This window comes from Yersinia frederiksenii ATCC 33641 (assembly GCF_000754805.1).
GTDB lineage: Bacteria > Pseudomonadota > Gammaproteobacteria > Enterobacterales > Enterobacteriaceae > Yersinia > Yersinia frederiksenii.
Genome location: NZ_KN150731.1, coordinates 882,163 through 1,112,848 on the forward strand (window position 1 = coordinate 882,163; position 230,686 = coordinate 1,112,848).

Consider the following 230,686-nt stretch of genomic DNA (forward strand, 5'->3'; position numbering starts at 1 on the left):
ACTATTTTAGGCAATTCTTTGGATATCAGATGGTTATCCCACGAGAGTGCCTCATATAAATTGGGGGCAAAATGATACTCAACAAATTCAGGGCAATAACGTAATCCACGGCGTAGCCAGTGGATGAAGCAGAGCCTTTTATCGAGCCGATTGCCATGAATCAAGCAGGGGCCATCGACATTGGCACTGAGCTGCAAATGGTAGAAACGCTGGATTTCATTGGCAACCTCGGCTATATCTTGCCGGGTAGTTGGCAACCCGACACCGTTTAATTGGCTAATCGTGTCCAATTGTACTGTGCGTGCCGGCATAAATAGCATCAGTAACATATGACAACGGCGTTGTTGACCGGATAGCTGTTGTTCGGAAAACTTTTTATCGGGTAACCGGGGCACAGAAGAAGTGTCCAAGTGCATATAACCTTCCGTGATGGATGTGTCGTTATTCATCATTCTTAAGCATAGCAAAGGAGATTCTATTCGGTTTACTGAGGCGAGGGGCTTTTACATCGACTTACAACTTACATCACAGTTATCGTGGAATTTCCAAGGATTGATTCATGCATGATATGTTATGTTATAACAAATCAGCCGTAGTTAAACGACTAACAGCCTTGCTGTTAGCGGGTGGCGTTCTTATTTATAGCCAGTTAGCACACGCCCATCCCCACAGTTTTATCGATATGGATGCTACTTTTGTCAGCGAAAAACAGACAGTGGTGGGAATAAAAATGGTCTGGACGATGGATGAAATCACTTCTGCAGATCTGTTATATGACGCAGAAAATGCCAAAAGTGATTCTGAAATCTGGAAGAAACTGGCAGCCGAAGTGATGGCCAATGTGCTGGGGCAACATTATTTCACTGATATATACCGTGATGGTAAACCGGTGAAATATAAAAACTTGCCGACAGAATATCATTTATCACGCAAGGGCCATCAGGCGGTTTTGGAGTTTGTTTTGCCATTGGCTGAGCCACAACCTTTGGTGGGGAAACCTTTTATTATCTCGACTTACGACCCTACCTATTTTGTGGATATGACTTATGCCGGAGAGAAGGCTGTCAGGTTATCGCCAGAAATGGAGAAAAGCTGCAAATTAACCTTATTCACCCCAAATCCGAATGCTTCATTACAGGCTTATGCGCTGTCATTAGATAAAAGTGACTCACCGGGAGAAGATATGGAGCTTGGGAAACAATTCGCACAACGGGTAACGGTGCAATGTCAGTAGAGATCGCCACGGCTTCGCGCCACAAACACTGGTTAATAAATTTATGGCCACTGTTGCTGTTTTTAGTGCTTCTGGCTGGTGCTGCCCATGTTGCCTGGCTCTATTGGCCGGAACTGCTGTTCAAGACGGTGGTCTGGCAAAAAAATATGCATCTGCAGATGGCCCAGCTACTGCAACAGGTTAAAGCTAATCCACATCAGACCGGTTTTGCGCTGATGATGTTCAGCCTGATTTATGGGGTGCTACATGCAGTGGGGCCGGGGCATGGTAAAGTCGTGATTGTGACCTATTTAGCCACTCACCCGGCACAGTTAAAAAGCAGTTTGAAGCTGACTTTTGCCGCCTCAATACTGCAAGGTGCGGTAGCAATTTTGCTGGTGACTGTGTTGCTGGGTATGTTGCAACTTTCTTCCCGCTATTTGCACCAAAGCAGTTTCTGGTTGGAAAAGGGCAGTTTCCTATTGGTTATTGCCCTTGGGGTCCTGCTGTGTTATAGGGCAATAAAGCGACTTTATCAGCAGATAAAAATGCTTAAGCCGCAAAAAATTACCATCCAACGTATACAACCACTGAGTGCGGATCACGTTCATAGCGATAACTGTGGTTGTGGGCACCGTCATATGCCGAGCACTCAAGAGCTACAAGCGGGGGATGATTGGCGTACTCGGCTGGCGATTGTTCTGGCCATGGGAATGCGGCCTTGTTCAGGGGCCATCATGGTGCTGCTGTTTGCTAAAGTGATTGGTGTCTACGGGTGGGGGATTTTGTCTGCCATCGCCATGGCGATAGGAACATCATTGACTATCTCGTTACTGGCATTGTTTGTCCACTATGCGCGGCGGTTAGCGGTGCGTTTAAGCCACAAACGCGCGCCAGCGGCTTGGGGAGCCATCGCTTGGGGAACATTGGCATTAACTGGCGGTCTGATTTTGCTGTTTGCCGGGGTTTTGCTTTATCTTTCCAGCCAGCCAGGTTTCATTGGTGGCATTCGGCCCTTTGGTCGCTAAATATTCCCACAAAAAAAGCCAGTCGGTTAACCCAGACTGGCTTTTGATTTAAAACGGTTATTCGCGAGGAATTAACGTTTCAATGCATCACTGATTTCATCGCTCATTGCTTGAACGATAGATTTCACGATACGTGGGTTACCCGCAACAACATTCCCAGAGCTGAAATGGTTATGACCGCCCGCAAAGTCGGTCACGATACCGCCAGACTCACGCACTAACAGTTCGCCACCAGCAAAATCCCAAGGCTTCAAACCAATCTCAAAGAAACCATCTACACGGCCTGCGGCAACATAAGCCAGATCCAGCGCCGCAGAACCGGTGCGGCGGAAGTCTGCACACTGTTCAAACAGTTTACCTACGACACGGATATAGGCCGGTGCGTGTTGTTTAACTTTGAATGGGAAACCGGTCGCCAGAATAGTACCGTCTAAATCTTTCGCGTTGGTACCGCGCAGACGATAGCCGTTTAACTGAGCGCCCTGACCACGGGTAGCAGTAAACAGTTCGTTACGCATTGGGTCATAAACCACAGCAACTTCAGTACGGCCTTTGATGCGTACTGCAATAGAAACTGCGAAATGAGGGAGACGCTTGATGAAGTTGGTGGTGCCATCCAGTGGATCAATAACCCATTGTACATCATCGTCTTCGCCAACTAACTCACCGCACTCTTCACCAATAATGGTGTGTTTTGGATAAGATTTACGGATAACGTCAACAATCAGACTTTCTGATTCACGGTCAACGTTGGTAACAAAGTCATTACTGCCTTTCTGGCTCGCTTCGACAGCGTCCGGGGTTTCATAATTTTTGGCAATCAGGTTACCGGCCTTACGCGCAGCGCGTATGGCGATAGTCAGCATCGGATGCATGGGTATCTTCCACTAGGATGTTAAAGAACGAGAAACGGCGCGTAGTATAGCAGGGGATCTGATAAATGCCTATGTCTGTGTTAAGATATGGTGATTCCCCGTTATCTTCAGAGTTTGTATGTTAGACAATATTCGCATCGTTTTGGTTGAGACTTCACACACCGGCAATATGGGTTCGACAGCCAGGGCCATGAAAACAATGGGATTAACCAATCTGTATCTGGTCAATCCTTTGGTAAAACCGGATTCACAAGCCATTGCCTTATCCGCGGGTGCCAGTGATGTGATTGGCAATGCCACCATCGTTGACACCTTGGATGAAGCCTTGGCTGGGTGCAGCTTGGTGGTTGGCACCAGCGCTCGCTCCCGTACCTTGCCATGGCCAATGCTGGAACCGCGTGAATGCGGCGTTCGCAGCGCGCGTGAGGCAGAGCATGCCCCGGTAGCCTTAGTGTTTGGCCGTGAACGAGTTGGCCTCACTAATGATGAACTGCAAAAATGCCATTATCATGTAGCCATCCCGGCCAACCCGGAATACAGCTCACTAAATTTAGCCATGGCGGTACAAATTTTAGCCTATGAAGTGCGGGTAGCCTTCCTTGATCGCCAGCAGGCGGCACCAATAGTAGAAGAAGAGGAAGCTCCTTATCCATTAGTGGATGATCTGGAGCGTTTCTATCTGCATCTGGAACAGGTTTTATCCCATAGTGGTTTTATTCGTCAGGCACATCCGGGCCAGATTATGAGCAAACTGCGCCGTCTATTTACCCGCGCGCGCCCAGAGGCTCAAGAGCTCAATATTTTGCGTGGAATGCTGACATCTATTGAAAAACAAGATAAATATCCGCAACGTAGTGCAGATTCCAGTGGGCATGACGATAAAAATTAATGCTTTATATCAATTGGTTATTATGAAATCCGTCTCATATTATCGAAAATGAGATAGATAAATAATACTTGAGTAAATTACTAGGTTAAATAGTTGACTAAAATACTCAAGAATGTCAGAATTCTGGCTTGTTTTCACCAACAGGTAACTTTAGCTATGAGACTGACTTCCAAAGGCCGTTATGCCGTGACCGCCATGCTTGATGTGGCATTACATTCCCAGGACGGGCCAGTTCCTCTGGCAGATATTTCTGAGCGTCAGGGGATTTCATTATCCTACTTGGAACAGCTTTTTTCACGGTTACGCAAAAATGGCTTAGTGGCCAGCGTTCGTGGTCCAGGTGGCGGTTACTTGTTGGGTAAAGATGCATCAGCAATCGCGGTCGGTGCCGTAATCACTGCCGTTGACGAATCTGTTGATGCAACCCGTTGCCAGGGTAAAGAAGGTTGTCAGGGTGGCGATCGTTGCCTCACTCATACCTTGTGGCGTGATTTGAGTGAGCGTATCAGCAGCTTCCTCAACAACATCACATTGGCAGAACTGGTGAATAACCAAGATATTCTTGAGGTAGCGGATCGTCAAAATAACGATACGCGCCGTACGGCCAATGGCCGACCGCAAGAGACGATTAACGTCAATCTGCGCGCATAAGCAGAATCTGCGGAATTTTACGTTTTGGAAGTGATGTACGGAGCATAAGAGCAATGACCGAATCAAAAGTAAAGACACCGATCTATCTGGATTATGCAGCCACGACCCCGGTAGATCCTCGTGTCGCTGAAAAAATGATGCAGTACCTGACTCTGGACGGCATTTTCGGTAACCCGGCCTCTCGTTCTCATAAGTTCGGCTGGCAGGCAGAAGAAGCTGTTGATATTGCACGTAATGATATTGCCGCATTAGTCGGTGCAGACCCTCGCGAGATAGTCTTCACCTCTGGTGCCACTGAGTCTGATAACCTCGCAATTAAAGGTGCAGCTAACTTCTACCAGAAGAAAGGCAAGCACATCATCACCTGTAAGACCGAGCATAAAGCTGTGCTGGATACCTGTCGCCAATTGGAGCGTGAAGGCTTCGAAGTGACTTATCTGGCACCGCAGTCTAACGGTATTATCGACCTGAAACAGCTGGACGCGGCAATGCGTGAAGATACCATTTTGGTTTCTATCATGCATGTGAACAATGAGATCGGTGTGGTGCAGGATATCGCTGAAATCGGCGAAATGTGCCGTAGTCGCGGAATCATTTTCCACGTCGATGCTACTCAGAGCGTGGGTAAATTACCGATTGACCTGAGCCAATTAAAAGTCGATTTGATGTCCTTCTCTGCCCATAAAGTTTATGGCCCGATGGGCATTGGCGCGCTGTTTGTTCGTCGTAAACCACGTATTCGCATCGAAGCTCAGCAGCACGGTGGTGGTCATGAACGTGGCATGCGTTCTGGTACCTTGCCAGTGCACCAGATCGTTGGCATGGGTGAAGCTTACCGTATTGCCAAAGAAGAGATGGAAAGTGAAGCTGCACGCCTGCGCTCGTTGCGTCTGCGTCTGTGGAACGGTATCAAAGATATCGAAGAAGTTTACCTGAATGGCGATTTAGAGAATGGCGCACCTGGCATTCTTAACGTCAGCTTCAACTATGTTGAAGGGGAATCGCTGATTATGGCATTGAAAGATTTGGCTGTTTCATCTGGTTCAGCCTGTACCTCCGCGAGTCTGGAACCTTCTTATGTGTTGCGTGCGTTGGGTATGAACGACGAACTGGCTCACAGTTCAATTCGTTTCTCTCTGGGGCGTTTCACCACAGAAGAAGAGATCGACTACGCCATTGCACTGGTACGTAAATCCATTGGTCGTCTGCGTGATTTGTCTCCGTTATGGGATATGTTCAAACAGGGCGTGGATATCAGCAGCATTGAATGGTCTCACCATTAATTCCAGACTTTAAGAATCAGGAGTAATCACATGGCTTACAGCGAAAAAGTAATCGATCATTACGAAAACCCACGCAACGTTGGATCATTCGACAATGCAGACCCTAGCATCGGTAGTGGCATGGTTGGCGCACCTGCTTGTGGTGACGTTATGAAATTGCAGATCAAAGTCAACGATGCCGGTATCATTGAAGATGCTCGTTTTAAGACTTATGGCTGCGGCTCTGCCATTGCTTCCAGCTCGCTGGTAACTGAATGGATGAAAGGCAAGTCTCTCGAGCAAGCTGAAGCAATCAAGAATACCCAGATTGCGGAAGAGCTAGAGTTACCGCCAGTCAAAATTCACTGCTCAATTTTGGCTGAAGATGCCATTAAAGCAGCTATCGCCGACTACAAAAGTAAGCATACCGCTAAGTAGTTGTAGAATAGGTTATTAATAGCTAGCCCATATGGCGATATTTGCCGCTATGGGCAGCGTCCAAGAGTTGAGGAAGGTTTATGTCGATATCAATCAGCGACAGTGCTGCACAACGGGTCAGCGCCTTTTTAAATCACCGTGGTAAAGGTTTGGGCCTGCGCTTAGGCGTCAGGACATCAGGCTGCTCCGGTATGGCATATGTCCTGGAATTTGTTGATGAAATGAACGATGACGATATCGTTTTTGAAGACAAAGGCGTGAAAGTGATCATCGACGGCAAAAGCATGGTTTATCTTGACGGCACCGAACTGGATTTCGTCAAGGAAGGGCTAAATGAAGGCTTTAAGTTCAACAATCCGAACGTCTCAAGTGAGTGCGGATGTGGCGAAAGCTTTAACGTCTGACTCCTGTTTTTGTTCCTGTCTCAGGCACTTGATGCTTAATACAGCTCTCTTGCACTAAAAGAGAGCTGTATAGATCTCAGCTCAGTCATCACGATAACTCCCAGAGCATGCTATGGATTATTTTACATTATTCGGGCTGCCAGCTCAGTATCTGATTGACGGCAACCAACTCACTACCCGCTATCAAGAATTGCAACGCCAATTCCACCCCGATCGTTTTGCAAATCAGCCTGAACGCGAGCGTTTAGCCTCTTTGCAGCAAGCCGCGACCATCAATGACGCCTATCAAACCCTCAAGCATCCGTTAAAACGGGCTGAGTATATGCTATCTTTGCAGGGTTTTGATTTGAGCAACGAACAGCACACCCTGCGTGATACTGCGTTTCTGATGGAGCAATTGGAGCTACGAGAAGAGCTTGATGCTATTGAACGTCAGCCAGATGCTGAGACACTGCTTGCAGCTTTCAGCCGCCGTCTTGCCTTGATGACAACAACACGCAGCCAGCAGATGGTTGAGCAACTGAACAAGCAACAGTGGGAACAGGCAGCTGATACTGTGCGGAAATTACGTTTTCTGGATAAATTGCGCCAGCAGGTCGAGCAACTGGAAGAGCGTTTGTTTGACGACTTTGCCTGAGTACCTGATTGATAAAAATAAATAAAACTCAATTTATTGATCACTATAATGTCCGACTAATTCTTATTAGAGCGATAGCGCCAAATAGATTTTACTTTTTAGACTCATGATTGATGGAAGCTCAACATGGCCTTATTACAAATTAGTGAGCCTGGTTTAACTGCTGCGCCGCATCAACGTCGGCTGGCTGCAGGAATAGATTTAGGTACCACCAACTCATTGGTAGCCACAGTGCGCAGCGGTAAAGCGCAAACGCTGGCAGATGAACAACAGCGGGATCTTTTACCGTCAGTGGTTCATTATCAACAAGATGGCATTGATGTCGGTTGGAACGCGCGTCATTTAGCGGCACTGGACCCGGTCAATACCATTAGCTCGGTCAAACGTATGATGGGCCGCTCTCTGGCGGACATCGAACAGCGTTACCCCAATCTGCCTTACCAATTCCAGCCGAGTGAAAATGGCTTGCCGATGATTCAGACTGTCGCCGGGTTGGTCAATCCGGTGCAGGTGTCGGCGGATATTCTCAAAATATTGGCACAGCGAGCCCAGGCCGCACTGGAAGGGGAGTTGGACGGCGTCGTAATCACTGTTCCGGCCTATTTTGATGATGCTCAACGCCAAGGCACCAAAGATGCTGCCCGTCTGGCTGGGCTGCATGTGTTGCGTTTGCTTAATGAGCCGACCGCCGCAGCCATTGCCTATGGCCTGGATTCCGGTCAGGAAGGGGTTATCGCCGTTTACGATTTGGGTGGTGGGACATTCGATATTTCTATCCTGCGCTTGAGCCGCGGCGTATTTGAAGTGCTAGCAACCGGTGGTGACTCGGCACTCGGTGGTGATGATTTCGACCACTTATTGGCCGACTGGCTACGTGAGCAAGCTGGTATAGATTCCCGTAATGATCATGGTATTCAGCGGCAACTACTCGATGCGGCAATTGCGGCCAAAATTGCGCTAAGTGATGTTGACTCTGTTGAGGTGTCTGTTGCGGGCTGGCAAGGGCAAATTACCCGTGCACAGTTTGAATCCCTGATTGCTACATTAATTAAGCGCACATTGATGGCTTGTCGTCGGGCGTTAAAAGATGCTGGCGTCACTGCTGATGAAGTATTGGAAGTGGTGATGGTGGGGGGCTCGACCCGTGTTCCTTTGGTGCGTGAGCAGGTGGGGCAATTCTTCGGCCGTACGCCACTGACCTCAATTGATCCCGATAAAGTGGTCGCCATCGGCGCGGCAATTCAAGCAGATATTTTGGTCGGGAATAAACCTGACAGTGACATGCTGCTGCTGGATGTTATCCCGCTGTCTTTAGGGCTGGAAACCATGGGTGGTCTGGTGGAGAAAGTCATTCCGCGTAATACCACCATTCCAGTCGCCCGCGCTCAAGAGTTCACCACCTTTAAGGATGGTCAAAGCGCGATGAGCATCCACGTGCTGCAAGGCGAACGTGAGTTGGTGCAAGATTGCCGCTCTTTGGCTCGCTTCACCTTACGTGGTTTGCCACCACTGCCAGCCGGAGGTGCACATATCCGCGTGACTTTCCAGGTTGATGCCGACGGCTTATTGAGTGTCACGGCAATGGAGAAATCCACCGGCGTTGAGGCATCGATTCAGGTGAAGCCCTCTTATGGGCTGTCTGATGATGAAATTGCCAATATGATTAAGGATTCGATGGCAAATGCGCAAAGTGATATCGGCGCGCGTAAGCTGGCGGAGCAACAAGTCGAAGCTTCCCGTGTGCTGGAGAGTTTGCAAGGCGCATTGGCCGCAGATGCAGCATTACTCAGTGAGCAAGAAAGTACCGCTATCGCTCAGGCAATGGCGGCATTACAGCAGCAGATGCAGGGCACTGACCCATACGCAATCGAAGCTGCGATAAAAGCGTTAGATGCACAAACGCAAGATTTTGCCGCGCGCCGGATGGATGCTTCTATTCGCCGTGCTTTGGCTGGCCATTCAGTGGATGAGGTTTAATCATGCCTAAAATAGTATTTCTGCCCCATAAAGACCTTTGCCCGGATGGCGCAGTATTGGAAGCAACGCAAGGTGAAACGATACTGGACGTTGCCTTACGTAATGGGATTGACATCGAACATGCCTGCGAGAAATCCTGCGCTTGCACCACCTGTCACTGTATTGTGCGAGAAGGGTTTGATTCTCTGCCAGAAAGCAGTGAACTGGAAGATGACATGCTGGATAAAGCCTGGGGTCTGGAGCCGGAGAGCCGCCTGAGCTGTCAGGCCAGAGTCACCGACGAAGATCTGGTGGTGGAGATCCCGCGTTATACCATTAACCATGCGCGAGAGCATTAATATGAGCTTAACGTGGCAAGATACCCGCGAGATTGGCGAAGCCCTTTACGACCAGTTCCCGGATACTGATCCTAAAACAGTGCGTTTTACTGATATGCACCAATGGATTTGTGATTTGGAAGATTTTGATGATGACCTTCAGGGATCAAATGAAAAAATACTCGAAGCTATTCTGCTGGTTTGGTTAGAAGAGTTTGAATAGAAATTGGGTCGCGTAAGCGGCCCTTTTTTGTACCTGATCTGATACCTTAGAGCTATGGCCCGCAAGACGGGTATTTTACAGCAAGATTGGTAACCGCCGCAGTCAACATAGACTTGCGTATAAGCAGCTGAATAACAGCAAAAAATAATAATGAAGAGGTAGTCCATGACAACAGAAATGATGCAAGTAACCCTATCCAATAATCCGGCAGATAGCCGCTGGGGCGAGAAAGCCCTGCTCAGTACTGATGCTGAGGGGATGACCATTCACCTGACCGGTAATGGCAAATTAGGCACGATCCAACGTGCCGCCCGCAAAATAGACGGGCAAGGCATCAAACACGTCAAACTGGCCGGGGAGGGCTGGGGTCTGGAGGAAAGCTGGTCATTCTGGCAAGGTTTCCGTGGGCCAAAAGGTCAGCGCAGCGTGGAGTGGGCAGAACTGCCAGAGAACGAAAAAACCGAGTTAGAACAACGGTTGAAAATTATCGACTGGGTGCGCGATACCATTAACGCCCCCGCAGAGGATTTGGGGCCAGAGCAACTGGCTAAAAATGCTATTGACCTGCTGTGCGCGGTATCATGTGATGCTATCAGCTACCGTATCACCAAAGGTGAAGATCTGCGCGAGCAGGGCTATGCGGGGATCTATACCGTCGGTCGCGGATCTGACCGTGCGCCGGTATTATTGGCGCTGGACTATAACCCAACCGGTAATCCAGATGCGCCGGTCATGGCTTGTCTGGTAGGTAAAGGTATTACTTTTGATTCAGGTGGTTATAGTCTGAAACAAAGCGCATTTATGGATTCAATGAAGTCCGATATGGGCGGGGCTGCGACAGTGACGGGTGCACTGGCATTGGCGGCGGCTCGTGGGCTAAAAGAGCGGGTAAAACTGTATCTATGTTGTGCGGATAATATGGTCAGCGGTAATGCCTTTAAGTTGGGTGATATTATTCGTTATCGTAATGGTAAGTCGGTCGAGATCATGAATACTGATGCTGAAGGGCGTCTGGTATTGGCAGATGGCCTGATTGATGCCTCCGAACAGAATGCACCACTCATTATTGATGCTGCCACCTTAACTGGCGCGGCAAAAACGGCTTTAGGCAATGATTACCATGCTCTGTTCAGCTTTGATGATGAACTGGCGCAAGAGTTGTTGAGCAGCGCACATACTGAGCATGAACCTTTCTGGCGCTTGCCACTGGCCGAATTCCATCGTAGTCAGTTGCCGTCTAATTTTGCTGAGTTGAATAACGTCGCTGGGGCGGCTTACAGTGCAGGGGCCAGCACCGCCGCGGCATTTTTATCGCACTTTGTGAAAAACTATCAGCAAGGCTGGTTGCACATTGACTGTTCTGCCACTTACCGTAAAGGCGCGGTTGAACAATGGTCTGCCGGTGCGACTGGTTTAGGTGTCCGTACTATTGCTAACCTGCTGTTAGCGAAAGCAAAACAGTAAATTTAATGAGTTAAAAAGACGTTTGGGGCGCTTTAGCGTCCCTTTGTTTGATTGTTTTCTGGAGTAGAGCATGAGTTTGCCGCAATCCCCTGTTGATGATAGCCATGACCATCACCACCATGATGATAGTGACCAAAGTCTGGAGTCCCTGTTAAAACTGGCGGCGACAGAGTCTATTCATCGCACCGCTTTTTTCCGTGCACTACTGGATGCGACTGTTCTGGTGCTGGTGGATAATGCAGAGCAGCGCGGTGAAGAGGGTGAAATGCCCTTCACGGCGGGCGACGGGGTGAATATTCTGCATTGGGAAAAGCAGGATGGTGAATCTGTCATTCCTTTTTTCACCTCGGTTGAGGTACTACAGCAGGCGCTGGATATCGCTGAAGATCAATCGATTGATACTGAAACACAGCCCTTTATTGCTATGCCAGTGCGGGTGTTATTTGAAATGACGCAAGGCGCGCATCTGTTTTTGAATCCGAAATCAGAGCACGGCAAAGAGTTCTGGCCGCAAGAAGTGGCAATGTTGCTGGAAAATGGCGGCTTGGCGCAACCTGCTGAAATGGTAGTGGATAAAGAGAGCCAGATCCTGTTAGGTCAGCCGGAAGAATATCCAGCGGCGATGGTTGATGCACTGATCCAGTTATTCAGTCAGCGTAAACCGGTGCGGCGTGCATTTTTGGCACTGATGCACGATAAAAGTGTAGATGAGAAACCTAACTTATTGGTCGGGTTGGAAGTGGATGGTTCTGATGATGAGATTGATCAACTGATTCAAGAAGCAGGTAATGTTGCCAGTGACCATGCGCCAGACGATGGGCCGGTCGATTTTTGTCTGGTGAGTGAGAAAGAGCGTGGCGTTAGCCATTATCTAATGACTCACACCCAAGCATTTTACCAGCGCAAGTGGGGCAGTTGGCTGAGAAATGTTATTCCGTCAACCAATCATTAGTCGGCCAATAATTAATAAAAAAGGGAGCCAATAGCGGCTCCCTTTTGACTACTTACGATAGATATCACACAAGATACTTTTGCTACATGAATAACTTATCGTGTGACTTAGAAAGTGTAAGCGACACCCAGATTAATGGTCATTGGGGTCTCAACTTTTTTGCCTTTCGATAACATCACTTCAGAGTTGACCGACAGGTTGTTCGTCAGGTTGACATTGATACCAACACCGGCGTTAGTGCGTGAACCTTTCTGGCTATTATCAAATTTCTCGTTATTAATTATCACGTCGTTACGTGCGCTAATGTCATGAGCATAAGATAAAGCGCCATAAGGTGCGATTGAAACACCATTATTCAACACAAAACGATAACCGGTATTCACACCAATGATACCGCTGGTGGTACGTGAACCCTGGTTTTCAATTTCCATACCGTTAGACAGTTGCTGTTTGCTTTTACCGGAAGTAAAGCTGCTCAGGCCAACATAAGGAGAAACATACATGGCATCAACATTGATATGTTTACCGGTTTTAACCGCCAGACCTAGGCCTGAGAAGTTAGTTGCGCCGCTCGCGTTGTTGCCTTTCGATGTGACGCTAAGGTTCTGTTTAAACTGGTTAGTTTTCAACACAGTGTTAAAGTAGTAACCGCTGTTTGCCAAATATTGGGCATAAGCACCCAGAGAATTACTTTCTACGCTGCCACTGCTTTGGTAGTCGGATTTAATGCTTGAGCTACTGCGGCTCGCGAAACCACCAATACTCAAGACAGCATCACCCAGTTCAATGGCTTTATCACCACCCAAAGTCGCGCCGTTGAGCTTCTGGTCGAAATTAGCAGCAGAACCTTTAACCTGATAGTTGTTGTTCAGGTAATTAACCCAAACGCCACTTTCATTCGCCACAGAACGTTGTGCGTCAAGGCGGTTCTGAATTGAACTTAACTCGGCATCAAAGATAACGGGGGTGGTATTCGCAATGGCCAAAGCTCCGGAAGTACTTGGTGTCAGTACAGTTTTATCGGCAACTAGCTTAAAGCCACCGTTACCATCACTGACCAGATTGTGCTGATAGTTACCCAGATCTACCGGTCCATTAGCCAGTCTCAAGTTAGTGTTATTCTTCCCTTTGATGTTCATGACATCCAGGTTGGTTGGCGCAACACCACTATTGTTAATCTGAATATCGAATGTACCCTCAGCATCGCCAATGACGTTGAGTGGTGCGCCAGCATGATTATTCAGTGCTGAACCTAAATTAAAGCTCCCGTTACCTGCCAGTGATGCCATGGTTAATTGAGCATTAGATTGGCTCATGTCAATGTTACCACCACTCAGCTTCACATCTTTAAAGGCGAACTGTGCTGGCGGGTTATTGTTAGCCGAGCGAGCAGAACGTGCGAAACGTGCGGCGGCTTGTGCTGGAGTCCCCAATACCATGTTACCGGCTAAGTTTAGGTCTGCACTGTCGGTGGTTGCGCCATTATGGATAGTGATAATGCTGTCTTTAGCTGAGTCAATCGAGCCACTGACATTGGCAGTATCAGTAAACGTCGTCACGCCGCCGTTCAGGGTGGTATCGCCAGTTAATATACCGGCAATCAATGCATCACCGTTTTCAACCACCAATTTATGTGCCTGAGCGCGCGCCATCAGGTTAAATTTACCTTTTTTCACCTGGGTATCATTGGCTGTTGCACCGGCCTGAATATCAAATACACCACCATCAATAATTGTACCGCTGGTTTTTGCCTCATCAACTAGGGTGAATACACCACCATTCACGGTAGTATTATTAGCGCTGGCATCTTTAATCAGCTTGAAATCACCACTGTTAAGCACGGTATTTGTTGCTGTTGCACCGGCCTGAATATCAAATACGCCGCCATCAATGATGGTGTTATCTGCGCTGCCTTCCAGTGTGAATGTGCCACCCGCGACAGTGGTATTGGTGGCTTTTGCCTTGGCTAAAACCGTGAAAGTACTATCACTACCAATGTAGGTATCTTTTGTTTCAGCGTCGGCTTGCAGGGTAAATGTGGAACCCTCAAAGAGTTTGGTGCCATCCGCCTTAGCGCCTGCTTTCAGTTCCAGTTTGGCAGTATGTAATGTTGTATTAGTCGCTTTGGCACCATTTTCGATGTCGAATGTAGCTCCATCATATACATTGGTGTTCTTAGCCTCGGCTCCACTCTTAAGAGTCAGAAGCGCGTCGTCATGTGAAAGATAAGTCTCATTGATGTTGGCACCGTCCTCAACGGTCATTGTGCCATTAAGTACGTAGGATACATTGGCGCTAGAACCACTCTCAAGGGTAAATTCCCCACCGTTATTGACTTCGGTTCCTATGGTTTTAGCGTTGTCTTTGAGTGTGAAGTGAGCACCAGCGCCTACTTTGGTGCTATTAGCCACTGCATCCTTAGCCAATTCCAGATTGGCATCAACCAGCTTGGTGTGTTCCGCTGCGGCACCCGCATCGATAGTGAATGTGCCACCATCAATAGAGGTATTAAAGGCCTTAGCCCCGCTTTCCAGTTTGATTGTGCCTTTTTCGCTGTGCAGGTGATGAATTTCTGCATATTCATCAACTGTTACTTGGCCACCTTCAGCGACTGTTGCATTGTAGGATTTAGCGATGTTGATGACTTCTTTTGTGCCTGAAGTCTCGGGTATTTTGTTCCCTTTTAGTGCCAGCGCACCTTCTTTACCCACAACAGTATTGGTATCAGTACCGCCGTTGTTGTTCAGTGAGCCTTTGGTGATGACAGTGGCATGGGCTAAGGCACCGACTGCCAGATTTACGTTGCCACCTTCAGTAATAACACTGTTAACGATAGTGCCTTTCTTAGCCACATTCTGTTTGCCACCTACGACTTTGGTATCTACGGCAACAGCACCAGAATCAACTGTTTGTGTTTTTGATATGGCAATAGTTTGCTCAAAAGCGGGCACATCAACAGTTGCATCAGCCAATGGGTTTAGCTTAGCCACGGCATCTTTAGCACTGTCAAATTCTTGAATTTTATCTTGCAGTGCAGTTTTAGTTTCAGTTTGGATCTTTTCTGCTTTTTCAAATGCATCTTGTTGTGCTTGAGTGGCTTTTTCGGCGGCTTGGAATGCGGTTGCAGTCTTGGTCACTAATTCGGTAGCTTCTTTAGCATCTTCGATCGCTTTTAGGGCAGCTTTAGCTTCGGTTTTTTTACCTAGTTTGTTGTTCTTAATCTCGTCATTTAGCTTTGTTTCGATATCGCTATCAGTAGCAGCCCAATTCCCATCTACATCTTTAATCGCAGCGTCATCTTTGCCGGTAAGGTCATTTAATGCATTGTCAGCTTCCTCTTTTGCTTTTTTAGCTTTATCTTCTTCTTTCGTAAGCTTATCTAATTCACCTTGAGATTCGGTCTTGGTTTTTTCTGCTGCTTCATCTGCGGCTTGTGCTTGCTCTTTAGCCAGTTTAGCCACGGTCTCTGCATTAATTTTTTGATACTTATCTTGTACATTTTGCTGCAGCTTTTCCGCTTGTTCAGCGGTGAGTACGTTTTGAGTGACAAAATCTTGGAACTTGTCGAGCATACTCAACTCAGCTTGTTGCTGTTGCGTGATGTTCTCAATTTTTTGGGTGATTTCTGTCGATAATATTGAGTCATCGTTTTTTAGCTTAGCCTCTACCAGTGACTGAATTTCTTTAGCAGTGAATTGGCCAGCCTCAGGAAGTGAGCTGATAGTGTGAGTGACAGTGTCTTCCAGTTTTTTATTAAGAGCATCCAGATTGTTTGTAGTCGGGTTATTGGCATAAGCAACTTTGGCTTCAAGGAATTGAATCTTTTTGTCAGCAGACGCTTTAAATTTAGCTAACTCTACTTCGGCTTGCTTTCTTTCAACATGCCCTAGCGAATCAATCTGCTTTTGAATATCTACTAACGTTTTTTGGTGGCTTTTTTGCATTTCGGCAAGATCGTTGGCAATCGCAGCCTTCATTTCTTCGGTAATCTTTTTACCAGCAGGGAACATAGATTCCAGAATGCTATCAGGTTTGTTCTTACTATTAGTGGTCAGAGCGTCATTAGTTATTAGAAAACTACCGCCATTCGCGAGGCGATGAAAATCACCAGTTGGTACGGTGGCAGCCATTGCCCCACCAGAGACCAGTGACGAGATAAGAATCGATAATGGTAATAAACGCGTATTTAATGTGTTGCGGTGATTCATTGTTTTATAAATCCTATTTATAGATGAAATCCACGAAATAAATCCGTGAGGTAATTAATAACGAGATATTTTCCGTGAAATATAGTGAAGTTATTGGAGGGTTGCTATTTATTAAAATATTAAGTTAAAATTTTTATATTAATTTTATTTTGTCTTTTATTTATATGCTTATGTTCATATTTATATCATTGTTTTAAAACAATTTATTTTTATTGATTACTGTCTTTCTTGTTTTTCAAATAATTAAATTAAACTTTTTAAAAAAACATTAAATATTAATTTGTGTATTTTCAGTGTTATTTTCAACCAAGTGGTGATTGCTTTTTTGACGAGAATATTCCTAATAAGTCGCTCTCTATATTCCCCTTCAGACGAATGCTATAATCTTGCCATCAACCAGGGAGCAAGATATGAATCACAATGGTTTGCATCGGTTAATGTCGAAAATGAAAGGGGGCCAGGCGGCCCTTTTGGTCAGTGCTGTATTGCTATTGGCGGCCTGTGATGACAGCAGCAATAATAAGGATGCTGTCGCGCAAACTGCTCCGGTCACTACACAGACCCGTGAACCCGCCAGTCACACCGCGAGCAGTAAAACCAATGATGCTGCCGCGCTGGCTGAGTTGGCGAAACGCCATGCCGGTCAGCCCCTCACTTTGCTTGATGCCTCTGAATTACAACTTGATGGTGCCAGCGCCATGGTTCTGACTTTTTCGCAACCATTGGCCCCCGATCAAGACTTCTCCTCTCTGGTACATCTGGTTGATACCGTCAGCGGTAAAATTGACGGTGCCTGGGAGCTGTCTGACAACATGATGGAGTTGCGTCTACGCCATCTTAAGCCTGAGCGTAAATTGCTGCTTACCGTCGATAGCCAGTTGAAAGGCGTCGGCGGTGCTCAGCTTGGTGAACAGCAGCAGCAACAAATCACCACCCGTGATATCAAACCGAGTGTTGGTTTTGCCAGTAAGGGGTCTTTATTGCCGGGCAAACTGGCGCAGGGCTTACCGGTGATGGCTCTCAATGTTGATAACGTTGATGTTAACTTCTTCCGCATTAAACAAAGCAGCTTGGCCAACTTTCTCGCTAATTGGCAGTACCGCAGTGCGCTGTCTAACTGGGAGTCGGACGAATTTCTGAAAATGGCCGATTTAGTCTATACCGGCCGTTTTGACCTCAATCCCGCGGCGAATACCCGCGAAAAACTGTTACTGCCGTTAGCGGATATCAAACCGTTGCAAGAGTCCGGCGTCTATCTGGCCGTGATGCAACAAGCTGGGCGTTACAATTACACTAATGCCGCGACCTTATTTACCCTGAGTGATATTGGTGTTTCGTTGCACAGCTACCATAACCGTATGGATGTGTTTGCTCAGGCATTAGCCGGTGGTGCAGCTTTAAAAGGGGTTTCGTTGCAATTGCTGGATGAAAAAGGCCAGGTGTTGGTTCAGACGGAAACCGACGGGCAGGGTCATGCGCAACTGGAAAAAAACAGCAAAGCGAAATTGCTGCTAGCTTCGCAAAATGGGCAGACTAGCCTGATTGACCTTAATTCACCGGCACTGGATCTGGCCGAGTTTGATATTGCCGGGCCAGAAGGTTTCCAGAAGCAATTCTTTGTGTTTGGTCCGCGTGACCTGTATCGCCCCGGCGAGACGTTAATTGTCAATGGGTTACTGCGTGATGCCGATGGTAAAACCCTCGCCAGCCAACCGGTCAAAGTGGATATCCTCAAACCTGACAATCAGGTGGTACGCAGCTTTGTTTGGCAGCCGCAAGATGGCCTATATCAATACCAATATGCGATTCCTGAAAGTGGCCCTACCGGTGAGTGGTCACTGCGTCTGGATCTCGGTGACAACCAACCGCGCTTATACAAATTTAAAGTAGAAGATTTCCTACCAGAGCGCATGGCATTGGATATCACCACCAGCAAAGAGCCGATTGCCACTGACAGCGAAGCCAGCTTTGCGGTCACCGGCCGCTATTTATATGGTGCCCCGGCTTCGGGTAACCGTCTGCAAGGTCAACTATTCCTACGCCCACTGCGCGAAGCGGTGGCGGCACTTCCCGGCTTTGAATTTGGTTCAATTAATGAAGAGAATCTCTCGCGTACTCTGGATGAGTTTGATACCACGCTGGACAGCGACGGGGAAACTGATATCGCCGTTGATAACAGTTGGCAAGAGGCAAAATCACCACTGAAATTGATTTTACAGGCCAGTTTGTTGGAGTCCGGCGGGCGGCCTGTTACGCGCCGTGCTGAGCAGGCATTATGGCCAGCCGAGGCACTGGCAGGCATTCGGCCTCTATTCAACAAGCAGCAAGTTTATGATTATCGTAGTGACAGCTATAAATCGCAGGCTATGGTCGATCAAGATACCCAAGCTGATTTTGAAATTGTGTATGCCAATGCTGACGGTGAAAAACTGGCGGCAAACGGCTTAAAAGTGAAGCTGGTTCGTGAGCGCCGCGATTATTACTGGCAGTGGTCAGAAAGTGATGGTTGGCAGTCACTGTTTGATAAAAAGGATCTGACGCTGGCCGAACAGTCAGTGGATATTCCGGCTAATGGCAGTGTCAAAGTTAGCTTCCCGGTCGAGTGGGGCGCTTATCGCATTGAGGTAAGCAATCCAGATAACTCACTGGTCAGTAGTTCCCGCTTCTGGGCTGGTTATAGCTGGCAGGATAATACGGCGGGTAGCGGTGCGGTTCGGCCAGATCAGGTCAAACTAACACTGGATAAACCGGCTTATCGGCCGGGCGAAAAAGTTAAATTACACATTGAAGCACCAGCAGCCGGTAACGGCTATTTGCTGGTGGAGTCCAGTGATGGCCCATTGTGGTGGCAGGAAGTAACCATTCCGGCAGGCGGCACTGAGGTTGACGTGCCGATTAACACCGATTGGAATCGCCATGATTTATATCTTAGTGCGACAGTGATTCGCCCCGGTGATAAATCTCAGCAAGCCACACCAAAACGCGCGATTGGTTTGCTGCATCTGCCGCTAGTTGATGAGACCCGCAAACTGGCACTGCAATTGGAAGCACCAGCCCGCGTTCGCCCTAACCAAACCTTAACGGTAAAAGTGAAAGCCAGCCGTACTGGCGCGCCGTTACCGCAAAAAGTGCAAGTGTTGCTGTCAGCCGTCGACAGTGGGATTTTGAATATCACGGATTACGCCACGCCAGACCCTTATGACGCTTTCTTTGGTCGCAAGCGCTACAGTGTCGATCAATATGATGTTTACGGACAATTGATTGAAGGGCAAGGGCGTTTGGCCAGCTTGCGCTTTGGTGGTGATGGTGATGACGAAGATGCGCTGTCTCGAGGGGGTAAAAAACCCATTACTGAAGTCACTATTGTGGCGCAGCAAGCTCAGCCAGTGACGTTAAATGCTCAGGGCGAGGGGGTGATTGAACTGGCTATCCCTGACTTTAATGGTGAATTGCGCCTGATGGCACAAGCCTGGAGTGATGAAGATTTCGGCAAAGCGGAGTCAAAAGTGGTGGTCGCGGCCCCACTGATTGCACAGTTGGCAACCCCGCGTTTTCTGGCGGGCGGAGATAGCACCCAACTGGCATTGGACTTGAGCAATCTGTCCGGCCAACCACAAACACTGTCACTCAACTGGGCGGCGAGTAACTTATTGGCATTAACCGGCGCGCAAACTCAGTCTATCTCTCTGGCAACGGGCGAGCGCAAAACCGTGCTGATTCCGGTGCGGGCTTTGAATGGTTTTGGTCAGGGTGATATTGGGTTGACCATCACCGGCATGGTATTGCCGGATGAAAAATTGGCAGATTATCAGCATCATTGGAAAATCGGCGTTCGACCGGCTTATCCGGCTCAGACCCGCCATTTTGCGAATGTATTGCACAGTGGCGATAGCTGGAGCCTACCGGCAGAGGCCATTGAAGGGCTAGCCCCTGAAACGCTGCAAGGTCAGTTGTTAATTACCAGCCGTCCACCGCTGAATCTGGCTCGTTATATCACTGAATTGTATGCCTATCCTTATGGCTGTCTGGAACAGACGGTGAGCGGGCTCTATCCTTCTTTGTATAGCAATAATGCACAACTGACCGCACTGGGTATCAAAGCGGACAGTGATGAAAAACGGCGTAAAAGCATTGATGTCGGCATTGAGCATCTGCTCAGTATGCAACGTCATAACGGCGGTTTTGGCTTGTGGAGTAATGACAGCCCGGAAGAGTTCTGGCTGACAGCTTATGCCACTGATTTCCTTTATCGCGCCAGCCAGCAAGGGTACAGCGTGCCGGTGGCTGCGTTAACCGCCGCCAATAATCGTTTGCAGCGTTATTTGCAAGATCCGAGTCAGGTACAGATTCGTTACAGTGAACAGACCAACCATACCCGCTTTGCGGTGCAAGCTTATGCCGGTTTGGTGTTGGCGCAACAGCAGCAGGCATCCTTGGGAGCATTACGTCAATTGTATAGCCGTAGCAATGATGCGCGCTCTGGTTTGCCGTTGGTGCAACTTGGGGTGGCGCTGAAATTGATGGGGGATATGCCTCGGGCTAAAGAAGCCATTACTCAAGGGCTGAATACTACCCGCAGTGATAAAGATTATTGGTTGGAAGATTACGGCAGTGCGCTGCGTGATGACGCGTTGATTTTGGCACTACTAACCGACAATAACCTGTTACCGCAAGCGCGCGATACTCGCCTGTTGGCGTTATCTAATGCGCTGGTGGGCCGTAGCTACCTGTCTACCCAAGAGAGTAATGCACTGTTCCTGGCTGGACGCACCCTGATGAATGGAGCGGAAGCGCCTTGGCAGGTAGCGATTGCGCCGCAGGCAGAGCCGATCGCGGATAGCCCGACATTGACTCAGAATACGGCGCTGAATCAAAACTGGTCAGCTCAACAGTTGGCGGGTGGGATGCAATTACAAAATCGTGGCGATGTGGCCCTGTATAGTCGGCTGGATGTGGTGGGATACCCACTGCAAACGCCCGCGCCATCTAGCAATAATTTGCATATCAGCCGCAGCTATATTGGGCTTGATGGTAAGCCGTTGAATTTATCAAAGCTGAAAAGCGGGGAGCTGGTTCTGGTGTACTTAGATGTCTGGGCCGATAAGCGCGTGCCGGATGCTCTGGTGGTTGATTTACTGCCGGCCGGTCTGGAGTTGGAAAACCAGAATTTGGGTGACAGCAGCGCCAGCTTGGGGGAGAGCGCCAACAGTGTGACGGAGTTATTGCAAGATATGCAGCAATCGGATATCAAGCATCAGGAGTTCCGTGATGATCGCTATGTGGCGGCTGTCAATGTTGACCCATACCGCCACACCACTTTGCTCTATCTGGCACGTGCGGTGACGCCGGGCATTTATCAAGTCCCGGCTCCGCAGGTAGAATCCATGTATGTCCCGGATTGGCGGGCGCTGGGGAGTACCGTGCCGCAGCTTGAAGTTTCTAAGTAAATACTCACTCCCCTTTATGGTTGGCAGTACGCTACTGTAAAGGGGAGGTGAAAACCATCGATGCAAAAACGACGCAAAACTTGGGCGCTGGTGCTTATTGCTGTGATCTTTCCGGCTGCTTTATTGCTGGCGGATAAGATTTGGCCGCTACCCTTAACTGAGGTTCAGGTTGCTCGGGTGGTGGTGGCTGAAGATGGTACGCCATTATGGCGCTTTGCTGATGCTGATGGAGTATGGCGCTATCCGGTCTCTTTGTATGATGTTTCACCCTATTATCTGCAAGCCTTGTTGACCTTCGAAGATCGCTGGTTTTATCGACATCCCGGAGTGAATCCACTGTCACTGATCCGCGCCGCTGGGCAGGATTTGCGTGCTGGCAAGATTCTTTCTGGCGGCAGTACGTTATCGATGCAAGTTGCTCGCCTAATCGACCCGCATCCCCGCACGTTGTTGGGTAAGTTACGTCAGATCTGGCGAACGGCTCAGCTGGAGTGGCACTTTTCCAAAGACCAAATCCTCGAAATCTATCTGAATCGCGCCCCTTTTGGCGGTACATTGCAAGGAATTGGTGCCGCCAGTTGGACTTATCTGGGCAAACCCCCCTCACAATTAACACCCGCAGAAGCGGCATTACTGGCGGCGTTGCCGCAAGCGCCAAGTCGTTTGCGGCCAGATCGCTATCCACTGCGCGCCAAAGCAGCACGCGATAAAGTGTTAAGCCGGCTGGCTGATTATCAGGTATGGTCAGCACAGCAGGTGGCTGATATCAAACAAGAAGATATCTGGTTAGCCCCGCGTCAGGTGCCGCAATTAGCACCATTACTGGCTCGGCGCTTAACCACAGGTAATCAACGGGAAGTGATTCAGACGACGTTGGATGCCGGGTTACAGCGGCAGTTAGAAGAGATGGCTGCGGGGTGGCGTCATCAGCTACCAGAGAAAACATCGCTAGGGTTGCTGGTGGTGGACCATACCACCATGAATGTACGTGCTTACCTCGGTTCGGTCGATTTTCAAGACGACAGCCGCTTTGGTCATGTGGATATGGTCAGTGCTTGGCGCTCGCCGGGGTCGACACTGAAGCCATTCCTGTATGCCATGGCATTGGATGATGGCTTGATTCATGCTGAATCACTGCTGCAAGATGTGCCGCGCCGCTTTGGCGACTACCGCCCCGGCAACTTTGATACCGGATTTCATGGCCCGGTGAGTGCCAGTGAGGCGCTGGTGCGTTCACTGAATCTCCCCGCGGTGCAGTTACTGGAAGCCTATGGACCTAAGCGCTTTGCGGCCAATTTGCGTAATGGCGGCCTGAATTTACGTTTTCCCCTGCACAGTGAACCGAGTTTAGCGGTGATCCTTGGTGGTACTGGTTCGCGGCTGGATCAGTTAGTTGCGGCGTACAGCGCTTTTGCTCGTGGTGGAATGGCAGCCACATTGCGCTTTGAGCCACAACAGCAAGTGCAGGAGCGGCGCTTATTCTCTGCAGGAGCGGCATGGATTACCCGGCGCATCATGGCGGGCGAGGCGCGACCGCTACCAGATGATGTTTTACCTGCCACTGTACCCTTGGCATGGAAAACCGGTACCAGCTATGGATATCGTGATGCTTGGGCTATTGGTATTAATGCTCGTTATACCATTGGCGTGTGGGTCGGGCGACCTGATGGCACACCGGTTGCTGGCCAATTTGGTTACGCTACCGCGATACCGATTCTTAATCAGGTCAACAATGTGTTGATGACTGCTTTACAACAAAATGGTCGCCGGTTACCGCTTGACCCTCGGCCTCCGTCCGTCAGTCGGGAAGAAATTTGTTGGCCCGGCGGTCAACCATTGGCCATCGGTGACACTAATTGCCGACAGCGGCGTCAGAGCTGGGTACTTGATGGCACTCTTCCTCCCACATTGGCAGCACCTGGGCAGGACAGTATTCAGGGGAGCCAGCTCAGTATTTGGCTGAATTCGCAGGGGCAGCGAGTTGCCGCTGATTGCCCAGATGCAGTGCCGGTATCATTAACATTATGGCCACTGCCACTCGAACCTTGGTTACCGATAACAGAGCGCCGTAGTCAACGGCTACCTCCTACCAGTCGCGAATGCTCACCACAAGGTGATGTTAATGTGGCTCCGTTGCTGATTTTGGGGATACGCAACGGCGCGGTAGTGAAGCGTTTGCCGGGTCAGCAACATCTTGACCTTCGTTTGGCCGTGCAGGGCGGGCGAGGGCAACACTGGTGGTTCCTCAATGGGGAGCAAGTTGCGATAACTGAAAATAGTCAATCATGGGTGCAAACTTTATCTCTGCCAGGCAGTTATCAGCTCAATGTATTGGATGAAAGTGGCTTGGTCAGCAATCTGGTCTTTCGGCTGGATTAGCACGGCATTTCACTTGAATTAATTGCAAGTAACAATCCATTCTTTATATTTCTTCTTAATATAATGCTTTCATAATAAAAAATGTATTAATAATTAACTGGCTTTTACGATAATGTGTGCTCTGTGTTTTCTTATGATATTTTCTCACTTTTAATTTCTAAGTTATAAATATTCATAGTTAATATTATTAATTATCCCGTATTCTAATAGAGGGAAGCATAGAATTGGAGGTGGTATGATAAAATTAAAGTGTTTTTTAACACTGATGCTCTTATTTTTAATATTCAGTTTTGATGTCAATGCTAGCCAGCCAAAAGTCTGTTTCTTTATAGATGAAAACTATCAAGGAGAGTCTCTTTGCACGACGGAAGGTAATGCTATTGATGTGCTTCCAACTAAATGGAATGATAGCATATCATCAATTGAAATTCCTCGAGGCATGGTAGTCTCAGTTTCTAAAGATGTTTATTTTTCAGGTCAAACCCTCACATTTAAAGACAGTGTCGACTCATTACTTTTATTACGATGGGCCAATTTAAATGATGAAATTAGTTCTTTTAAAGTTAGGGAGGCTGCTTGCTTTTATGAATTCGATCAATTTGTTGGTGACTCATTTTGTTTATCCGGCAATGAAAGTATAGACCTCTATAATGATAGTAACCTAGCCAAACAGCAGTATCATATTGTTAACCCCCTCAATGATAGGATTAGTTCGATATCAATACCAAATGATACTCAAGTAACAATATACAAAGATGATGAGTATACAGGTACGAACTTTGTTCTAATGAATTATTTCTCAATTGATGAATTAGAAAAAATTGGCATGAATAAGGAGATAACCAGTATTAAGGTTCATCAACAAGAAGAGTTCATTTGTGATCAATATTGTGTCGTTAAAGGAATATTATCTATTCCATTAGGATATGGATTTGGGCCCTACTGGTTAGACGATAGGATTAAATACAAAGAAGCTTTAATTAGTTTTAACTTTAGTGGGGATGATAATTATTCACTTGATTTTTCTAATGATATAATCGTTAAAGTTGTCGGTCGGATGATATTGTTTATCCATAAAAGTCATAAGGAAAATAGTTTTGTTTTTGAGTTGGATAAAAGGAGTGATACATTATCATTTCTACTCCGATTTAATGGTCGGTATTCTGAAATTCAATTTATTGAGTCTGTACTAACTACACCGATATACATATCACCCATTGTCGGTTCTCTATTTGATTTTGGTTTGATTAGTTTAAATCTCAGATTAAATAATTTTAATAAAGATAATTTACTGGTTATTAATAAGATAGTATTGACGGCAGAGAAAAAAATTACCCGAATAGAACGGGGAGTAATGGGAACTACGGCCTGCTGGCTTATGCCTATTATGAGTATTTATAACTATGTGATTCAGGGAAAGTGCAATCAGGTAGATAGATTTGTAAATAACATTCATGATTTCTTTAATAATAATAACGATAAAATATTGCAAATATCCGGATCGGCAAAACCCTACCCCAAAATAAAGGCTAATGACTCTATTGAGTTTGATGCACCCGCGGTAGATTTCTCTTCTAAAGTTGAAGGTGCATTAACCCATATTAATACGGATATGCGAGGGGAAGCATTAACGATGCCAGCTACGGCATTAGCCTGTAATGTTTCTCTGAAAGAACAACTACTTCCTCACCTGCGTTATCGCCGTGATCTGAAATCCGGTTGTGTTGAGTGGACATTAAATATTTTGACTGATTTCACTTTGCTATTTGGTGGCAGCGTGACCTATTGGAATGCTGAAAGTTTTGGTCGGGTTATTGAACATATTCTTAAGGAGGGAAATACCGGACAAGGGGCCTCAAATAGCGAAGTCGAAAGACGTTTAGTCGACAACGTCCAGAAACATTTGGCTGAAAATGATAGTGATTTGATTAATATAAAGACGGCATTTGATTTTGCACAGCTAAGCTATGCCGATTATTTACAGCACCATGACCATAATACTGAAGTGTATTCGCCTCTCATTGCTCAAGAATTACCCATGGGGCGCTATGAGCTAGCACTACAAAATTTCCAATTTATTGAGACGGTGCCGCGTATTCGTCGTGAAGGGCAGTGGATAGAAGATACTGAATTACATTTTGAGACAGAAGTGATTAGCGGAATGACCGACGACACATTGGCAGCACGGCAAACAATTTTGCCCGTGATTAATGAATGGCGGCGTACATATTACCAGGCCAAAGCTCAGTCCTTAACCGCAACAGCGGCGAATGAAAGTCGTCATCAGCCAACGACGGCTGTAATGGATGATAGACCCACAACAGAAACCAGGATTGCTACCGATGATAGTGTTATCGAAGCTGCGTGTTTGGTGAGTGATGTTGCTCAAAGTTGGTTAAGGACCAGCAGTGACGACTATATCTATATTGTCGTTCGTCTTGCGGGGCAGATAGTCAGTATCACGATGGCGATGGATATTAATGAATCAGATACTGGGATTGCCGGTTCATTGACTAACCCCGATTACGTCCTGCGCCCAGAGGTGGAAGGAGGGATTCGAGGTGCGGGGACGGCGGCAATCAGAGCTCTGGCTGACCACCTGAGTAAAAAAGGGAAACGATCTTTGGTATCAGATGTGATTAGTAAGCCATCCGCCGTGGTGAAAAAGAAAGTGGGTTTTAAATTTATCAACGAGTTTTAACTTGATAGTTATGTATTTTGCGGCAATCTCAGTGCTGCAAACCGATTTTTATGTGAAATGTGAGTTGTGCATAAAAATAAGCAATTAAGATAAATATTTTTTAATGAAATGTTGTGATTCCCGTATGCAAGCGCCAAACACCCACATATAATCGGCGGCCACTGTACAGGGTCGGCATCATTTTGTAATAAGGAACCGTCCGCCAGCCAAACCAAAGCGCTCATTGATGATGCTTATTGGGGCGGGTTCCGAGTCCGGTCAATATTATATACCCAATAGAGGTTATCATGGCTTTAGAACGTACTTTCTCCATTATCAAACCAAATGCTGTTGCCAATAATGACATCGGTGCCATTTATGCGCGTTTTGAAAGTGCTGGTTTCAAAATTATTGCTGCTAAAATGTTGCACCTGACCAAAGAGCAAGCTGAAGGTTTTTACGCAGAACACAAAGGCCGCCCATTCTTCGATGGTTTGGTTGAATTTATGACTTCTGGCCCCATTATGGTTCAGGTTCTGGAAGGTGAAAATGCAGTTCAACGTCACCGTGATATCATGGGCGCAACCAACCCAGATAACGCCCTGGCGGGTACGCTGCGTGCTGACTTTGCCGATAGCTTTACGGCAAATGCGGTACACGGTTCTGATGCTGTTGAGTCAGCTCAACGTGAAATTGCTTATTTCTTCGCCGCGGATGAAATTTTTCCACGCAGCTAATTAATTGATTCAATGCGGGAATGGTCGCTATTTAATCAACTGAAACAATAAAGTTGACCAGGCACCTTTCCAATCATGGAATCCATGCTTTAAAATTCGTACAATGCCGCGCCCCGGTGGAGACATCTCTGCTGGGGCGTTCTATTATTTATTCATCGCCGTTTCGAAAGCCGTACCCGGTTTAAAGCGCAGCGCCGTAAAGTGTAACAACGAGGCCACGACAACTCATGTCTGAACAATTATTAACTGCATCAATGCCGATTGATGCTGCACCTGTGTCTGACAACGCGGTTGAAACCACCGCTCCCGTCAGTAGCAAAATCAATCTGCTTGATTTAAATCGTCAGCAAATGCGCGAATTTTTTGCCGAGATGGGCGAGAAGCCTTTCCGTGCAGACCAGGTTATGAAGTGGATGTATCACTATTGCTACGATGATTTCGAGCAAATGACCGACATTAATAAAGGGTTGCGCGCCAAGCTACAGCGAGTTGCTGAAATCCGTGCACCTGAAGTCGCGGAAGAACAGCGCTCAATTGATGGCACCATTAAATGGGCAATCAAAGTTGGCGATCAGCAAGTCGAGACGGTGTATATCCCTGAAGGTGACCGCGCCACATTGTGTGTTTCATCTCAGGTAGGTTGTGCATTGGAGTGCAAATTCTGCTCAACCGCTCAGCAAGGTTTTAACCGTAACCTCCGGGTTTCTGAGATTATCGGCCAAGTATGGCGAGCCGCGAAAATTATCGGGTCATTAAAATCAACCGGCACCCGGCCAATTACTAACGTGGTGATGATGGGGATGGGTGAACCACTGCTGAACCTGAATAATGTGGTACCCGCGATGGATATCATGATGGACGATTTCGGTTTTGGTTTATCCAAACGCCGCGTGACGTTATCCACTTCCGGTGTGGTTCCAGCGCTGGATAAGCTGGGTGACATGATTGACGTTGCGCTGGCTATTTCGTTGCATGCTCCGACAGATGATATCCGCGATGAAATTGTGCCTATTAACCGTAAATACAATATTGAAACCTTCCTGGCGGCGGTTCGTCGCTATTTGGCGAAATCTAACGCCAATGGCGGGCGTGTTACGGTTGAATACGTTATGCTGGATCACATCAATGACAGCACCGAACAAGCTCATCAGTTGGCTGAATGTTTGAAAGACACGCCATGTAAGATTAACTTGATTCCATGGAACCCGTTCCCTGGAGCACCTTACGGCCGTAGCTCAAACAGCCGAGTAGATCGTTTCTCTAAAGTATTGATGGAGTACGGTTTTACTACCATAGTTCGTAAGACTCGTGGTGACGATATTGATGCAGCATGTGGTCAATTGGCCGGTGAAGTGATTGACCGTACCAAGCGAACTTTGAAAAAGAAAATGGCGGGTGAACCTATCGCTATTAAAACAGTCTGATTCTTACTGCCAACTGTTTGCGTATAACTAATTGTTATTAAACTTATAATTTGTTAGATAATCGATGCTAAAAGGGTTATTCAAAAGTCGGTAATGGGAATAACATGAGTGCCTGATTTAGGTACTTATCTTCATCATAAGGACAATTGAGAAAGCATGAAGCTGACAAGAATGTGGAGAGTTTGCCTGATAGCAACGGTATTGGCTGGCTGCTCTGGTTCATCGCCGGAAAAAGTGAGCCAACCCGCGGCAGGACAGACACGTTTACAACTGGGTTTAGAATATCTGGCGCAAGGTGATCTTAATGCTGCTCGCCAGAATCTTGAGAAGGCTGTAGCGGCAGACCCACAGGATTATCGCGCTCAATTGGGCATGGCTTTTTATGAGCAACGCATTGGTGAAAACGCTGCAGCAGAGCAGCGCTATCAACAAGCAATGAAACTGGCACCTGGAAATGGCACAGTAATGAATAATTACGGTGCGTTTCTGTGTAGTTTAGGGCAGTATGTACCGGCCCAACAACAGTTTAGCGCAGCGGTGCTGTCGCCTGATTACGGTCAGGTTGCAGATAGTCTGGAAAACGCTGGATATTGCTTTTTGCGGGCGAATCAAAATGATCAGGCTCGAGTACTCTTGAGTCGGGCATTGAAGTATGATCCGGACAAAGGTGAGCCACTGCTTGCAGAAGCTCAACGGCATTTTGGAGAAGGGAATCGCGCTCAGGCGCAACTATTACTGGATGTTTATCAACATGTACTTCCAGCCAGTGCTGAAAGTTTATGGTTACAAATTCGTTTCGCCGCGCTAGCGGGCCGTCAAGATAGCGTACAACGCTATGGCAAGCAGCTTGCGCGAAGTTTTCCACAATCCAAACAGTACCAGCATTTTCTAGCTAATGAATACTGAAGCCTCCCAAGATCAAACTGTTCCAGAGACGACAGGTGTGCGCCTGCGTCAAGCCCGTGAAGCACTCGGGCTCACTCAGCAGATGGTTGCCGAACGTCTGTGTCTGAAAGTATCCACAATCCGTGATATTGAGGAGGATAAAGCACAAGCTAATCTCGCCTCAACATTCCATCGTGGTTACATTCGTTCTTACGCTAAATTGGTTCACCTTCCTGAAGATGAACTGTTACCCATGCTGGCAAAGCAGGCTCCAATCAGAGCGGCGAAAGTTGCCCCAATGCAAAGTTTCTCATTGGGTAAAAAGCATAAAAAACGTGATGGCTGGTTGATGAGTTTCACCTGGCTAATTGTGTTGGTTGTGCTCGGTCTGACAGGGGCATGGTGGTGGCAAAATCATCAGGCGCAGCAAGCAGAAATAGTCACTATGGCTGATCAATCTTCTGCCCAACTGTCGCAAAATGGCGGGCAACCAGTGCCGCTGGCTGATGATAATAGCGATTCTGGAGCCTCTACGGATGCTCAGGCTCCGGTCGTGAATAACCCGCCTTCTACTCCAACAGCAAACGGGACTGCATCTGCGACGAGCAATGCAGCACCGGTGGATGCGGCAAATAACCGTGTCGATACCACGGCCCCTCAAGGAACAACTTCAGCGGAGTCTGTGGTTGTTTCCCCGAGTCAGGCACCTTTGCCTGAGGTTTCTACCGCGCAACCCCCTTTGCCTACAGCAGACGCTGGGGTGAATGGTGCTGCATCATCTGTGGGTTCATTAGTCATGAACTTTACAGCTGATTGTTGGTTACAGGTCGTTGATGCGAGTGGAAAAACGTTATTTAGCGGTATCCAAAAAGGGGGCGCGACCCTCAATCTATCCGGTAAATCTCCTTATAAGTTAACCATTGGTGCACCGAGTGCATTAACGATTACCTATCAGGGGAATCCAGTAGATCTGAGTAAGTTTATTAAGGCTAATCGCGTAGCCCGCCTGACTGTCGGTGTAGAGTAATATTGTGTTTTTGACAAACAACTCAGTGGTTCGAACAAACTACCATTATTGTGGTTTTGAAAGACTGCTTGGTTGCGAAAACTACACGACTGTAAAGGAGAGTGTGTAATGCATAACGAATCCCCAATTATCCGACGTAAATCTACTCGGATTTATGTCGGTAAAGTGCCTATTGGTGATGGCGCACCGATTGCTGTGCAATCGATGACCAATACCAAAACCACTGATGTTGATGCGACTGTTGCCCAGATTAAGGCATTGGAACGTGTTGGTGTGGATATCGTGCGCGTCTCAGTACCGACCATGGATGCGGCTGAGGCATTTAAGTTGATCAAACAGCAGTCGAATGTTCCGCTGGTTGCCGATATTCATTTTGACTATCGAATTGCCTTGAAAGTCGCGGAGTACGGTGTTGATTGCTTGCGAATTAACCCTGGCAACATTGGTAACGAATCCCGTATCCGTGAAGTGGTTGCTAGTGCTCGTGACCATAATATTCCTATTCGTATTGGTATCAATGGTGGATCGCTGGAAAAGGATATTCAGGAAAAATATGGCGAACCTACGCCGGAAGCCCTGCTTGAATCCGCGATGCGTCATGTCGATATCCTTGATCGACTTAATTTCGATCAGTTTAAAGTCAGTGTTAAAGCCTCTGATGTTTTCCTAGCTGTAAACTCCTACCGTTTGTTAGCTAAACAAATTAATAACCCTTTGCATTTGGGGATCACTGAAGCGGGTGGTGCGCGCAGTGGGTCAGTCAAATCGGCTATTGGTTTGGGTTTATTGCTGTCAGAAGGTATTGGCGACACTTTGCGTATCTCGCTGGCTGCGGATCCTGTAGAAGAAGTTAAAGTCGGTTTTGATATCCTTAAATCTCTGCGAATTCGTTCTCGAGGGATTAATTTCATCGCTTGTCCAACTTGCTCTCGCCAAGAGTTTGATGTTATTGGCACAGTAAACGCATTGGAGCAGCGGCTAGAAGATCTGATTACGCCAATGGATGTATCTATCATCGGTTGTGTGGTTAACGGGCCGGGCGAAGCACTGGTTTCGACCATTGGTGTAACGGGCGCGCGTAATCAGAGTGGTTTCTACGAAGACGGTGTTCGTCAAAAAGAACGTTTTGATAACAAAGCCATGATTGACCAGTTGGAAGCTAAAATTCGTGCAAAAGCATCAATGCTTGATAAAAAAAACCGAATAGTTATCAATCAATTGGATGATAAATAAGCATTTCTGATGTGATTTTGTCGGCCAGAATGAAAAAAGCGGGTTTGGCCCGCTTTATATTGCGCCTGTAGAGGTAATACATTGTCGCCATTGAATATGTGGACGGCAAACCTCTATAATCGGCTTTATTTTTTGCACTATACCCAATGTCATTGGTGTTGTTGCGCACTGTGCTGCAATATCAAGTCAATAGGGCATAAAACTACAGAGAACAGACGTGGCAAAGAACATTCAAGCCATTCGTGGTATGAACGACTACCTGCCAGCCGATACGGCAATATGGCAGCGTATTGAAAGCATTTTGAAACAAGTGCTGGCAGGCTACGGCTATAGCGAAATTCGCATGCCGATTGTAGAGCAGACCCCGTTATTCAAGCGCGCTATCGGTGAAGTAACCGATGTGGTTGAGAAAGAGATGTATACCTTTGACGATCGCAATGGCGAAAGTCTGACACTGCGTCCGGAAGGTACCGCAGGGTGCGTGCGCGCGGGTATCGAACATGGTCTGCTGTACAATCAGGAACAGCGTCTGTGGTACGTTGGCCCAATGTTCCGCTATGAACGCCCACAGAAAGGCCGCTATCGTCAGTTTCATCAGTTGGGTGCGGAAGTTTTCGGTCTGCAAGGGCCGGATATTGATGCCGAATTGATTCTACTGAGTGCCCGTTGGTGGCGTGCTTTGGGTATTTCAGAGCATGTGCAACTTGAACTGAATTCCATTGGATCTTTGGACGCCCGCGCGGATTACCGCGAAGCGTTGGTGACTTTCCTGGAACAGCATGTTGAAGTGCTGGACGAAGATTGTAAGCGTCGTATGTACAGCAACCCATTGCGGGTGCTGGATTCAAAGAATCCAGATGTTCAGTTGCTGCTTAATGATGCGCCTAAGCTATCTGATTACCTGGATGAAGAGTCAAAACAGCATTTCGCGGGCTTGTGTGAACTTTTAGACAAGGCCGGTATCCCATATACCGTTAATGAACGTTTAGTTCGCGGCTTGGATTATTACAACCGCACAGTATTTGAGTGGGTTACCAGCAGTTTGGGCGCGCAAGGTACTGTATGTGCCGGCGGGCGTTATGACGGCTTGGTTGAACAGCTCGGTGGTCGCGCAACCCCTGCGGTTGGTTTTGCCATGGGGCTTGAACGTCTGGTTCTGTTGGTGCAGGCTGTTAACCCTGACTTCCAGGTACCTGCGACGGTTGATGTGTATGTCATCTCGTCCGGTGAGAATACGCAAAGTGCTGCCATGCTACTGGCCGAGCATCTGCGTGATGCCATGCCAACGCTGAAGTTAATGACCAATTACGGCGGCGGTAATGTTAAAAAGCAATTTACGCGCGCTGACAAGTGGGGCGCTCGTGTTGCTTTAATGCTTGGTGAAAGCGAAGTCGCGGCACAGAAGGTGGTAGTAAAAGATTTGCGGAATGGTGAACAAGAAACGCTGGCGCAAGCTGATGTTGCTGCGCGTCTGGCTTTGATGTTGGGTTAAGGAGAGAGACACCGTGGAAGTCTATACCACTGAAAATGACCAGGTTGATGCAGTGCGCCGTTTCTTTAGCGAAAATGGTAAAGCGCTGGCCGTGGGTGTGGTGCTCGGGATTGGTGCATTAGTGGGTTGGCGTTACTGGCAGAGTCATCAGAATAGTGCCATGACGGAAGCCTCCTCTGCCTATCAGCAAGCCAGTGATGCTTTGTCAGCCAATAGCGCTGATGGTGTTGCTCTCGCTGAAAAATTTGTTCAGGGCAATAATAACAACTACGGCGTCTTGGCCGGGTTGGAACTGGCTCATCATTTTGTTGAGCAAAACGAGTTCGATAAAGCGGCACAGCAACTCACCCAAGCGTTAGGCCAGACCAAAGATGAAAATCTACTGTCGCTGATTAATCTGCGTCTTGCCCGTTTGCAACTGCAATTGAAAAAACCAGACGAAGCATTGAAAACGCTGGATGCAGTGCAAGGTGATGGTTGGACTGCGATGGCTCAAGATGTTCGTGGCGATGCATTATTAAGCAAAGGTGACACTGCAGGTGCACGGGCAGCTTACAGTAAAGGCGTCGAATCAAATGCTTCTCAGGCGCTGCAAGCCTTGCTGCGCATGAAATTGAATAACTTGTCCAACTAAGGGGTATCCCCATGCAATTGCGTAAAACACTCTTAGTAGGACTGGTATCTGTTGCCCTATTGAGTGGTTGTTCACTGTTCAACAGTGAAGAAGATGTGGTTACCATGTCGCCACTGCCAAAAGTTGAAAATCAATTCACACCGACTAAAGTGTGGAGCACCTCTGTCGGTGGCGGAGTGGGTGACTATTACTCCCATCTGCGCCCAGCCTGGCAGGGAACCACGGTCTTTGCCGCCGATCGTAAAGGTTTGGTGAAAGCCATGGCCGCAGATACGGGTAAGCAAGTATGGCAAACCGATTTGTCTGAGAAGACTAACTTCCTCTCTAGCAACCGTTCTGCAATGTTATCTGGCGGCGTAACAGCTTCAGGTTCACATGTGTATGTCGGCAGCGAGAAAGCAGTTGTTTATGCACTGAATTCTGACGATGGCCAGGTTGCATGGCAAACCGTGGTAGCGGGTGAAGCATTATCACGCCCAGTGGTCAGTGATGGCGTGGTGTTGATCCACACCTCAAATGGCATGCTGCAAGCGCTGAATGAATCAGACGGTGCTATCAAGTGGACATTGAATCTAGATACACCAGCCTTGTCTCTGCGGGGCGAATCCGCTCCAGCGGTCGCATTCGGTGCTGCGATTGTCGGTGGCGACAATGGCCGTGTCAGTGCGGTGATGATGGAGCAGGGCCAGTTGATCTGGCAGCAACGTATTTCCCAAGTGACCGGTACTACTGAAATTGACCGTCTGAATGACGTTGATACCACGCCAGTGGTTGTTGACGGTGTTGTTTATGCCTTGGCATACAACGGCAACCTGACAGCATTGGATCTGCGCTCTGGTCAGATTCTGTGGAAACGCGAAATGGGGTCAGTCAATGACATCATTGTCGACGGTGGTCGCATTTATCTGGTCGATCAAAATGACCGAATTGTCGCATTGAAGACTGACGGTGGGATAACTCTTTGGAGTCAAAGCGATTTATTACATCGTAACTTGACTGCTCCAGTGATGTATAATGGTTATCTGGTTGTAGGTGATGCCGAAGGTTATCTGCACTGGGTGAATACCGATGATGGCCGTTTTGTTGCTCAGCAGAGCGTCGATAGCTCCGGTTTCCTGAGTGCGCCAGTGGTTGCAAGCGATAAACTACTGGTTCAGGCAAGAGGCGGCACGGTATACGCGTTCACCCGTTAATAGACTAATAATACGTAAAGTCGTTGGAGTTACAGCAAGGCTGTAAGTGCATGACAAATAGGTTGTAAACCAATTTGAACGGCGCTTGCACTGGCCCGAAAGGTGAGTCTTTGATGAGGCTTATCATCCCGATGACCTGCCCTCGGTCAGTGATTTAGGTTAATGGCCACTAATACCGCTGCAATTTCACAGACAAGGGTTTAAAGCGGCTCCTGAGGTTCAGGGGCCGTTTGTCTTCTAAAAACTGCGCTGTTGAAGGTTCGGTACAGCGCTGTAATGATTTGAAAATTAAGTAATGAGGCTTCAACAATGATACCTGTCATCGCGCTGGTCGGGCGCCCGAATGTGGGTAAATCCACACTATTTAACCGCTTAACGCATACCCGAGATGCGTTAGTTGCGGATTTTCCCGGGCTAACGCGTGACCGTAAATATGGTCGTGCCGAGGTCGAGGGTCATGAGTTTATTGTTATCGATACCGGAGGTATTGATGGCACAGAAGATGGTGTAGAAACCAAAATGGCTGGTCAATCGTTACTGGCGATTGAAGAGGCCGATATTGTCCTGTTTATGGTGGATGCGCGTGCTGGGCTGATGCCTGCGGATCAGGGCATTGCCCAACATCTGCGTAGCCGCGAGAAAGCCACTTTTCTGGTGGCCAACAAGACTGATGGTATTGATCCAGATACTGCTACAGCCGATTTCTATTCACTAGGCTTGGGTGAAGTTCATGCTATTGCGGCTTCCCATGGCCGTGGTGTGACTCAGCTGATTGAAGATGTCATGGCTCCATACATGGATGCCGAAGAGCCAGAAGTAGAGCTGACAGAAGAAGAAGCCAATGCGGCCTATTGGGCGGCACAGGAAGAAACCGAAGATAGCATTCCTGAAGATGAAGAGGATGACTTTGATCCGCTGAGCCTCCCAATCAAGCTGGCTATCGTCGGGCGTCCTAACGTAGGTAAGTCCACACTAACTAACCGTATCCTCGGTGAAGATCGTGTGGTGGTTTATGACATGCCGGGCACTACGCGTGACAGCATTTATATTCCGATGACCCGCGATGAACGTGAATATATTCTGATTGATACTGCGGGTGTGCGTAAGCGCGGCAAAATAACTGAAGCAGTTGAAAAATTCTCGGTGATTAAAACCTTACAGGCAATTGAAGACTCCAACGTGGTGTTGTTGGTTATTGATGCCCGTGATGGTATTTCAGATCAAGATTTGTCTCTATTAGGCTTCATCCTCAATAGTGGGCGCTCACTTGTTATTGCGGTTAACAAATGGGATGGCATGAGCGAAGAAGCCCGTGCACAGGTTAAAGATATGCTAGACCTGCGCCTTGGTTTTGTTGATTTTGCCCGTATTCACTTCATTTCCGCCTTGCATGGTAGTGGCGTCGGTAACCTGTTTGAATCCATACAGGAAGCTTATGACTGTTCTACTAAGCGAGTGGGTACTTCCTTACTGACTCGTATTATGCAAATGGCAGAAGAAGACCATCAGCCTCCTTTGGTTCGTGGCCGTCGTGTTAAGCTGAAATATGCTCATGCCGGTGGTTATAACCCGCCTATCGTGGTTATCCACGGTAATCAGGTGACTGATTTGTCAGACTCGTATAAACGCTACCTGATGAATTACTTCCGTCGTTCACTGAAAGTAATGGGTACGCCAATTCGCATTCAGTTTAAAGAGGGTGAGAACCCATTTGCGGGTAAGCGTAATACCTTGACACCAAATCAGATGCGTAAACGTAAACGTTTGATGTCGCACCTGAAAAAAGCTAAGTAATAGCAGCAAAGCGCGGGCATCCCGCGCTTTTTGCATTTTTAGCCGCCAGCATAAAGCTAACCAAAGGGAGTTGAACGTCAGCTATGTCTTGGGAAACCTGGAGTTTTGCGTTTAGTGTCACTGTGCCCAGCTTATTGATGATGTTACTCGGTGTGCTGCTACGGCGCTTTGGTCTGATGGATGACCGCTTTTGTGATGGTGCGACCAAGTTAGTTTTTAATCTGGCGCTTCCCTGCCTGCTATTTTTCAGTGTTGCCACCAATCACGTCAACCTGATGGATAATTTGCCGTTGGCTATCTACGGGGCGGTTGGCACCTTAGTCACCTTTATCTTGCTTGAGTTGGCGGCTAAATGGCTGGTAAAAGATCCCCGAGAGCGCGGCGTGTTCGTGCAGGGTGGTTTTAGGGCTAACACTGCGATTATGGGGCTGGCCTTCGCTATGACCGCCTATGGCGATGAAGGGGTGGCTCTGGGGTCGATGTACCTAACGGTCACGGTGCTATTGTTCAATATGTTGTCGGTGATAACACTGACCCGCAGTCTGCAAACCGGGCAGGGTGGGAAAATCAGCAAGTTGGCGCTGTTACGTAGTATTGTCACTAACCCACTGATTATTGGTCTACTATGTGGCGTGGCTTATGCCCGAACCTACTTACCTATTCCCCAAGTGATTGCACAAACTGGTAGTTATATTTCAGCCTTGGCACTTCCACTGGCATTGCTCTGCACCGGGGCGAGTCTTGATTGGCATGCTATGTTCCGCTCTTCTAATGTGGCGGCATTATCATCAACAGCAAAACTATTCGTGGTGCCTATCTTAATGACCTTGGGTGGTTTACTGATGGGGTTCCGTGGTGCAACCCTAGGGATTATTTTCCTATTCTCCGCCACACCAACCGCGGCGGGTAGCTATGTGATGACTCGGGCGATGGGGGGCAATGCGGTACTGGCTGCGAATATTATTGCTATCACCACCGTCGGTTCATTTTTCACCACGGCATTGGGAATTTACTTCCTACGTTCATTGAACGTGATGTAAGTTTTGCCGAACCTTCAGGAGAGAAATTATGGATGCGTTATGTCCGGTTTGTCAGCAGGTAATGGTGCAAGTAAGCGATCACTTTCATTGCTCTCACTGCTATGGCAACTATCAACAGCAGGTAGATTGCCCGGACTGTGGCAAACCACTGCAAGTCTTGAAAGCTTGTGGTGCGGTGGATTATTTTTGCCAGCATGGTCACGGGCTGATTTCGAAAAGCCGTGTTCACTTTAGTTATCTGCCGACGGTCTGACAGGCCGGCTGGGCTGTTGGGTTGGCTGGCAAAAATCGTGCTGGCCTAGTGCTACTCCGCGGCTTTACGCTGGCGCGGCTTCTTGGTCACATTTTTCTTTGCCACGTTAATCTGGGTGATTTCACTTTCCACCCAACCATCTTGCAATCTGGTGGTGAGTTTATCGCCGGTATGCACCTGCTGGGTAGTCTTGAGTAACGTGCCTTCGGGAGTCTGCGTGACACTGTAGCCACGAGCCAGTGTGGCTAGCGGACTGACGGCTTCCAATTGTGAGCAGGCAATACCAAAGCGTTGGCGATAACCATTTAACTGGCGCTCTAGTGCCTGGCGCAACCGATATTCTTGTTGTTGCACTCGCTGATTGTAGCGGTGAATCTGCCCTTGCGGTTGAACCTGAACCAAACGCTGTTGGAGCCGCTCGGTACGTCGGCTTAATAGCCGAATCTGGGCCTGCGCGCTCTCTTCCAGTCGGCGTTGCAATTTTAATAATAGGGTTTGTTGACGAGCCAGACGCAAATGAGGGTGTTGCTGTTGAAGCCGATGCTCAAGGCGGGTGAATTGCTGGCTGCGTTGCGCCAGATAGTAATCCATCGCCATTTCCATTCGTTGCTGCTGCCCTTGAATCTGCCTGACCAACTCAATTTGGTTGCGGCTGACCAATTCAGCGGCGGCTGAAGGGGTTGGTGCACGTAAATCGGCGACAAAATCAGCAATAGTGACATCGGTTTCATGGCCGACGGCACTGACGATAGGAATGTGGCTGTTAAAGATAGCGCGGGCGACCCGCTCATCATTAAAGCTCCATAAGTCCTCTAACGAACCGCCACCACGGCCAACAATCAACACATCACATTCTGCGCGCAGATTAGCCAATTGGATGGCACGAACAATCTGCAAAGGGGCATCAGCGCCCTGTACGGCTGTCGGGTAAATAATAACCGGCAGTGATGGATCCCGACGTTGTAAAACTTGCAAAACATCGTGGAGTGCAGCACCGCTGGATGAGGTAATCACCCCGACCTGTTTGGCTGGGCTAGGCAGGGATTGTTTATGACTTTGGTCAAATAGTCCTTCGACGGCTAATTGTTGCTTGAGCTGTTCAAACTGCTGTTGCAATAATCCGTCACCGGCAGGTTGCATGCTTTCTGCAATTAACTGGTAATCACCGCGCGGTTCATACAAGGTGATAGATGCCCTGACCAACACTTGCTGGCCATTTTGTGGGCGAAACGTTGTCCGACGATTAGTGTTGCGAAACATCGCGCAGCGCACCTGAGCCCGGTCATCTTTTAAGGTGAAATACCAGTGACCAGAAGAGGGCTGAGAGAAATTGGATATCTCGGCGGTGAGCCAAATTTGGCCCATTTCCATTTCCAACAGCTGCCGAACCGTCTGATTAAGGCGGCTAACAGTAAAAATTAATGACGCAGAAGATTGTGACATGTGACCTGGATCAAGTTTTTAAACAAGCACTTAATTGATCGATATTACCTGCCTCAAACTGCTTGGCAAGAAAAATAATGAGAAAGTGCTGGAGGCAACCGATTACGCTCTGTATAATGCCACGGCAATATTTTATCTTTTTACATTCACCTTGGTGAGATATTGCCCATGCTACGTATCGCGAAAGAAGCTTTAACATTTGACGACGTTCTCCTGGTTCCAGCCCACTCCACAGTCTTGCCTAATACGGCAGAACTTGGTACCCAACTGACTGCAACTATCCGCCTGAATATCCCTATGCTGTCCGCAGCAATGGATACCGTAACCGAAGCTCGTCTGGCCATTGCGCTGGCACAAGAGGGCGGTTTAGGGTTCATTCACAAAAATATGTCCATCGAACGCCAGGCTGAAGAAGTCAGTCGGGTGAAAAAACACGAAAGTGGTGTTGTTACCGAACCACAAACTGTGACGCCAACGACAACGCTTCGTCAGGTTAAAGAACTGACTGCTCGTAACGGTTTCGCCGGTTATCCGGTAGTGACCGAAGATTACGAACTGGTCGGAATCATTACTGGCCGTGATGTTCGCTTTGTTACTGATTTGGACCAACCCGTGACTGCGGTGATGACACCGAAAGAGCGCTTGGTAACAGTCAAGGAAGGCGAAGCCCGCGAAGTTGTCCTGCAAAAAATGCATGAAAAACGTGTCGAAAAAGCGTTGGTTGTTGATGACAGCTTCCATCTGCGCGGCATGATCACCGTAAAAGACTTCCAAAAAGCAGAACGTAAGCCTAATGCTTGTAAAGACGAGCATGGCCGCTTGCGTGTTGGTGCTGCTGTCGGTGCCGGTGCAGGTAATGAAGAGCGTATCGACGCTCTGGTAGCCGCTGGCGTTGATGTTTTGCTGATCGACTCATCTCATGGCCACTCTGAAGGCGTTCTGCAGCGTATCCGTGAAACTCGTGCTAAATATCCTAATCTGCAAATTGTTGGCGGTAATGTCGCCACCGGAGCTGGGGCTAAAGCTCTGGCTGATGCGGGTGTAAGCGCAGTTAAAGTGGGTATCGGCCCTGGCTCAATCTGTACTACTCGTATCGTTACCGGTGTCGGTGTTCCACAGATCACCGCGATTGCTGATGCGGTTGAAGCGCTGGAAGGCACCGGTATTCCGGTGATTGCCGATGGCGGTATTCGTTTCTCTGGTGATATCGCTAAAGCCATTGCTGCAGGTGCTTCTTGTGTGATGGTCGGTTCTATGCTGGCGGGTACGGAAGAGTCTCCGGGTGAAATCGAGCTTTATCAGGGCCGTTCATTCAAATCTTACCGCGGTATGGGTTCTTTGGGTGCGATGTCCAAAGGCTCTTCAGACCGCTATTTCCAGACCGACAATGCTGCCGACAAATTGGTACCAGAAGGTATTGAAGGGCGTGTGGCATACAAAGGTCTGTTGAAAGAGATTGTGCATCAGCAAATGGGGGGCCTGCGTTCATGCATGGGTCTGACCGGTTGTGGCACAATTAATGAATTACGCACCAAAGCTGAGTTTGTTCGCATCAGTGGTGCAGGCATTCAAGAAAGCCATGTGCATGATGTGACTATTACCAAAGAGTCACCAAACTATCGCATGGGTTAAGTACTGATTATTTTTAGAGTCGCCTGTGCTATAAGGCGGGTGACGGTTTTTTTATTTTAATATCAATGCCCGATTAATTGGCGTTACAGCAAGGCAGCAAACGAATGAATCCCGATGAGCTTACAATAAGTAAGTGATTCGGGTGAGTGAGAGCCGCTAACACCGCTGTAACGTCAAGTAAGAAGGGGATTTTTTGGAATATGTTGCACATGACAAAAAACATCCATAAACATCGCATCCTTATTCTTGATTTCGGTTCGCAATACACTCAGTTAATCGCGCGCCGTGTTCGTGAGATCGGTGTCTATTGTGAACTATGGGCTTGGGACGTGACCGAAGCCCAGATCCGTGAATTTAATCCAAGCGGTATCATTCTTTCTGGCAGTCCTGAAAGCACCACAGAACACGATAGCCCACGTGCGCCAGATTATGTCTTCACTGCGGGTGTACCTGTGTTGGGTGTGTGTTACGGCATGCAGACCATGGCAATCCAACTGGGCGGTAAAGTAGAAGGCTCAAATCACCGTGAATTTGGCTATGCACAGGTTGAAATTAAAACTGATTGCGCACTGATTCGTGATATCAAAGATGCTATTAATCCAGCTGGTGAAGCTGTCTTGGATGTCTGGATGAGTCACGGCGACAAAGTCACGGCGATCCCATCTGATTTTGTCACTGTAGCCAGTACAGATACTTGCCCGTTTGCCATTATGGCCAACGAAGAAAAGCGTTTTTACGGTGTACAGTTCCACCCGGAAGTGACTCATACTAAGCAGGGCCAACGTCTGCTGGAACGTTTTGTTCTGGATATCTGTGCTTGCGAAGCTTTGTGGACACCTGCGACTATTATTGAAGATGCCATTGTTCGTCTGCGTGAACAAATTGGTGACGACCATGTCATTCTTGGCCTGTCCGGCGGTGTTGACTCATCCGTGACGGCAATGTTGTTGCACCGCGCCATTGGTAAACGCCTGACTTGCGTGTTTGTTGATAACGGTCTGTTGCGTCTGAATGAAGCCGATCAGGTGCTGGAAATGTTCGGTGATAAATTCGGCCTGAATATTGTCCATGTTGCAGCAGAAGATCGTTTCCTTGCTGCGCTGGCGGGGGTTGATGAGCCAGAAGCAAAACGTAAAATCATTGGTCGTGTGTTTGTGGAGCTGTTCGACGAAGAAGCGTGCAAACAAGAGCAAGTGAAATGGTTGGCGCAAGGCACCATCTATCCAGACGTGATTGAATCTGCCGCATCTGCTACCGGTAAAGCCCATGTTATCAAATCTCACCACAATGTGGGGGGCTTGCCGAAAGAGATGAAACTTGGCTTGGTAGAGCCGCTGAAAGAGCTGTTTAAAGATGAAGTCCGTAAAATTGGTCTTGAACTGGGCCTGCCGTACGACATGCTGTACCGCCACCCATTCCCTGGCCCAGGTTTAGGTGTCCGTGTACTGGGCGAAGTGAAGAAAGAGTATTGTGATTTGCTGCGTCGCGCTGATGCCATCTTTATTGAAGAGCTGCATAAAGCGGATCTGTACAACAAAGTTAGCCAGGCCTTTACTGTCTTCCTGCCAGTTCGTTCTGTTGGCGTGATGGGCGATGGCCGAAAATACGATTGGGTTGTGTCACTGCGTGCTGTTGAAACTATCGATTTTATGACGGCACATTGGGCGCATCTGCCATACGACTTCCTTGGTCGCGTTTCAAACCGCATCATCAATGAAGTAAATGGTATTTCCCGTGTCGTTTACGATATCAGTGGTAAGCCACCAGCGACCATTGAGTGGGAATAAATATCTTCTCTCCCCGATAAGATACTGCTCCATGAGTTTAGTGAAGCCTCCGATATTTCGGGGGCTTTTTTGTTTTATATCTTCATCAGAATAAAAAATGAATTCATTTTGAGTGGATTGTTCTATTAACTAGATTTTTTGTGTGTGAATATAAAAGTGCAACTCATTATGTATCGGCTCATGCAAAAATAGCATGTTTCTGCTGACTTCTTATTTAAAGGTGAGGCATGAATATCTACAATAAGGTGAGTAATATATTTTATCTATTGACTTTTATTTCATTCAATACAATATCCGATCATTTTTACGATGATAATGTCTGTTTTTATTCTGGCGATAATTATACTGAGAAAGGTGACGCTAAGAAGTTTTGTGTCCCCCATTACACGGAGGATGAATGGTTATTTAGTCAGTGGAATAATAATATATCCTCTATTAAAATCCCCTTTAATATGCAGGTTGATATCTTTAGCGATTTTTCATTTACGGGTAAGTCTGCATCACTTTATAAAAATACCAACACTACTGATTTGAGAGCGTATGGTCTGATATCAGACATCAGTTCTTATCGAGTATTACCCAAAAAATTATACCCGGACAATAAACGGATAGTGTTCAGTTACAATTCTAATTTATTTTCAGAAAAACACCTTGGCTATAATTATTATCGTAGCCGTGGATACAGTATTATCCTGGGTCGAGAAAACCAACCTACAGATGCAGATGGCCAGAGTTCGTCTATATTTTATAGTCATGCTGGGCAGATTATGACAGCATTTACAGGACAAGGGTTTGATAGAAATATCTATTGCTTACATCCAGCAGATCTAAGACAAGATGCCTTAAGTGCGGATGTCGCTTTCACCTATTGTGATTTTGGTAACCCAGGGCAACGCTGGCTTACCGAGAAGATAGAAGAGAAAGTCGTCTTTGTGAATCAAGGGACAGGGACGGCATTATCGCTGGATGATGAAGGATTTTATGTTACTTTGAATATTAAACCTAATGCTGTTAATCATCTGCCGGGTCGTGGAAGACAATCTTCTCAGCCAACAGTTGAAGTTAATAGGAATGTAATATGGTTTGATGAGGAATATATTAAAAGGCTAGGATTATTTACTGTACGACCTTTTCTTCAATATAAAGAAACATTTGAATCTATAGATGAAGTTGGTCAGCGTGAGATTATTGTTCATCATTTGGGAGAGCCAGATGATATTAATATTTACAGGGGCGGGGATAAGATAGGGAAAAATATTTACTATAATGTCGAAACTCAATATTTAATTGCTTATAATAAATCTAATGAGGAGGAGAAAATCACTGAAGCATCTTGTCTTTCATCGCTAAATCAAGGGGCGACACAGTACTCACCTCTCGCTTTTACCTATAATCGTAGTGGTTACAGTGATAACTCAATTGAGTATCGTTGTGAAAATGGTGTTGTATATAATATGTATACTCACCGATGGTATTTTATGGCTGATCAGGATTTATACTATTTAGTTAATGGGAGTGAAAATAAGGTTTTACATTTCTACATCAATGATAATCCGCAAAAAATGAATTTCCGTAGTGTATTGACTGGGCCGAAACCCGGTGAATATATTGGTCAGGCGATTAATTTTAATGAGCGAAAGTCGCAAGATGCGATATTTATTAATAATGAAGCATTGATGCATATACTTGATATGGAGAAGGGCGTTTGTGAACTCAGCACTACAACTGCTAATAGTGGCACTTACTGTGGTGGGCAGAATACCTCTTGGTCTTCAACTGATTATAATCTCTTGAATACTAATCTCCGACGTTTCTATATCCCCTGGCTGTTGCCGCAAATAGTGAATAAATTACATACAAAAGATGAATCGGCGTCTTTTCTGCAAAAAGTCGAGACCCTGAAAGACCTTTTTGCCGACAATACAAACCCACTTGCCGACAAAGCCGCGTTACAGCAACTCAAAGATTTGTTAGTGGAATTCTTGCACACGTATCACTCACGCGATTACAGCAAGGTTTGGCATCAAGTTGCATATCTCCTTAATCGTGTTGATGTATTAATCGAGTGGGGGAATAACTAGACGTTATAGTTACAAAATGTGACACAAATCACATTCTAGCTTTACCCTCCTATTGATGCGGTATAACCTTGACGAATCTTTACAACTCAACTAAATGTTTAACATCTTAATTTTATAATTCACATCGCCAACAAGGCGGGAAGTCCATTCACTATTAGTCAAGATTGCTACTGCCGCGGCATAAATCGCACGGTAGTTTAGCTCGCAGTAACCCGCATCTGTTAACGCCATGCCCCTTAGCTGCATGTCCCGATATATAACGGATGAATACTGCTTGCGTGCTCTTTTGTGGAGAAAAACATGTCGGTAACTCTCTCTCCGATACCTCAGGTGCGCGGTATTTCACGCCGCCGTTTACTGGGGTATGTCGGTGTCGGGCTAGTCACTAGCCTGATGAACCCTCTCTCTTTAGATGCTTTCGCGGCATCAACCCAAACCTCACCACAGAATTTAGAACGATTCATGTTGGTCTCCCGAGCACTGACCGGAAAACGTCAGCTCAATGCACAAGTTGGTCAGCGTATCTATCAGGTTTTGCTTGGCAAAATCGGTGGTTTCGACCAGAAGTTGGCTTTATTGCAGCCTTTGCCCGCTGGTGAACCTCTCCAGTGGTCACCTCTGGAGCAGCAAATTGCCCGCCATATCTTACAAGGTTGGTATGTTGGTGTGATTGGTACAGGGGCTGACGCCGCAGTAATCAGCTATGAAAATGCGTTGATGTTTGATGCGGTATCCGATGTGTTGGTTATTCGCTCTTATTGCCCGAATAAACCTGGATACTGGGCTGCAAAGCCTGATGTCGCCTTATAATTTTGGAGAATCTATTTATGGCTGACACACTTAAGGCAGATGTCGTCGTTATTGGCTCGGGCGTCGCGGGTGGATTGGTAGCACATCAATTAGCGATGGCAGGGAAGTCTGTTTTGGTTTTAGAAGCCGGACCGCGTCTTTCACGCTGGGAAATCGTGGAAAATTTCCGCAACCAGCCTGATAAGTCAGACAACATGGCAGCTTACCCTTCAACATCTTATGCACCTCATCCCGAATCTAACCCTAATAATAACTATTTGATTCAAAAGGGCGAGCATCCGTACGATGTGCAGTATATCCGTGCGGTTGGTGGCACCACCTGGCATTGGGCCGCATCGGCATGGCGTTTTTTGCCGAACGATTTCAAGCTGAAAACCGTGTATGGCGTGGGCCGCGACTGGCCGATTGAATATGCCGCACTGGAAAAGTGGTATTTCCGCGCAGAACAGGAGTTAGGTGTCTGGGGGCCGAGTGATGAAGATTTGGGCTCACCGCGCAGCGAACCTTATCCTATGGCCCCGCTGCCGTTATCCTGGAATGAGCAGCGCATCAAAACCGTATTAAACAGCCACAGTTTTAATGGTAGTGATTTTAATGTTGTAACCGAACCCGTGGCTCGTAACAGCCGCCCCTACGATGGTCGCCCGACCTGCTGCGGCAATAATAATTGCATGCCAATTTGCCCGATAGGTGCCATGTACAGCGGTATCACTCATGTCGAAAAAGCTGAGCGTGCTGGCGCTATCGTCCGTCCGCAAGCCGTGGTCTATAAACTGGAAGTGAATGATCAACAGCACATTACTGCCGCATTGTTTAAGGATGCGCAAGGTAATGAACATCGTGCCGAAGGCCAGTATTTTGTGTTAGCGGCCAATGGCATTGAGATTCCAAAACTGATGCTGATGTCCACCAGTGATAAAAACCCACGGGGCGTGGGGAATAGCTCGGATATGGTTGGGCGTAATCTGATGGATCACCCAGGTACCGGTGTCACCTTTATGGCCAGTGAACCACTATGGCCGGGGCGTGGCCCGCAGGAAATGACCTCTTTAATTGGATTTCGTGATGGGGCATTTCGATCAGAATATGCGGCAAAAAAGATCCATTTGTCTAACTTGTCGCGTACTGATCAAGTCACTATCGAGTTACTTTCTCAGGGGGATTTGCCGCTCGGGCCACAACTTGACGCTAAAATTCGGGATCGTGCGGCGCGGTTTGTGCAGTTCGACAGCTTCCACGAGATCCTGCCGCATGTAGAGAATCGCATTATCCCCAGTGCAACAGAGAAAGATGCCATCGGTATTCCCAAACCTGAATTTTACTATGCGATGGATGATTATGTCCGCAAAAGTGCGGTGCATACCCAGCAAGTTTATGCTGAGGCGGCAAGGTTGATGGGGGGGACTGAAGTTCAGTTCCACAATAATTTCGCCAACAATAATCACATCACCGGCACCACAATCATGGGTAATGACCCGAAAGATTCGGTGGTAGACAGTGATTGCCGCACCCATGACCATAAAAATTTGTTTATCGCCAGCAGCAGTGTGATGCCAACTGTGGGTTCAGTGAACTGTACCTTGACGATTGCCGCGCTCTCTTTGCGCATTGCTGAAACATTAAAGGCCGAGGTGTAAGATGAAAAAACTAACCCTGGGTCACTCAGTAAAATCGCTGCTGCTTGCATTAGGATGCGCCGCCAGCGGACATGCCAGCGCTGACGCTAACTTGATTGCGCGTGGAGAGTATCTGACCAAAGCTGCTGACTGCGTGGCTTGTCACACCACTAAAGATGGCAAACCTTTTGCCGGTGGTTTGGCATTTAAAACCCCGATGGGGACGCTGTATTCACCCAATATTACACCGGATAAAGAAACCGGAATTGGTCGTTGGAGCGATGAGGAGTTTTTGCGCGCCTTACATGAAGGGAAAGGGAAAAACGGTGAAAATCTCTACCCGGCATTCCCTTATACCTCTTATACCTTGCTACAGGATGATGACGTCAAAGCGATTAAGGCTTATCTGTTTAGCTTGCCTGCAGTGCATCAACCAAATCGCGAAAATGATATGCCGTTCCCATTCAATCAGCGCTGGGGATTGTGGTTCTGGAATTTAGTGAACTTTGATGGGCAGCGCTTTGAACCTGATAGCAGTAAAGATGCACAATGGAATCAGGGCGCTTATTTTGTTGAGGCGCTAGGGCACTGTGGTGAATGCCATACACCACGAAATATCACCATGGGTATGAAAGACAGTAAAGCTTATGCAGGTACTGAGATTGATGGTTGGACAGCATTCAATATTACCTCAGACCCACATGCCGGAATTGGTGGCTGGAGCCAGGAGCAGATGGTGCAATATCTGCGTAGCGGTCATGTTGATGGCAAAGCTCAGGCCGCTGGGCCAATGGCGGAAGTGATCGAGAATAGTACTCGCCACTTAACAGATAGCGATCTAAATGCTATGGCGGTTTATTTGCGCAGCTTGAAGCCTTTGAATCCGGATGATGAAACTCAGAGTCGTTCCGATTGGGGGCAGCCAGCAACCAGCGTTAATACGTTACGTGGTATGCCGTTCACGGCAGATAACAACACTGACGGCGCGCGCCTATATTTGGGTAACTGCGCCTCTTGCCATGGTTTTACCGGCGGTGGTGTGCAGGATGGTTACTATCCTTCACTGATGAAGAACTCGGTAGTTGGGGCGTCGGCACCTAATAACTTGATTAATGTGATTCTCCACGGTGTGTCGCGTAAAACTAATGATGGCGAGGTATTTATGCCCGGTTTTGCCAACACTTTGACGGATGAACAGGTGGTCAGTTTGAGTCATTACCTACTGCAACAGTTTGGCCAACCGGCATTGAATATAAAAGCTGATGATGTCAAAACATTGCGCGGAGAGTAATTTCGCTCATCATTTATAACAGACATAAGGGAGCTGAGGCTCCCTTTTTAGTTTTCTTTAATGGTTCTTTTGAAGTTCGTTCGCCAGTTTATGAGCATTCACCTGCATTGCTTTTGTTATTATAGCCGTGCTGTGAAAAAAGTTAGGGAACTTTTCACAAATTTTCACGGCCTGTTCATTAGAGCAATTTAGATTGTTGGATGTACAGTTTTGTAACTGCATAATCAGGTTTGATTTCTTTTCGGGGTCTAATATTATGTTGTTTAGTAAATGCGCTTTATTATTGATTATATCAGAGCTAAGTCTTTCTTTACCTAAATCAAAACACACTCCGCCACCACAGGATATATAGTGGACTTCATTTTCTACTCGGGTGTCATAGGTAAAAAGTCTTCTGCTCGAGAGAATGGTGTCATAGGAAATATCTGGGCCAAAAATAAAAACCACCTTATCTATTTGACTGGAATCTGTATCTAAATCGCTTATTTTCCATGGTTTTGAGCTATTATTCATGAGGTTGTGAATTTGTGATTTTTCCATGTTAGCCTTGACGTAATATTGTTTCTCACCATTTTCCAATTCAATCGAATTAAGCTGGATTACTTTTTTATCATCTAACCTCCCAACAGTGTCTCCTGGTTCAAATTGGGGGCTCAAGGCGTGGCTTATTGAATTTATAATATGGTCTATTGCATGCTTTCTGTTTTCTAATATTTCACTTTTGTTGTGTTTTTCTGATGATATATTATTCAGTTGAGAGATGTCCGTTATTGCAAAACTCGGTGCATTTGATATAGGGCCCATAAATAATCCTTTTTAAATTGACTGAATCACAAGTCTATTGTATTGAATGAATTCAAATTTACTATTCAGGTTTTTATCTGGGTTTTATTCTATACAGATGTAAAGTTATTTAATCTTTTCATTATGCCAATGCATTAAAATATAATCACCGTCATTGCTTCTACCGGTAGCAATCGGCAGCCAGCCGTTTTTTTGATAAAAAGCCAGCGCCTGCTGGTTTTTTGCTAAACATTTTAAGGAGCCATGAGTGGTAAATAGCTGTTGGGCTGCCTGCAATAATGCCTTGCCCGCCCCACGATGCTGCATTTTCGGATCAACGAACAGGTTATGCAGGAAACTCTCTTCCATAAATAGGGAGGCAAAACCGAGGTGTTCATCACCGTCGATGGCGACCAAGATGGTCTCCCCAATAGTGGATCGGTCAAAATCTTCCAGATGAAAACGCTCCCCATCCAGCCAGCTAAAAGTTGCTCGACGTGCTGCCAAATAGAGGGTGCGTAGAAATGGGCGGTCACTCTCTTGATACGGACGAACCTTGATACTCATGCTGTGGTTTACCTACGTCAGTGAAATGGATCATTGAGATGGTTAATAGAGGATTGATCTTCTATCACTTGCCCGTGATAATAACAATTCTGACTCGGGGTGCCTGCCACAAACAGTGGCATGGCTGAGATATTACCCGTATTACCTGATCTGGATTATGCCAGCGTAGGGAAGTCTCGGTATCGAAGGGTACCGTCTTCTTAACCGCCGGTTAGGAGGAATATGTACGTTCAACCTGCCGTTTTTTCTTCAGTTGTGACCACTCACATCGTGCCATTGGCCATCTTACCTACTGATATCTCAGTGGGGATGTGTTCATGATGCGCATAAATGCACTCACCATTGCTGGAACTGACCCAAGTGGTGGCGCGGGTATTCAGGCCGATCTGAAAACCTTTTCAGCATTACAAGCTTACGGCACCAGTGTTATCACCGCGTTGGTCGCGCAAAATACCCGCGGTGTTCAGTCGGTCTATCCCATCGAACCGGCGTTTGTTGCGGCTCAATTAGATTCTGTTCTCAGTGATGTGCGCATTGATAGTGCCAAAATAGGCATGCTGGCTAATGCCGATATTGTGGAGATTGTTGCCACGCAGTTGCGCCGCTACCCCATTCCATTTGTGGTACTAGATACCGTGATGGTCGCCAAAAGCGGTGATCCACTGCTGGCTCCAGAGGCGGTTGACGCCGTGCGCCAGTTGCTGCTACCTCAGGTTGCCTTAATTACCCCCAATTTACCGGAAGCAGCGGCACTACTGGGTTGTCAGCCAGCACATAATGAGCAAGAAATGTGTGAACAAGGGCGAGCACTGTTGGCGTTAGGCTGTCAGGGGGTGCTAATGAAAGGGGGGCATTTGAGTGGTGAAGAGAGCCCAGACTGGCTGTTTACCCCCAAACGTGAACAGCGTTTTGTGACTCGTCGGGTTGCCACCCGGCATACCCACGGCACCGGTTGTACCTTATCGGCAGCACTAGCAGCATTGCGCCCACGGCACGCTGATTGGGCCGATACCGTGAATGCCGCCAAACATTACCTACAAGGGGCACTGGAACAAGCCGATACCCTTGAGGTTGGGCAGGGGATTGGGCCGGTGCATCATTTTCATCAATGGTGGTAATATCTTTCATCCTTGGCACTGCTGCGGTGTTAGCGGCGCTGATGCGCCCGAATCACTGACTGATGTCAGCTCAGCGGGACTTATTCGCTTGCTGCCTTGCCGCAATGCCAATGATTTTGGATATATCCTGCGCCCTTGACACGGTTGCGGTGTTAGCGGCGCTTATGCGCCGAATCACTGGCTGATGTCAGCTCAGCGGGGCGGCCTGCCTACAACGACAATGACTGAGTATTGGATGAGTGCTACTCCGGTTTTTGTGCCAGCAAGTAGCGCTGTGTCATCGTAAACATGGCAATGGCACGTTGCAGATGATGAGCATCAAACCGGTTAAGCAGATAACTGTCTGCGCCTTTACGTGGGCGAATGCGCAGTGAGAGTTTCGGCTCGCCAGCTTCGTCCTTTATGAGGTCGAACTGATAGCTGCCAATATCTTTTTCATCTTCCCGCCAGGAAATTTGTACCGCGGATAGTGGGTTTTCTGCTGTTGGCTGCCTAATGGCAAAAAAGTAATCTCCGGCCCAAAAACCGGCGTAATCCCCATCAGCTTGTAAATGTTTAGTCTTGAAAATATGTGCGGCGGCGAGTTGGTTAATGGCCTCGGTGGTGATTTCTTGATGTGCTTGCTGCCACAGTGGAGCATTGTTTTCTAACTGCCAGCAGGCGGCACCCAGATAGTCATTCAATTCGCGCCAATCGTTATCCAACTGATGGCGCAATTCTTCCTCAAGAATATTGCGATATTGCTGCATACCACTGGGTTGGTCGCCCAGCGTTTCGTAAGTGATTAACTCCATAGTGCGCGGTTTGCGGCGAAAACTCATCCACAGCACCATTTTGGGAATACGAAATTCAATCGATTGAATGCTCAGCCGATAGCGATCACCCATGTTGACCACAAAACCATTCGCCGTTCCGCGTTTATTCTGATAATTCCGCACCACGACCACACTATTTAGTCCCATCCAGCCAGTGACATAGTGTTCACTGTCAGAGTTGGCGACATCCAGGTCAATCACCATTTGGACAATTTTGTCGCTCTCAAGTTTGTCCAGCGGATGGGCATCCTCGGCAGAGTAATACAGCTTCTCGGGGGCTTCGGGTAACTCAAGGGTTAACATGGTATGGCCTTTATCGGGAGTTTATAGCCGAGATACTCATCGACTCATTGATATCTGGTTTATAGCTTACATCAAGCTGTCATACAGATTGCGGTATAACGAGAATTAGGATGAAAATTCGTGCTATGGATCAACTTTTTCTACAGTTAGCGGTCCTAGACATGCAAACTAATATCACGCCTGCAAATTCATTGCACAGAGGCTAGTTCAAGGCCCGGCGAGTAGATTAATCAGATAATAAGGATTTTCGATAATGAAAGGTCATCAAACCCTCCATTGTCTTGTTGCTGCAGCAATACTCAGTGCCAGCCCCTGGGCTATGGCACAGTCGGCGACCTCAGTGGCATCAGCACCTGTTCAGACCGCGCCGGCTAAACCTCTTCCTACCACCGCCGACCTTCTGCAACAGCCTGTTTATAAAAATAGTTGGCAAAAAATGGTGAAGAGCCAGAAGAACCTGCCAGCATGGGCGCGCAAAGGCGTAGGGACGTCCGCACCTTATGAGGTCATCAATTGGGAAGGGCTGCAGTATAAAGTGGGGCGCATCTGTAAACCCCATGATTGCAGCAATAACTTTATGTGGGTTGCATTTAGTCAGGATAAAAAACAAACCTGGCAGGCATGGGGGATGCGAGTCTCTGTGGATGACAAGCCGCAAGCTCTGGATAACCCGAGCCAGTTTGCAACCTATCAGTGGCTGGGCCGCCCTGATGAGAAGGTGCAGGCCATGTTGAAACAGCAGCTACAGCAAGATCCTAACTGGCATTAGTTAATACGGAGCATGATAATTAACTATCATTATTATGCTCCGGTCATTGAGGTTGCGAATAGGATCAGCCCACTCCGGCCTGATGCAGGTCATGCAGATTGATAGCTCCGACCAACTTCCCTTCCAGATTGACCACCGGGGCGGCACTAATATGATGTTGGTGCAATGCTTCCAGCGCTTCGCCAGCACGCCATTGTTCGGGTAACCGGTAGCCCGGCCGGGTAATCGCGCCGGTGAGCGGTTGTTGTAAAGTCCCGCCTTTGACTAACCAGCGGCGCAAATCACCGTCGGTGAAAACTCCCACCACTCGTTGCTTCGGATCGCAAACCGCCACCAGCCCTAATCCGGTGCGGCTTAGTTCTAGCATGGCTTCCATCACACTGTCAGATTCATTAACCACTGGTAAGCGGTCACCGGTTCTCATTAAATGATGAACTCGGTTAAGTAACCGCGCACCCAAACTGCCACCGGGGTGTGAGCGGGCAAAATCTTCGGCATTGAAGCCGCGATGGCGCATTAAGGCCATTGCCAGCGCATCCCCCATCATCAGGGTATTGACTGCGCTGGATGTTGGCGCTAACCCCATTGGGCAAGCTTCGTGTTCAACACTAATGTCCAGCACGCAGGCAGCACCGAGCGCGAGTGGCGACTCTTTACCCCCGGTAATGGCAATCACCGGAATTTGATTTTCGGCCAACAAAGGTAAAATTAAATCCAGTTCTTTAGCTCGGCCTGAATAAGAGATAAAAATCAGCACGTCTTGTGGGCCTATCATGCCCAAATCGCCGTGTAATGCTTCAGCAGGATGAACGAAAAAGGCAGGGGTGCCAGTGCTGGCCAGTGAAGCTGCGATTTTTTTGCCAATATGACCAGATTTGCCGATACCGGAAACCACCGCTTTGCCGGTACAGGCCAATAATAATTCACAGGCCCGGACAAAATTATCATCTAAACGTGATAACAAGCGCTGAGCTTCGGTCAGTTCAATTTCCAGGGTTTCACGGGCATAGGTAAGCAGTGGATTAGTCATCTTTATCAACCAGAATGATGTTAATGCCCATTTTCTGCAGTTCTTGCAAATACTCGTCGCTAATACCTTTATCTGTAATCAGGGTATCAACAACACTTAGCGCACAAACTACATTCGGGCTTTTACGGCCAAATTTGGAAGAGTCAACGAGCAGGATGATGCGACTGGCGGCGTGACACATTGCAGTACTGACATGATAAACTTCGTTAAACGTGGTGACACCGGCATTAAGATCTACACCATCCGCGCCGATAAACAGTTTATCAAAACTAAATTTATCAAAAGCAGACTCTGCCAGACTACCATGAAAAGAGGCGGAGCCTTTACGGTAAGTACCACCTGGCATCAAAATGGTCTGATCGTTATCCAACTCGACCAATTCATTAACGATATGCAGGCTATTAGTCATCACCGTAATATTGTTGAATTTGGTTAGGTGTGGCACCATTTGCAGCACTGTACTGCCCGCATCAAAAACCAAACTATCACCGTCTTTAATTAATTTACTGGCAGCTTTGGCGATCTGTTTTTTCTTTTCAGTATTAATATGTGTTTTACGATCAATGGGTTGCTCTACATCATCGCGATTTAATACTACCCCTCCGTAGGTACGAATGACTGCCCCTTCATGTTCAAGGCTGGTTAAATCTTTGCGGATAGTGGTGCCGGTAGTCGAAAAATGGGCGGCGAGTTGATCGACGGCCGTTTTACCGTGTTGCTGGAGATATTCCAGGATAGCGACTTGTCGCTGCTTTGGTTTCATAACGATTCCTGCTCAAGTATTTCCATTGCCTCTTTTTCAGGCATAACTTTCACATGAAAAAGAATAACTTTCATTGTGAAAATATCATGATTTCGGTTTAATCGCTAATGATAGTGCAGTTTGACATGCTGTATCCGTAGGGAAGATCACATCCGGGATTAAATCCTGCTGATGTAACCCGTGAAGGTGCACTAATGTACGTGGACGAGCAAAAACGCTGATTCCCCGCATAATCATGCTGTCGCTGACGCGCATATTTTCATCAAAAGCCAGTGCCATTACCACTCTGGGTTTAAACCGGCCACCAGAACGGCCAACGCCGACTGATTTACTGTGCTGGCATAATCGATCAAAAGCGCGATTAAACCGATTAATTTGCCACCAGCCGAGCAAAATTTGCAGTACCCAGGCAATAATAACAACGGTAATTAGTGCGGATGTTGGTGTCATGTTTTGCCCCTTTTACTCTGTGCCCTTGGCGCTACAGCGGTGTTTGCTGCTCTGCTGTAACGCCAAGGGTTTTGAGTCAATAACGTTATATTCGCTTTAAAACATCACTTGCCCACCGGTGATATTAATTGATTGGCCGGTACAGTAGGCCGCTTTATCACTGGCATAGAACAGCAGGGTGTTTAATACATCTTGGTAATCACAACCCCGTTTTAGTGGCACTTTATCGGTATAATACTTTTCAACTTCTTCTGGCTTAATGCCCAATTTAGCTGCGTATTGCGGTAAAAGTGACTGGAACATCGGCGATTTTAACAGATTGCCTAGCATCAGCGAATGCACGGTGATACCGTAATCCGCCAAATCCAGAGCCAATGATTGTGTCAGACCGACACCACCAAACTTCGCTGCACTGTAACCGGAGTTGTGTTTGCTGCCCACTTTACCTGATTTAGAATTGATTTGGATGATGCGACCAGCAATACCATCACGAATCATTAAACGGGAGAATTCACGGGCGCATAAGAAATAGCCCACCAGATTCACCTGTAGTGAACGGTCGAAATCATCCAGAGGGAAGTCTGTAATCGGGGCGGCTTTGGCGATACCCGCGCTGTAAACCAATAAATTGGTTTGCTGGAAGCTCTGGTCGACGGCTTTTGCCAGCATCTGCACGCTGTTTTCATTGGTGGCATCAACCTGAAAACCTTGTGCGCTGCCAGCGCCATACTCTGCATTAATCTGATCGGCGACTAACTGCGCGTTATCTGAATTTAAGTCAGCAACTGCCACTTTATAACCTGATTCGGCCAGACCGTGGCACAAAAATGCGCCCAGAGTTTGTCCACCGCCGATAACTACTGCTACTTGTGTCATATACACCTCCAGTACCCTTGGTCATTGACGCTCAGCGGTGTGAGTTCCAAATCACTGGTGCGAGTCAGTGATCCGGAACTATTTGCTGCAACTTCAATGACTTTGGGTATAAATTAATAAATAAATTAGCGAATAAATTTCAATGAACTGCCGACAGGAATGTCACTGGGTGTTGGACCAATGACATGAATGGAACCGGGAAACTCAGGTTGCTCATCACCATTAAAACGGATAGTGACGTGGCCCAGTTCACGCAGATTCTGGGTGGCAACTTCACCTACCGCGGTGATGACATAACGCTGTTGTGCCAGTTCCATAATATTGCCTGCCTGTAATTCTCCATCGGTTGTGCTGTGCTGGTGGATAAAACAGAACTCTTCAATATCTTTTGGTGCCCCTTCGCGGAAGGTGATGAGCATGTCATCCAACAGCGCCTCGCGGGCGCTGTCACCGATATTGATAATGGTTGTCTGATAAATAATATTCATACGTACATCCTTAACCGTTGAATGTATTACAGAAAATCTTTTTTATAGTCTTGCCGATGTTGTAAGTCTTACTGATAAATAAACGCTGATGCCGCCCAGGCAATCAATACTGTTGGCGCACCTGTTAAGAAGCGGCCTACCAATACGGATGGGACACCCACACGTACGGTATCTTGCTTCGCTTCAGCCAGAGACAGACCCACCGGGATAAAGTCACATGCTGCCTGAGCATTAATCGCAAATAACGCAGGTAGGGCTAATTGTGGTGGGATATTCCCCAAACCAATTTGTACCCCAACCAATACGCCGATAACTTGCGCAATAACCGCCCCTGGGCCTAAGAAAGGTGACAACAGCGGGAAGGAGCAGATCAGTGCCAAAAGTACTAATCCTATTGGGCTGCTGGCCAGCGGTGTTAAGCCGTGGGCAATAAAATCACCCAAACCGGATGCCATGATGATGCCGATTAATGCTGACACGAAGGCCATAAACGGCAGGATAGTTTTCAGTACGGTATCAATGGTGTCGCGACCTGACTGGAAGAAAACGGCCACGACAGACCCCATACCCATGCCAACTTTTGCCAGCAAACCATCACTTTGTTCGGTGATTTTCTTGCTGGTGTCGTAATCACGTCCCCCTTTAGCTGAGGTTGTCTCCGCCGCTTTTGGCTTGGTTTCAACCGGTTCTGCGGCTGAAACGGTAGCGGTGGCATTGTCAGTTTCACTGATTTTCTGAATGTTTTTTTCACGTACACCGGAGACATAAATATCTTCCAGTATGTATTGCGCCATTGGTCCAGATTGACCGGTTGAATGGATATTTACCGTCGGAATACGGCGCTTTGGGTAAAGGCCACACCGTAAGGTTCCGCCACAGTCGATGATAGCGACCGCTATCTCTTCTGCAGGTGGTTCGCCTTCTTTAAATCCATCCACCGCTTCCCAGCCAGTCAGCTCACTGATGCGGTCAATAATGGCCGGGCGGGTACCGGCAGTGATGTAAACAATTTTTTTACCGGGGACGATTGGCAATACGAGTGGGCCACCCCAACCGCCTTCGCCTTTTTCAATCCGGATAAATTCACTCATGATCTGCTCCACACTGTCTGTCGTTAACTGAGATTAAAAGTTAACTGACCTATTAAAGTTGTACGGTACGATCCAGACGGATACCCATCTTGCGTTCGAAGATAGATGTCGTCAGGTCAGTCACCCAGCCGCGGAAGAAGTTGGTGACCAACCCAACCAAGAAGTAGCTCACCGCCAGCGGACCTAATGGCAGGCCTAGAGTGGTTAAACCACTGGCTATACCGAGGAATACAAACAATTCACCAGGGTTAATATGTGGGAACAAACCATTCATTGAGTGACAGCTATAAGAGGCGGCTGCGTAATAACTTGGTTTGTATTTTTCTGGCATAAAGCGCCCGAGACTTAATGTCATCGGGTTACAGAATACAAAGGTACCGATCAGTGGCAGTAACAGATAACGAGAAACAGGATTACCTGCACAACGTTGAGCCAGTCGTTCAATTCTGTCCTGACCGACAAATTTGATCAGGGCATTCATGATGACTAACAAACTAATTAATAAAGGTAAAATCCCGGTGACCATTCCAACAAAAACTTCTCCCCCTTTTTGGAAGAGTCCGATAAACCACTCGGCTCCATGGGTTATAAGTTCAATCATTCTTTTTCTCCTGTAATCGAGGTTATGGCTGTTTTTATGAATCCACTTATAACTGTGTGCTATGAATGGAAATTTAAGACACCGCCTGTTAACGCGGTTTCAAAATGCTGAGGTATCAGAATGAACTTCATCATCTTGTCTGTCGCCATGTGCACTACCATAATCATTTTTTAGATCTATTTATCGCATATAGATCACACTTTGAAAGATAAATCTTTCAAAGTGAAGTTTATAAATGAAAGAAAATTGAATTGAAATGAAAGTTTATTTGTAAGGAAAGGATGTTAATCCAAGTAAGTATGGGGATAAAGCCGGGGATAGACTAAGCGGAGTGGCTAATAAAATAGAGGATAATCATGGGCTAACCATTGGCAGCCCATGTATGGAGATTAACCCAGCAACTCGCAATTGGGGGGAAGGCGGCACTGAATAGCATTAGGGATGACTTCAATGCGGAAATGTTTACCTGAAAGTGGTTCACCATCCAGATTGAAGGTTATTTCATGTGGTGCAGTGATTTCAAGCCAAGGTAACATGGTCTCAACCACGTTTTTGTTTTTCTCACCACTAAACACGCTGGTGAGAAAAGCGGGCAGTAATTCCTCAGCAATCAGCAAACGTAATTGCAGCAAGCCATCATTAATCAGCGCCTCGGGGCAGAGAGGTTGCCCACCGCCCGCTTGACGACCATTACCAATCCCTATCACCAAAGCATCACCGGACCACTCGAAGCTGGGGCCACGGATTTCACAACTATCGGCTTTAATCGTATCCATGCGCATCAGACCATGAATAAAATAAGAGGCACCGCCGAGCACTGCTTTGAGCTTGTCCGGGGTTTCAGTGGTAATGCGGGTACCAAAACCACCGGTGGCCATATTGATAAAATAGTGTTCACCATTCACTTGCGCTAAATCGATGTCAACGCTGCGGCCTTTGACCGCTAATTGCAATGCATTCTCTATTTGCAGTGGGATATTACAGCTGGTGGCAAAATCATTGGCGGTGCCTAGCGGCAAGATACCCAAGCTGGGACGATTAGCCTTAGGCAATGCCATTAGCGCAGTAACCACTTCATTGATTGTGCCATCTCCGCCACCGGCAATGACCGTCTCAACCTGTAAGGCAGCAGCTTCCTCCACGTAGCGTTTAGCATCGCCCTGCTCCCAAGTGACACGAACATGAAAAGTTACGCCTTCCTCACGCAAGTTTTTGACTGCATCGCGAACATCAAGATTACCTGACCCCTTACCGTTGAGAATGAGAAGGGTATGTGGCATTGACGTCATAACTTGCTCCAGATCATTTCTGCAATAAGGATAACAATAACTCATACCGGTTTAATTTACCTATCAGATTATTCAAGGAATAATGGGGAATATCACTGATGGTTAGGCTTAATAAAAATGGGTTTAATTTTTACTGGAATATTTATTTGGCTGGGATAATTATTATCTTCAGTAGGATAATTCGTGGTATCAGTTTTTTCTTATTATTAGTTAATGGCTTAATAAGAATCATTAATAACAACAAATTAATAAAAGTTAACTATTATCAATGCATTAGAGATAAAAAAGAAAAGGCCAGCCCAAGGGAGATTGGGCTAGCCAAGGAGGTGGTTCCTAGTCTTGCTTTAAAACTTTTTTAGTTCTTGATTGTACTCGAGCTATGCTACCCCAGTGTATTTATAATTGATGTGATCCATTTCTAATATTTGCTAAAAAATGCCATCTTATCGATGGCATTATTTTTTATTGCTTTACGTTACGCTTTTTCATGGGGATTTCGACTATTTGTCCCGTTTAGATTACGTATCAGTAAGCCATATTCTACATTGATGTCCTCTGGGATCGGCAAATACATGATATGCCCATTACCCGGCGCGATATCTGCTGGCTGACCTTTTTTATCCTGCATACTTTCGAGTGTGAACTGGATATTACCGTTTGGCGTCATCAATTCAACACTGTCACCGACCGAAAATTTATTTTTGACCACCACCTCAGCTAAACCATCACGACGGACGCCGGTGAACTCCCCAACAAATTGCTGGCGCTCTGATACGGAATAGCCATATTCATAAGTTTGATGTTCTTCATGCACATGGCGGCGTAGGAAGCCCTCGGTATAGCCACGGTGAGCCAGACCTTCCAGAGTGGTCAGTAAAGTGGGGTCGAAAGGTTTACCGGCGACAGCATCGTCGATAGCGCGGCGATAAACTTGCGCGGTACGGGCGCAGTAATAGAATGATTTAGTCCGGCCCTCAATTTTCAGCGAATGCACCCCTAATTGGGTCAGTCGCTCCACATGCTGGATGGCGCGCAGGTCTTTGGAGTTCATGATGTATGTGCCATGCTCATCTTCAAAAGCCGTCATATACTCGCCGGGGCGCTGTGCTTCTTCAATCATAAATACTTTGTCTGTGGGCGCGCCGATACCCAGTGTTGGTTCGACATTTTTCACCGGAATAGGTTGGTGGATATGCACGATATTGCCAATATCGTCTTCTTTTCCTTCCTGAACGTTATATTCCCAGCGGCAGGCATTGGTGCATGTACCCTGATTAGGGTCACGTTTATTGATGTAGCCGGAGAGCAGGCAACGGCCTGAGTAAGCCATGCACAATGCGCCGTGGACAAAGATTTCCAGCTCCATGTCAGGGACTTGAGCTCGGATTTCTGCTATTTCTTCCAGTGATAACTCGCGAGATAAAATTACTCGAGTTAATCCCATTTGCTGCCAGAACTTGACGGTAGCCCAGTTCACGGCGTTGGCTTGCACTGACAGGTGGATATCCATCTGTGGGAATGCCTCACGCACCATCATGATTAAACCGGGATCGGACATAATGAGGGCATCTGGCCCCATATCAATCACCGGTTTTAAATCACGCAGAAAGGTTTTCAACTTAGAGTTGTGCGGGGCAATATTGACCACCACATAGAAGCGTTTGCCAAGGGCATGCGCTTCCTGAATACCTAATGCCAGATTCTCGTGATTGAATTCATTATTTCGCACTCGCAGGCTATAGCGCGGCTGACCGGCATAGACGGCATCTGCCCCATAGGCAAAAGCGTAGCGCATGTTTTTCAGGGTACCGGCCGGTGATAATAATTCCGGTGTAAAAGGCATATTTGATGATGGTGTAGATGACGACATATAGTGGCTCTCAGTCTGAGTTCAAGTCAGAACCACGCCCGAAGGGAGTGGCTTTACCCCACATAATGAGTGTTACGGGTAGGCTGTTAGCCAGCAACCCTGCGACCTCATGTATGAAGGGGATAAAAGCCGGGGATTGTAACCTCGTGCTTCTCGAAAATCAGCCATCGCACAATTTTTGTAGGGTTTAAATGATCTGGATCAATTTAAGCGATTTTTAGTGGTTTTGACGCGAGGAAGTTAACTATTTTTTGCATAAAAAATAGTTTTAAAATGCGCGGTCACTTGCCCCGCGCATCTATTCTTAGGTAAAAATAGCTCTATCGAATGATTAAAAATTACAGCGTCAGATCTTTAATTGTCGTGGTCGGGCCATTTTTTGTAACAGAGGCAATGCCATTTTTGGCGGCAGCTTCAGAACTGTAGGATTCGCTGATACCAATAACTTGATGGTTTTTTGCTTTCAATACGAAATAAGGTTCATTTTTCGTATTGTGCTTCAGTTCATACTGGCTTTCATGCGGGGAGTTACTTTGCACTGAGGTGATGCCATTCTCAGCCGAAGCTTTACTGGCATACATCTCACTGGAGAGAATAATTTCGCCATTGCTGGCTTTTAGATTGAAATAGTATTGCCCATTCTTTGCCTTTTTAATCTCATAGTGACCCATGGCCATAGTTTTGCTCCTATTGGTGGTGGTACCTCTAATGAGTGTAGTCAACGACCTATACTCCACCAAACTAATGCAAATTTAACGCAGATTAAATTACAGTAAACGGCAGATCTCTGCTTCCCAGCGATACCCCATACCATAAACTGCGCGAATAAACGGCTTTTTGCCATCAAGAGCTTCCAACTTACGGCGTAGATTCTTGATATGACTGTCGATAGTGCGGTCGGTCACCACGCGGTAATCGTCATACAGATTATTTAATAACTGTTCACGGCTAAACACATGGCCCGGTTGGGTTGCCAATATTTTCAGCAGGCGAAACTCTGCCGGGGTCAGTTCCAGCAGATGACCCTGATAACTGGCTTGAAAGCGGGATTCATCTATCAATAGCGGTGCGGTATCACTCGGCTGCTCCCGCTGTTGCTGGCAGCGGCGTAGAATAGTTTTAACGCGAGCCACCACTTCCCGCGGGCTATAAGGTTTGCAGATATAGTCATCAGCACCAATCTCCAGCCCCAATAAGCGATCAATCTCTTCTGTTTTGGCGGTGACCATCATGATTGGCACATCAGAAAAACGACGAATCTCACGACAAATGCTGATGCCGTCGGTACCGGGCAACATTAAATCCAGCAAAATGATCGACGGCGGGGCCTGGCGCACCGCACCGACCACCTCGCTGCCATTGGTCAGCCACTGGGTGCGATAACCTGCAGCTTGCAGGTAGTCGACCAATAACTGGCCGAGCTTTGGTTCATCTTCAACAATCAATACGTAACCAGGTTGGCTGGCAGACTGAAGCGGCTGGTGCATTGCAATGAATTACCCTATGGGATTGAGTAGAGGAAATACTACCGTAATCTGTAAGCCACCCAAAGGTGAATGTTCAGCGCTGATTTTGCCACCATGGGCCTCGACGATATTGTGGCAAATCGCCAAGCCCAGCCCGGAACCACCGCTGGCACGGTTACGTGAGCTTTCAGTGCGATAAAAACGTTCAAAAATACGTTGTAGCTGCTCGTCGCTCAGGCCGGGTTTACTGTCTTGCCACACTAGCGTTAATGTCTCTTCTTGTTGCGGTGAAAGATGAAGTTTGGCAAAAATTTCTAGCTGCCCACCTTCATTGGTGTAGCGCAGGCTGTTTTCCAGCAAATTATGAAATAGTTGATTTAACCGGTCAGGGTCACCAAACATCACCGCGTGTTCAGGCATATGGGTGGTGATGAGCATATTTTTACTTTGAAAACGGCCACGGAAACTGGCAATCGCGATTTGCAATAGCCGCACGGCATCCAACTGGGTTTTGCGGTAGGCGAGAGCGCCGCGGTCAGACATCGATAACTGGTGCAAGTCATTGACCAGTTTGGTCAGAATCCCGACCTCTGCTTGTAGCGAAATCAACGACTCTGGTGTTGGTTGGCGCACACCATCTTGCAATGCTTCCAACTCACCACGTAATACCGCCAGTGGGGTGCGCAATTCATGGGAGACATCCGCCATAAAGTCGCGCCGCATTTGCTCGTTTTTTTCCAGAGAAATGGCCAACTGGTTAAAATCTTGAGCCAAGTGCCCCAGTTCATCACGGCTGCTGACGGACACACGTGTACTGAAATCACCGGCGGCTAGCCGATGGGTGCCTTCCACCAAGCGTTTGACTGGGGCTAACATCCCTCGGGATAAAATCCAGGTGACTGCTGCGGCCAGTAAGGTCGACAAGCCGACAATTATCCAACTGGTTCGGCGCTGTTGTTGATCAAAGTTAATGTCAGCGTTGCGAGTTAGCTTTTCGGGGGGGGTGGACATCACCCAGCCAACCACTTGTTTATTCACCGTTATGGCCCGGCGGCTGACATCTTTCGGCAGTTGCCCGGTATGTCCAACCAGAAGATTTTTGTGATTATCCACCACCCAGAATTGGGAACGCCAACCACGTGGCGGCATGCTGCGGTTATTATCACTACTATGATCCAAAGAACGCATGATCTGATAAATCACCTGATCATTATTGCGTAGAAAATCCCAGCTACCGAAGTGCTGGTACTGCACTTCGAGGGCATCCCCCAGCATATTGATTCGCTGCTCATTACTTTGCTTTATATAATCGATAAAACCACGCTCGAAGCTGGCTCTGATGCCCCAATGCATAGTGATCAACACCAGCATGCAAGTGGCAAATATGGCCATAAACAGTTTTCCGGTAATGCCGATTCTCATGCTTTTTCCACCTGTTTCATCGGTTGGTCGGCTGCTGACTAAAGCGGCTGCGGAGTCGGTCAAAATAGAGGTAAACCACCGGTGTGGTGTACAGCGTGAGCAACTGGCTCATCACTAACCCGCCGACAATGGTTATCCCTAACGGCTGGCGTAATTCCGCGCCATCACCACTGCCCAATACCAGCGGTAATGCCCCAAATAATGCCGCCAGTGTGGTCATCATAATCGGTCTGAAACGCAACAGACTGGCCTGGAAAATAGCCTCGCGGGCGCTGATATTGCCATTGCGCTGCGCATTAAGGGCAAAATCTACCATCATAATGGCATTCTTTTTCACAATACCAATCAATAACATAATGCCGATAAGCGCAATTAGGCTAAAGGGTGCATTGAATAATTCCAGTGCCAATAATGCCCCGACGCCAGCAGAGGGCAGTGTTGATAGAATGGTCAGCGGGTGAACATAACTTTCATACAAAATCCCCAACACGATATACACCGTGGCAATTGCCGCCATAATCAGCCATAGCTGGGATTTCAAGGTCTCCTGGAACACTTGTGCGGTGCCGCTAAATGTGCCGCGCACACTGGCTGGAACCCCCAGTTCAGTCATGGCCCGCTCGACGGCATTGGTTGCCGCAGACAGGCTACCCCCTTCCGGTAAGTTAAATGAGATAGTCGATGAGGCGGATAAACCTTGGTGATTCACTGCCAACGGAGCATTAGCAGGCCGCCACTTGGCGAAATAGGACAGTGGGATTGATTGGCCTTCACTATTAATCACAAACATTTTGTCCAGCGAACTGACATCCTGCGTGTATTGAGGGGCGACTTCCATCACCACTTTGTATTGGTTTAGCGGCTGGTAAATGGTCGAGATCTGCCGTTGACCAAAGGCATTATTAAGCAGGGCGTTGGCGTCGGAGACATCAATACCCAGCCGAGCCATGGTTTCGCGATCATAAGTCAGGGCAACTTCGGAACCTTTATCTTGCTGATCGGAGTTAACATCGGCCAGCTCGGGTAATTTGGCTAATGCAGCCCGGACTTTGGGCTCCCATTCTCGCAGGGCCGTCAGATCGTCGGCCAGCAGAGTAAATTGATAACTGGCATTGGCTTGGCGGCCACCAACTCGAATATCTTGTACCGGAGCCAGAAACAGGCTGGCACCCGGCTCTTTAGCTAATTTGGTGCGCAAGCGAGTGATAATTTGCTGGGCACTTTCGCGGCGTTCACTCAGTGGTTTGAGTGAGATAAACATTGAGCCGCTATTGGTGCGCGAGCCGCCAGTAAAACCGGTCACATTATCTACTGCGGGATCATCATGAACTATCTTCATGAAATCTTTCAGTTTCTTCTGCATCGCCTGGAACGAAATACTTTGGTCAGCTTGAATAAAGCCCATCATGCGGCCAGTATCTTGTTCAGGAAAAAAGGTTTTTGGAATGCTGATATAGAGCCAAACATTCAGCGCAATAGTGGAAAGCAGCACGACCATTACCCAGCGTGCGTGGCCCAATGCCCAATTAAGTGAACGGCCATAACCTTGCTGAATACTCAGCAGCACTTTACCAAAACCACGAATACGCTGCTGTTGGCCCACTGGGCGCGCGCGCAGTAAATGGGCGCACATCATCGGGGTTAATGTCAGTGAAATGACTAGCGAGATGCCAATGGCCACCGAGAGGGTGACGGCAAACTCGCGGAATAAGCGACCCGGTAACCCTTCCATTAATAGCAGCGGAATAAAGACTGCTACCAGCGAAATACTCATTGATAGCACGGTAAAACCAACTTCACGCACCCCATGCAGCGCAGCAACCATTGGCTTCACTCCCGCCTCCAGATGGCGGGAAATATTTTCCAGTACCACGATGGCATCGTCGACCACAAAGCCGGTGGCGATGGTCAGTGCCATTAACGACAAGTTATTGAGACTAAAGCCGCACAGGTACATGGCGGTAAAGGTGCCGATCAGTGAAACCGGCACGGCAACTGCCGGGATCAGTGTGGCACGACCTGATCGCAGGAATACGAAGACGACCAGGATCACCAAGGCGACGGCAATGACCAGTGATCGCTCCACTTCATCCAGTGAGGCACGGATAGTGGGCGAGCGATCCTGAGCAATACTCAATTGAATTGAAGCCGGGATCGAAGCCTGCAAGGCAGGGAGTTCGGCCCGAATTCTGTCGACCGTGGCGATAATATTTGCCCCTGGCTCACGGCTAATGACCAACAGCACTGCGGGCTTGCCGTCAGACATCCCGGCATTACGGACATCCTGCACCGAGTCGATGACGTTGGCGACATCCTGCAATCGTACCGCCGCGCCATTGTGGTAGTTAATCACCAGTGGGCGATAACCCTCGGCGGTTTTGATCTCATCATTGGCTTGGACTTGCCAATGCTGTTGGCTATCGTCAATTGAACCTTGTGGACGACGGACGTTGGCAGCACTGATGGCCTGACGGACGGCATCCAGTGACACGCCCTGATTGAACAGCGCACTAGGGTTTAGCTCAACTCGCACCGCAGGTAAGGAACTCCCGCCGACGCTGACATCACTGACCCCCTCGGTTTGGGCGATTTTCTGCGCCAATTTGGTGGAGGCGAAGTCATACAATTGCCCCTGAGTGAAGGTATCTGAAGTTAGCGTCATTATCATGATCGGCGCATCAGACGGGTTCATTTTGCGATAGGTCGGACGATTTGGCATCCCAGACGGCAGTAAGCTTTGGGCGGCATTAAGTGCGGCCTGTACGTCACGGGCCGCCCCGTTAATATCGCGATTAAGATCAAATTGCAGAATGATCCGCGTACTGCCCAGTGAACTGGTCGAGGTCATTTCATTGACCCCAGCTATTCTTCCCAATGCGCGTTCCAGTGGCGTAGCAATGGATGATGCCATGGTTTCCGGATCCGCACCGGGCATTGAGGCACTCACCGCAATCACTGGGTAATCCACCTGTGGCAGCGGTGATACCGGCAATAAACTAAAACCGATAATACCGCTGAGGGTGATGGCCAGTGTGAGCAGAATAGTGGCTACCGGGCGCTGAATGAACAGAGCAAAGAATTTCACTGTGGTTCCCTTCCATTGGGTAATTCAGGCAGGGGGCCAGATGAATCAATATCCTCATTATGGTGTCGATCTTTACCGTGAGTATTGCGTGCCAACTTATCGAATAACAGATAGATAACCGGCGTGGTAAACAGCGTCAGTATCTGACTGACGATCAGCCCGCCGACCATACAGACCCCCAGTGGCTGGCGTAACTCGGCTCCGGCTCCGGTACTGAGCATCAAGGGCAGGGCACCAAACAGGGCGGCCAAGGTGGTCATCAGAATTGGGCGGAAACGCAGTAAACAGGCCTGATAGATAGCATCATACGGGGTCATACCCTGATCTCGTTCGGCGGCCAGCGCAAAGTCGATCATCATGATGGCATTCTTTTTAACGATACCAATCAACAAGATAATTCCGATGATGGCTATCACGTCGAGCTCATTGCCGGTCAGCATCAGTGCCAGTAAAGCCCCGACTCCGGCGGTAGGCAAGGTTGATAAGATAGTGACCGGATGAATAAAGCTTTCATAAAGCACACCGAGCACGATATACATTGCCACGATAGCGGCGATAATCAGCCACAATGTGCCACCCAATGCGGCTTGAAACGCCAAAGTAGAGCCTTGGAAGCGGGTCATAATATCTGCAGGCAACTGGATGGTTTTTTCAGCTTGTGTCACGGCTTCAACAGCTTCACCCAGCGAATAGCCCTGCGCCACATTAAACGAGATAGTGGCCGACGGGAACTGATTCAAATGGTTGATAGATAGCGGCCCGAAGCGCTCTTCAATGGTGGCGATGCTACTCAATGGCACCCCTTTACCATCACTGCCGGTCAGGCGGATGTCATTGAATGCAGCCAGGCCAGGCGTGGTTTTCACATCATGTTCCAGCACCACCCGATACTGGTTAGCTTGGGTGTAAATCGTGGAGATAAGCCGCTGGCCAAAAGCGTTATACAGCGCGCTGTCGATAGCTGACATGGTTATTCCCAAGCGGCTGGCACTGTCACGATCGACATTAACAAACGCCACTAACCCTTGATCCTGCCAGTCACTGGTTACATCTTGGAAAGGTGCTTGTTGTTGTAACTCATTGATCAGTTTTGGAACCCAGGTGCTCAGTTCCTCCAATGACGTCGCTTGCAGTGTGAATTGATATTGCGTACGACTCAGTTGGGTATCAATGGTCAAATCTTGTACCGGCTGCAAATAGAGTTTGATCCCCGGAATACCGGCAACACTCTCCTGCAGGCGAGGAATAATCGCGGAGACACGATCGTCGCGGCGGCTTAACGGCTTAAGGTTAATCTGCAACCGGCCATTGTTCAGTGTGGCATTAGTGCCATCGACGCCAACAAATGAGGTTAGGCTTTCGACGGCCGGATCTTTAAGAATAATGGCCGCAACCTGTTGCTGGCGCTCAGCCATATTACTGAAGGAGACGGATTGTGGTGCCTCCAGAGTGCCCTGAATCAGGCTATTGTCCTGCAATGGGAAAAAGCCTTTAGGGATCAGTAGGTAAAGAATCACCGTCAGCACCAACGTGCTGAGCGCGACACTCAATGTTATCCATTGATGATTCAGCACTTTTTTCAGCGCTACGGCATAATGGGCAATGACCCAATCAAAGAACTTTTCACTGGCACGGGACAGGCGGTTCTGCTTGCGCAATGACTCATAGCTCAGCATGCGTGCGCACATCATCGGTGTCAGCGTTAAGGAGACTACGGCGGAAATCAGAATGGCTACCGCCAATGTGACCGCAAATTCACGGAACAGACGGCCCACGATATCACCCATAAACAGCAGTGGAATCAATACGGCAATCAATGAGAAGGTCAGTGAAATAATGGTAAAACCAATTTCACCGGCGCCTTTGAGGGCGGCATCCAAAGGTTTTTCACCTTTCTCGATATAGCGGGAGATATTCTCAATCACCACGATGGCATCATCGACCACAAAACCGGTGGCAATGGTCAAGGCCATTAGCGTCAGGTTGTTGATTGAAAAGCCGAGAAAATACATGGCGGCAAAAGTTCCGACCAGCGACAGCGGCACCGCGATACTAGGGATAATCGTGGCGGCAGCATTGCGCAGGAACAGATAAATCACCATAACGACCAGCGCAATTGCCAGCAGTAACTCAAACTGCACGTCACTGACTGAAGCACGGATGGTGGTGGTGCGGTCAGTCAGGATTTTGACATCAACTGATTTGGGCAAACTTTTGATAAGCTCTGGCAGCATCTCGCGGATACTGTCAGCGGTCTCTATCACATTCACCCCTGGTTGGCGCTGGATATTCAGCACAATGGCTTGCTGGGTGTTGGCCCAGGCGGCCAGTTTATTGTTTTCGGCACCTTGCTCAATAGTGGCGACATCCTGCAACCGGACTGGGGCTCCATTTTGGTAAGCCACGATCAGGTCGCGATAATCCTCGGCGGATTTCATCTGGTCATTAGCCGACAGTGTTACCGAGCGGGTCGGCCCATCCAGGCTCCCTTTGGCTGAGTTGACGTTGGCATTGCTGATAGCGGTGCGGATGGTTTCGCTGTCCAGCCCCAATGCGGCGACAGCCGGGGCATTGAGTTTTACCCGCACGGCAGGGCGCTGACCGCCTGAAATGGTGACCAGGCCGACCCCGGTGACTTGCGAGATTTTCTGCGCAATGCGGGTTTCTACCATATCTTCCACTTGCGTCATCGGGATCGCCGTGGAGGTGACTGCCAGTGTCAGAATCGGCGGATCCGCCGGGTTAACTTTGCTGTAAATAGGGGGGTAAGGCAGGTCAGTCGGCAACAGATTAGTGGCCGAGTTAATCGCCGCCTGCACCTCTTGCTCCGCCACATCCAATGGCAGAGTCAGTTGGAATTGCAGAGTAATGACCGACGCGCCGCCCGAGCTTTGCGACGCCATCTGTTTAAGGCCGGACATCTGGCCAAACTGGCGCTCCAAAGGGGCTGTAATTGACGAGGTCACTACATCCGGGCTAGCGCCGGGATAGAGTGTCACTACCTGAATAGTCGGATAATCAACTTCCGGCAGGGCTGAGACCGGCAAAGCACGGTAACCCATAATCCCAGCCAATAGAATGGCGACCATAAATAATGTCGTGGCAACCGGGCGCAGAATAAATAGCCGTGATGGCCCGCCACCGGGGGTTGGAGGCATCACTTGCATTAGGATTTCTCCGCAGCACTGTTAGTGCCAGCCGCTGCATCCGTGGCCGGTTTTTTGCCGCCTCGGTGTTGGGCGGCCTTCTCTGTGGTGGCCGATTGTTCTGCCGCATCATTTTGGCGGGTATTTGCTGAACGTGGCGTGACGACCTCAACCTGCAAACCTTCCGTCAGACGGTCAATACCGTCGGTGACAACGCGCTGACCCGCATCCAGACCGGCGCTGATAACCACTTGTTTACTGTCCTGAATTCCGGTGGTAACCAGATGTTTACTGACTTTATTCTCGTCATTTAAGATCCAGACAAAGCTCCCTTCGTTGCCCATCTGTACAGCAGCAGTGGGCACCACGACGGCATTTTGCAGTAAATCAACTTTGATGCGGGCATTAACAAACTGGTTCGGGAACAGCACATCATCTTCATTGGCGAAACGGGCTTTCAGCTTAATAGTGCCTGTCGCGGTATCAATTTGGTTATCAATACTGAGTAGATGGCCTTGGGCCAGCCTCTGTTTATTGGTGCGATCCCAAGCTTCAACTAGCACGGTTGTTTGGTTTTTTTCTGCATTTTTCTGGGCTTGCATGATGTCCGGGATATCATTTTCCGGCAGGGTAAAGACCACATCAACCGGATGTGTTTGGGTAATCACCACAATCGGCGTGGTAGTACCGCTGGTAATATAGTTACCGACATCAACTTGTTTTAGACCGACTTTACCGGAGATTGGCGCAGTTATGCGGCTATACGTCAGTTGCAGCTTGGCGCTATCAATTGCACCTTGATCGGCTTTCACACTGCCTTCGCTCTGGCGTACCAAAGAGGCTTGGGTATCAAGGTCTTGTTGCGAAATCAGGCCAGTCTTAGCCAGTTTTTGATAACGGGCCAGATCACGGCGAGCATTGTCTAGAGTGGCCTGGTCTTTGGCGAGTTGCCCCTGAGCTTGAGTTAGCTGGACTTCGTAAGGGCGAGGGTCAATTTCCACCAGTAAATCACCGGCATTGACCTGCTGTCCTTCGGTAAAGTGGATAGCCATCAACTGACCATCAACCCGGCTGGTGACGGTGACGGTGTTGGCAGCAATCACGGTACCCAAACCGGTGAGATAACGCGGTACGGTTTGCTCGGTTGCTGTTGCCGCTTGTACCGGGGACATCGGCATATTACGGCGGCCACCCGCACGCCCAGAGTTGCTACTTCCAGCTGTTGGTTGCGCGCCGGGGGCTTTGGTTTCAGGGGTAGCACTGAAGTGACGCCAGACAAACACAGCAACAATAATAACCAGCACTGTCCCCAACAAGGCGAGTAACCGGGAAGTGCGTTTGGATTGAGCTTTCATTATGTCGAAGAGTCCCTTTTGATGTTCTGATTATGTGCACTCAGGTGCAATAAGTAAGTTTTTGGATATGTTACTAGTTTAGCGGGAATTGACTGGAACAAAATGGAGGAAATATGAAAATATTGTCAGGGTTTGTGGGAGGAAAGTTTTTAATTTTAAGGAATTAGAGGGGAAGTTGGTTTAGTTGAAGTTCTATCTGGGGGATAGGTTCGGTTGATATTGATTCAGGTGATCTTGTTCGGATCACCTAAACTAAAATCAACTTTTAGCGGAAAAGCGTCTGCGCCCAGCGCGCTAACCCCGCGGTCACGGAGCCAAAATCATTGCCACCTACTAATGGAATCCCCGGCAACTGCTGTTGCAAAGCGGCACGTAATAATGGAGAGCGTGCGCTGCCGCCGGTCAGATAAATCACATCTGGCGTGATATGGCTGGTTGCCAATGCCAGGCTGACTTGCTCCTGAATCCGTTGCAGTGGTTGGGAAATCGCTTCGGCCATTTGCTGTTGGCTGATAGTTTGCCCCAATTCAGGCTGGACAAAATCCAGTAGCGTGGCAACTTGCGCTTGTTCAGACAGGGCAATTTTGCTCTCTTCTGCGGCGCGAACCAAGCGGTAGCTCAGGCGCTGCTGATACACTTTCAGCAGGCGCTCAACTTGCTGTGGATTGGCGGCGTCACGTATCAAATCACGCAGGAAACGCCCATTGACGATACTATAGAAGTCGCTCTGTGCCGGAACATCATTGGTGGCAACCGCATTCCAGTAAGGCAGTGACGGCATGGCAATGCCTTTTTCGGTCTCGCCGCCCAGTCCAAACAGTGGCATCAGTTGCTTAAAGGCCAACATGATATCCAGATCATTACCCCCAACGCGACAGCCACTGTGGCCCAATAGACTCTGTTGTCGATCAGCCATACCTTGCCATTTGGGCCCCATCAAGAGCACTGAACAGTCGGTGGTTCCCCCGCCGATATCAACGACCAGCACAGTTTTCTCTGTCGTCAATGTGGCTTCAAAATCCAACCCGGCAGCAACAGGTTCAAATTGGAAAGCGATATCGCGAAAACCGGCTCGTTGTGCGGCACGCAGTAAAATGCCTTCAGCTTGCCGGTTGGCCTCTTCACCGCCGGAGCCCTGAAAGTTGACTGGGCGACCAATGACAGTTTGGCTAATTTCGGCTGTTAACACGGTTTCTGCCTGACGTTTAATATGGAACATCATGGCACAGACCAAATCTTCAAACAGCGCCAACTGCTGAGGTTTCAAGCCATTGGCACCCAAGAAAGATTTAGGCGACTTAACAAAATAAACTTCTTCGGGGTCTTCGATATATTGGGCCAATGCTGATAAGCCGAACATCAGGCTATCGGCAGACACCGGAATATCCTCTTCGCGATTGAACGCCATGGCCCGGCGTAGTAGTTGCTGATTTTCGTCACTGCCTGTTGGCACTTGCCAATGGCGGTGCAGGCACTCACTTACGGCTTCACGTGTTGGTGCACACAACATGGACGGCAAATAGACATCATTATTTTCCAGCGTCAGCAATTCGGGAGCATCACCCCGCATCACGGCAACCGAGCAGTTTGCTGTGCCGTAGTCAAATCCAATGAACATCATTGCCCCCAGGCCAAATAAAAGGGGCCGACTTTACCCTAGAGTGAGCAGCGGAGCAATCGTCTCGGATTACTTGATAGCGAAATATCCACTATTGAGCACATCGGACAACGGCTGGGAACGACCAATAGTTTCGCCATCGGCTAAATCAACGCCAATCGCAATTAACTTATTGAGGGTGGGAGGTAATTCTGCCGGGCCTGCCAGCGTGGCGATATTAGCCCGTTGTGCAGTGCCATTAATGATGGATACCAGTACTTCATCCATTTGATTGATATGAATGTGAGAAATTAACTCACTGTTAAATTTGAGATAATCAATAGTGTGTTCAGCCAGCAATTCAAAATCATTGAGATTATGGCCAAATTCTTTAACAATTAATTTGCAGCCTAATTGTTGCAGTTTGGCGAGAAAATTCCCAATCGCAAATGGATATTGCAGCAAGGTGGACTCATCGACCATCCAATATAAACTTTGTGGTGGCAGCACGGTATTGTGCATTAAGGTGAGGAGTGACTGGCGGAAATTTTCTTTGAGCAGAGCCACTTCCGACAGCGGGATCGCCAGTGCCAGTCCTTTACGATTAATCGCTTCAGCTTGTTCCACTAACAGTTGCTCGCACACCCAGCCGTCAACTTCTGCCAACAAATTATACAATAATGCCGCCTCTTCAAAGGTCGATTGGCTGACAATGAGATTTTGCGACGGGTTAATCTCATAGCTGATCTGATAGAAGCAGACCGACAGCGGCGTTTTAGGTGGCGCGGTTGGCGTGGCCTGTAGCAATAGTTGGTGCTTGCTCAGAATATTTTCAATATCTTCTCTACTGAGCAGTTCGTGCTGTCGGGCGAGTAGCTGCTTTTGCCGTGGTTGATAGAGATAAACCTGCCCACGACCACTGTGTTTGGCGGTGTAGCAGGCTATATCAGCCTGCGCCATAATTTCACTGCGCTGGCTGTTGCTGCTGCTAATCTGAGTCACCCCCGCACTGGCACCAATGCGATACAGCTTATTTTCCCAGTAGAAATGATAGTCATTGATCATGGATACCAGATTTTGAGTAATAGCTTTGGAGTGCGGTAGGGTGCAATTAAGCATCAGTAAGCCGAATTCATCTCCACCGAGGCGCGCGACACAATCACTGTTACGTAAATTCTGGCGCATCAACTGACTAATTTCTTTCAGCAAAGCATCCCCCGCCGGGTGTCCAGCCGAGTCGTTAACCGCTTTAAAATAGTCCAAATCAAGGAAGGCCAGCGCATGTTGTTGATCTTGGTCGACACTTTTCTGGATAGCCACTTTCAGTTTATTTTCAAAATTGGTCCGGTTTGGCAAACCCGTCAGATTATCGTGTGATGCGCTATGGCTGAGTTTACGCATCATGGCGCGAGACTCGCCAACATCCTGGAACACTAAAACGGCACCGACAATGCCTCCCTCCAGAGTTTTCAGCGGGGCAACCGACTCTTGAATGTCATAATACTGCCCATCGCGATGATGCAACACCATCGACTCATTCAGTGAAGAGTAAGGGCGGAGGGTCAGACAATGCTCTATCGGGTTCTCAATTTCCGGCCCATCCACGCCATCAGTCAGCTTGATAATATGGTTGATGGGTTGGCCTAGCGCGATGGTATTGGCCCAGCCAGTCATTTTCTCAGCGACCGGGTTCATAAAGGTAATTTTCATTTCTTGATCGGTACACACCACGGCCTCACCGATAGAATCGAGCGTAATATGCAACCGCTCTTTCTCTTCGTGCAGGGCTTCCGTCAGGTTTCTGATTTCAGTCATATCCAAGGTGGTACCAATCACGCGCTGAAGATTGCCATTTTTATCGCACACGATATTGGCTTGATTACGTAGGTGAACAATATCGCCGTTCGGCAAGAGCAGCCGGAACTCCAGCCGGTAGGGCTGGCGTTGATTGAGTGCGGCACTGTATTCATTAATCACATAATTGAGATCTTCAGGATGAATATATTGCTGCCAGATAGCTTCAGTCACCGGGGTATTTAGCGGGACATGGTAAAGCTCATACATCCGCTTATCCCAACTGATCTGTTGCTTTTTGATATCTAATTCCCAGATACCAATACCGCCTGCTTCATTGGCCAACATGATGCGTTCCATCAAGCGCCGGTTCATAATTTCAGTCTTTTTCAGGTCATTGATATCTTCGACCTGAGAGATGTAATAGAGCGGTTGTTGCTCGTGATCCCGCACCACGCTGACCACTAATAGCGTCCAGACTATCTCGCCATCACTGCGTATATAGCGTTTTTCCAACGAGTAACTGGGGATGCGGTCATAATACAAATCATCCAGTAATTTCAGGTCGGCGGAGAGATCTTCTGGATGGGTGATTTGTTGGAAAGTCAAAGTCAGTAAGGTTTCCTGACTGTAACCCAGTAGTTTGCACAGCGCTTTATTGACTTTTATCCACTTACCTTCCGGTGAAACCAGCGCCATGCCAATAGCCGAGTATTCCATGGCATTACGAAAACGGTTTTCACTTTCAATAATATGCTCTTTTTCTATCCGGAATGAGTGCATCACCATGGCCATGGCATGAGGCGGGATAAGCACCATCAATAGCGGAATAAAAGAGAATGCCTGAACCGACATTTTTGGATCAGCCGGTAGCGTAAACAGGTTGAAATTGATCATCATTGCAATCAGCAATGTGGCCAGAAAACAGATAGTAAATGTTTCAAAACGCGGTAAGCGGATAGCGGTCCAGATTAACGCCATAATCACGAAAGTGAAGGGGAATGGGAAATAAATCAAACCGATATAGCAAGCGGCTAATGAAAGTATCATCATCCATATCATATCGAACAGGGCTTTGGTTTTAGTCGCGATATTAAAGTAACCGCGGCGGTAAAGCAGGCCGACCGGCCCTAACGCCAGCATACCGATGGCTTCGGACATAAACCAGACTGTCAGCACTTGGGTGAAGTTCCCATTATGAGGCGACAAGTACCAGGCCGCAGCCAAGCCACTCAATAGAGGGACAATAATCACGGTACAAATTGAGAACTTGAGCCAACTGAACAGATTATTAAGTGGATCTTTGGGTTGGAGGAATTTACGCAGTAACCAGGCTCCCACTGCTGATTCTGCAAGATTGATAAATGTGAGAGGCAGTGGGAACCAACTGATGCCATATAAGATAAAATTAGCAGCAACAATACAGATTCCTGCGGCCAATAATTGTAGCGGCCAGTAGCGCATCGGGTGGTGGAATAAAGCGACCATCAATACGGCGGTCGGGAACCATAAAGGGGCTAGATTCTCTGATTGTTCAGCGAGTTGGATACAAAATAGCGCGAGAAAAAATACCACTATGCTGACGATAGTAATGTGCAGAAAGGTTTTATTATCAGGTGTCGGTTTTTCAGCTGCGCTGAGATCCATATAACGATAACGCCTTATTTTGCTCGCAAATACTTTGATTATGATAGGAAAATCCATCACATAACAATATACCGTATTTAAAATGCGGTCATATTCAATAGTTTAGTACAGATGAGCAGTTATACGAGTGGAATTAACTGCTCTATTCTTAATTAATTATTTCTATATGAATGATTATCAGACTAAGAATATAGTGGCAAGTCCCAGAAAGATGAAAAAGCCGCCAGTATCAGTGATTGCGGTGATCATGACACTGGAGCCGATTGCCGGATCTCGGCCTAAACGTGCCATTGTCATCGGGATAATGACCCCCATTAACGCGGCCATGAGCAAGTTAAGGATCATAGCCAAGGTCATGACGCCCCCCATGGCCGGATCGCCATAGAGCAGATAAGTGACCACGCCCATAATTCCACCCCAAACCAAACCATTAATCAGTGCTACACCCAATTCTCTGAACATCAAGAATGTGACATTACCTTGTTGGATATGGTGCAAGGCCAAGGCGCGAACAATCATAGTGATGGTTTGATTCCCGGTGTTACCGCCAATGCCGGCTACAATCGGCATTAATGCAGCCAGAGCCACTAATTGTGAGATGGTATCTTCAAATAAACCAATAACCCTTGAGGCGACAAAAGCAGTACAAAGATTGATAGCCAGCCATGACCAACGGGTTCGCACCGCACGGCCAACAGGGGAGAACACGTCCTCTTCTGGGCTTAAGCCCCCCATTCGTCTTAAGGTGGTATCGCTCTCTTCATTGACTACGTCAACAATCTCTTCAATGGTCAAACGGCCCATCAGTTTGCCTTTGGCATCGATGACTGCGGCACTGATTAAGTCATAACGTTCAAAGGCACTGGCGGCATCTTCAGCCTTCTGTTCCGGTTGGAATGTTGTCGGATTACTCTCCATCACCTGAAATACCTTGGTATCGGGTGAGTTGAGGAGAATTGTTGTCAGAGGAAGTTCGCCGAGTAAGGTATTTTTGCGGTCAATGACGAAGATTTTATCTGTGGCATCGGGAATATTTTTTCGATAGCGTAAATAGCGGTGTACCGTTCCCAAAGTGACATCAGCACGAACCGTCACTAATTCAAAATCCATCATCTGGCCGACGGTATCACGGCCATACTGAATAACTTCACGTACCCGCGCCCGCTGATCCGGATCTAATGAAGTGAGCAGGCGGCCCATCAAATTACGTGGCAGATATTCGGCCAGATAAGCCTGTTCATCGACGTGCAAGGTGCGCATTGCCTTTAACAGGTCTTTATCGCTCATCTCCTTGATCAGCGTGTCCCATACCGTCTCAGAGACTTCGACCAGCGTTTGGCCACGTTTCTCGTTTTTGACTAACCGCCATAATGCCAAACGTTCATCATTGGGCAAAGCTTCCAGTAAGTCGGCAAGGTCAGCTGCGTGCAAGTCATCAAGCAGACTTTTGATTTCAATTTTTTTTTCTAGCAGAGCCTCATCACTGATGGCTTCCCTTTCATCCTGACGGCCAAGAATACCGTCAACTAAGGCTTTATCATTCAGTAACAGGGAAAGTATCCGGTTGCGTACCTCGGCCAGTTTTTTAGCGTTATTTTTAGCTTTGCTTTTTACTATAGCGGAAAGTGGCGCGGGCATTATTGGCACTGGCATAGTGTGTCCTTGATTCGAAATATACCCTTCATCTTTCAAGTCGCAGGTGTGTGGCTACGGTCAATAACTCGGCCCTTATCTAGTGCTCATCTCTTTTAGGCTGCAGCTAGCAATAACCCAAAAAATACGTTGGGTATCCGAGTAAAGGCACTGAGCACGACTATTTATGGGCTGAGGTCAGTCTCATGAGGGCCCAGTGGCTCGCCTTCTACAGTCAGCTCAAGCTGTTGTGACTGCCGACGCTCCTGATGGTGCGACATAGATGCAATCCCTGCATACAATAAACGGCCAAACAAAATGAGAAAACTCACCAGCAGGATGATTTTTGTTAGCTGTGTTGATGGCCTTCTTTTCATAATCTCCTTGCCCTTCGTTCTTGGCGCTGCAGCGGTGTTAGCTGCTCTCACTCACCTGAATCACTGACTGGAGTCAGCTCATCGGGATTTGTTCGTTTGCTGCCTTGTTGCCACTCACCTAAATCACGGTCTGGAGCTAGTGATTCAGGGTTGCTCTCATGATTCTTCCTGTGCTTCGGCTTCAGCCTCTTCCGGCGCTTCTTCTTCAATAATCAGTTTCCAGCCAACAACATCGTCCCAGTAAGCCTGCTCGCGCTCAAAATCCAGTTGCACCAGATTATTTTGCGCCAGATAACCGGCAGGGAAACGTAATGTCCAGTGACTATCATCAGTTATCAACCGCAAACTTTCAGGCGTGGTCGTCGACTGGCGCTGATTATTCAGTAAGGTACTCAAACGTAATAACTGAATTAACGGTAAATAGTACTTTTTCTTGAATAAATTTAAGCGCGGCAACTCATCTAGCTTAATTCCTTTACGGTGCATTTTCACCAAGGTTGCCAGCAATAATTGCTGCTCTTGATTAAAGCCCGGCAAGTTCGTGTTTTGCAGAATATAAGCCGAATGGCGGTGCATTCCACTGTGATTAATGCTCAGGCCAACTTCATGCAGCATCGCCGCCCACCTTAGCAATGCTTCCAACTGCGGTTGTACCAGTTTGGTATTCTGCGCCAGCCATTGGGTGTAGAGCTGCTCGGTGGTTTCCAACACGCGACGAGCTTGTTCCCGGTCAATGTTATAGTGCTCAGCCAGACTTTGGGCTGTGCGCTGACGGATATCCTGATGGCGGAAACGGCCTTCCATTTCATACAGAACACCTTCACGCAGTGCACCATCGGATAAACGTAACTCTTTGACGGCCAAAGCATCGAATACACCGCACAAGATAGCCAAGCCCGGTACAAATACCGACTGACGATCCTCTGATAACCCCGGCAGACTTAGCGCCGAAAAGTGTTTGAACTGCAACACTTGCTCAACCAGCATCTCAAGACGCTCCGGCGTGATCAAACCATCTTTCTCGCCCATTTCCACCAACACTTCGTAGGTGGCTTTGATAGTGCCGGATGCACCGAGTGCATATTGCCAACCCTGAATCCGGTATTGCCAGGCCAGGTTTTCCAGCTTTTGCGCCGCAGCCAAACGTGCACGTTTGAAATTCACTTTACTGATTTCACCATGCGGGAAGAAGTGTTGAGCAAAGCTGACACACCCCATGCGGCGGCTTTCTACCAGCAATGGTTCAAAGTCCTCGCCAATAACCAACTCGGTTGAACCGCCACCGATATCAATCACTAACTTGCGGCCTTTCTCCGGTTGAGTATGTTCGACACCCATAAAAATCAGACGGGCTTCTTCCTGGCCGGAAATGATTTCAATTGGATAGGGAATCACTTCGGCGGCGCGCTTGAGGAAGGTTTCAGCATTAGCGGCTTGTCGCAATGAATGAGTACCAACAATGCAGACGTTATCGGGTGAGAATCCCTGCAAACGCTCAGCAAACAGTGCCAGACAAGCCAGCCCCCGCTCAATGGCCTCTTCGCTGAGCATATTATTGCTATCCAGACCATCAGCCAGATGCACGCGTTGCTTCAGGCGCCCCAAAACCTGCAAAGCACCGTTGACGACGCGAGCAATCACCATATGGAAACTGTTAGATCCCAAATCGATAGCTGCAATTTCTTGCGGTTTCGTGGTAGTCGAATTGTTGGTTAGCGGCATAGTTTTAGCCTTACTGCTCTGGTTGTTCCAGCGCTTTTAAATAATCATAGATGGCAATCTGTGCACGTACTTTGCGCCTGTTTCCACGCGGTACATAACGATTACTCAGTTCTTTATCAATATAACGGGCTTTTACAGTGTCATTGAATAACAGCTCTAAAATATCCAGCACTCGCTGTTTCAGTCTCGGATCCAGCAATGAGACTGCGACTTCAATACGATAATCAATGTTACGTGTCATCCAGTCAGCGGAGGAGAGATACACAAGTTTGTCGCCTTTATTCTCAAAGACGTAAACCCGGTCATGCTCTAGGAAGCGGTCAACAATACTGGTGACCTGTATATTATCGCTGATCCCCGGCATATTTGGGATTAACGAACACATTCCTCTGACTAAAATGCGTATTTTCACCCCTGCACTGGAGGCGCTATATAACCTATCTACCAGACCTTTATCCACTAAATTATTTATCTTCAGGGTAATCCCGGCACTTTCACCGGCCTGAGCATGAATAATTTCCTGATCTATCAATTGATACAGCATTAAGCGCGAGTTCTGTGGTGACACCATCAGATTGTCGAACTTGACCGGGCGGTAAGGATTTTCAATAAAGTTAAATACCCGACGCACTTCATTGGTAATACGAGCATCTGCCGTTAATAAAGAGTAATCGGTATAAATACGCGCCGTTTTTTCGTTAAAGTTACCGGTACCAATATGGGCATAACGCACGATCTCTTCGCCTTCAAGGCGGGAGATTAGGAATAACTTGGCGTGAATTTTCAAACCTGGAGCGGAGAAAATAACGTGTACGCCAGCAGCGGTCAGACTTTTAGCCCAATGAATATTGGCTTCTTCATCGAAGCGTGCTTGCAACTCCACAACTACCGTCACTTTCTTACCATTATGGGCGGCATGGATCATTGATTCGATAATGCGCGAATCTTTCGCAACGCGATAAATATTGATTTTAATCGCTAATACGCTCGGATCAAATGATGCCTGGCGCAGCAATTCCAGAACGTGCTCGAAGGTGTGATACGGATAATAGAGCAGCACATCTTGTTCCCGAATGGCATCAAAGCCATTGCGGAACTTATCAAACCAAATATGGCGAAGACGCGGCATTGGCCGGTTAACCAGATTGCTTTTGCCGACGTTAGGGAAGCTAATAAAATCTTTGAAATTATGATAACGACCACCGGCAATGACTGAGTCATCATTAGAAATACCTAGCTTACCGCGCAGTAATTCCACCATCTCATCGGGCATATCACGCTGATAAACAAAGCGCACCGGCTCTGCCGTTAGGCGCTGTTTTAAACTCGATGACATCAACTCCAGTAAACTGGATTCCATTTCAGTGACCAAATCATATTCGGCATCACGGGTCATCTTCATGGAATAGGCATTCAGCGCATCATAATCAAAGAAGCCTTTGAATATCTCATCCAAGCAATATCTCAATATATTATCAAGTAATATCATTGGCTTGCGGCGGCGAGGAGCTTCTGGTGGCAAATTAACGAAGCGTGGAACTTTATCGGAAGGAATTTCTAGCAGCGCATAGGCGATTTCCTGACCACGAATGATTTCCACGGCCAGATAGGTGTAATCGTCTTTAAGGAATTGCACCAAATTGGTGTCATGGTTAATCAGAATCGGCGTGATGTGTTGGCGCAGATGCTGCTTAAAATATTGTTTTAGCCAGATTTGCTGATTTTCGGAAATTTGCCGCTCATTAATCAGGAAGATTTGATTACGCGCCATTTCCAGTAATAAATCATTATATAGCCCATCAAATTCTTGATCGGCTTTCACCACTTTGCTTTGAATTTTCTTCAGCAAGTGACGGGAAGTGACGGCGGAGCCTTGCTCTTCACTAATCAGAATGCGCCGTTTCAGATCCGCAAAACGGACTTTATAGAACTCATCAAGATTATTGGAGTAAATACCAAGGAACCGCATCCGCTCAATGAGTGGATTGCTCTTATCCGCAGCTTCCTGCAATACCCGTTCATTAAAAGATAACCAACTGAGTTCTTTTTCGGTGTAGAGCTTTTCCTGACCCATTGCAACTCCAGTAAGATTATTGTGGGAGTATTTAGTGTCCACAATCATTATTGCGAAAGATTGACAAGAAAGTCCAACAGATATCATTGGTTAACTGTATTCGCCATCGCGACAAACATCTGCAGGCCATCGTCATAAACATTGTCATGCAAACGCCACAAAACTGACATAAGATACTCGGTCATCTTAGGGTATAGATGGGTGATGAGATTAATAACATAGACGGGATATAGCGTAAGGGCATGGGGCAATCGAAGATTATGCAGCAAGCGGGCGTAGTGACACAATCAGGGAGAGATAAGCGTCGGGCTGTCATTGAACGTCTTGTGCGCATGATGGTGACAAGCAGCGGCTTGTTGGTTTTGCTGACTTTAATGCTGATTTTCGTTTATTTATTGTACATCGTCGCGCCTTTGTTTAAGCCAGCCTCAATCAATTTACCAGAATCCTTTGCTGTGAATCGTAGCGCACCCACCATTGCTCTGGGGGTTGATGCTGCGGGGCAGGTCGGATATCGCATTGATGAGCAAGGTAAAGGCTATTTTATTCGGCTCAAGGCTCAGGGGGAATCTCCTGCCGGGAGTTTAATTCGCGCACAACAGTTATCACCATCGCCGGTATCAATTAGCCGCGCGGTGGGTGGGCAACCTTTGTATGGTGCTGGCCTGAGTAATGGCCGTTTCCTTCTGCTACAACCCGATTTTTCTGCCACACCACCAGGTTGGCAATTTCCCTTAGGTGAACAACCGCGCTTTATGGATTTGCAAGGTCAGCGGTTAATCCAATTGGCAGTGACTGAACCGCAACCACGGCAATTTGCTGTCGCGGCGGTCACTGAAGATGGTCGCTTGATGGCTGGGACGTTTAATACGCAGGGGCAGCAAGTCACCGAACAGACTGATGTGCCCAAAACCATCAACCAGCTATTATTGACACCTGACGGGCGTTTACTTTATCTCCTATCCGGTCATCAGCTATATATCTATCAATTCGGCCCTGAATTGACATTGCGTGAAGTAGTTCCTTTGCTTGATGACAAATCTCTTTCCGCCGGGCCACTGAACCTCTCTATATTGGCGGGCGGAAAATCGCTACTGGTGCAATCTGCGGATGGGCAATTAACCCAATGGTTTGATGTGCCAAAAGCGCCAGACAATCAGTACCATTTGACGCGGATTCGCAACTTTACCCCTGCAGGTAAGGGCTTACTAACGACCGAAAGTGCGCGCCGGGTGTTTGCTTCAGTATCACCACAAGGTGAATTGTCACTCTTCTCCAGTATTCAATCAGCACCACTGCTGCAACATAAATTGGCGCAGGGCGTTACCCATGCGGCGTTCTCTCCTTGGGGGGATCATTTGCTGGTGGAGAATGCCGCCGGTTGGTCAGCATATCCTGTCGATAATCGCTACCCAGACATTAGCTGGCGCAGTCTATGGCAGCGGGTGTGGTATGAAAATTACCCCGAACCGGCCTATGTCTGGCAGTCAAGCTCAGCAGAAGAGAGTTATCAAGCCAAATTCAGCCTGATACCGATTATCTTCGGTACCTTAAAAGCGGCAGGCTACGCCATGTTATTTGCTGTTCCACTGGCATTGGCGGGGGCGATTTATACTGCTTATTTCATGTCGGCCGGCTTGCGCCGAGTGGTTAAACCGGCCATTGAGATGATGGGAGCATTTCCGACAGTGGTTATCGGTTTGATTGCTGGTATTTGGCTAGCCCCAGTAATTGAACGTTATTTGACCGGAATTCTATTGCTACCGCCATTATTGGCGCTGACCATTTTATGGTGCGGTTGGGGCAGTGCTCGGTGGTCGGCAAAAACACAGCGGCAGTTGCCTGCTGGCTGGGATGTAGTGGTATTACTGCCGGTCATCCTGCTAACTGGGTGGTTGGCATTGTGGCTAGGGCCACCATTGGCAGTCTGGGTGTTGGGGATGCCATTGCATGAATGGTTGGGGGATAACTATGACCAGCGCAATGCTTTAGTGGTGGGTATCGCCATGGGGTTTGCCCTGATTCCGGTTATTTTCTCGCTAGCTGAAGATGCTTTATTCAGTGTGCCGTCGTCACTGAGTCAGGGTTCGTTAGCTCTGGGGGCTACCCCATGGCAGACATTGACTCGCGTTGTGCTGCCTTCGGCTTACGCGGGTATCTTCTCCGCCTTGATGATTGGTTTTGGTCGTGCCGTGGGTGAGACCATGATTGTGCTGATGGCCACCGGGAACACACCTATCATTGATGGCAGTATTTTCCAGGGGTTACGGGCAATGGCAGCCAACATTGCTATCGAGATGCCGGAAGCCGTGGTGGGGAGTGGGCATTATCGGGTGCTGTTTTTGACGGCCTTGGTGCTGTTTTGCTTCACTTTCTTAGTCAATACGCTCGCCGAATCTATTCGCCTGCGGTTACGTGAACGCTATCAGACGGAGCAGATTGCGTGATGACAGCAGCGGTAAAATCCGGCTTTGCCAAAAAGTGGTTTGCATCGGGTTCGCCATGGATCTGGCTGACGGCGGGCGCTGTCAGTGTCAGTCTGTTGGCGTTGCTGGGGGTGGTCTTATTATTAGCAGGGCAAGGGATGCGCTATTTCTGGCCTAGCCCGGTTTACCTGTTCGAACTTAAGCAAACTGCAGCCGGTCCGGTGAGAGTCATTGGGGAGATTTATCAACAGCAGTCTTTGTCACGTCAACAATTAGAGCAGGCTGGAGTGACTTTGCCGCCAGAGGCGGGTGAAACAGTGACTCGCTATCTGATTAAAACTGGCAATCGTGAGGTGCAGGGGCAAGATTTTCACCGGCTATTGGACAGTGATATTCAACAGCGCAGCCAGCCTAAAGACTTGCTGGTATTAGATCGTCAGCATAATGGCACTGCTTATGGCTTCCTGGCTGGGATGCTGGATAATGGCCAGCCGTTGGTGGGCAATGACTTAGCCCAAGAGCTGCAAAAGCGTATTCCGGTGATACAGGCACTGGTCGGGCAATCTAAAGATATTCAATTCCGCCAGATGAGCATGCTCAATCAACAATTCGAGGCATTGCGGCTTGAGAAAAAGCGCCTGCAAATGACGGGCGACTTTGACAGCAAATCACAGGACCGCGTTGATGCCGAGTGGGGGGAGTTGCAGCGCAGCCATCAGGCGATGATGACCAAGTTGCGTGGCCTACAAACCGATCAAAATCGCTACACTTTGCTATTGCGGGATATGAATGGGCAGGTTCATCCACTTTCACTTAGCCAAATCAACCTCGCTTGGTATCCCAATGATATGAGTTTCGGGCAGAAGCTACGTCATTGGGCGGCACAAACCCATAAGTTTCTGACCGATAATCCCCGCAATGCTAATACTGAAGGCGGTGTATTCCCTGCCATTTTCGGTACGGTATTAATGGTGATATTGATGTCTATCGTGGTCATGCCATTGGGGGTGATTGCTGCCGTTTACTTACATGAGTATGCGGGCAAAAACTGGCTGACTCGCCTGATTCGTATTTCGGTGGTGAATCTGGCTGGTGTGCCCTCCATTGTTTATGGCGTTTTTGGCCTCGGTTTTTTCGTCTATTTGATCGGCGGTTCGTTGGATAAACTGTTTTACCCTGAAGCACTACCTAACCCGACATTCGGCACGCCGGGTGTGTTATGGGCGGCATTAACGCTGGCTTTATTGACCTTGCCCGTGGTGATTGTGGCGACTGAGGAAGGGCTATCCCGAATTCCGGCCAGCTTGCGGCAAGGGTCGCAGGCTTTAGGGGCCAGCAAAGCTGAAACTTTGTGGCATATTGTGTTACCAATGGCGACCCCGGCAATGATTACCGGGCTGATTCTCGCAGTAGCACGCGCCGCCGGGGAAACGGCACCGCTGATGCTGGTTGGGGTAGTAAAGTCGGCGCCACTCTTGCCGGTCGACGGAGTATTTCCATTCCTGCATTTAGAACGTAAATTTATGCACTTAAGCTTCCAGATTTACGATATGGCTTTCCAGAGCCCCAATGTGGAAGCTGCCCGACCATTGGTGTTCGCCACCGCTCTACTGCTGGTTATCATTGTGGTTGGACTTAATTTAGCGGCTATCGGTATTCGCCATCATCTGCGTGAAAAATACCGCGGTTTGATGCTATGACTGAACTTTTTAACCCTCAGGACAGAATATGGGACTTTTGACGCCGGATTCACTGCCGCTGTTTGATGTGCAGCAATTGACTCGCGAGCAAACTGCACTGGCAGTAGAAAAGCTCAATTTATTTTATGGCGACAAACAGGTACTGCATGATATTTCATTTAATGTGCCGAAACATCGTGTTACTGCACTGATTGGCCCTTCCGGATGTGGCAAGTCGACATTATTGCGCTGCTTTAATCGAATGAATGATTTGCTGGATAACTGCCGTCTTGAGGGGGAAATTCGCCTGGGGGGGGAAGTTATCACGGATAAAAAAACTGATGTTACTGCATTGCGCCGACGAGTGGGTATGGTATTTCAGCGGCCTAATCCATTCCCAAAATCAATCTATGAAAATGTAGTATATGGCCTGCGTTTGCAGGGAATCCGTGACCGGCGAGTGCTGGATGATGCCGTTGAACGATCCTTACGAGCTGCGGCTTTGTGGCATGAAGTCAAAGACCGGTTGCGCGAAAATGCATTTCGCCTCTCCAGTGGTCAGCAGCAGCGTTTAGTGATAGCCCGAGCCATTGCCATTGAGCCAGAAGTACTGTTATTGGATGAGCCAACATCGGCACTGGACCCTATTTCGACTTTAACCATTGAAGAGCTGATAACCACATTAAAGCAGCAATACACCGTGGTGTTAGTCACTCATAATATGCAGCAAGCAGCGCGTGTATCAGACTATACCGCTTTTATCCATCAAGGAGGGCTGGTGGAATATAACGATACTGATGCCCTGTTTACTTCGCCACATCAGCGGCGGACTGAGGATTATATTACTGGGCGTTACGGTTAATACCCTGCATCTTTCAAGCCGCAGGTGTGTTGGCTACTTTCGCTTACCCGAATCACTTACTGATGTAAGCTCATCGGGATTCACTCTTTTGCCGCCTTCCTGCAACTCGAAATCTATTGGGCATGTGTGGTGGCCATCTTTCAAGCCGCAAGTGTGTTGGCAGCCCGAATCACTTATGTCTGTTCATCAGAATTTACTCTAAGTCACCCTCTGGTTACTTGATATAGCAGGGCAGTAAAAAAAGCTTTCTCAGGTTTTCACTTTATTTATCTACTGCGATTTAAGTTTACACTTTCATGTGCCGCTCGTTATAGGGGTGACTATTGAATGGAAGCGTTAAGTGAAAGAATTACTGATAACTCAGCCTGATTTTATGGAAACATTTCGCTGTGCAGGTACAGCATGTCGAGAACATTGCTGCAAAAATCAGCATGTTATTCTTGATAGAAACCGTTATCAGAAATATATCAAAAGCCCCTTTTCCGATATTAGACGCATTGCTGTAACCGAAATTTCTGTCACACAGACTAGTTTGGCTGCCTGGGCCCATATTATCCCTGATAGTCAGGGAAATTGCCCTTTCCTCGACGAACAACAGCTATGCCAGATTTATAAACACGTCGGTGTGAATGCATTGAGCAATAATTGTGCTTCTTACCCTCAGGTTGATCATGTTTATAAGAATCAAAAGATTAAAAGCATGGCACTTTCCTGCCCGGAGGTGACCCGACAGGTATTATTTTCGCCCAATGCATTAACACTTCGTTTTTCTACCATTAATCAATATGACTATTACAAAGCACCCGAAATCGTTACCGAGGAGCGATTGGTCAATCGAGTCTGTGCTGCTATTACTGTTGCCTGCTCACGAGAGTCTATTGAAGAAAATCTGTGGGTAATAAGCCATTTCTTGCAGACTTATCAAGCCAGCCATGATGTGAATAAAAATAAAATGGTCGAGATAGATAATCTACGAATAGAATTAATTGCGATGGTAGAGTCGGGGAAAGCGGCTGATGCATTAATGAATGGGGTTTGTACCCCGGTAATTCGTCATGAGCTCATGGGTTATTTACGCGATTTTATAGCGCAATTACCTAATATCCGTGGGAAGAGAACACTTACAAACTATGTTTATACCTCGTTGGACATCCCAACCAATAAGCTTATTGATCACAATTCAGTCTTTCGTCATTACTTTAATTACCGCATTCATCACGACCAATTGGCAATGGGGGACGCATCGGCAACGACGGTATTTAATCTGCAACTTATTGATTATTTTTATTTAAAACTATTGATAAACGCTCATATTGTTAAAACCGGTCAGTTTATTGAAGATGATATAATTGATATTGTCTATTCTTATCATGCTTGCCGCGAGTCGACAGATAGGGCAAGCCAACAATTCATACAGCAACTAACTGCCTTGGCAATGAGGGAGGATTTCTCAGTATTATCTTTACTGGGGGGAGAGGATGCGGGCTGAAAAATTTAATTTAACTCAGTATTTAAGTTAACTCGACGATGTGTCGTTTGTTATCTGTAAATTAGCCGTGATAATAGGATTCTATTTCGTGAAATAATTACAGATTATTCAGCCGGACTTTGTTAAAAACTTCAGTTACGTTGGATCAGCTTGTCGTGACCATTACTGTAATGGTTGGGATATTAGCATAGATAAAAACACCTATCGAAAATATAAAAAAAGCCAAAATCAAACAATCAGAAATATAGCAATCAAGAATGTTTCAGTGACGCGTACCAACACAGTTGATTGGGCTAAGATACGTCTTAAGGAAGATGGTAACTGCCCCTATCTTGATGAAGCAAGGTTATGTGAAGCGCATAAGCGACTGGGTAGCGCAGCATTGAGTCAAACCTGTTCAACTTATCCGCGTAGTCACCATTAGTACCAAACTGAAACATTCGATACACTCACTTTATCCTGCCCAGAAGTGACCCGGCTTGTTTTGTTTAACCCTAACGCATTTAGTCTGCATCCACATATTTTGCGTAATTTATTCCAGTATAATTTCTACCATAATAAATTTGCGCTGGACAATACGGATAATCTAGTCGAGAGTTTTTACAGATACACTATTGATTTCTTTATTATCAAATCGGTTATCAGCGCCTTTGTTGTCTATAATGACTCATTGAGTGAAGACGATATTATTAACATTGATTATGCGTATAATATTTTCAGTATCCACTATGGTGGCGCGAAAAATTTTTTGCTATCAAACATAGACGCAGTTAATGTAAATAATAATATCACATTACTAAACTTGTTAAATTAACTCTGATGATAAACATTGGGGCCATATAGCCCCAATTGACTAAGCACTCTTTATCGATGGCGTTTTATATTTGGCCAAATATTGTGGCTGGAAAATACACATACGAATTGCAGTACGGTATTCACCATTGATAAAGAACTCTTGTTTTAGCTCACCTTCCAATTCAAAGCCTAACTTGCTGTAGATATGGATCGCTTTTTTATTCTCTTTATCGACGATCAAATAGAGTTTATACAAATTCAATACGGAAAAACCGTATTCCATCGCGAGTCTTGCGGCTGAACCTGCATAACCTTTACCTTGATGGGCTGGGTCGATAATAATCTGAAACTCGGCGCGGCGGTGAATATGGTTAATTTCGACCAATTCGACTAAACCGACTTTGACACCCTGACCTTCAATAATAAAGCGGCGTTCGCTCTGATCATGAATATGTTTATCGTAGAGATCAGACAGCTCAACAAAAGCCTCGTAAGGTTCTTCAAACCAGTAGCGCATCACACTGGCATTATTATCTAACTGATGGACAAACGGCAGATCATCCCGCTCTAGTGGGCGTAACCGGACGCTGCTGGTGGTAGACATACTAATTCCTTATAGGGCGACAGCGGCTGCTGCCTTGAGAATTATAACCTTATACCCTTCGTACTTGAAGTTACAGGTGTGTTAGCCGCGCATCACTCACTTATGTAAGCTCATCGGGATTCTTCCCCTTGCCGCTTTCCTGTAATTCCAATGACTTTGAGTATGACAAAAGAAAAAGTAAAAAGGCGCTCACCGTGGAACGGCAGCGCCTTTTGTTAATCAATTTTAGTCAGATTATTCTGCTGCATACCCTTGTGTGGGTAAGCGCTTGCCATCAAGCCAAGCTGCATTATCGTGCATCACTAAACGGCCATCAGTAAACCAACTGACGACGAGTGGATAAATACTGTGTTCCTGAGTTTGCACTCTTTCAATGATATGCTCTTCGGTGTCGTCACTGAAAACCGGGACTTTGGCTTGCAGAATAACCGGGCCACCATCCAGCTCTTCAGTGACAAAATGCACTGAAGTGCCATGCTCTTGATCACCGTTTTCCAATGCTTGTCGATGGGTGTGCAAACCGGGATATTTCGGTAGTAGGGAAGGGTGAATATTCAGCATTCGTCCAGCATAATGCTGGACAAATTCAGGGCTGAGGATACGCATATAGCCCGCCAGTACCAGTAAATCCGGCTGATATTGATCAATAGCTTGTGCTAATGCCAAATCAAAACTGGCACGATCAGAGAATGCTTTAGCATCCAGCGCGTGAGCCGGAATCGCAGCTTGCGCCGCGCGTTCCAAACCATAAGCCTGTGGATTATTACTGAATACCGCACAAATGCTTGCTGAAATACGCCCTTGCTGCTGGGCATCTATCAGTGCTTGCAGATTGCTTCCTTGGCCGGAGACCAAAACCACGATTTTTTTCATATACCCTTCGTACTTGAAGCGGCAGGGTTGTTAGCTACGCTCATTCACCCGAATCACTTACCTGAGTAAGCTCATCGGGATTTGTTCGCTATGTGAGAATCTTAAATGGCTAAATGATTAATCACCAATATTACGGGTTAATCACCACCTGCTCTGCACCTTCATCGGCGGCGGCAATTACACCAATTTTCCAGGCTTTTTCACCGGATGCAGTCAGTAACTCAACGGCTTTATCGGCCAGTTCAGCGGGAAGGGCGACCACCATGCCGACACCGCAGTTGAATGTGCGGTACATTTCGTGGCGGCTGACATTACCGGTTTGCTGCAACCAGCTAAATACCGCAGGCCACTGCCAGCTCGCTTCATCAATGACGGCTTGAGTGCCTTGTGGCAACACTCTTGGGATATTTTCCCAAAAACCTCCGCCGGTCAGATGAGCAATGGCATGAATATCAAGTTGCTCAATCAGGCTAAGAATGGATTTTACGTAGATCTTGGTCGGCTCCAGCAGATGATCAGCCAGCGATTTACCTGCCAACTGGGTCTGTTCTGGATTGGTATTGCTAACTTCCAGAATCTTACGCACCAGTGAATAACCATTGGAGTGCGGGCCACTGGCACCTAAAGCGACCAGAGCATCACCGGGAGCAACTTTGCTGCCATCAATGATTTCAGATTTTTCGACTACACCGACACAAAAGCCAGCAACGTCATAATCTTCACCGTGGTACATTCCCGGCATTTCGGCTGTTTCGCCACCAACCAGCGCACAACCTGATTGTTTACATCCTTCGGCAATACCGGTAATGACGCTGGCGGCAGTATCCACATCCAGTTTACCAGTAGCAAAGTAGTCCAGGAAGAACAGCGGTTCAGCACCTTGGACCACTAAATCGTTAACACACATAGCGACTAAATCGATACCGATGGTATCGTGGCGTTTCAGGTCCATTGCCAGACGCAGCTTAGTACCTACACCATCGGTGCCTGAAACTAAAATAGGTTCACGGTATTTTTGTGGCAGAGCACACAGGGCACCGAACCCGCCCAATCCCCCCATCACTTCTGGGCGACGGGTTTGTTTAACCACACCTTTTATGCGATCAACAAGGTCATTGCCGGCATCAATATCTACACCTGCGTCTTTATAGCTGAGAGAGGTTTTGTTGGTCACAGCGAGGTCCCCACGGCGGTTGGCTGTTTGAGCTTTTACCCTTCTTACTTGAAGCCGCAGAGTGGTTAGCTGCACACACTCACCCTATCACTTACTGATGTAAGTTCATCGGGATTTGCTTGCTAGCTGCCTACCTGCAACTTCAATTGCTTCGGGTATAGGAAGAAAACGCGACAATTCTATCAGCGCAGGCAAACGTTTGCGAGTAGCTTGTGATATCACCCTGATTTTTAGCTTTCTTGACTTAATAATGATTTTCTATTGATCTGAATCAGGCTATTCATTGTGGCGTTCAAAAAAAAAGGCGGTATAATCTCGCGATTTTTTTGGCCGCCAGTCGCCTAACCAGGAGAAAAATAATGAAGATCGTTGAGGTGAAACACCCGCTAGTAAAACATAAACTTGGTTTGATGCGTGAGAATGACATCAGTACGAAGCGTTTTCGCGAGTTGGCGTCTGAAGTAGGGAGTTTGCTGACTTACGTGGCAACCGCTGATCTGGAAACGGAGAAAGTGACCATCGAAGGTTGGAACGGTCCGGTTGAGGTTGAACAGATTAAAGGTAAGAAAATTACTGTTGTGCCAATCCTGCGTGCTGGCTTGGGCATGATGGAAGGGGTGCTGGAAAATGTGCCAAGTGCTCGTATCAGCGTGGTGGGTGTCTATCGTGATGAAGAGACCTTGAAGCCAGTACCTTACTTCCAGAAGCTGGTGTCAAATATCAATGAGCGCATGGCATTGGTGGTTGACCCCATGCTGGCAACCGGTGGTTCGATGATTGCTACCATTGATTTGCTGAAGAAAGCTGGCTGTCAGAGCATTAAAGTGTTGGTATTGGTTGCGGCACCTGAAGGTATCAAGGCTCTCGAAGCAGCACATCCTGATGTTGAGCTGTATACCGCTTCCATCGATCAAGGGCTTAACGAACACGGTTACATTATCCCAGGATTGGGTGATGCCGGTGATAAGATTTTCGGAACAAAATAAACGATGATAGCCGACTCGATAGTCGGCTTTTTTTTGAATAATTTTTAGCGCAAACTTTTTTAAAGCAACCAACATCATATAACCATCTAACTCTAATTGAGAGGATAAGAGAACATGAGCCGTCGCACCATTGGGGTCAGTGAACGTCCGCCGCTATTGCAAACGATTCCCTTGAGTTTTCAACATCTGTTCGCCATGTTTGGTGCCACCGTTTTAGTACCTATTCTGTTCAAGATTAATCCAGCAACGGTATTGCTGTTTAACGGCATTGGCACTTTGCTGTATTTATTTATTTGTAAGGGAAAAATCCCGGCTTATCTCGGTTCCAGCTTTGCCTTTATTTCACCGGTATTGCTGTTACTTCCGCTGGGATACGAAGTGGCATTGGGTGGTTTTATCATGTGCGGGGTGCTGTTCTGCCTGGTGGCACTGATTGTAAAAAAAGCCGGTACCGGTTGGTTGAATGTCCTCTTTCCGCCTGCGGCGATGGGAGCAATTGTTGCGGTTATCGGCCTTGAGCTTGCGGGTGTTGCGGCGGGTATGGCGGGATTGCTGCCTGCGCAAGGGGTTACAGTAGACTCAACCACAATCATCATTTCAATGGTGACGCTGGGTGTTACTATCTTGGGCTCTGTGCTGTTCCGTGGTTTCTTTGCCATTATTCCTATTCTGATTGGTGTGCTGGTTGGTTATGCCTTGTCATTCGTGATGGGTGTGGTGGATTTAACCCCAATTCGTGATGCTCACTGGTTTGCTTTACCGACGTTCTATACCCCACGCTTTGAGTGGTTTGCTATTTTGACTATCTTGCCAGCGGCGTTGGTGGTGATTGCTGAGCATATCGGGCATTTGGTGGTAACGGCGAATATTGTGAAAAAGGATTTAATTCGTGACCCAGGCTTACATCGTTCAATGTTTGCCAATGGTATCTCGACGGTTATCTCCGGCTTCTTTGGCTCCACACCGAATACCACTTATGGTGAGAATATCGGTGTGATGGCGATTACCCGTGTTTACAGTACTTGGGTGATTGGTGGTGCGGCGATTCTGGCCATTATGCTGTCGTGTATTGGTAAGCTGGCCGCCGCTATTCAGGCAGTACCGGTACCTGTCATGGGCGGTGTTTCACTGTTGCTCTACGGTGTCATTGCCGCTTCAGGGATCCGCGTGTTGATTGAGTCAAAAGTTGACTACAACAAAGCACAAAACCTGATCTTAACCTCCGTTATTCTGATCATCGGAGTGAGTGGCGCCAAAGTCAATATTGGTGCCACTGAACTGAAAGGCATGGCGCTGGCAACGGTTGTGGGTATTGGTCTGAGCTTGTTATTCAAAGTGATCAGCTTGATCCGCACTGAAGAAGAAATTATTGACGCGCCGGATGAAGAGTCTGCGCTGAAATAAACAAAGATCTGGCCGAGCGGTTATCGTCAGTTCGGCCAGTTTTTCGCCTAAGATCAGGTTTTTATGCTGTTGTAATTTTTTGTGGTAAGCTTGCCATGTTTTCCCGCCCGTTTTGTTGGTTGAGGTGCTTCTGAATACGCCGGCACAGCTTTCACTGCCACTCTATCTTCCCGATGATGAAACTTTTGCTAGTTTTTATCCGGGGGAGAACCCGTCCCTGTTAGCTGCGATCCAGTCTGCTGTGCATCAATCTCATGGCAGTTATATCTATTTCTGGTCGCGTGAAGGTGGTGGCCGCAGTCATTTGTTGCATGCTGCTTGTGCTGAGTTATCGCAAAAGGGCGAGGCTGTTGGTTATGTCCCGCTAGATAAACGTGCCTATTTCGTACCGGAAGTGCTGGATGGTATGGAGCAGCTCGCGCTGGTGTGTATTGATAATATTGAGTGCATTGCTGGTGATGAGCAGTGGGAAATGGCGATATTTAATCTCTATAACCGCATTGTAGAAACCGGTCGTACCCGCTTATTGATCACCGGCGATCGTCCACCACGCCAATTAAATCTCGGTTTACCGGATCTGGCTTCTCGTCTTGACTGGGGGCAGATCTATAAATTGCAGCCGCTGTCAGATGATGAAAAACTGCAGGCTTTACAGTTACGTGCCAAATTGCGTGGTTTTGAACTGCCGGAAGATGTTGGTCGTTTTCTGCTAAAGCGCCTGGATCGGGAAATGCGCACCCTGTTTACGACACTCGATCAACTTGACCGAGCCTCTATTACCGCCCAACGTAAGTTGACTATTCCTTTTGTGAAAGAGATTCTGGGGCTTTAATCGCCTGTATCCTTGGTGCCGCGCGCACTCACCCGAATCACTGACTTGAGTCAGCTCATCGGGACGAGTTTGCTGGCTTGCTGTGTTCAGTTACCAACCCCGAATCACGGCAAGATCTCCAGCACCTGCTCCGGTGGCCGGCCAATTCGTGCTTTATCTTGATAAACTACAATTGGGCGCTCGATAAGCTTGGGATTATCACTCATCGCTTGTAGCAATTGATCCTGTGTCAGAGCCTTATCCGCCAGATTCAGTGTTTTGTAGAGATCTTCTTTGGTACGCATCAATTGACGAGCATCACTAAAATCTAACTGTTGCAGTAATGTTTTCAGTGTTGCCACGGAGGGTGGGGTATCTAAATACAACACCACTTGCGGCTTAATACCCTGCTGTTCGAGGAGTGCGAGAGTCTCCCGGCTTTTGGAGCAGCGTGGATTATGATAAATCGTCACCTCGTTCATTATAACTTTCCTTAAGACTTCTGATATTTGCGGAAGCGTTCATTCAATTGGCGCAACTGGTCAATGCGGGCATCATAGCGAGCTTGCTCTAAACTCCCTAACTTCACTCGTGCACTGGCATCGCTAAGTAAACCAATGGCCTGCGTCAACTTGCCACTTAATGCCAGACTTTCCGCGCGAGCTGCCAGCTCTTGGTCGCGTAACCCCTGAGCTGCAGCAGCTTGCGCCAGTAGATCCCAACCATTAGGATCATTTGGGTTAGAGAACGTATAACGATTCAATAACTTAATAGCAGCAGCCGGTTGCCCACCCTGTACATACGCATTAGCCAGATTTAACTGCAATACCGGTTGTTCATCTTTTTGTGCGGCGATCGCTTTTTGCAACCGCTCGATAGCCTGTGCCGGTTTGTTTTGCCCCAAATCGATATCTGTCATCAAATCGAGGAACCAAATATTGCCCGGCTGTTGTGTTAACAGCGGTTGCAGCTGATTGCGGGCCTCATCATATTTTTTGGCTTGATACCACAAAATGGCCTGACCATATTTGGCAGCCAGTTGCTCACGCGTGGTGCCTTTACTTAAGGTCTCCAGCAAGTCTGGTGTTAGGCTGTTTTCAGTCGAACCATACATGCCCAAAATACGCACTTTGGCGAATAAATAGTCTTGCGAGGAGGCAATAGGATGCGGCTTCATCTGATTGGCACGGTTACGCGCATCGGATAGGCGGCTGTCTGGTAAGGGGTGAGTCAGTAGCATTTCTGGCGGTTTGGACGCATATCGCGACTGATCTGCCAGTTTTTGCAGAAAGTTTGGCATAGCCTGTGGATCAAATCCTGAACGTTGCAGCACTTGAATACCAATGCGGTCAGCTTCCTGTTCATTGCTCTGGGTAAAGCTGATAATACCCTGCTGAGCACCAGCCAGGGTGCCGCTCAGGCCCGCCATACCCGCTTGCGGGCTGGCCATGGTCAGCAGGATTGAACCTAATACACCAACCCACGTCAGTGGGGCCATTCGTTGCTGTTCCTCCATGGCTCGCGCCAAATGGCGTTGTGTCACATGGGATATTTCATGGGCTAACACTGATGCCAGTTCACTTTCGTTATCGGTATAACGGAACAGGGCCGAGTGAAGCACCACATTGCCACCAAAGAAAGCAAAGGCGTTAATTTGATCATTATTGACTAAGTAGAAGTGAAATGGTGTGCGCACAGAGTAGGCGTTGGCAACTAAACGGTTACCTAATGTATTGATATATTGTGTTAATAATGGGTCATAAATCAATGGTGTACTGGCGCGCATTTGGCGGACATAAAAATCCCCCATAGCCTTTTCTTGATCAATACTCAAGGTTGCACCCGCTGAAGTGCCGATGTCGGGTAGCAAATCTTGCGTCTGTGTTGCCGCTTGAGCAGATATTGATCCGGTGAGCAGTAAACTACTCATTAGCGTGGCGATCACTGTCTTGCTTAACCGACTTGTTTTACATAACCAATATGTCATAAACGAGGTGGCCCCTACTAATGTAATGACAATTAGACTCCGAGATGTGTAAGAGTTCTTCTTCCTTGCTCTGCTCTCCAGTACAATCATCACGAAAGCGAGTTAGATCACAAAAATAGTCTTAAATAGGTCAAAAGGTTAAGCTCTTCATCCGTTGCTGAAACTAGCAACTATCTTAGTCAGCCTATCGTTATAAAGGAATAGTTATATAAAGGAATGGAGTCTAAGGCAATGACGATAACATAACGACTGACGCGTAAAACTGGCCTTCGGGTTAAGCCTCTGTTTTCCGGGGCGGTTAAAGGAACTTACCCATTGTGTAAGTTCCTCATGGTACTTAAGGAGCAATTTCGGATGCTAGAGCTGTTGTTACAGTGGTATCGTCGGCGTTTTGCTGACCCGCAGGTTATCGCATTACTGGTTATTTTGTTGGTCGGGTTCTGCATTCTCTACTTCTTTAGCGGTATTTTAGCCCCTCTGTTGGCGGCTATTGTATTGGCATATCTGTTGGAGTGGCCTACCGCTCGCTTACAACGTGTTGGCTGTTCACGCCCATGGGCGGCGAGCATCGTATTGGTGGTATTTGCCAGTATCATGCTGCTGGCGGTGTTTGTTGTGGCTCCTACAGTGTGGCAACAAGGTAATAATCTGATATCAGATATGCCTAAGATGCTCAATAAATTCAATGCGTTTGCTCAGACATTACCTGCACGTTACCCTGCATTGGTGGATGCCGGTATTGTCGATATGATGGCAGAAAATCTGCGTAGCAAGCTGTCCGGTATGGGAGAGTCAGTGGTTAAAATCTCTCTGGCTTCATTGATCGGCTTACTGACTTTGGCAATCTATTTGATTTTAGTGCCATTGATGCTGTTTTTCCTGCTCAAAGATAAAGAGCAGATGCTGAATGCGGTGCGCCGTATTCTGCCGCGAAATCGTGGTTTGGCCGGGCAGGTGTGGCTGGAAATGAACCAGCAGATTACCAATTATATTCGTGGAAAAGTGCTGGAAATGGTGGTGGTCGGCATTGCCACGTATTTAGTGTTTTTCGTGATGGGCATGAATTATGCGCTATTACTGGCTGTATTAGTCGGTTTTTCTGTCTTGATTCCTTACATTGGCGCGGTAATAGTCACTATCCCTGTGGTGCTGGTGGCGCTATTCCAATGGGGGGTTGGTGCCGATTTCTGGACTCTTTTTGTCGCCTATCTGGTCGTACAAGGGCTGGACGGCAACTTGCTGGTGCCAGTACTGTTCTCTGAAGCCGTAAACCTGCATCCGCTGGTGATTATTCTGTCAGTGATCATTTTTGGCGGCATGTGGGGGTTCTGGGGGGTGTTCTTTGCCATTCCATTGGCCACATTGGTTAAAGCGGTTATTCATGCGTGGCCGGAGGAGTTTATCCCCGACGTAGATTAACTATCCCTTGCGCCCTTGCTGCAAAAGCAATGGTTTTGGGGATGTATTGTAACCTTGCTGCAACTGCGGTGTTAGCCGCACTCAGTTACTCGAATTAATGAGTTTAGCCCATAAAAAAGAGCGCTTAAGCGCTCTTTTTTTGCAATGGTGGATAATGGCGAGTGCAGCATGACTTAGGCACTTTGGCGCAAATAATCCATGACGATATCGTGGTGGTTAGTGGTTTTAAAATTATCAAACACATGCTCCACCTTACCATTGGCATCAATTAAGAAGCTGATACGATGGATTCCGTCGTAGGTTTTACCCATAAAACTTTTCTCACCCCAGACGCCAAATTGCTCTGAAACCTGGTGATCTTCGTCAGACAGTAGAGTGAAATTCAGTAATTCTTTTTCGGCGAAGCGCGACAGTTTTTCCGGTTTATCGGTGCTAATACCCAGCACTTCGACGCCGACTTTCTTCAGTTCATCCATGTTGTCGCGCAGACCGCAGGCCTGAACAGTACAGCCAGGGGTCATGGCTTTAGGATAAAAATAGACTAAGACACGTTGTCCCTGGAAGTCGGCCAAACTAATTTGCTCGCCATCTTGGTCGGGCAAACTAAACTTCGGCGCAATATCACCGGCTTTCAATGGGCTCATTACTAACTCTCCATTCGTGAGTCATGCTGTGGATAGTTCACAACGCTAATACTGCCTTGTGCGTTGAGTTCTGTACATAGCTGATAAAAGGCTTGTTCGATTAATGAACTGTTTTGGCTGGCAGGGCTGTGTGCACTGATCTGGATATGCAAACGAGGAGGAATGTTTCCTACCGCCGGTTGAGTCTTGGAAACCAACTCCGCGATATTCATATTGTGGCAATGGAATAGATTGGTAAACCGTTCAATAATATGAGGGGAGTCATTGACTTCAACTTTTACCCAGACTGTGGCAGGCATCGCTTTCTGATTTTGGGCATTGGTCCGCTTCATGACAATCAGCAAATCAAGCTCTGCACCTTTTTGTGGCAAGGTTGATTCCAGCAGGGTAATAGCGTTCCAACTGCCGGAAAGCAGCATAATAAATGTGAACTCCTCACCAAACATGGCCAGCCGGCTATCTTCAATATTACAACCGCAGCTACTGACGTGGCGGGTGATGGTATTCACGATTCCAGGGCGGTCAGCACCGAGTGCGGTAATGACCAGATAATGTTCATCAAGCTGCGGCAAAATCGCTCTTCCTGTCATGCTCTTTGGGGTTACCATGGTAAACATAAAAAAAACCTGCTGCCAAGCGCTTACAACACAGTTGTTTGCTTGCTTTTGGATAGAGGTCAAAAGTACCATGAGGAACTTGTTTAAGTAGGGGGTGGGCAATGTTTACGGGAAGTTCGATGTTTACAGGAAGCATAGTTGCGCTGGTAACGCCGATGGACGACAAAGGTGCTGTCGATCGTGCGAGTCTTAAGAAACTTATCGATTATCATGTAGCCAGTAAAACTGCGGCGATTGTCTCCGTGGGCACGACGGGTGAATCTGCAACGCTGAATCATGACGAACACGTTGATGTGGTCATGCAGACGCTCGAACTGGCCGATGGCCGCATCCCGGTGATTGCCGGAACCGGCGCTAATGCCACCTCCGAAGCAATTTCATTGACACAACGGTTTAATAATACCGGTGTGGTGGGTTGCCTGACTGTGACGCCATATTATAACCGTCCGATGCAGGAAGGGCTATATCAACACTTTAAAGCTATCGCTGAAAGTACCGATTTGCCACAAATTCTCTATAATGTGCCATCGCGTACCGGTTGCGATATGTTACCGCCGACTATTGCCCGCTTAGCCAAGATTAAAAATATTGTTGCTGTTAAAGAGGCAACAGGGAACTTAAGTCGTGTAAGTCAGATCCAAGTGCTGGTTGATGATGAAGATTTCATCCTGCTCAGTGGTGACGATGCGAGCGGACTAGACTTTATGCAACTGGGCGGCAAAGGTGTTATTTCGGTGACAGCAAATATTGCTGCGCGCGAAATGGCTGAACTTTGTGCATTGGCTGCACAAGGTAACTTTGCAGAAGCACGCCGTTTGAATCAGCGCTTGATGCCGTTGCATCAGCATTTATTTGTAGAAGCAAACCCAATTCCGGTGAAATGGGCCGCGAAGAGACTGGGATTAATGGCAAATGATACCTTGCGTTTGCCTATGACCCCGTTGACCTCTCCGGCTAAACGGATTGTGGAAGACGCGCTGAAAAGCGCAGGTTTGCTGTAACTCTTAGGGAAATTTGATGGCAATATCATTGCAAAAGTCGACGGTGGTAACGGTTGTGGGTGTTTCGCTGGCAATACTGCTGGCAGGCTGTACCACAGACCAACGCTACAAACGCCAGGTTGGCGGTGACGAGTCTTATCTTGAAGCTTCGGGGCTAAGGTCGCTGAACTCACCGGCCGGGATGATCCTGCCTGTGCAAAATGGTGAGTATGATGTCCGCTCTGTCAATTCTCAAGGCGCTGTGGGTAAACAGTTGGACATCCGTCCTCCGGTACAGCCACTGGCATTGCTAAGCGGGTCTCGTGCTGAAAATGCTAGCGATACCAGCAAGCTATTGTTAGAAAATAGCCCACAAAATCGTAATCTATGGGCGCAGGTTACCCACGTTCTGCAAGATAAAAACTGGACGATAGCTAGCCGTCAGGATGCTAACCAAACACTGACAACTGACTGGATCAAATGGAATCGCGCAGATGAAGACGTTCAGTTTGAAGGCCGTTATCAGATAAGTGTGCAGGAACAAGGTTATCAGTTGGCGTTAGTGGTGAAATCCCTTGCTTTACAGCAAGGTGGCAACCCAGTTACCGGCTATACCGAAATCCAGCGCTACAATGGTGCCATGCTGAATGCCATCGTAGAAGGCTTGGATAAGGTTCGTTCTGATAGCGAAAGCAGTCAGGCATCTCGTCGCGTCGGTCCTTTGGATGTCCAAAGTGGTAGCGATGATACTGGCTTGCCGCAATTAGTGGTCCGCGCACCTTATGCTGTGCTGTGGGAGCGCCTACCAGCCGCACTTGAAAAAGTGGGCATGAAGGTAACGGATCGTAGCCGTCCGCTGGGCACGATTAACGTTACCGTTAAATCTATGAGCAGCAGTAGCTGGGACGCGTTGGGGGCTAAAGACCCTGAATTGCCAGAAGGTGATTATAAGTTGCAAGTCGGTGACCTTGATAACCGCAGTAGCTTACAGTTCATTGGCCCTAAAGGGCAGACACTAACCCAGTCGCAGAATGATGCACTGGTCGCCGTGTTCCAGGCAGCGCTTAGCCAGACGAGTGCTACAACTACCAAATAAAACCAAAGGGGCTGCGGCCCCTTTATTTATTGAACATTGTCATATCACTGGAGTAATAAGATGCAAAAGCTAGCTGAGTTGTATCGTGGCAAGGCGAAGACCGTCTATACCACCGAAAATCCTGACCTATTGGTATTGGAGTTCCGTAACGATACGTCAGCACTGGATGGTCAGCGCATTGAGCAGTTCGATCGTAAAGGCATGGTAAACAACAAATTTAACCATTTCATTATGGCTAAATTGGAAGAAGCCGGTATTCCTACCCAAATGGAACGTTTGCTGTCAGATACCGAAGTGCTGGTAAAAAAACTGGAAATGATCCCGGTTGAATGTGTCATCCGTAACCGTGCTGCGGGTTCGTTGGTCAAACGTCTGGGTATCGAAGAAGGTTTGCCGCTGAATCCACCGCTGTTTGATCTGTTTTTGAAAAATGACGCCATGCATGACCCAATGGTCAATGAGTCTTACTGCGAAACCTTTGGCTGGGCAACTGAAACACAATTAGCGCGGATGAAAGAACTGAGCTATTTGGCCAATGACGTGCTGAGCAAACTCTTTGATGATGCCGGTTTAATCTTGGTGGACTTCAAGTTGGAATTCGGCCTGTTTAACGGTGAAGTGGTCTTGGGTGATGAGTTCTCACCTGATGGCAGCCGTTTGTGGGATAAGAAAACCTTAAACAAGATGGACAAAGACCGTTACCGTCAAAGTTTAGGTGGTTTGATTGAAGCTTACGAAGAAGTTGCACACCGTATTGGCGTAAAATTAGACTAGCCACGCAATCGATTACGTTTCATTGACGTCGCTGTTTTAGGGGAGGGACTCTCGGTCTCTCCTTATTCCTTACCTTCTTTTGTCATTCGTTTGCGACCTTGTGGATACATCTGAATCTCACCCTCGGTACCAATCATTTATTCTTTTAATGGTATTAGCTCCGGAGATTTCCTACGATAATGTGTAAGGAATATATCTGGGGGCATAGCTATGCGTTGGCAAGGCCGTCGCGAAAGTGACAATGTTGAAGACAGACGTGGTAACTCATCCGGTGGCGGTGGTGGTTTCCGGCCGCCAATTGGTGGCAAAGGTGGCTTGGTTATCTTGATTGTGGTGCTGGTAGCCGGTTACTACGGCGTTGACCTGTCGCCGCTATTAAATGGCAGCGACCCGATGTCACAAACCCAGACACAGCAAAGCCCACCACGTTCTGTCAGTGCCAAAGATGACCAATATGCTAAATTTACCTCGGTCGTGCTGGCAGATACTGAAGATACTTGGAAACCTATTTTCGAAAAGATGGGCCGGACCTATCAGGAACCTAAACTGGTGATGTACCGTGGTGCAACTCGTACCGGTTGTGGTACTGGGCAATCCGTTATGGGGCCGTTTTATTGCCCGGCAGACAGCACGGTTTATATCGATCTCTCTTTTTATGAGGAGATGAAAAATAAGCTGGGTGCTGGCGGCGACTTTGCGCAGGCCTATGTCATTGCTCATGAAGTTGGCCACCATGTGCAACATTTAATGGGGATTGATACCAAAGTACGTCAGCAGCAGCAGGGGGCATCTCAGGCGGAAGCTAATCGGTTATCGGTCAAAATGGAGTTACAGGCCGACTGTTTTGCCGGGGTATGGGGCAAAGCGATGGAAGCGCAGAATGTGTTGGAAGTGGGTGACTTACAACAGGCCTTGAATGCCGCGCAGGCCATCGGTGATGACCGGCTACAGCAACAAAGCCAAGGGCGCGTAGTGCCGGATAGTTTTACTCACGGCACCTCTGCACAGCGCTACACCTGGTTTAAACGAGGTTTTGACAGCGGTGATCCGAATAGCTGCAACACCTTTGCCAGCCGCTAATAGCGCTAGAACCTCAAGTAAGCAGGGATTATCATAAGAACACTTTTTGCCGGTACATTCGTCGCCGGCAATTTTATTGCAAGGCAGGGATAACCATGGCCGCTCTCGATCCAACTTTATTAATTCTCTTAGCGCTGGCTGCACTTGGCATAATCAGCCACAACATGACTGTCACATTAGCTCTTCTAGCTCTCATTGCTGTTCGCATCACTCCTCTGAATCAGTTCTTCCCGTGGATAGAAAAATATGGCTTAACCATCGGCATATTGATATTGACCATTGGTGTTATGACGCCGATTGCCAGTGGGAAAATCAGCGCCAGCGAAGTCTTACACTCCTTTGTGCAGTGGAAATCAATATTAGCCATTGTGGTCGGGGTGGCGGTTTCCTGGCTTGGTGGCCGAGGTGTTTCGTTGATGACGCACCAACCGTCAGTAGTAGCGGGCTTATTAGTCGGAACGGTATTGGGTGTTGCGCTGTTTCGTGGGGTGCCGGTTGGGCCATTGATTGCCGCCGGGCTGCTCTCGCTAGTGATTGGTAAATCCTAGCGTGAGTGATATGGCGGCTGCCTGTCAGCCCATTGTTGCTTGCCAATCATTAATGGCGCAGCAGGGGATTCGGCGCTTATTGGTGCTCAGTGGTCATGCAGATTGGGCACGGCAGCAGGCGTTGGCGCTATGTGGGCCATTAGCCGGTGATTGGTTGTGGATTGGCGAGGATTTACCGGCAGATATTAATGGCATCCGCCCGGCTGCGGCAAAAACTTTGCTTGGACAGGAGTGGTTACATGCGGTGTTTGATGCTACTGATGGCTTGAATACTGAAGCTCTGGCCGTGCTGGCGGGGACATTGCGAGCGGGCAGTTGGTTGGTGCTGTTAGTGCCGGAATGGCACCGTTGGCCACATTTGCCTGATAACGATAGTTTGCGTTGGAGTGAACAAAGTGAGCCAATCGTAACGCCTAACTTTATTCAGCATGTACAACGGCAAATCCTGGCTGACTCTGATGCTATTTTATGGCAACAAGGCCAGCCGCTCTCGCTGAGTGCCGGGCATCCCTATCCTGTCTGGCTGCCGCCTGATGGCACCCCAACCACAGAGCAACAAGCGATTCTGCAGCGCCTGATGCAGGCACATGCGGGTGTTTGGGTGTTAACGGCAACTCGCGGTCGAGGGAAGTCGACGCTCGCCGGGATGTTAGTGGCATCTTGGCCGGGCAACTGCTGGGTAACCGGGCCGGGCAAAGCCGCCACTCAGGTGCTGAGTCAGCGAGCAGGAGAGCGGGCGCGCTTTTGGGCACCAGATGCACTATTGGATTACTGCCAAAGACATGATGTCAGTAAGGTTGATTGGCTACTGATTGATGAGGCTGCAGCTATCCCGACAGCGCTGTTATCTACACTCTTGGCCTACTTCCCACGGGCATTATTAACGACCACAGTGCAGGGATATGAGGGGACTGGGCGCGGCTTTTTATTGAAATTTTGTGCCACGTTGAGCGATTGGCACCATTTAACCTTGTCCGACCCGATTCGCTGGGCCAGCCATGATCCGCTGGAGCGCATTGTGGATGATATTCTGCTGTTTAATGATGAATTGCCAGCAGCTCAATCCCTTGCTTTGCAGGTTGATATTACGCCCTGTGAGCAGCGCGATTGGCTGGATAATCCTGAATTACTGCGGCATTTCTATGGTTTACTTTCCAGCGCGCATTACCGCACCACTCCCCTTGATCTCCGGCGTTTGATGGATGCGCCGGGAATGCACTTCTCTGTGGCGAAAACCGCAGATTCAGTGATTGGTGCTTTGTGGCTGGTGGATGAGGGCGGCCTGGATAGTACCTTAGCTCAGGAGATTTGGGCTGGCAGACGGCGGCCTAAAGGCAGCTTGGTGGCGCAATCATTGGCGGCTCACAGTGGTCAATGGCAAGCACCGACCTTACTGTCACGGCGTATTAGCCGGGTGGCAATTGCGCCATCATGGCGACGCCAAGGTATTGCCCGCCAGATGATTTCCGCCGAGTTGGCGCGAGCGCAGCAGGATCAACTTGATTTTCTTTCGGTCAGTTTTGGGTATACCGCCGAGCTAGCTGCTTTTTGGGATGCCTGTGGATTTCATCTGGTACGCATAGGCAGCCACCGAGAGGCCAGTAGCGGCTGTTATGCTGCCATGGCGATATTGCCCTTGAGTGGTGCTGGTCAGGCGCTCTATGACGCAGCGCGGCAGCAATTAATGCGCGATTGGTATTGGTTACAGCAATGGATTGATCTGGATACGCCATTGTCGTTGCCACAGTCAGAATCGGTTGATATCACTTTAAATGACGACGACTGGCGCGAGCTTGCCGGGTTTGCTTTTGCTTTCCGCCCATTAGAGGCCAGTTTACCCGCTTTGCAGCGGCTATTATTGCAGACAGAGTTGCCTCTCGCGGCATTGCGGCAATATTTGCAGCAGAGCATTGCGCCAGCCGAGATTGTTAACCATTTGGGGATTTCAGGTCGCAAAGCACTGATGACTCAGTGGCGGCAAGAGGCCGCACAGGGAATGGCGGCTATTGATGCTATTAAGATGGAGTTAATGAGGGAGTTGTTTAGCTAGTTGTTTAGGTGATTCGGTTCGGTTGACATAAGATTGGCGGCAATCTTACCTCCGATGCTCCAACTGCCAAAGAGGTCACAAGCGCGTGACCCCTTTGGAATCCCCGCGCTTGCGCATGGATGCGAATCGCGCTGCTCGGTTGAGGTGGTGGAGAACAGGTGATCACCGAATGAATACCAACCGAAACCATACTCAAACTCGGTCACCTGAATCAATATCCATCAAACCCAGCTCCCATACTCATGCACCCGCATCATCAATAATTCCCACCAATTCCATCAATAAAACCCAATATCCCTATTAAGCCAACAGCGTATAGTCACTTTATCGTTAACTTAATGATTAAAGGTCTCGCAATGAATCAGAAAAATATCGTGGTGCAGCAACCTGAAAAACCAGAAAAATTGATTTTACTGTTCCACGGCGTCGGTGATAGTGCCGCTGGTATGGCACCCGTCGGGAGTCATTTTGCTCAAGCTTTTCCTCAGGCATTGGTAGTCAGTATTGATGGCCCTTTTGCGAGCGGCGTAGGCAACGGGCGGCAGTGGTTTTCAGTTCAAGGCATTACCGAAGAGGGCCGTCAGGGACGTATTGATGACGTGATGCCGCAATTTTTGGCCACTGTACGTCAATGGCAACAGCAAAGTGGCCTGAATGCACCGCAGACCACATTGGTTGGTTTCTCACAGGGGACGATTATGTCGCTAGAGGCTGTGAAAGCACAGCCGCAATTAGCAGGGCGAGTGATCGGGTTTAGTGGGCGCTTTGCCACTTTGCCGCAACAGCCAATAGGCGATGTGATGATTCACTTGATTCATGGTGAGCAGGACGGGGTTATTCGGGTCGAGCATGCCAAAGCTGCAGTCAGTAGTTTAACGGCCTTGGGTAATCAGGTGACGCTAGATTTGGATGCTAATACTGGGCATGGCATCAACCAGCTGATGCTGGAACGCGCGCTCGCTCGACTACATCAGGATCGTGCGGAGAAATGATTGTTTCAGACGAAAGGGGGAGTTCCCCCTTCCGTTTAATGTGCTTCGTTACCCATTTACTTTTTCTTGTTTTTATCTGGCCAGTCATCGTCGTCATCCCACTGTGCATTATTATCGCGGTGTGGGGGTAACTCCGGTTTATTGCTCAAAAATTTCTTATGATCAAGGCGGCGTAACTCTTTGATGCCGTTTAAAATAATACCCGCCAACAGGATAAGAATTATCCACCAGTAATCTGCAAGCCAATGCATAGCTAACTTCCTTATATACCTTCATCTTTCAAGCCGCAGGTATCTTGATGGCAGCTTGAAATCTATGAGGTATGAATAAATCGTGAAAAAATCATAGGTAAATGGCGGCTAAGCCACTTACTGCCTGCCACATCTTGTGACTGCCAAGCTTCCAGCAAGATAGCTGGGGTCAGTAAATGTTCTGCCGCTTGTGCCAAAGGGCGATAACTCAGATGCCAAGGCTCGGCGGCAACACCGCCGGTATCTTCGCTAAAAGGCCGGTAAAAACCAAAATCGGCCATATGAGTATCAAGCCATTGTGTTAGCGGATAAAAATAGCCACCCGCTTGGTATTCCCATGGCTCCAGTTGTAATTTTTCCTGCGCGGGCAACAGCGACGGATCGTAAATATCTAAATCACTGCCCCAGTGATGGCGGCTGGCTCCCGGTAGTGCTGACCAACGTAAAATAGCTTCACAGCGTGCAGCGTCATCAAGCTGAAAAACATCTATTGGCTGACTGTCTTTATCTAATACTGGTCGTTCACCGCGAAATTTACCATTCCAGATAGCTAATTGACGCTCAAAATCACGAAAAGTACTGGCAGGTTGTAAATCAAAACCTGCCACTTTAGCCGCCTGCTGCATGGCCAAAAAGGCATCAACCGCTTGTGGTTGCATGCGGTGATTACCCGTTAATACTTCCAAATGCTCTGTTGAGCGGCCAGTAAGCATCTGTGACGTTATCATGCGATAAGTTGCTCCATGATTCTTTGATACATTCGGCTCAGCAGTTGCAAATCAGCAGCGTGAACGCATTCATTTACTTTATGAATAGTGGCATTGACGGGACCAAGCTCAACCACTTGCGCGCCCATCAAGGCGATAAAACGACCATCAGAGGTGCCACCGGTGGTTAATAACTGCGGTGTGATTTCGGTGTAGTGCTCAACCGCATTAACCACGGCATCAACCAGGGCGCCACGTGCGGTCAGGAAAGGTTGGCCGGACAGCACCCACTCCAAAGTGTAATTGAGTTGATGACGTTGCAATAATTCCTCAACTCGCTGCTTAATCATGCTGTCGGTCAGTTCAGTACTGAAACGGAAGTTGAACTGCACGTAGAACTCGCCGGGAATCACATTATTACTGCCGGTACCGGCATGTAAGTTAGCGATCTGCATACTGGTGGCTGGGAAGAACTCATTGCCTTCATCCCACTGAGTGGCAACCAGCTCATTTAGGGCTGGCATCGCGCGGTGAACCGGGTTATCCGCCAGATGTGGATATGCCACATGCCCTTGAATACCATGAATATGTAAGTTGGCGGTGATGGAGCCACGGCGGCCATTCTTCACAACATCACCAACGCGGTCAGTACTGGATGGCTCACCGACCAGGCAATAATCCAGCCGCTCATTGCGTGCCATCAAGGTATTAACCACTTTCACTGTACCGTTAATAGCTTTGGCTTCTTCATCAGAGGTTATCATAAATGCCAATCGGCCTTTATGGTCTGGATGTGCGGCCACAAAGCGCTCAGCGGCAACCACCATCGCGGCCAGCGAACCTTTCATGTCTGCGGCCCCTCGACCATAGAGCATGCCATCGCGGATGGTTGGCTCAAATGGCGGGCTGCTCCAGCGGTTTTCATCACCAGTTGGAACCACATCAGTATGACCGGCGAACGCCAGCGTTTCACCTTCACCACGCCAAGCCCAGAAATTGAGGGTGTCGCCAAAATTCATCGGCTCGACTATAAAACCAATGGCTTCTAGGCGCTGAATCATGATCTCCTGACAACCCGCATCATTAGGGCTGAGCGACGGGCGTTTAATCAGTTGTTGAGCCAGTTCGATTACCGGACAGATCATGTTATTGCACCTCAATTGCAGTTTGATTTTGTTGAATAAAATGTTGGTAACTTTCAATGTTGAAGCCCAATAACATCTCGCCGTTGGCCGCTTCCAGCAATGGGCGTTTGATGATTGCAGGCTGCTCTAACATCAGCACTTTGGCTGTTGGCGCATCAGTAATGGCATCGCGCTGATCTTGCGGCAATTTACGCCAGGTCGTGCCGCGAGTATTGAGCAGTGGCTCCCAACCCAGTTTATTAATAAAGCCTTGTAGGCGTTCGTCACTCAACCCATCCACGCGATAATCGTGAAATTGGTAGGCGATATCTTGTTCTTCCAGCCAGCGGCGGGCCTTTTTTATGGTGTCACAATTTTTAATGCCATAAAGGCGCAATGGTGGGATTGCTGGGTTATCTGACATGGAAAAATAGTACCTCGGCTAGAATGGCAAATCAGGCCAGCCACAGATGCGGCTGGCCGAGCTATTTGCCCATAATGCGGGAAAATGAGGTTTGAATCCAGATAGCTAGCGGCAGATTAACGCGTAAATACGCAACTGCGGCCGGAGTTTTTAGCCAATTCGGTCAAGGTCTGCGGCATATTGGCGGATGGCTTTTTGATAAAGGCTGATGTCCTGATGATTTGAGGTTTCTGCCAACAGTAACAATAATGTGGCGACTGCCTCTTTGGTTTCACCCAGATTGTACAGGGTCATCGCACGAAACAAGGTTATCTCTTTCGCTTGCGGAAAACGGGCTAATGCGGCGTCAAATGTATCTAATGACGCCTGATATAGCCCCAAGGCGCGATAAGTGCTACCTAGCCCCAGATAAGCTTCCTGTAACTCAGTGCCGGCCAGATTATGCTTGATAGCTGCACGATAGAAGGGGATCGCTTGCAACTCTAACCCTTGCACATCATAAAGAGAGGCGATTTTATACAGCAGGCTAGGGTTATCCGGTGAGCTGCGCAATAACTCCTGCGCCATTGCTACCGCATCATCATAACGGCCCAGCTCTTTTAGCGAATCAATAGAGTGTTTCATGGTTTGGCTCTGCATTTTACCAATAACGGGTTGTGTCAAAAACGGCATTTACCCCTAATTATCTCAGCACGCTACTCCTGAATGACAAAACAGGCAAATAAAGTCGTAGCTACCCAAGCCACGCCGTGAATCGGCCAAATTATATATCTCTGCGATAGATCTCATTTCCACGATCAGATAGCCTGCTTTCCTTTTTGACTGTGCAAAAAATAAGCGTATAATTGACGGCAATAATTAGAGAGGATGTTATGGTTGAAGTTGAGTTAAGTACGTGGAAAGAGTTTATCGATGCTATGCTACGTAAGGCATAAGCGAATAAACCAGCAGTAAGAATATTATCTTTTTGTTGTTTTATCGATACACACCTAGGGGCGAGTTTTCACTCGCAGAAAGGCAGAGACTGTAAAGTTTCTGCCTTTTTTTATCCTCTTCGTCCTTGAAACCATCGCGGTGTTAGCTGCGCTCAGTTACTCGGCCCCTCCGTGGGCCACTGCAAGCAGCGTTCAAATCTACTTCAGGAGTATTTATCACTATAATCAATGAGTTGAGTTGTCGGTTTGTTTTTGTTCTTTAGCGCGTGGTGGTTTGCTAGGGAAGCGGCGGCGCACCAAGACAAAGAACAGGGGAACAAAGAAAATTGCCAGCACTGTGGCAGAGATCATTCCCCCCATGACTCCGGTACCGACCGCATGCTGACTGCCTGAACCCGCACCCTGACTGATTGCCATTGGCAGTACACCGAAGATAAATGCCAGTGAGGTCATCAGAATTGGCCTGAGTCGCTGGCGGGAGGCTTCAAGTGTCGCCTCCACCAAATCCTTGCCTTTATTATTCAATTCACTGGCAAATTCGACAATCAAAATGGCGTTTTTAGCTGACAGACCGATAATGGTCAGCAACCCTACCTGGAAATACACATCATTCTCTAGGCCGCGCATCCAGGTGGCGGCGACAGCACCAATCACCCCGAGAGGCACCACCAACATCACCGAGAAGGGGATTGACCAACTCTCATATAGCGCAGCCAGACACAAGAACACCACCAACAACGAAATAGCATAAAGGGCAGGGGCTTGGGAGCCAGATAGCCGCTCTTGATAAGACATTCCCGTCCATTCCAACCCGAAACCGTTAGGCAGCTGCTTGACCAGATCCTCCATTACATTCATCGCGGTACCGGTACTGACACCTGGGGCGGCCTCGCCGACAATTTCTAGTGCGGAATAGCCGTTATAGCGCTCTAACCGTGGTGAGCCATACTCCCAGCGAGTGGTCGAAAATGCAGAGAAGGGCACCATGCCGCCACTACTATTATTCACATACCATTTGTTGACGTCTTCCGGCAGCATGCGGGCCGTAGCTTCAGATTGCACATAAACTTTCTTCACCCGACCACGATCAACAAAGTCATTAACGTAAGTTGAGCCCCACGCAGTTTTAAGCGTGCTATTAATATCATCCAGTGACACACCCAGAGCTTGCGCTTTACGTTGATCAATATCGATCTGCAATTGTGGACTATCATCCAACCCGTTATGCCGTACTCGGGTTAGCGCCGGATCTTGAGAGGCCAACTGTAACAACTGGTCACGGGCTGCCATTAACTTATCGTGGCCCAAACCGCCGTGGTCTTGTAATTCCATATCGAAACCGGAAGAACCGCCCAAGCCTGAAATTGCCGGTGGGCTACTGACCGACACTCTGGCCTCAGCAATTTTATTAAATACTTTGGTGGCCCGCTCAATAATGGCAAAAGAGGAGTCATCACTGCTCTTTCGTAGATCCCAATCCGCCAGGCGGATAAACAAACGCGCCACGTTCTGGCCATTACCCCCGGGGCCAGAGCCCACAGTCGCAAACACTGACAGAACGTTATTTTTTTCTTCAGTCAGGAAGTAGTTTTCGACTTTCTCCACCACTTTCAGTGTCTGCTGCTGGGTTGACCCGACCGGAAGCTGCACTTGTGCCATAAAGACACCACGATCTTCCAATGGTAAGAAAGAAGTTGGTAACTTAAGGAACAATAATGCCAAGCCGCCTAATAGCAGTAAGTACAGCAAAATATAACGTAAACTGCGGTGTAAAACGTGTGCGACGCCCCGCTCGTAACGGCGAGCACTGCTATCAAAGGTGCGGTTAAACCAGCCAAAGAAACCGCGTTTGGCATGGTGATGCCCCTGTTTGATGGGCTTGAGCATGGTCGCGCAAAGGGCAGGAGTGAGAATCAACGCCACTAGCACCGAGAGCACCATGGCCGAGACGATCGTAATAGAAAACTGGCGGTAAATAGCCCCAGTGGTCCCCCCGAAGAAAGCCATTGGGATAAACACCGCTGATAGCACCAATGCAATACCGACCAATGCACCTTGAATTTGCCCCATGGATTTACGGGTGGCTTCACGTGGGTCAAGCCCTTCCTCGCTCATCACGCGCTCGACGTTTTCCACCACTACAATAGCGTCATCAACTAATAGACCGATGGCGAGGACAATGGCGAACATGGTCAAGGTATTGATACTGAATCCAAATACTGACAGTATCGCGAAGGTCCCCAATAGCACGACTGGTACGGCGATAGTGGGAATCAGTGTGGCGCGGAAGTTCTGTAAGAATAGATACATGACCAGGAAAACCAATAAAATGGCTTCCAGTAATGTTTTGACCACGTCCTTGATTGAAGCTTTAACAAAGGGGGTGGTTTCATAGGCGATTTTTGCTTCAAGGCCGTGCGGGAAGAATGGCGACAATTCAGCAATTCGTGCTTTCACCAACTTATCGGTTTGTAGCTCATTGGCTCCCGATGCCAGCTTGATGCTCATCCCTGATGCAGCTTGCCCATTAAAACGGCTCAGGTAGTCATATTTCTCGGCCCCCATCTCAATTTTTGCCACATCCCCCAGAGTGACTAGTGACCCGTCCTGATTAACCCGCAGCGTGATTTCTCGGAACTGCTCTGGAGTCTGTAATTGCGCTTGGGCATTAATAGTGGCATTCAGTGCCTGGTTATCAACCGAGGGGGTTCCACCCAGTTGGCCTACAGCTATCTGGCTATTTTGTGATTGGATAGCAGCGACAACATTCTGCGTAGTTAATTGATAGTTATTGAGTTTATTGGGATCTAACCAAATACGCATGGCATATTGCGAACCGAAAGCATCAATACTACCGACACCTTCGATTCGGCTAAGAGGGTCTTGCAAATTACTGGCAACATAGTCGGCAATATCTTGCTTATCCATACTGCCATCGGTAGACACAAATGCTACCATCATCAGAGTGTTATCACCCGACTTTGAGACAGAAACCCCTTGCTGCTGCACATCTTGTGGCAGCTTTTTAATGGCCGATTGCAGCTGGTTTTGCACCTGCTGCATAGCTTCGTTAGGGTTGGTGCCCGCCTGGAATGTCAGAGTAATGGATGCGGTACCGGCGCTGCTGCTTTGTGACGACATATACAGCAGATTATCCAAACCTGTCATACTTTGTTCGATGACCTGTGTGACGGTATTTTCCAGTGTTTGTGCCGAGGCTCCTGGATATGAGGCACTGATACGCACGTTGGGGGGTGCCAGATTAGGGTATTGCTCAACAGGCAGGGTTGAGATGGCTAACGCCCCAGTAAGACACAAAATTATCGCCAAAACCCAGGCGAAAATTGGGCGGTCGATGAAAAAGTTTGCCATGCAGTGCCAGCCTCTATAGAGAAAAAAATTATATACAGCAAAATCTACTGAGCACTTTACGTGGTAATGCGCAAGAAAACGTGAAGAAAATAAGGAGAACCTGTAAAAAACATCGATATAACCGAGTTAATTTAGGCTGATGGGGAAAAGAGTGTTAAAGCCGTGTTTCTGCTAGCATCAAGTACAGCTTTCGCCTTGACGTTGCCGGCAACGTCAAATTTTAGCTATAGACTAATAAGTAGCGATTCAACTGAGGAAAGTATTATGGAACTCAATCCGGTATTTGCCCGTCGTCTCTATCTTTGCTGGTTAATCAGCCGTGGTGATTCGCTGAATGTGCCGCGCATGATGGAACTGACTGGCTGGCCGCGACGAACATTACAGGATGTTTTAAAAGCGTTGCCCGGTTTGGGCATCACTCTGACATTTGTACAGCAGGGGGTGCGCAATAATGCGGGTTTTTACCAGTTAGAGAGCTGGGGACCACTGAACAAAAAATGGATATACGATAACCACGATTTTATTTTAGCGGCTATTGAGCCATCTAATAGTTCAACAACCATTAAATAACAGGCCGGGTATTAATATTTTTTATTTTCCAAAAACATGATGGTAGCGGCTACACGTGACCGCACATTGAGCTTACGTAATAAATTACGGATATGCACTTTCACGGTTTCTTCTGAAATGTGTAACTCAAAAGCCACTTGTTTATTGGACATCCCCCGCGCCACTTCTTGCAGGACATCTAATTCGCGTTCGGTTAATTCAGCAAATGGATTAACCTGTTCGTGGCGAGACGATAAATACTGTGCAACCTCATTACTGAATACTTTCTCACCTTTAGCGGCATGGCGGATATTTTCCAGCAATATTTCTGGTTCGCTGTCTTTGAGCAGATATCCATCTGCACCAGCATCAATCATTGCATAGACATCATTGCGTGCATCAGAGACGGTCAGCACAATGATTCGTGCGTCAACACCTTCATTGCGTAAGGCTTTCAAGGTATCCAGCCCAGTCATCCCTTTCATATTTAAGTCGAGCAGAATGACATCTGGCTGGCATTTGGCTGCTTCGATAATGGCGTCGCTACCGCAATTGGCTTCAGCAACCACCTCAAAGCTGCTATCAAGCTCAAGTAGCTGCCTAATACCACGCCGCATTAGGGGATGATCGTCAACGATCATAATAGTGTGACTTTTGGTCATGATAAGTAATATCCCTGTAACCGATAGCATTAAATGTCTGGCTGTTGAATGTGGATCATTTACGGTCATTAATTTAGTTGACCATTTTATCCATAATAGTGAGTTAAACCACGGTTAAAGTGTACCGCAGTCTCACCGATTTCCTGTTGTCATTCTCCGCGTAGTATAAAAGGGTTCACGGCAGAACTCTATTTTTTACCTGTGAAAAAGGGAATGATCAGTTTACATTTCAGGCTAAAGCCATTTAACAGCAAGGTTTTATCTGAATGAATAATTACCAAATCACGGTTTTCTTTTGATAGCTATTCTCATTAAACAAATCGTTATATAAAAAAAGTAATAACGCAAATAGATTTAACCGTGATAAATTGCGTAAATAACCACTAAATAAATTGATCTTGCTCAATATCACCCCCCGATTAACCCTAAAGAGTAATTATTTTATTACTGATTATTCTGTATCTAATATTTAAACACTCGGGAATTTTTTCTTTTACACAAATAATAATCATTATCATTTATCGATATGACCATTCGGCTATGAATGATCCCTACAGTACACGCGGGCGCGCCAGTAGATGTTAAGGATATCAGCATGACTGATTTATCACGGCGTAAATTGCTGACGGGCTTTTGGCAAACAGGCAAACAACAACCCTCGGCCATCCGCCCTCCCTGGTCGGTCATGGAAGCTGATTTTATTGCCGGTTGTACCCGCTGTCTTGATTGTGTTGCTGCTTGCAAAACTGGCGTATTGGTTGCCGGTAGTGGCGGATTCCCCGAAATAGATTTCCAGCACGCCGAATGCACTTTTTGCCAGGCTTGCGTGCAGGCATGTGAAGCCGACATTTTTACCTCAACGTCGCAGCCTGCATGGTCGTTAAAGATAAATATATCAGACCGCTGTTTACCTTTTCATCAGATTGAATGCCGGAGTTGTCAGGACAGTTGTGAAACCCGGGCGATTCGATTTCGCCCACGGTTGAACGGTATTGCTCAACCCGAATTAGACCTTCCTGCCTGTACTGGCTGTGGTGCTTGTGTACCCAGTTGCCCGGTGCAGGCAGTAACCCTCACCCGGAGTGAAGATGGACGATAAAGAATGGCATGTCTGTGGATTGGTGCTGCAAGCCAAGCCCGCGCGGATCGCGCAGCTAATCGACAACCTGCTGGCGATTCCGGGAACAGAAATACCCACCAGTGATGCTGCTCTGGGCAAGTTGGTGGTAGTCATGCAGGCGGCGCGCTCAGACGTGCTCCTGAATCAAATTGAGTCAGCACGTAATCTGGATGGTGTGCTGGCTGTATCGCTGGTTTATCACCAGCAGGATCAGCAAGGTGAGGAAATGCCATGAAACTCAGTCGCCGGGATTTTATGAAGGCCAATGCCGCAGTTGCTGCGGCAGCCGCAGCCGGATTGACCATACCCACAGTTGCCAAGGCCGTCGTGGGCGAGACATCAAACGCAATAAAATGGGATAAAGCACCTTGCCGATTCTGTGGTACCGGCTGCGGTGTTCTTGTCGGAACACAAAATGGCCGCATTGTGGCATCCCAAGGCGACCCGGATTCTCCGGTTAACCGTGGTTTGAACTGTGTAAAAGGCTATTTTTTACCCAAAATCATGTATGGCAAAGACCGGCTGACACAGCCGTTGCTGCGCATGAAAGACGGGCAATATGATAAAGAAGGCGATTTTACCCCAATAAGTTGGGAAAAAGCCTTTGATATCATGGAACTGAAATTCAAAAATGCGCTGAAAGAAAAAGGCCCTACCGCTGTTGGGATGTTCGGCTCCGGCCAATGGACGGTGTGGGAAGGGTATGCGGCATCAAAACTGCTGAAAGCCGGTTTCCGCTCCAATAACCTTGATCCTAATGCTCGTCACTGTATGGCGTCCTCTGTGGTTGGCTTTATGCGTACCTTTGGTATGGATGAACCGATGGGCTGTTACGATGATATTGAAGAAGCAGATGCCTTCGTGCTCTGGGGCTCCAATATGGCGGAGATGCACCCGATTTTATGGTCACGCATGACCAGCCGCCGCCTGACCAATGACAATGTCAGAATTGCTGTGCTGTCTACTTTCGAGCACCGTAGCTTTGAACTGGCAGATAACCCGATCGTCTTTACCCCGCAGACCGATCTGGTGATTATGAATTATATCGCCAATTACATTATTCAAAATAATGCGGTTGATCAGGGCTTCCTTGACCGCCATGTGAATTTCCGTCGTGGTGCAACTGACATCGGTTATGGTTTACGGCCAACCCATCCATTAGAAAAAGCCGCCAAAAATCCGGGCAGCGATGCCTCGGAGCCAATGAGTTTTGATGATTTCAAAGCTTTTGTGGCCGAATACACACTAGAAAAAACCGCCAAAATGAGTGGCGTGCCGGAAGACCAACTGGAATCGTTGGCACAGCTGTATGCCGATCCAAAAGTAAAATTGGTTTCCTACTGGACCATGGGCTTTAACCAGCACACTCGCGGTGTTTGGGCCAATAACATGTGCTACAACCTGCACTTGTTAACCGGTAAAATCTCGAAACCCGGTTCTGGACCTTTCTCGCTGACCGGCCAACCGTCTGCTTGTGGTACAGCGCGTGAAGTGGGGACTTTCTCCCACCGCTTACCTGCAGATATGGTGGTTACTAACGAAAAGCACCGCCAGATTGCTGAAACCAAATGGCAACTGCCGGCAGGGACTATCCCGGAAAAAGTCGGTTTACATGCGGTCGCACAAGACCGTGCGCTGAAAGATGGCACGCTCAATGCCTATTGGGTGATGTGCAATAACAACATGCAGGCCGGGCCGAATATCAATGAAGAGCGCATGCCTGGCTGGCGTGACCCACGCAATTTTATCGTAGTTTCTGACCCTTACCCAACAGTCAGCGCACTGGCTGCCGACCTTATCTTACCGACATCCATGTGGGTCGAGAAAGAGGGGGCGTATGGCAATGCAGAACGCCGTACTCAATTCTGGCGTCAGCAAGTATCTGCTCCGGGCGAATCCAAATCTGACTTGTGGCAGATAGTGGAGTTTGCCAAGCGCTTCAAAGTTGAAGAAGTGTGGCCTGCCGAGCTGGTTGATAAAAAACCGGAATATCGCGGCAAAACACTGTATGACGTGCTGTTCGCCAACAATGTGGTGAATAAATACCCGTTGAGTGAAATCCCTGCGGATCAACTGAATGACGAAGCGCGCGATTTTGGCTTCTACATCCAGAAAGGGTTATTTGAAGAGTATGCCGATTTTGGCCGTGGTCACGGTCATGATTTGGCTCCTTTTGATGTTTACCACCAAGAACGCGGTTTGCGCTGGCCAGTCGTCAATGGCAAAGAAACCCTCTGGCGTTACCGTGAAGGTTTTGATCCCTTTGTGCCGAAAGGTGAGGATGTGCGCTTTTATGGCAAACCCGATGGCAAAGCGGTGATATTTGCACTGCCATACGAGCCTGCCGCTGAAAGCCCGGATCAAGAATATGACCTGTGGCTCTCTACTGGCCGTGTGTTGGAACATTGGCATACCGGCTCCATGACCCGCCGTGTCCCTGAGCTACACCGTGCTTTCCCGGAAGCGGTGTTATTCATTCATCCGCTGGATGCTCAAGCTCGCGGTTTGCGACGTGGCGATAAAGTGAAAGTGATTTCACGTCGTGGTGAAGTGATTTCGCTGGTGGAAACCCGTGGACGTAACCGCCCACCGCAAGGGTTGGTGTATATGCCGTTCTTCGATGCAGCCCAGTTAGTCAACAACCTGACGCTGGATGCCACCGATCCACTCTCCAAAGAAACTGACTTTAAAAAATGTGCAGTTAAATTGGCTCGGGTAGTCGCGTGATGCGGTGTTTTTCAGGAGAAAATAATGAATAACCAGATAGTTAAATCATTAAATCGCCGGGTTTTATCCGTGATATCGCTGCTGGCGGTATTGGTGATGGCCGGTGTCGTCAACGCGGCTAGCAATGTCGAGATGGATTTGAGCCAATCGCCAGAAGTCTCTGCTACAGCTGAAGGGAAGGTGAAAATGCCCAAACAGCAACAGCGGATGGCACTGAACTATGTGAATCAGCCACCACTCATTCCACACAGTGTGGATGGCTATCAAATCAGTAAAAACACCAACCGCTGCCTGCAATGCCATGGTGTTGAGCATTACCGTACCACGGGAGCCCTGCGTGTCAGCCCAACTCACTTTATTGACCGCGACGGCAAAGTATCGAGTGAAGTCTCTCCGCGCCGCTATTTCTGCTTACAGTGTCATGTGCCACAAACTGATGCTGCGCCGATTGTCGGTAATAGTTTCCAACCAGCCCCTGGCTTTGGTCAATAAGCTTGAGGGTTATTGTGAGAATCAACTATGAATGAGACGAAAAAACCCGGTGTTATCCGACGCATATGGCAGTGGTGGCGTCGCCCTAGCCGGTTGGCGCTCGGAACATTACTGCTGATTGGCTTTGTCAGTGGCATCATTTTCTGGGGCGGTTTTAATACCGGCATGGAGATGGCAAATACCGAAAAATTCTGTATCAGCTGCCATGAGATGAAAGACAATGTTTATCAGGAATATATGGGAACCATTCACTACAGCAATCGCAGTGGTGTGAAGGCGACCTGCCCAGATTGTCATGTGCCTCATGAGTGGGGGCCGAAAATGGTGCGTAAAATCAAGGCCAGTAAAGAGCTGTATGCCAAGGCTTTCGGTTTAATTGACACGCCACAAAAGTTCGAAGCACACCGCCTAACAATGGCTGAAAATGAGTGGGCGCGAATGAAAGCCAATGGCTCGCAAGAGTGCAAAAACTGCCATAATTTCGACAACATGGATTTCACCGCGCAAAAAACTGTTGCGGCGAAAATGCACAATACCGCCATTACCGAAGGTAAAACCTGTATTGACTGCCATAAGGGAATTGCGCATAAGTTGCCGGATATGAAGGATGTGCCGACCGGTTTCTAAAATCCTTCGCGCTGTAGCGGTGTTAGCTGCGCTCGCACCCCCGAATCAAACGCCCTGTAGACATGATGTCAGCAGGGCGTTTTTTATTGCATTTGTTCCTATTGCAAATAGGTAAGGACTAACGTTAGCTAAGCGCATAGAATTCTATGATGTTATCGGGATTAAAGAAGGGCTTATGTCAGTCAAAATTGAAAATATTCAGAGCCAATTGTTATCTAAAAACTGGTTTAAGCTATACAAGTATACCTTTGATTTAAAAACTGATAACGGCAGCTCAGTACAACAGATTCGTGAAGTTTATGACCGAGGTAACGGCGCAACTATTCTGCTGTATAACCGCCAAAGTGGCACTGTGGTACTGACCAACCAATTCCGTATGCCAACTTATGTGAATGGTAATCCTGACGGTATGCTGCTGGAAGCTTGTGCTGGCTTACTGGATGACGACTCACCGGAAGAGTGTATTCGTCGTGAAGCCATGGAAGAGACGGGCTATCAGGTTGATAAAGTACAGAAATTATTCGAAGCTTACATGTCGCCGGGTGGGGTGACTGAAATTGTTCATTTCTTCGCTGCTGAATATCATCCAGATCAGAAAGTAACCGATGATGTGGGGGTGGAGGATGAAGTGATTGAGGTGGTGGAGTTACCCTTTACTGAAGCCATTGCCATGATTGCGGATGGCCGCATTAAAGACGGTAAAACCATCATGCTGCTGCAACATGCCCAAATCCAGAATTGGTTTAACTAGTTTTTTCTGCAATTGATTGCCGTCATCTAGGCGGCATTGACTCCCCATTTGTTGATGATCGCCGCTGATTGATAAGCAAATCCTCCTGTTGATACAAAAATGTTATGCAGAGTATGCCCTGCTTCATAGATTGTGATAAATCACTCACTATACTGGTTCTGTTATTGGTCATATATACCCTTCATCCTTGAAGTCGCAGCGGTGTTAGCTACATTCACTCACCCGAATCACTGACCTGATTAAGCTCATTGGGTTCGTTCACTTGCTGCCGACCTGCAACTTCAAGTGGCTTGGGTATAACCTCAAAGAATAAAAGCAAAGGGAACCTACAATGGACGAACAATTGAAACAGAGTGCGCTTGATTTCCACCAATATCCAACACCGGGGAAAATTCAGGTGTCACCCACCAAACCGCTAGCGACTCAACGGGATTTGGCGCTGGCATATTCTCCCGGAGTTGCAGCTCCGTGTCTGGAAATTGCTGCTGATCCTTTAGCGGCCTATAAATACACGGCCCGCGGTAACTTGGTTGCGGTTATTTCTAACGGCACTGCGGTGCTGGGGCTGGGGAATATTGGCGCGTTGGCGGGCAAGCCGGTAATGGAAGGTAAGGGGGTGCTGTTTAAGAAATTCTCCGGCATTGATGTGTTCGATATTGAAGTGGATGAGCACAACCCGGACAAACTGATTGATATTATCGCCTCGTTGGAACCGACTTTTGGCGGCATCAATCTGGAAGATATCAAAGCGCCGGAATGTTTCTATATTGAACAGAAATTGCGGGAGCGCATGAAGATCCCGGTGTTCCATGATGATCAGCATGGCACGGCCATTATCTGTACCGCGGCAGTGCTTAACGGCCTGCGCGTCGTGAAGAAAGATATCAGCGATGTGAAACTGGTGGTTTCTGGCGCTGGGGCGGCCTCCATTGCTTGTCTGAACCTGTTGGTCGCCTTGGGATTAAAACATCACAATATTACAGTCTGTGATTCTAAGGGCGTTATCTATAAAGGCCGTGAAGCCAATATGGAGCAAACCAAAGCGGCCTATGCCATTGAGGATAACGGCCAGCGTACACTGGGTGATGCCATTCCTGACGCTGATATTTTCTTAGGTTGTTCCGGTCCCGGTGTATTAACGCCAGACATGGTAAAAACCATGGCACCTAGCCCGCTCATTCTGGCGCTGGCCAACCCGGAACCTGAAATCCTGCCACCACTGGCAAAAGCCGTGCGTCCAGATGCGATTATCTGTACCGGTCGTTCGGATTATCCGAATCAGGTTAACAACGTGCTGTGTTTCCCGTTTATCTTCCGTGGCGCACTGGATGTCGGCGCAACGACTATTAATGAAGAAATGAAGCTGGCCTGTGTACACGCCATTGCTGACCTGGCATTGGCTGAGCAGAGTGATGTGGTGGCATCGGCCTATGGTGAACAAGACCTTTCCTTCGGCCCCGAATATATTATTCCTAAGCCATTTGACCCGCGCCTGATTGTGAAAATTGCCCCGGCCGTAGCAAAAGCGGCGATGGATTCCGGTGTGGCAACTCGTCCAATCACCGACTTTAGCGCCTATGTTGAGAAACTGACGGAGTTCGTCTACAAAACCAATCTGTTCATGAAACCGATTTTCTCTCAAGCGAAAAAAGAGATGAAACGGGTGGTATTGGCAGAAGGGGAAGAGGAGCGGGTATTACATGCAACTCAGGAGCTGGTTTCTCAAGGGCTGGCATATCCCATTCTGATTGGTCGCCCAAGTGTGATTGAGACCCGGCTGAAGAAACTGGGCCTGCACATTATTGCCGGAAAAGACTTTGAAGTGGTGAATAACGAGTCGGATCCACGCTTTAATGAATACTGGCATGAATACTATCAAATCATGAAACGCCGCGGTGTCTCGCAAGAACAGGCGCGGCGTGCAGTGATTGGCAACCCAACGTTGATTGGCTCCATCATGGTGCATCGCGGCGAAGCCGATGCCATGATTTGCGGCACCATCGGGACTTATCATGAGCATTATGATGTGGTTGAGAAAGTGTTCGGCTTCCGTGAAGGAGCACATGTGGCAGGGGCAATGAATGCATTATTGCTGCCAACGGGTAATACCTTTATTGCCGATACCTACGTCAATGATGACCCGACGCCAGAACAACTGGCCGAGATCACCCTAATGGCGGCCGAAACCGTGCGTCGCTTCGGTATCGAGCCAAAAGTGGCATTATTATCGCATTCCAGCTTTGGTTCATCAGACTGCCCGGCCGCGCGTAAAATGCGGCGGACATTGGAATTGGTCAATCAGATGGCCCCAGAGCTGGAAATTGACGGTGAAATGCACGGCGATGCGGCGCTCGTTCCAAGCATTCGCCATGACTTAATGCCGGACAGCCCACTGAAAGGGGCCGCTAACATATTGATTATGCCCAATATGGAAGCCGCACGAATCAGCTATAACTTGCTGCGAGTGACTTCTTCTGAGGGGGTAACGGTCGGTCCGGTATTGATGGGCGTGGCAAAACCTGTTCATATTCTGACGCAGATTGCTTCAGTGCGCCGTATCGTGAATATGGTGGCGTTAGCGGTGGTGGAAGCGCAAACCCAACCCCTTTGATATTCGTATTCGCTGTTGTCAATCAAACCCGCCTGGTGCGGGTTTTTACTTTTCTGGGGAAAATCTAGCGGCGGGCTTTGCTGGCTTGCTGTAACCATTTATCCAGCTCATTGGCAAATTGCTGACGGTCGCGCTGATTTAGGGTATTGGGGCCACCAGTCTGAATACCGCTGGCGCGCATGGTATCCATAAAATCACGCATATTGAGACGCTCACGGATGGTGTCTGGAGTATAGCGTTCCCCTCGTGGATTGAGGGCGATAGCACCTTTCTCAATGACCTCTGCTGCCAGTGGAATATCAGCGGTGATCACCAGATCATTTTTCTCTACACGCTGCACTATCTCGTTGTCGGCGACATCAAAACCAGCCGCTACTTGTAAGGTCCGAATATATTTCGAAGGCGGGGTTTTCAATGGCTGATTAGCCACCAAAGTCACCATCATGCTGGTACGGTCTGCGGCACGAAATAACACCTCTTTAATAACATTCGGACAGGCGTCCGCATCAACCCAAATCTGCATCAGTGTTGTTCTCCTACGGCTAACCAATCTTTTACGGGTAGAAAATCGCGATACAGTGCGGCTTCAGCGCTATCGGGGGCCGGTTGATAGTTATATTCCCAACGCACCAAAGGTGGCAGCGACATCAAAATAGACTCGGTGCGACCACCGGTTTGTAAGCCAAATAAGGTACCGCGATCCCATACCAGATTGAATTCCACATAGCGGCCACGGCGGTAAAGCTGGAACTGACGCTCGCGCTCACCCCAACTCAGCGCCTTGCGCCGTGCAACGATGGGCAGATAGGCATCAAGGAAGCCATCGCCCACCGCTTGAGTAAAGTTAAAGCAGGTATCAAAATCGGGGCTATTCAAATCATCAAAGAACAGGCCACCAATACCTCGTGCCTCATTGCGGTGCTTGATATAGAAATAGTCATCGCACCATTTTTTATAGCGCGGATAGATATCTTCACCAAATGGCTGACACAACTGCCATGCAGTTTGGTGCCAGTGAATGGCATCTTCCTCAAACCCATAGAAAGGGGTTAAGTCAAAGCCACCGCCAAACCACCATACTGGCTCTTCACCGGGTTTTTCAGCAATAAAAAAACGCACATTGGCATGGCTGGTAGGCAAATAAGGGCTCAGTGGATGAATGACCAGTGAGACGCCCAACGCTTGAAAACTGCGCCCTGCTAGTTCGGGCCGATGTGCTGTGGCAGATGCCGGTAGCGTGGCACCTGAAACATGTGAAAAGTTTACGCCAGCTTGTTCGAATACCGCCCCATTGATCAATACCCGGCTGCGACCACCGCCTCCTTCTTCACGCGTCCAGTTTTCCTCGGTGAATTCGGCACGGCCATCGGCCTCACTCAGTGCAGTACTGATTTTATCCTGCAAATCCAGCAGGTAGGCTTTGACTTGGGTGATATCGGGTAAATTCATGGGAGGGTTCTGGTTACCTGGAAATTTTCAGGGGCTAAGTATACCTTGATTCACCCTTATTATTGTACTCTCAGTGTGGATTAGCGCTGATCGCGGCAGGAATGAGACAAGATTTATCCGGTTCTCGTTAAAGATTATTATGTTCTACCGCGGCGGGAAATATCACTTTACTATTGCGTGATATAATATTGCGTAATAGTCAGAATATCCATTTTACTCAAGGGTGCGAACATCCATGGAAATCCGCGTATTTCAGCAAGACGATTTTGAAGAAGTGATTCTGCTGTGGGAGCATTGTGACTTGTTGCGGCCTTGGAATGATCCGGAAATGGATATTGAACGTAAGCTCAATCATGACCCCGAATTGTTTTTAGTGGCTGAAGTCAGCGGAGCCATTGTCGGTTCGGTGATGGGGGGTTATGACGGCCATCGTGGTTCTGCTTATTATTTAGGGGTTCATCCCGACTTCCGTGGTCGTGGCTTTGCCAATGCGCTGATCAGCCGGTTAGAAAAGAAATTAATTGCCCGCGGCTGCCCGAAGCTCAATATCATGCTGCGCGAAGATAATGACGCAGTGATTGGCATGTATGAAAAGCTCGATTACGAAACCCAAGACAGCATTATGCTGGGCAAACGGCTGATTGTCGATCAAGAGTATTGAGGGTTATTTAAAAATGCTAACAAGCGATTAATCGGGGGCTTTTTAATCCCCCGTATTTGAGGTGACTTTCCGCTAATTAATATAATAATCCTATCCTCATGCATCCCAAAAGGTAGAGGATAGGAGATCAGCAATTAATTACTTAATCTTGGTTATTTTCTTCACATCAACTTCCACAGAGTTCCAGTCTTTATCAACTTTCCCTTCGATTTGCACTTTATCTTGTGGCGTAATGGTTTGGCCATTCCAGCGTTTGTCATCAATATCAACAGTAATGGTACCGGTGCCGTCACGGAAAGTATATGTCTCGTGGCCTAAGCGCTCGGTGATATTTCCTTGCAGAGTGACATGGGCGTCATCGCGCATAGTTTTGACTTTATCTACTGTGGTATTGCTGGCATTAGGACCAGAAAATCCGCCTTGGGTTACCGGCTGAGTCTGTGTCGTTGCCGGGCCATCAAAACCTCCTTGTGCGGTATTTGTTGCACTTTGAGCCAAGAATGGGGTGCTGCATAACATAACTAAGGTGGCCGCTAAGGTGAGTTTCTTCATTTTATTGCTCCTTCAATGCATGAATAATGACATCTGAAAACTGAGGCCTAACCAGCCTCACGTTACCCAATACTAGACCAATATAGCGTTGGAATTTGCTTAATAGTAAGGTAATCAACCGTGAAATATCCAGATTCTATAAGTATAAATGGGGATAAACTCTTTCTTATCAACCCTATCGGCGTCTTTTCTTCTGACCCATTTAAGCTGATTCGGTGAGGTGATTGCGGGTCTAATGATGAAAGCATTGAGGGTTAGGGCACTTTTTCAGCCGTACGGACTCCAATCTCTGGTTATCTTTTTTCAACTGTCCCTATCTTGCTTTTGTTGCTGTTACTTTGCGGCAAGGCTTATTGGATGCAGTGGTTTTCTTAAGGAGTGTTAGATGAATATTCGCCCACGGTTTTCTGGGGTGCGCTTGTTATTACTGGGGGCCCCTTTGTTGTTGGCCGGGTGTTCGAGCATGTCCGGTTTTTCTTGGTCAAGTTTGTCTCCACTTAATTGGTTCAGTGGCAGCAGCAGTATGCAGGTTACTGATAATGGTGTCGGTGGGATCACCGCCAGCACACCACTGACAGAGAGTGACATTAAAGAAGGTCTGAAAGGCGATTATCGGTTGCGTAGTGGTATGGCAACTAATGATGGCAAGCTGGTATCTTTCTATCAGGCAATGAAGGAAGACCAAATCAAACTGGTTATTTCTGGCCAGCCGAAAGGCACGGTAGAGCGAATCGATGTGATGGATAAAAGTATTCCTAGCCAATGGGGTGTGACGATAGGTACGCCATTTAGCGAGTTATATAAAAAAGCCTTTGGCGCTTGTCAAATGGGCACTGGCGATGATGCCGCACAGATAGAATGTGTTGCGCCAAACAGTTCGCATGTTAGCTATTTATTTGATGGCGACTGGCATGGCCCAGAAGGATTAATGCCATCGGATGATACGCTGCAAAGCTGGAAAGTGAGTAAGATTATTTGGCGTGCTAAAAGCGAATAAATATTATTATCTTCTGGTAAATCCTAATTAAGGCGCAGGTTATCTTTAGCGCCTTAATAATATTTTTACACTCCTCGATGCCCTATTTCCGTGCTCAATATTATTTTGCGCTGACGCAAGGTTATTTTTATCGCTTCAGTTATTATATCCAGCATAACCAATATCGATCTCTAGTAAGGAAAGAATATGACTCAAGTTCAGAGTGGCATTTTGCTGGAACACTGCCGTTTTGCCATTTTTATGGAAGCAAAAGTGCAAGGTGAATTTGATGCTATTCGTCAGGGATGCAAAAAATTCTGCCAGACATTAGAAGGATTACAGCAAAAATTCCCCAATGAACATTTGGGTGCGGTTATTGCTTTCGGTTCAGATGTTTGGCATGACTTATCGAATGGTAAGGGTGCAAAAGAGTTAAAGCCTTTTGTCCCCTTGGGTAAAGCGCCAATAATAGCTCCTGCTACTCAACGTGATTTATTGATTCATATTCAGTCACTGCGGCAGGATATCAACTTTACCTTAGCGCAAGCTGCGCTGGCTGCATTTGGTGATGCGATTGCGGTTGAAGAAGAGACTCATGGCTTCCGCTGGGTGGAAGAGCGGGATTTTACCGGCTTTATTGATGGCACCGAGAACCCGCAAGGGGAGAGTCGTCCCGAAGTGGCGGTAATTGCAGAAGGTGAAGAGGATGCTGGTGGCAGCTATATATTAGTTCAGCGCTATGAGCATGACCTGAAAAAATGGCAACGTATCCCCGAGAGTAAACAAGAGCAAATTGTTGGGCGCACCAAACTAGATAGCCAGGAATTGGCTTCAGATCAGCGCCCGGATACTTCCCATGTTAGCCGTGTTGATCTTAAAGAAGATGGCAAAGGGTTGAAAATTCTGCGCCAAAGTTTGCCGTATGGAACTGCCAGCGGCAAACATGGCCTATATTTCATTGCTTATTGCGCGCGCTTACATAATATCGAACAGCAATTATTGAGCATGTTTGGCTCATTAGACGGTAAACATGATTTGTTACTCGGCTTTAGTAAGCCAGTCACCGGCAGTTACTATTTTGCGCCGTCACTGACCAAATTATTATCGCTATAATATCCAAGCGGATAACAGAAAGGTCGGATATCCGGCCTTTCTATTTTTTTGTGCCTAGCCATCACTTTAATTAAGCAGGATAGATAGCATCACGCATTCTATTTACCACCGTTTGTTTTTGTTCTTTGGTCAGTGCGCGCAAGGGCAGACGAGGGTTACCGGCATCAATACCGTGTAATTGCATCGCCGCTTTACCGGCGGCAACACCACCAAACTCGACCAACACCCGAATAAGCGCGATGACCTGATCCATACTGCGTTGAACTGCAGCTTGATTTCCCGCATTAAAATCAGCAATGATCTTTTGGAACAATGGAGCGGCATAGTTATAAGTGCTGCCGACTGCACCAATAGCCCCGACTGCCAACCCACCCGGTAAATGTTCATCTACACCAAATGGAATATCAAATTTGCCGCCACTGACCCGCAGGCAGCGCTGGAACTCATACAAATCCGCATTATTGAATTTAATCCCTGACAGATTTGGGATTTTTGATTCTGCTTTGATCAGGAATTGTTCCATATCCAAATTCACGCCGGACATCCCTGAGTGATAGTAATAGAAACCTTTCGATGGAGCCGCCGCTGCAATGGCTTGGCAATAGGCAATTAAATCGTCAATATTACCGGGCTTGAAGAAGCAAGGGCCAATCGCTGACGTGGCAAAGATATCCAGTGTTTCGGCATGGCGAGACAGGTCGACGGCATCTTTAATGCTCAATGCGCCAGTATGCAAGGTAATACTCAGTTTACCTTGCGCCGCTTTTACCCAGCGCTCGGCAATTTTTTTGCGCTCTTCAACCGAACAATGAATACCTTCGCCAGTGGTGCCACAAACATACACGCCTTTTACACCATCATTGACCAGATGCTCGGCAATTTGGTCGATGACGGGATAATTAACTTCACCCAATTCATCAAAGGGAGTGTGCGGAGCGGCAATCAAACCTGTTAACTTTTTCATACGCGTCCTTAATTAATCACAAAGGTGACCCTGAGGTCACAATAATAGCAATCAGTATTCGGTCAGTTTTGTGGCTTGGCATTTTTCTAACCTGTTGCCAGATACCGCCTGTTCTTGGGGCGAGTACTGCGCGATAGCATCACAGAACCAGCCGCAAATATGTTCAATTCGGGTAATGGCAGAGCCGACTGTCACTGCATAAGCACCCGCGGATATGGCGGCGGCGGCGAGGGCCGGTGAATGATAACGGCCTTCGGCAATCACTCGACAACCTGCTTGGGATAACTGTTTGACCAGCGCCAAATCCGGTTCGGTTGGCACTGGATTTTGCGTATAACCAGATAGTGTGGTGCCAATAAAGTCGATGCCCAATCGATGAGCCAATAAGCCATCTTCAATGTTGGAGGCATCAGCCATTGCTAGGCAGCCAGTCGCCTGCACTCGCTGATAGAGCTCTTCAACCGATACTGGGCGAGGGCGGCAAGTAACATCAAAAGCGATAATGTCGGCACCAACGGCACTCAGTTCATCCACATCTTCCAGCCAGGGAGTAATTCTGACCTCGGAGTCGGGTAGGTCGCGTTTAATAATGCCAATAATAGGCGCATCGGTAATCCGACGTACCGCTGCTATATTTCTTATGCCTTCAACACGTAGACCAACTGCGCCGCCGTCCAGTGCCGCCTTTGCCATTGCCGCCACAATAGCGGGAGTATCCATGGCACTGCCGGGCACCGGTTGGCAAGAAGCGATCAATCCATTTTGGAGCTTGTGGCGGAGATTACTTGTGTTACTCATAGTCAGGTCACTCGCAGTCAGGTTACATACGGTTTTTAGCTCCGTAAATTTTAACAAAATGAAGCTTAACTCCAATAATGTTAGATCTTTTACTTTTAGGGTGCAACTCCAATTGCTTTAGTTAAAGGCTCTCTTTAGAAGTGATGGGAGTTCAACTCCAAATTAAAAATAATAATGGAGTTTTAATTAAAGAATTGCCATAGTTGTTCAGCTATCGTCATTTTATTTATTACAAGTGCAAGAGGGTTACACCTGATGGGAAAAGTGTTGGCACTGGATATCGGTGGAACAAAAATTGCTGCTGCAGTGGTGACAGAAAGCGGCATGTTGATTGGCCGTCAGCAAATTGCCACACCACGAGGTGGGGCCGCACAGCTGGCTATAGCGCTGGAAACTTTAATCGCGCCTTATCGGCATCTGGTTGATTTTATAGCTGTTGCCTCAACCGGCATTATCAGTGCCGGGCGTCTGACCGCACTGAATCCTGCCAATCTTGGTGGGCTGGCCGATTTCTCGCTGCAAGATTGTATTCAATCAATTGCAGATTTACCTTGTGTGCTGCTCAACGATGGGCAGGCTGCCGCTTGGGCTGAGTATCAGGCTGTTAGTGATGATTGCGGCAATATGATGTTTGTGACGGTTTCCACAGGAGTGGGTGGCGGCATCATTTTGAATAAAGAGCTGCTGGAGGGGAATCACGGTTTGGCTGGTCACATTGGCCACACATTAGCTGATCCCCATGGTTTGCTGTGTGGGTGTGGTCGCCGTGGATGTGTCGAAAGTGTGGCTTCTGGCACGGCTATTGGTGCTGAAACATTGGGTTGGAAGCAACCGGTAGCTGCTGCCAAAGTGTTTGAAATGGCTCAACTTGGCCATGTTCAGGCTGAAAATATTATCAACCGCTCCGCGACCGCCATTGCTCAGATGCTGGCAGATATGAAGATGGCACTGGATCTGGAGATGGTGATTCTGGGGGGCAGTGTCGGTCTGGCGGTGGGATATTTAGAACGGATTATTGGTGTGCAAAAAACATTACCAGAAATCTACCGCGTGCCTGTTCAGGCGGCTCATCATCGGCAGGATAGTGGCTTATTAGGTGCGGCATTGTGGGCCAGACATACCCTAGGTCATTGACGTTGTAGCCAGCACCGGCACAACATTCATGATTTTTGGAACTCGATATTGATCAGTAAAATGAGAGGATCGCGATGATCAGCGGATCATTAACACAAACAGCGTTTTTGGGTGGATTATCTGAACGACTACAATGGGTTTTAGCTTATTTGGCCGAGCAACCTTTGGCGGAGTTAAGCTGTGGACGCCATGAAATTGATGGCGAACTAATATTCATGAATGTGATGGAGTTCGATACTCAGCCGGCTGAAAATAAGAAAGCGGAAATGCACCGCACCTACGCCGACGTCCAACTGTTGATTAAGGGTATTGAAGGGATTGAATATTCAACTCTGACACCGACCAAGCATTTAGAGCCTTATCATGCCGACGATGATTACCAACTGATGTCTGATATTCCAGATAACAGCCAATTACGTATGCTGCCGGGGATGTTTGCGGTGTTTTTACCGGGTGAGCCTCATAAACCCGGCTGTCAGATTACCGGCTCAGGCACCATCAAAAAGGTGGTAGTTAAAGTCCACCATAGCCTGTTGTGAAACAGACTATGGTAATGATTTTCATATAATAATAACGCACGTAATCTTTGACATCTTCCCCGGTCCCCCGGGGTTTTTTTATTGATCTCACCCGGTACCACGCTGCCATTTATCTTCACGAAGTGGGCCAATTATGTAATGATGCGCCCCATAACTGTCTTCTATCCGTCAACTTTCTTTCCCTTGAGGTGTCCGCGTGAAAACTGGTGCTCCCCGTTTTAAGCCAGGTAAAATCCTTGATGCCTTGGGTGCGATGCAAAATAGCCTAACCCGCTCAGCACAGCGTATTGCCGCGTATATTTTGGCTGAGCCTGCCAAAGTGACTCAGCTTTCCATTGCTGAGCTATCCTCGCTTACGCAAGCTGGAGAGGCCACGATTATCCGTTTCTGCCGGACGCTGGGTTATAAAGGGTTTCAGGATTTCAAAATGGACTTGGCCATTGAGGTGGCGACTCGCCATAACAGTGAAAACAGTCTGTTAGATGCTGACGTGCAAGAGGGGGATGATACGCTGGCGATTGGCGCTAAATTGCAGTCGGCGATTAATAACGTATTGTCAGAGACACTCAACTTACTCTCTATCGAGAGTGTCGAGCAGGTTGTTAAATTGCTGCGTCCAGCCGATCGCATCTGTATTTTTGGTGTCGGTTCCTCGGGTATTACTGCGGAAGATGCCAAAGGCAAATTGATGCGCATCGGATTACGGGTCGATGCAGCGACCAATAACCATTTTATGTATATGCAGGCCTCTTTGATGCACCCTGGTGATGTGGCAATCGGTATTAGTCATTCGGGGACTTCGGCGGAAACGGTGCATGCCTTGAAATTGGCCAAGCAAGCCGGTGCCACCACCGTGGCCTTGACACACAATATGGGGTCCACCATTACTGAGCTGGCAGATTATGTATTGATTAATGGTAACCGTCAGGGGCAATTGCAGGGCGACTCTATTGGTACCAAAATCGCGCAATTATTTGTATTAGACCTGATTTATGCCTTGCTGGTTAAAGCGGATCCGGCCCAGGCAGAGAGCATTAAACGCAAAACCACTCAAGCTGTCAGCCAAAATGGATGACCGATAATACATTCCTGCTGCAATACTTAGCCACTACGGCGGTGATATACCTCCCGCAGTGGTAAACCCCCTCCATCCGGTTGTTAGTCTCACTCTTTTCAGCATTTCGTCATCTTTGTCACGTTTTAGACACATTGTAATTGAAATAGCAGTTTGATCTTATACACTCAAATGGAGTTTTACTCCTTTACTTTGTTTTATTTGGAGTTAAACCGCGAAAATATAAATGTGGCGATAACCGTCAGGTAGTGACAGATTAAGTGTTGTTAAACAATCAGTTGCTAGGGTTAAACCTGCCGCGAGGAAAACAGTTTCTGCCAGTTAAGTTAGCTGGTGGTAGAGAGAGAGCGACGATATGAGCACTTCAGTACAACCCTGTGCAGATAAAAAATCTCGTGGAGACAAACCCGTGCGTTGGTATAAGCAACTGACACCAGCGCAATGGAAGGCATTTATTGCCGCTTGGATCGGTTATGCCCTGGACGGTTTTGATTTTGTTCTTATCACTCTGGTTCTGACTGATATTAAACAAGAATTCGGTTTGACACTGATTCAAGCCACCAGCCTGATTTCAGCCGCCTTTATTTCGCGCTGGTTCGGTGGCTTGGTTCTGGGGGCCATGGGTGACCGTTATGGCCGTAAGCTGGCGATGATCACCAGTATTGTGCTGTTTTCCGTTGGTACCTTGGCCTGTGGTTTAGCACCGGGTTACACCACACTGTTTATCGCCCGGCTGGTTATTGGTATTGGCATGGCGGGGGAGTATGGTTCCAGCTCCACTTACGTGATGGAAAGTTGGCCGAAGAATATGCGTAACAAAGCCAGTGGCTTCCTGATTTCTGGCTTCTCTATCGGCGCAGTATTAGCGGCTCAGGCCTATAGCTACGTGGTTCCAGCATTTGGCTGGCGTATGCTGTTCTACATTGGATTACTGCCAATTATCTTTGCATTGTGGCTGCGAAAAAATCTACCCGAAGCTGAAGATTGGGAAAAATCTCAAAGCAAACAGCAGCAATCTAAGCAGACGAAAGATCGCAATATGGTGGATATTCTGTATCGCAGCAATTTGAGCTACCTGAATATTGCTCTGACAATTTTTGCCGCGGCTTCTCTTTATGCTTGTTTTACCGGCATGGTATCGACACCACTGATAGTGGTCCTCGCTATTCTTTGTGCCGCGATATTTATCTACTTTATGGTTCAAACCAGTGGTGAGCGTTGGCCGACTGGCGTGATGCTGATGGTGGTGGTGTTCTGCGCCTTCCTCTATTCATGGCCGATTCAAGCACTGTTACCTACTTATCTGAAAATGGATTTGGGGTATGACCCGCATACCGTGGGTAATGTGCTGTTTTTCAGTGGATTTGGTGCGGCGGTGGGCTGTTGTGTGGGCGGCTTCCTAGGTGATTGGCTAGGTACCCGTAAGGCCTATGTGACCAGTTTGCTGATTTCACAATTATTGATAATTCCCCTGTTCGCGATTCAGGGCAGCAGCATTTTGTTCTTGGGTGGCTTACTGTTCCTGCAACAGATGCTAGGGCAGGGGATTGCCGGGTTGTTGCCAAAACTGCTTGGTGGTTATTTTGATACTGAACAACGTGCTGCGGGGTTGGGCTTTACCTACAACGTCGGCGCACTGGGTGGTGCATTAGCACCGATTCTGGGGGCGTCAATTGCTCAGCACTTAAGTCTGGGAACCGCACTTGGCTCGCTCTCATTCAGCCTGACATTTGTCGTTATTCTACTAATTGGTTTTGATATGCCATCCCGCGTACAGCGCTGGATACGGCCTTCTGGCTTGCGGATGGTGGATGCCATCGACGGTAAACCATTCAGTGGCGCAATTGGTTCAACGAGTGCGGCGGTGGTTACACAGAAATAAACGTTGTTATTGATGCGGCAAGGGGGAGCTTGCCGCCTATCTGCAGCCTCAATAACTGGGATAGGTCGAGGAGTATTGCCCAGCGCGGGTCGGCTGGGCTTTTTACTGGGCGAAGAACAGTATAGTAACCAGCTGACGACCTGCGTTGTGACTGGCTTAGAGCATTTGATACTTGAACATCACTAAACGGTATATAAAACCGTTATAGGTATGCACCTAGTTATAAATACACTGAAGATATTAAAGCTCATCATTTGTAATGAATGGTAGATGCTTGGTGAATGAACTCAGTGAATAAGGTGCAGAATGAAACAGACCTCAGTGACGAAAACTACCCGTAAAGGATTAACCCGTGCCGCCCTATTAAGCGCGTTAATTTTCAGCAGTGCAACAGTCTGCGCCACTGAGTTGCTCAACAGCTCTTATGATGTCTCCCGCGAGTTATTCACTGCACTGAATCCGGGTTTCCAGCAACAATGGGAACAACAAAATCCCGGCGACAAACTGACTATCAAACAATCCCATGCGGGTTCATCCAAGCAAGCGCTGGCTATCTTGCAGGGTCTGAAAGCCGATGTGGTGACCTATAACCAAGTGACGGATGTGCAAATTTTGCATGACCGTGGCAATTTGATCCCGGCTGACTGGCAAGCTCGCCTGCCGAATAACAGCTCGCCATTCTACTCCACCATGGCTTTCCTGGTACGCAAGGACAATCCTAAGAATATTCACAATTGGGATGACTTAGTGCGCGAGGACGTCAAACTGGTGTTCCCGAATCCCAAAACCTCAGGTAATGGCCGTTACACCTATCTGGCGGCTTGGGGCGCGACTCAGCAAGCCAATGGTCAGGATGAGGCTAAAACTCGTGACTGGATGAAACGCTTCCTGAAAAACGTAGTGGTATTTGATACTGGCGGCCGCGGGGCAACCACCACTTTCGTTGAGCGGGGTTTGGGTGATGTGCTGATCAGTTTCGAATCCGAAGTCAATAACATTCGCAAAGAGTATGGCAGTGACAAATATGAAGTGATTGTTCCGCCGGTCGATATCTTGGCGGAATTCCCTGTGGCTTGGGTGGATAAAAATGTCGAGAAGAATGGCACTGAAAAAGCTGCCAAAGCTTACCTCACTTACCTGTATAGCCCACCGGCACAGCAAGTTATCACCAGCTTTAATTACCGCGTCTATGACAAAGCGGCAATGGAAGCGGCAAAATCCCAATTCCCGGAAACCAAATTATTCCGTGTTGAAGACCAGTTTGGTAGCTGGCCACAAGTGATGAGTACCCATTTCGCGACCGGTGGTGAGCTGGATAAATTGTTAGCGGAAGGGCATCAGTAATGTTGTCGGCATCCAGTAAACGGGTTCTGCCCGGATTTACCCTCAGTCTTGGGAGCAGCCTGCTTTACACCTGCCTGATCTTGCTATTACCCCTCAGTGCATTAGTGATGCAGGTCGGCCAAATGAGCTGGGCGCAATATTGGGAGGTGATTACCAACCCTCAGGTGGTCGCTGCTTATAAAGTGACCTTACTGGCTGCGGGCGTGGCAAGTGTATTTAATGCGGTATTTGGCATGTTGATGGCTTGGATCTTAACGCGCTATCAATTTCCCGGCCGCAGTTTACTGGATGGTTTGATGGATTTGCCATTCGCTCTACCCACTGCGGTGGCGGGGCTAACACTGGCGACACTGTTCTCCACCACTGGCTGGTATGGTGCCTGGTTAAACGAGTTCGGTATCAAAGTTTCCTTTACCTGGCTTGGGATTGCCGTCGCCATGGCTTTCACCAGCTTGCCATTTGTGGTGCGCACAGTGCAGCCGGTATTGGAAGAGTTAGGGCCAGAATATGAAGAAGCGGCAGAAACTTTAGGTGCCAGCCGCTGGCAGAGTTTCCGTTTAGTGGTGATGCCAGAACTGGCTCCCGCCTTGTTAGCAGGCACGGCATTATCCTTTACCCGCAGTCTGGGGGAGTTCGGTGCCGTTATCTTTATTGCCGGCAACCTTGCCTGGAAGACCGAAGTGACCTCGTTGATGATTTTCATCCGCTTGCAAGAATTTGATTACCCGGCAGCCAGTGCCATCGCGTCGGTGATTCTGGCGGTTTCACTGGTGTTGCTGTTTGGGATTAACACCTTACAAAGCCGCTTTGGTCGGCGGATAGGCGGGCACTAATGGCTGATATTTCAGAATTTAACGGCGTGGCCCGCCCGCCAATTAACTGGGGTAAATGGACGCTAATAACTATTGGTGCGCTGTTTTCGTTTTTACTGCTGGTGATCCCGATGGTGTGGATCTTTATCACCGCCTTCTCGAAAGGGTATGAGGTGGTGGTACAGAATTTAGTCGACCCAGATATGTTACACGCCATCTGGCTGACGGTATTGGTCGCGTTGATCACTGTGCCGGTCAATCTGGTGTTTGGCGTGGTGCTGGCTTGGTTGGTAACCCGATTTATCTTCCCTGGCCGCCAGTTATTGATGACGTTAATTGATATCCCATTTGCGGTTTCGCCCGTCGTGGCCGGTTTGATGTACCTGCTGTTTTACGGTTCAAACGGCATTGTCGGCGGTTGGTTGGACTCTCACGATATCCAATTGATGTTCTCGTGGCCTGGCATGGTGCTGGTAACCGTTTTTGTCACCTGCCCGTTTGTGGTGCGCGAATTGGTACCGGTGATGATGAGTCAGGGCAGTCAGGAAGATGAGGCGGCGGTGTTGCTTGGTGCTTCTGGCTGGCAGATGTTCCGCCGAGTGACACTACCCAATATTCGCTGGGCACTGCTGTATGGCGTGGTGTTGACCAATGCCCGCGCTATCGGTGAGTTTGGCGCGGTATCCGTGGTATCTGGTTCTATTCGTGGCGAGACTTACACCTTGCCGCTGCAAGTTGAATTGCTGCATCAGGATTACAATACCGCCGGGGCATTTACTGCCGCCGCGTTATTGACTCTGATGGCAATCGTGACCCTTTTTCTGAAAAGCGGCCTGCAATGGCGCTTAGCACGCCAAGTGGTTCGTCTCGAACAGGAGCAAAAGCATGAGCATTGAGATTGATAATATCAGCAAGTATTTTGGTCGCACCAAAGTACTGAACAACATCTCACTGGATATTCCTTCTGGTCAGATGGTGGCTTTGCTTGGCCCATCCGGTTCGGGGAAAACAACCCTGTTGCGCATTATCGCCGGGCTAGAGAACCAGAATGCCGGGCGCTTAAGTTTTCACGGCACTGACGTCAGCCGCCTGCATGCACGGGATCGGCGCGTTGGTTTTGTGTTCCAGCACTATGCACTGTTCCGCCATATGACGGTGTTCGATAACATAGCCTTCGGTTTGACGGTGTTACCACGGCGTGAGCGGCCGAATGCAGCGGCTATTAAGCAAAAAGTGGAACAATTGTTAGAAATGGTGCAATTAGGCCACCTGGCAAATCGTTATCCTTCTCAACTTTCTGGCGGTCAAAAACAGCGTGTCGCTCTGGCACGTGCATTGGCGGTCGAGCCACAAATCCTGCTGTTGGATGAGCCTTTCGGCGCGCTGGATGCACAGGTGCGTAAAGAATTGCGCCGCTGGTTGCGCCAGCTACACGAAGAACTGAAATTCACCAGTGTGTTTGTGACTCATGATCAGGAAGAAGCCATGGAAGTGGCGGATCGCGTGGTGGTGATGAGCCAAGGCAATATTGAACAGGTCGGGACGCCAGATGAAGTGTGGCGCGACCCTGCGACCCGTTTTGTATTGGAATTCCTTGGTGAAGTTAACCGTCTGAGTGGCGAAATTCGCGGGTCACAACTGTTTATTGGTGCTCATCACTGGCCGTTAGACTTAGCGCCAATGCATCAGGGCAGTGTCGATTTATTCCTGCGCCCTTGGGAGATGGAAGTCAGCACACAATCAAGTGACCGCTGCCCATTGCCGGTTCAAGTACTGGAAGTTAGCCCACGCGGTCACTTCTGGCAATTGACGGTGCAACCTATTGGCTGGCATCAAGATCCTATTAGTGTTGTGTTGCCAGAGGGCAATATTGACGCCCCGGTACGCGGTAATCGTTACTATGTTGGCGGATTAAATGCCCGCTTATATTCTGGCGATCAATTATTGCAACCCATTGCTTTAGCCCAAAGCGCCTGATAAGTTTTTCTTCTTTTTGTAGACACAGAATCATACCCTTCCTCCTTGAAGTAGCTGTGAAAACCGCTGCCACTTCAAGGGCGAAGGGTATTTAAAGGTAATTAACGTGACAACCCTTGAACACTGCATCGGCAATACACCACTGGTAAAACTGCAACGCTTGAGCCAAGGGCTGAATGCCCAGATTTGGGTCAAACTGGAAGGCAACAATCCGGCGGGTTCGGTAAAAGACCGCGCAGCACTTGCCATGATCCAGCAGGCTGAGCGACGTGGGGAAATTGCGCCGGGTGATGTATTGATTGAGGCAACCAGTGGGAATACCGGCATTGCATTGGCGATGATTGCCGCCATGAAAGGTTATCGGTTGAAATTACTGATGCCGGAGAACATGAGCCAGGAGCGGCAGGCCGCGATGCGTGCTTACGGAGCCGAGCTTATTTTGGTCAGCCGTGAGCAAGGTATGGAAGGCGCGCGCGATCAGGCATTAATGATGCAGGCTGATGGGCAGGGCAAGGTGCTGGATCAGTTTAATAATACCGATAATCCGTACGCGCATTTCATTGGCACCGGGCCAGAGATTTGGCAACAAACCGCCGGTCAAGTGAGCCATTTTGTCTCCAGCATGGGCACCACCGGCACCATTACCGGTGTTAGCCAGTATCTGAAAAGCCAAAACCCACAGGTTAGGATTATTGGCCTACAACCGGCTGAAGGTAGCAGCATTCCGGGGATTCGCCGTTGGTCACCTGAATATATGCCGGGGATTTTCCGCCCCGAACTGGTGGATAAAGTTCTGGATATCAGTCAACTCTCTGCCGAGCAGACCATGCGCCGCCTGGCAACGGAGGAGGGGATCTTCTGCGGTGTTAGCTCCGGTGGCGCGGTAGCAGGAGCATTGCAAGTGGCGGCGGAAAACCCAGGGGCGGTGATTGTGGCAATTATATGCGACCGCGGAGATCGCTATTTATCGACTGGGGTTTTTGACTAATCGAAGGTGATAGCGGCTCAATAATCACTGAACGATAATCAACCGAATTCCGAACTATCCGCCTCTCACCAAAAAGATAGCGTGGGGAACATGGTTCCCCAGCACTTATTCCCGCTCTAAAGCCCTGATCGGATCCATCTCTGCCGCTCGTTTGGCGGGGAAAAAACCAAAGATTACGCCAATCAAACTGGAACAGAAAAATGCCGCAATAATTGATGTAGCCGAGTAAACCATCGAAAAGTTACTGCTAAATTGACTGAATACCAAGCCAATCCCCAGAGATAACACCACCCCGAGGCAACCACCTAGCAAGCACACCAGCACAGCCTCAATTAAAAATTGCTGCATAATATCGCTTGCACGTGCTCCGACCGCCATTCTTACACCAATCTCTCGGGTACGCTCAGTGACTGAAACCAACATGATATTCATCACCCCAATACCACCGACCACCAATGAAATAACCGCTATCATCGACACCAGCAATGTCATCGTCGAGCTGGTTTTCTCGATGGTTTGCCGGATACTGTCGGTGTTCATAACGAAAAAATCCTGTGTCCCGTGACGTTGCGTTAGCAGCTTGGTCACTCCCTGCTCGGCATTAGCCAGATCGATATCATCGTTAACGCGCACAGTGATACTTTTCAAATAGGACTGACCGAGCATACGTTTCATTGCGGCGGTATAAGGGATCCACACATTGAGATTCTCGTCACTACCAAATCCACTCTGTTTTCTGGCCACGACACCAATCACCCGACAGGGCAGTGAACCGAGCAAAATGACTTTTCCAAGAGGTGTTTCGCCATTGGGAAACAGCTTATCGCGGGTGTTTTCATCAATCACCGCTTCTTGCATCAGGTTATTGACACTGATGCGGTTAAAGGCCATTCCTTGGTCGATGGTGTAACCACGCACCAAAAAATATTGCTCGCCAACCCCATTTACCGTGCCGCTCACGGATTTATTACCGTAGCGCAAGGTGGTACTGGTGGAGACTGTCGGGGTAGTGCTGTGAATATAACCTTGTTGTGCCAGTGCATCGGCGTCGGCGGCCCGCAATGTGTGAATTGCCGCAGAGCGCATATCACCGAAATCTTTACCGGGGAAAATTTCTAATGTGCTGGTACCCATGGCACTGATGTTAGCTAAAACCTGCTGTTGTGACCCTTTTCCTAGTGCCACGACAGAGACCACTGATGCAATACCGATAATAATTCCCAGCATGGTCAACACCGTACGCAAGCGTTGCGCTGACATTGCCAATAAGGCCATTTTGAACGCCTCTTGTAGGCGGTCATACTGTGCTTTCCAAGGTGATAACGGCGCTTTATTGGCCGTGTCTGGCTCTTTTTCAATATTACTAATTTCTGGATCTATTTCTGTTGATACGATCTGCGGTTTTTGTCTATCGGCAATCACCTCGCCGTCTCGGAGTTCGATAATCCGCTGAGCATGTTCAGCAATCGACATGTCATGAGTGACAATAACAACCGTATGGCCTTGCCGATGTAAATTTTTGAGAATATTTAATACTTCATTGCCGCTATGAGTATCGAGTGCACCGGTGGGCTCATCAGCCAGAATGACTTCTCCGCCATTCATCAGTGCTCTGGCAATACTAACCCGCTGCTGTTGCCCGCCAGAAAGCTGACTTGGGCGATAATCCAGCCGGTCAGCCAAGCCAAGACGTGACAAAAGGTTAGTGGCTCGCTGACGCCGCTCCTCATGCTCAATGCCTGCATAAATAGCTGGAATTTCAACATTTTCTCGTGCATTTAAATCATTCAGTAAATGGTAACGCTGAAAAATAAAGCCAAAGTGTTCGCGGCGTAATTCAGCTAATGCATCTCTATCCAGATGTAAGGGAATACGCCCAGCCACCAGGTACTCACCAGAGCTAGGTTTATCTAGGCATCCAAGAATATTCATCAGTGTCGATTTACCGGAGCCTGATGCCCCGACAATGGCCACCATTTCGCCACTGTGAATGGTCAGATTGATATTTTTTAATACTTTAACGGTTGCTGCACCCACGTCTTTATCGCCAATACTAAACCAACGGCTAACGTTATCGAGTTGCAGTAAAATCTTACCCTGGTTGATATCTGGCATCAGTTACATCCCCATTGGCGGCCCCATGTGTTGGGCCTTACTGTTGGAGGCGGCAACATTCGCCTGACTAACAATGACCTGCTCCCCGGCTTGCAAGCCAGACAGAATCTGAGCATCGACATGATTGTTTATCCCGACGGTGACTGCGCGATGGCCTATTTTTCCATTTTCATCAACCACTTGTACCTGATAGCGCCCATTGCTATTTTCCAGTGCGGTTGCGGGAATAACCACGGTATCCTCGGCTTTGTGCAGCACGATATACACCTGCGCAGTCATTGAAATACGCAATGCTCCATGCGGGTTGGCGACATCAAACAAGCCGTTATAGTAAATAGCGGTGGTGGTGGAAGAGCTGGAACTGCTACTTGATGATGTGGTGGTGGTTTCATCGTTGATTGAGTCAGGTGCCGGTTCTATCGCCCGCAGCGTCGCGCTGAACCGTTGTTCAGGTTCGCCTAAAATGGTGAAGTAAACCGGCATGCCCGCGTTGACTTTCACCACATCAGCCTCAGAAATCTGTGCCTCTACCGTCATGGTCTGGAGTTGTGCGACTTTAATGATTGTCGGAGCACTTTGTACCGCATTGACGGTTTGTCCCTCTTCAACCGGGATGGCCACCACTGTCCCGGCAATCGGTGAGTTGATTTTGGTATAACCAAGATTGAGTTTGGCGGTGCTGACGGCAATTTCCGCCTGTGCAATTTGTGCATCCAGCGCGTTAATTTCGGCTTGTGTACTGTCTAATATTGCTTTGGCACTATCAAAATCAGCCCGAACCCCCAACTCTTTGGCGAGAATCTGTTGCTGACGCTGGTAGGTTAACTGATTATTTTTTTGCGTCGCGACTTTTGCTACTCGCTGAGCCAGCACGTTTTTCAGGGCTTCTTCTGCATCTTTCAGGGCATTTTGCTGAGTAAGATCATCAATTTCAGCCACTAACTGGCCTTTTTCAACCGCTTGTCCTAGGGTCACATGGAGAGCTTTAATTTGCCCAGAGACCTGAGCGCCCACCGTGACCTGTTTTTGTGCTTTGAGAGTGCCATCAGCCAGTACGGTTTGTTCCAGAGTGCGAATCTCTGCCGGGGCAGTAATAAAATGGGGTTTATCTGCCGGTGACATCCATCTAAAGAGCAGTACACTGCCAGCGGTCAGTAGCACAATAGCCAGCCCGATAAGGCGACGTTTCGACCCGGTAACCTGTTGCATCATCAATCAAAGATCCTTGAACCACAATTAAGAAAATAGTGAAGCTAAGTGCTGGGGGATAATTTACCGCCAAGGCCCGATAAGTGTGAGTTAAGTGAAACTCAAGAATATGTAAGGATTGAGTAAAACTGGCTGCGCGCGAGTCAAATAGGCATGAAAATAGCCGAAATCAGGCAGGAGAGTGAATTCATGAAAATTTTGTTAGTCGATGATGATGTTGAACTGGGCACGATGTTGAGGGAATACCTGAATGGCGAGGGGTTTAACGCCGAACGGGTATTAACCGGCAAAGCGGGCATTGAAGGTGCCTTGTCCGGGGAGTATACCGCCTTGATTCTCGACATTATGTTGCCTGATATGAGTGGCATTGATGTATTACGACAAGTGCGTAAAAAAAGTCGTTTACCTATTATTATGCTGACAGCCAAAGGCGACAACATTGACCGAGTTATTGGCCTGGAGATGGGGGCTGATGACTACATGCCTAAACCCTGCTACCCACGCGAATTGGTGGCACGGTTGCGCGCGGTATTGCGCCGCGTTGATGAGCATCCTGATGTGTCATCCGCCGATGACAGTGTCATCATTCAGGGTGACTTAACCCTCAATCCGTCGACTCGTAGCAGTGAATGGCAAGGTAAATCGTTCGATTTGACGGCTTCGGAGTTTAATTTACTGGAACTCCTGCTGCGCTCTCCGGAACGTGTTGTCACCAAAGATGAGTTATCTGCTAAAGGGCTAGGGCGGCCGCGGGAAGCCTATGACCGCAGTGTCGATGTGCATATCAGCAATATCAGACAAAAGCTTGCAGCCTTAGCGGGCAACACGCTAAATATTGAAACGGTACGTAGCATTGGCTATCGCATCAGATAATAGCTATTGGTGGAGTCGATAGGATATGCGCGGACGGTTGTTTTGGAAAATCCTGTTAGGATTTTGGCTGACCTTCATTTTAATGACTCAGATGCTGTGGGTGGTGTTTTCCTTCTATGGTAATCGCCACGAGCCACCTGAGCGTGAGATGGTACGGCAGATTGCCAAATTACAGGTCGCGTCAGCGGCCTCGGTACTTCATGCCGGTGGGTTGCCTGCGCTAAAAAGCATGATGACCAACTGGTCAGAGGCAGATAAAAATCATTTCTCTGTTTTGCCTGCGACTGAGATACCCGCGGCAACAGAGGAGCCACCCAATAAGGCGCGGCCGTCTAAAGGCCGTGAACCTGAGTTTTACAGTAGGGAAGTCACGACATGGGTCACAGGCCCAGAGGGTCAAAATTATCGTATCAGTTATGACATTGATGGATTACGGGCGATCAATCAGCAGGACGGTACTGGCGAGAGCCGCCATGAAATACTGAACATTCCCATTCCAATGATTTGGATGGGCGTGCTGGGGGGACTGTTCTTCAGTGCTCTATTGGCATGGAACCTGACGCGACCTATGCGCCAGCTACGTGCCGGTTTTGAGCGGGTAGCCCAAGGGGATTTGTCAGTGCGGTTGTTACCCGTGATGCGTCGACGGCACGATGAACTGACCGAAGTGGCACGGGATTTTGACTCAATGGCCGAGCGTCTGGAAGCGTTGGTCAGTGCCCGTGAACAGCTGCTACATGATGTTTCTCACGAGTTACGCTCGCCATTGGCCCGTTTACAATTGGCGATTGGTTTGGCGCGGCAGAACCCGGTGAACGTCGAGAACTCCTTACAGCGCATTGAGCACGAATCGGAACGGCTGGATAAGATGATTGGCGAGTTATTAGCACTCTCTCGTGCCGAGAATCACAATATAGCCGATGACGAAGAGTATTTTGATTTACATGAATTAGTGAAAGTTGTGGTCAATGATGCCCGCTATGAAGCACAGGTTCCGGGGGTTGAAATCCTATTACAGGTGACTCCGCAAGTTGGCTACACTGTCAAAGGCAATGCTGAGTTGATGCGGCGGGCAATAGATAATATTGTCCGCAATGCGCTGCGTTTCTCTGGTCAGGGCCAGCAGGTTAGCGTGACACTTTCACCAAGTGAGTGGAGCTACCAGATTCAGGTCGCAGACCAAGGGCCGGGAGTGGAGGAAAGCAAGTTATCCAGTATTTTTGACCCTTTCGTGCGTGTCAAATCAGCTATGTCTGGCAAAGGTTACGGTTTGGGCTTAGCCATTACACGCAAAGTGGTCTTGGCGCATGGTGGGCAGGTTGAAGCCAGAAATAGTGAGCTGGGTGGTTTGGTGATTACCTTACGGATGCCGCGCTGGCCTACGACAAATTAAGCTGGTTTGTTTATAACGCATGTCATGTTAGCTAACAAAAACGGCGCCCTTAGGCGCCGTTTTTTCACTCGTATAAAATTACTTTTTGATACGAATAATCGGAGTCTCACCAACAGTGACACTGCCAGAGAGTTTAATCAGTTCTTTAATCTCGTCCATGTTAGAGATAACCACCGGCGTCAGTGTAGACTTGGCTTTCTCTTCCAGCAGGGCCAGATTGAACTCAATAACCACATCACCTTTTTTGACGCGCTGGCCTTCTTCAGCGATACGCTTAAAGCCTTCGCCTTTCAGTTCAACAGTATCAATACCGAAGTGGACGAACAGCTCGATGCCGCTGTCTGATTCGATAGAAAAAGCATGGTTAGTTTCGAAAATTTTACCGATGGTGCCGTCAACAGGAGCAACCATTTTATTGCCTGAAGGCTTGATAGCTATGCCATCACCAACGATTTTCTCTGCAAACACAACATCAGGAACATCTTCGATGTTGACGATCTCACCAGACAACGGAGCTACGATTTCAATAGTGCCACTGTCTTTTTTATCATCTGAAACCAGTGATTTCAGTTTATCGAACAAACCCATGATCTTCTCCTAAGTATTTATATTGGGCAGCGTTCCAGTATCGTGGAATTAGCAGAGCGTTTTTTCTTCGATGAATGTGGTAACCAAATCCATCAATTCCTTCGCTGTTGGTTGAGCTAATGCTTGCTCCGCCAGCACCTTCACATCTTCGAAATTCGTATTACGGATAATTTTCTTGATGCGTGGGATCGAAATTGCACTCATGCTGAACTCATCCAGCCCCATGCCCAATAGCAACAGTGTAGCACGTTCATCGCCAGCAAGTTCACCGCACATACCGGTCCACTTACCTTCAGCGTGAGATGCATCAATAACCTGTTTGATCAGGCCCAATACCGATGGCGACATTGGATTATAGAGATGAGAAATCAGCTCATTGCCACGATCTACTGCCAGAGTATACTGAGTTAGATCGTTTGTCCCAATACTAAAGAAGTCAACTTCTTTAGCTAAATGGCGAGCGATGACCGCCGCCGCAGGTGTTTCAACCATCACACCGACCTCGATAGTTTCATCAAAGGCCTTATTTTCTTCACGCAGTTGGCTCTTCAGCAGTTCAAGCTCTGCTTTCAGCTCGCGTACTTCTTCAACCGAAATGATCATCGGGAACATGATACGCAATTTACCAAACGCGGAGGCACGCAAGATTGCGCGCAGCTGTGCATGCAGAATCTCTTTGCGATCCATAGCAATACGGATTGCACGCCAGCCCAGGAATGGGTTTTCTTCTTTCGGCAAGTTCATGTACGGCAGATCTTTATCACCGCCGATGTCCATGGTACGGACAATAACTGCTTGAGAGCCCATGGCTTCCGCAACGGCTTTATAAGCCTGGAACTGCTCTTCTTCAGTAGGCAGTGAGTCGCGGTCCATGAACAGGAATTCGGTGCGATACAGACCGACACCTTCAGCGCCATTACGCTCAGCACCGGCGATGTCACGCACGGTACCAATGTTGGCAACCACTTCAACCTGATGGCCATCAAGGGTGATAGCAGGCAGGTCTTTCAGTTTGGCCAGATCGTTTTTCTCGGTGATGTACTGAGCATTCACCGCTTTCAACTGCTCAATCACATCCGCAGTCGGGTTTAAATAGACTTTGTTGTTGACCGCATCGAGGATCAAATAGTCGCCATTTTGGACTTGTTTGGTCACATCACTTGTGCCGACGATAGCCGGTAATTCCAACGAACGAGCCATAATGGAGGTGTGAGAAGTACGGCCACCTAAATCGGTGATGAACCCTAACACTTTATCCAGATTAAGCTGCGCGGTTTCTGACGGAGTCAGATCGGTAGCAACCAGAATCACTTCATCCTGGATAGCACCCAAATCGACAATAGTCAGACCGAGAATGTTCTTCAGCAGGCGTTTACCGATATCACGCACGTCAGCTGCACGCTCTTTCAGGTATTCGTCATCCAGCTCTTCCAGGGCTTTTGCTTGCCCTTCAATCACTGAATAAGCGGCTGCATCAGCAGTGGCATGCTCATCTTTGATGAGGGCTATGATTTCCTGCTCAAGCTCTTCGTCTTCCAACAGCATGATATGCCCTTCGAAGATGGCAGCTTTCTCTTCGCCCAGGCTTATGCCAGCTTTGGTCTTAATCGCTTCCAACTGTTCAGCCGCTTTAGCACGCCCAGTTTTGAAACGCTCGACTTCCTGCTCCACTTGGTCAGCAGAGATCTTTTTCCGGTTGATGACAATCTCATCTTCTTTTAGCAAAAGTGCTTTACCAAAAGCGATACCCGGTGATACTAAAATGCCTGAAATCATAACCCTACCTTACTCTTGACTGGTGTTAACTAAAAAAGCGCGCGTGATTACTCAAGCTCTGCCATCAGTTTTACCAGATGCTCAACAGCTTTCTTCTCATCTTCGCCTTCAGCAGAGATCGTAACAACAGTACCTTGGGTCAGGCCCAGAGTTTGCAGTTTGAACAGGCTCTTGGCGCTAGCGCTTTTACCGTTGGAGGTCACAGTAATTTCAGACGCAAAGCCTTTTGCTTCTTTCACGAACTGGGCAGCAGGGCGGGTATGAAGACCGTTTGGTGCAGTAATAGTAACTTCTTGCTGGAACATTGTATTTCCCCAACTTATTGGATTTATGTTGTGGAGCTAAAGTTTAGTGTAAAACCTAAACTTTAGCCTGTATTGGTGCGCGTATAATGACATCTTTCAACTCGCGCATGACTATGCCTCAACTGCAGGTAAGCCATAAAGACAGTTTCCGATACGACCTGAGCTCAGGCCTAAAATCGAGACTGCTACTCCTAAGAATAATGCTCTCTTTGCGATATGTCTTCAATCAGCGTTAAGTGATGACATTTTTTGTTGTGTTGCATAATTGATAAATCGATTCAGCCAGAGAGGCGCCAGATACTCGATTAATTTCGCGTATCAAAATAATTGTCCGGTTAAATACTAAACCCAGAGGGTAAAATCAATCTTTATGTAGTAAAAACTTTGACGTGCACCACAAAAAAAGCACCCAAGAGGGTGCTTTTTTAGCATTTAGTGCGACAGCATCACTACTGTTGCAGTTCTTGCTCAGTGAACAAATCTGCAAATAATGCTGTGCTTAAGTAACGCTCACCCGAGGACGGAAGAATAACCACAATTGTTTTGTCAGTAAAGCCATCTTCTTCAGAAAGCTTAACCGCAGCAGCGACTGCCGCACCGGAAGAAATACCGGCCAAAATACCTTCTTCATCCATCAAGCGACGAGCCATAGAGATAGCTTCGTCATTGGTCACCAAAGCAACCCGGTCAATCAAACTCAGGTCGAGGTTGCCGGGAATGAAGCCTGCGCCAATACCTTGAATTTTATGTGGGCCTGGTTTGATCTCCTGGCCTGCCAATGCTTGCGTGATAACTGGCGAGTCGGTTGGCTCAACAGCAACGGAAATAATTGCTTTGCCTTTGGTATTTTTGATGTAGCGGCTGACGCCGGTCAGCGTACCACCAGTACCGACACCAGCGATAAAGACATCCACTTCACCATCGGTATCTTCCCAAATCTCGGGGCCAGTGGTTTTCTCGTGAATTTCCGGGTTTGCAGGGTTACTGAACTGTTGCAAAATAATATAGCGGTCTGGGTCGGTAGCTTGAATTTCTTCGGCTTTAGCGATGGCTCCTTTCATCCCCTTAGCACCTTCAGTCAGCACCAGATTGGCACCCAGCGCTTTTAATAACTTACGGCGCTCAATGCTCATGGTTTCAGGCATCGTCAGCGTTAATTTATAACCACGAGCTGCGGCAACAAATGCCAGAGCAACCCCGGTATTACCACTGGTCGGTTCTACCAGTTCTTTGCCTTCGGTCAGAATGCCTCTATTTTCGGCATCCCAAATCATATTAGCGCCGATACGGCATTTAACGCTGAAACTGGGATTGCGTGATTCAACCTTCGCCAAAATGCGTCCGTTACCGATACGGTTCAGACGAACCAACGGCGTATGGCCGATTGTTAAAGAGTTGTCTTCATATATCTTGCTCATAGCCCGTCCTTTAACTCTATGAAAATGTAGGAAACGTTCAAAGCATACGCTAACAGTATTGCTATGGAAGTAAGTAATTGGTATATCGATATGTTATTAGGAAATAAGTTTTAATCCCAATAACAAGGGCGTGACCAGCACGCCCACAGAAAATTAGTGTGATGGTTGAATAAACTGGTCACGGTAGCGATCAACCCACATCGCCGTGGCCCCGCAGACCGCAACTGGCATAATCACCAAATTAAGGAATGGGATCATAGTGAATAAGCTCACTAGTGCGCCAAATTGGAGGTTATCAACTTTATTTTGCCGTAATGCGCTGCGCATGTGCTGGAAGCTCACTTTATGGTTATCAAAAGGATAGTCACAATATTGAATCGAGAGCATCCAGGCACTAAAGAGGAACCATAGAACAGGGGCCAGTGTTTGGCCAATTCCCGGAATCACATATAACAGCAACAACACTAATGCCCGCGGTAAGTAGTAAGCTAATTTGCGCCATTCACGTGCCATAATGCGCGGTAAATCCTTCACGATGCCCATGATACCGGTATCCGGTAGGGGTTTTCCGGTTAGGCTCGCCTCCAATTGTTCGGCCAACAAACCGTTAAAGGGGGCGGCGATGAAATTGGCAAGGGTGCTGAACAGGTAACTGAAGACCAGTAGCACCGAAATGACCATTACTGGCCACAGTAAATAACTTAGCCATTGTAACCAGTCAGGGATATGGCTCAATAGTTGTGGAACCCAGTCACCTATCCGGTTGAATAACCACCAGAAAGCACCTCCCATCAGTAGAATATTTACTAATAAAGGCAAAATCACGAATCGCCGGATGCCCGGGCGGGAAATTAACTGCCATCCTTGCGCAAAATAATGGATACCATTGACCTTTTTTGCTGTTTTTTGCGTATACGCCATGCCATTGAGTTCTCTGTTAGCTTATTGACCAATGTATCATATCGGTATGATTTCCCACTGCATAGTCACGTTTTGTACAAAAAGTAAGCGAAACATCTAGCATAATCATCTTTCTTTGAAGAAAATTGAGCACGGACTTGCACTTGTGTTCGTTGGGAAATAGAGTTAAAGGGTGAATGTTTGCCGCGGTGGCAATGTATTGGAACAACAGAGATAGTAATGATGCAGGATTTGCGTCTGATATTAATCGTTGTTGGCGCGATCGCCATAATAGCGTTGTTATTGCATGGTTTATGGACCAGCCGTAAAGAACGCTCATCACTTTTTCGCGATCGCCCAGTTAAACGTCTGAAACAAGAACGTGTTGAAACCCCGATTGAGAGTCTTGATGAAGGGGTAGGAGAAGTGCGCGTCCGCACAGCTCATCCACAAGAGAAGCCTTCGTTTAGTCACATTGATGATGACGATGAAGACATGCCGGTTATTCAGCATACTGAAACTCAGCCGGCACAGGTTAAGACGGAGCCTCGTCAAAAACCTTTTGCTTCAGTGCAGACAGACTATGACGACCCGCTATTGGGTGGGCTATCTGCTGAACAACCACCGCATGAATCACAGCGTGATCCTTTGCTTGGTTCGGTTGAAGAACCCTATTCACAACCGCGTCACGCAGAACCACAGCATGTGGCGGAACATGCACCTCGAGTCGCGCCACAACAGGTGGAATCGCAACCAGAGCCTGCAGTTCCTGCTCCTGAGGTGAAACCACAAAAACTGAAAGAAACTGTTTTGGTGCTGCATGTCGCTGCACATCACGGCGGTACTTTGGGCGGTGAGTTGCTGTTACAGAGTGTGCTTCAGTCTGGTTTCCAGTTCGGTGAAATGGGTATTTTCCACCGTCACCTTAGCCCGGCAGGCAGCGGCCCAGTATTGTTCAGTTTGGCGAATATGGTAAAACCGGGTTCTTTTGATCCTGATACCATGTCTGATTTCTCTACGCCGGGTGTATCAATGTTTATGATGGTACCGTCTTATGGCGATGCTAATCAGAACTTCAAGCTAATGCTACAATCAGCCCAGCGCATTGCCGACGATGTTGGCGGTGTCGTGTTGGATGATGAACGCCGCATGATGACCCCGCAAAAGCTGGAAACGTATAAGGCCCGCATCCGCGAAGTGTTGGATGCAAACGCAAGCGCCTGATAACGTTGCCCCATAATGAATCGAATTAACCCGAACCCCCGCATGCCGGGGGTTTTTTATCTTTGATGGTGAGCTATGGAATCGATAATTCAGCAAATTAATCAACTAAGAACCTCATTGCGCCATCATGAACATCAATACCATGTGTTGGATGCACCAGAGATCCCTGATGCTGAATATGACCGCCTGATGCAGCAATTACGTGATTTGGAAGCACAACACCCTGAATTGATCACCAATGATTCACCGACGCAACGGGTTGGTGCCGCGCCGCTTGATGCATTTGACCAGGTTAAACATGAAGTCCCGATGCTGTCTCTCGATAACGTCTTTGATGAAGAGAGCTATCTGGCATTCGACAAAAGGGTGCATGACCGACTGAAAACCGCAGAACCTCTGACATTTTGTTGTGAACTGAAGCTCGATGGTTTGGCGGTCAGTTTATTGTATGAAGAAGGCGAGCTGGTCAGGGCGGCTACCCGCGGTGATGGCACCACGGGTGAGAATATTACTGTCAATGTGCGCACTATTCGCGCTATTCCACTGCGCTTGCATGGAGATAACATCCCACGGCGAGTGGAAGTGCGCGGTGAGGTGTTTATGCCGCAGGCTGGTTTTGAGCAATTAAACGAAGAAGCACGTCGCAAAGGCGGCAAAGTTTTTGCCAACCCACGCAATGCGGCTGCGGGTTCATTGCGTCAGCTTGACCCGCGAATTACGGCTAAACGGCCATTAACTTTCTTCTGTTACGGTGTGGGTTTACTCGATGGTGGTGAGTTACCGCGTAGCCATATTCAGCGACTAATGCAATTCAAGGCCTGGGGCTTGCCGGTCAGTAATAGAGTGAAATTGTGCACTGGTAGTGACCAGGTCATTGCTTTTTATCGACAAGTTGAACAAGACCGTGCCAGTTTAGGTTTTGATATCGATGGTGTGGTTATCAAGGTTGACTCTCTCGACTTACAAGAGCAGCTGGGCTTTGTGGCCCGAGCACCGCGCTGGGCCACGGCATTTAAATTCCCAGCACAAGAGCAGATAACGCAAGTTCGCGAAGTGGAGTTTCAGGTAGGGCGCACTGGTGCTATCACCCCTGTGGCTCGTCTGGAGCCGGTACAGGTTGCCGGTGTGATTGTCAGCAATGCGACGCTGCATAATGCCGATGAAATTGAACGCCTTGGCTTGCGTATTGGCGATACCGTGATTGTCCGCCGGGCCGGTGATGTTATTCCGCAAGTGGTGGGCGTGGTGATGGATCAGCGCCCTCAGGATGCCAAAGAGATTACCTTCCCCGATCATTGTCCGGTATGCGGCTCTGACATCGAGCGGGTTGAGGGTGAAGCGGTTGCCCGCTGTACCGGTGGCTTATTCTGTGCGGCGCAGCGTAAAGAGGCACTGAAGCACTTTGTCTCACGTCGGGCGCTGGACGTGGACGGTATGGGTGATAAGATTATCGAGCAACTGGTGGAAAAACAGTATGTTGAGAACCCAGCTGATTTATTCACATTGACTGCGGGCAAATTAACCGGCCTTGACCGGATGGGGCCAAAGTCTGCACAAAATCTAATTGTGGCGTTGGAGAAGGCGAAGCAGACCACTTTTGCCCGCTTCCTCTATGCGCTGGGGATTCGCGAAGTGGGAGAGGCAACAGCAGCCAATTTGGCCGCTCACTTCCGTACTCTGGATAATCTTCGTGCGGCAGATATCGAAGCATTAAAAAGTGTGCCTGATGTCGGGGAAGTTGTGGCTAAACATGTGCTTAACTTCCTGAGTGAAGAACACAATCAGAAGGTCATCGAAACGCTTGAAAAAGTGATCAGTTGGCCTGAGCCGCAGCAAATTATTGCTGAAGAGATAGACAGTCCATTTGCCGGTAAAACCGTGGTGCTGACCGGCTCGCTCACTATTCTCTCACGAGATGAAGCCAAAGATCGTCTGACGGCTTTGGGGGCTAAAGTGAGTGGCAGTGTCTCTAAAAAAACCGATCTGGTGATTGCCGGTGAAGCCGCAGGGTCAAAACTGGTTAAAGCGCAGGAACTTGGGATTACAGTTATTGATGAAGCGGAAATGATCCGTTTATTAGGCGAATAATTATAATTCTGAGGGCGAGTGGTATGGAAAAAGAAAATTTGCTTGAGATTGCCAATACCCGGATGCCTTTTGGTAAATACCAAGGGCGGGTATTAATCGATCTGCCTGAAGAGTACCTGTTGTGGTTCGCCCGGAAAGGGGAATTTCCGCAGGGTAAGTTGGGCATGTTAATGGAAATGACACTGGCCATTAAGATTGAAGGGCTGGATAGTTTGGTAAAACCACTTAAGCGCAGTTAATCCGATACTCTAAAATATGGCGATGGGCGGCATTCCGTTCATCGCCATGATTTTGTTTGTAGGGTAAAACTTCATTAAATATAAACGTCAATCTGGTTCTGTGCAGAAGGGCGGTTTATCCCATCACCCGCCGGTGCATTCGCACTCACGGTATTATTATCGCCCTCTTTGGTTTTTTCGGCCTCTTTGGCTTCAATACGAGCGATTTGCGCTTGCAGTGCTGCAATTTGACTCTGAATTTGTTGCTGCTGTTTTTGTAGCTCATCAGCGGTCAAACCAGAATCTTTTAAGGTGCTTAATTTTTCAGTGAGTTTTTGGATCTCTTGATTTAGAGATTTAATCTGTGCGGCGCTACTGCTGTCCGAAGAGCTACTGCCGCTCACAGAAACTGATGCGGTAGAGATAGTATTCGACATCATTATTCCTTAGAAAAACGTGGGTGGAGTAATGCTTATCGACGAGGGAATATTAACCTTTAACTCTTTATAGCTGTTTTACACAATCTTATCACTTGGCTGTTTTGCTGATCACAACAGCATGATTTTTCACGGGGATACCACCAACCTTAATTGTGGCCAATGTTGCAGCCAACCTTTGCTATTCACCCTCTGGTTGTAGGTATCTATTTCACCGTTTTTGGGGTTTAGCGTGATAGTTTTGGCAAATAGCGCCTCCACACCGAGTGGTGCGACTAATTCAACATCGCCATTGTTATTGAGTTTGGCACCAATGGCGGTTTCGACCTCAACCCAATAGCTGATGGCATCTTCCATATTGGTATAGGGCCAGCGACCCGTGTGCAGATGCATTCTGGCTTGATTTTTTACTGACCACGGAAAGGGAATATCTTGAAAAGACGGCGTTTGAAGTAACTGTTTTTCGAGTTGTAAATCTCGTTGTTCGCTGGCATCTTCCTCATCAAAATAGACTAAATCAATATCATTAAGTGGTGTCGGTGAGGTGTAGCCATGCAGTTGGTCCCATACCAGATTGCGAACAAACCCAGCAGCCAGACACCACTGATGTAAGCCGAGTTCACGAGCAATAGATAATGCGCGCATCCGATAAGGGTCAGCTTGAAGCCATTGAATGATTTGCTGTTGCTGGTCCATTAGCTATTCCCTCAGTCATCTCTTGTTTATTCACTTAAGCCGTGAATTAACAGGATAGCAGCAGAGAAGATAAAATTGGAACCTGATTATGGTAAACGCTGAAAAGCAAAAAACCGGCCTAAGCCGGTCTTTTAAATGGTGGTGGAGCTAGACGGGATCGAACCGTCGACCTCTTGCATGCCATGCAAGCGCTCTCCCAGCTGAGCTATAGCCCCACAAATGTGGTTGTTCGTACTGATTTATCTATGATGCCACTAATTTAACTGGTTTGACTAGATCATCAAATCAGAAAATTTGGTGGAGCTAGACGGGATCGAACCGTCGACCTCTTGCATGCCATGCAAGCGCTCTCCCAGCTGAGCTATAGCCCCAATGCGCACATAATAAATTGTGTGAACGGGGCGCATGATATGAAACCACTGAAACAGTGTCAACGGCTAATTCAATTTCTCGCGTTAAGCGCTGAAAAAGCCGCCAAATCAGTGGGTGAACAGCATAATAAACGGGATGTAATTCATCGTTTGGTGGTTTTCGGACATAAAAAAGGTGGCTTGAATATGCCACCTTGTAAGCATGAAAATGCGTGATTTTATTGCTGAGCTTCACGTTCGCTGATGAAAGCGAGTGCTTTATCGATACGTGCCAATGAGCGCGCCTGACCGATCGCATGGACGGTGACATCCATACCTGGCGATTGTCCCGCCCCAGTGACAGCAACACGCAGCGGCATGCCAACTTTACCCATTCCTACACCTAACTCATCTGCGGTGCCCTGAATGGCGTTGTGGACGTTTTCAGTTGTCCATTCCGTAATAGCGGCCAGTTTGGCTTTGACCGCTTCAAGTGGTTGACGTGCAACTGGGCGTAAATGCTTTTTCGCTGCATCAGCATCGAACTCGTCAAACTCTTCATAGAAGTAGCGGCAAGACTCAGCCATCTCTTTGAGTGTCTTACAGCGTTCGCCTAGCAGTTTAACTATTTCAACCAACTCTGGGCCATTACGGGTATCAATACCCAGTTGCTCAACTTGCCATGACAGATGCACAGCAACATGTTCAGGTGGCAGGCTGTTGATATAGTGATGATTCAACCACTGTAGTTTTTCAGTATTGAAAGCACTGGCTGATTTGCTAACCGCATCTAAAGTGAATAACTCGGTCATTTCGGCTACGGAGAAAATCTCCTGATCGCCATGAGACCAACCCAAACGTACCAGATAATTCAGCAGAGCTTCCGGCAGGTAACCGTCATCACGGTATTGCATGACACCGACTGCGCCGTGGCGTTTAGACAACTTTTTGCCATCATCACCCAGAATCATCGAAACGTGAGCATATTCAGGAACTGGCGCGCCTAATGCTTTCAGAATATTGATTTGGCGCGGGGTGTTGTTGATATGGTCTTCACCGCGGATAACATGGGTGATTTCCATATCCCAGTCATCAATAACTACACAGAAGTTATAGGTTGGCGAACCATCTGTGCGGCGAATAATTAAATCATCCAGCTCTTGGTTGCTAAATTCAATTGGCCCACGGATTTTATCATTGAAAATAACAGAACCTTCCTGCGGGTTACGAAAACGCACCACTGAAGGTTCATCGGCACCATGAGTACATTGGCTGTCACGGCAGCGACCATCGTAGCGAGGCTTTTCGCCATTCGCCATTTGAGTTTCACGTAATTCATCCAGACGTTCTTTAGAGCAATAGCATCTATACGCAGTGCCATTCTCCAACATTTGGTCAATAACCGCATTGTAGCGATCGAAACGTTTGGTTTGGAAATACGGGCCTTCATCCCAATCCAGATTTAGCCAGTTCATACCGTCCATAATGGCGTCAATGGCTTCCTGAGTTGAGCGCTCAAGATCGGTGTCTTCGATACGCAGAACAAATTCACCACCTAAATGACGGGTGAATAGCCAGGAATAGAGCGCGGTGCGTGCGCCACCTACGTGAAGATAGCCGGTAGGACTGGGTGCAAAACGGGTTTTAATTTTCATTGGGATCGATGCCTTATTACGCTACGCCGGCCAGCAGACGCTGACAGTTGCTCTAAATTCGAAAAAGTAGGCGACATTCTACCACCCTGAAGTAATTCCTCAACGATGTTACCGGCATGCAATTGATGATTACTGATAGATATGCCTAAAGAAACGTCCACAGCGGCGATAAATATCGCATCCTGTTTAAATTTGCGGCGAACGATTGTTTTCGTTTTAAAAACCGTTGACTCACTTCGAACTATCCCTATAATGCGACTCCAACAACACGGCGGGGCGATTAGCTCAGTTGGTAGAGCATCTCCTTTACACGGAGGGGGTCATCAGTTCGAATCTGGTATCGCCCACCAAACTCGACGTGTTTTGTAGTAAGAGTTATGCAGTAAAATGAGATAGATGAGGGCGATTAGCTCAGTTGGTAGAGCATCTCCTTTACACGGAGGGGGTCATCAGTTCGAATCTGGTATCGCCCACCACTCATCTCTCATTGATTTTAAAGCATTAAAGTAGTAGAAGTGGGCGATTAGCTCAGTTGGTAGAGCATCTCCTTTACACGGAGGGGGTCATCAGTTCGAATCTGGTATCGCCCACCACTTCTCTTACTCTCAGTTATATATAATGGGTCGTTAGCTCAGTTGGTAGAGCAGTTGACTTTTAATCAATTGGTCGCAGGTTCGAATCCCGCACGACCCACCATTATATCAAGTACTTCAGTAACTCCACCAAGCTTATAAATCGCACAATATACAAATACAACGAAAAAACCCAAGCTGACTTCAGCCCGGGCTTTTGATGTTTCTAGAACGATGTAAATATATCCGTAGTGCTATTTTGCGGAGGCTTCGAGAGTAAAAGCTTCTTGAGCAAGGATAGTTTCTGGTTCGATAACTTCTTCTTCAGCACCTATTTTGGCAATACCGTGGCAACCTTCACCATAATGTTCACCTTCCCAACGCCCAACCAGTGCCGCACCAATTGCATTGCTCATCACGTTAGTTGCCGAACGGCCCATATCTAAGAAGGGATCTACGCCCATTAACAGAATTAAACCTGCCTCTGGAATATTAAATTGGCTAAGAGTTGCGGCGATAACCACTAATGATGCACGAGGAACACCAGCCATACCTTTAGATGTCAGCATTAGGATTAATAGCATAGTAATTTGTTCGCCCATGCTCAGATGTATATTGCATGCCTGAGCAATAAAGATGACGGCAAATGAACAATATGCCATGGAGCCGACCAGGTTGAACGAATAACCAATAGGTAGAACAAAACTGGCAATCTTGTTAGAAACACCAAATTCTTCCAGTTTTTCCAGTGTGCCGGGGAAGGCAGCTTCGGAACTTGAAGTGGTAAAGGCTAACAGTGCCGGTTCACTAATACCTTTTATTAATCGAAGAGTACAGCGGCCAATCAGCATAATTGAGCAGCCAATCAAAATTAACCACAGCAATCCCAGAGTGAAATAGAACTCACCCATAAAGATGCCGGCACTGACCAATACCCCCATTCCACGTTCAGAAATCATCGCTGAGATCGCGGCAAATACGGTCAGTGGAGCAAATAACATGACATAACCGGTAAGCTTCAACATCAGATGTGCCAGTGAATCTAACACATCAACGATAGGTTGCGCTTTCTCTCCTATTGCGGAAAGACTAATCCCCATAAAAATAGAGAAAACAACAATTTGCAAGATTTCATTGCGTGCCATCGCATCAACAATACTGGTCGGAATGGCATGCGAAATAAACACTTTAGCGGAGAACGGAACAGGGGCGATACCGTCAACCGCACTGGCGGTTGCTGCCACGAAATTGATGCCATCGCCCGGTCTTAGGAGGTTAACAACCACCAAACCCAGCAGAATTGAAATGAATGCAGCACAAATAAACAGGAACAGTGTTTTTGAGAAAACACGCCCTAACGTTTTGGCGTCACCCATTTTGGCAATCCCGACCACTAAGGTTGAGATAATCAATGGTGCGATAATCATTTTGATTAAACGCAGAAAAATATCGGTAAAGATGGATATTTCAGATGAGTATGATTTGGCAAAGTCAGGATTGCTAAAGGAATTTATTAAAAACCCGACAATAATACCTATTATCAGACCCAATATGATCATTGTGGTCAAGTTCTTTGATTTCATAATGATTCCATTTATAAGTAGGGTGGTATATTTTTATAAATATTTAATAATTTCACCGATGTTGTATATTTATGCTTTAGAGAAACGGTGCATCAGGCAGCACAATGCACCGGGATATTCGGATGTTTTTCTATTGCTATGGCTGATTAAAAACTAAATATTGAACTCGAGCTTTAATAATGGTGCATGTTGTTGAGCACCATAGACATCCGTATCGCTTACAGCACCTGACACCAGGTGGCGCGGCATGACTATTTTGACCGCATTGGCGGGATCAAACCAAATAATACGCGAGACCAATTTAGGTTCTATTTTATAAATTTTGGCTATTAATTCCTTCTTGAATTGACCGGATTCTTTTATGCTGGAATAGATATCTTTATTCTTGAATAAAATATCCAGTACTAACTCATACGGCCCCGCATTCTTTGATCTGACAACATGAGCCAGTTCTATAATAGATATTTTCATGCTGTCACTCCTTTTGCAGTTACATTCTCCAGCTTGAACTTAAAGGCAATCTCTGGCGTATATTCCATTAAGTGATAAATGGAAAATTCATAAACCAAACCGGCCCGAATATCTGATGGTGAGAATGGGAATGCTAAATTACCCGCAGTGGCAATTCGCCCGGTATAACCATAATGAAGTAAGGTCGAGCGCGCGAGCGAGCAAATGCTGTCCGCCATGGCTTGAGAGGGGGCGACAACATCAAGCAAAATACCCAATTCATAAGATGTGGTATCTGGCTCTGGCTCCATTTTCCCCATGACACCATTCTTGCCATACAAATGAAAATTGAGTTGCACTGCATCAGGCGTGATACTCAGATTTTTCTCTACACTTTTGCGAACTTCGAGCAAGATATTATCAATATCCGCAATCATAATGGCGTCTCGGGTGCCAGCAATGCTCAGCGTGCGATAACCCACTGGACGAGCCCCTTCCAACTTCACCGCATAGGGGGTGTTTTCATGTACTGAGCCGCTGACACGAACCTGGCCATTACCCGCATCCTTAAACTGGCAAGCTGTCAGATTTAATACTCCACCGGGGCCGGGTAAGAAGTAAGGATCTGATTTTTCATATAATGTATGTGCTGCTGCCGAGGTTTCAGTAAATTGGCGCTTTTCGTTGAAGGTCTTCAAGGTAAAGCCAGTTTCATCCAGAATGCCCATGGCACAGTCTGAACCTGACCCCGGTGTTGCGGCAATTGCGGCACACTCCAGAATCTTGCCACAATGCAGTGCCAAACCCTCATCGAATCCCTTCATAATAGGTAATGCGGCAAAACAGGCAGGATCATAAGCTCGGCCGCCTAACACGACTTGCGCCCCGGCTTGCAATGCCTCCTGAAAAGGCTCGACCCCCATCTGTGCCACGATATAAGTGGTTGCATCAATAGCTTCATGGGTGAGTTCAGGCACAAAATCCAGTGACTGAATCTTGCCGGCATCAAGAGCAGCATGGACCACTTCTTTACTCACGTCGGCTGGGATAACCGCCAGGGTAAAGTCCAGTGATTCCTCTTGGGCAATTTCCAAAATGATCTGACGACACCATTCCAGATGTGGCGCAGCGCCTGAACCTCCTGCTGTGCCTATAACGACAGGGATACCTTGTTTTACACCTGCCGTTATCATGTAACGCAAATCCCGTTTTACCCCAGCCCGGTCAGTAAAAGGCTTACCGGAACCCAGATAGTGGGGGCCGGGGTCAGAAGAACCGGCATCAACAGCGATTAAATCGGGTGATTCTTCCATCGCTTTCATAAAGCTCTCTTCTGGAAACCCATACCCCAGAATGGCTGTCGGCGAGAGGATTTTAAAGGTTTTAGACATATCAATTCGCCTTTGCTTTCAGTTGTGCGATGGTCCGAGTCATCTCATTAAACACAATGTTCATACCTTCATCGAAGCCCATACCCGGCTTGATGAGCATGCGCATTGGGCGCGAAGCAATAGCAACATGCACACAGGTGCGGGCGCTGATATCCGTTTCGTTACAGGTTCCGCCTTGATAGGCCTCCATACCTTTTTTATTGCAGTACAGCACAGCATCAACAATGTTGTGGATACTGCCCAGATCCGGGGTTTTGATCTGCACCATGTGGCAACTGCGGGCATCAGTAAAATCGATGATATCTTGGTAGGTATTGCACCATTCATCGGCCACGATTTTGACGGAGGAACCGAGTTTTTCCAGATTGCGGGTGATTTCGGTCAATAGGCGGATTTGGTCTGGTTTATTACCTGCATCCACCGGCCCTTCGATATACAGATCAAGCTCTCCTGCCTGTTCTTGCAAGCTGGCGATATACTCGGCACACCGCATTGGATCCATATCGAAAATCAAACCAATGGTGCCGTAAACATCGATATGTAAGTTAGGTTTGTAGTTGGGATCAACCCGCAAATCAGTCACACGTTTAGCCAACCAGCTCACGTAATCACGCAGTTTTTCCCCATTACGCCCCAGTTTTTCATCAACATTATTGATAAGGCCATGTGGCAGTACGTCGACACCTTTGAGGATCATTTTATCGACCGCGATGTAGCGATCGTCGCCACTTTGTCCGAACAGTGGGATAGGCTGGGTTACCAGCGGCAGATGCCACTCATCACATACGACTTCCGCCTTTAAGCGGCCAGTGGCTAATGCGCTGGCGTCCAGCAAGGCTTGGGACAGGCCGTAACGAATGGCGGTGTGCAGCGGTTTGCCATTAATCGTGACTTCATCAAAGAAACGCGCATTTTGACGAAACTCACTAATATCGCGCCCTTCGAGCAGTGGTTTGATATGTTTTTCCAGGAAAGGAACAAAGTTGGCGGCAATAAACAGAGGGTCACGGCCACCTGCTCCTGAATATTGTACTGCTGCACAGTCGCCAACGGCGACGGCACCATTTTCTAAAATTAATTGGATATTTACACATTCACCGGCCTGACGAATTGAGGTGAAGCCCTCAGTTACAGGCTGGCCCTGATAGATAAAACCATCCAATTTAGCGCCGTTTTTTATTGCCTGCTGGTCATCGAAGTAGAAAGATGAATTACCGGCTGTGAACAGGGCTTGTTTGATTTTCATTATGGTCTTCCTATTAATTTGCTGTGGGATACGGCGTTGATATCGTCAATAATCATTTGGAATGACGGGGTACGGCCTTCTTCTTTGGCTCGCTCAGCAACAAAATCATGGTGGAGCGCCAAAACATCTTTAGGCAGTGGCACGGAACCGGGATCAAACACGCGGATAGCACCGTGGTTATCACGGATTGGCATCATCTTGCCGGAGTTGCAGGTTGCGGGTGCAAAAGGCACGTCAAGAACACCGGCTTCAAAGGCTCGAACAGTGCCGATGGCAATATCACCTTGGCCCAACTCCAGTACTTTGTTCATAACGGCGCGGACTTCACGTTTAATCAGCTCAATTTCGCGGTCAACTTCAACACAAGGCGGGAATTTTTGGTCACGCACCATGTTCAGCATTTGGTTTGATGCCCTCAAACCTTGACCATTGGCCTCGGCTGTTGGGATGCCATAGGCTTCATGTGGGCTCTTGGTGATAACTTTGGTTGCACCGGCCATCCCCGCGACAGCAGCTCCCCAAGAGATAACTGCAAATGCACGAGATTCATCCTCTGGGAAGCCCCCCATCCACTGGTGGAATACGGTACTAAGTTCATAGTTTTCATAGCCATTGGCATGGAAATATTCATCAGCCAGCTCGCGCAGAGAGCGGATAGCCGCAATATCTTGCACCACATTACCCACCTGGCCGTAGCCGACGGTGATGGATTTCACGCCCTGTTCCAAAGCCAATAATCCCTCAATAATGGCGACAGCATGGGAAACAAAAGGCGGGATCAACGTGCCGGTGAGTGGGCCAAATGGTTCGCGATTGATACGAATCCCGTGCTCTTCATATACGCCAATCAAGCGGTCGCAGTATTGCCAATCGCGAATGGATTTCTCTAGCGTCACACGTTTTGCATAGGGGATGTTGTAAGAAATACCGCCACCTTCATAGCTGGTAAATCCACTGGCCATAGCGATTTCAGCTAATAGGCGGGCATCGGGTGTGCCGTGACGAATTTGCAGCGGTTTAGATAAAGTTTCGGTAATGCGACGGCAGGCTTTGACGCCATGATTCACTACCGGCAACCCATTGAGTTTTGATGTACCTGCTTCGATGGATTTTTGGATGCCAACCGCCGCTTCTTCATAACGATTGAGGCGGGTATAAGCATCGATAGTGGTCGGCAACAGATCGCAATCTTTTTGGAGTGTTTTTAATAGCTCGATATGTTCTTCAATTAATGCCACTCCCGCACGAGGCTGGCTCAGCGTGATCCCTTGGCGGTCGGCTTCAAACAGGGCTCGGGCAAAGTTTTTCACCTCAGGAATGGTTTGCTGGTATTTAACACCATCCTCAAAATTCTCAACATCCTTGCCGGTGTGCCAAGTTTTTAACACTTGAAAGCGCTCGGACATAAAGTCGTCTAAAGATATTTTTTTGTTTCGAAGTTCCATCATGACTCCAATTTTCACTTGTTCAAAATTCGAACGCCAGTCTGGGCGGCAGCTTTAGGAAAGCGACGAGCGACATTAGCGAGCAGGGGAAGTAAACCTTGTGTATCTTTGTAATACTCAAACTGATTGGGGAGCAGCACTTGCTTGCCTTTATCATCAAAATCACGATATTTCAGCCAGTTATGGATATCGAATGAATCTGCTCTGGAGAGCCATCCTCCGGTACCAATGACTTTCTTCACCAGACTTAAATCACGGCCAAGTTGCAGGTCAACATTGCCAGTACAGGTACAAACTTGTGTTTTGGTACCCGCATGGCGTTCAGAGGCATACCCGACACAAATCCCCGCCAGCAATTGGTCAAACACGCACTCTTCATCGGTGCGAGGCAAATAGCCTGGATGTGCGGTGATATGTTTTAAATAGGCATGAAAAGCCTCAATTTTTCCCTGCTGATGGGCGAAATAGTGCTCAATCATTGGCCTACCCGTTTCGCCCGCACTAAGGGCTGAAACGCGCATCCCCAAGTCACCCTCTACGGTGCGTTTAATCAGTGGTTCAGGGATCCCATGCATGATGGTGTCAGGCATTAAATGATTGTTATAGGAGGAATAAATATCGGTAGTCGCCCCTCCCATATCGATCAGCATGAATGTTTCCCATTCAGGGACGTGCAGGCGAATTTGCTGGACTAATTCAAAGACCGAATAAGGGGTTGGTAAGGGTTCTTCGCCGGTCTGATTGACGATGACGTCTAAACCTTTCCCTTTCACAATTTTGTGCAGGAAAATGTCACAAATAGCTTTACGTGCGCCATAAGGATTAGGGCTGTCGAGGTTTGGCAGAACATTATCGACGATAGTTAACTCTTTATTACCGAGGATCTCCTGTACATCATCATCCAGGTCACGATTTCCGGCATAAATAATGGCGCATTCAAGGTTCGATTGAGCCAATAGTTTGGCGTTCAATAAGCCGTGATTGCAGTCGCCGCCATCAGTACCGCCAGTAAAGAGCAGGATATCAGGCGGTGATGCTTCCAAAGCCCGGACATCAGACTTATTCAAGTTATAAGAGAAATGCTGTGACACTTTGGCCCCGGCAGAGTGCGCGGCAACTTTGGCAGACTCTAGAGTAATATTGGGCACTAACCCAATGGCTGCAACGGAAAGCCCCCCTTTAGCCGAAGAGGAGTAATCAATCTTGACCTTCCCAGAGGCCAATAATGGTCGTGCATCACTCACATTCAGGATCTTATTCAAGACTGAAAAGAATCCATCGGCTAAATGTTGTGGTGTCGTGGGGGATAATGCATAGTTTTTCACTTCAATATGGTCATTATCCCCGACCTCGAACACTGCTCCTTTGGTCCAGGTGGAGCCAATATCGATAGAAACGCTGATCATTGCATACCCTCAGCTGTTTCCTCTTTTTGTATGACATGGTCAATATCGCGTTTCATGAGGGAACAAACTAATTCCAGGTCGGTGTCGGGTGCGAAGACACGGTTGAAACCCATCGCTTTAAATTTAGTTTCAATCTCTGAAAAATCATGTTTACCAATAACCAGATTTCCGCCGACATAGAGCAATATTTCACCAATGCCGCGTTCAATACAGTGTTCGCGCATGCCGATACAGTCGACCTCGCCATGTCCATAAATAGAGGAAATGACAATGACTTGAGCACCCGTTTCAATGGCGGCATCAATATATTCATCTTGACTCACCATCACGCCGAGATTAATTACGTTAAAATTGTGCATGGTAAAAATTCGGTCTAGCACTTTATTACCAACAGCATGGCAATCAGCACCAATGACGCCAATAACAATTGTTGGGTTTTGCATGTTAAGCCCTCTATGTAGATTACGTTCCATATATTTTGTTTGGTGGGTGGGTAGTCAAATAAAAAATTTAACTTCCTACGCGAAACTATTTTATTTCTTAGTGATTTTTATTTTTTAATAACGAGATTTATTCCATCTGGTCAAAAAAATTATAATTTTCTGTTAGGGTTTTCATTGCTGGTTAATGTGCTTCTCCGATAGGTAAAGTACAATTGATTTATTATCAGGAGGTCTTGATAAAAACTAAAAAGTAAGTTTTTTTAATTCAACCCTTCACTTTATGGTTTTTTTATTCAATGAAATCAATCTAATAAAATAAATAATCTCATTTTGTTAAAAAAGTTATATAAATGTTATTTTGGAGTTTAATGATATTTATAGAGAAAGTGTGATCGGTGTTTGATTATTATTTTATTTCCATATTGTGATGAGATTCATATTTTAATATTGTTACGTGAAATATTAAATCGCCTTTATTCAATCCCAGAGCTACATTAACCCCTAGAAGGTATAGCGACTCTTTTCTTACTTTGACTAACGTACTCCTCCAGCCACCATCTTGACTAAATGTGTCTGTGGATAATATTTAATGAGCTGTTTTTGCTGTAGCGTACTGAGAAGGTGCTCAATATCATGTTGTCGATGGTTAAAGAGCAGCCCAATAACGCTGCCGCTATGCGCAACATTCAAGCCATATATACCACTGTGTTCGACAAGATCTAATAATTGACGAAACTTAGGCTTCGGTAGCACCGATTCGCTGGCAATAGCACTGAGTGTGGTTGCTTCACCAAGCCGATGACAACACTGTTTTTCATGCGCTAACTGGAACTGTTGCAGCGCTCTGGCCAAATTGGGCGCTTGTTTCAGCAGTAATGAGTGGCGATTTCGCAAATGGAATTCTTCTGTTAACAGTGTCTGTGGGCTCTCCAAGAGTACAATGTCGATATCAGGTAGCCAGGGAAATGAGCGCCGAGTTTGTGCCGTCTGGTGATCAAAAAGGGTGAGATCTTTAAATATGGTGCTATCTGTGGGTTCAATTGACACACAGAGTTTAGCCAGTGACTCGTCACTCAGTGATTGTCCCAGTAACCGGGTGGTGGCAATAGCGGCGGCGGCAATATCTGCGGTACTACTGGCCAAGCCTTTTGCCACCGGGATTGTCGATTCAAATTCGATGCAGATATTATTGGCAAACAGCGGTGATTGACCAAAATGTATTAAGACTTTTTTAACCATTTGGCGCATTCGTGGTCGCTCATATCGGCCGGGTTTTCCCTGGGTAACCGATACTGTGCTATACCAACTTATTGGGCAGGAGATAAGCTTTTCCCCGCCCTGGATCCACCCTTGGAGCAATTCACCGCAAGAGGCAGGGCAGTAGGCTTCAGCCATTAGAAGAGTCCTTACAACAAAATTCTTTTTGCTGACAGCACATTATATTGCCTGCAACAGTGGCTCATGATTGATATCGATTGGACGAGGGGTAAAAGCCAGAGCATCACTAAGATTGACCACGTCTCCAATGACCAGCAGCGCCGGGGCGTGGATATTTTTACGTGCAATTTCATCTTTTAGCGTGCTAAGCGTTCCTTTGGCCATTTCTTGTTGCTGCTGACTGGCATACATCACTGCAGCGGCAGGTGTATTGGGTGACTTTCCCCCCTTGATTAATCGCTGGCAGATCTCTTCTTGCCGGCTCATTCCCATTAGCACGATCAGCGTGCCATCTAACTGCGCCAGTGCATTCCAATTCTGCGGTTCATTTCCCTGATACATATGCCCGGTGACGACATGAAAACTGGAAGCAAAATGACGGTGTGTGACGGGGATACCCGCGTAGGCAAGCCCACCGATAGAGGAGCTAATACCAGGTACGATTTCAAACAGGATATTATGCTGTGAAAGGCATTCAGCTTCTTCTCCTCCACGGCCAAATACATAGGGGTCACCCCCTTTAAGGCGTACGACATTTTTACCGGCTAAAGCGTGATCGACTAGAATTTGATTGATATGTTCCTGCGGGACTGGATGATGATTTGAGGTTTTTCCGACATTAATAATTTGGCAATTTGGTGGTGCTTGAGAAATGAGTTCAAGATTAACTAAACGGTCATGAACGATAACCTGAGCTTCACGGATAGCAAGTAACCCTTTTACGGTGATTAATGATGCATCCCCTGGACCCGCTCCTACTAATAACACTTTTCCTATACTCATTAGAACAACCTTTATAGCAGAGAAGGCATAATATTTTTAAGGTTAATCATCAAAAACATTATATAAAAATTAAATGTAATTTTAATGCGGAATCATTATCTATGAATAAGAAAATGAGTTACTTGACCATGCTCTCATTATTTAATCATTTTTCGGAATGAACTCTTCAGAATATATGATATTTAATTTTTATTTGAAATTTGTTATTTATTTTTTTTGCATTGTTATTAATTATGTTTTTATTAATTACTTTGTTTTTTAACTTCAATATTACATTTGTCATTGATAATTATGAAGGCTATCACAAAAATGGCTGAGGGCTATGTCTATATAAATAAATTTGTGTATGTTAAAAAACAAATAAAATATAGCATTCACTTTATAATCTAAATATCCCGGCATAGCAGGCTATCTAATCAATGATTTTATGAAATAATGGGTGAGTTACAATGCGGTGCAAAATTCCTAAAACAGACTTATTAGTTACATTTGAAGCAGTTGCTCAATATGAAAGCTATACACGAGCCGCAGAGAAGCTGGCATTAACGCAAAGTGCTGTTTTCCGCCAGATCACGGCATTGGAAGAGTTACTTAATGTTTCATTGTTCCATCATGTGCGTAAGCGGATTTTTCTTAATGATGCTGGGCGCTATTATCTTGGTCTAGTGAGAGATACATTGGAGCAATTGGAGAGAGATACGCAGAGTATTATGTCTTATCAGTCGACTCAGCAAGTATTGGAGTTGGCAGTAACACCGACGTTTAGTACACATTGGCTTATTCCAAATCTTAGTGACTTTCATGAGAATCATCCCGAGATTGTCCTTAATTTAATTGCGCTTACTACACCGACTGATTTCCTGAATCTGAAATATGATGCGGCGATTATGCGTGAAGATTTCAGTAGTCCTTGGGCTGAAAATGAGCATCTATTTGAAGAAGAACTGGTACCTGTATGTAGCCGTATGTTGTGGCGCGATGACAAAAAGGTAATGCGTGCGGAGCAATTAATGGATGAATTTACACTGCTACATCAAACGACTCGTTTAGACTCTTGGTATGATTGGTTTGCACTCTCGGGAGTGAATAACCCAAAAGTGCGGATGGGGCCACGTTTTGATCTTTTATCAATGTTGATTTCTGCTGTGCGCTCTAATCTTGGGGTCGCATTATTACCGCGTTTTGCCATTCATAAAGATTTAGAAAATGGCGATATGGTTATTCCTTGTGATCTTCCGATGAGTACCGGCAACCATTTTGTTCTGACTTACAAAGACGGTAAAAGAGGACTGAGGAGCTTGCAAAAATTCAGCCGCTGGGTTCATGGGAAGTCAAAAGAAGAAGAACTGAAAAGGACATGGGTTAACTGATTTTCTAAAATATATATTTTGTGCTTTTATAGAGACTTATTCACCATTAAGCACCATGTGTTGCAGAGAGAACAATTGATTTTTATTTTATCCCATCAATAATGGGAGCGTAATGCATATGGCATGCAGAAATATAATCCCTTAAACCATTTTAAATATAAATGTTCAGTGAATTCTGCCTGCTATTTACCTTTTGGCTAATAGAGTGGAAATAATGTATAAGAATGATTTTTTTTACCAAGAACCATTCCCTATTTCTGAAGATGAAACAGATTATTACTTATTAACAAATAAGTATGTCTCTACCATTGAAATTGAGGGGAAAGAAATATTAAAAGTTGAACCTGAAGCTCTGACATTGGTATCTCAGCAAGCTTTCCATGATGCTTCATTTTTCCTACGTCCTGCACATCAACAGCAAGTCGCGGCTATTTTGCATGATCCGCAAGCAAGCGAGAATGACAAATACGTCGCGCTCCAACTATTACGAAATTCAGAAATTTCAGCTAAAGGTATTTTACCCAACTGCCAGGATACCGGCACATCCACTATTATTGCCAAAAAAGGCCAGCGCGTTTGGACGGATATCGATGATGCTCAAGCATTATCCCGTGGTATCTATAATACCTTCCGTGACGATAATTTACGTCATTCGCAAAATGCTGCACTGGACATGTATCACGAAGTGAATACCGGAACGAATCTACCAGGACAAATTGATATTTTCTCTACTCCTGGGGCGCAATACTCTTTCTTATTTGTCAATAAAGGGGGCGGTTCAGCGAATAAAGCCGCTCTGTATCAAGAGACAAAAGCCCTGCTGGAGCCGAAAAAGCTAAAAGTTTTTTTAATTGAGAAAATGAGAGAATTAGGGACAGCCGCATGTCCCCCTTACCATATTGCATTTGTGATTGGCGGAACGTCGGCTGAATTGACGTTAAAGACGGCGAAACTGGCCTCGGCTAAATATTATGACAACCTGCCAACCGCAGGTAACCAATATGGGCAAGCTTTCCGTGACATTGAACTGGAGCATGAGTTACTTCAGGCCTCTCGTGAGTTTGGCTTAGGGGCTCAGTTTGGCGGGAAGTATTTTGCTCATGATATTCGGGTTATTCGTTTACCGCGCCATGGGGGTTCTTGCCCGATAGGCATGGCTATTTCATGTTCATCAGATCGAAATATTAAAGCCAAAATAAACAAAGAAGGAATATGGTTAGAGAAATTAGAACGACATCCTGAGCAATATATCCCCGAAAGTATGCGAGTTAACCAAGAAGGGACAGTGGTTAATATCGACCTTAACCAACCGATGGATGAGATTCGTCGGCAGCTTTCTCGTTATCCTGTTTCTACCCGAGTATCACTTAATGGCTCATTGATTGTGGCTCGCGATATTGTCCATGCCAAATTGAAAGAGCGGCTGGAACGGGGGGAGGAATTACCGCAGTACATGAAAGATCACCCAGTCTATTATGCCGGGCCGGCGAAAAAACCAGACGAATTTATTTCCGGCTCAATGGGACCAACAACAGGGGGACGTATGGATCTGTATGTTGACCTCTTCCAATCTCATGGCGGCAGTTTAGTGATGTTAGCAAAAGGCAATCGTAGTCAGCAGGTCACGGAAGCCTGTCACAAACATGGTGGCTTCTATTTAGGCAGCATCGGCGGTTCTGCGGCTATTTTGGCGCAAGAATATATCAAAAGTCTGGAATGTATCGAGTTCCCAGAACTGGGAATGGAAGCGGTATGGAAAATGGACGTTAAGAATTTCCCGGCCTTTATTTTGCTTGATGATAAAGGTAATTCATTCTTTGACCAGATTCAGATGAAGGCATGTGCTGGCTGTAATCAATAGACTTTACGCGAGGATATCCTATGAGCGAAGAAAGGTATCAGCAGCGGCAACAACATCTTAAAGAACAAGTCGAGGCGCGCGTTGCGGATGCCACCAAAACGGGTGGCATCATCATTGTATTTACAGGCAATGGCAAAGGAAAAAGTACCGCGGCTTTTGGTACCGCCACAAGAGCTGTCGGCCATGGCATGCAAGTTGGAGTTGTTCAATTTATTAAAGGAACATGGGAAAACGGTGAATATAACTTGCTGAGCCGCAATGGGGTTGAATTTCATCTTATGAAGACAGGTTTTACCTGGGACACACAAAACAAAGTGGCAGATACCCTAGCTGCACAGAAAGTATGGCAGCAGGGGAGTCGCATGTTATCCGACCCGTCTTACCATCTCGTGATTCTGGATGAATTAACTTATATGGTCACTTACGGCTACTTGGCGCTAGATGAAGTCATCGCTGCGCTAAAAAGCCGGCCCAAGAACCAAAGTGTCATTATCACCGGGCGTGCATGCCATCGTGACCTCATTGCCTTGGCAGATACAGTTAGCGAGTTGCGGCCAGTTAAGCATGCTTTTGATGCTGGGGTTAAGGCGCAGAAGGGGATTGATTGGTAATTCCCCTTCGTCCTTGGCGCTGCAGCGGTGTTAGCAGTGCTCACGCGCCCGAATCACTGACTGGAGTCAGCTTATAGGGACTTGTTCGCTTTGAAATTGCAGCGATAAAAAAAGGCGCCGTAGCGCCTTTTTCTTGATTTTTTTCTAATGCTTAGAGAACCAGACCCGCAATCGAAGCGGACAGTACGCTGACCAGTGTTGAGCCGTACAGTAGTTTCAGACCAAAGCGAGAAACCACGTTACCTTGATGCTCATTCAAACCTTTAATTGCACCGGCTACGATACCGATGGAAGAGAAGTTAGCGAATGAAACCAAGAATACGGACAGAATACCCACACTGCGTGGCGACAGTTCTGATGCGACTTTCTGCAAGTCCATCATCGCCACAAATTCGTTAGAAACCAGTTTGGTTGCCATGATACTACCGACTTGCAAGGCTTCATGAGCAGGAACGCCCATAACCCAGGCAAACGGGAAGAAGACATAACCCAAGATCCCCTGGAAACTAATACCGAACAGCAGGCTGAACAAAGCATTTACTGCAGCAATCAATGCGATGAAACCAATCAGCATTGCTGCAACAATAATGGCCACTTTGAAACCGGCCAGGATGTATTCACCCAGCATTTCAAAGAAGCTTTGGCCTTCATGCAGATTGCTGAGTTGTAATTCTTCTTCATCATCGGCTTTATATGGGTTGATTAATGACAACACAATAAAGGTGCTGAACATGTTAAGCACCAATGCCGCCACCACGAATTTCGCGTCCAGCATTGACATATAAGCACCCACAATTGACATAGAAACTGTCGACATTGCTGTTGCTGCCATGGTGTACATGCGTTTTTCAGACATTTTGCCCAAAATGTCTTTATAAGCGATGAAGTTTTCAGACTGGCCCAGAATCAATGAACTGACGGCGTTGAAAGATTCTAGTTTGCCCATGCCGTTCACTTTGGATAGTAAAGTACCAATGATACGGATAACGACTGGCAGCACTTTGATGTATTGCAAAATACCAATCAAGGCAGAAATAAAGACGATAGGGCACAGTACTCGTAAGAAGAAGAAAGCGAGACCTTTATCCCCCATATTGCCGAAGACAAAATCGGTGCCGGTAGCGGCAAACCCAAGTAATTTGTCAAATAGGCCGGCGAATCCTTTCACAAAACCTAATCCAGCTTCTGAATGGAGGAAGAAGTACGCCAATAACACTTCAATAACCAGCAATTGAATAACAAACCGAATGCGGATGCTTTTACGATCTTTACAGATCGCTAGAGCTAATATGGCCACCACGACTAAGGCCAACGCAAACTGCAGTATATGGGACATATGTGCTCCAAATTTGAGGCAGGCTAGATTTTCGTGGACATTTTATGTAACGGCTACATTAAAAACGAGACATGTATAGCAAATATAGAAATTCACTTTCATAAATACAAACAAATTAGTGGGGCTGATCACAAAAAATAGGATGTTAATAATATGCTACAAAGGTAGTTTAACTCTGCTAGATTGGATAATTGTAGCTGTTAGCCTTGGAAATTGTGACGCCACATTTCGCCGGATTTTTCAGATACAGATGGCTAACGATGACTGGATAGCAATTTATACGGTATTAGCTATCAGAGAGATAAGTTTTGTCGCGCCAAATGCGCTTGATAATTATTATCATTTAACTAATATTGGTAGTAAGAGAATAGACGCAAATTTCCCAAGGGTAATACTGAATGTTGAATAGTCGTGCTGTCGATACGCCCCGCCGGACATCAAGGAGGATTAAACTCTCCCTGATGGGGCCTGCTTTTATCGCGGCCATCGGCTATATCGACCCCGGCAACTTCGCAACCAATATTCAGGCAGGTGCTTCATTCGGCTATACCTTATTATGGGTGGTCGTTTGGGCCAATATCATGGCTATGCTCATCCAATTACTCTCTGCCAAGCTCGGTATTGCGACGGGTAAAAATCTGGCTGAGCACATCCGAGACCGTTTCCCCCGCCCAGTAGTATGGGCTTATTGGGTGCAAGCCGAGATAATCGCGATGGCCACTGATCTGGCTGAATTTATTGGGGCAGCGATCGGGTTCAAATTGTTATTGGGAGTGACCCTGTTAGAAGGGGCGGTGTTGACCGGCATCGCGACATTCCTCATTCTTATGCTACAAAAACGCGGACAAAAGCCCCTCGAACTGGTGATTGGTGGGCTGCTGTTGTTTGTGGCGGCTGCCTATATCGTTGAGCTTATCTTTTCTCGTCCTGAATTTGCCGCGCTGGGGCGGGGAATGCTGGTGCCTGACCTGCCTAATCGGGATGCGGTATTTTTAGCCGCCGGGGTATTGGGTGCCACTATTATGCCGCATGTTATCTATCTGCATTCAGCATTAACTCAAACTGCAGACGAAAATACGAAAGCCGACCGTTATGCTTCAACCAAGTTGGATGTGGCAATTGCCATGACGATTGCCGGGTTTGTGAATTTGGCAATGATGGCGACAGCTGCCGCTGCTTTTCACTTCAACGGCTACGGCAGTATTGCTGAAATTGAACAAGCCTATCTAACGTTGCAACCGCTGTTAGGTAACGCTGCCGCGGCTATCTTTGGTTTAAGTTTGGTTGCTGCGGGGCTATCTTCTACTGTGGTCGGGACGTTAGCCGGGCAAGTGGTTATGCAGGGCTTTGTCCGTTTTTATATTCCTATTTGGGTGCGGCGTACGATCACCATGTTGCCTTCCTTTATCGTTATTTTGGCGGGAATGAATGCTACACGGATACTGGTGATGAGTCAGGTATTGCTGAGTTTTGGTATTGCGTTGGCGTTGGTGCCGCTGCTGGTTTTTACCGGCAATAAAGAATTAATGGGGGATATGGTTAACTCAAAATTGATTCAGATTTTGGGGAAACTTATCGTCCTGGTGGTGGTTGGACTCAATGCTTACTTACTGATAAGTTTGCTTTAATCATCGATAGATAATTGAATAATAAGGCGGATGAGGATTAGCTATCCGCCTGACAATCATCATGGCTTAGTCGTGATGATGGCCATGACCTTTACCTTTACCGTGGCCGCGAGAGTGTTTTCTCGCGTGCTTGTCATATTTCCAGTAGTGCCCCTCATGGTAATAATAGTTCTTTTTCCACCAGCCTCTATCTTGCCAGCGGTGACCATCCCAGTAATGACCATGGCGGTTGCGTTCACCTAAATCTCGCCCCTGATGGTTTTGCCACCATTGCCGATCGCGCCAGTCATAACCATCCCAATAATTACCACTGCGATCTTGCTCACCAATGTTTAAAGAGACACTGGGCAACAACTCAATACTCTCGGCGTTTGCCATGGGGACGAGGGGGAACCAGGCTAATATGGTGATCAGCAACAAGGGTTTTATTCTTCTTGGTCTTACTACACTCAGCTTCAGCATGGCCGCTTTTAACATTATTCATCCTTATTTGGGCTTATGGCTATGGTTGTATCTTAAACAGTGCCACCGCTGTTGTGATTCGGATAAAACTGTAAAATAAGGATTTCAGAATTATCTGTGTGAGTGATAAAAGTAATCAACAGGGGCGCATGGCCCCTGTCTGTTGCTTGAAAAGTAAACGTTTACACCAAAATATCTTCGATAATTTTTATTTCAGCTTCACTGAATTCAGTATTTGCCAGCATGCCGACTGCATCATCGATTTGGCTGGTTTTACTGACTCCAATCAGGGCTGATGTCACTCTTCCATCGCGCAAGACCCAGGCTAAAGACATCTGCGACAGCTTTTGCCCACGATCTAATGCCAGTTCGTTCAATTGGCGTACTTTAGCCAGTTTCTCCGCCGTAAGTTGCTCGGGATTAAGGAATTTGCTGTCACTGGCGGCTCGCGAATCCAGCGGAATACCGGCTAAATAGCGGTCGGTTAGTAACCCCCCCGCCAGTGGGGAAAAGGCAATTGACCCCACACCATATTCATCCAACGTATCCTGCAAATCGGCTTCAATCCAGCGCTCAAACATGGAGTATTTGGGTTGATGAATCAGACACGGAGTGCCCAGTTGCGCCAAAATTTCGCAAGCCTGCCGCATCTGTGCTGCCGGGTAGTTGGATAAGCCGATATACAGTGCTTTACCTTGGCGTACTAACAGGTCTAGTGCCGCCATGGTTTCTTCCAATGGCGTGTTAGGGTCAGGACGGTGATGGTAGAAGATATCAACATAATCCAGCCCCATACGTTGCAAGCTTTGATTGATACTGGCCACCAAATACTTTTTAGAACCCCAGTCACCATAGGGGCCGGGCCACATGGTATAGCCCGCTTTGGAAGAGATAATCAGCTCATCGCGGTAAGGGCGCAGGTCTTGTTGCAGAATACGGCCAAAGTTTAGTTCAGCGGAACCTGGCGGCGGGCCATAGTTATTGGCGAGATCAAAGTGAGTAATACCATGATCAAAAGCGCGATGAATCAGGTTGCGGCTATTTTCATACAGTGTGCTATCACCAAAGTTGTGCCATAGGCCAAGAGAAATTGCTGGGAGTAATAATCCACTACGACCACAACGATGATATTCCATTTCCTGATAGCGCGAGGAAGTTGCCTGGTAGACCATGATGACCCTTATTGGTGAAAGTAAACGACACTTGAGTGTATGCGTTTTCATCGATGGCGTAAGGTCGTGGGATCACGTTATTTTCTGGTCTTATCAGATGATATCAGCCGCCTAACGGGGAATGTCTGTCAATAATCTATGGCATCGCCGGTAGTTTTGCTAAATATCTTCCTATGACTAATATTGTTGGCTCTCAGGCATCATGTGCACAAAAAGCCAGATAATTGCTGCGGCTGAAATTGACCGGCCTGGTAAGTGCGCCATCTCAGTGGCGCACTGTTTATCGCCGACATCATTTATTGAACTAGAATTTCATCAAGCTAGATTTTGCCGGTCAATTGATCCAGTAACCAATAGCCTGCCGGGCCCGGTGGGCTTTTTTTCGACCAAACAGCATCAATTGAGATCATTTTCGGCCAACCTATTGTCGGCAGGGCTACCAGTTTTTTACGACTATATTGCTCAACCAACCAGCGTGGCAGAATGGCCCAGCCAAAACCTTGCTCTGCCATTTCCAGCAGCATTAAATAGCTGGGTGCTGACCACATCAGCCCTTGTGATTGATTGCGCTCGGTGCGGTTGTAGGTATTGAGTCGTAATTGGCGAGTTGTGGCCAGCTGTTCAGGGCGGACTTGAGATAACTGCGCCAGTGGATGATCTGCTTGCACAAAGATAGCCATTTCGGTCTGAGCCGCTAACCGGCTGGCAGCAATATCCGGTGGGTAGTGCTGCTGGACTTCTACCACGCCAATATGGGCTCGCCGCAGTTGTAGCAGGTCAATAACATCATCATCTTCGGCAATTAAACACTCAAACTCAATATCGGGATAACGCTGTTCAAAACGTCGCAATAGGGTCTCATGGTGAGTGGGTTGATAGGTATCGGATAGGACAAAAGTCAGCCGAGTCTCAACCTGACCCGCCAGCCGGATTGACAGGTTGTCCAGCCGTTCGCTGGCGGCCAAAATTTCCTGTACATGAGACAGCACCCGACGGCCATGGTCAGTTAACACCGGCTGGCGCGCCTGCCGGTCAAACAATGTTAAACCTAAATCAGCCTCTAGATTGGCGATAGCAGTGCTGATGGTTGACTGACTTTTACGTAACTTGCGGGCTGCGGCAGAGAATGAACCGAGTGCTGCAGCTTCAACGAACGCAATCAATGCTTCAGGAGAATAGTGCATAAACTATCTATTTTATCGATGGATTCTATTTTTAATCTATCTTAAAAAACGATGATAATCACCACCAACGAGATGTTATCGGTTAATTAAATAGGTGTTTTATGCAAGTTCATCATAGATCTTTTTCTGAGCGGATTATCCATGCTGTTGGTTTTGAAGTGATTGCTGTCGCTATTTCAGCGCCTGTCGCGGCATGGCTGTTGGAGAGGCCAATCCTGCAAATGGGAACATTGGCAGTTATTCTTTCTTCGGTCGCGATGCTGTGGAATATCATTTACAACAGCTTATTTGACTACTTCTGGCCAGCCAGTCGAGTGGCGAAAACCGTGTGGGTGCGGGTACTTCATGCATTGGGTTTTGAAGGCGGATTTATCCTGATTGGTCTGCCAATCGCCGCTGTTGTGTTGGGGGTTTCGTTGTTACAGGCCTTTATGCTGGAGATCGGTTTCTTCCTGTTCTTCCTACCTTATACCGTCTGTTACAACTGGGTTTATGATAGTTTGCGGATGCGAATTATTCGTTCCCGTCAGCCAAACGCATTGACTCCGGCCGCAGATAAAGGGCGAGGTTCGCATTAATTTGCCCTTGCTGAAACGTTTTTTTGTGATCTTTATCCCAAAGCGAAAGGGTTTACAGCATTGATATTGTTGTTTCCCCAACCTGATTTTACAGTGAGCATAGTTGAAGTTAAGCATCCCTGTAACGGAGAAGTTTCTGATGACAAGCTATGCCCTGGTGGGTGACGTTGGCGGCACTAATGCCCGTTTGGCGCTCTGCGCTATGACGACGGGCGAGATATCACAAGCAAAAACATATTCAGGGTTGGAATATGACAGTCTGGAAGATGTGATAAAGCAATATTTGTTGGAGCATAAGGTGACAGTCACGGATGCCTGTATCGCGATTGCTTGCCCCATCACTGGCGATTGGGTGGCGATGACCAACCACACTTGGGCATTTTCTATTGCAGCAATGCAACAGAGCTTGCAGTTGAGTCATCTGGAAGTTATCAATGATTTCACAGCAGTATCAATGGCTATCCCGATGCTCTCAGCGCAAGATGTGCTGCAATTTGGCGGTAAGTCACCACAGCCGGGTAAGCCAGTTGCGGTCTATGGTGCTGGTACCGGGTTGGGAGTGGCGCATTTAGTTAATGTCGACAGGCGTTGGATAAGCTTGCCGGGCGAAGGTGGCCATGTAGATTTCGCCCCCAATAGCGAAGAAGAGGACCGAATTCTGGCTGTATTACGCCAGGAATTAGGCCATGTTTCCGCTGAGCGAGTCCTTTCCGGGCCGGGTTTAGTCAATTTGTATCGGGCGATTGTGATTTCCGATGGGCGTCAGCCAGAGAATCTGGCACCTAAAGATGTGACTGAGCGTGCTTTAGCAGATAGCTGCACTGATTGTCGCCGGGCTTTATCGCTGTTTTGTGTGATTATGGGGCGTTTTGGCGGCAATCTGGCATTGAATCTCAGTACTTTTGGTGGTGTTTATATCGCCGGTGGCATCGTGCCACGCTTTATGGAGTTCTTTAAAGCATCGGGTTTCCGTGGTGCTTTTGAAGATAAAGGGCGTTTCAAAGATTTCTTGCAGGATATCCCAGTCTATATGATTACGCATCAGCAGCCCGGCTTGCTGGGTGCCGGGGCTTATTTACGCCAGAAATTAGGGCATGAACTCTAACCCTTGAGTTCACTCATTGGCCGTGATTTTGGGGATAGGTTCTTATATTAATTGATAAAAAAGCAGAACCTGGGTTCTGCTTTTTAGTGTCTAAATTTAATTAGCTATCAGGCATGGCTGCTGGCCGTCACGCCTGCAGGGGCAGTTGATGTCGTTTCTGCCTCGGTAGTGGCTCCTTTTGGCGGCTTAATGATGAGAGTCAATAACAGAGAAATCACTGATAACACCGCAATAACGATAAAGGTCGCGTGATAACCGCCTAAACGCGCTGCGATAAATGACCCTGCCAGTGCCCCCAAACCAAAGCCCTGATAGATAACCCCATAGTTTTTGCTATGATTTTTCAAGCCGAAGAAGTCGCCAACAATAGCCGGGAACACCGTGATGTTACCGCCGAAACAGAAAGCTATCGCCCCAACACACAGGAAGAACAAAGCATGTGTTAGCGGAACAAAACTCAGAACCGATACTGCCAAAGTAGTGACCAGTAAGGTAAAGCTGATGACCCGCAGACGGCCCACTTTATCGGATAAGGCACCCAGAATAATGCGCCCGGCGGTATTAAATATGGCAATGGCCGACACGGTATTGGCCGCCGTCGCTAAGTCCATCTCCGCCAGCTGTACACCTAAATCTTTCACAATACCAATCAGATATAAACCACTCATACATGCAGTGAAGAAGATGATAAACAGGAAGTAGGATTCTTTGACGGCCAGCATCTCTTTGACACTAAAATCACGTCCAGCACCCGCCAAGGGCAAACTATTGACTGTTTGTGGTGCCACCCTTTTTTCTCGCAGCAGGAAAGAACCGGCACCGACCAGCACCATCACAATGATGCCCCAGTAGAAGAAGGCCAGTGATACTCCTTGATGGGCAATCAAGCTGGCATTCACATACTTGAATAGCAAGCTACCAGTACCAAATGCTCCAACAGAAATTCCTGAAATCAACCCCTTACGTTCCGGGAACCATTTAATCAGATTCGATAGGGTAGTGATGTAGGCGGTACCATCAGCAAAACCGACCACAATGCCCGCCAGCAGATAAATCATCCCCAGTGAAGTGGCAAAAGAGCTGGCAATCAGGCCAAGGCCGAGAATAATACCGGAAATCAACGTCAGTTTACGGATACCAATACGCTCTTGCAGGCGGCCAGCAAACAGGGTGGCAATCGCCAAAGAGAAACTGGTGATTGAGAAGGTGGTGGCGACCGCCCCCAGTGACCAACTGAATTTCTCTCCCAGAGGCTGATTAAATAGACTCCAAGTATAAATAGTGCCTAAACCCATCTGAACAATGATGGTACCAACCACAATTAACCAACGATTTACCGGTTTACTGCTCATGCCGGACTCCTTAAACATCAATGCATGCGGCCCGAATAGGGCTATTGCGGATGTAGCAATGGGTTGCAATAGCGTCGGTTTGCCAAAAATTACGCGCTGATGGAGCACCGTATATCTTGTCTTGAGGTGCTATCAGCCCGCCGAATGAAACCAGTATACGGGCGGGCTAATCGCTATAGATCGAAAGGGGAATGAGCTGCATTCTGGCTGGAATGAAATGCATTTAAAGGCGCATCAATTGCCTGAACTCTTTTATCTTGCTGCGGCTGACGGGGACTTCAAAGTCCAGCTCACTGAGCCGCAGGATATAAGTATTGTTAAACCAGGGCACAATTTCACGGATTTTGGCTAGATTCACGCAATAGGAGCGGTGGCAGCGGAAAAAGTACTCGTCAGGTAGACGATTACAAAATTCAGTAATATTCATCGGCATAATGAATTCTTCGCGCCGGGTATAGACCAGAGTGACCTTCTCCTGCGCTGCTGCGTAATAAATATCATTTATATCAGTGACAATAATGCGCTCATCTTTCATCAGATTGATGGTATGAGCAGCAGAACGCTGGCTAGGGCTGCTGATTTGATCTTTATCTTGGCGGTCACGTTTGTGCAGTGCCTCCAGCTTTTGCAGCATCGTCACAATGCGTGACTCATGGTAAGGCTTTAAAATATAATCAAAAGCTTCAATTTCAAAGGCCTCGACCGCATGCTCTTTGTAGGCCGTAATAAAGATAATATAAGGTTTATGAGTAAACTTGCTGATGTTCTGCGCCAGCAAAACACCATCAAGTGATGGAATATTGATATCAAGAAAGATAGCGTCAACCTGATGATTTTGCAGATATTTAAGCACATCCAACCCATCTTCAAAGGTGGCTTCAATGGTGATGCCGCTGTGCTGACGAATCAGGTAACTTAACTCTTCCTGAGCCAGAAACTCATCTTCAACAATGATTGCTTTCATGGGTTAAACTCCGGCTGAAATACTGGGTTCTGCATGGACCTTGCCACCATTTTTGCTGATATAAAAAGAGATCTCGGTACCCGGTTCCATACGGCGTATCTGTAAACCCTCGCCATACAATAATTTCACCCGATGATGCACATTCAGTAAGCCGATTTTATTGCCCGGCATTTCGTTATTTGCCACGCGCTCAATGGTTTCCTGATTAATACCATTGCCGGTATCTTTCACTGAAATTTTTATCTGTTCGCCACAGTCTTTGACGGCAATGACCACCACACCTTTACCACGGTAGGGCTGAATACCATGCACGATGGCATTTTCCACCAATGGCTGGATCAGCAAACTAGGGATTTTTAGTGAAATATCGTCATCAATATCATAAATCACCGTTAATTTACTGCCAAAACGCGCTTGTTCAATGGCGATATAATCTTGAATTTGATGCAGTTCTTTGCGTATATCAATTTGCTCATCATTTAACTCAAGGTTATAGCGCAGATAACGAGATAAATTAATGATCAACTGGCGCGCGGTATCTGGATTAATGCGAATCGACGAGGAAATAGCATTGAGCGCATTAAATAAAAAGTGCGGGTTTATTTTGCTTTGTAGCGCGCGCATTTCCGCTTTATTAGCCATTTCACGCAGTTGTTCAATGCGAGAAACCTCAATCTGAGTTGAGATTATCTGTGATAAACCGACGGCCATCACTTTTAATGAATAGGTGATTTTATGGGCATGGCAATAGTAGATTTTCAATGAGCCGGTGACTTCACCTTTTTCCCATAAAGGAATTATAATAAGGGAATGAATTTGCGGTGTGCGGTGGACTTCATCATTATTGCGAATGGTAATTTTGCCGCGCTGAATACTCTCTTTGGTAATGTCACTGATAATTTCATTGCCGATATTATAGGTCTCTACTCCCACCCCAACATAAGCCAAAATAGTTTGGGTATCGGTAATAGCGACAGCATCGGCCTTGATATCGTTACGAATAATTTCACATACGCTGCGTAACGATTCGCCATTGATATGACGAAAATAGGGCAAGGTTTTATTGGCAATATCCAAGGCCAATTTTGCTTGTCGTGCAGCAATAACTTCTTTTTCATCCTCAACACTCTGCACCAGCAGCACAATCAAACCGATACAGACAGCCCCTAAAATCATTGGAATCGCAATTTTAGAGACAATATCAATACCCAATTCGGTCGGTTTAGCCCAAATAACCACTAAAAGCATGGTCAGTGATTCGCAAATCATACCGGACAGAATACCGATGCTCCATTGCCGCTCTTTCTTTACCTTCAGGTTGATATAACCCGACATCAAGCCTGCAATAATGCTGGTAATTAAACAGGGAACAGAGGTAATGCCATCAATATCAATTAAATAGCGGTGAGAGCCCGCAATCAACCCAGTAATGATCCCGACCCAAGGGCCAAATAGAATCCCGCCCGACATGACGGCAATAACCCGCACATTAACTAGAGAACCTTCAACATTAATGCCGGAATAGGTGCCAAAAATAGCAAATAACGAAAAAATCGCAGTGACTGCCGCCAATTCCAATGGCGTGTGTTTCTCTTTTTGCAGCAACTGGCGAAATAGGTGGGTGCGGGTCAGGAAGAACAGGCAAATTAACATCAATGCGGCTCTGTCAAACACCGCCAGTAGCATTTCAAATATCTGGTGCACACTATTTTCTCTTGGCAACAACCGGCGGTCTTAGATTAGAAATGAGCGGGTCGTAGGGCGAACAAGCGGCTAATTATAAGGAGAATGACGGCTGACTGCCATTTTATCTCAAGGATTGAGAAAAAAGCCTGCCGGAGGCATCCGCTCCGACAGGTTATTTGATGGGAGAAAACTACTCTGTCATGCCTAATTGCTGCTTGCCGATAGCGGTTAGATTCTCGGTTGTGGCTCTGCCGATGAAATCTACCTCAAAGTCATCAGCCGCAAAGTCTGGCGGCGATCGACCGTCAATAAAGCTGGCGAGTTGGCGCGGCAAGTAGGCGGCATTCTTTTCACACCAAGGTGCCGCGGCGATGTACATCACATTACTGTCAAACTCACCATTATGTTCGTTTTCCACTGAATGAATCACGTCACAATGCCAGAATACTGTATCTCCGGCTTCCAGATCGGGAATAGGGGAAATGGCGTCCATTAAAAGAGGATGCCACTGTTCTGAGGCAGATAACGCGCGGCCCGGTGCCGCACCACATAGATCATCGTCAGCCACATCATCCTGCAAGGCACGCAGCAAGATATAGGCCATGGCATTGGCGATTGGAATCACATTTAGCGTCCCGGCGTGGGTGCGCTGTGGTGTCAGCGCCGTCCAGCCCTGGAATGTGCGGAACATGGAACAGACTGCTGGTGAAGGGAATTCCCGGACTTCAGGGCGACCTTCGGCAGCAAAAGGATCATATTTTTGCCACTCACCGGAAAATACGTGGCGATAAACATGGCGGAAATTCTCATCCAGCCAGCGCTCAATTGACCCACCATCTACATGAGGTGATAAGCCCAATGATGACGATTTTGGCGGACGACGGCGGGTACGGTCAGCATAAGTCACCACGCGGTCAGCATCAAAGTGCTGCTTGCCATTGCTCTCGGTTTGCCACAGGTTATTTAAGAATACCTGCACCGCATGCATGCGCAGATCCTGACGGGCTTCAACTTGCGGTGTTGACCAGTAAATGCCGTAAATCTGTGGTTTGCTGGCAGCCAGAGTGCCGAAGTAGTTATCTTCTGCTGCATTTTTTAACCGCTCGACGAAATTGTTACTGTCCAGATAGTGGCCAATTTCACGGTTCCACGCCGTGGCTTTTTCTTGTGGAAATACACCGAGAATGGCACAGCACCCTCGTTGTTTAATTTGTGCTTTTTGCTCATCAGTTACTTTGCCATTGATAATATCATCAGCATCAATGCGTGGAACTGGACTCTCACCTTGAGCCAAACTACGACGGATCTCGGTGACTTGCTGGCGGATATTCTCTTCCACAGCTTGGAATACCTGCTGATAGTGAGGCAGTGCCTGACGTAATTGCTGTTTCACCGCTTTGATTGCTGCGGGAATATCGTCTATTTGTAATGAAGCCATAAGGTTGATTCTCCGATAGCTGTAGGTTGAGGGCGCGGTAATGGTTTGCGCTTTGCTGACCATTTGTTTATTTTTTGTTATCTTGAAGTAAACATTATTTATGTAAAATAGAGAAGAATAAAGGGATGAGGTTTTGGCAAAATTTCCTCTTTAAATTCTTATCTTTTTTTATGATTAACTCATTAAAATGGAAGGAAAAACAGTGCCTGTCATTCCCCTGTTTAGTTGTGCTCCCATCTCTTTGAGAACGCCACGGTTAACGATGGATAACCTTAGCGAACAAGACTGGCCGCTATTCTTACGCTTATACCAAGACCCGGAAATTCAGCGTTATATCTCTGATCCGATGGATATTGCCGAGATTCATGCGCGTTTTGAATCACGCCTGATGCCATGGGAGAAGACTTCTAATCATTGGCTATGTCTGGTTATTCGTGAAAAAGAGCGCGGTGAGGCCATCGGGCTGACCGGTTTTTTAGCGGAATGGTTACCGCTACAACAGGCCGAAGTGGGTTATGCCCTGCTGCCGTCTTATCACGGCAAAGGTTTTGCTAAAGAATCGCTGATGGCAGTGTTGGAATTTGGTTTCCAGCAATGTCAGTTCCATAAAATGAAAGCCACCGTCACCGTAGGAAATTATCCTTCACGAGGTGTACTTGAGCGTTGCGGCTTTCAGGTGGAGGGGACATTACGTGATAACTATCAACTTGGTGGACAGTGGTGTGATGACTGGGTATTGGGAATATTAGCTGACGAGTTTGACCCACAGCACTAACTCCAATGAGTAAGATATTTGCTATCAGATACTCGACAGCTATTCAGCGCTGGGATATGTTCATAAATAGACCATTTGTTGGTCAGCGTCGCTCGGACGGTCCGGGCGCTAACGTATCCTCGAGGAAATTATGTCTGAACAACCTTCCAAACGTCGTTTTACCCGTATTGATCGTCTTCCCCCTTATGTCTTCAATATCACCGCTGAGCTAAAAATGGCCGCGCGTCGCCGTGGTGAAGATATTATCGATTTTAGTATGGGTAATCCGGATGGTCCGACACCGCCACATATTGTTGAGAAAATGTGCAGTGTCGCGCAACGGGAAGACACCCACGGTTATTCAACTTCCCGAGGGATACCGCGTCTGCGTAGGGCGATTTCGCGCTGGTACGCGGATCGCTATCAGGTGGATATTGACCCTGAAAGTGAAGCTATTGTCACTATCGGCTCGAAAGAAGGGCTGGCGCATTTGATGCTGGCAACACTGGACCACGGTGATACCGTGCTGGTGCCAAATCCTAGCTATCCTATTCATATTTATGGTGCGGTGATTGCCGGGGCGCAAGTCCGCTCTGTGCCGCTAACCGAGGGAATTGATTTCTTCGGTGAGTTGGAGCGTGCAATTCGAGAAACCATTCCTAAACCCAAAATGATGATCCTCGGTTTTCCTTCTAACCCGACGGCACAATGTGTGGAACTGGACTTTTTCGAACGGGTTGTGGCACTGGCGAAGCAATATGATGTGCTGGTGGTGCATGATTTGGCCTATGCCGATATTGTCTATGATGGCTGGAAAGCCCCATCAATCATGCAAGTTCCTGGTGCGAAAGATATTGCGGTCGAGTTTTTCACCCTATCTAAAAGTTACAACATGGCCGGCTGGCGTATTGGCTTCATGGTCGGTAATCCAGAATTGGTCAATGCATTGGCGCGGATTAAGAGTTATCACGATTACGGCACTTTCACCCCATTGCAGGTTGCGGCCATTGCAGCACTGGAAGGGGACCAGCAATGCGTGCGTGATATCGCCGAGCAGTATCGGCAGCGCCGCAATGCTTTGGTTCGTGGGCTCCATGAGGCGGGCTGGATGGTGGCAAACCCGAAAGCATCCATGTATGTCTGGGCCAAAATTCCTGAACCTTATGCACACCTTGGTTCGCTGGAATTTGCTAAGCGATTGCTCTCAGAGGCGAAAGTCTGTGTCTCCCCTGGGGTTGGTTTCGGGGATTATGGCGACACCCATGTCCGTTTTGCTCTGATTGAAAATCAGGATCGGATCCGCCAGGCTGTTCGTGGGATTAAAAGTATGTTCCGTGCTGATGGTTTACTCAAACCGAAACCAGCCACGGGAGAAACAGATTAATCAATTAGCTATGCAGCGGAGCTTGCAGCCATGATAAATCGCTATTCAATACCCCAGATAACCCTGCATTGGTTGACGTTGTTGATGATAATTTTGACCTATGCGGCAATGTTACTTAGCGACTCGGTGCCTGATGAAGATCGGACATGGGTGAAAAACCTGCATTTTAATTTTGGTCTTTCAGTCTGGTTACTGATGCTGGCGCGACTCTGGCTACGTCATCGCTACGCCACACCGGCAATCACGCCCAAATTGCCAGATTGGCAGTTATTAGGGGCGCATATTTTGCACTGGTGTTTGTATCTGATGTTTTTATCATTACCGATACTGGGGGTTTTGGCACAGGCTTATGGCGGTAAAACCTGGTTCCTGCTGGGCTGGCAAGTTCCGCAATGGGTGACACCGAATGATGACGCACGAGCTTGGCTAAAACAGACTCATGAGTTAATCGCCAACTTGGGCTATTTCGTGATTGGCGCTCACGCATTGGCGGCGCTCTATCATCACTATATTCGCCGTGATGATACGTTGCGTAGAATGATGCCGGGAAAGTGATGCATAGAGAGAAATGACAAAGGGCGCAAATGCGCCCTTTGTGCTATGTCTGATGGATATTATCTCTGGCAATAAAGGGTTTGGCGCAGGTTATTCGACCATCATCATGAAGGTACCCACCCAAACGACTAACATAATTGAGATACCCATAAAGAAATATTTCATTAAACCACTCCCCCTTGGAGCCACCTCGCCAGCCTGAGTTGCTCAGTCGCTGTCTACGAGTTTATGGCGCTAATGTAATCCCAATAGAGAGTGGTTTTCAATACTGTATTTTTATGCATTAGATCACAATTTTGCATTTAAACAGTAAGTAATGTTAGTCAATGTATTGAAGTGTGAAGCTATTAACGTTTTTTTAAATTATCGCCAAATAACAATTTGTTACTCTCTTGACTTAAATTTAAGCGCTGACTCTAGCCGCAACATCATTCACTGATTTTTCTCACCATCACATCTGCCTCAAATCCGAGTAAATAAAGGGCTTGCTCCAGTGCTTCAACCTTGGAGGCGTAATACACGTCAAGCAAACGATCCATCTGTGCGGCATTCAAACCAAGCTTGCGGGCCATATCTGCTTTACGGGTATTGGTCGCCAACATGGCATTGTGTAGCTCTGCTTTCAAACGCACCAGAATCGGGACATGAACAGCAATATCACCGGGTTGTAAAACTGATGGCGCAGGGACGGGACGGCGCTCTTCCATCTCAGCTGCAATACCATTTTTAATGCCATCTTGTGCTTCTAATTCAATATCTTCTAGAGAGTAAGTCACTGACTCCAATTCAGGAAAATCACGATACTGGATATGGTATTCGCCGCTGGCTTCATCAAAAGTATAACTTGCTGGGTAATGGAACAAAGTGGTCACTCCTGTGGGAACAAAGTACTCAAGATAGAGGCATTGTACTGGTATCAGCGAGTCGGGGTTACCTATTTAGTGCATTCATTCATCAGGAGGGGATTGTCAGAGGGATTATAAGGTTACCTGCATTTCCAACGCCATTGCCGGGCATCTGGAGACACATTCGCCACAACCGTCACACTGCTCGTCAATCAATGTGGGGGGCTGCTGGGGTTGCCAGAACAGCGCTTGTTTTTCACAAAAATCGGCGCAGCTATTGCAGTAGATATAGGTATTCTGACAGGGATTCTTTAGCATGGGATGAGAAACAGTAGAGCGCGGAGTAGGTGGTGAATCACCGGCTGCACCTTTTAATAAGCCACGAAATAGCCCACGGCGGCTGATGACCCGGCTCTCCATATAGGCTTTGTAGTAGCGCTCGTCTCTATTCATCTATTTTTCTTGATCACCGGTACAGCTCATAAGGTTGAGGAAATAAACCTAACTCAGCTTGCAGTGTTTTCAGATAACACTCGGTAATTTCTGCCAATAGTGGATAAAACGGATACTCAACCTGTGCATTTTTGACCAACTCAAGGTAGCGATAGGCCCAAGGTAATAAATGCTCGGTAAGTAGTGCTATCGCCGCTTCATCAGTAGGCTGTTGCTGCTCAAGCAAACAGACCCAGGCCAACAGCATTAAGCCAAATTGGTCTTCAGGTTCGTGGATAGTGCTTTGATTTACCAACCCTAAAGTGGAGAGAAATTCACGGTATTGCAGTGTGCTGGCCCCCATCAGGATATTTTCTTTATCCAAATAAACCGATCCCCACGGTGGCGCAGGCATTTCGCCTTGTCCCTCAAACAGCACCGAAAAATCATATTCCAGTTGCTCTGGAGAGATAGCGGGCAGTCGTTGGCAATAATCTGCAATTTTAGCCGGATTTGACCAGGGGAAAATATCCGCCATTTGCGGCAGTAATGGCCACAGGTGCTGTACCGTAGCGGATTGTGGCGGGTAGTAAAAACAGGCACCCAGAATTCGCGGCAAGGTCGTGTCTAGTAACGTCAAAATTTCCTCTCTTCAGGACCGATTAATTTAGTCTTGATTAGCCGCAAACCACTGCGGCTAATCGATTAATAACATCAACAGGCTAAATTACATTGCCACTTGCCAGAGATTATAGAAAGCAATGCGTCCGGCTAATTCACCAATGACCAGAGCAGACGCGCTAACTGCCAACGTGGCCCGAGGGATTTTGTCTTTCAATAATGCGGCGGCAGCGACAAAGATACCTAAGGCCAGCAGCAAAATCTGAACTCCCCAAAATAGCGTTTGCTGGCTGCTCAGTTCTATTGAGCTTTGGCCAAGGAAACTCAGATAGCCCGGTTTATTCACTAGCGTTATGATAGCGCCGATTAATAGCGCTGAAGCTCCAAGTTGACGTGCGCCGGTGAGAATGGCGAAAGCGCCGCCGCCAACCAATACGGTCATCCACAGCTGTAACGAGGTATAGGATGTATCCCAGTTAAGCACGGTGTCCAGTTGATAGACTTGAGTAATTGACCAGGCGAAGGCTAGCCCGAAGATCACCGTAGCCACATTACACAAGGCGGCCAGCACGGCATTTCTCACCATCACCGAGAAAAAAACCGTGCCACAGGCCATGGCAACAAACAGGCTACTGAGCAGAATTTCATTGCTCATGGGGGAGCGGCCAATACCGAGCAGCATATTCATTGCCCGTAGAGGTTGCCCAACATGCAAAGTGCCGATGACTAAGCCCGTTAACACCAGAATCAAACCAACAATATTGGCTTGTTTGAGTTGCAGCGCGGTGGTCAAGCCGAGCTTGTGACTCAACCACACTAAAGCAAACAACCCGACGGCGGTCTGCCCTAGAACGGTGAAAAACACCAAGGGTAATTCATGCATTTTATACCTCCGCCGGATTCTGAATACTGCCTGATGTATCGCCCGATGGTCTGGCATCACGATGGCCTCTGATCACCAGATTAGGCTGAGTGAGATGCGCGAGCGGCAATGGGGCAATGGCATTTTCTTCACCGTATTTTTCTCTTAACAGCGTAATTTCATCGAAATCTAATGCGCGCTGCGGGCAGGACTCGACACACACTGGCTTGTGCCCTTCAGCAACACGTTGATAGCAACCATCGCATTTGGTCATCAGTTTCTTTTTGGCATCGAACTGCGGCGCGCCATAAGGGCAGCGCATCTCACAGTAGCGGCAACCAACACAGAGATCCTGATTGACCACCACCAAACCGTCTTCTTCACGTTTATACATGGCACCGGTAGGGCAGCCGGTGACACAAGTGGGAGATGAACAGTGATTACAGGCAATCGACAGATAGTAATTAAATACATTCTGTACCCATAGATTGCCTTGTTGCACCCAACTGCCGCCGCCGTATTCATACACCCGGCGCAGTTTTGGTCCTAAATCCAAGTTCTTCTCATCCTTGCAGCTGATTTGGCAGGTTTTACATCCCGTGCACTTGGTGGAGTCGACAAAAAAACCATATTGCTTCATTTTTCAACTCCTTATGCGCGTTTAACTTCAACGAGGTTAGTATGCTGTGGGTTGCCTTTCGCCAGTGGCGATGGGCGCAGTGTCGTTAACGTATTAATACAACCGCCCACATCAACACCTTCCTTGTTGAGATTGCGCCATGCCCCTTGCGGCACCGTAATCACCCCCGGCAAGACGCGCTCGGTGATTTTGACTGCAATAAGAATGCGGCCCCGAACATTAAAAATCTCAACCATATCGCCTTGTTGCAAGCCACGAGCTTTGGCGTCAATCGGGTTCATCCAGAACTGATGCGGTACTGCTTCACGCAACATCGCTACGTTGTAATAGGATGAGTGAGTGTGACCTTTTATATGAAAACCAGTCATTTGCAGTGGGTAGGTTTTTAGAGTGTCGACATCACTGACACCTTCAAATGTCGGGCAATACTCCGCGACAGCAGTAATGCGGTCACCCGGAGCCAGTTGCCACTCTTTTTCCAATTTAGCCAGTGCTTCGGAATAGATCTCAATTTTGCCAGAAGGTGTTTTTAATGGATGACTAAGCGGGTCGTCACGAAACGCTTTTAAGGCGATATATTGACTGCTGTCGGCAAATATTCGATCGATAATACCTTGGTCGTTAGTTTGTGCGAAAGGCGGCAGTGCCGGGTTCTTCTCGCGCATTTTGTTATAGCTGATTTCAATCCACTCTTGTTGGGTATGGCCTTCGGTAAAGGCCTCGCCGATACCACACTTAGTGGCAATCTCGGCTAAAACATCATAAGAGGGGCGGCATTCCCACATGGGTTCAATCGCATTTTGTAACCGCGTAACATAGTGATAAGCGCCACTGGCATAAGAGTTATCAATCAGGTCATTTGATTCAACCGACGTGACGTCGGGTAAGAGTAAATCAGCATACTTGGCCGAGTTAGTCATGTGGTTTTCCCACACTAAAATAAACTCGCACAGTGACTCATCCTGCAAGATCTGGTGAGTTTTATTCAGGTCGGAATGCTGATTGCCAATGACGTTACTGGCGTAGTTCCACATAAACTTAATATTGGTATCAAGTTTATCTTTATTCTTCACATGGGCATTTTGGGCTGTCATCTCAGTGCCACGGAAAATAGCATCTGTCCACATAAAGCAAGGGATGGCTGTTTTTACCGGATTGGGGATACTGAATCCCGGCACGGGATATTTCACATTACCACCCCAAGCTCCGGTATTGGTTCCGGCCCGACCGATATTTCCAGTCATGAGTGGTAGCATCATAATAGAGCGGGCAGCCTGCTCACCATTGGCACTGCGCTGAATACCCCAACCTTGTGAAATCCAGGCGGCGCGGGCATTGCCTAACTCACGCGCAAGTTGAATGATACGCACGGGGTCAATGCCGGTTATTTGACTGGCCCATTCGGGTGTTTTTTCGACACCATCGGCACCATTACCTAAAATATAATCTTTATAAGAACCATTGGCAGGGGCCGAGGCGGGTAACGTGGTGGCATCCCAACCAACACAATATTCTTGCAGAAAATCCTCATCCGTCAGGTTTTCTTTAATTAGTACATAACCTAATGCAGCAACCAGTGCAGCATCAGTGCCAGGGAATATAGGGATCCACTCGGCATTGAGGGTGGTGACACTGTCGGTCATTCGTGGGTCAATAATAATAACTTTGGCTTTGCTTTTCCCCAGCGCGTGGACAGTTTCAATATATTGCCCGCCACCGGACATCCGTGTTTCAGCCAGATTATGACCAAACATGACCACTAAATCTGAGTTTTTAATTTCATCCAGTAGCGTTTCATCGGCACTGCCATAAATATACGGCATTACTGTGTTGATTTGCGCCGTGGAATAGGTGCCGTGCTGATCCAGAAAACCGCCCAGTAAACTGAGCATTCTTTTACAGGCATTGCGGCCTTGTAAATTAGCGCCGGTAGAGCCAGAACCATATTGATAATAAATGGCTTCATTACCATATTGCGCAATAGTTTTTTTGAGATTATCCGCCACAATAGTGGTGGCTTCATCCCAACTGATACGCTTGAATTTACCCTCGCCGCGTTTTCCCACTCGTAGCATGGGATATTTTACTCTATCGGGATTATATGTTTTCCATCTGACTGAACGGCCTCGTAAACATGGGCGAATTTGATGTTCACCAAAGGTGGAATCATCATAAATGGCTTCATTAGCAATTTTAATAATTTCACCATTTTTGACATGTACTTTTAGCGGACAGCGGCTACCGCAGTTTACCAGGCAGGCACTGTATTTAATGGTCTCCTTCGTTGCAGATACTGCCGGCTCTGGCGCGGCTTGTACTGAAAAAGGTAGGATGATTGAACCAGCAATTGCTGCAGCCCCGGTGACTGCGGCAGATGTTTGAATAAATTCACGGCGACTGAGTGAAGCAGTGATAGGTCTCTTATTGTTATTCATGACATTACCTTTGCAGAAGTCTTTTTTTGACGGAAATAAGAGTTCTTGATAAAAATAAAATGAAAAATAGCACTGGAATGTCTCACCTTAGGAAATAATTTGTTACTTGCATATGATGTAAATCAATTAAGACTGCATAACGAAAATATAGCGCTAATTTATGTGAGCATAACGAAGGTTATTAATGATTTACTGCGAGGTATTAACTATTCTCTATACATAAATTTAATATGTTTATTGCGCTGATATTGTTAATAAAGAATCACTCTCAAATGAAAGGGATATATTATTGTATATATAGCGAAATTGATTTAATTTAATTTTTCTTAATTGTTTTGAGAAAAGTCTTAGGAAACTTCATATCTATCTAACGACTATTTTTGTTGCTATAAAATGAGCGGCTAGTTGAATTAGCACTAGATTAATAATAGTTAAAATGGGGTAAGAGGAGATCTCTATCACGATTTTTATCTCTGCCCGCTTGCGGTAAGGTATTAACATGCTAATTTACTCGTAGTTGGATTGTTACCGTCAATGGCGGGCAAAACCTGATTCAGTAGCTAGATGAATGCTACTGAATCGGGTTTTTTTGTTTTCAGGGCTAACACATGCAAATCGCTAAAGTACTTAATAATAATGTGGTTATTGTCCTTGATCAGCATGGTCAGGAGCAAGTGATTATGGGCCGTGGTCTGGGTTTTCAAAAACATCCCGGAGAGTCGCTGGATAACACATTGATAGAAAAAGTGTTTGCTTTGAAAGATAACGAAATGGTTTCGCGATTGAGTGAGCTGTTGAGCTGTATTCCATTAGAAGTAATGATTACTTGCGACTGTATCATTACACTGGCAACAGCCAAATTGGGGAAGTTGCAAGATAATCTCTACATTTCGCTCACTGATCACTGCTTCTATGCAATTGAGCGGCATAAGCAAGGTTTGGATATCACCAATGGATTGCAGTGGGAGATTCGCCGGTTGTATCCCAAAGAGTTTGCGTTGGGCCGTGAAGCTTTGCAAATCATTGAACAACGGCTTGGCGTACAGCTGCGAGACGATGAAGCTGGATTTATTGCACTGCATTTGGTGAATGCGCAATTGAATGGCGAAATGCCTGAAGTGATGCAAGTGACGAAAGTTATGCAGGAAATTCTGCATCTAGTGAAGTACCAATTTAAGTTGGAATATGACGAAGACGGGTTGAGTTATCACCGTTTTGTGACACATTTGAAGTTTTTTTCCCAGCGTATGCTTGGGCGCAATGGGGTCACTAGTGATGATGATTCTTTGCACGATGCCGTTAAAGAAAATTATGCCGCAGCTTATCGCTGTGCCGGTAAAATTCAACAGCATATGAAATTGCAGTATCGGCAAGAGTTGAGCAAAGAAGAACTGATGTTTTTGACTATTCACATAGAGCGGGTTCGTCGGGAATGTTTTAACTTGCCAGACTAACGAGCTAAACCTAAAAAGTTTCCCTCGCCATAATGGCATATAAGAGGGGAAAAGGATTGTTACTGCCAACGGCAGGCAAAACCTGAATGCACTTATATATATCGCCTCATCGCGGTACTGAGTGTCTTCAGGTTTTTTTTTGCCCGAACTTATTGGTTCGAACTGATTTACCCGAACTTAGGTATCCAAATAAATAATAGCGCCATCGAAGGAAAATATTATGCAATACACAACGGTTGCCAGCGAAATACTCGCCGGAGTAGGAGGCAAGAGCAATATTAACAGCGTAGTGCATTGTGCTACCCGCTTGCGCTTCAAACTCAAGGACTCGTCGCAGGCAGATGCACAAGCGCTGAAAAAAAATCCGGGCGTTATTATGGTGGTGGAGAGTGGTGGACAGTTTCAGGTGGTTATTGGGAACCATGTCAGTGAAGTATATAAAGCGGTGCTCCAACAAGCTGGCTTATCTGACTTAGAAGAGAATGGACCATCAAAGAGTAATCAAAAAGAGGGGTTACTCAGTCATTGCATTGATATTATCTCAGGTATTTTTACGCCATTACTGGGGGTAATGGCTGCCTCCGGTATTCTTAAAGGCTTTTTGGCGCTGAGTCTGGTTTGTGGCTGGCTACAACCCACCAGCGGCAGTTATCTAATTTTATTTGCTGCCAGTGATGCGCTGTTCTATTTCTTCCCACTGGTCTTGGGTTATACGGCGGGTAAAAAATTTGGCGGTAACCCCTTTATTACCATGGCAATTGGTGGCGCATTAGTACACCCGTTGATGCTTGCTGCCTTTAATCTTGCCGGGCAACCGGGGGCCGAGGTGGTTTATTTCCTCGGTATTCCGGTCACTTTCATCAATTACACTTCATCCGTTATTCCGATCATATTAGCTGCTTGGGTCAGTTGCCAACTGGAGAAAGGCTTTAACCGGGTCTTACACAGCAGTATTAAAAACTTTTTCACCCCATTGCTGTGTCTGGCAATAACCGTTCCAGCCACTTTCTTACTGATTGGCCCATTGGCGACTTGGCTGAGTCATTTATTAGCCACTGGTTTTCAAATGATCTATTCCGCCGCACCTCCGGTTGCTGGTGGGGTATTAGCTGGAATTTGGCAGATTTGCGTTATTTTTGGTCTGCATTGGGGCTTGGTCCCCTTGATGATTAATAATCTGAGTGTCTTGGGTTATGACACCATGGCTCCGCTGTTATTGCCTGCGGTGATGGGACAGGTAGGGGCGACTCTTGGGGTTTTCTTACGTACTCGGGATACAAAAATGAAAGCATTGGCCGGTTCAGCATTCACTGCCGGGATATTCGGAATTACTGAACCTGCGGTTTATGGTGTGACGTTACCGTCGAAAAAACCTTTTGTCTTCGGCTGTATTGGCGGGGCGATAGGGGGAGTTGTTGTCGGATATAGTCAGGCTCATATTTATTCATTTGGTCTGGTCAGCATTTTTTCTTTTGCCCAGATAATCCCAGCTAGCGGTATTGATGCCACGGTATGGGGAGCGATTATTGGCACCCTAACTGCATTGATATTTGCTGCCATCAGTACCTATTTTTTTGGCCTGCCAGCACCGACAGCCACAATAGAAACGGACAGTTTATCTCAAACTTCAGCAATAGTAGAAGATTACAGTGGTCTTGGTGAAGTTATCCTCAGCCCTATCAGCGGTAAATTATTGGCATTAACCGATGTGAGTGATACCACCTTTGCCAGCGGTTTATTGGGGGCGGGGATGGCAATTATTCCACAAAGTGGACGAGTGGTTTCTCCGGTCAATGGGGTGGTGGCGTCATTATTTAAAACCCACCATGCGATAGGGATTGAATCTGAAGCGGGTGCTGAAATTCTCATTCATGTAGGTATCGATACCGTCAAGCTTGAAGGTCAATATTTTACCGCCCATGTTAAGGCCGGTGACCTTGTTAGTGCCGGGGATTTACTGTTGGAGTTTGATTGCGCAGCTATTACCGCTGCCGGTTATGACCTAACCACGCCAATTATTATTAGCAATAGCGAAGATTATCAGGATGTCCTGTGCGCTAAAGGGGCATTTATTACTGAGCAAGCACCGTTATTAACCGTGATTCGTTAATACTGATTCAGGAGAGAACCAATGAAACATGCATTTCCAGACAATTTCCTTTGGGGCGGAGCCATCGCGGCTAATCAGGTAGAAGGGGCTTATCTTACTGATGGAAAAGGGCTGTCTACTTCTGATTTACAGCCATACGGTATTTTTGGTGACATTATTCCGCGGGTGAGCGGTGACAGTTATGTCAAAGATGTGGCCATCGACTTTTATCACCGTTATCCGCAAGACATTGCGCTATTTGCCGAGATGGGTTTTAAATGCCTACGCATTTCTATTGCCTGGACGCGTATTTTCCCACAGGGTGATGAACAACAGCCGAATGAAGCCGGTCTGGCATTTTATGACCGATTATTCGATGAGATGGCGAAATATAACATTACGCCGCTGGTGACATTATCTCATTATGAAATGCCTTATGGATTGGTAAAAAATTATGGTGGCTGGGGCAACCGTAAAACGATTGGTTTCTTTGAACATTATGCCCGCACGGTATTCCAGCGTTATCAGCATAAGGTTAAATTGTGGCTGACATTTAATGAGATTAATATGTCGCTGCATGCGCCTTTCACTGGGGTAGGATTAGAGCAGGAAAGCAGTAAAAGCGAGGTGTATCAGGCCATTCATCACCAGCTAGTTGCGAGTGCTAAAGCGGTTGCTACCTTACATCAAATCATTCCTGATGGTCGTATTGGTAATATGCTGTTGGGTGGGTTGATGTATCCATTGACCTGTAAACCTGCCGATGTTCTGGAAACACTGCAGCAAAATCGTGAATGGTTATTTTTTGGTGATGTACAGGTTCGTGGTTACTACCCATCTTATATGACTCGCTATTTTAAACAGCACGATATCAGCATTGAAATTACAGCAGAAGATAAAGCGGCATTAAAAGAAACAGTCGATTTTATTTCCTTCAGCTATTACATGAGTGGCTGTGTGACTGCGGATGAAGACTTAAACCGTAAGGCCAGAGGCAATATTCTCAGTATGGTACAAAACCCGCATCTTGCCAGTTCTGAATGGGGATGGCAGATAGACCCTGAAGGGTTGCGTATTCTGCTAAATGAATTGTGGGATCGATATCAAAAACCGCTGTTTATCGTTGAAAATGGGCTGGGCGCAAAAGATAAGCCGGATGCCAGTGGCAATATTGAGGATGATTACCGCATCGAATATCTCAATGACCATCTGGTTCAGGTCAGCGAAGCGATTGCAGATGGTGTTGAGGTTATGGGCTATACCAGCTGGGGGCCGATTGACTTGGTTAGTGCTTCCAAAGCGGAATTATCCAAGCGCTATGGTTTTATTTATGTTGATCGTGATGATAACGGTAATGGCACATTGGAACGTCGCCGTAAAAAGAGTTTCTATTGGTATCGCGATGTGATTCAGAGTAATGGTGGGAAGTTGAAACGTTAATTCAGCGATATTTAACGTTGTTTAGCGCATCTATTTTAAATCAGATGCGCTAATTATTCTAAAAAGGGAAAATAATGAAACCAATTTTATATCTGACTCGTCAGATGAATTCTGCTGCATTTTATTTACTGACCTCGACAATTTTATTTTCATCATCGGCATTAAGTGATGGTTTAACCGGTAGTGGTGAATATATTGAGCAGTCGACACCAAAATGGCAGGGAATAGCATTGGGGTTTGAACCACAGCAAGAAGGGCTGTTGGGGGATATGCTGGGTATTCGGCCTATTCTATCGGAGCATGGCTTTAATTATTCACTCGGTTATTTAAGCCAATTATCATATAACGCAGGCGGTGGTTATAATCATGATAAACAAGCTTCTTATATCGACCAGTTCTCATTAACATTCCAACAAGACCTCGAACTATATACTGGTATTCCAGATGCGGTTATTGAAGGGAATATTGTTAATCGAAATCATGATAACAACCTGACACGGGACCGGTTACAAGACCCACGCGTGAATATAACCGATTTATCACAGGAAAGTTTTGGTGGCCAGTCTATAACACGTTTGGGGTGGCTAACCTTTGCGCGTAGTTTTGCTGATCAAAAATTGCATTGGCGCATTGGTTTGATGAATAAAGTGCAGGATTTTGACCAAATTATTCCCTGCGATTTTCAGACGTTAGGATTGTGTGGTGGTAAATCAGCAAACTCACTGACTTGGTTTAACTGGAATGTCCATTATTGGGGCACTACCCTGCAATATAAGCTTACTGATGGTTTAACCTTAAAAACTGGGGTTATGGAGCAAAATCCAGATGCTCCTAGCCGCGGTCGGGCTTGGAGTTGGTCAACTAAAGGCAGCAAGGGCATATTACTGCCGCTGGAGCTGGAATTAAAAACTAATGCTTTTGCAGATTTGCCCGGTATTTATAATTTGGGGGTTTTATATACCAATGCGCAGCAACGAGATCTTTATACTGGGGTGTCTGGTGCCGCCGGTGCCACCGATCCCAATGGCTATCGTTACCACAATAATACCTGGTTCTTTTACGGTGGGTTCAATCAGCAGGTCACTAAGCATCAAGATGATGCCAGCCGTGGTTTAAGTGTGTTTTACAGTATGTCGCTGGCCGACCAACGGACGAATTATATGCATTATGCTGCGGCGACCGGTATTCGCTACCGTGGATTATTTGACAGCCGACCTCAGGACTGGCTGGGTTTAGGTGTATCTATGGTTAAACTCAGTGATTATTATAAAGATAATCAGCGCTATATGAATCAAGTCAATAATGTTTCCGATTATGCCAATCCGAGTTATTCACCGGTACCAGGGCATTCTGTAACTGCGGAGCTTTATTACCGTTTCCGAGTGACTTCATGGCTGGAATTACAACCTGATTTGCAATATTGGCATTCTCCAGCAGGGGTAAATCACACGCAGGATGCTTGGGTCACTGGATTAAAAACGGTAATTACATTCTAAATTACTACCGATTTATGGTGAATAAATGAAAACGTGGTGCTTTAACCGGCACCACGTAAGCTGCTACTCTATTGTATATCGATACTCTTCAGCGTATTTACCCGCAGGAAACTCGCGCGATGTTGAATATGAAAAACCGCTTTGATCGTCATAATCTTTTCGGTGAGAAAAATATCCATGCTGTTTTTGAAGTCAGTCTGCTACTGAAAGCCATATTGGCAACCATGGAAATTATTGCCGGCATTTTAACTTATTTTGTCACGCCACAATTTTTACTTAATGTATTACATCGTATTACACTGGTTGATTTTATTGCGGGTCGTGGCGATGTCGTGGCTAGTTATTTGCTGCATGCGGCCCAAAGTCTTTCTATTAGCGGCATGCATTTCGCCGCATTTTATTTGCTCATTCACGGCGTGGTGAAACTATGGGTCATTATAGGATTATGGCGTAAGAAACTTGGTTATTATCCTGCGGCAATGGTGATTTTTAGCTTGTTTATTGTCTATCAACTTTATCGTTATACTTTTACTCACTCCGTGCTCTTGATCTTGATAACGCTGTTGGATCTCGTGGTTATCGTTCTAACGGTATTGGAGTATCGGCAATTATGCCGTGAGCAAAAAGGCCTCAAATAAGGCCCTCATGCTCTAGGCTGGATGGCTATTTCAACGGCGGGTTATGCCTTCATAGATTAGGCGCAACCCAAAGGCCCCAACTGCGATACCAATAATGCCACTGAGCAGGTGCTGAACCTTACCATAAGCGCGACGCACCGCAGGGCGGGAGAAGGCCATGCTGAGTAATGACCGCCAAAGAATCGAGGCGAGCACAATACCCAGCCAGGCAAACACTTTGACCCATGCGGGGGTTGTCGGGGTAAGAGTGACCGAGAAAATACTGATAAAAAACAATACAGTTTGTGGGTTTGATAAGTCAGTCAGCAGGCCTCGGCGGAAGAAAACATACCAAGGGGTTATGGTGGCGGTGGCGACTGCCTCGATGCCCATATGGAGTTCCTGACGATGCCGCACCATATTGTAGGCATACCAAAGCAGGTATAAGCCACCCCCGATTTTAATGGCTGAGAACAGCATCCCGCCTTCAGCAATCAGGGCCGCCATACCAAATAACCCTAATCCCGAATAAATTGCATCACCTAATGCCACACCGAGCCCAGTCACTAAACCGGCATTTTTACCCGAGCTGAGACTGGTTTGCACCACCACCAGCAAATTGGCGCCGGGATTGATAAAGGTCAGCACGAATAACCCGACGGTCACGATAATGACATGTATTTCATCCATGTGGTGTGCTCTGTTAGTGGCAATTTCAGCAGCATAATGCAATCTGTAAGGACAAACAGAGCCGAGAATGTGCTTCTGGCAATGCCATGGCAAAAATGTGCATTACGTCACTCAATCAGCAAAAATATGCGCCTGGCCCACGGTGGTTAAATCCACCATTAAGCCAACACGGAGACCTTCCCGGCTGACCGTTTTGATTTCTACAACTTCATCTCGTCCGTCAATAGACAAGCCGATAGTCGAAATAAAGCCTGCAAAATCAATACTCACTATCTTGGCCAGACAGTGGGTAGCATAGTGATGATCGGCGGATAACGGGGTGATAGTGATTTGCTCCGGCCGCAGCATGACACGGGTCTGCCCACTACGTTTTGCATCGTCAACCTTGACTCGGCCCAATGCACAATCAGCCCAACCGGCATCAATATGGGCGGAAAGAATCAGCGTTTCACCCAAAAATGTCGCTGTTGGTTCATCAACGGGGCGCAGGTACAGTTCTTGTGGTGGGCCGACATGGGCCAGTCTACCTCCACGCATCACAGCCACCTGATCGGCAAACGACAGCGCTTCGGTTTGGTCATGTGTGACCAAAATAGAGGCAATATTAGCTTGAGCTAGTAGCTCTGCTACTGCTTTGCGGGTTGATGCGCGCAAGGCGGTATCCAGTGCTGAAAATGGCTCATCCAGCAACATCAGCACCGGCCGCTGTGCCAGTGCCCTGGCGAGTGCGACTCGTTGTTGTTGGCCACCGGATATCTCATGGGGCCAAAGTGAGGATAAGCGGCGGTCCAGTGCCACCATCTCCATTAATTCATCCACCCGTCGAGTTTTATCCTGCCGGGTACCTTTTAATCCATAAGCAATGTTACCCGCGACAGTAAAATGTGGGAATAGCGCGCCATCTTGAGGGACAAAACCAATCCCTCTTTTATGTGCCGGCACCTGGGTTGAGCTATCAAAAAGCGGATTCCCTTGCAGGATCACTTTGCCGCTATCCGGTGTTTCGAAGCCGGCAATAATCCGCAGCAAGGTCGTTTTACCCGAACCCGATGGCCCAACAATCGCGGTTCGGCTACCTGCCGTTACCTGTAAATCAATTCCGTTCAATACGGTAACCGATTGGTAAGACTTACTTATTTGTTGCAGTTCAAGTGTGCTCATAATCCTGCTGTACGTTGAGATTGAGAATATAGAAGCCAGGTCAGCGGTAGGGAAAGTACCACCATGAGCAGTGCATAAGGTGATGCAGCGACATAGTCTATTTCGCTGGTCAATGCCCAGAAGCCGGTCGCCAGTGTTCGGGTACCATTGGGGGCCAGTAACAAGGTTGCGGTCAGCTCGTTGGAGATAGCCAGAAAGACTAAAGCAATTCCTGCGCCAGCGCCCGGAGCCGCCAGACGCATGGTGGTGCTCCAAATAGCCTGAGTGGGGGTTTTACCTAAGCTGCGGGCCACGTTTTCCAACTCAACGGGGGCTTGTGCAATACCTGCCCGTAAACTGATTAAGGCGCGTGGTGTGAACATCAATAAATAAGCCAACAAAAGCGTAAATTCGGTTTGATACAGTGGCCTGGCAATCCGGATGGTGATGGTCACTAATGCCAGCGCGACCACAATACCGGGAAGTGAACTGGTGACATAGTTACAACCTTCCATGACTCGGTGTAAACGTCCCGGATAGCGCACGGATAACCAGGCCATCGGCACAGCACATAGCGTGATAATTACCGCGCCGCTCAACGCCAGTGCCAGCGTTTGCCTCAAGGCAGGGAACAGCTCAGGATTCAACCACACCTCTATCCCCCCGAGATAGAGCCAGCGCGTCAGCGTGATAAATGGCACCCCCAGCGAAAGGGCGACCATGGCTAGCGGTAACAGTAAACACACTAAGGTGAGGGCGGGGCGCATTGAATAAGCCGTTTGCCCCCTTGCACTGCCTGACCCGACGCGAGCATAGCGGTTATAGCCGCGGCTGGTTGCTTCAATTAATAATAATCCTAGGCAACATAATGCCAGAACTCCGGCCAACATATTGGCAGCCGGCCCATTAAATGTGGATTGGAACTGGTCAAAAATGGCGGTGGTAAAGGTATCGAAACGGATCATGGCGTATAGCCCATATTCCGCTAATAAATGCAGTGCGATCAATATTGACCCACCCCAAACAGCCAATTTTAGTTGCGGTAATACCACCCGAAAAAACACCACAGTGGGCGTGCTGCCCAATGAGGCGGCGGCATCTTCAAGGCCGGGGTCAAGGCGACGTAATACCGCTGACGTAGGCAGATAGATAAAAGGAAAATAGGCGATAACAGAGATAAATACGCCAGCGCCCAGCCCATGCATTGAGGGTACAAGACTAATCCATGCATAGCTTTGTACAAAAGCAGGAACGGCCAGTGGCGCGATGGCCAGTAGGGACCATATCCGTCTGCCGGGCAGGGTGGTACGTTCTGTCAGCCAAGCCAGTGATACACCAATAATGGCGCACAGCGGTAAAGTGAAAACCACTAATAACACTGTGTTGAGCAATAATTCACCCACTCGGGGGCGAAAAACGAGAGCCTTGACCGTCGGCCAACCAGTGTCAATGGCGATGCCAATGACAAACCCCAGTGGCAGCAGGGAGAGTAACGAAAGCATCACGGCAATAGCCACAATCCCAGAGTTTGGGCGGCGATTAGACTGGCGTTGTGCAGCTTTACTCTGTGGCACAGGGATAACGTCGATATTTATATTGGCCATAATAGTAAAGGCACTCGAGGGTTAAACGCCCGTCAGGTAACAAGCAGACGGGCTAGAAATAGACTTTATTTGCAGGTTGCGGGGATTACAGCAGACCGGCTTCGGTCATCAACTCAACCACTTTCTTGCTGTTCAGTTTAGACGGTTCTACTTTAGGTGCTTGCAGATCTTTCAGCGGCACCAATTGGGGGTTAGATGCTGCATCGACGCCGACGGCATATTCAAACGCATTATTGGTGCGTAAGATATCCTGGCCTGATTTGCTGGTGATCCATTTTACGAATTCCTGCGCTTCTTTCGGATGTTTACTGGAGGCTAAGACACCACCGCCAGAAATACTGACAAATGCCCCCGGATCTTGATGTTTGAAGTAATGTAGCTGGGTTTTACCGCTGTTCTCACCGGTTTTGGCCTGATCAACAAAGCGGTAATAGTGATAGATAACGCCGCCATCAATTTGGCCAGCATTCACTGCTTTCATCACGGTACTATTGCCCTTATAAGCAGTAAAGTTGGTTTTCATCGCTTTTAACCAGTCTAGCGTGGCTTTTTCGCCTTTCAGCTCCAGCATGGCGCTGACAATAGCTTGGAAGTCGGCGCCTGATGGTGACGCAGCCCAACGGCCTTTCCACTCAGGTTTTGCCAGGTCCATAATAGATTTAGGCAGCTCAGCGGCACTGATTTTTTCCGGGTTATAGACAAACACCGTGCTGCGAGCAGCAATGCCGGTCCAACGACCATGTTCTGGGCGATATTCTTTAGCCACTTGGGCCTGTGTTGCGGTATCCAGCGGGGCGAATAATTTGGCATTATCCACCAGAACCATTGCCGGGGAGTTCTCCGTCAGGAAAACGTCGGCGGGGGAAGCACTGCCTTCCTGAACTAGTTGATTACCTAATTCGCTGTCTCCACCATTACGCAGAGTCACCTTAATGCCGGTATCTTTGGTAAAACCGTCAACCCAAGATTTCACCAGATTTTCATGTTGAGCGTTATAAATCACAATGCCTTCATCACTGGATGCGGCATTGGCGGAAAACGCTAATATCATTGAGGAAGCTAATAGTGCTACAGGGCCGAGAGCAGAAAAACGTAACTTCATAAAAAGATCCTTTAGCGGGCCAGAGAGGAAAACGAAGGAGCCAAACAGTGGCGAAACAGCTCGATTCTATAGAAAGAAATAAGTAATGATAGTGAAAATCATTCGCGTTATTTGCTACTAAATGTTTCAGCTACAGCACCCTAATCCCTTACCGTTCAAGGTTGTTAATGTCCCCTTGCTGAACAATTGATTTATGCTGGGCCCAGTTTCTAATAAATAACCTATGGCAGTGCTGCATTTACCTGTTTGTGCTAATCAGACAATGCCTTAACATAGCTATCACTTTTTGCATGGTTTATGGATATTCGATGCGTTACTTGGCTGTCATTCTTCCCTTACTCACTTTGCTCTCTGCCTGTAGCAGCAAGCCGACGCCACCTGTTGCTGCTACGCCGTCAGATGGTCTGATACAAAGCGGTTTTTTACTTGAACCGCAACATGTGGGGCATTTGGAAAACGGTGATTTTGCCTATAATGCGGATACCGCCCGTTTTGTTGATAAAATGGTGCGTGAACATGGTTTTGAACCTCAGCAACTGCATGATGTATTGGCTCAAACTCAAAAGCTGGACTGGGTTATCCGTCTGATGGATAAGCAAGCCCCTAGCTCTGGCCGTCCTTCTGGTCCTAATGGGGCCTGGAACCGCTATCGCAATCAATTCATTACTCCGGATAACGTGCAAAATGGTGTAAACTTCTGGAATCAACACCAAGATGCGTTGCAACGTGCCTATGAGAAATACGGGGTTCCGCCAGAAATTATCGTTGGGATCATTGGAGTTGAAACCCGCTGGGGCAGGGTGATGGGCAAGACCCGCATCATTGATGCTTTGGCAACGCTTTCCTTTGCTTACCCGCGCCGCGCCGCATATTTTACGGGAGAGTTGGAAACCTTTCTGTTGATGGCGCGTGCTGAGGGTAAAGACCCGCTCAGCCTGCGCGGCTCCTATGCCGGTGCGATGGGCTATGGTCAATTTATGCCTTCATCTTTCAAGAGTTACGCTGTTGATTTTGATGGTAACGGGCATATTAATTTGTGGGATCCGGTGGATGCCATTGGCAGTGTGGCCAATTACTTTAAATCTCACGGCTGGACCAAAGGGGCGGCGGTAGCGATACCTGCCAATGGGCAAGCGCCTAATCTCGACAATGGCTTTAAAACCAAGTATCCAGTATCAACATTGTCTGCCGCCGGACTAAGCCCCACCAGCTCACTGGGTGAATATCAAGAAGCGAGCCTATTGCGCCTTGATGTCGGCACCGGTTATCAATATTGGTATGGTTTGCCAAACTTCTACACGATTACCCGTTATAACCACAGCACCCACTACGCCATGGCAGTTTGGCAGTTGGGAGAGGCGGTAGGCCGCGCAAGAAATTTATAGGATATTTGGCCGACTGCACTTAGCTCATTGAATCATATAAAAATGGCCACTCTGAGTGGCCATTTTTTACTGCAATTTTATTTATTACATCAGATGTGAAATATCATCTGGATTAACCGATGGTGGGGATTTTCGCCAACCACGGGTCAACCAAAGTAGATAGATAAAGCCCGCCAATAACCACAGTAAGCCCACCTCCAGCGCGCGCTGTTCAAGATGAACCCACAGCCATACCGACATCACAAACCCCATCATCGGCAATAGCCCATATTTGAACATAGCGGCGGAACCGCGACGTTTCTCATTGAAAATAAAGTGCTTAATCACACTCAAATTAACAAAGGTAAATGCGCCAAGCGCTCCAAAACTGATCATCGACACCACTAAGTTCAAGTCAAGGAACAGGGCCAGTAACGAGATAGTTGCCACGAACAAAATTGCCCGCCATGGCGTGTGGAATTTACGGTGTAGATGGAAAAATACTTTGCGTGGCAATACACCCTCACGCCCCATGGCATAGAAGATACGTGACACGCTGGTTTGCGCGGTCATTGCCGAGGCATAAACACCGGTCAAATAAGTGGCCATAAAGAAGTTATACATCCACTTGCCACCGACATGTTCAGAGATAATCAGGCTGGCGGTATCTTGGTGGGGAATTAATGACTGCCAATCGGGATAGGCCAAATGTGCGGCATAGGAGACGGCAATAAAGATGCCCCCGGCACTGATCACGGTAAACAGAATGGCGCGCGGCAGGGTGCGTTTAGCATCATGAGCCTCTTCTGCCATGGTGGCGATGGCATCAAAGCCAAGAAAGGCCAGACATAACACGGCGGCTCCAGAGAGCAAACCAGAGAAGTCGCCAGCATTCACCAATAAAGGCTTCATTAATGCCTCAGGGCTTAAATCTGCCTGGCTGAATGAGAGCGCAATAAATAAGACAATAAATACCATTTGTGCGGCGATCAGTGTGAAATTTACCGAAGTGAGCAGGCGCACGCCAAGAATATTTAACAGACTGACACTGACGATGGACGCAATAATAAAGACCGGAGCGGGGATCGCCGGAAACGCCTCATGCAAGAAAATGCCTAAAACCAAGTAATTAAGGATTGGCAGGAACAGATAATCCAAAATTTGTGCCCAACCCACCAGAAAACCGGTTTTGCCGCCAAAACTGCGTTGCACATAAGAATAGGCGGAACCTGCTAGCGGCATGGCGCTGGTCATCCGACAATAACTGAGGGCGGTAAACAAAATGGTGGCAACAGTCACCAGATAGGCAATAGGCAGGTGCCCCTGACTTAATACAGTCACCTGTCCGTAGGTGGTAAAAACGCCTAAAGGCACCATGTAGGCAAGCCCGAAAGCGACGAGCGCGGGGGTTTTAAGCACTCTGTGCAGCTGAATATTTTGTGGCATTACCCTATCATCTCCTGGTGTAAACAAGCACCGTTGCGCTGCATTTTTATGCAGCTGTAAAACATAAAGGAGCGGATTTTGACACAAGGGCTAGAGTAACGCCAATCACTTCCTACGGGTATGACATTGTTGCACCGATTTTACTGGCCCACTGATTTAACTCAGTGAGCCAGAGCCCGCTAAATTGGCGGTGATCAGCCCTGATAAACCACATTTCCACCAATCAAGGTGCATTCGACTTGAGTCTGATAAATCGTCTCTGGCGGCTGCTCAAACAGGTTATTTTTCAGAATGATGATGTCGGCAAATTTACCGGCTTCCAGAGAGCCAATAGAGTGCTCTTTGGCAATCATATACGCAGCATCAATGGTGGCGGAGCGCAATGCCTCAATCAGTGTCAGGTCTCGGTCATTGTCCAGACGAGGGCCTGCTGGATTGCCATTAAGATCCCAGGCCCGGCGGGTCATCCCCACTTGCAGGTTGTACCATTCATCCAAACGGTCAATCGGCCAGTCACTGCCATAAGCAATTCGCGCACCCGCATCAAGAAAACGCGCCGCCGGTTCCATGTGCTGGAAACGGGTTTCGCCTAGCATTTCGCGCTCTTCATCAATCAGTACGCCTGGTAGGCCACCCCATTGGAAAGAGAGCACCGCGGTTGCTCCTAGTTTGGCAAAACGGTCATATTGATGGGCGGCGACCAGCTCATTGTGCGCCAATCCCGGACGGATATCCTTGCCTGGCATTGCGATGCGCATCTGTTCTACAGCATCCAGCACCATCTCGATGGCTCCATCACCCACAGTGTGGGTATGTGGATGCAGACCCACTCGTGCACATTCCAGAATCACGGCATTGACCACCGGTGCGGTAAAGTAGAGGTCGCCATAGTGATCAGTATCTTGCCAGTCTGGTTTGTCTGGCGTGCCTCGGTTCGCACGATAAGGTTCCAGTAGTGCGGCAGTCATGGTCGGTGGCTGCAGCACCCCATCGATAAACAGTTTTAAGTGGTCGACGGCAAAACCCGGTGCAGGAGCCCATTCGTCGCTGCCCCACTGGCGAGCAAACTCAACCACTTCCTGTACCACGCGCGCGGCATCTTCTGGTCCCTGTAAACTGTCTGGCGTCACTTCTTTCGCGCCTAGCACCCGCACCGTTAACTCATTACGCTCATACAATTGGCGGAAAGCGAGCAATTGCTCGGCAAATACACGGGTATCCATCACAGTTGTAACACCCTGAGCATTCAGCACTTGCTGTACATGGGCGGCAATTTGCACATTCTTTTCCGGTGTTGCGGAGGGAATGCTGTCAAAAGCTCGCATCGCCGGGGCATCTTCCAAAATACCGGTCAGTTTACCCTGAGCATCACGGGCTATTTTGCCGTCTGGAGGCACTGGGGTATTTTCGTCGATCCCCAATAACTCCAGCGCACGACTGTTAGCCGCCAGTGTGTGGCAATCATTAGAAAATAGGGCCACCGGGCGGCGAGTATTCAGTGAGTCTAGCGCGCTACGGCTCATGTCAGCTCCGACCGGCGTCATCGCCTGACGCTGCCAGGCGCGCACTGTCAGCCAGTCATTTTCACCTTTAAAAGGATCGCCATCGAGATGCTGTTGGATAATATCCAGCGTTTGCTCAACACTGAGCGCGGCATAATTGAGGTTACAACCAATCAGCTGCTTCCCCCCCCAAAACGGGTGCATATGGCTGTCGATAAGACCGGGCATCATAAATTTGCCAGCCAGATCAATAAGACGAGTCTTTGAGGAGGCAAATTGTTGGGTAAGTTCGTCGCCACCCGTAGCGAGAATATAGCCTTGGGCAATAGCGATGGCGCTGCAAACCCGATTATTGGCATCAGCCGTGTAAATCGTACCGTTGTGGTAAATAACATCGGCGACCGTGGATTGTTGAGTCATGCTCGGTTCCCAAAGCAAAGTATCCCTAGTACAACATCAATAAATTGGCGGGGATAAAGAGTGGTCAAATTTCCATTATAGCTTTTATCTCCGGCAAAAACCGTCGACGTGAGATACAGGCTGAGGCAGGTTATATAAATTTACGTTTTATCAATACGGTTAATTTGATGGCTTGTTGAGTAACTCGGTTTCCATCATCGCGGCCAGGTGGCGCAGTATTTCGCGTTCTGAAAAGCCCAGTTCAGTAAACTGAGTGAGTCCATCCAGGCCACAGACCAGGCCAATTAAGCGCCATGCAATATCACTGGCACTAATACCTGAACGGAACTCATTATTGGCTATTCCCGAATGAATCACGGCCACCGTGGCCTGATGCCAATCTGACATGGATGTAGCATAAGCTTCTTTAATCAACTCGTCTCGCTCAGCCAAAATGGAGGTTTCATTCCACAGCCGAGTCTCCCGTTGACCGACTTCATCTTGCGGATAACCCAGTACCAGTAGCAGCCGTTCATGAGCAGGCAGGTTTTGGCTGTTCAGTGCAAAAGCCGTTAATGAGTGCTTTACTAACAGCAAAAAAGCATCCGCCCGCAGTTGTGAAACTGACGCAAAGTGATGATGAACTTGCCCGACAGCAACACCCGCTTCACTGGCGACTCGACGTACGGTCGTGGCGGTCATCCCTTCGGTTATCGCCACCCGCATCGCTGCCTGCAAAATGGTGTCATGCCGCTCTTCACGGTTCAAATAGGCCACTGCGGCTCCTTTATCTGACTCATTCCTGTTTTTGTCATTATGTGATTAATTGGACGTTAGTTCAACTTTCCGCTAATATTGCAATATTGAACAGATGTTCAACATTAATTTATGCCCAATTTGAGCGTGTTTGTATGTCTAAAAAGTGGATGATTTTCTACGTTATTATTCTGATGTATCTCCCTGTTTCTATTGATGCAACTGTACTTCATGTGGCGGCACCACGGCTGGGAATTGCTCTGTCTGCCACGGGCAGTGAATTGCTGTGGATTATCGATATTTACTCATTGGTGATGGCGTGTTTATTGCTGCCGATGGGCGCGCTGGGGGATCGCATTGGTTTTAAACGACTGGCCTTGCTGGGGTCGGTTTTGTTCGGATTAGCATCACTGGCAGCTGCATTAGCGCCTTCGGTCGCAGTGTTGATTGCGGCGCGCGCCTTTTTGGCGATTGGTGCGGCCATGATCTTGCCGGCAACATTATCTGCGGTTCGCCATATTTTTACCGATGAACGTGAACGCGCCATGGCTCTGGGGATTTGGGTTGCCATCGGCACTATGGGGGCGGCGATGGGGCCGCTGGTCGGTGGATTGCTAATGGAATACTTCTATTGGGGCTCAGTATTCCTGATTAATATCCCTATTATTATTGCCGTCGTGATTGCGACGCTGGTGGTCATCCCCAATCAACCAGTACGAACTGAACAGACGTGGAAACTGGCCCCGGCGCTGGTACTGATTACTGCCATCTTGATGCTGGTCTATGCCGCCAAAACTGGGCTGCGAGGAAGCGGAGATCCGGTGGTGACTGTGCTGACGGCTTTGGTGGGTGGCGTGATGCTATTTGCATTTGTTCGCCATCAGCTATCCACATCAGCCCCGATGATTGATTTTCGCTTGATAAGCCAGCGGGTTATCGCCGTTGGGATGGTGATGGCAATGACGGCGATGATCACGCTGGTCGGCTTTGAGTTACTCCTGACCCAAGAGTTGCAGTTTGTGTTAGGGAAAAGTCCGCTTGAAGCCGGGCTATTTTTGCTGCCATTGATGATTGCCAGTGGCGTGAGTGGGCCGCTTTCCGGTTGGCTGGTGGCTAAACTGGGCCTGCGGGTGGTAGCCAGTGCGGGGATTGCATTGAGTTCACTGAGCTTTTTCGGCTTGGCTTGGACTGATTTTGCTACTCAAGCTTATCTGGCGTGGGGATGGATGATATTACTGGGTTTCAGTATTGAAGCGTCGTTATTGGCTTCTACTGCCGCGATCATGAGCGCCGCACCACCGGAAAAAGCCGGTGCCGCCGGGGCGGTGGAGGGCATGGCCTATGAGTTGGGCGCCGGGTTGGGGGTAGCAATCTTTGGTCTGATGCTATCACGGGCCTATACTGCCTCCATTGTGTTACCCGCGGATTTACCCGCCGATTTAGCTGAAAAGGCGAGCGCTTCTATCAGTGAAACTATTCAGGTGGTTAATAGCCTGAGTGGTGACGACGCTTTGCTAACCAGTGCTAAGCTGGCTTTTTCAACTTCACACAGCTTGGTATTAGGCACCGCCAGCGTTCTATTAATCTTACTTGCCACTGTTGTTTGGTGCTCAATGCCGGGGAAAAAGGTTTCGCAATGGGGGAGTTCGGTAGGCAGTCATGCCACTGATAAGCTATCGGAACCTTAATCCCTGGTAAACTGCTGGCTTTTGCTGTCAAGCCCTTACTCTTTAGCCATTACTCTTAGTAAAGTGTGTGATATATATATTTAAGGTAATGACTTGGTTTTTGATATGTAAATGATGTCAAAACCGTATTCTAATAAAGAGTAAGGCTTTCTCTATGACAGAGCGGCAGTTTGCAGCACAACTCAATATCGACAGCTCCGTCGAGCCTGTCCGAGTCTCAGTCAAAGGGGATTGGGTGCTGGCGCATTACAGCGTGTTGGAGCCAGAAGTCACGCAACTGCGTGCCAACTTGCCCCACGCAGTGATATTTGATCTTAACCAACTCGGCGCTTTGGATACCGCTGGAGCGACCTTATTAGCCTTGCTTCTCGGTGACGAACGTATCAATAAACTGCGTGAATTGGCACCTAAACTGCCGCAAGAACGCCGAGTTTTACTGGAAACAGTTAGCCATGTATTGCCTGGATTGGAACCCGAATCATCAGAGAAACCGCCGTCATTTTGGCTGGAGCTACTGGCGAATACCGGCCGTTCTATGGACAATTTATGGCAAGATATCAAGTCATTACTGGGTTTTGTCGGTCTAACGCTTGAGGCGTTATTCGGCACTGTATTTCGCCCCTCTCGCTGGCGCGTGACCTCGCTGATTGCCAATGTTCAGCAAATTGGCCTAAATGCCGTACCCATCATTATGCTGCTGACTTTTTTGGTCGGGGCTGTCATTGCTTTCCTCGGTGCCACCGTATTAACTACCTTTGGTGCGGGTATTTTTACCGTCGACTTAGTCGTATTCTCTTTTCTGCGTGAATTTGCCGTACTGTTGACGGCTATTTTAATGGCAGGGCGCACCGCCAGTGCTTTCACTGCAGAAATTGGCCTGATGAAAGCCAATGAAGAAATTGATGCTATCCAAACCTTGGGATTAAACCCGGTTGAATTGTTAGTCTTGCCGCGGGTACTGGCGCTCTTGATTTCATTGCCAATGTTGACGTTTATTGGCATGGTTTGCGGTATTTTCGGCGGGATGGTGGTGTGCGCTTTAACACTCAATATCTCGCCGACGATGTTTTTGTCGATTATGCAAAACAGTAATGGGTTACAGCATTTTCTGGTGGGAATAAGTAAAGCCCCGATTTTTGCCTTCCTGATTGCGATTATTGGTTGTCTGGAGGGGTTTAAAGTGACCGGCAGTGCAGAATCGGTGGGGGTGCATACTACCACCAGCGTGGTGCACTCAATCTTTGTGGTGATCCTGCTTGATGCCGTTGCGGCGCTGTTTTTCATGGAAATGGGATGGTAAGCCACATGATGCAAGAACCCATTATTCAAATTCGTAATCTGGTCAACTGCTTTGGTAAACAATGTGTGCACCAAGACCTGAATCTTGATGTTCAGCGCGGCGAAATTCTGGGGGTTGTGGGCGGTTCAGGTACGGGTAAGTCAGTGTTATTACGCAGTATCGTGGGGTTACGCCGCCCAACCGATGGGCAGATCCACGTTTTTGGTCAGGACTTAATGACGTTATCGGGGCAAGCTCGTTCGATGGTGGAGCGGCGATTTGGCGTGTTGTTCCAGCGCGGCGCATTATTCAGTTCTCTGACTGTTACTGAGAACGTGGCTTTACCGTTAATCGAGAATGCGGGTTTGCCACGGGCAGAGGCCGAGCATCTGGCACAGGTTAAATTGGCGCTATCGGGGTTGCCACCAGGGGCGGGCAGTAAATATCCTGCCTCGTTGTCAGGTGGTATGGTAAAGCGTGTGGCTCTGGCGCGCGCACTGGCATTGGACCCGGATATTCTGTTTCTTGATGAACCCACTGCGGGCCTTGATCCGATTGGGGCGGCAGCCTTTGACAGTTTGATCCGCACCTTGCGTGATGCACTGAATCTGACCGTATTTTTAGTGACACACGATCTGGATACGCTCTATACCCTTTGTGACCGTGTGGCCGTGCTTTCGCAGAAAAAAGTGCTGGTGGTTGATAGCCTGGATAAGGTTGCCGCGACGGATGATGACTGGATCCAGGCGTATTTTCATGGCCCACGTGGCCGGGCCGCTTATCAGGCGGCAACGACTACTAATAGTGAAGAGAGGTTGTAAATGGAAACCCGTGCTCACCATGTTGTCATTGGTTTATTCACTCTTATTGTGGTCAGCGCCGCATTATTATTCTGCCTGTGGCTAACAGGTGCGGGTTCTGACCGGCAGTTCAGGTTTTACGATATTGTCTTCAATGAGCCCGTAAGCGGCTTGTCGCAGGGGAGTACCGTGCAATACAGTGGCATTCGAGTGGGGGAAGTCACGCAATTGCGTTTAGACCGAGATAACCCCAATAAGGTTTGGGCGCGTATTCGCGTGTCGGCATCCACACCCATCCGCGAAGACACTCAAGCTCGATTGACTGTCGCCGGAATTACCGGGACTTCAAATATTCAATTCAGTAGCAGCAGCCAATCAAGCCCGTTACTGGAAAGTCACGATGGCGAAGTGCCGGTTATTGTCGCTACCCCATCGCCGATGAGCCAGTTACTGGCTAACGGTGAGAACTTTATGAGTAATGCCAATGAAGTGCTGGTACGCCTAAATCAACTTTTGGCACCGGATAACCAGCAACGCCTGATTACCACCTTGGATAACCTCGCTTTAGTCACCCAAACTGTAGCCGATCAACGTCAGGATATTCGAACTATGTTGCAGCAACTGGCGCAGGCCAGTAAACAAGCCAACGAGACGCTGACACAAACTAATCGTCTGCTGCGCAATGCTAATGGATTAATGGACGGGCAGGGGAAACAATTAATGAATGATGCAGCGAAGACTATGGCATCACTACAAAATACCAGCACAATCCTGAGTAAATTGGTCAGTGAAAATAAAACTTCACTCAATAATGGTATGCAAGGGATGAATGAACTGGGGCCAGCGGTTGATGAGTTGCGTAGAACATTAATGACATTGCGTGCCGCTGTTTCTCGTTTGGAAGAAAACCCTGCGGCTCTGCTGCGTGGTCGTGAAAGAACACAGGAGTTTACGCCTCGATGATATCTCTTAAAGTGATGCACGCTGTAGGTCGCCAATGGCGGCTATTGACGGCTTCAATGCTGGTTATGTTGCTGTCAGCTTGTACTATTTTACCTACTGCGCCGGTAGCACAAGTCTATCTGCTGCCAGTGCCGCCAGCGACAAATACGCCGCGCACGCAGACAGTCAACTGGTCACTGCGAGTTTCGCAACCGGCGACTAATCAGTTCATTAACAGTTCGCGTATCGCTGTTCAGCCTGAAGGGCAAGAAATTGCGGTCTATAAAAACTCACGCTGGACTGACCCCGCCCCTATTTTACTGCGTAATCGCCTGATTCATGAATTCCGCACTGATGGCCGTATTTCGGCGGTCAGCAGTGACGATGATAGTCTTCAGGCGGATGTTGAGTTGAGTGGCGATTTGTCGGCGTTCCAAGGGGTATATCAGGCGGGAAACAGTGAAGTACTGATCCGCTTTGATGCCCGTTTGGTCAGGATTTCAGACCGTAGGATTATCGCTACGCGCCATTTTGAAATTCGTCAGCCGATTAAGGGCTCGCAGATGAATGAGGTGGTTGATGCTTTTGGCTTGGCTAGCAATCAGTTGGCCACTCAGGTGCTGAACTGGACACTGCAACAATCTCCTCAGTAAGTGCAGGGGGATGGCTAATCTAGAGGTAAAATGTATGAGCCAATTATTTTCCCCGGCAAAACTGGGTGAGTTAATTCTGGATAACCGAATTGTGGTGGCCCCGATGTGCCAATACTCCGCGCAATGGGGATTTCCGACGGATTGGCATATGATCCATTTGGGCAGTCTGGGGTTATCGGGTGCCAGCTTGTTGATTCTTGAAGCCACGGCGGTAGAGCCTGCAGGACGCATCAGTGATAAAGATTTGGGTATTTGGGATGATGAGCATGCACAGGCACTTCGGCCAGTCGTTGAGGCTATCCGTCGTTACTCGCCGGTAAAACTGGGCATTCAGTTAGGGCATGCCGGGCGTAAAGCCTCGTCTAATCTGCCCTGGCTGGGTGGCGATGAACTCAGCGCTGAACAAGGTGGTTGGCAAACTGTCGCACCATCAGCATTGCCTTTCGGCGAACGCCATCCGCCACAGGCGCTCTCTCTTGAGCGTATCGATGAGATCAAGTCTGCATTTGTTGCTGCGGCCAAACGTGCGGTTGAGTCGGGATTTGAGCTTATTGAAGTTCATGCCGCGCACGGCTATTTATTGCACCAATTTTTATCGCCGTTAGCAAATCAGCGTGACGATAATTATGGCGGCTCACTCGAAAATCGCCTGCGGCTGGTGCTTGAAATATTCAGTGAAATACGGGCGGCCATTGATAAAAAGATAGCCGTCGGGGTGCGAATTTCTGCCACTGATTGGGTCAATGGGGGTTGGGATACTGAACAGTCTATTGTGCTGGCAAAACAGTTGGAGATTTTGGGATGCGATTATATTCATGTCTCCAGTGGTGGATTATCGCCAGAGCAACAAATCCCGGTCAGCCCGAATTATCAGGTGCCACTGGCACAGAAAGTGCGAGAGGCGGTTAAAACTCCGGTGATGGCGGTTGGGTTAATTACGGAGCCAGAACAGGCAGAAGCCATCATTGCGACGGGGCAGGCGGATTTTATTGCGCTGGCTCGCGGTATTCTCTATGACCCACGGTGGCCATGGCATGCAGCGGCTAAATTAGGTGCCACTATTAAAGTTGCTCCTCAATATTTACGCTGTGAGCCGCATAATCTACGTGGGTTATTTAAATAACCGGCTAGGTTACATCTGTGGCCGCTTTTATATTCAGGCGAGATAGCTCAGGCATTCTCGCCTTTTTAATTCCGCTGTAACCTGCGAAAGCTGTTTTCTCATTAAGAGAGACTCAAACGAATCTTCTGCTTAATGTTTTTGCTCGTCTATATTGCTTTTCCTCCATGGTTCATCCCTCCGGGCATCGACTGTATCGCTCAAACTGTATTTGCTCTCGACTTTAAAGGGCCATTAAACAGGGTTACCTAATAGTTTTAACGACAGAATTGAAGTGTAGGGGAAATTATTCTCTTTATTGTTTTGTGACTAGTATCTCATTGAATCTCCTAATAACAGACGCTTAATTGCATATCTATCTGTATTTAAAGTGTTTTTATTAATTTAAATCTGCATTTTGTTTTTTTGATAAAGAGAACGAAATTCTCTACACAGCAAAAACAACAGGAAATAATGAAAAGTATTTCTCCCGGTAAAACCATAAGATAAAATTAAATAACATCACTGAATAATGATTAAAAATGCCAAAGATTACTCATCAACAATTGCTTGATTGGTTGAAAACCGAAGTTAAAGTTTCATTAGGTTGCACTGAACCTATTGCTATTGCATACGCTGCTGCGGTAGCGGCAAAATATCTTAATGGACCAACACTGAAAATTACGGGGAATATATCTGAGAACTTGTATAAGAATGCGATGGGAGTCACTATTCCAGGAACAAGTTATTCAGGGGTAACATTGGCAGCGGCGATAGGTGCTATTGGTGGTAATGCAGATGCTGAATTGGAAGTATTAAAAAATATTACTGTTGAACAAATTAGCCAAGCTTATCAACTTAATGAATCAGGCCAGGTATGTTTAGAAGCAGTTGAGTCAATCGATTTTATTTATATTGATATTACACTATATAGCCTTTGTGATCAGTGTCGGGTTATTATTCAAGGTGGTCATACAAATATTACTGATGTTTATATTAATAATATTAAACAGGCTATAACTGAAGACTTAATGACAGGTAACGAGAAGGGAATGAAATTACCTGAGTTCTCCCTTAATGATGCATTTGAATTTATTACGCATGTCGCCGCAAAAGACATCATTTTTATGTTGAAAAGTGCCGAAATCAATTCAGCACTCTCTGATGAAGGACAGAGGAAAAACTATGGCCTCAACGTCAATGGGGCGCTGTCTCAAGCCAGAAAAAACGGCTTTATCAGCCAGGATTTACTGAGTCAAATGCTGATTAATACTACTGCTGCGTCAGATGCACGTATGGGGGGGGCGCCTTTACCGGCTATGTCCAATTATGGGTCGGGTAACCAGGGTATTACGGTGACGATGCCGGTAGTGACGCTTGCCAAACATCTTGAAGTTAATGATGAAACACTGGCGCGGGCCTTAGCGCTTGCTCATTTGGCGGCTATTTCAATCCATATGCGTTATACCCGACTATCGGCATTGTGTGCGGCTTCTACGGCAGCCATGGGGGCTGCGGCAGGAATGAGCTGGTTATTAACCAAGAATTATCAGACGATTTCTTACGCTATCAGTAACATGATAAGCGATATTAGTGGCATTATTTGCGATGGCGCATCAAACAGTTGTGCCATGAAAGTCTCTACAGCGACAGCCAGTGCATTTAAATCAGTTTTAATGGCGCAACAAAATAGTGGTGCTGGAGAACGTGATGGGATTGTATCCTGCGACGTAGAGGGCTCTATCAATAATTTATGTCAATTAGTTTTATCGCCGATGAGGCAAACAGATAAAGAAATTATCAGTATAATGACGCGTAAATAAAATAAGCATTACTGTTTAACAGTGGGGCCTAACATCATTATTTATAATGAGCGGCTAACTATCGTTAAAATTTAAGGGAACAAATAATGAAAAAGATAAAATCAATTGCGACTCTGGTGATCCATGCAGGAGATCAAGTTGATCGCGGTAATAATGCTATTTTTCCACCTATTACTACTGCCAGTTCTTTCATTCAGCCAAATTTAGGTGAAGAAGGGGAGTTTTGTTATTCCCGATGCAGTAATCCAACCAGATATGCATATGAAACTGCCTTAGCTGAATTAGAAGGTGGGGTCTATGCGACGGCCACAGCTTCCGGGATGGCTGCAACGGCGCTCATATTGGAGCTATTACCTAAAGACTCTCATGTCTTAGTGATGAAAGGGGTTTACGGCGGTACTTATCGGTTATTTGAACGACTACGAAAACAAACATCAGGGACCACTTTCAGTTATGTTGATCTGAATGATCTTGCCGCAGTAAATAGCCATATTCAAGAGAACACCCGCCTAATCTGGATTGAAACACCGACCAATCCGCTATTGGAATTAGTGGATATTGCAGCAGTATGTCAGGTTGCCAAAAGCAAAGGGATTATGACCTGTGTAGATAACACCTTTGCCAGCGCCTGGAATCAACGCCCTCTTACTTTGGGTGCCGATATCGTCATGTTATCTACCAGTAAATATATTGGTGGGCATTCTGATTTGATTGGTGGTGCCGTTATTACTAATGTTCAGGATATTGCAGAGCAATTGGATTTTTGTAAAACCACTGTTGGTGCTATCGCCTCTCCATTTGATGCCTATTTGGCACTGCGAGGTATGAAAACGCTTGATGTCCGTATGGCACGTCAATGCAGTAATGCTTTAAAAATAGCTCAATTCTTAGAACTGCATCCTAAAGTACTTGATGTCCATTACCCAGGGTTGGAATCTCATCCACAACATCAGTTGTGCAAAAAACAGATGCGTTCAGGTGGGGCTGTAGTCAGTATCCGACTGAAAGGCGATATAACGGAGGTAAAAACTTTTATTGCCAAGTTAAATTATTTTGTCCTGGCCGAATCACTGGGGGGTGTTGAAAGCATGGTTAACCATTCAGCATCAATGTCTCATGGTTCTATGTCTAAAGAAGAGAAGGAAAATATTGGCATATACGATACAACACTACGCCTTTCAATAGGTATCGAAGATATTAATGATTTAATAGAAGACGCAGAGCAAGCCCTTTCCTTTATACAATAATTAATAGGGTAGTCATATGCATGATTATGGCATTTGGACAATTATTACTCCTTTAGTCACTATTTGTTTGGCGATATTTACCCGACAGGTCATATTGTCATTGTTAATGGGGATAGTTGTTGGATTTACGGTTATTAACGACCACAGTATCATTAATGGTATCAGTGGTACTCTAAATGGCATTATTGATACGTTCTCTTCACCCGGTAACACACGCACGGTTATCTTTATGGTCATGATTGGCGGGATAATGCGCTTAATTGTTGTCACTGGAGGCGTGAGAAGTTTAGTTCGGGCCTTAACAGAAAAGACCCAATTCGTGACGAATAAAAAAGCCGTACAATTGTTAGCGATGGTGATTACTTCAATTATTTTCATTGAAAGTTCGATCAACCAACTTATTGCCGGGGCATCAACCAAAGATCTGGCCAAAAGATATGGCCTGTCACCGGAAAAAATGTCTTATATTGTTCAAACTTCATGTGTATCAGTGTGTTCCTCAGCAATGATTAATGGCTGGGGGGCGGCAATGATGGGTGTTATCGGTGTTCAGATAGCCAAAGGATACATCGATGGTCAGCCATTTGAGATTTTGGCCAGATCAATGGTGTGGAATTTGATGGCGTGGTTCTCGCTAGCTTCAGTGCTGTTCTATATTTTCTCTGGCGCATCTTGGGGGCCAATGAAGAAAGCTGAAGTGAATTTCGTCAGCAAGCAAGATTTACATGTTGAGAAAGAAGATGATGAAGTCATTGATCATCCAGCGTGTCATTCATTGCTTAACTTCCTCATCCCTATTCTATCGACTGTCATTGCTGTACCGGTTGCACTGTATGTCACCGGAGACGGTGATTTCACTAAAGGTAGCGGTTCTATGTCGGTTTATAGCGCCGTGATGTTTGGGACAACCGTTTCTTTTGTCTGGTTCTGTGGCCGGCGAATCCTGAATATAGAATCTTTCTTTAAAGAACTCTATGTCGGTTACGCTAGCATGGTAAAGATCAGCTCAATTATGGTATTGGCATTTTTAATGGGAAATGTCTCGGCTGATCTTAATACTGGGCAATATATTGCAACGATAACTTCCGGTGTAATTTCCCCCGGTTTCTCTATTGGTTTCATTTTTATTATCAGTGCCATTATGTCGCTTGCGACGGGGACATCATGGGGGACGTTTGCCATCATGATTCCAATCGGGGTCCAGCTTGGTGTTTCCGTCGGAATCCCCGTGGAATATATGATTGGTGCGGCAATTGCGGGCTCTATTTTCGGTGACATGACATCACCTATCTCTAGTGATGCTATTGTGGCGTCTATGGCGACAGATTGTGATCATATTGAGCATATTCGAACACAGATGCCTTATGCTATTGCCACCGCGAGTATTGTTCTGGCAATTTACCTCTATCTTGGTTTCTCAGTATAACGCAATAATACTTGATATTTCTGTCAGATAGAAAAGCATCAGATTGACCTCCTCTAATGCCATTATAGATTTTATAATGGCATTATTTTCTACTCTATCCCCATGCGGGCTCACCGTGCTTATGTCAGATTAAGTAAAGTCCAACAATTATACTGACTGAGTAATTGTAAACTTTTGCAAAATAACTGACGGCAAAGACTGAAGTATATCTTATATCAAATAAGTGTTGATTTTATGTTTCATAATGTTTGACTATTGTTCTATGAATTGAGCAAAAGGGACTCATTATGCTTTGGAAAAACACTAGGGATAAGTTTGGTTGCATCACTATTAGTGTCCACTGGTTGGTGGCATTAACGGTATATGCACTGTTTGCTTTAGGTCTATGGATGGTGACTCTCGGTTATTACGACGGTTGGTATCATCAGGCCCCTGAAATACATAAAAGCATCGGCTGCATACTCTTTGCTGTGATGCTATTTCGGGTGATATGGCGCTTTATTTCACCACCACCTAAGCCATTATCAAGTTATAGTCGGTTTACCCGAGTCTGTGCAGTATTAGCCCATCTGACTCTATATATTGTTCTATTTTGTATTATGTTCAGCGGGTATTTGATCTCAACCGCTGATGGGCAACCAATCAATGTATTTGGCTGGTTTTCCGTGCCTGCTACATTAACCGGTTTACCCGATCAAGCTGATACTGCCGGTACTGTGCATCTCTATCTGGCCTGGGCTGTCGTAGTCATTTCGCTATTACATGGGCTAGCTGCAATTAAGCACCACTTTATTGATGGTGATATTACCCTTAAACGGATGCTGGGACGTAGCTCCGATTAACCAACCGTATTATGGAGAGTTAAGCATGTTTAATAAGACCCTATTGGGCCTGACTGTAGGCGCTCTGATGTTTACCGCAGGCAGCGCCGTAGCCGCCGATTATAAAATCGATAAAGAAGGTCAGCATGCCTTTATCGAATTCCGGATTAAACACTTAGGCTATAGCTGGTTATACGGCAGTTTTAACGATTTTGATGGTTCTTTCACTTTTGATGAGAAGAATCCGGCTGCTGATAAAGTTAACGTCGTGATCAACACGAATAGCGTAGATACTAATCATGCCGAGCGTGATAAGCATCTACGCAGTAAAGAGTTTTTAAACGTCAGTAAATTCCCACAGGCGACATTTGAGTCGACTGAAGTGAAGAAGAATGGCGAAGGGTATACTGTGGTCGGTAACTTGACATTAAATGGTGTGACTAAACCGGTCACACTGGAAAGTAAATTAACCGGCCAAGGTAATGACCCATGGGGCGGTTATCGTGCCGGTTTTGAAGCTAATGGTAATATTAAGCTGAAAGATTTTAATATTACTACCGACTTAGGCCCAGCATCACAGGAAGTTGAATTGATTCTATCGGTCGAAGGTGTGCAAGCTAAATAGTTTTTCCTGAGTAGCACGACTAAATATTTGATTAAAAGGAGCCTTTGGCTCCTTTTTTACTGGATACTGACCACCGATCACTGAGTTTTCATCTGGTTAAAAAAGGCCCATCACCGACAGAGTCCCTGATAATTAGGTCGGATTGAAATATGTTCTCTTGTGATAAATATCCGCCATCTAGCATGGATATCAGGCGATGAATAACTTCATTTATCATCCCGCTAACGGGATCTTTTATACTGGATAATGGCGGTAGTAGGAAAGGCGCGAGAGGAATATTGTCAAAGCCAATAATGGATATATCTTCAGGGATTTTCATACCGACTTCATTTAACCTTTTCATTGCTCCGATTGCCATATCATCATTACTGGCAATAACCGCACTGAAAGGTAACTTGCTGCTTAATAGATATTCTATTGCCGCTGCACCACTGGCAGGTGTCCATTTCCCCTGTGCAATCAGCTTATCTCTAACCGGTAGCGAAGATGCTTCCAATGCGGCTTTGTACCCAGAAAGGCGTTCTATCGCTGTTGGTGAGTCAAGTGAGCCCGTAATAAACGCAATATCTTGATGGCCTCGCTCAATAAGATATTGCGTTGCAGTATAGCTAGACCCTTTATGATCGCAGAAAATACAATGGCTATGATTTTTTCTGAGTTTTCTGTTCACCACCATAATGGGTTGCTTATACTTATCAATAATCAGATCTATGTCATCAACAGTTAAAAAACGTGGATAGATTATTATTGCATCGCAACGTAAATCGAGCAGAAATTGAATGGCTTCCTGCTCCTCTTCAGCACTGTGTTTCCCATCAACCAACACCAATTGACGGCCATTTTGCTCTAATTTTTGCGCTGCCTGAGAGAGTATTTCATTAAAGTAGCTACCATTATATAAGGTGTTGGTGACGACCAAACCTATGCATTCCGACTTGTTTGTCGCCAGATTTCTCGCCAGTAGATTGGGTCGATATCCCGTTTCTTCAATGGCTTTAAATACCTGCTCTTTAGTCGTTTCGCTAACATAGCCTTTGCCTGACAAAACACGTGAAACCGTGGCTTTTGACACACCAGCTTTCTTTGCCACTTCCTGCATTGTAGACATAGGCTTTTCCTGACTCGTTGAAAATTATTGCTATTCTATACCTTTCGTCATTGAAAATGCAGGGGGAGCGAGGTGTACTCGTCATGCTGTTCAGTATTCCAGAAGATAACTGGCAGACTGTATGTCATCTTGGCTACTTCAGTATTGCGGTGATATTAAATCAACCTATTGTTATTTAAAGTTAAACTTTAAATCGAGAGTAAAGTTCAAGCAGATTTTTGGATTGATACTTATTATATATATTTGTTCGATGGGAACTGACGGTTTTGTTACTGATCCCAAGCAATATACTGATATCTTTATTTGATAATCCAGACAGAAGGTGACGACAAATTTCACTCTCTCGTTGAGTTAATCCTGCTCTCTCTTTTCTATTCAAAGACCTTGCTGGCATAGAACATTTCGCCTTCAGAGATGTCTTCGAGCAAAAAATCAATTGATAGAGCATTGCTTCAATTTGACTCGGCGGCGCAGTTTTGCTGAGTATAAACGGTGATACTTGCGCTAATGTTTCGTAACTCGTGGACACCTCCGATTCTGAGGTAAATAAAAATAGATGATTTTTATTTATATATCTCTGTGCATGTTTGAATATACAGAATTGTTCAAATTTGGAAACCTCATCAAGGTCAAAAATGACTGTTAGATGACTTTTAGTTAGGATTTCACTTTCTAATTCCTGTAAGGAATAGCAGGTGCTAATAACAACATCGCTCCGCTTTGGGCTCATCATTATTATACTTTCAACAGTTCCTTTTAAGAACGTTCTAACTAAATCATGGTGGCTAAAAATTACGATGTTGTTCATAAATGCTCTCTTTTATTAACACACTATATTAACCCACATAAAAACCACCTATTTCTATACGGTGATGAGTAAGGGGAAGCTAATGGGAATACAAAGAGAAAAGTAAATTTATATTAAAGGAGGTCCATTATACATCTAATGGTAATGATATTCATCGACATGTCCATTTGACTTTAAAACTTTCCATTCACCTAGAATATACCTTTGTGACCCATTTGGTCGTTTTTTACTCTAGGTGAACTATAAGAAAAACTAAGTAACTTTAACAGTCAATTTTATTTTCATATGATGCTTAAATGTTATACCCATTAAAAAAATTGATAAAAAACATATGGATAAATAATATCTTAGTGAGGTTGGCTGATGATTCCGTTAGTTTTTTTTACTGCACCATAACCAGTAGCCTTATAGTTCCTTTATTTCCAACTACCAGTTGTTCAGTCTGTCTGGCGGCTCATTAATTCTAAATAGGCAAAACGAATATCATCCATAAACCGTTTTGCCATTGGTGTTAACGACTGTTGTCTCCGATAGATTAAACTGTAATGGCCATCTGGCATTTTTTCTTTGACAGGAATAACGGATATAATATCTTGCAGAGAAGATACTGTTGCCATCACTTTTGGACCAACAAATAGGTAGTCTTCATTTAAAATAAGCTGCTCAGCAATAGTGGCAGAATTACCAAAAATAACTGAACTGGTTGGTTCTTTACCATAAGGGAAGATTAACGATCCAATATCATTATAGAACCCAGCTCTGGCTGTGGGTAAATACCATTTAGCTCCTTGTAACTCACTTAATGAGGTACTGTTTGCTAACGGATGTCCTTTTCGGGCAATGACCGCAAATTGAGCGACGGCTAAATGTTCATCAACAAATTCACGAAGTGATATTTCAGGAGAGACTAGCCCAATAAAAAAATCCAACCGACCTAAGCGTAAAGAATTCAGTAGTTCAGACAGTTGTCCTTCCGCGACAGTAATTCTGGCTGTGGTATAGCGGGTTTGGAAGTTTTTTATGACGTCTGGGACAAAAGCTAGTGCAGGTAAATGGGAGCAACCAAACGTGACCAGGCCTTCTGAAGAACGTTCAATTTGCTCTAATTCATCCATCGCTCGTTCTAGTTCGTTAAGTACCAGATTCATTCTGGGTTCAAATATTCTTCCCATTGCAGTCAATTCTGCGCCATGAACACCTCGAACTAATAATGAAACACCGAGTATTTTCTCCAACTCTTGAATACTTCTTGTCATGGCTGGTTGTGTCTGATGTAACGATTGGGCGGCAGTACGGATACTGCCATATTGAATAATTGCCCTCAGGTTCTTCAGTTGATTTATTTTTGGTAATTCTCTCATGACATTCTCACTAAATTAACGAAAAAATATGCTCATTATCCTAACGATAGCTGACGTCAGTCAGACTTGCTGCATCAGTTTGTTTAATAAACAAAGCACTTCCTAGGATCTCATTTGCCATGTCATCAGAAGGTATATTTTGCTCCAATCATCAGGGCGGTATCACTGTAGCCTTTATTACCGACTTGCTGACCAATATTGCCCCAGAGTGCCATGTTTTTATTGAGTTGGCCTTCAACACCGAGTTTCAATTCACCGAGGTTTTTTGCCCCTGACTGTTTCACCGTCATACTGTCCATTGTCGTACCAAAATCTTTGGTATTGTGCAGCCAATTAGCCTCGACGAAGGGTTGGTATACCCGGTTTTTACTTTTATCTTGATCACTGTAGCCATTCATGAAGGCTTTCAACCCTAGACGGGTCTGGATATTGCCATCACCTTCACCGGAGACATTTGTACCATTGGTTTCTTTATGGTCATCTGCCTTGATAGCCATCCAGGTGATCTGCGCTTTAGGTTGGATAAGATATGTGGCATTTTTTGCCATATTCTCGCCCACATTGAAGGTATAACCGCTTTCTACTGACGCAGTCATGCCCTTGGACTTATACTTTTCGGTATTCAAATTCTGACCATTAACTGAGTTATTGAACCAACTGTATTGCGCCCAGCTATCGACATATAGGCCAGTTTTGTCGATATTATTGGCGTACCAAGAGCCATACAAACCGGCACTGTAGCCATCTACCGTTGCGCGGGCGCGGTAGCTCGATAAGCGTGATTCAGTTCTGCTCTTGCTGTTACCGTAGCCTGCCATTATCCCCAGATAGAAACGGTCTGATCCGTCACTGCTCCATTGGGCTAAATTCCCACCTAATTGCATGACATAGCGATGACTTTGCGTGCGCAGTTGGTCTTGAGTATCGCGAGAACGGTTGTGACCACCTTCGTTACGCAACCACAGGCTAGTGACTTTGTGTTCACCCGTGAATGCATCGATATAATGTGTATCTCCCAGGCGGTCATGCAAACGAGTGATAAATAAGTTGTTGGCTGCTGCCAGGTTGGCGCTATAGCCACTGGCTTCCGGGCGTTCTATCATTTCTACTGGGGGTGTTTCACCAGGCCCGGTCTGAGGTATGGAACTGTTCAAATACCAGTTGGCTGCATTGCTATCGATGCCGCGGTTTAAGTAGTAATCATAAGCTCCGGCCACAATACGGCCATTTTGAACAAATTCGCCATCAGACGCGCCCAACACCGTGATAAGTTCGATGCCATTGAGGGTTTGTGTTCCGCCGCCACCTTGATTATTTACCGCTACGTAAGTGGTGCCTGAAGTATCACCTGCTATGACTAATTTATCGGTTATAGAATTGTCATCATCCAGCACTGTATTGAAATTCAGCAGGCCCTCATGGCCAACATAATGGCCAGTAATCGTCAATGCTGCCCCCGGAATATCGCCGAAATTCAGGGTGCCGGAGTGATCCAAGCTTGCTATCGTTTCACTGTAGCCATTCAGAGCTAATGTTCCGCCAGACTCTGTAACGTAATCTACATTGCTGCTTAGGGTGCCTGTCCCCCCTGACGCAAGCGTACCGCCAGACACAGTGGTTAAACCAAAGTAATTATTATTGCCCGTTAGCACCGTGGTGCCGCTATAAACAAAAAGGTTACCGGTGCCATGAATCGAGGGAGCAAACGCATAATCGGTATTGAGATGGTTGAAGACTATCTCGCCGTTGCCATCGCCAAACGTTATGACAGAGCTATTCAGCACACCCGCCCCAGAGGCCATTTCTCCGGCTGCTGCACCGATGTTTAATGAACCGATACTGCCAATATTGTTGGTAATATTGACGGTCAATGCAGAGACTTCGCTATTATCTCCAATGGTCAGAGAACCGCGACCGATTTCGCCAATAGATAAAGTATCGTCAATGATCCATTGTGAATCCGCTCCGGCCAAAATGACTTTACTGCCAGTATTGATATAACCATTAGTATTGGAAACAAGACCGCCATTGATAATAGCGAGAGTGTTATCTTCAACGAGCGTCAATATACCGGACATATTCCAGTGCGAATTTGCATCGGAGACTGTAATGGTTGCGAGTGAAAGCTCAGTATTTATGTTAGAAATGATACCCCCGCCGAAAATGCCCAGCTGAATCTGGCCGGTGTTGGTGGCGGATATAGAGTAAGAGGTCAAGTCACCACTAATATCCCATAGTGAGCCGGTTCCACTGACGTTGACGTTCCCATTGGGACTCTGGAAACCGAATTGACCACTGGCACTGGAAACCTTTCCACCATCGGCAATCATGAGGGAACTAGAATTGCTGCCAAAATATAGGTTACCGCCAACCTTCCATGTAGAACCTATTCCAGAGACCACCACAGTCCCTTTTGCATTGAAGATGCCACCAATATAGCCATTACCGACATTAGTGACGGCACCACCATTGGCAATAATAAGCTCACCTTCACCATTATTACCAACATAGAGTTGCTCAGTCATATTCCATTGCGAGCCCACACCAGACACAATAACAGTTCCTTTTGAACCGATATTGTAGCCAATCTCGCCATGAGAGCTTAAAACAGTGCCACCATTTAGAATGTCGAGTGAACTTGCATCGTTAAAACTATGACCGACAAACAGCTTGTCACTATTATTCCACTGCGACCCCATACCTGTGACGGTCACCTTTCCACTGGAATTCGGATTTCTTCCTATCATGCCGATACTATTTGATACAAGTGCGCCATTGGCTATAGTTAATTCGCCGGAGCCATCATAACCTATATATAAATTGTTACTGGTATTCCATTGTGATCCGCTACCCGATACTAGCACTGTGCCGCTGGAGCCTGAATTTACACCGATATAACCAAAGACGCCTGAAACTTCACCGCCATCATAAATATTTAATGTCCCGGTACTGGTATCGCCGATAATGATCATATCGTTAACATCGAGTATAGGGTCACTGCCCGTTTGGTTATAGACAGCTCCACCATCAATAGTAAAAGGAGTGGCTTGTGCAACAGACAATCCAAGCAGAAAAACAAAACCTGAAACACCAGAGCACAATGTTGGGTGATAATTTAATTCAGCTATTCTTTTTAATCTTCGCATAACGAATAGATATCTTCCCTAAACTGTAGATGA

General features: G+C 47.3%; 195 protein-coding genes, 6 tRNA genes and 1 riboswitch (1 of these 202 cut by a window edge). Of the genes, 107 read left to right on the forward strand and 94 right to left on the reverse strand.

The features are described 5' to 3' along the window. Nucleotides 1-416, reverse strand: the 5' portion of a protein-coding gene (csiE, locus tag DJ58_RS17655; RefSeq protein WP_032910728.1) for a stationary phase inducible protein CsiE. 883 nt of this gene lie to the left of the window's left edge; only the first 416 of its 1,299 coding nucleotides appear in the window; the start codon lies at nt 414-416; its stop codon lies off the left edge, out of view. Nucleotides 417-568: 152 nt separating this feature from the next. Between csiE and DJ58_RS17650 the strand changes: the two genes are divergently transcribed. Both DJ58_RS17650 and DJ58_RS17645 read left to right on the forward strand, forming a co-directional pair. Beyond that, nucleotides 569-1,234: a DUF1007 family protein gene (locus DJ58_RS17650; RefSeq protein ID WP_004707924.1), complete on the forward strand. Its 666-nt coding sequence runs from the start codon at nt 569-571 to the stop codon at nt 1,232-1,234. Continuing rightward, a complete protein-coding gene (locus tag DJ58_RS17645) occupies nt 1,225-2,241 on the forward strand; it encodes a nickel/cobalt transporter (RefSeq protein ID WP_032910726.1) in 1,017 nt (338 codons plus the stop codon). The genes DJ58_RS17650 and DJ58_RS17645 overlap by 10 nt, the downstream gene beginning before the upstream one ends. 71 nt (nt 2,242-2,312) lie before the next feature. On the opposite strand, the gene suhB is transcribed toward DJ58_RS17645, so the two are convergent. Beyond that, complete coding sequence (gene suhB / locus DJ58_RS17640; RefSeq protein WP_004707921.1) at nt 2,313-3,116, reverse strand: inositol-1-monophosphatase; 804 nt, start codon at nt 3,114-3,116, stop codon at nt 2,313-2,315. A gap of 118 nt (nt 3,117-3,234) precedes the next feature. Here suhB and trmJ point away from each other — a divergent pair, with 118 nt between their 5' ends. The 11 genes from trmJ (at nt 3,235) to sseB (ending at nt 12,330) form a co-directional block, all read left to right on the forward strand. Further along, on the forward strand, nt 3,235-4,005 hold the full coding sequence (gene trmJ / locus DJ58_RS17635; RefSeq protein WP_004707919.1) for a tRNA (cytosine(32)/uridine(32)-2'-O)-methyltransferase TrmJ: 771 nt from the start codon (nt 3,235-3,237) through the stop codon (nt 4,003-4,005). 156 nt (nt 4,006-4,161) lie between these two features. Continuing rightward, the gene (gene iscR, locus DJ58_RS17630) at nt 4,162-4,656 is read left to right on the forward strand and encodes a Fe-S cluster assembly transcriptional regulator IscR (RefSeq protein ID WP_004707916.1); all 495 of its coding nucleotides are present in this window, start codon (nt 4,162-4,164) and stop codon (nt 4,654-4,656) included. Nucleotides 4,657-4,709: 53 nt separating this feature from the next. Then, the gene (locus DJ58_RS17625) at nt 4,710-5,939 is read left to right on the forward strand and encodes an IscS subfamily cysteine desulfurase (RefSeq protein ID WP_004707914.1); all 1,230 of its coding nucleotides are present in this window, start codon (nt 4,710-4,712) and stop codon (nt 5,937-5,939) included. A gap of 30 nt (nt 5,940-5,969) precedes the next feature. Then, nucleotides 5,970-6,356: a Fe-S cluster assembly scaffold IscU gene (iscU, locus tag DJ58_RS17620; protein WP_032910725.1), complete on the forward strand. Its 387-nt coding sequence runs from the start codon at nt 5,970-5,972 to the stop codon at nt 6,354-6,356. A gap of 80 nt (nt 6,357-6,436) precedes the next feature. Further along, the gene (gene iscA, locus DJ58_RS17615) at nt 6,437-6,760 is read left to right on the forward strand and encodes an iron-sulfur cluster assembly protein IscA (protein ID WP_004707910.1); all 324 of its coding nucleotides are present in this window, start codon (nt 6,437-6,439) and stop codon (nt 6,758-6,760) included. A gap of 112 nt (nt 6,761-6,872) precedes the next feature. After that, nucleotides 6,873-7,397, forward strand: a complete 525-nt coding sequence (hscB, locus tag DJ58_RS17610; RefSeq protein WP_004707908.1) for a co-chaperone HscB — start codon at nt 6,873-6,875, stop codon at nt 7,395-7,397. A gap of 126 nt (nt 7,398-7,523) precedes the next feature. Next, a complete protein-coding gene (gene hscA, locus DJ58_RS17605; RefSeq protein ID WP_004707906.1) occupies nt 7,524-9,374 on the forward strand; it encodes a Fe-S protein assembly chaperone HscA in 1,851 nt (616 codons plus the stop codon). Between the two features lie 2 nt (nt 9,375-9,376). Next, nucleotides 9,377-9,712, forward strand: coding sequence for an ISC system 2Fe-2S type ferredoxin (gene fdx, locus DJ58_RS17600; protein ID WP_004707904.1), 336 nt, complete (start codon nt 9,377-9,379; stop codon nt 9,710-9,712). Nucleotide 9,713: 1 nt separating this feature from the next. Continuing rightward, complete coding sequence (gene iscX / locus DJ58_RS17595) at nt 9,714-9,914, forward strand: Fe-S cluster assembly protein IscX (RefSeq protein WP_004707902.1); 201 nt, start codon at nt 9,714-9,716, stop codon at nt 9,912-9,914. Between the two features lie 165 nt (nt 9,915-10,079). Next, the gene (pepB, locus tag DJ58_RS17590; RefSeq protein ID WP_004707900.1) at nt 10,080-11,378 is read left to right on the forward strand and encodes an aminopeptidase PepB; all 1,299 of its coding nucleotides are present in this window, start codon (nt 10,080-10,082) and stop codon (nt 11,376-11,378) included. A 70-nt stretch (nt 11,379-11,448) separates the two neighbouring features. Further along, nucleotides 11,449-12,330, forward strand: a complete 882-nt coding sequence (gene sseB, locus DJ58_RS17585; RefSeq protein ID WP_004707898.1) for an enhanced serine sensitivity protein SseB — start codon at nt 11,449-11,451, stop codon at nt 12,328-12,330. 107 nt (nt 12,331-12,437) lie between these two features. On the opposite strand, the gene DJ58_RS22180 is transcribed toward sseB, so the two are convergent. Then, nucleotides 12,438-16,538, reverse strand: coding sequence for an autotransporter outer membrane beta-barrel domain-containing protein (locus tag DJ58_RS22180; protein ID WP_004707897.1), 4,101 nt, complete (start codon nt 16,536-16,538; stop codon nt 12,438-12,440). Between the two features lie 410 nt (nt 16,539-16,948). Between DJ58_RS22180 and DJ58_RS17580 the strand changes: the two genes are divergently transcribed. The 14 genes from DJ58_RS17580 (at nt 16,949) to DJ58_RS17515 (ending at nt 38,756) form a co-directional block, all read left to right on the forward strand. Beyond that, nucleotides 16,949-21,985, forward strand: coding sequence for an alpha-2-macroglobulin family protein (locus DJ58_RS17580; RefSeq protein WP_004707895.1), 5,037 nt, complete (start codon nt 16,949-16,951; stop codon nt 21,983-21,985). 60 nt (nt 21,986-22,045) lie between these two features. Then, nucleotides 22,046-24,364 (forward strand): peptidoglycan glycosyltransferase PbpC, encoded by a 2,319-nt coding sequence (gene pbpC, locus DJ58_RS17575; RefSeq protein WP_004707893.1) that lies wholly within the window; start codon nt 22,046-22,048, stop codon nt 24,362-24,364. A gap of 235 nt (nt 24,365-24,599) precedes the next feature. Then, entirely contained in the window at nt 24,600-27,065 is a 2,466-nt protein-coding gene (locus tag DJ58_RS17570; protein ID WP_032910724.1) for an exotoxin, read from the forward strand. 287 nt (nt 27,066-27,352) lie between these two features. Continuing rightward, the gene (gene ndk / locus DJ58_RS17565) at nt 27,353-27,781 is read left to right on the forward strand and encodes a nucleoside-diphosphate kinase (RefSeq protein ID WP_004707890.1); all 429 of its coding nucleotides are present in this window, start codon (nt 27,353-27,355) and stop codon (nt 27,779-27,781) included. Between the two features lie 254 nt (nt 27,782-28,035). Beyond that, nucleotides 28,036-29,205, forward strand: coding sequence for a dual-specificity RNA methyltransferase RlmN (gene rlmN, locus DJ58_RS17560; protein WP_226977664.1), 1,170 nt, complete (start codon nt 28,036-28,038; stop codon nt 29,203-29,205). Between the two features lie 156 nt (nt 29,206-29,361). Next, a complete protein-coding gene (gene pilW, locus DJ58_RS17555; protein ID WP_032910723.1) occupies nt 29,362-30,111 on the forward strand; it encodes a type IV pilus biogenesis/stability protein PilW in 750 nt (249 codons plus the stop codon). Continuing rightward, nucleotides 30,101-31,117 (forward strand): cytoskeleton protein RodZ, encoded by a 1,017-nt coding sequence (gene rodZ, locus DJ58_RS17550; protein WP_032910722.1) that lies wholly within the window; start codon nt 30,101-30,103, stop codon nt 31,115-31,117. Before pilW ends, rodZ begins: the two co-directional genes overlap by 11 nt. A gap of 108 nt (nt 31,118-31,225) precedes the next feature. After that, the gene (gene ispG, locus DJ58_RS17545) at nt 31,226-32,350 is read left to right on the forward strand and encodes a flavodoxin-dependent (E)-4-hydroxy-3-methylbut-2-enyl-diphosphate synthase (protein ID WP_004707882.1); all 1,125 of its coding nucleotides are present in this window, start codon (nt 31,226-31,228) and stop codon (nt 32,348-32,350) included. A gap of 217 nt (nt 32,351-32,567) precedes the next feature. Beyond that, nucleotides 32,568-33,842: a histidine--tRNA ligase gene (gene hisS / locus DJ58_RS17540; protein WP_004707880.1), complete on the forward strand. Its 1,275-nt coding sequence runs from the start codon at nt 32,568-32,570 to the stop codon at nt 33,840-33,842. A 13-nt stretch (nt 33,843-33,855) separates the two neighbouring features. Then, nucleotides 33,856-34,476: a YfgM family protein gene (locus DJ58_RS17535; protein WP_004707878.1), complete on the forward strand. Its 621-nt coding sequence runs from the start codon at nt 33,856-33,858 to the stop codon at nt 34,474-34,476. An 11-nt stretch (nt 34,477-34,487) separates the two neighbouring features. Continuing rightward, nucleotides 34,488-35,669 carry an outer membrane protein assembly factor BamB gene (gene bamB, locus DJ58_RS17530; protein WP_004707876.1) on the forward strand — a complete coding sequence of 394 codons (1,182 nt, stop codon included), beginning with the start codon at nt 34,488-34,490 and terminating at the stop codon, nt 35,667-35,669. Nucleotides 35,670-35,978: 309 nt separating this feature from the next. Continuing rightward, entirely contained in the window at nt 35,979-37,463 is a 1,485-nt protein-coding gene (gene der / locus DJ58_RS17525) for a ribosome biogenesis GTPase Der (RefSeq protein ID WP_004707875.1), read from the forward strand. A gap of 83 nt (nt 37,464-37,546) precedes the next feature. After that, on the forward strand, nt 37,547-38,503 hold the full coding sequence (locus DJ58_RS17520) for an AEC family transporter (RefSeq protein ID WP_004707873.1): 957 nt from the start codon (nt 37,547-37,549) through the stop codon (nt 38,501-38,503). Between the two features lie 28 nt (nt 38,504-38,531). Continuing rightward, nucleotides 38,532-38,756 (forward strand): zinc ribbon domain-containing protein, encoded by a 225-nt coding sequence (locus tag DJ58_RS17515; protein ID WP_004707871.1) that lies wholly within the window; start codon nt 38,532-38,534, stop codon nt 38,754-38,756. Nucleotides 38,757-38,807: 51 nt separating this feature from the next. Here DJ58_RS17515 and xseA read toward each other — a convergent pair whose 3' ends face one another. Continuing rightward, on the reverse strand, nt 38,808-40,199 hold the full coding sequence (gene xseA / locus DJ58_RS17510) for an exodeoxyribonuclease VII large subunit (protein WP_004707869.1): 1,392 nt from the start codon (nt 40,197-40,199) through the stop codon (nt 38,808-38,810). A gap of 168 nt (nt 40,200-40,367) precedes the next feature. Here xseA and guaB point away from each other — a divergent pair, with 168 nt between their 5' ends. The 6 genes from guaB to DJ58_RS17480 all read left to right on the forward strand — a co-directional run bounded on the left by guaB (nt 40,368) and on the right by DJ58_RS17480 (nt 49,416). Continuing rightward, entirely contained in the window at nt 40,368-41,831 is a 1,464-nt protein-coding gene (guaB, locus tag DJ58_RS17505; RefSeq protein WP_005172545.1) for an IMP dehydrogenase, read from the forward strand. Between the two features lie 209 nt (nt 41,832-42,040). Continuing rightward, on the forward strand, nt 42,041-43,618 hold the full coding sequence (gene guaA / locus DJ58_RS17500; RefSeq protein WP_032910753.1) for a glutamine-hydrolyzing GMP synthase: 1,578 nt from the start codon (nt 42,041-42,043) through the stop codon (nt 43,616-43,618). A 227-nt stretch (nt 43,619-43,845) separates the two neighbouring features. Next, a complete protein-coding gene (locus DJ58_RS17495; RefSeq protein WP_004707865.1) occupies nt 43,846-45,699 on the forward strand; it encodes a hypothetical protein in 1,854 nt (617 codons plus the stop codon). 300 nt (nt 45,700-45,999) lie between these two features. Beyond that, nucleotides 46,000-46,509: a sugar dehydrogenase complex small subunit gene (locus tag DJ58_RS17490; RefSeq protein WP_032910721.1), complete on the forward strand. Its 510-nt coding sequence runs from the start codon at nt 46,000-46,002 to the stop codon at nt 46,507-46,509. Nucleotides 46,510-46,526: 17 nt separating this feature from the next. Continuing rightward, nucleotides 46,527-48,146 carry a GMC family oxidoreductase gene (locus tag DJ58_RS17485; protein WP_004707861.1) on the forward strand — a complete coding sequence of 540 codons (1,620 nt, stop codon included), beginning with the start codon at nt 46,527-46,529 and terminating at the stop codon, nt 48,144-48,146. A 1-nt stretch (nt 48,147) separates the two neighbouring features. Then, a complete protein-coding gene (locus tag DJ58_RS17480) occupies nt 48,148-49,416 on the forward strand; it encodes a cytochrome c (RefSeq protein WP_004707859.1) in 1,269 nt (422 codons plus the stop codon). A 57-nt stretch (nt 49,417-49,473) separates the two neighbouring features. Here DJ58_RS17480 and DJ58_RS17475 read toward each other — a convergent pair whose 3' ends face one another. Together DJ58_RS17475 and DJ58_RS17470 are read right to left on the reverse strand one after the other, a co-directional pair. Next, nucleotides 49,474-50,220 (reverse strand): hypothetical protein, encoded by a 747-nt coding sequence (locus DJ58_RS17475; RefSeq protein WP_004707857.1) that lies wholly within the window; start codon nt 50,218-50,220, stop codon nt 49,474-49,476. A 105-nt stretch (nt 50,221-50,325) separates the two neighbouring features. Then, the gene (locus tag DJ58_RS17470) at nt 50,326-50,766 is read right to left on the reverse strand and encodes a GNAT family N-acetyltransferase (RefSeq protein ID WP_004707855.1); all 441 of its coding nucleotides are present in this window, start codon (nt 50,764-50,766) and stop codon (nt 50,326-50,328) included. A gap of 85 nt (nt 50,767-50,851) precedes the next feature. Continuing rightward, nucleotides 50,852-50,955, forward strand: a riboswitch (TPP riboswitch). Between the two features lie 128 nt (nt 50,956-51,083). On the opposite strand from DJ58_RS17470, the gene thiD reads away from it, so the two are divergent. Next, nucleotides 51,084-51,884 (forward strand): bifunctional hydroxymethylpyrimidine kinase/phosphomethylpyrimidine kinase, encoded by an 801-nt coding sequence (gene thiD / locus DJ58_RS17465; RefSeq protein WP_004707853.1) that lies wholly within the window; start codon nt 51,084-51,086, stop codon nt 51,882-51,884. Nucleotides 51,885-52,126: 242 nt separating this feature from the next. Here the strand turns inward: thiD and DJ58_RS17460 are convergent, their stop codons facing one another. Further along, entirely contained in the window at nt 52,127-53,002 is an 876-nt protein-coding gene (locus DJ58_RS17460; protein ID WP_004707850.1) for a hypothetical protein, read from the reverse strand. A gap of 253 nt (nt 53,003-53,255) precedes the next feature. Here DJ58_RS17460 and DJ58_RS17455 point away from each other — a divergent pair, with 253 nt between their 5' ends. Next, nucleotides 53,256-53,771 carry an inhibitor of vertebrate lysozyme family protein gene (locus DJ58_RS17455; protein ID WP_004707848.1) on the forward strand — a complete coding sequence of 172 codons (516 nt, stop codon included), beginning with the start codon at nt 53,256-53,258 and terminating at the stop codon, nt 53,769-53,771. A 64-nt stretch (nt 53,772-53,835) separates the two neighbouring features. Here DJ58_RS17455 and gutQ read toward each other — a convergent pair whose 3' ends face one another. The 21 genes from gutQ to ppk1 all read right to left on the reverse strand — a co-directional run bounded on the left by gutQ (nt 53,836) and on the right by ppk1 (nt 83,546). Next, nucleotides 53,836-54,801, reverse strand: a complete 966-nt coding sequence (gene gutQ / locus DJ58_RS17450; protein ID WP_032910720.1) for an arabinose-5-phosphate isomerase GutQ — start codon at nt 54,799-54,801, stop codon at nt 53,836-53,838. Continuing rightward, nucleotides 54,794-55,564, reverse strand: a complete 771-nt coding sequence (srlR, locus tag DJ58_RS17445; protein WP_004707844.1) for a glucitol operon DNA-binding transcriptional repressor SrlR — start codon at nt 55,562-55,564, stop codon at nt 54,794-54,796. Before srlR ends, gutQ begins: the two co-directional genes overlap by 8 nt. An 84-nt stretch (nt 55,565-55,648) precedes the next feature. Beyond that, a complete protein-coding gene (gene gutM, locus DJ58_RS17440) occupies nt 55,649-56,014 on the reverse strand; it encodes a transcriptional regulator GutM (RefSeq protein WP_004707842.1) in 366 nt (121 codons plus the stop codon). 96 nt (nt 56,015-56,110) lie between these two features. Next, nucleotides 56,111-56,890: a sorbitol-6-phosphate dehydrogenase gene (gene srlD, locus DJ58_RS17435; protein WP_004707839.1), complete on the reverse strand. Its 780-nt coding sequence runs from the start codon at nt 56,888-56,890 to the stop codon at nt 56,111-56,113. A 125-nt stretch (nt 56,891-57,015) separates the two neighbouring features. Next, a complete protein-coding gene (srlB, locus tag DJ58_RS17430) occupies nt 57,016-57,378 on the reverse strand; it encodes a PTS glucitol/sorbitol transporter subunit IIA (protein WP_004707837.1) in 363 nt (120 codons plus the stop codon). Nucleotides 57,379-57,446: 68 nt separating this feature from the next. Then, entirely contained in the window at nt 57,447-58,469 is a 1,023-nt protein-coding gene (gene srlE / locus DJ58_RS17425) for a PTS glucitol/sorbitol transporter subunit IIB (protein WP_032910719.1), read from the reverse strand. Between the two features lie 52 nt (nt 58,470-58,521). Then, a complete protein-coding gene (gene srlA, locus DJ58_RS17420) occupies nt 58,522-59,070 on the reverse strand; it encodes a PTS glucitol/sorbitol transporter subunit IIC (RefSeq protein WP_032910718.1) in 549 nt (182 codons plus the stop codon). A gap of 389 nt (nt 59,071-59,459) precedes the next feature. Further along, the gene (yegS, locus tag DJ58_RS17415; protein WP_080544615.1) at nt 59,460-60,350 is read right to left on the reverse strand and encodes a lipid kinase YegS; all 891 of its coding nucleotides are present in this window, start codon (nt 60,348-60,350) and stop codon (nt 59,460-59,462) included. Nucleotides 60,351-60,834: 484 nt separating this feature from the next. Next, nucleotides 60,835-62,202: a prephenate-dependent tRNA uridine(34) hydroxylase TrhP gene (gene trhP, locus DJ58_RS17405; RefSeq protein ID WP_004707830.1), complete on the reverse strand. Its 1,368-nt coding sequence runs from the start codon at nt 62,200-62,202 to the stop codon at nt 60,835-60,837. A 365-nt stretch (nt 62,203-62,567) separates the two neighbouring features. Beyond that, nucleotides 62,568-62,906, reverse strand: a complete 339-nt coding sequence (locus DJ58_RS17400) for a YegP family protein (protein WP_004707828.1) — start codon at nt 62,904-62,906, stop codon at nt 62,568-62,570. 90 nt (nt 62,907-62,996) lie between these two features. Then, nucleotides 62,997-63,716, reverse strand: coding sequence for an envelope stress response regulator BaeR (baeR, locus tag DJ58_RS17395; protein WP_004707826.1), 720 nt, complete (start codon nt 63,714-63,716; stop codon nt 62,997-62,999). A 9-nt stretch (nt 63,717-63,725) separates the two neighbouring features. Then, the gene (gene baeS / locus DJ58_RS17390) at nt 63,726-65,117 is read right to left on the reverse strand and encodes an envelope stress sensor histidine kinase BaeS (protein ID WP_004707824.1); all 1,392 of its coding nucleotides are present in this window, start codon (nt 65,115-65,117) and stop codon (nt 63,726-63,728) included. Nucleotides 65,118-65,133: 16 nt separating this feature from the next. Next, a complete protein-coding gene (gene mdtC, locus DJ58_RS17385; RefSeq protein ID WP_032910714.1) occupies nt 65,134-68,202 on the reverse strand; it encodes a multidrug efflux RND transporter permease subunit MdtC in 3,069 nt (1,022 codons plus the stop codon). Beyond that, entirely contained in the window at nt 68,199-71,369 is a 3,171-nt protein-coding gene (locus tag DJ58_RS17380) for an MdtB/MuxB family multidrug efflux RND transporter permease subunit (protein ID WP_004707820.1), read from the reverse strand. The genes mdtC and DJ58_RS17380 overlap by 4 nt, the downstream gene beginning before the upstream one ends. Beyond that, complete coding sequence (locus DJ58_RS17375) at nt 71,369-72,703, reverse strand: MdtA/MuxA family multidrug efflux RND transporter periplasmic adaptor subunit (protein ID WP_032910713.1); 1,335 nt, start codon at nt 72,701-72,703, stop codon at nt 71,369-71,371. The genes DJ58_RS17380 and DJ58_RS17375 overlap by 1 nt, the downstream gene beginning before the upstream one ends. A gap of 265 nt (nt 72,704-72,968) precedes the next feature. Further along, on the reverse strand, nt 72,969-74,321 hold the full coding sequence (yegD, locus tag DJ58_RS17370) for a molecular chaperone (protein WP_004707818.1): 1,353 nt from the start codon (nt 74,319-74,321) through the stop codon (nt 72,969-72,971). Nucleotides 74,322-74,390: 69 nt separating this feature from the next. Further along, nucleotides 74,391-77,741: a diguanylate cyclase gene (locus tag DJ58_RS17365; protein WP_032913198.1), complete on the reverse strand. Its 3,351-nt coding sequence runs from the start codon at nt 77,739-77,741 to the stop codon at nt 74,391-74,393. Between the two features lie 177 nt (nt 77,742-77,918). Beyond that, the gene (gene mgtE, locus DJ58_RS17360; protein ID WP_004707813.1) at nt 77,919-79,394 is read right to left on the reverse strand and encodes a magnesium transporter; all 1,476 of its coding nucleotides are present in this window, start codon (nt 79,392-79,394) and stop codon (nt 77,919-77,921) included. 164 nt (nt 79,395-79,558) lie between these two features. After that, nucleotides 79,559-79,750: a YfgG family protein gene (locus DJ58_RS17355; protein ID WP_004707810.1), complete on the reverse strand. Its 192-nt coding sequence runs from the start codon at nt 79,748-79,750 to the stop codon at nt 79,559-79,561. A 156-nt stretch (nt 79,751-79,906) separates the two neighbouring features. Next, entirely contained in the window at nt 79,907-81,472 is a 1,566-nt protein-coding gene (ppx, locus tag DJ58_RS17350) for an exopolyphosphatase (RefSeq protein ID WP_004707809.1), read from the reverse strand. 10 nt (nt 81,473-81,482) lie between these two features. Next, complete coding sequence (ppk1, locus tag DJ58_RS17345; RefSeq protein WP_004707808.1) at nt 81,483-83,546, reverse strand: polyphosphate kinase 1; 2,064 nt, start codon at nt 83,544-83,546, stop codon at nt 81,483-81,485. A gap of 260 nt (nt 83,547-83,806) precedes the next feature. Between ppk1 and DJ58_RS17340 the strand changes: the two genes are divergently transcribed. The 5 genes from DJ58_RS17340 (at nt 83,807) to fliB (DJ58_RS23835) (ending at nt 90,426) form a co-directional block, all read left to right on the forward strand. Beyond that, complete coding sequence (locus DJ58_RS17340) at nt 83,807-85,993, forward strand: ABC transporter permease subunit (RefSeq protein WP_004707807.1); 2,187 nt, start codon at nt 83,807-83,809, stop codon at nt 85,991-85,993. Further along, the gene (gene pstA / locus DJ58_RS17335) at nt 85,993-87,672 is read left to right on the forward strand and encodes a phosphate ABC transporter permease PstA (protein WP_032910712.1); all 1,680 of its coding nucleotides are present in this window, start codon (nt 85,993-85,995) and stop codon (nt 87,670-87,672) included. The genes DJ58_RS17340 and pstA overlap by 1 nt, the downstream gene beginning before the upstream one ends. Nucleotides 87,673-87,700: 28 nt before the next feature. Beyond that, entirely contained in the window at nt 87,701-88,513 is an 813-nt protein-coding gene (gene pstB / locus DJ58_RS17330) for a phosphate ABC transporter ATP-binding protein PstB (RefSeq protein WP_004707805.1), read from the forward strand. 340 nt (nt 88,514-88,853) lie between these two features. Continuing rightward, nucleotides 88,854-90,002, forward strand: a complete 1,149-nt coding sequence (gene fliB / locus DJ58_RS22540) for a flagellin lysine-N-methylase (RefSeq protein WP_004707802.1) — start codon at nt 88,854-88,856, stop codon at nt 90,000-90,002. Between the two features lie 106 nt (nt 90,003-90,108). After that, on the forward strand, nt 90,109-90,426 hold the full coding sequence (gene fliB, locus DJ58_RS23835; protein WP_226977665.1) for a flagellin lysine-N-methylase: 318 nt from the start codon (nt 90,109-90,111) through the stop codon (nt 90,424-90,426). A gap of 429 nt (nt 90,427-90,855) precedes the next feature. Here the strand turns inward: fliB (DJ58_RS23835) and speG are convergent, their stop codons facing one another. The 3 genes from speG to purM all read right to left on the reverse strand — a co-directional run bounded on the left by speG (nt 90,856) and on the right by purM (nt 93,448). Beyond that, nucleotides 90,856-91,401, reverse strand: coding sequence for a spermidine N1-acetyltransferase (speG, locus tag DJ58_RS17325; RefSeq protein WP_004707799.1), 546 nt, complete (start codon nt 91,399-91,401; stop codon nt 90,856-90,858). Between the two features lie 234 nt (nt 91,402-91,635). Further along, nucleotides 91,636-92,274 carry a phosphoribosylglycinamide formyltransferase gene (gene purN / locus DJ58_RS17320; RefSeq protein WP_004707797.1) on the reverse strand — a complete coding sequence of 213 codons (639 nt, stop codon included), beginning with the start codon at nt 92,272-92,274 and terminating at the stop codon, nt 91,636-91,638. Between the two features lie 130 nt (nt 92,275-92,404). Beyond that, on the reverse strand, nt 92,405-93,448 hold the full coding sequence (gene purM, locus DJ58_RS17315) for a phosphoribosylformylglycinamidine cyclo-ligase (RefSeq protein ID WP_004707795.1): 1,044 nt from the start codon (nt 93,446-93,448) through the stop codon (nt 92,405-92,407). A gap of 359 nt (nt 93,449-93,807) precedes the next feature. Here purM and upp point away from each other — a divergent pair, with 359 nt between their 5' ends. From upp to hda, 3 genes are all read left to right on the forward strand, one after another. Beyond that, the gene (upp, locus tag DJ58_RS17310; RefSeq protein ID WP_004707793.1) at nt 93,808-94,434 is read left to right on the forward strand and encodes a uracil phosphoribosyltransferase; all 627 of its coding nucleotides are present in this window, start codon (nt 93,808-93,810) and stop codon (nt 94,432-94,434) included. A 114-nt stretch (nt 94,435-94,548) separates the two neighbouring features. Beyond that, complete coding sequence (gene uraA / locus DJ58_RS17305) at nt 94,549-95,838, forward strand: uracil permease (RefSeq protein WP_004707791.1); 1,290 nt, start codon at nt 94,549-94,551, stop codon at nt 95,836-95,838. A 124-nt stretch (nt 95,839-95,962) separates the two neighbouring features. Next, nucleotides 95,963-96,670: a DnaA inactivator Hda gene (gene hda, locus DJ58_RS17300; protein ID WP_032910750.1), complete on the forward strand. Its 708-nt coding sequence runs from the start codon at nt 95,963-95,965 to the stop codon at nt 96,668-96,670. Between the two features lie 104 nt (nt 96,671-96,774). On the opposite strand, the gene arsC is transcribed toward hda, so the two are convergent. Then, nucleotides 96,775-97,131: an arsenate reductase (glutaredoxin) gene (arsC, locus tag DJ58_RS17295; RefSeq protein ID WP_032910711.1), complete on the reverse strand. Its 357-nt coding sequence runs from the start codon at nt 97,129-97,131 to the stop codon at nt 96,775-96,777. A gap of 11 nt (nt 97,132-97,142) precedes the next feature. Beyond that, a complete protein-coding gene (gene bepA, locus DJ58_RS17290) occupies nt 97,143-98,636 on the reverse strand; it encodes a beta-barrel assembly-enhancing protease (protein WP_050130785.1) in 1,494 nt (497 codons plus the stop codon). A gap of 354 nt (nt 98,637-98,990) precedes the next feature. Here bepA and DJ58_RS17285 point away from each other — a divergent pair, with 354 nt between their 5' ends. Continuing rightward, nucleotides 98,991-100,055 carry an AI-2E family transporter gene (locus DJ58_RS17285; RefSeq protein WP_004707783.1) on the forward strand — a complete coding sequence of 355 codons (1,065 nt, stop codon included), beginning with the start codon at nt 98,991-98,993 and terminating at the stop codon, nt 100,053-100,055. A gap of 173 nt (nt 100,056-100,228) precedes the next feature. Here the strand turns inward: DJ58_RS17285 and bcp are convergent, their stop codons facing one another. Both bcp and DJ58_RS17275 read right to left on the reverse strand, forming a co-directional pair. Further along, entirely contained in the window at nt 100,229-100,699 is a 471-nt protein-coding gene (gene bcp / locus DJ58_RS17280) for a thioredoxin-dependent thiol peroxidase (protein WP_004707781.1), read from the reverse strand. Nucleotides 100,700-100,701: 2 nt separating this feature from the next. Next, nucleotides 100,702-101,271 (reverse strand): glycine cleavage system transcriptional repressor, encoded by a 570-nt coding sequence (locus DJ58_RS17275; RefSeq protein WP_032910710.1) that lies wholly within the window; start codon nt 101,269-101,271, stop codon nt 100,702-100,704. A gap of 164 nt (nt 101,272-101,435) precedes the next feature. Here DJ58_RS17275 and dapA point away from each other — a divergent pair, with 164 nt between their 5' ends. The 7 genes from dapA (at nt 101,436) to ypfH (ending at nt 108,836) form a co-directional block, all read left to right on the forward strand. After that, nucleotides 101,436-102,317, forward strand: a complete 882-nt coding sequence (dapA, locus tag DJ58_RS17270; RefSeq protein WP_032910709.1) for a 4-hydroxy-tetrahydrodipicolinate synthase — start codon at nt 101,436-101,438, stop codon at nt 102,315-102,317. Nucleotides 102,318-102,333: 16 nt separating this feature from the next. Then, entirely contained in the window at nt 102,334-103,392 is a 1,059-nt protein-coding gene (gene bamC / locus DJ58_RS17265) for an outer membrane protein assembly factor BamC (RefSeq protein WP_004707774.1), read from the forward strand. Between the two features lie 60 nt (nt 103,393-103,452). Next, on the forward strand, nt 103,453-104,166 hold the full coding sequence (gene purC, locus DJ58_RS17260; protein ID WP_004707773.1) for a phosphoribosylaminoimidazolesuccinocarboxamide synthase: 714 nt from the start codon (nt 103,453-103,455) through the stop codon (nt 104,164-104,166). Nucleotides 104,167-104,376: 210 nt separating this feature from the next. After that, nucleotides 104,377-105,246 (forward strand): KPN_02809 family neutral zinc metallopeptidase, encoded by an 870-nt coding sequence (gene ypfJ, locus DJ58_RS17255; protein WP_004707771.1) that lies wholly within the window; start codon nt 104,377-104,379, stop codon nt 105,244-105,246. A gap of 95 nt (nt 105,247-105,341) precedes the next feature. After that, nucleotides 105,342-105,794 carry a DUF441 domain-containing protein gene (locus DJ58_RS17250; RefSeq protein WP_004707769.1) on the forward strand — a complete coding sequence of 151 codons (453 nt, stop codon included), beginning with the start codon at nt 105,342-105,344 and terminating at the stop codon, nt 105,792-105,794. 10 nt (nt 105,795-105,804) lie between these two features. Next, nucleotides 105,805-107,844 carry a tRNA(Met) cytidine acetyltransferase TmcA gene (locus tag DJ58_RS17245; RefSeq protein WP_032910749.1) on the forward strand — a complete coding sequence of 680 codons (2,040 nt, stop codon included), beginning with the start codon at nt 105,805-105,807 and terminating at the stop codon, nt 107,842-107,844. Nucleotides 107,845-108,200: 356 nt separating this feature from the next. Beyond that, nucleotides 108,201-108,836: an esterase gene (gene ypfH / locus DJ58_RS17240; RefSeq protein WP_032910708.1), complete on the forward strand. Its 636-nt coding sequence runs from the start codon at nt 108,201-108,203 to the stop codon at nt 108,834-108,836. A 56-nt stretch (nt 108,837-108,892) separates the two neighbouring features. On the opposite strand, the gene DJ58_RS17235 is transcribed toward ypfH, so the two are convergent. The 6 genes from DJ58_RS17235 to acrD all read right to left on the reverse strand — a co-directional run bounded on the left by DJ58_RS17235 (nt 108,893) and on the right by acrD (nt 115,649). Continuing rightward, nucleotides 108,893-109,087, reverse strand: coding sequence for a YpfN family protein (locus DJ58_RS17235; protein WP_004707765.1), 195 nt, complete (start codon nt 109,085-109,087; stop codon nt 108,893-108,895). A 62-nt stretch (nt 109,088-109,149) separates the two neighbouring features. After that, nucleotides 109,150-109,800, reverse strand: a complete 651-nt coding sequence (locus DJ58_RS17230) for a M15 family metallopeptidase (RefSeq protein WP_004707763.1) — start codon at nt 109,798-109,800, stop codon at nt 109,150-109,152. Nucleotides 109,801-109,811: 11 nt separating this feature from the next. Further along, nucleotides 109,812-110,939, reverse strand: coding sequence for a succinyl-diaminopimelate desuccinylase (dapE, locus tag DJ58_RS17225; RefSeq protein WP_004707761.1), 1,128 nt, complete (start codon nt 110,937-110,939; stop codon nt 109,812-109,814). Between the two features lies 1 nt (nt 110,940). Then, nucleotides 110,941-111,342, reverse strand: a complete 402-nt coding sequence (locus DJ58_RS17220; protein WP_004707759.1) for an ArsC family reductase — start codon at nt 111,340-111,342, stop codon at nt 110,941-110,943. 150 nt (nt 111,343-111,492) lie between these two features. Then, nucleotides 111,493-111,966 (reverse strand): tetratricopeptide repeat protein, encoded by a 474-nt coding sequence (locus DJ58_RS17215; RefSeq protein WP_032910748.1) that lies wholly within the window; start codon nt 111,964-111,966, stop codon nt 111,493-111,495. A 536-nt stretch (nt 111,967-112,502) separates the two neighbouring features. Then, nucleotides 112,503-115,649, reverse strand: coding sequence for a multidrug efflux RND transporter permease AcrD (gene acrD / locus DJ58_RS17210; protein WP_004707754.1), 3,147 nt, complete (start codon nt 115,647-115,649; stop codon nt 112,503-112,505). Nucleotides 115,650-115,913: 264 nt separating this feature from the next. Between acrD and DJ58_RS17205 the strand changes: the two genes are divergently transcribed. Next, nucleotides 115,914-116,219, forward strand: coding sequence for a winged helix-turn-helix domain-containing protein (locus DJ58_RS17205; protein ID WP_004707753.1), 306 nt, complete (start codon nt 115,914-115,916; stop codon nt 116,217-116,219). 11 nt (nt 116,220-116,230) lie between these two features. Here the strand turns inward: DJ58_RS17205 and DJ58_RS17200 are convergent, their stop codons facing one another. Further along, complete coding sequence (locus DJ58_RS17200) at nt 116,231-116,860, reverse strand: response regulator (RefSeq protein ID WP_032910707.1); 630 nt, start codon at nt 116,858-116,860, stop codon at nt 116,231-116,233. A 595-nt stretch (nt 116,861-117,455) separates the two neighbouring features. On the opposite strand from DJ58_RS17200, the gene napF reads away from it, so the two are divergent. From napF to maeB, 7 genes are all read left to right on the forward strand, one after another. Next, nucleotides 117,456-117,959 carry a ferredoxin-type protein NapF gene (gene napF, locus DJ58_RS17195; protein ID WP_032910706.1) on the forward strand — a complete coding sequence of 168 codons (504 nt, stop codon included), beginning with the start codon at nt 117,456-117,458 and terminating at the stop codon, nt 117,957-117,959. Continuing rightward, complete coding sequence (napD, locus tag DJ58_RS17190) at nt 117,949-118,215, forward strand: chaperone NapD (protein WP_032910705.1); 267 nt, start codon at nt 117,949-117,951, stop codon at nt 118,213-118,215. The genes napF and napD overlap by 11 nt, the downstream gene beginning before the upstream one ends. Further along, nucleotides 118,212-120,707 carry a nitrate reductase catalytic subunit NapA gene (gene napA, locus DJ58_RS17185; RefSeq protein WP_032910704.1) on the forward strand — a complete coding sequence of 832 codons (2,496 nt, stop codon included), beginning with the start codon at nt 118,212-118,214 and terminating at the stop codon, nt 120,705-120,707. The genes napD and napA overlap by 4 nt, the downstream gene beginning before the upstream one ends. Nucleotides 120,708-120,731: 24 nt before the next feature. Further along, nucleotides 120,732-121,199 (forward strand): nitrate reductase cytochrome c-type subunit, encoded by a 468-nt coding sequence (napB, locus tag DJ58_RS17180; protein WP_004707742.1) that lies wholly within the window; start codon nt 120,732-120,734, stop codon nt 121,197-121,199. A 27-nt stretch (nt 121,200-121,226) separates the two neighbouring features. Further along, complete coding sequence (gene napC, locus DJ58_RS17175) at nt 121,227-121,826, forward strand: cytochrome c-type protein NapC (RefSeq protein WP_004707741.1); 600 nt, start codon at nt 121,227-121,229, stop codon at nt 121,824-121,826. A 175-nt stretch (nt 121,827-122,001) separates the two neighbouring features. Next, nucleotides 122,002-122,577, forward strand: coding sequence for a GDP-mannose pyrophosphatase NudK (nudK, locus tag DJ58_RS17170; protein ID WP_004707739.1), 576 nt, complete (start codon nt 122,002-122,004; stop codon nt 122,575-122,577). Nucleotides 122,578-122,908: 331 nt separating this feature from the next. Beyond that, nucleotides 122,909-125,188 carry an NADP-dependent oxaloacetate-decarboxylating malate dehydrogenase gene (maeB, locus tag DJ58_RS17165; RefSeq protein WP_004707738.1) on the forward strand — a complete coding sequence of 760 codons (2,280 nt, stop codon included), beginning with the start codon at nt 122,909-122,911 and terminating at the stop codon, nt 125,186-125,188. A 64-nt stretch (nt 125,189-125,252) separates the two neighbouring features. Here maeB and DJ58_RS17160 read toward each other — a convergent pair whose 3' ends face one another. Both DJ58_RS17160 and hemF read right to left on the reverse strand, forming a co-directional pair. Then, complete coding sequence (locus DJ58_RS17160) at nt 125,253-125,711, reverse strand: YaiI/YqxD family protein (protein ID WP_032910703.1); 459 nt, start codon at nt 125,709-125,711, stop codon at nt 125,253-125,255. Next, entirely contained in the window at nt 125,711-126,637 is a 927-nt protein-coding gene (gene hemF / locus DJ58_RS17155) for an oxygen-dependent coproporphyrinogen oxidase (protein WP_004707735.1), read from the reverse strand. The genes DJ58_RS17160 and hemF overlap by 1 nt, the downstream gene beginning before the upstream one ends. Nucleotides 126,638-126,872: 235 nt before the next feature. Between hemF and DJ58_RS17150 the strand changes: the two genes are divergently transcribed. After that, nucleotides 126,873-127,298 carry a GNAT family acetyltransferase gene (locus DJ58_RS17150; protein WP_004707734.1) on the forward strand — a complete coding sequence of 142 codons (426 nt, stop codon included), beginning with the start codon at nt 126,873-126,875 and terminating at the stop codon, nt 127,296-127,298. Between the two features lie 138 nt (nt 127,299-127,436). Here the strand turns inward: DJ58_RS17150 and DJ58_RS17145 are convergent, their stop codons facing one another. Beyond that, nucleotides 127,437-127,850: a YgiW/YdeI family stress tolerance OB fold protein gene (locus tag DJ58_RS17145; protein ID WP_004707732.1), complete on the reverse strand. Its 414-nt coding sequence runs from the start codon at nt 127,848-127,850 to the stop codon at nt 127,437-127,439. 385 nt (nt 127,851-128,235) lie between these two features. On the opposite strand from DJ58_RS17145, the gene DJ58_RS17140 reads away from it, so the two are divergent. Beyond that, complete coding sequence (locus DJ58_RS17140; RefSeq protein ID WP_004707730.1) at nt 128,236-128,847, forward strand: RpoE-regulated lipoprotein; 612 nt, start codon at nt 128,236-128,238, stop codon at nt 128,845-128,847. A gap of 186 nt (nt 128,848-129,033) precedes the next feature. After that, entirely contained in the window at nt 129,034-129,939 is a 906-nt protein-coding gene (locus tag DJ58_RS17135) for a Dyp-type peroxidase (protein ID WP_004707729.1), read from the forward strand. Nucleotides 129,940-130,009: 70 nt separating this feature from the next. Here the strand turns inward: DJ58_RS17135 and DJ58_RS17130 are convergent, their stop codons facing one another. Together DJ58_RS17130 and DJ58_RS0121600 are read right to left on the reverse strand one after the other, a co-directional pair. Then, nucleotides 130,010-130,903, reverse strand: coding sequence for a dihydrodipicolinate synthase family protein (locus DJ58_RS17130; protein WP_004707726.1), 894 nt, complete (start codon nt 130,901-130,903; stop codon nt 130,010-130,012). Between the two features lie 51 nt (nt 130,904-130,954). Then, the gene (locus tag DJ58_RS0121600) at nt 130,955-131,701 is read right to left on the reverse strand and encodes an N-acetylmannosamine-6-phosphate 2-epimerase (RefSeq protein ID WP_071985022.1); all 747 of its coding nucleotides are present in this window, start codon (nt 131,699-131,701) and stop codon (nt 130,955-130,957) included. Between the two features lie 255 nt (nt 131,702-131,956). Between DJ58_RS0121600 and DJ58_RS17125 the strand changes: the two genes are divergently transcribed. From DJ58_RS17125 to cysM, 9 genes are all read left to right on the forward strand, one after another. Further along, nucleotides 131,957-132,835, forward strand: coding sequence for an N-acetylmannosamine kinase (locus tag DJ58_RS17125; RefSeq protein WP_004707722.1), 879 nt, complete (start codon nt 131,957-131,959; stop codon nt 132,833-132,835). A 74-nt stretch (nt 132,836-132,909) separates the two neighbouring features. After that, the gene (gene nanQ, locus DJ58_RS17120; protein WP_004707721.1) at nt 132,910-133,374 is read left to right on the forward strand and encodes an N-acetylneuraminate anomerase; all 465 of its coding nucleotides are present in this window, start codon (nt 132,910-132,912) and stop codon (nt 133,372-133,374) included. 253 nt (nt 133,375-133,627) lie between these two features. Beyond that, a complete protein-coding gene (locus DJ58_RS17115; RefSeq protein ID WP_462511213.1) occupies nt 133,628-134,449 on the forward strand; it encodes a MurR/RpiR family transcriptional regulator in 822 nt (273 codons plus the stop codon). Between the two features lie 355 nt (nt 134,450-134,804). After that, entirely contained in the window at nt 134,805-136,331 is a 1,527-nt protein-coding gene (locus tag DJ58_RS17110) for an MFS transporter (RefSeq protein WP_004707717.1), read from the forward strand. A gap of 306 nt (nt 136,332-136,637) precedes the next feature. Further along, nucleotides 136,638-137,675, forward strand: a complete 1,038-nt coding sequence (locus DJ58_RS17105) for a sulfate ABC transporter substrate-binding protein (protein ID WP_004707715.1) — start codon at nt 136,638-136,640, stop codon at nt 137,673-137,675. Continuing rightward, nucleotides 137,675-138,508, forward strand: a complete 834-nt coding sequence (gene cysT / locus DJ58_RS17100) for a sulfate/thiosulfate ABC transporter permease CysT (protein WP_032910702.1) — start codon at nt 137,675-137,677, stop codon at nt 138,506-138,508. The genes DJ58_RS17105 and cysT overlap by 1 nt, the downstream gene beginning before the upstream one ends. Then, nucleotides 138,508-139,383 carry a sulfate/thiosulfate ABC transporter permease CysW gene (gene cysW, locus DJ58_RS17095; protein WP_004707713.1) on the forward strand — a complete coding sequence of 292 codons (876 nt, stop codon included), beginning with the start codon at nt 138,508-138,510 and terminating at the stop codon, nt 139,381-139,383. The genes cysT and cysW overlap by 1 nt, the downstream gene beginning before the upstream one ends. Then, the gene (gene cysA / locus DJ58_RS17090; protein WP_032910701.1) at nt 139,373-140,464 is read left to right on the forward strand and encodes a sulfate/thiosulfate ABC transporter ATP-binding protein CysA; all 1,092 of its coding nucleotides are present in this window, start codon (nt 139,373-139,375) and stop codon (nt 140,462-140,464) included. Before cysW ends, cysA begins: the two co-directional genes overlap by 11 nt. A 106-nt stretch (nt 140,465-140,570) precedes the next feature. Next, a complete protein-coding gene (gene cysM, locus DJ58_RS17085) occupies nt 140,571-141,452 on the forward strand; it encodes a cysteine synthase CysM (RefSeq protein WP_004707709.1) in 882 nt (293 codons plus the stop codon). A gap of 105 nt (nt 141,453-141,557) precedes the next feature. Here cysM and DJ58_RS17080 read toward each other — a convergent pair whose 3' ends face one another. After that, the gene (locus tag DJ58_RS17080) at nt 141,558-143,567 is read right to left on the reverse strand and encodes a MacB family efflux pump subunit (protein ID WP_004707708.1); all 2,010 of its coding nucleotides are present in this window, start codon (nt 143,565-143,567) and stop codon (nt 141,558-141,560) included. Between the two features lie 3 nt (nt 143,568-143,570). Beyond that, complete coding sequence (locus DJ58_RS17075) at nt 143,571-144,776, reverse strand: efflux RND transporter periplasmic adaptor subunit (protein ID WP_032910746.1); 1,206 nt, start codon at nt 144,774-144,776, stop codon at nt 143,571-143,573. Nucleotides 144,777-144,965: 189 nt separating this feature from the next. On the opposite strand from DJ58_RS17075, the gene DJ58_RS17070 reads away from it, so the two are divergent. After that, nucleotides 144,966-145,649 (forward strand): response regulator transcription factor, encoded by a 684-nt coding sequence (locus tag DJ58_RS17070; protein WP_032913200.1) that lies wholly within the window; start codon nt 144,966-144,968, stop codon nt 145,647-145,649. A gap of 25 nt (nt 145,650-145,674) precedes the next feature. Next, nucleotides 145,675-147,042, forward strand: coding sequence for an ATP-binding protein (locus tag DJ58_RS17065; RefSeq protein ID WP_004712630.1), 1,368 nt, complete (start codon nt 145,675-145,677; stop codon nt 147,040-147,042). 78 nt (nt 147,043-147,120) lie between these two features. Here DJ58_RS17065 and crr read toward each other — a convergent pair whose 3' ends face one another. From crr to cysZ, 5 genes are all read right to left on the reverse strand, one after another. After that, nucleotides 147,121-147,630 (reverse strand): PTS glucose transporter subunit IIA, encoded by a 510-nt coding sequence (gene crr, locus DJ58_RS17060; protein ID WP_004392561.1) that lies wholly within the window; start codon nt 147,628-147,630, stop codon nt 147,121-147,123. A 48-nt stretch (nt 147,631-147,678) separates the two neighbouring features. Then, on the reverse strand, nt 147,679-149,406 hold the full coding sequence (gene ptsI, locus DJ58_RS17055; RefSeq protein WP_004712629.1) for a phosphoenolpyruvate-protein phosphotransferase PtsI: 1,728 nt from the start codon (nt 149,404-149,406) through the stop codon (nt 147,679-147,681). Between the two features lie 47 nt (nt 149,407-149,453). Beyond that, entirely contained in the window at nt 149,454-149,711 is a 258-nt protein-coding gene (ptsH, locus tag DJ58_RS17050; RefSeq protein ID WP_004712628.1) for a phosphocarrier protein Hpr, read from the reverse strand. 449 nt (nt 149,712-150,160) lie between these two features. Continuing rightward, nucleotides 150,161-151,129: a cysteine synthase A gene (cysK, locus tag DJ58_RS17045; RefSeq protein ID WP_004712627.1), complete on the reverse strand. Its 969-nt coding sequence runs from the start codon at nt 151,127-151,129 to the stop codon at nt 150,161-150,163. 153 nt (nt 151,130-151,282) lie between these two features. Then, a complete protein-coding gene (gene cysZ, locus DJ58_RS17040; RefSeq protein ID WP_032912209.1) occupies nt 151,283-152,050 on the reverse strand; it encodes a sulfate transporter CysZ in 768 nt (255 codons plus the stop codon). A 219-nt stretch (nt 152,051-152,269) separates the two neighbouring features. Here cysZ and zipA point away from each other — a divergent pair, with 219 nt between their 5' ends. The 3 genes from zipA to DJ58_RS17025 all read left to right on the forward strand — a co-directional run bounded on the left by zipA (nt 152,270) and on the right by DJ58_RS17025 (nt 155,580). Then, nucleotides 152,270-153,253, forward strand: coding sequence for a cell division protein ZipA (gene zipA / locus DJ58_RS17035; protein WP_004712624.1), 984 nt, complete (start codon nt 152,270-152,272; stop codon nt 153,251-153,253). A 75-nt stretch (nt 153,254-153,328) separates the two neighbouring features. Further along, on the forward strand, nt 153,329-155,341 hold the full coding sequence (ligA, locus tag DJ58_RS17030) for an NAD-dependent DNA ligase LigA (RefSeq protein WP_004712622.1): 2,013 nt from the start codon (nt 153,329-153,331) through the stop codon (nt 155,339-155,341). 23 nt (nt 155,342-155,364) lie between these two features. After that, the gene (locus DJ58_RS17025; RefSeq protein WP_004712620.1) at nt 155,365-155,580 is read left to right on the forward strand and encodes a DUF3820 family protein; all 216 of its coding nucleotides are present in this window, start codon (nt 155,365-155,367) and stop codon (nt 155,578-155,580) included. 74 nt (nt 155,581-155,654) lie between these two features. Here the strand turns inward: DJ58_RS17025 and DJ58_RS17020 are convergent, their stop codons facing one another. From DJ58_RS17020 to DJ58_RS17005, 4 genes are all read right to left on the reverse strand, one after another. After that, a complete protein-coding gene (locus DJ58_RS17020; RefSeq protein WP_032912207.1) occupies nt 155,655-155,996 on the reverse strand; it encodes a FlxA-like family protein in 342 nt (113 codons plus the stop codon). A 129-nt stretch (nt 155,997-156,125) separates the two neighbouring features. Further along, nucleotides 156,126-156,692 (reverse strand): nucleotidyltransferase family protein, encoded by a 567-nt coding sequence (locus tag DJ58_RS17015; RefSeq protein ID WP_004712618.1) that lies wholly within the window; start codon nt 156,690-156,692, stop codon nt 156,126-156,128. 139 nt (nt 156,693-156,831) lie between these two features. Next, nucleotides 156,832-156,907 (reverse strand) — tRNA-Ala (locus DJ58_RS17010). Between the two features lie 80 nt (nt 156,908-156,987). Next, nucleotides 156,988-157,063 (reverse strand) — tRNA-Ala (locus DJ58_RS17005). A gap of 39 nt (nt 157,064-157,102) precedes the next feature. On the opposite strand from DJ58_RS17005, the gene DJ58_RS23840 reads away from it, so the two are divergent. After that, nucleotides 157,103-157,279, forward strand: coding sequence for a hypothetical protein (locus DJ58_RS23840; protein ID WP_004712617.1), 177 nt, complete (start codon nt 157,103-157,105; stop codon nt 157,277-157,279). Nucleotides 157,280-157,281: 2 nt separating this feature from the next. Here the strand turns inward: DJ58_RS23840 and gltX are convergent, their stop codons facing one another. After that, entirely contained in the window at nt 157,282-158,697 is a 1,416-nt protein-coding gene (gene gltX / locus DJ58_RS17000; RefSeq protein ID WP_004712616.1) for a glutamate--tRNA ligase, read from the reverse strand. Nucleotides 158,698-158,971: 274 nt separating this feature from the next. On the opposite strand from gltX, the gene DJ58_RS16995 reads away from it, so the two are divergent. The 4 genes from DJ58_RS16995 (at nt 158,972) to DJ58_RS16980 (ending at nt 159,393) form a co-directional block, all read left to right on the forward strand. Beyond that, nucleotides 158,972-159,047: transfer RNA gene (locus DJ58_RS16995), tRNA-Val, on the forward strand. A 50-nt stretch (nt 159,048-159,097) separates the two neighbouring features. After that, a tRNA-Val gene (locus DJ58_RS16990) sits at nt 159,098-159,173 on the forward strand. A 41-nt stretch (nt 159,174-159,214) separates the two neighbouring features. Next, nucleotides 159,215-159,290 (forward strand) — tRNA-Val (locus DJ58_RS16985). A 27-nt stretch (nt 159,291-159,317) separates the two neighbouring features. After that, a tRNA-Lys gene (locus tag DJ58_RS16980) sits at nt 159,318-159,393 on the forward strand. Between the two features lie 130 nt (nt 159,394-159,523). Here the strand turns inward: DJ58_RS16980 and DJ58_RS16975 are convergent. From DJ58_RS16975 to cobA, 9 genes are all read right to left on the reverse strand, one after another. Then, nucleotides 159,524-160,852 (reverse strand): dicarboxylate/amino acid:cation symporter, encoded by a 1,329-nt coding sequence (locus DJ58_RS16975; protein ID WP_032911660.1) that lies wholly within the window; start codon nt 160,850-160,852, stop codon nt 159,524-159,526. 153 nt (nt 160,853-161,005) lie between these two features. Further along, a complete protein-coding gene (locus DJ58_RS16970; protein WP_032911659.1) occupies nt 161,006-161,323 on the reverse strand; it encodes a DUF4387 domain-containing protein in 318 nt (105 codons plus the stop codon). After that, nucleotides 161,320-162,693: an acyclic terpene utilization AtuA family protein gene (locus tag DJ58_RS16965; protein ID WP_004711398.1), complete on the reverse strand. Its 1,374-nt coding sequence runs from the start codon at nt 162,691-162,693 to the stop codon at nt 161,320-161,322. The genes DJ58_RS16970 and DJ58_RS16965 overlap by 4 nt, the downstream gene beginning before the upstream one ends. 1 nt (nt 162,694) lies before the next feature. Beyond that, complete coding sequence (locus tag DJ58_RS16960; RefSeq protein ID WP_032911658.1) at nt 162,695-163,939, reverse strand: methylaspartate ammonia-lyase; 1,245 nt, start codon at nt 163,937-163,939, stop codon at nt 162,695-162,697. Further along, complete coding sequence (locus DJ58_RS16955) at nt 163,939-165,384, reverse strand: methylaspartate mutase subunit E (RefSeq protein WP_032911657.1); 1,446 nt, start codon at nt 165,382-165,384, stop codon at nt 163,939-163,941. The genes DJ58_RS16960 and DJ58_RS16955 overlap by 1 nt, the downstream gene beginning before the upstream one ends. 14 nt (nt 165,385-165,398) lie before the next feature. After that, nucleotides 165,399-166,790, reverse strand: a complete 1,392-nt coding sequence (gene glmL, locus DJ58_RS16950) for a methylaspartate mutase accessory protein GlmL (RefSeq protein ID WP_032911656.1) — start codon at nt 166,788-166,790, stop codon at nt 165,399-165,401. After that, nucleotides 166,787-167,233, reverse strand: a complete 447-nt coding sequence (glmS, locus tag DJ58_RS16945) for a methylaspartate mutase subunit S (protein ID WP_004711392.1) — start codon at nt 167,231-167,233, stop codon at nt 166,787-166,789. Before glmS ends, glmL begins: the two co-directional genes overlap by 4 nt. Nucleotides 167,234-167,767: 534 nt before the next feature. Further along, complete coding sequence (locus tag DJ58_RS16940; RefSeq protein WP_032911655.1) at nt 167,768-168,628, reverse strand: GHMP family kinase ATP-binding protein; 861 nt, start codon at nt 168,626-168,628, stop codon at nt 167,768-167,770. A gap of 42 nt (nt 168,629-168,670) precedes the next feature. Further along, nucleotides 168,671-169,453, reverse strand: coding sequence for a uroporphyrinogen-III C-methyltransferase (cobA, locus tag DJ58_RS16935; protein ID WP_032911654.1), 783 nt, complete (start codon nt 169,451-169,453; stop codon nt 168,671-168,673). Nucleotides 169,454-169,902: 449 nt separating this feature from the next. Between cobA and DJ58_RS16930 the strand changes: the two genes are divergently transcribed. The 3 genes from DJ58_RS16930 to cobO all read left to right on the forward strand — a co-directional run bounded on the left by DJ58_RS16930 (nt 169,903) and on the right by cobO (nt 173,295). Further along, on the forward strand, nt 169,903-170,823 hold the full coding sequence (locus tag DJ58_RS16930; protein WP_004711383.1) for a LysR substrate-binding domain-containing protein: 921 nt from the start codon (nt 169,903-169,905) through the stop codon (nt 170,821-170,823). A gap of 214 nt (nt 170,824-171,037) precedes the next feature. Beyond that, nucleotides 171,038-172,684 (forward strand): fumarate hydratase, encoded by a 1,647-nt coding sequence (locus DJ58_RS16925; protein WP_032911653.1) that lies wholly within the window; start codon nt 171,038-171,040, stop codon nt 172,682-172,684. A 20-nt stretch (nt 172,685-172,704) separates the two neighbouring features. After that, a complete protein-coding gene (cobO, locus tag DJ58_RS16920; protein WP_004711381.1) occupies nt 172,705-173,295 on the forward strand; it encodes a cob(I)yrinic acid a,c-diamide adenosyltransferase in 591 nt (196 codons plus the stop codon). Between the two features lie 151 nt (nt 173,296-173,446). Here the strand turns inward: cobO and DJ58_RS16915 are convergent, their stop codons facing one another. Continuing rightward, nucleotides 173,447-174,631 carry a NupC/NupG family nucleoside CNT transporter gene (locus DJ58_RS16915; RefSeq protein WP_032911652.1) on the reverse strand — a complete coding sequence of 395 codons (1,185 nt, stop codon included), beginning with the start codon at nt 174,629-174,631 and terminating at the stop codon, nt 173,447-173,449. 398 nt (nt 174,632-175,029) lie between these two features. Between DJ58_RS16915 and DJ58_RS16910 the strand changes: the two genes are divergently transcribed. Continuing rightward, nucleotides 175,030-176,259, forward strand: coding sequence for an Nramp family divalent metal transporter (locus DJ58_RS16910; RefSeq protein ID WP_032911650.1), 1,230 nt, complete (start codon nt 175,030-175,032; stop codon nt 176,257-176,259). Nucleotides 176,260-176,325: 66 nt separating this feature from the next. Here DJ58_RS16910 and DJ58_RS16905 read toward each other — a convergent pair whose 3' ends face one another. The 3 genes from DJ58_RS16905 to DJ58_RS16895 form a co-directional block, all read right to left on the reverse strand. Further along, complete coding sequence (locus DJ58_RS16905; protein ID WP_072088069.1) at nt 176,326-176,736, reverse strand: DUF2502 domain-containing protein; 411 nt, start codon at nt 176,734-176,736, stop codon at nt 176,326-176,328. 167 nt (nt 176,737-176,903) lie between these two features. Further along, nucleotides 176,904-177,893 (reverse strand): aldo/keto reductase, encoded by a 990-nt coding sequence (locus tag DJ58_RS16900; RefSeq protein WP_004711370.1) that lies wholly within the window; start codon nt 177,891-177,893, stop codon nt 176,904-176,906. Nucleotides 177,894-178,213: 320 nt separating this feature from the next. Continuing rightward, nucleotides 178,214-179,077: a LysR family transcriptional regulator gene (locus DJ58_RS16895; protein ID WP_004711368.1), complete on the reverse strand. Its 864-nt coding sequence runs from the start codon at nt 179,075-179,077 to the stop codon at nt 178,214-178,216. Between the two features lie 101 nt (nt 179,078-179,178). On the opposite strand from DJ58_RS16895, the gene DJ58_RS16890 reads away from it, so the two are divergent. Together DJ58_RS16890 and glk are read left to right on the forward strand one after the other, a co-directional pair. Next, nucleotides 179,179-179,655, forward strand: a complete 477-nt coding sequence (locus DJ58_RS16890) for a multidrug/biocide efflux PACE transporter (RefSeq protein ID WP_004711366.1) — start codon at nt 179,179-179,181, stop codon at nt 179,653-179,655. A gap of 139 nt (nt 179,656-179,794) precedes the next feature. Continuing rightward, complete coding sequence (gene glk, locus DJ58_RS16885) at nt 179,795-180,760, forward strand: glucokinase (RefSeq protein ID WP_004711364.1); 966 nt, start codon at nt 179,795-179,797, stop codon at nt 180,758-180,760. A gap of 107 nt (nt 180,761-180,867) precedes the next feature. On the opposite strand, the gene DJ58_RS16880 is transcribed toward glk, so the two are convergent. The 4 genes from DJ58_RS16880 to DJ58_RS16865 form a co-directional block, all read right to left on the reverse strand. Further along, a complete protein-coding gene (locus tag DJ58_RS16880) occupies nt 180,868-182,112 on the reverse strand; it encodes an L-lactate MFS transporter (protein ID WP_032911649.1) in 1,245 nt (414 codons plus the stop codon). A gap of 223 nt (nt 182,113-182,335) precedes the next feature. Next, nucleotides 182,336-183,076 carry a LytR/AlgR family response regulator transcription factor gene (locus tag DJ58_RS16875; protein ID WP_004711360.1) on the reverse strand — a complete coding sequence of 247 codons (741 nt, stop codon included), beginning with the start codon at nt 183,074-183,076 and terminating at the stop codon, nt 182,336-182,338. Between the two features lie 3 nt (nt 183,077-183,079). Then, nucleotides 183,080-184,780: a sensor histidine kinase gene (locus DJ58_RS16870; RefSeq protein WP_004711358.1), complete on the reverse strand. Its 1,701-nt coding sequence runs from the start codon at nt 184,778-184,780 to the stop codon at nt 183,080-183,082. Nucleotides 184,781-184,952: 172 nt separating this feature from the next. After that, nucleotides 184,953-186,200 carry a DUF1479 domain-containing protein gene (locus DJ58_RS16865; RefSeq protein ID WP_032911648.1) on the reverse strand — a complete coding sequence of 416 codons (1,248 nt, stop codon included), beginning with the start codon at nt 186,198-186,200 and terminating at the stop codon, nt 184,953-184,955. A gap of 262 nt (nt 186,201-186,462) precedes the next feature. Between DJ58_RS16865 and DJ58_RS16860 the strand changes: the two genes are divergently transcribed. From DJ58_RS16860 to DJ58_RS16850, 3 genes are all read left to right on the forward strand, one after another. Then, nucleotides 186,463-186,975, forward strand: coding sequence for a GNAT family N-acetyltransferase (locus DJ58_RS16860; RefSeq protein WP_004711355.1), 513 nt, complete (start codon nt 186,463-186,465; stop codon nt 186,973-186,975). A gap of 130 nt (nt 186,976-187,105) precedes the next feature. Beyond that, the gene (gene alaC / locus DJ58_RS16855) at nt 187,106-188,338 is read left to right on the forward strand and encodes an alanine transaminase (RefSeq protein ID WP_004711353.1); all 1,233 of its coding nucleotides are present in this window, start codon (nt 187,106-187,108) and stop codon (nt 188,336-188,338) included. A gap of 30 nt (nt 188,339-188,368) precedes the next feature. Beyond that, complete coding sequence (locus tag DJ58_RS16850; protein ID WP_004711351.1) at nt 188,369-188,893, forward strand: cytochrome b; 525 nt, start codon at nt 188,369-188,371, stop codon at nt 188,891-188,893. A 90-nt stretch (nt 188,894-188,983) separates the two neighbouring features. On the opposite strand, the gene ypdK is transcribed toward DJ58_RS16850, so the two are convergent. The 7 genes from ypdK to DJ58_RS16820 form a co-directional block, all read right to left on the reverse strand. Next, nucleotides 188,984-189,058 (reverse strand): membrane protein YpdK, encoded by a 75-nt coding sequence (gene ypdK, locus DJ58_RS23335; RefSeq protein ID WP_098057507.1) that lies wholly within the window; start codon nt 189,056-189,058, stop codon nt 188,984-188,986. Nucleotides 189,059-189,321: 263 nt separating this feature from the next. Beyond that, complete coding sequence (locus tag DJ58_RS16845) at nt 189,322-189,756, reverse strand: type II toxin-antitoxin system HicB family antitoxin (RefSeq protein ID WP_032911646.1); 435 nt, start codon at nt 189,754-189,756, stop codon at nt 189,322-189,324. Nucleotides 189,757-189,870: 114 nt separating this feature from the next. After that, nucleotides 189,871-190,191, reverse strand: a complete 321-nt coding sequence (locus DJ58_RS16840) for a 4Fe-4S binding protein (RefSeq protein ID WP_032911645.1) — start codon at nt 190,189-190,191, stop codon at nt 189,871-189,873. A gap of 13 nt (nt 190,192-190,204) precedes the next feature. Then, nucleotides 190,205-190,810 carry a TorD/DmsD family molecular chaperone gene (locus DJ58_RS16835; RefSeq protein ID WP_032911644.1) on the reverse strand — a complete coding sequence of 202 codons (606 nt, stop codon included), beginning with the start codon at nt 190,808-190,810 and terminating at the stop codon, nt 190,205-190,207. 87 nt (nt 190,811-190,897) lie between these two features. Continuing rightward, entirely contained in the window at nt 190,898-191,674 is a 777-nt protein-coding gene (locus DJ58_RS16830; RefSeq protein WP_004711343.1) for a dimethyl sulfoxide reductase anchor subunit family protein, read from the reverse strand. 1 nt (nt 191,675) lies between these two features. Further along, entirely contained in the window at nt 191,676-192,293 is a 618-nt protein-coding gene (locus DJ58_RS16825; protein ID WP_004711341.1) for a DMSO/selenate family reductase complex B subunit, read from the reverse strand. A gap of 11 nt (nt 192,294-192,304) precedes the next feature. Next, nucleotides 192,305-194,728, reverse strand: a complete 2,424-nt coding sequence (locus tag DJ58_RS16820; protein ID WP_004711338.1) for a DmsA/YnfE/YnfF family dimethyl sulfoxide reductase — start codon at nt 194,726-194,728, stop codon at nt 192,305-192,307. A 608-nt stretch (nt 194,729-195,336) separates the two neighbouring features. On the opposite strand from DJ58_RS16820, the gene licT reads away from it, so the two are divergent. The 5 genes from licT (at nt 195,337) to DJ58_RS16795 (ending at nt 201,845) form a co-directional block, all read left to right on the forward strand. Then, the gene (licT, locus tag DJ58_RS16815; RefSeq protein WP_004711335.1) at nt 195,337-196,182 is read left to right on the forward strand and encodes a BglG family transcription antiterminator LicT; all 846 of its coding nucleotides are present in this window, start codon (nt 195,337-195,339) and stop codon (nt 196,180-196,182) included. 220 nt (nt 196,183-196,402) lie between these two features. Next, on the forward strand, nt 196,403-198,292 hold the full coding sequence (gene bglF / locus DJ58_RS16810) for a PTS beta-glucoside transporter subunit IIABC (protein ID WP_004711334.1): 1,890 nt from the start codon (nt 196,403-196,405) through the stop codon (nt 198,290-198,292). Nucleotides 198,293-198,313: 21 nt separating this feature from the next. Continuing rightward, complete coding sequence (locus DJ58_RS16805) at nt 198,314-199,711, forward strand: glycoside hydrolase family 1 protein (RefSeq protein WP_004711333.1); 1,398 nt, start codon at nt 198,314-198,316, stop codon at nt 199,709-199,711. Nucleotides 199,712-199,785: 74 nt separating this feature from the next. After that, nucleotides 199,786-201,207, forward strand: coding sequence for a carbohydrate porin (locus tag DJ58_RS16800; protein WP_004711332.1), 1,422 nt, complete (start codon nt 199,786-199,788; stop codon nt 201,205-201,207). Nucleotides 201,208-201,326: 119 nt separating this feature from the next. After that, nucleotides 201,327-201,845 (forward strand): DUF2127 domain-containing protein, encoded by a 519-nt coding sequence (locus DJ58_RS16795; RefSeq protein WP_032911643.1) that lies wholly within the window; start codon nt 201,327-201,329, stop codon nt 201,843-201,845. Nucleotides 201,846-201,875: 30 nt separating this feature from the next. Here DJ58_RS16795 and DJ58_RS16790 read toward each other — a convergent pair whose 3' ends face one another. The 4 genes from DJ58_RS16790 to DJ58_RS16775 all read right to left on the reverse strand — a co-directional run bounded on the left by DJ58_RS16790 (nt 201,876) and on the right by DJ58_RS16775 (nt 206,360). Continuing rightward, entirely contained in the window at nt 201,876-202,514 is a 639-nt protein-coding gene (locus DJ58_RS16790; protein ID WP_004711328.1) for a LysE family transporter, read from the reverse strand. 111 nt (nt 202,515-202,625) lie between these two features. Further along, nucleotides 202,626-203,675, reverse strand: a complete 1,050-nt coding sequence (locus tag DJ58_RS16785; protein ID WP_032911642.1) for an ABC transporter ATP-binding protein — start codon at nt 203,673-203,675, stop codon at nt 202,626-202,628. Continuing rightward, nucleotides 203,672-205,258 carry an ABC transporter permease gene (locus DJ58_RS16780; protein ID WP_004711324.1) on the reverse strand — a complete coding sequence of 529 codons (1,587 nt, stop codon included), beginning with the start codon at nt 205,256-205,258 and terminating at the stop codon, nt 203,672-203,674. The genes DJ58_RS16785 and DJ58_RS16780 overlap by 4 nt, the downstream gene beginning before the upstream one ends. Before the next feature lie 85 nt (nt 205,259-205,343). Next, entirely contained in the window at nt 205,344-206,360 is a 1,017-nt protein-coding gene (locus DJ58_RS16775; RefSeq protein WP_004711321.1) for an iron ABC transporter substrate-binding protein, read from the reverse strand. Between the two features lie 308 nt (nt 206,361-206,668). Between DJ58_RS16775 and mltB the strand changes: the two genes are divergently transcribed. Next, complete coding sequence (gene mltB / locus DJ58_RS16770; RefSeq protein ID WP_004711320.1) at nt 206,669-207,745, forward strand: lytic murein transglycosylase B; 1,077 nt, start codon at nt 206,669-206,671, stop codon at nt 207,743-207,745. A gap of 84 nt (nt 207,746-207,829) precedes the next feature. On the opposite strand, the gene DJ58_RS16765 is transcribed toward mltB, so the two are convergent. From DJ58_RS16765 to DJ58_RS16755, 3 genes are all read right to left on the reverse strand, one after another. Then, nucleotides 207,830-209,170, reverse strand: coding sequence for an APC family permease (locus DJ58_RS16765; protein WP_032911641.1), 1,341 nt, complete (start codon nt 209,168-209,170; stop codon nt 207,830-207,832). Nucleotides 209,171-209,364: 194 nt separating this feature from the next. After that, nucleotides 209,365-211,092 carry an amidohydrolase gene (locus DJ58_RS16760; RefSeq protein ID WP_004711316.1) on the reverse strand — a complete coding sequence of 576 codons (1,728 nt, stop codon included), beginning with the start codon at nt 211,090-211,092 and terminating at the stop codon, nt 209,365-209,367. Between the two features lie 159 nt (nt 211,093-211,251). Next, complete coding sequence (locus tag DJ58_RS16755; protein WP_004711315.1) at nt 211,252-211,848, reverse strand: TetR family transcriptional regulator; 597 nt, start codon at nt 211,846-211,848, stop codon at nt 211,252-211,254. A 134-nt stretch (nt 211,849-211,982) separates the two neighbouring features. Here DJ58_RS16755 and DJ58_RS16750 point away from each other — a divergent pair, with 134 nt between their 5' ends. The 11 genes from DJ58_RS16750 to DJ58_RS16700 all read left to right on the forward strand — a co-directional run bounded on the left by DJ58_RS16750 (nt 211,983) and on the right by DJ58_RS16700 (nt 224,230). Next, nucleotides 211,983-213,515 carry an MFS transporter gene (locus DJ58_RS16750; protein WP_080725783.1) on the forward strand — a complete coding sequence of 511 codons (1,533 nt, stop codon included), beginning with the start codon at nt 211,983-211,985 and terminating at the stop codon, nt 213,513-213,515. 154 nt (nt 213,516-213,669) lie between these two features. Next, the gene (locus DJ58_RS16745) at nt 213,670-214,815 is read left to right on the forward strand and encodes an MlaE family ABC transporter permease (protein WP_004711310.1); all 1,146 of its coding nucleotides are present in this window, start codon (nt 213,670-213,672) and stop codon (nt 214,813-214,815) included. Beyond that, a complete protein-coding gene (locus DJ58_RS16740) occupies nt 214,809-215,615 on the forward strand; it encodes an ABC transporter ATP-binding protein (RefSeq protein WP_032911640.1) in 807 nt (268 codons plus the stop codon). Before DJ58_RS16745 ends, DJ58_RS16740 begins: the two co-directional genes overlap by 7 nt. Next, a complete protein-coding gene (locus DJ58_RS16735; protein WP_004711306.1) occupies nt 215,616-216,557 on the forward strand; it encodes an MlaD family protein in 942 nt (313 codons plus the stop codon). It abuts the gene before it with no gap. Next, a complete protein-coding gene (locus DJ58_RS16730; RefSeq protein WP_032911639.1) occupies nt 216,554-217,189 on the forward strand; it encodes an ABC-type transport auxiliary lipoprotein family protein in 636 nt (211 codons plus the stop codon). The genes DJ58_RS16735 and DJ58_RS16730 overlap by 4 nt, the downstream gene beginning before the upstream one ends. A 34-nt stretch (nt 217,190-217,223) precedes the next feature. After that, on the forward strand, nt 217,224-218,312 hold the full coding sequence (locus DJ58_RS16725; protein ID WP_004711303.1) for an NADH:flavin oxidoreductase/NADH oxidase: 1,089 nt from the start codon (nt 217,224-217,226) through the stop codon (nt 218,310-218,312). 518 nt (nt 218,313-218,830) lie between these two features. Then, nucleotides 218,831-220,111, forward strand: coding sequence for an L-cysteine desulfidase family protein (locus DJ58_RS16720; protein WP_004711302.1), 1,281 nt, complete (start codon nt 218,831-218,833; stop codon nt 220,109-220,111). Nucleotides 220,112-220,197: 86 nt separating this feature from the next. Beyond that, nucleotides 220,198-221,358: a trans-sulfuration enzyme family protein gene (locus tag DJ58_RS16715; protein WP_004711301.1), complete on the forward strand. Its 1,161-nt coding sequence runs from the start codon at nt 220,198-220,200 to the stop codon at nt 221,356-221,358. Nucleotides 221,359-221,374: 16 nt separating this feature from the next. Then, nucleotides 221,375-222,784, forward strand: a complete 1,410-nt coding sequence (locus tag DJ58_RS16710) for a Na+/H+ antiporter NhaC family protein (RefSeq protein ID WP_004711299.1) — start codon at nt 221,375-221,377, stop codon at nt 222,782-222,784. Between the two features lie 287 nt (nt 222,785-223,071). Continuing rightward, nucleotides 223,072-223,626 carry a cytochrome b gene (locus DJ58_RS16705; RefSeq protein ID WP_032911638.1) on the forward strand — a complete coding sequence of 185 codons (555 nt, stop codon included), beginning with the start codon at nt 223,072-223,074 and terminating at the stop codon, nt 223,624-223,626. A 25-nt stretch (nt 223,627-223,651) separates the two neighbouring features. Further along, on the forward strand, nt 223,652-224,230 hold the full coding sequence (locus DJ58_RS16700; protein WP_004711294.1) for a YceI family protein: 579 nt from the start codon (nt 223,652-223,654) through the stop codon (nt 224,228-224,230). Between the two features lie 88 nt (nt 224,231-224,318). Here the strand turns inward: DJ58_RS16700 and DJ58_RS16695 are convergent, their stop codons facing one another. From DJ58_RS16695 to DJ58_RS16685, 4 genes are all read right to left on the reverse strand, one after another. Continuing rightward, nucleotides 224,319-225,338: a LacI family DNA-binding transcriptional regulator gene (locus DJ58_RS16695; RefSeq protein ID WP_032911637.1), complete on the reverse strand. Its 1,020-nt coding sequence runs from the start codon at nt 225,336-225,338 to the stop codon at nt 224,319-224,321. 181 nt (nt 225,339-225,519) lie between these two features. Beyond that, complete coding sequence (locus DJ58_RS22190; protein ID WP_050131329.1) at nt 225,520-226,146, reverse strand: helix-turn-helix transcriptional regulator; 627 nt, start codon at nt 226,144-226,146, stop codon at nt 225,520-225,522. Between the two features lie 437 nt (nt 226,147-226,583). Beyond that, nucleotides 226,584-227,507 carry a LysR substrate-binding domain-containing protein gene (locus DJ58_RS16690; protein ID WP_004711289.1) on the reverse strand — a complete coding sequence of 308 codons (924 nt, stop codon included), beginning with the start codon at nt 227,505-227,507 and terminating at the stop codon, nt 226,584-226,586. A 125-nt stretch (nt 227,508-227,632) separates the two neighbouring features. Next, a complete protein-coding gene (locus DJ58_RS16685) occupies nt 227,633-230,653 on the reverse strand; it encodes an autotransporter outer membrane beta-barrel domain-containing protein (RefSeq protein ID WP_004711288.1) in 3,021 nt (1,006 codons plus the stop codon). Nucleotides 230,654-230,686: the final 33 nt, after the last annotated feature.

Bases quoted from the DNA above. Each gene is read 5' to 3' on its own strand.
- DJ58_RS17650 (WP_004707924.1), top strand. From the start codon at position 569: ATGTTATGTTATAACAAATCAGCCGTAGTTAAACGACTAACAGCCTTG.
- DJ58_RS17645 (WP_032910726.1), top strand. From the start codon at position 1,225: ATGTCAGTAGAGATCGCCACGGCTTCGCGCCACAAACACTGGTTAATA.
- suhB (WP_004707921.1), bottom strand. From the start codon at position 3,116: ATGCATCCGATGCTGACTATCGCCATACGCGCTGCGCGTAAGGCCGGT.
- trmJ (WP_004707919.1), top strand. From the start codon at position 3,235: ATGTTAGACAATATTCGCATCGTTTTGGTTGAGACTTCACACACCGGC.
- iscR (WP_004707916.1), top strand. From the start codon at position 4,162: ATGAGACTGACTTCCAAAGGCCGTTATGCCGTGACCGCCATGCTTGAT.
- DJ58_RS17625 (WP_004707914.1), top strand. From the start codon at position 4,710: ATGACCGAATCAAAAGTAAAGACACCGATCTATCTGGATTATGCAGCC.
- iscU (WP_032910725.1), top strand. From the start codon at position 5,970: ATGGCTTACAGCGAAAAAGTAATCGATCATTACGAAAACCCACGCAAC.
- iscA (WP_004707910.1), top strand. From the start codon at position 6,437: ATGTCGATATCAATCAGCGACAGTGCTGCACAACGGGTCAGCGCCTTT.
- hscB (WP_004707908.1), top strand. From the start codon at position 6,873: ATGGATTATTTTACATTATTCGGGCTGCCAGCTCAGTATCTGATTGAC.
- hscA (WP_004707906.1), top strand. From the start codon at position 7,524: ATGGCCTTATTACAAATTAGTGAGCCTGGTTTAACTGCTGCGCCGCAT.
- fdx (WP_004707904.1), top strand. From the start codon at position 9,377: ATGCCTAAAATAGTATTTCTGCCCCATAAAGACCTTTGCCCGGATGGC.
- iscX (WP_004707902.1), top strand. From the start codon at position 9,714: ATGAGCTTAACGTGGCAAGATACCCGCGAGATTGGCGAAGCCCTTTAC.
- pepB (WP_004707900.1), top strand. From the start codon at position 10,080: ATGACAACAGAAATGATGCAAGTAACCCTATCCAATAATCCGGCAGAT.
- sseB (WP_004707898.1), top strand. From the start codon at position 11,449: ATGAGTTTGCCGCAATCCCCTGTTGATGATAGCCATGACCATCACCAC.
- DJ58_RS22180 (WP_004707897.1), bottom strand. From the start codon at position 16,538: ATGAATCACCGCAACACATTAAATACGCGTTTATTACCATTATCGATT.
- DJ58_RS17580 (WP_004707895.1), top strand. From the start codon at position 16,949: ATGAATCACAATGGTTTGCATCGGTTAATGTCGAAAATGAAAGGGGGC.
- pbpC (WP_004707893.1), top strand. From the start codon at position 22,046: ATGCAAAAACGACGCAAAACTTGGGCGCTGGTGCTTATTGCTGTGATC.
- DJ58_RS17570 (WP_032910724.1), top strand. From the start codon at position 24,600: ATGATAAAATTAAAGTGTTTTTTAACACTGATGCTCTTATTTTTAATA.
- ndk (WP_004707890.1), top strand. From the start codon at position 27,353: ATGGCTTTAGAACGTACTTTCTCCATTATCAAACCAAATGCTGTTGCC.
- rlmN (WP_226977664.1), top strand. From the start codon at position 28,036: ATGCCGATTGATGCTGCACCTGTGTCTGACAACGCGGTTGAAACCACC.
- pilW (WP_032910723.1), top strand. From the start codon at position 29,362: ATGAAGCTGACAAGAATGTGGAGAGTTTGCCTGATAGCAACGGTATTG.
- rodZ (WP_032910722.1), top strand. From the start codon at position 30,101: ATGAATACTGAAGCCTCCCAAGATCAAACTGTTCCAGAGACGACAGGT.
- ispG (WP_004707882.1), top strand. From the start codon at position 31,226: ATGCATAACGAATCCCCAATTATCCGACGTAAATCTACTCGGATTTAT.
- bamB (WP_004707876.1), top strand. From the start codon at position 34,488: ATGCAATTGCGTAAAACACTCTTAGTAGGACTGGTATCTGTTGCCCTA.
- der (WP_004707875.1), top strand. From the start codon at position 35,979: ATGATACCTGTCATCGCGCTGGTCGGGCGCCCGAATGTGGGTAAATCC.
- DJ58_RS17520 (WP_004707873.1), top strand. From the start codon at position 37,547: ATGTCTTGGGAAACCTGGAGTTTTGCGTTTAGTGTCACTGTGCCCAGC.
- DJ58_RS17515 (WP_004707871.1), top strand. From the start codon at position 38,532: ATGGATGCGTTATGTCCGGTTTGTCAGCAGGTAATGGTGCAAGTAAGC.
- xseA (WP_004707869.1), bottom strand. From the start codon at position 40,199: ATGTCACAATCTTCTGCGTCATTAATTTTTACTGTTAGCCGCCTTAAT.
- guaB (WP_005172545.1), top strand. From the start codon at position 40,368: ATGCTACGTATCGCGAAAGAAGCTTTAACATTTGACGACGTTCTCCTG.
- guaA (WP_032910753.1), top strand. From the start codon at position 42,041: ATGACAAAAAACATCCATAAACATCGCATCCTTATTCTTGATTTCGGT.
- DJ58_RS17495 (WP_004707865.1), top strand. From the start codon at position 43,846: ATGAATATCTACAATAAGGTGAGTAATATATTTTATCTATTGACTTTT.
- DJ58_RS17490 (WP_032910721.1), top strand. From the start codon at position 46,000: ATGTCGGTAACTCTCTCTCCGATACCTCAGGTGCGCGGTATTTCACGC.
- DJ58_RS17485 (WP_004707861.1), top strand. From the start codon at position 46,527: ATGGCTGACACACTTAAGGCAGATGTCGTCGTTATTGGCTCGGGCGTC.
- DJ58_RS17480 (WP_004707859.1), top strand. From the start codon at position 48,148: ATGAAAAAACTAACCCTGGGTCACTCAGTAAAATCGCTGCTGCTTGCA.
- DJ58_RS17475 (WP_004707857.1), bottom strand. From the start codon at position 50,220: ATGGGCCCTATATCAAATGCACCGAGTTTTGCAATAACGGACATCTCT.
- DJ58_RS17470 (WP_004707855.1), bottom strand. From the start codon at position 50,766: ATGAGTATCAAGGTTCGTCCGTATCAAGAGAGTGACCGCCCATTTCTA.
- thiD (WP_004707853.1), top strand. From the start codon at position 51,084: ATGATGCGCATAAATGCACTCACCATTGCTGGAACTGACCCAAGTGGT.
- DJ58_RS17460 (WP_004707850.1), bottom strand. From the start codon at position 53,002: ATGTTAACCCTTGAGTTACCCGAAGCCCCCGAGAAGCTGTATTACTCT.
- DJ58_RS17455 (WP_004707848.1), top strand. From the start codon at position 53,256: ATGAAAGGTCATCAAACCCTCCATTGTCTTGTTGCTGCAGCAATACTC.
- gutQ (WP_032910720.1), bottom strand. From the start codon at position 54,801: ATGACTAATCCACTGCTTACCTATGCCCGTGAAACCCTGGAAATTGAA.
- srlR (WP_004707844.1), bottom strand. From the start codon at position 55,564: ATGAAACCAAAGCAGCGACAAGTCGCTATCCTGGAATATCTCCAGCAA.
- gutM (WP_004707842.1), bottom strand. From the start codon at position 56,014: ATGACACCAACATCCGCACTAATTACCGTTGTTATTATTGCCTGGGTA.
- srlD (WP_004707839.1), bottom strand. From the start codon at position 56,890: ATGACACAAGTAGCAGTAGTTATCGGCGGTGGACAAACTCTGGGCGCA.
- srlB (WP_004707837.1), bottom strand. From the start codon at position 57,378: ATGAATATTATTTATCAGACAACCATTATCAATATCGGTGACAGCGCC.
- srlE (WP_032910719.1), bottom strand. From the start codon at position 58,469: ATGAGTGAATTTATCCGGATTGAAAAAGGCGAAGGCGGTTGGGGTGGC.
- srlA (WP_032910718.1), bottom strand. From the start codon at position 59,070: ATGATTGAACTTATAACCCATGGAGCCGAGTGGTTTATCGGACTCTTC.
- yegS (WP_080544615.1), bottom strand. From the start codon at position 60,350: ATGCCACATACCCTTCTCATTCTCAACGGTAAGGGGTCAGGTAATCTT.
- trhP (WP_004707830.1), bottom strand. From the start codon at position 62,202: ATGCCTTTTACACCGGAATTATTATCACCGGCCGGTACCCTGAAAAAC.
- DJ58_RS17400 (WP_004707828.1), bottom strand. From the start codon at position 62,906: ATGGCCATGGGTCACTATGAGATTAAAAAGGCAAAGAATGGGCAATAC.
- baeR (WP_004707826.1), bottom strand. From the start codon at position 63,716: ATGCACCAGCCGCTTCAGTCTGCCAGCCAACCTGGTTACGTATTGATT.
- baeS (WP_004707824.1), bottom strand. From the start codon at position 65,117: ATGAGAATCGGCATTACCGGAAAACTGTTTATGGCCATATTTGCCACT.
- DJ58_RS17380 (WP_004707820.1), bottom strand. From the start codon at position 71,369: ATGCAAGTGATGCCTCCAACCCCCGGTGGCGGGCCATCACGGCTATTT.
- DJ58_RS17375 (WP_032910713.1), bottom strand. From the start codon at position 72,703: ATGAAAGCTCAATCCAAACGCACTTCCCGGTTACTCGCCTTGTTGGGG.
- yegD (WP_004707818.1), bottom strand. From the start codon at position 74,321: ATGTTCATTGGATTTGACTACGGCACAGCAAACTGCTCGGTTGCCGTG.
- DJ58_RS17365 (WP_032913198.1), bottom strand. From the start codon at position 77,741: ATGGATCTCAGCGCAGCTGAAAAACCGACACCTGATAATAAAACCTTT.
- mgtE (WP_004707813.1), bottom strand. From the start codon at position 79,394: ATGCCAGTGCCAATAATGCCCGCGCCACTTTCCGCTATAGTAAAAAGC.
- DJ58_RS17355 (WP_004707810.1), bottom strand. From the start codon at position 79,750: ATGAAAAGAAGGCCATCAACACAGCTAACAAAAATCATCCTGCTGGTG.
- ppx (WP_004707809.1), bottom strand. From the start codon at position 81,472: ATGCCGCTAACCAACAATTCGACTACCACGAAACCGCAAGAAATTGCA.
- ppk1 (WP_004707808.1), bottom strand. From the start codon at position 83,546: ATGGGTCAGGAAAAGCTCTACACCGAAAAAGAACTCAGTTGGTTATCT.
- DJ58_RS17340 (WP_004707807.1), top strand. From the start codon at position 83,807: ATGCAGCAAGCGGGCGTAGTGACACAATCAGGGAGAGATAAGCGTCGG.
- pstA (WP_032910712.1), top strand. From the start codon at position 85,993: ATGACAGCAGCGGTAAAATCCGGCTTTGCCAAAAAGTGGTTTGCATCG.
- pstB (WP_004707805.1), top strand. From the start codon at position 87,701: ATGGGACTTTTGACGCCGGATTCACTGCCGCTGTTTGATGTGCAGCAA.
- speG (WP_004707799.1), bottom strand. From the start codon at position 91,401: ATGTCTACCACCAGCAGCGTCCGGTTACGCCCACTAGAGCGGGATGAT.
- purN (WP_004707797.1), bottom strand. From the start codon at position 92,274: ATGAAAAAAATCGTGGTTTTGGTCTCCGGCCAAGGAAGCAATCTGCAA.
- upp (WP_004707793.1), top strand. From the start codon at position 93,808: ATGAAGATCGTTGAGGTGAAACACCCGCTAGTAAAACATAAACTTGGT.
- uraA (WP_004707791.1), top strand. From the start codon at position 94,549: ATGAGCCGTCGCACCATTGGGGTCAGTGAACGTCCGCCGCTATTGCAA.
- arsC (WP_032910711.1), bottom strand. From the start codon at position 97,131: ATGAACGAGGTGACGATTTATCATAATCCACGCTGCTCCAAAAGCCGG.
- bepA (WP_050130785.1), bottom strand. From the start codon at position 98,636: ATGACATATTGGTTATGTAAAACAAGTCGGTTAAGCAAGACAGTGATC.
- DJ58_RS17285 (WP_004707783.1), top strand. From the start codon at position 98,991: ATGCTAGAGCTGTTGTTACAGTGGTATCGTCGGCGTTTTGCTGACCCG.
- bcp (WP_004707781.1), bottom strand. From the start codon at position 100,699: ATGAGCCCATTGAAAGCCGGTGATATTGCGCCGAAGTTTAGTTTGCCC.
- dapA (WP_032910709.1), top strand. From the start codon at position 101,436: ATGTTTACAGGAAGCATAGTTGCGCTGGTAACGCCGATGGACGACAAA.
- bamC (WP_004707774.1), top strand. From the start codon at position 102,334: ATGGCAATATCATTGCAAAAGTCGACGGTGGTAACGGTTGTGGGTGTT.
- purC (WP_004707773.1), top strand. From the start codon at position 103,453: ATGCAAAAGCTAGCTGAGTTGTATCGTGGCAAGGCGAAGACCGTCTAT.
- ypfJ (WP_004707771.1), top strand. From the start codon at position 104,377: ATGCGTTGGCAAGGCCGTCGCGAAAGTGACAATGTTGAAGACAGACGT.
- DJ58_RS17250 (WP_004707769.1), top strand. From the start codon at position 105,342: ATGGCCGCTCTCGATCCAACTTTATTAATTCTCTTAGCGCTGGCTGCA.
- DJ58_RS17245 (WP_032910749.1), top strand. From the start codon at position 105,805: ATGGCGGCTGCCTGTCAGCCCATTGTTGCTTGCCAATCATTAATGGCG.
- ypfH (WP_032910708.1), top strand. From the start codon at position 108,201: ATGAATCAGAAAAATATCGTGGTGCAGCAACCTGAAAAACCAGAAAAA.
- DJ58_RS17235 (WP_004707765.1), bottom strand. From the start codon at position 109,087: ATGCATTGGCTTGCAGATTACTGGTGGATAATTCTTATCCTGTTGGCG.
- DJ58_RS17230 (WP_004707763.1), bottom strand. From the start codon at position 109,800: ATGCTTACTGGCCGCTCAACAGAGCATTTGGAAGTATTAACGGGTAAT.
- dapE (WP_004707761.1), bottom strand. From the start codon at position 110,939: ATGATCTGTCCGGTAATCGAACTGGCTCAACAACTGATTAAACGCCCG.
- DJ58_RS17220 (WP_004707759.1), bottom strand. From the start codon at position 111,342: ATGTCAGATAACCCAGCAATCCCACCATTGCGCCTTTATGGCATTAAA.
- DJ58_RS17215 (WP_032910748.1), bottom strand. From the start codon at position 111,966: ATGAAACACTCTATTGATTCGCTAAAAGAGCTGGGCCGTTATGATGAT.
- acrD (WP_004707754.1), bottom strand. From the start codon at position 115,649: ATGGCAAACTTTTTCATCGACCGCCCAATTTTCGCCTGGGTTTTGGCG.
- DJ58_RS17205 (WP_004707753.1), top strand. From the start codon at position 115,914: ATGGAACTCAATCCGGTATTTGCCCGTCGTCTCTATCTTTGCTGGTTA.
- DJ58_RS17200 (WP_032910707.1), bottom strand. From the start codon at position 116,860: ATGACCAAAAGTCACACTATTATGATCGTTGACGATCATCCCCTAATG.
- napF (WP_032910706.1), top strand. From the start codon at position 117,456: ATGACTGATTTATCACGGCGTAAATTGCTGACGGGCTTTTGGCAAACA.
- napD (WP_032910705.1), top strand. From the start codon at position 117,949: ATGGACGATAAAGAATGGCATGTCTGTGGATTGGTGCTGCAAGCCAAG.
- napA (WP_032910704.1), top strand. From the start codon at position 118,212: ATGAAACTCAGTCGCCGGGATTTTATGAAGGCCAATGCCGCAGTTGCT.
- napB (WP_004707742.1), top strand. From the start codon at position 120,732: ATGAATAACCAGATAGTTAAATCATTAAATCGCCGGGTTTTATCCGTG.
- napC (WP_004707741.1), top strand. From the start codon at position 121,227: ATGAATGAGACGAAAAAACCCGGTGTTATCCGACGCATATGGCAGTGG.
- nudK (WP_004707739.1), top strand. From the start codon at position 122,002: ATGTCAGTCAAAATTGAAAATATTCAGAGCCAATTGTTATCTAAAAAC.
- maeB (WP_004707738.1), top strand. From the start codon at position 122,909: ATGGACGAACAATTGAAACAGAGTGCGCTTGATTTCCACCAATATCCA.
- DJ58_RS17160 (WP_032910703.1), bottom strand. From the start codon at position 125,711: ATGCAGATTTGGGTTGATGCGGACGCCTGTCCGAATGTTATTAAAGAG.
- hemF (WP_004707735.1), bottom strand. From the start codon at position 126,637: ATGAATTTACCCGATATCACCCAAGTCAAAGCCTACCTGCTGGATTTG.
- DJ58_RS17150 (WP_004707734.1), top strand. From the start codon at position 126,873: ATGGAAATCCGCGTATTTCAGCAAGACGATTTTGAAGAAGTGATTCTG.
- DJ58_RS17145 (WP_004707732.1), bottom strand. From the start codon at position 127,850: ATGAAGAAACTCACCTTAGCGGCCACCTTAGTTATGTTATGCAGCACC.
- DJ58_RS17140 (WP_004707730.1), top strand. From the start codon at position 128,236: ATGAATATTCGCCCACGGTTTTCTGGGGTGCGCTTGTTATTACTGGGG.
- DJ58_RS17135 (WP_004707729.1), top strand. From the start codon at position 129,034: ATGACTCAAGTTCAGAGTGGCATTTTGCTGGAACACTGCCGTTTTGCC.
- DJ58_RS17130 (WP_004707726.1), bottom strand. From the start codon at position 130,903: ATGAAAAAGTTAACAGGTTTGATTGCCGCTCCGCACACTCCCTTTGAT.
- DJ58_RS0121600 (WP_071985022.1), bottom strand. From the start codon at position 131,701: ATGAGTAACACAAGTAATCTCCGCCACAAGCTCCAAAATGGATTGATC.
- DJ58_RS17125 (WP_004707722.1), top strand. From the start codon at position 131,957: ATGGGAAAAGTGTTGGCACTGGATATCGGTGGAACAAAAATTGCTGCT.
- nanQ (WP_004707721.1), top strand. From the start codon at position 132,910: ATGATCAGCGGATCATTAACACAAACAGCGTTTTTGGGTGGATTATCT.
- DJ58_RS17115 (WP_462511213.1), top strand. From the start codon at position 133,628: ATGCAAAATAGCCTAACCCGCTCAGCACAGCGTATTGCCGCGTATATT.
- DJ58_RS17110 (WP_004707717.1), top strand. From the start codon at position 134,805: ATGAGCACTTCAGTACAACCCTGTGCAGATAAAAAATCTCGTGGAGAC.
- DJ58_RS17105 (WP_004707715.1), top strand. From the start codon at position 136,638: ATGAAACAGACCTCAGTGACGAAAACTACCCGTAAAGGATTAACCCGT.
- cysT (WP_032910702.1), top strand. From the start codon at position 137,675: ATGTTGTCGGCATCCAGTAAACGGGTTCTGCCCGGATTTACCCTCAGT.
- cysW (WP_004707713.1), top strand. From the start codon at position 138,508: ATGGCTGATATTTCAGAATTTAACGGCGTGGCCCGCCCGCCAATTAAC.
- cysA (WP_032910701.1), top strand. From the start codon at position 139,373: ATGAGCATTGAGATTGATAATATCAGCAAGTATTTTGGTCGCACCAAA.
- DJ58_RS17080 (WP_004707708.1), bottom strand. From the start codon at position 143,567: ATGCCAGATATCAACCAGGGTAAGATTTTACTGCAACTCGATAACGTT.
- DJ58_RS17075 (WP_032910746.1), bottom strand. From the start codon at position 144,776: ATGCAACAGGTTACCGGGTCGAAACGTCGCCTTATCGGGCTGGCTATT.
- DJ58_RS17070 (WP_032913200.1), top strand. From the start codon at position 144,966: ATGAAAATTTTGTTAGTCGATGATGATGTTGAACTGGGCACGATGTTG.
- DJ58_RS17065 (WP_004712630.1), top strand. From the start codon at position 145,675: ATGCGCGGACGGTTGTTTTGGAAAATCCTGTTAGGATTTTGGCTGACC.
- crr (WP_004392561.1), bottom strand. From the start codon at position 147,630: ATGGGTTTGTTCGATAAACTGAAATCACTGGTTTCAGATGATAAAAAA.
- ptsI (WP_004712629.1), bottom strand. From the start codon at position 149,406: ATGATTTCAGGCATTTTAGTATCACCGGGTATCGCTTTTGGTAAAGCA.
- ptsH (WP_004712628.1), bottom strand. From the start codon at position 149,711: ATGTTCCAGCAAGAAGTTACTATTACTGCACCAAACGGTCTTCATACC.
- cysK (WP_004712627.1), bottom strand. From the start codon at position 151,129: ATGAGCAAGATATATGAAGACAACTCTTTAACAATCGGCCATACGCCG.
- cysZ (WP_032912209.1), bottom strand. From the start codon at position 152,050: ATGGCGTATACGCAAAAAACAGCAAAAAAGGTCAATGGTATCCATTAT.
- zipA (WP_004712624.1), top strand. From the start codon at position 152,270: ATGATGCAGGATTTGCGTCTGATATTAATCGTTGTTGGCGCGATCGCC.
- ligA (WP_004712622.1), top strand. From the start codon at position 153,329: ATGGAATCGATAATTCAGCAAATTAATCAACTAAGAACCTCATTGCGC.
- DJ58_RS17025 (WP_004712620.1), top strand. From the start codon at position 155,365: ATGGAAAAAGAAAATTTGCTTGAGATTGCCAATACCCGGATGCCTTTT.
- DJ58_RS17020 (WP_032912207.1), bottom strand. From the start codon at position 155,996: ATGTCGAATACTATCTCTACCGCATCAGTTTCTGTGAGCGGCAGTAGC.
- DJ58_RS17015 (WP_004712618.1), bottom strand. From the start codon at position 156,692: ATGGACCAGCAACAGCAAATCATTCAATGGCTTCAAGCTGACCCTTAT.
- DJ58_RS23840 (WP_004712617.1), top strand. From the start codon at position 157,103: ATGAAACCACTGAAACAGTGTCAACGGCTAATTCAATTTCTCGCGTTA.
- gltX (WP_004712616.1), bottom strand. From the start codon at position 158,697: ATGAAAATTAAAACCCGTTTTGCACCCAGTCCTACCGGCTATCTTCAC.
- DJ58_RS16975 (WP_032911660.1), bottom strand. From the start codon at position 160,852: ATGAAATCAAAGAACTTGACCACAATGATCATATTGGGTCTGATAATA.
- DJ58_RS16970 (WP_032911659.1), bottom strand. From the start codon at position 161,323: ATGAAAATATCTATTATAGAACTGGCTCATGTTGTCAGATCAAAGAAT.
- DJ58_RS16965 (WP_004711398.1), bottom strand. From the start codon at position 162,693: ATGTCTAAAACCTTTAAAATCCTCTCGCCGACAGCCATTCTGGGGTAT.
- DJ58_RS16960 (WP_032911658.1), bottom strand. From the start codon at position 163,939: ATGAAAATCAAACAAGCCCTGTTCACAGCCGGTAATTCATCTTTCTAC.
- DJ58_RS16955 (WP_032911657.1), bottom strand. From the start codon at position 165,384: ATGGAACTTCGAAACAAAAAAATATCTTTAGACGACTTTATGTCCGAG.
- glmL (WP_032911656.1), bottom strand. From the start codon at position 166,790: ATGATCAGCGTTTCTATCGATATTGGCTCCACCTGGACCAAAGGAGCA.
- glmS (WP_004711392.1), bottom strand. From the start codon at position 167,233: ATGCAAAACCCAACAATTGTTATTGGCGTCATTGGTGCTGATTGCCAT.
- DJ58_RS16940 (WP_032911655.1), bottom strand. From the start codon at position 168,628: ATGGCTGAAGCCTACTGCCCTGCCTCTTGCGGTGAATTGCTCCAAGGG.
- cobA (WP_032911654.1), bottom strand. From the start codon at position 169,453: ATGAGTATAGGAAAAGTGTTATTAGTAGGAGCGGGTCCAGGGGATGCA.
- DJ58_RS16930 (WP_004711383.1), top strand. From the start codon at position 169,903: ATGCGGTGCAAAATTCCTAAAACAGACTTATTAGTTACATTTGAAGCA.
- DJ58_RS16925 (WP_032911653.1), top strand. From the start codon at position 171,038: ATGTATAAGAATGATTTTTTTTACCAAGAACCATTCCCTATTTCTGAA.
- cobO (WP_004711381.1), top strand. From the start codon at position 172,705: ATGAGCGAAGAAAGGTATCAGCAGCGGCAACAACATCTTAAAGAACAA.
- DJ58_RS16915 (WP_032911652.1), bottom strand. From the start codon at position 174,631: ATGTCCCATATACTGCAGTTTGCGTTGGCCTTAGTCGTGGTGGCCATA.
- DJ58_RS16910 (WP_032911650.1), top strand. From the start codon at position 175,030: ATGTTGAATAGTCGTGCTGTCGATACGCCCCGCCGGACATCAAGGAGG.
- DJ58_RS16905 (WP_072088069.1), bottom strand. From the start codon at position 176,736: ATGTTAAAAGCGGCCATGCTGAAGCTGAGTGTAGTAAGACCAAGAAGA.
- DJ58_RS16900 (WP_004711370.1), bottom strand. From the start codon at position 177,893: ATGGTCTACCAGGCAACTTCCTCGCGCTATCAGGAAATGGAATATCAT.
- DJ58_RS16895 (WP_004711368.1), bottom strand. From the start codon at position 179,077: ATGCACTATTCTCCTGAAGCATTGATTGCGTTCGTTGAAGCTGCAGCA.
- DJ58_RS16890 (WP_004711366.1), top strand. From the start codon at position 179,179: ATGCAAGTTCATCATAGATCTTTTTCTGAGCGGATTATCCATGCTGTT.
- glk (WP_004711364.1), top strand. From the start codon at position 179,795: ATGACAAGCTATGCCCTGGTGGGTGACGTTGGCGGCACTAATGCCCGT.
- DJ58_RS16880 (WP_032911649.1), bottom strand. From the start codon at position 182,112: ATGAGCAGTAAACCGGTAAATCGTTGGTTAATTGTGGTTGGTACCATC.
- DJ58_RS16875 (WP_004711360.1), bottom strand. From the start codon at position 183,076: ATGAAAGCAATCATTGTTGAAGATGAGTTTCTGGCTCAGGAAGAGTTA.
- DJ58_RS16865 (WP_032911648.1), bottom strand. From the start codon at position 186,200: ATGGCTTCATTACAAATAGACGATATTCCCGCAGCAATCAAAGCGGTG.
- DJ58_RS16860 (WP_004711355.1), top strand. From the start codon at position 186,463: ATGGATAACCTTAGCGAACAAGACTGGCCGCTATTCTTACGCTTATAC.
- alaC (WP_004711353.1), top strand. From the start codon at position 187,106: ATGTCTGAACAACCTTCCAAACGTCGTTTTACCCGTATTGATCGTCTT.
- DJ58_RS16850 (WP_004711351.1), top strand. From the start codon at position 188,369: ATGATAAATCGCTATTCAATACCCCAGATAACCCTGCATTGGTTGACG.
- DJ58_RS16840 (WP_032911645.1), bottom strand. From the start codon at position 190,191: ATGAATAGAGACGAGCGCTACTACAAAGCCTATATGGAGAGCCGGGTC.
- DJ58_RS16830 (WP_004711343.1), bottom strand. From the start codon at position 191,674: ATGCATGAATTACCCTTGGTGTTTTTCACCGTTCTAGGGCAGACCGCC.
- DJ58_RS16825 (WP_004711341.1), bottom strand. From the start codon at position 192,293: ATGAAGCAATATGGTTTTTTTGTCGACTCCACCAAGTGCACGGGATGT.
- DJ58_RS16820 (WP_004711338.1), bottom strand. From the start codon at position 194,728: ATGAATAACAATAAGAGACCTATCACTGCTTCACTCAGTCGCCGTGAA.
- licT (WP_004711335.1), top strand. From the start codon at position 195,337: ATGCAAATCGCTAAAGTACTTAATAATAATGTGGTTATTGTCCTTGAT.
- bglF (WP_004711334.1), top strand. From the start codon at position 196,403: ATGCAATACACAACGGTTGCCAGCGAAATACTCGCCGGAGTAGGAGGC.
- DJ58_RS16805 (WP_004711333.1), top strand. From the start codon at position 198,314: ATGAAACATGCATTTCCAGACAATTTCCTTTGGGGCGGAGCCATCGCG.
- DJ58_RS16800 (WP_004711332.1), top strand. From the start codon at position 199,786: ATGAAACCAATTTTATATCTGACTCGTCAGATGAATTCTGCTGCATTT.
- DJ58_RS16795 (WP_032911643.1), top strand. From the start codon at position 201,327: ATGTTGAATATGAAAAACCGCTTTGATCGTCATAATCTTTTCGGTGAG.
- DJ58_RS16790 (WP_004711328.1), bottom strand. From the start codon at position 202,514: ATGGATGAAATACATGTCATTATCGTGACCGTCGGGTTATTCGTGCTG.
- DJ58_RS16785 (WP_032911642.1), bottom strand. From the start codon at position 203,675: ATGAGCACACTTGAACTGCAACAAATAAGTAAGTCTTACCAATCGGTT.
- DJ58_RS16780 (WP_004711324.1), bottom strand. From the start codon at position 205,258: ATGGCCAATATAAATATCGACGTTATCCCTGTGCCACAGAGTAAAGCT.
- DJ58_RS16775 (WP_004711321.1), bottom strand. From the start codon at position 206,360: ATGAAGTTACGTTTTTCTGCTCTCGGCCCTGTAGCACTATTAGCTTCC.
- mltB (WP_004711320.1), top strand. From the start codon at position 206,669: ATGCGTTACTTGGCTGTCATTCTTCCCTTACTCACTTTGCTCTCTGCC.
- DJ58_RS16765 (WP_032911641.1), bottom strand. From the start codon at position 209,170: ATGCCACAAAATATTCAGCTGCACAGAGTGCTTAAAACCCCCGCGCTC.
- DJ58_RS16760 (WP_004711316.1), bottom strand. From the start codon at position 211,092: ATGACTCAACAATCCACGGTCGCCGATGTTATTTACCACAACGGTACG.
- DJ58_RS16750 (WP_080725783.1), top strand. From the start codon at position 211,983: ATGTCTAAAAAGTGGATGATTTTCTACGTTATTATTCTGATGTATCTC.
- DJ58_RS16745 (WP_004711310.1), top strand. From the start codon at position 213,670: ATGACAGAGCGGCAGTTTGCAGCACAACTCAATATCGACAGCTCCGTC.
- DJ58_RS16740 (WP_032911640.1), top strand. From the start codon at position 214,809: ATGGTAAGCCACATGATGCAAGAACCCATTATTCAAATTCGTAATCTG.
- DJ58_RS16735 (WP_004711306.1), top strand. From the start codon at position 215,616: ATGGAAACCCGTGCTCACCATGTTGTCATTGGTTTATTCACTCTTATT.
- DJ58_RS16730 (WP_032911639.1), top strand. From the start codon at position 216,554: ATGATATCTCTTAAAGTGATGCACGCTGTAGGTCGCCAATGGCGGCTA.
- DJ58_RS16725 (WP_004711303.1), top strand. From the start codon at position 217,224: ATGAGCCAATTATTTTCCCCGGCAAAACTGGGTGAGTTAATTCTGGAT.
- DJ58_RS16720 (WP_004711302.1), top strand. From the start codon at position 218,831: ATGCCAAAGATTACTCATCAACAATTGCTTGATTGGTTGAAAACCGAA.
- DJ58_RS16715 (WP_004711301.1), top strand. From the start codon at position 220,198: ATGAAAAAGATAAAATCAATTGCGACTCTGGTGATCCATGCAGGAGAT.
- DJ58_RS16710 (WP_004711299.1), top strand. From the start codon at position 221,375: ATGCATGATTATGGCATTTGGACAATTATTACTCCTTTAGTCACTATT.
- DJ58_RS16705 (WP_032911638.1), top strand. From the start codon at position 223,072: ATGCTTTGGAAAAACACTAGGGATAAGTTTGGTTGCATCACTATTAGT.
- DJ58_RS16700 (WP_004711294.1), top strand. From the start codon at position 223,652: ATGTTTAATAAGACCCTATTGGGCCTGACTGTAGGCGCTCTGATGTTT.
- DJ58_RS16695 (WP_032911637.1), bottom strand. From the start codon at position 225,338: ATGTCTACAATGCAGGAAGTGGCAAAGAAAGCTGGTGTGTCAAAAGCC.
- DJ58_RS22190 (WP_050131329.1), bottom strand. From the start codon at position 226,146: ATGAACAACATCGTAATTTTTAGCCACCATGATTTAGTTAGAACGTTC.
- DJ58_RS16690 (WP_004711289.1), bottom strand. From the start codon at position 227,507: ATGAGAGAATTACCAAAAATAAATCAACTGAAGAACCTGAGGGCAATT.
- DJ58_RS16685 (WP_004711288.1), bottom strand. From the start codon at position 230,653: ATGCGAAGATTAAAAAGAATAGCTGAATTAAATTATCACCCAACATTG.